This window comes from Enterobacter sp. JJBC (assembly GCF_036936505.1).
GTDB lineage: Bacteria > Pseudomonadota > Gammaproteobacteria > Enterobacterales > Enterobacteriaceae > Enterobacter > Enterobacter hormaechei_C.
The window spans coordinates 4,017,150-4,247,835 of the sequence record NZ_CP136935.1 but is presented as its reverse complement, the minus strand read 5'-3'; the positions used below and the strand labels follow the sequence as shown (position 1 = coordinate 4,247,835).

At 55.0% G+C, this 230,686-nt stretch carries 211 protein-coding genes, 2 tRNA genes, 1 other RNA gene, 5 pseudogenes and 1 riboswitch (2 of these 220 only partly in view); of the genes and pseudogenes, 107 read left to right on the top strand and 112 right to left on the bottom strand.

Features of this window, described 5'->3' with window-relative positions; all coding sequences use genetic code 11:
- The 4 genes from nlpI to mtr form a co-directional block, all read left to right on the top strand.
- Positions 1–290, top strand: the 3' end of a protein-coding gene (gene nlpI, locus RY075_RS20405) for a lipoprotein NlpI (protein WP_003861782.1). Its footprint begins 595 nt before the window's first position; 290 of the gene's 885 nt are visible here — the last part of the coding sequence; its start codon lies off the left edge, out of view; the stop codon is at positions 288–290.
- A gap of 107 nt (positions 291–397) precedes the next feature.
- Positions 398–478, top strand: coding sequence for a protein YrbN (gene yrbN / locus RY075_RS20400; protein ID WP_097397692.1), 81 nt, complete (start codon positions 398–400; stop codon positions 476–478).
- The gene (locus RY075_RS20395) at positions 471–2,366 is read left to right on the top strand and encodes a DEAD/DEAH family ATP-dependent RNA helicase (RefSeq protein WP_003861780.1); all 1,896 of its coding nucleotides are present in this window, start codon (positions 471–473) and stop codon (positions 2,364–2,366) included. The genes yrbN and RY075_RS20395 overlap by 8 nt, the downstream gene beginning before the upstream one ends.
- A 142-nt stretch (positions 2,367–2,508) precedes the next feature.
- Entirely contained in the window at positions 2,509–3,753 is a 1,245-nt protein-coding gene (gene mtr, locus RY075_RS20390; protein WP_032667314.1) for a tryptophan permease, read from the top strand.
- 101 nt (positions 3,754–3,854) lie between these two features.
- Here mtr and RY075_RS20385 read toward each other — a convergent pair whose 3' ends face one another.
- The 3 genes from RY075_RS20385 to RY075_RS20375 all read right to left on the bottom strand — a co-directional run bounded on the left by RY075_RS20385 (position 3,855) and on the right by RY075_RS20375 (position 6,822).
- Positions 3,855–4,862 (bottom strand): luciferase-like monooxygenase, encoded by a 1,008-nt coding sequence (locus RY075_RS20385; protein ID WP_109948899.1) that lies wholly within the window; start codon positions 4,860–4,862, stop codon positions 3,855–3,857.
- A 78-nt stretch (positions 4,863–4,940) separates the two neighbouring features.
- Positions 4,941–5,819, bottom strand: coding sequence for a U32 family peptidase (locus RY075_RS20380; protein ID WP_045347166.1), 879 nt, complete (start codon positions 5,817–5,819; stop codon positions 4,941–4,943).
- Between the two features lie 7 nt (positions 5,820–5,826).
- Entirely contained in the window at positions 5,827–6,822 is a 996-nt protein-coding gene (locus RY075_RS20375; RefSeq protein ID WP_003861773.1) for a peptidase U32 family protein, read from the bottom strand.
- A 221-nt stretch (positions 6,823–7,043) separates the two neighbouring features.
- Between RY075_RS20375 and RY075_RS20370 the strand changes: the two genes are divergently transcribed.
- Positions 7,044–7,568 (top strand): SCP2 domain-containing protein, encoded by a 525-nt coding sequence (locus tag RY075_RS20370; RefSeq protein WP_003861771.1) that lies wholly within the window; start codon positions 7,044–7,046, stop codon positions 7,566–7,568.
- On the top strand, positions 7,562–8,065 hold the full coding sequence (locus RY075_RS20365) for an N-acetyltransferase (protein ID WP_338627949.1): 504 nt from the start codon (positions 7,562–7,564) through the stop codon (positions 8,063–8,065). Before RY075_RS20370 ends, RY075_RS20365 begins: the two co-directional genes overlap by 7 nt.
- On the opposite strand, the gene RY075_RS20360 is transcribed toward RY075_RS20365, so the two are convergent.
- On the bottom strand, positions 8,052–8,381 hold the full coding sequence (locus tag RY075_RS20360) for a GIY-YIG nuclease family protein (RefSeq protein ID WP_003861768.1): 330 nt from the start codon (positions 8,379–8,381) through the stop codon (positions 8,052–8,054). The genes RY075_RS20365 and RY075_RS20360 overlap by 14 nt on opposite strands.
- Positions 8,382–8,395: 14 nt before the next feature.
- Here RY075_RS20360 and RY075_RS20355 point away from each other — a divergent pair, with 14 nt between their 5' ends.
- Entirely contained in the window at positions 8,396–8,830 is a 435-nt protein-coding gene (locus RY075_RS20355; protein ID WP_003861766.1) for a YhbP family protein, read from the top strand.
- Here the strand turns inward: RY075_RS20355 and RY075_RS20350 are convergent.
- Positions 8,810–9,328, bottom strand: a complete 519-nt coding sequence (locus RY075_RS20350) for a type 1 glutamine amidotransferase domain-containing protein (RefSeq protein ID WP_015571965.1) — start codon at positions 9,326–9,328, stop codon at positions 8,810–8,812. The genes RY075_RS20355 and RY075_RS20350 overlap by 21 nt on opposite strands.
- A gap of 128 nt (positions 9,329–9,456) precedes the next feature.
- Between RY075_RS20350 and RY075_RS20345 the strand changes: the two genes are divergently transcribed.
- Positions 9,457–10,101: an NAD(P)H-binding protein gene (locus RY075_RS20345; RefSeq protein ID WP_023304489.1), complete on the top strand. Its 645-nt coding sequence runs from the start codon at positions 9,457–9,459 to the stop codon at positions 10,099–10,101.
- Positions 10,102–10,141: 40 nt separating this feature from the next.
- Complete coding sequence (locus RY075_RS20340) at positions 10,142–11,179, top strand: permease (RefSeq protein ID WP_003861758.1); 1,038 nt, start codon at positions 10,142–10,144, stop codon at positions 11,177–11,179.
- 50 nt (positions 11,180–11,229) lie between these two features.
- On the opposite strand, the gene dolP is transcribed toward RY075_RS20340, so the two are convergent.
- The 4 genes from dolP to RY075_RS20320 are packed head-to-tail and all read right to left on the bottom strand — an operon-like array spanning position 11,230 to position 14,918.
- Positions 11,230–11,805: a division/outer membrane stress-associated lipid-binding lipoprotein gene (gene dolP, locus RY075_RS20335; RefSeq protein WP_003861756.1), complete on the bottom strand. Its 576-nt coding sequence runs from the start codon at positions 11,803–11,805 to the stop codon at positions 11,230–11,232.
- 9 nt (positions 11,806–11,814) lie between these two features.
- Complete coding sequence (gene diaA / locus RY075_RS20330) at positions 11,815–12,405, bottom strand: DnaA initiator-associating protein DiaA (RefSeq protein WP_003861754.1); 591 nt, start codon at positions 12,403–12,405, stop codon at positions 11,815–11,817.
- A gap of 21 nt (positions 12,406–12,426) precedes the next feature.
- Positions 12,427–12,822, bottom strand: coding sequence for a YraN family protein (locus RY075_RS20325; protein WP_003861751.1), 396 nt, complete (start codon positions 12,820–12,822; stop codon positions 12,427–12,429).
- Entirely contained in the window at positions 12,780–14,918 is a 2,139-nt protein-coding gene (locus RY075_RS20320; RefSeq protein ID WP_109948900.1) for a penicillin-binding protein activator, read from the bottom strand. The genes RY075_RS20325 and RY075_RS20320 overlap by 43 nt, the downstream gene beginning before the upstream one ends.
- A 61-nt stretch (positions 14,919–14,979) precedes the next feature.
- On the opposite strand from RY075_RS20320, the gene rsmI reads away from it, so the two are divergent.
- Entirely contained in the window at positions 14,980–15,843 is an 864-nt protein-coding gene (gene rsmI / locus RY075_RS20315; protein WP_003861747.1) for a 16S rRNA (cytidine(1402)-2'-O)-methyltransferase, read from the top strand.
- Positions 15,844–15,965: 122 nt separating this feature from the next.
- Here rsmI and RY075_RS20310 read toward each other — a convergent pair whose 3' ends face one another.
- From RY075_RS20310 to garD, 8 genes are all read right to left on the bottom strand, one after another.
- Positions 15,966–16,739 carry a DeoR/GlpR family DNA-binding transcription regulator gene (locus RY075_RS20310; RefSeq protein ID WP_032660466.1) on the bottom strand — a complete coding sequence of 258 codons (774 nt, stop codon included), beginning with the start codon at positions 16,737–16,739 and terminating at the stop codon, positions 15,966–15,968.
- Between the two features lie 112 nt (positions 16,740–16,851).
- Positions 16,852–17,895, bottom strand: coding sequence for a galactitol-1-phosphate 5-dehydrogenase (gatD, locus tag RY075_RS20305; protein ID WP_109948901.1), 1,044 nt, complete (start codon positions 17,893–17,895; stop codon positions 16,852–16,854).
- A gap of 43 nt (positions 17,896–17,938) precedes the next feature.
- The gene (locus RY075_RS20300) at positions 17,939–19,312 is read right to left on the bottom strand and encodes a PTS galactitol transporter subunit IIC (protein WP_109948902.1); all 1,374 of its coding nucleotides are present in this window, start codon (positions 19,310–19,312) and stop codon (positions 17,939–17,941) included.
- 4 nt (positions 19,313–19,316) lie between these two features.
- On the bottom strand, positions 19,317–19,601 hold the full coding sequence (gene gatB / locus RY075_RS20295; RefSeq protein ID WP_000823261.1) for a PTS galactitol transporter subunit IIB: 285 nt from the start codon (positions 19,599–19,601) through the stop codon (positions 19,317–19,319).
- A 27-nt stretch (positions 19,602–19,628) separates the two neighbouring features.
- Positions 19,629–20,096, bottom strand: a complete 468-nt coding sequence (gene gatA / locus RY075_RS20290; protein ID WP_045895484.1) for a PTS galactitol transporter subunit IIA — start codon at positions 20,094–20,096, stop codon at positions 19,629–19,631.
- 13 nt (positions 20,097–20,109) lie between these two features.
- The gene (gene gatZ / locus RY075_RS20285; RefSeq protein ID WP_045895483.1) at positions 20,110–21,381 is read right to left on the bottom strand and encodes a tagatose-bisphosphate aldolase subunit GatZ; all 1,272 of its coding nucleotides are present in this window, start codon (positions 21,379–21,381) and stop codon (positions 20,110–20,112) included.
- Positions 21,382–21,415: 34 nt separating this feature from the next.
- Positions 21,416–22,270: a tagatose bisphosphate family class II aldolase gene (locus tag RY075_RS20280; protein WP_045895482.1), complete on the bottom strand. Its 855-nt coding sequence runs from the start codon at positions 22,268–22,270 to the stop codon at positions 21,416–21,418.
- Between the two features lie 176 nt (positions 22,271–22,446).
- Positions 22,447–24,018, bottom strand: coding sequence for a galactarate dehydratase (garD, locus tag RY075_RS20275; protein WP_338627948.1), 1,572 nt, complete (start codon positions 24,016–24,018; stop codon positions 22,447–22,449).
- 367 nt (positions 24,019–24,385) lie between these two features.
- Between garD and garL the strand changes: the two genes are divergently transcribed.
- The 9 genes from garL to pflB all read left to right on the top strand — a co-directional run bounded on the left by garL (position 24,386) and on the right by pflB (position 35,249).
- On the top strand, positions 24,386–25,156 hold the full coding sequence (gene garL / locus RY075_RS20270) for a 2-dehydro-3-deoxyglucarate aldolase (RefSeq protein ID WP_045332928.1): 771 nt from the start codon (positions 24,386–24,388) through the stop codon (positions 25,154–25,156).
- Positions 25,157–25,177: 21 nt separating this feature from the next.
- Positions 25,178–26,068, top strand: a complete 891-nt coding sequence (gene garR, locus RY075_RS20265) for a 2-hydroxy-3-oxopropionate reductase (RefSeq protein ID WP_109948903.1) — start codon at positions 25,178–25,180, stop codon at positions 26,066–26,068.
- A 56-nt stretch (positions 26,069–26,124) separates the two neighbouring features.
- A complete protein-coding gene (garK, locus tag RY075_RS20260; RefSeq protein WP_045897635.1) occupies positions 26,125–27,270 on the top strand; it encodes a glycerate 2-kinase in 1,146 nt (381 codons plus the stop codon).
- A gap of 32 nt (positions 27,271–27,302) precedes the next feature.
- An RNA gene (rnpB, locus tag RY075_RS20255) (RNase P RNA component class A) lies at positions 27,303–27,679 on the top strand.
- 672 nt (positions 27,680–28,351) lie between these two features.
- Positions 28,352–29,272, top strand: a complete 921-nt coding sequence (gene tdcA / locus RY075_RS20250) for a transcriptional regulator TdcA (RefSeq protein ID WP_003862670.1) — start codon at positions 28,352–28,354, stop codon at positions 29,270–29,272.
- 96 nt (positions 29,273–29,368) lie between these two features.
- A complete protein-coding gene (tdcB, locus tag RY075_RS20245; RefSeq protein ID WP_022651901.1) occupies positions 29,369–30,358 on the top strand; it encodes a bifunctional threonine ammonia-lyase/L-serine ammonia-lyase TdcB in 990 nt (329 codons plus the stop codon).
- Positions 30,359–30,368: 10 nt separating this feature from the next.
- Positions 30,369–31,700, top strand: coding sequence for a threonine/serine transporter TdcC (gene tdcC / locus RY075_RS20240; RefSeq protein WP_003862666.1), 1,332 nt, complete (start codon positions 30,369–30,371; stop codon positions 31,698–31,700).
- Between the two features lie 30 nt (positions 31,701–31,730).
- Entirely contained in the window at positions 31,731–32,939 is a 1,209-nt protein-coding gene (tdcD, locus tag RY075_RS20235; protein ID WP_109948904.1) for a propionate kinase, read from the top strand.
- A gap of 15 nt (positions 32,940–32,954) precedes the next feature.
- Entirely contained in the window at positions 32,955–35,249 is a 2,295-nt protein-coding gene (gene pflB / locus RY075_RS20230) for a formate C-acetyltransferase (RefSeq protein WP_136467651.1), read from the top strand.
- An 88-nt stretch (positions 35,250–35,337) separates the two neighbouring features.
- Here the strand turns inward: pflB and RY075_RS20225 are convergent.
- The 7 genes and pseudogenes from RY075_RS20225 to vgrG (RY075_RS20195) form a co-directional block, all read right to left on the bottom strand.
- A pseudogene (locus tag RY075_RS20225) lies at positions 35,338–36,265 on the bottom strand (DUF3396 domain-containing protein); the annotation flags it as partial.
- A 9-nt stretch (positions 36,266–36,274) separates the two neighbouring features.
- Positions 36,275–36,534 (bottom strand): annotated as a pseudogene (locus tag RY075_RS20220) (VRR-NUC domain-containing protein); the annotation flags it as partial.
- Positions 36,489–37,013 (bottom strand): phage late control D family protein, encoded by a 525-nt coding sequence (locus RY075_RS20215; RefSeq protein WP_276191713.1) that lies wholly within the window; start codon positions 37,011–37,013, stop codon positions 36,489–36,491. The gene RY075_RS20215 and the pseudogene RY075_RS20220, both read right to left, overlap by 46 nt.
- A pseudogene (locus RY075_RS20210) lies at positions 37,008–37,215 on the bottom strand (type VI secretion lipoprotein TssJ); the annotation flags it as partial. The gene RY075_RS20215 and the pseudogene RY075_RS20210, both read right to left, overlap by 6 nt.
- Before the next feature lie 62 nt (positions 37,216–37,277).
- The gene (locus RY075_RS20205) at positions 37,278–38,459 is read right to left on the bottom strand and encodes a T6SS immunity protein Tli4 family protein (RefSeq protein ID WP_338627947.1); all 1,182 of its coding nucleotides are present in this window, start codon (positions 38,457–38,459) and stop codon (positions 37,278–37,280) included.
- A gap of 2 nt (positions 38,460–38,461) precedes the next feature.
- Entirely contained in the window at positions 38,462–40,711 is a 2,250-nt protein-coding gene (locus RY075_RS20200) for a phospholipase D-like domain-containing protein (RefSeq protein WP_232967664.1), read from the bottom strand.
- A gap of 169 nt (positions 40,712–40,880) precedes the next feature.
- On the bottom strand, positions 40,881–43,664 hold the full coding sequence (vgrG, locus tag RY075_RS20195; RefSeq protein ID WP_338627946.1) for a type VI secretion system tip protein VgrG: 2,784 nt from the start codon (positions 43,662–43,664) through the stop codon (positions 40,881–40,883).
- Positions 43,665–44,190: 526 nt separating this feature from the next.
- On the opposite strand from vgrG (RY075_RS20195), the gene RY075_RS20190 reads away from it, so the two are divergent.
- Together RY075_RS20190 and RY075_RS20185 are read left to right on the top strand one after the other, a co-directional pair.
- Positions 44,191–45,522: an amino acid permease gene (locus RY075_RS20190; RefSeq protein WP_022649483.1), complete on the top strand. Its 1,332-nt coding sequence runs from the start codon at positions 44,191–44,193 to the stop codon at positions 45,520–45,522.
- Between the two features lie 20 nt (positions 45,523–45,542).
- A complete protein-coding gene (locus RY075_RS20185; protein ID WP_022651889.1) occupies positions 45,543–46,847 on the top strand; it encodes a serine dehydratase subunit alpha family protein in 1,305 nt (434 codons plus the stop codon).
- A 79-nt stretch (positions 46,848–46,926) separates the two neighbouring features.
- On the opposite strand, the gene RY075_RS20180 is transcribed toward RY075_RS20185, so the two are convergent.
- A complete protein-coding gene (locus RY075_RS20180; RefSeq protein ID WP_003862658.1) occupies positions 46,927–47,628 on the bottom strand; it encodes a pirin family protein in 702 nt (233 codons plus the stop codon).
- Positions 47,629–47,732: 104 nt separating this feature from the next.
- On the opposite strand from RY075_RS20180, the gene yhaJ reads away from it, so the two are divergent.
- Complete coding sequence (gene yhaJ / locus RY075_RS20175) at positions 47,733–48,635, top strand: DNA-binding transcriptional regulator YhaJ (protein ID WP_003862655.1); 903 nt, start codon at positions 47,733–47,735, stop codon at positions 48,633–48,635.
- A 38-nt stretch (positions 48,636–48,673) separates the two neighbouring features.
- On the opposite strand, the gene RY075_RS20170 is transcribed toward yhaJ, so the two are convergent.
- The 11 genes from RY075_RS20170 to RY075_RS20120 form a co-directional block, all read right to left on the bottom strand.
- The gene (locus tag RY075_RS20170) at positions 48,674–49,039 is read right to left on the bottom strand and encodes a DUF805 domain-containing protein (protein WP_000384149.1); all 366 of its coding nucleotides are present in this window, start codon (positions 49,037–49,039) and stop codon (positions 48,674–48,676) included.
- A 106-nt stretch (positions 49,040–49,145) separates the two neighbouring features.
- On the bottom strand, positions 49,146–50,132 hold the full coding sequence (locus RY075_RS20165) for a glutathione S-transferase family protein (RefSeq protein WP_338627945.1): 987 nt from the start codon (positions 50,130–50,132) through the stop codon (positions 49,146–49,148).
- A 72-nt stretch (positions 50,133–50,204) separates the two neighbouring features.
- Positions 50,205–50,597 carry a DoxX family protein gene (locus RY075_RS20160; protein WP_003862651.1) on the bottom strand — a complete coding sequence of 131 codons (393 nt, stop codon included), beginning with the start codon at positions 50,595–50,597 and terminating at the stop codon, positions 50,205–50,207.
- A gap of 253 nt (positions 50,598–50,850) precedes the next feature.
- Positions 50,851–51,147 (bottom strand): YqjK-like family protein, encoded by a 297-nt coding sequence (locus RY075_RS20155; RefSeq protein ID WP_003862649.1) that lies wholly within the window; start codon positions 51,145–51,147, stop codon positions 50,851–50,853.
- The gene (locus RY075_RS20150; RefSeq protein WP_003862647.1) at positions 51,144–51,542 is read right to left on the bottom strand and encodes a phage holin family protein; all 399 of its coding nucleotides are present in this window, start codon (positions 51,540–51,542) and stop codon (positions 51,144–51,146) included. The genes RY075_RS20155 and RY075_RS20150 overlap by 4 nt, the downstream gene beginning before the upstream one ends.
- A 2-nt stretch (positions 51,543–51,544) precedes the next feature.
- Positions 51,545–51,850, bottom strand: coding sequence for a YqjD family protein (locus RY075_RS20145; RefSeq protein ID WP_003862645.1), 306 nt, complete (start codon positions 51,848–51,850; stop codon positions 51,545–51,547).
- Positions 51,851–51,879: 29 nt separating this feature from the next.
- Complete coding sequence (locus RY075_RS20140; RefSeq protein WP_017382428.1) at positions 51,880–52,248, bottom strand: DUF1090 domain-containing protein; 369 nt, start codon at positions 52,246–52,248, stop codon at positions 51,880–51,882.
- Positions 52,249–52,391: 143 nt separating this feature from the next.
- Positions 52,392–52,775, bottom strand: coding sequence for an EnvZ/OmpR regulon moderator MzrA (gene mzrA / locus RY075_RS20135; protein WP_003862640.1), 384 nt, complete (start codon positions 52,773–52,775; stop codon positions 52,392–52,394).
- 2 nt (positions 52,776–52,777) lie between these two features.
- Entirely contained in the window at positions 52,778–53,440 is a 663-nt protein-coding gene (gene yqjA, locus RY075_RS20130) for a DedA family general envelope maintenance protein YqjA (protein WP_003862638.1), read from the bottom strand.
- 342 nt (positions 53,441–53,782) lie between these two features.
- A complete protein-coding gene (exuR, locus tag RY075_RS20125; RefSeq protein WP_003862635.1) occupies positions 53,783–54,559 on the bottom strand; it encodes a transcriptional regulator ExuR in 777 nt (258 codons plus the stop codon).
- A gap of 197 nt (positions 54,560–54,756) precedes the next feature.
- Positions 54,757–56,055, bottom strand: a complete 1,299-nt coding sequence (locus RY075_RS20120; RefSeq protein WP_003862634.1) for an MFS transporter — start codon at positions 56,053–56,055, stop codon at positions 54,757–54,759.
- Positions 56,056–56,530: 475 nt separating this feature from the next.
- Between RY075_RS20120 and uxaC the strand changes: the two genes are divergently transcribed.
- Both uxaC and RY075_RS20110 read left to right on the top strand, forming a co-directional pair.
- The gene (uxaC, locus tag RY075_RS20115) at positions 56,531–57,943 is read left to right on the top strand and encodes a glucuronate isomerase (RefSeq protein ID WP_023323772.1); all 1,413 of its coding nucleotides are present in this window, start codon (positions 56,531–56,533) and stop codon (positions 57,941–57,943) included.
- A 17-nt stretch (positions 57,944–57,960) separates the two neighbouring features.
- The gene (locus RY075_RS20110) at positions 57,961–59,448 is read left to right on the top strand and encodes an altronate dehydratase family protein (protein ID WP_015571940.1); all 1,488 of its coding nucleotides are present in this window, start codon (positions 57,961–57,963) and stop codon (positions 59,446–59,448) included.
- 139 nt (positions 59,449–59,587) lie between these two features.
- Here the strand turns inward: RY075_RS20110 and sstT are convergent, their stop codons facing one another.
- The 4 genes from sstT to RY075_RS20090 form a co-directional block, all read right to left on the bottom strand.
- Complete coding sequence (gene sstT, locus RY075_RS20105) at positions 59,588–60,829, bottom strand: serine/threonine transporter SstT (RefSeq protein WP_045345572.1); 1,242 nt, start codon at positions 60,827–60,829, stop codon at positions 59,588–59,590.
- A gap of 274 nt (positions 60,830–61,103) precedes the next feature.
- Positions 61,104–62,069 carry a TerC family protein gene (locus RY075_RS20100; protein ID WP_003862625.1) on the bottom strand — a complete coding sequence of 322 codons (966 nt, stop codon included), beginning with the start codon at positions 62,067–62,069 and terminating at the stop codon, positions 61,104–61,106.
- A gap of 251 nt (positions 62,070–62,320) precedes the next feature.
- On the bottom strand, positions 62,321–63,319 hold the full coding sequence (locus RY075_RS20095; protein ID WP_003862623.1) for a Gfo/Idh/MocA family oxidoreductase: 999 nt from the start codon (positions 63,317–63,319) through the stop codon (positions 62,321–62,323).
- Between the two features lie 70 nt (positions 63,320–63,389).
- Positions 63,390–63,893: a M48 family metallopeptidase gene (locus tag RY075_RS20090; protein WP_003862622.1), complete on the bottom strand. Its 504-nt coding sequence runs from the start codon at positions 63,891–63,893 to the stop codon at positions 63,390–63,392.
- An 83-nt stretch (positions 63,894–63,976) separates the two neighbouring features.
- Here RY075_RS20090 and rlmG point away from each other — a divergent pair, with 83 nt between their 5' ends.
- Positions 63,977–65,113, top strand: coding sequence for a 23S rRNA (guanine(1835)-N(2))-methyltransferase RlmG (rlmG, locus tag RY075_RS20085; protein WP_338627944.1), 1,137 nt, complete (start codon positions 63,977–63,979; stop codon positions 65,111–65,113).
- Here the strand turns inward: rlmG and RY075_RS20080 are convergent.
- The 3 genes from RY075_RS20080 to lsrR form a co-directional block, all read right to left on the bottom strand.
- The gene (locus RY075_RS20080) at positions 65,110–67,131 is read right to left on the bottom strand and encodes an NADPH-dependent 2,4-dienoyl-CoA reductase (RefSeq protein WP_302378164.1); all 2,022 of its coding nucleotides are present in this window, start codon (positions 67,129–67,131) and stop codon (positions 65,110–65,112) included. The two genes, rlmG and RY075_RS20080, sit on opposite strands and share 4 nt — an antisense overlap.
- Before the next feature lie 135 nt (positions 67,132–67,266).
- Complete coding sequence (gene lsrK / locus RY075_RS20075) at positions 67,267–68,862, bottom strand: autoinducer-2 kinase (protein ID WP_214581722.1); 1,596 nt, start codon at positions 68,860–68,862, stop codon at positions 67,267–67,269.
- Positions 68,863–68,894: 32 nt separating this feature from the next.
- The gene (lsrR, locus tag RY075_RS20070; protein WP_023295481.1) at positions 68,895–69,866 is read right to left on the bottom strand and encodes a transcriptional regulator LsrR; all 972 of its coding nucleotides are present in this window, start codon (positions 69,864–69,866) and stop codon (positions 68,895–68,897) included.
- Between the two features lie 215 nt (positions 69,867–70,081).
- Between lsrR and lsrA the strand changes: the two genes are divergently transcribed.
- Genes lsrA through lsrG form a run of 6 tightly spaced genes read left to right on the top strand, consistent with a single transcriptional unit; the run spans position 70,082 to position 75,767 of the window.
- On the top strand, positions 70,082–71,569 hold the full coding sequence (gene lsrA, locus RY075_RS20065; protein ID WP_232962720.1) for an autoinducer 2 ABC transporter ATP-binding protein LsrA: 1,488 nt from the start codon (positions 70,082–70,084) through the stop codon (positions 71,567–71,569).
- Positions 71,566–72,597: an autoinducer 2 ABC transporter permease LsrC gene (lsrC, locus tag RY075_RS20060; protein WP_063401878.1), complete on the top strand. Its 1,032-nt coding sequence runs from the start codon at positions 71,566–71,568 to the stop codon at positions 72,595–72,597. The genes lsrA and lsrC overlap by 4 nt, the downstream gene beginning before the upstream one ends.
- Positions 72,598–73,575: an autoinducer 2 ABC transporter permease LsrD gene (gene lsrD, locus RY075_RS20055; protein WP_045345576.1), complete on the top strand. Its 978-nt coding sequence runs from the start codon at positions 72,598–72,600 to the stop codon at positions 73,573–73,575.
- A gap of 1 nt (position 73,576) precedes the next feature.
- The gene (gene lsrB / locus RY075_RS20050; protein WP_003862610.1) at positions 73,577–74,578 is read left to right on the top strand and encodes an autoinducer 2 ABC transporter substrate-binding protein LsrB; all 1,002 of its coding nucleotides are present in this window, start codon (positions 73,577–73,579) and stop codon (positions 74,576–74,578) included.
- A gap of 11 nt (positions 74,579–74,589) precedes the next feature.
- Entirely contained in the window at positions 74,590–75,477 is an 888-nt protein-coding gene (gene lsrF / locus RY075_RS20045; protein ID WP_023314882.1) for a 3-hydroxy-5-phosphonooxypentane-2,4-dione thiolase, read from the top strand.
- Entirely contained in the window at positions 75,474–75,767 is a 294-nt protein-coding gene (gene lsrG, locus RY075_RS20040; RefSeq protein ID WP_003862606.1) for a (4S)-4-hydroxy-5-phosphonooxypentane-2,3-dione isomerase, read from the top strand. Before lsrF ends, lsrG begins: the two co-directional genes overlap by 4 nt.
- Before the next feature lie 94 nt (positions 75,768–75,861).
- On the opposite strand, the gene RY075_RS20035 is transcribed toward lsrG, so the two are convergent.
- Positions 75,862–76,551 carry a B3/4 domain-containing protein gene (locus RY075_RS20035; protein WP_003862604.1) on the bottom strand — a complete coding sequence of 230 codons (690 nt, stop codon included), beginning with the start codon at positions 76,549–76,551 and terminating at the stop codon, positions 75,862–75,864.
- A gap of 42 nt (positions 76,552–76,593) precedes the next feature.
- Here RY075_RS20035 and RY075_RS20030 point away from each other — a divergent pair, with 42 nt between their 5' ends.
- Positions 76,594–77,196, top strand: coding sequence for a helix-turn-helix transcriptional regulator (locus RY075_RS20030; protein WP_023314879.1), 603 nt, complete (start codon positions 76,594–76,596; stop codon positions 77,194–77,196).
- A gap of 85 nt (positions 77,197–77,281) precedes the next feature.
- Here RY075_RS20030 and ygjG read toward each other — a convergent pair whose 3' ends face one another.
- The gene (gene ygjG / locus RY075_RS20025; protein ID WP_032660397.1) at positions 77,282–78,661 is read right to left on the bottom strand and encodes a putrescine aminotransferase; all 1,380 of its coding nucleotides are present in this window, start codon (positions 78,659–78,661) and stop codon (positions 77,282–77,284) included.
- 422 nt (positions 78,662–79,083) lie between these two features.
- Here ygjG and RY075_RS20020 point away from each other — a divergent pair, with 422 nt between their 5' ends.
- Together RY075_RS20020 and RY075_RS20015 are read left to right on the top strand one after the other, a co-directional pair.
- A complete protein-coding gene (locus RY075_RS20020; protein WP_058652650.1) occupies positions 79,084–80,604 on the top strand; it encodes a PAS domain-containing methyl-accepting chemotaxis protein in 1,521 nt (506 codons plus the stop codon).
- 239 nt (positions 80,605–80,843) lie between these two features.
- A complete protein-coding gene (locus RY075_RS20015; RefSeq protein ID WP_022651882.1) occupies positions 80,844–82,403 on the top strand; it encodes a methyl-accepting chemotaxis protein in 1,560 nt (519 codons plus the stop codon).
- Here the strand turns inward: RY075_RS20015 and RY075_RS20010 are convergent.
- On the bottom strand, positions 82,400–82,894 hold the full coding sequence (locus RY075_RS20010; protein ID WP_003862595.1) for a PadR family transcriptional regulator: 495 nt from the start codon (positions 82,892–82,894) through the stop codon (positions 82,400–82,402). The two genes, RY075_RS20015 and RY075_RS20010, sit on opposite strands and share 4 nt — an antisense overlap.
- 145 nt (positions 82,895–83,039) lie before the next feature.
- Here RY075_RS20010 and RY075_RS20005 point away from each other — a divergent pair, with 145 nt between their 5' ends.
- Positions 83,040–83,804: a siderophore-interacting protein gene (locus tag RY075_RS20005; RefSeq protein ID WP_058674788.1), complete on the top strand. Its 765-nt coding sequence runs from the start codon at positions 83,040–83,042 to the stop codon at positions 83,802–83,804.
- Here RY075_RS20005 and RY075_RS20000 read toward each other — a convergent pair whose 3' ends face one another.
- Together RY075_RS20000 and RY075_RS19995 are read right to left on the bottom strand one after the other, a co-directional pair.
- Positions 83,805–84,974 (bottom strand): DNA repair protein, encoded by a 1,170-nt coding sequence (locus RY075_RS20000; protein ID WP_109949028.1) that lies wholly within the window; start codon positions 84,972–84,974, stop codon positions 83,805–83,807.
- Positions 84,975–85,192: 218 nt separating this feature from the next.
- Positions 85,193–85,268 (bottom strand) — tRNA-Ile (locus RY075_RS19995).
- 124 nt (positions 85,269–85,392) lie between these two features.
- Here RY075_RS19995 and mug point away from each other — a divergent pair.
- Positions 85,393–85,899 carry a G/U mismatch-specific DNA glycosylase gene (mug, locus tag RY075_RS19990; protein ID WP_032607936.1) on the top strand — a complete coding sequence of 169 codons (507 nt, stop codon included), beginning with the start codon at positions 85,393–85,395 and terminating at the stop codon, positions 85,897–85,899.
- A gap of 101 nt (positions 85,900–86,000) precedes the next feature.
- Here the strand turns inward: mug and rpoD are convergent, their stop codons facing one another.
- The 3 genes and pseudogenes from rpoD to rpsU form a co-directional block, all read right to left on the bottom strand.
- The gene (gene rpoD / locus RY075_RS19985; protein ID WP_006812010.1) at positions 86,001–87,845 is read right to left on the bottom strand and encodes an RNA polymerase sigma factor RpoD; all 1,845 of its coding nucleotides are present in this window, start codon (positions 87,843–87,845) and stop codon (positions 86,001–86,003) included.
- A 94-nt stretch (positions 87,846–87,939) separates the two neighbouring features.
- A pseudogene (dnaG, locus tag RY075_RS19980) lies at positions 87,940–89,743 on the bottom strand (DNA primase).
- A 115-nt stretch (positions 89,744–89,858) separates the two neighbouring features.
- Entirely contained in the window at positions 89,859–90,074 is a 216-nt protein-coding gene (gene rpsU / locus RY075_RS19975; RefSeq protein ID WP_001144069.1) for a 30S ribosomal protein S21, read from the bottom strand.
- A 236-nt stretch (positions 90,075–90,310) separates the two neighbouring features.
- On the opposite strand from rpsU, the gene tsaD reads away from it, so the two are divergent.
- Complete coding sequence (gene tsaD / locus RY075_RS19970) at positions 90,311–91,324, top strand: tRNA (adenosine(37)-N6)-threonylcarbamoyltransferase complex transferase subunit TsaD (RefSeq protein WP_109949027.1); 1,014 nt, start codon at positions 90,311–90,313, stop codon at positions 91,322–91,324.
- An 87-nt stretch (positions 91,325–91,411) separates the two neighbouring features.
- On the opposite strand, the gene ureG is transcribed toward tsaD, so the two are convergent.
- The 10 genes from ureG to plsY form a co-directional block, all read right to left on the bottom strand.
- On the bottom strand, positions 91,412–92,029 hold the full coding sequence (gene ureG / locus RY075_RS19965) for an urease accessory protein UreG (RefSeq protein WP_014071813.1): 618 nt from the start codon (positions 92,027–92,029) through the stop codon (positions 91,412–91,414).
- Positions 92,030–92,038: 9 nt separating this feature from the next.
- Positions 92,039–92,713, bottom strand: a complete 675-nt coding sequence (locus RY075_RS19960; protein ID WP_063979276.1) for an urease accessory protein UreF — start codon at positions 92,711–92,713, stop codon at positions 92,039–92,041.
- Positions 92,713–93,252: a HupE/UreJ family protein gene (locus tag RY075_RS19955; RefSeq protein WP_003862561.1), complete on the bottom strand. Its 540-nt coding sequence runs from the start codon at positions 93,250–93,252 to the stop codon at positions 92,713–92,715. Before RY075_RS19955 ends, RY075_RS19960 begins: the two co-directional genes overlap by 1 nt.
- Positions 93,253–93,261: 9 nt before the next feature.
- The gene (gene ureE, locus RY075_RS19950; protein ID WP_003862559.1) at positions 93,262–93,726 is read right to left on the bottom strand and encodes an urease accessory protein UreE; all 465 of its coding nucleotides are present in this window, start codon (positions 93,724–93,726) and stop codon (positions 93,262–93,264) included.
- A gap of 9 nt (positions 93,727–93,735) precedes the next feature.
- Entirely contained in the window at positions 93,736–95,439 is a 1,704-nt protein-coding gene (gene ureC, locus RY075_RS19945; RefSeq protein WP_045345581.1) for an urease subunit alpha, read from the bottom strand.
- A complete protein-coding gene (locus tag RY075_RS19940; RefSeq protein WP_003862557.1) occupies positions 95,432–95,746 on the bottom strand; it encodes an urease subunit beta in 315 nt (104 codons plus the stop codon). The genes ureC and RY075_RS19940 overlap by 8 nt, the downstream gene beginning before the upstream one ends.
- A gap of 10 nt (positions 95,747–95,756) precedes the next feature.
- Positions 95,757–96,059: an urease subunit gamma gene (locus RY075_RS19935; protein ID WP_003862556.1), complete on the bottom strand. Its 303-nt coding sequence runs from the start codon at positions 96,057–96,059 to the stop codon at positions 95,757–95,759.
- An 11-nt stretch (positions 96,060–96,070) separates the two neighbouring features.
- Positions 96,071–96,898: an urease accessory protein UreD gene (locus tag RY075_RS19930; protein ID WP_109949026.1), complete on the bottom strand. Its 828-nt coding sequence runs from the start codon at positions 96,896–96,898 to the stop codon at positions 96,071–96,073.
- Between the two features lie 156 nt (positions 96,899–97,054).
- Complete coding sequence (locus tag RY075_RS19925; RefSeq protein ID WP_003862552.1) at positions 97,055–98,521, bottom strand: MFS transporter; 1,467 nt, start codon at positions 98,519–98,521, stop codon at positions 97,055–97,057.
- A 92-nt stretch (positions 98,522–98,613) separates the two neighbouring features.
- Positions 98,614–99,228, bottom strand: coding sequence for a glycerol-3-phosphate 1-O-acyltransferase PlsY (plsY, locus tag RY075_RS19920; RefSeq protein WP_003862548.1), 615 nt, complete (start codon positions 99,226–99,228; stop codon positions 98,614–98,616).
- A gap of 107 nt (positions 99,229–99,335) precedes the next feature.
- Here plsY and folB point away from each other — a divergent pair, with 107 nt between their 5' ends.
- Together folB and bacA are read left to right on the top strand one after the other, a co-directional pair.
- Positions 99,336–99,704, top strand: a complete 369-nt coding sequence (gene folB, locus RY075_RS19915; protein WP_003862547.1) for a bifunctional dihydroneopterin aldolase/7,8-dihydroneopterin epimerase — start codon at positions 99,336–99,338, stop codon at positions 99,702–99,704.
- A 105-nt stretch (positions 99,705–99,809) separates the two neighbouring features.
- Positions 99,810–100,631 carry an undecaprenyl-diphosphate phosphatase gene (gene bacA / locus RY075_RS19910; protein WP_003862545.1) on the top strand — a complete coding sequence of 274 codons (822 nt, stop codon included), beginning with the start codon at positions 99,810–99,812 and terminating at the stop codon, positions 100,629–100,631.
- Positions 100,632–100,644: 13 nt separating this feature from the next.
- Here bacA and RY075_RS19905 read toward each other — a convergent pair whose 3' ends face one another.
- Both RY075_RS19905 and RY075_RS19900 read right to left on the bottom strand, forming a co-directional pair.
- A complete protein-coding gene (locus RY075_RS19905; RefSeq protein WP_232967725.1) occupies positions 100,645–101,886 on the bottom strand; it encodes a multifunctional CCA addition/repair protein in 1,242 nt (413 codons plus the stop codon).
- A 60-nt stretch (positions 101,887–101,946) separates the two neighbouring features.
- Positions 101,947–102,567 carry a TIGR04211 family SH3 domain-containing protein gene (locus RY075_RS19900; protein WP_001303390.1) on the bottom strand — a complete coding sequence of 207 codons (621 nt, stop codon included), beginning with the start codon at positions 102,565–102,567 and terminating at the stop codon, positions 101,947–101,949.
- A 237-nt stretch (positions 102,568–102,804) separates the two neighbouring features.
- Between RY075_RS19900 and RY075_RS19895 the strand changes: the two genes are divergently transcribed.
- From RY075_RS19895 to hldE, 3 genes are read left to right on the top strand one after another with little or no spacing between them, the layout of a single operon-like run.
- Entirely contained in the window at positions 102,805–104,106 is a 1,302-nt protein-coding gene (locus tag RY075_RS19895; protein ID WP_129258612.1) for an inorganic triphosphatase, read from the top strand.
- Positions 104,107–104,127: 21 nt separating this feature from the next.
- Positions 104,128–106,983, top strand: a complete 2,856-nt coding sequence (gene glnE / locus RY075_RS19890; RefSeq protein ID WP_338627943.1) for a bifunctional [glutamate--ammonia ligase]-adenylyl-L-tyrosine phosphorylase/[glutamate--ammonia-ligase] adenylyltransferase — start codon at positions 104,128–104,130, stop codon at positions 106,981–106,983.
- A 40-nt stretch (positions 106,984–107,023) separates the two neighbouring features.
- Entirely contained in the window at positions 107,024–108,454 is a 1,431-nt protein-coding gene (gene hldE / locus RY075_RS19885) for a bifunctional D-glycero-beta-D-manno-heptose-7-phosphate kinase/D-glycero-beta-D-manno-heptose 1-phosphate adenylyltransferase HldE (RefSeq protein WP_003862540.1), read from the top strand.
- A gap of 77 nt (positions 108,455–108,531) precedes the next feature.
- On the opposite strand, the gene ubiK is transcribed toward hldE, so the two are convergent.
- Positions 108,532–108,828 (bottom strand): ubiquinone biosynthesis accessory factor UbiK, encoded by a 297-nt coding sequence (ubiK, locus tag RY075_RS19880; protein WP_003862539.1) that lies wholly within the window; start codon positions 108,826–108,828, stop codon positions 108,532–108,534.
- Positions 108,829–108,948: 120 nt separating this feature from the next.
- Positions 108,949–109,099, top strand: a riboswitch (FMN riboswitch).
- 105 nt (positions 109,100–109,204) lie between these two features.
- Between ubiK and ribB the strand changes: the two genes are divergently transcribed.
- Positions 109,205–109,858, top strand: coding sequence for a 3,4-dihydroxy-2-butanone-4-phosphate synthase (gene ribB, locus RY075_RS19875; protein ID WP_045335738.1), 654 nt, complete (start codon positions 109,205–109,207; stop codon positions 109,856–109,858).
- A gap of 44 nt (positions 109,859–109,902) precedes the next feature.
- On the opposite strand, the gene RY075_RS19870 is transcribed toward ribB, so the two are convergent.
- From RY075_RS19870 to zupT, 5 genes are all read right to left on the bottom strand, one after another.
- Complete coding sequence (locus tag RY075_RS19870; RefSeq protein ID WP_302378163.1) at positions 109,903–110,964, bottom strand: type 1 fimbrial protein; 1,062 nt, start codon at positions 110,962–110,964, stop codon at positions 109,903–109,905.
- Positions 110,948–111,709, bottom strand: a complete 762-nt coding sequence (locus RY075_RS19865) for a molecular chaperone (RefSeq protein WP_302378162.1) — start codon at positions 111,707–111,709, stop codon at positions 110,948–110,950. Before RY075_RS19865 ends, RY075_RS19870 begins: the two co-directional genes overlap by 17 nt.
- Before the next feature lie 9 nt (positions 111,710–111,718).
- Complete coding sequence (locus RY075_RS19860) at positions 111,719–114,163, bottom strand: fimbria/pilus outer membrane usher protein (protein ID WP_302378169.1); 2,445 nt, start codon at positions 114,161–114,163, stop codon at positions 111,719–111,721.
- A gap of 76 nt (positions 114,164–114,239) precedes the next feature.
- Positions 114,240–114,800 carry a fimbrial protein gene (locus RY075_RS19855; protein ID WP_003862529.1) on the bottom strand — a complete coding sequence of 187 codons (561 nt, stop codon included), beginning with the start codon at positions 114,798–114,800 and terminating at the stop codon, positions 114,240–114,242.
- Positions 114,801–115,067: 267 nt separating this feature from the next.
- On the bottom strand, positions 115,068–115,841 hold the full coding sequence (gene zupT / locus RY075_RS19850; protein ID WP_023314868.1) for a zinc transporter ZupT: 774 nt from the start codon (positions 115,839–115,841) through the stop codon (positions 115,068–115,070).
- A 130-nt stretch (positions 115,842–115,971) separates the two neighbouring features.
- Between zupT and ygiD the strand changes: the two genes are divergently transcribed.
- Positions 115,972–116,760, top strand: coding sequence for a 4,5-DOPA dioxygenase extradiol (gene ygiD / locus RY075_RS19845; RefSeq protein WP_023314867.1), 789 nt, complete (start codon positions 115,972–115,974; stop codon positions 116,758–116,760).
- An 82-nt stretch (positions 116,761–116,842) separates the two neighbouring features.
- Here the strand turns inward: ygiD and RY075_RS19840 are convergent, their stop codons facing one another.
- The 3 genes from RY075_RS19840 to tolC form a co-directional block, all read right to left on the bottom strand.
- Positions 116,843–118,003, bottom strand: coding sequence for a glutathionylspermidine synthase family protein (locus RY075_RS19840; protein WP_023314866.1), 1,161 nt, complete (start codon positions 118,001–118,003; stop codon positions 116,843–116,845).
- 2 nt (positions 118,004–118,005) lie between these two features.
- The gene (locus RY075_RS19835; protein ID WP_003862522.1) at positions 118,006–118,671 is read right to left on the bottom strand and encodes a DUF1190 family protein; all 666 of its coding nucleotides are present in this window, start codon (positions 118,669–118,671) and stop codon (positions 118,006–118,008) included.
- A gap of 191 nt (positions 118,672–118,862) precedes the next feature.
- Entirely contained in the window at positions 118,863–120,341 is a 1,479-nt protein-coding gene (gene tolC, locus RY075_RS19830; protein ID WP_023314865.1) for an outer membrane channel protein TolC, read from the bottom strand.
- Between the two features lie 203 nt (positions 120,342–120,544).
- Between tolC and nudF the strand changes: the two genes are divergently transcribed.
- From nudF to parE, 5 genes are read left to right on the top strand one after another with little or no spacing between them, the layout of a single operon-like run.
- Positions 120,545–121,177: an ADP-ribose diphosphatase gene (nudF, locus tag RY075_RS19825; RefSeq protein ID WP_003862517.1), complete on the top strand. Its 633-nt coding sequence runs from the start codon at positions 120,545–120,547 to the stop codon at positions 121,175–121,177.
- The gene (locus RY075_RS19820) at positions 121,174–121,596 is read left to right on the top strand and encodes a DUF1249 family protein (protein WP_003862516.1); all 423 of its coding nucleotides are present in this window, start codon (positions 121,174–121,176) and stop codon (positions 121,594–121,596) included. The genes nudF and RY075_RS19820 overlap by 4 nt, the downstream gene beginning before the upstream one ends.
- A gap of 27 nt (positions 121,597–121,623) precedes the next feature.
- On the top strand, positions 121,624–122,451 hold the full coding sequence (cpdA, locus tag RY075_RS19815) for a 3',5'-cyclic-AMP phosphodiesterase (protein ID WP_023314864.1): 828 nt from the start codon (positions 121,624–121,626) through the stop codon (positions 122,449–122,451).
- On the top strand, positions 122,451–123,032 hold the full coding sequence (gene yqiA, locus RY075_RS19810; RefSeq protein WP_003862514.1) for an esterase YqiA: 582 nt from the start codon (positions 122,451–122,453) through the stop codon (positions 123,030–123,032). The genes cpdA and yqiA overlap by 1 nt, the downstream gene beginning before the upstream one ends.
- Before the next feature lie 28 nt (positions 123,033–123,060).
- Positions 123,061–124,953 carry a DNA topoisomerase IV subunit B gene (gene parE, locus RY075_RS19805; RefSeq protein WP_003862513.1) on the top strand — a complete coding sequence of 631 codons (1,893 nt, stop codon included), beginning with the start codon at positions 123,061–123,063 and terminating at the stop codon, positions 124,951–124,953.
- Positions 124,954–125,054: 101 nt separating this feature from the next.
- On the opposite strand, the gene RY075_RS19800 is transcribed toward parE, so the two are convergent.
- Entirely contained in the window at positions 125,055–125,891 is an 837-nt protein-coding gene (locus RY075_RS19800; protein WP_023314862.1) for an AraC family transcriptional regulator, read from the bottom strand.
- Between the two features lie 166 nt (positions 125,892–126,057).
- Here RY075_RS19800 and RY075_RS19795 point away from each other — a divergent pair, with 166 nt between their 5' ends.
- From RY075_RS19795 to RY075_RS19785, 3 genes are read left to right on the top strand one after another with little or no spacing between them, the layout of a single operon-like run.
- Positions 126,058–127,872: a DUF2264 domain-containing protein gene (locus RY075_RS19795; protein ID WP_338627942.1), complete on the top strand. Its 1,815-nt coding sequence runs from the start codon at positions 126,058–126,060 to the stop codon at positions 127,870–127,872.
- Between the two features lie 31 nt (positions 127,873–127,903).
- Complete coding sequence (locus RY075_RS19790; protein ID WP_129258604.1) at positions 127,904–129,169, top strand: oligosaccharide MFS transporter; 1,266 nt, start codon at positions 127,904–127,906, stop codon at positions 129,167–129,169.
- A gap of 28 nt (positions 129,170–129,197) precedes the next feature.
- Positions 129,198–130,385 carry a glycoside hydrolase family 88 protein gene (locus RY075_RS19785; RefSeq protein ID WP_232967722.1) on the top strand — a complete coding sequence of 396 codons (1,188 nt, stop codon included), beginning with the start codon at positions 129,198–129,200 and terminating at the stop codon, positions 130,383–130,385.
- A 12-nt stretch (positions 130,386–130,397) separates the two neighbouring features.
- Here the strand turns inward: RY075_RS19785 and RY075_RS19780 are convergent, their stop codons facing one another.
- The 6 genes from RY075_RS19780 to qseB all read right to left on the bottom strand — a co-directional run bounded on the left by RY075_RS19780 (position 130,398) and on the right by qseB (position 134,593).
- Positions 130,398–130,925 (bottom strand): hypothetical protein, encoded by a 528-nt coding sequence (locus tag RY075_RS19780; protein WP_109949020.1) that lies wholly within the window; start codon positions 130,923–130,925, stop codon positions 130,398–130,400.
- A 39-nt stretch (positions 130,926–130,964) separates the two neighbouring features.
- A complete protein-coding gene (lysM, locus tag RY075_RS19775) occupies positions 130,965–131,405 on the bottom strand; it encodes a peptidoglycan-binding protein LysM (protein WP_003862507.1) in 441 nt (146 codons plus the stop codon).
- A gap of 152 nt (positions 131,406–131,557) precedes the next feature.
- Positions 131,558–131,872 (bottom strand): putative quinol monooxygenase, encoded by a 315-nt coding sequence (locus tag RY075_RS19770; RefSeq protein WP_003862506.1) that lies wholly within the window; start codon positions 131,870–131,872, stop codon positions 131,558–131,560.
- 30 nt (positions 131,873–131,902) lie between these two features.
- Entirely contained in the window at positions 131,903–132,484 is a 582-nt protein-coding gene (locus RY075_RS19765) for an NAD(P)H-dependent oxidoreductase (RefSeq protein ID WP_032607911.1), read from the bottom strand.
- Between the two features lie 103 nt (positions 132,485–132,587).
- Positions 132,588–133,937 carry a quorum sensing histidine kinase QseC gene (gene qseC / locus RY075_RS19760; protein WP_338627941.1) on the bottom strand — a complete coding sequence of 450 codons (1,350 nt, stop codon included), beginning with the start codon at positions 133,935–133,937 and terminating at the stop codon, positions 132,588–132,590.
- The gene (qseB, locus tag RY075_RS19755) at positions 133,934–134,593 is read right to left on the bottom strand and encodes a quorum sensing response regulator transcription factor QseB (RefSeq protein WP_023323747.1); all 660 of its coding nucleotides are present in this window, start codon (positions 134,591–134,593) and stop codon (positions 133,934–133,936) included. The genes qseC and qseB overlap by 4 nt, the downstream gene beginning before the upstream one ends.
- A 139-nt stretch (positions 134,594–134,732) precedes the next feature.
- Between qseB and RY075_RS19750 the strand changes: the two genes are divergently transcribed.
- From RY075_RS19750 to RY075_RS19730, 5 genes are all read left to right on the top strand, one after another.
- On the top strand, positions 134,733–135,134 hold the full coding sequence (locus RY075_RS19750) for a NirD/YgiW/YdeI family stress tolerance protein (protein ID WP_003862501.1): 402 nt from the start codon (positions 134,733–134,735) through the stop codon (positions 135,132–135,134).
- A gap of 118 nt (positions 135,135–135,252) precedes the next feature.
- Positions 135,253–137,511, top strand: coding sequence for a DNA topoisomerase IV subunit A (gene parC / locus RY075_RS19745; protein ID WP_047654211.1), 2,259 nt, complete (start codon positions 135,253–135,255; stop codon positions 137,509–137,511).
- A gap of 162 nt (positions 137,512–137,673) precedes the next feature.
- Positions 137,674–138,411, top strand: coding sequence for a 1-acylglycerol-3-phosphate O-acyltransferase (gene plsC, locus RY075_RS19740; protein WP_003862497.1), 738 nt, complete (start codon positions 137,674–137,676; stop codon positions 138,409–138,411).
- Between the two features lie 61 nt (positions 138,412–138,472).
- Positions 138,473–139,885, top strand: coding sequence for a cell division protein FtsP (gene ftsP / locus RY075_RS19735; RefSeq protein ID WP_003862496.1), 1,413 nt, complete (start codon positions 138,473–138,475; stop codon positions 139,883–139,885).
- Positions 139,886–140,015: 130 nt separating this feature from the next.
- Entirely contained in the window at positions 140,016–142,190 is a 2,175-nt protein-coding gene (locus tag RY075_RS19730; RefSeq protein ID WP_023323746.1) for a YgiQ family radical SAM protein, read from the top strand.
- Between the two features lie 86 nt (positions 142,191–142,276).
- On the opposite strand, the gene dkgA is transcribed toward RY075_RS19730, so the two are convergent.
- Complete coding sequence (gene dkgA, locus RY075_RS19725) at positions 142,277–143,104, bottom strand: 2,5-didehydrogluconate reductase DkgA (RefSeq protein WP_003862493.1); 828 nt, start codon at positions 143,102–143,104, stop codon at positions 142,277–142,279.
- A 105-nt stretch (positions 143,105–143,209) separates the two neighbouring features.
- Positions 143,210–144,373: an alcohol dehydrogenase gene (gene yqhD, locus RY075_RS19720; RefSeq protein ID WP_302378161.1), complete on the bottom strand. Its 1,164-nt coding sequence runs from the start codon at positions 144,371–144,373 to the stop codon at positions 143,210–143,212.
- A 195-nt stretch (positions 144,374–144,568) separates the two neighbouring features.
- Here yqhD and RY075_RS19715 point away from each other — a divergent pair, with 195 nt between their 5' ends.
- Positions 144,569–145,468, top strand: coding sequence for an AraC family transcriptional regulator (locus RY075_RS19715; RefSeq protein WP_338627940.1), 900 nt, complete (start codon positions 144,569–144,571; stop codon positions 145,466–145,468).
- Between the two features lie 43 nt (positions 145,469–145,511).
- Here RY075_RS19715 and yghB read toward each other — a convergent pair whose 3' ends face one another.
- Positions 145,512–146,171, bottom strand: coding sequence for a DedA family general envelope maintenance protein YghB (gene yghB, locus RY075_RS19710; protein WP_003862486.1), 660 nt, complete (start codon positions 146,169–146,171; stop codon positions 145,512–145,514).
- Between the two features lie 142 nt (positions 146,172–146,313).
- On the bottom strand, positions 146,314–147,501 hold the full coding sequence (metC, locus tag RY075_RS19705) for a cystathionine beta-lyase (protein WP_003862484.1): 1,188 nt from the start codon (positions 147,499–147,501) through the stop codon (positions 146,314–146,316).
- A gap of 251 nt (positions 147,502–147,752) precedes the next feature.
- Between metC and exbB the strand changes: the two genes are divergently transcribed.
- Together exbB and exbD are read left to right on the top strand one after the other, a co-directional pair.
- Entirely contained in the window at positions 147,753–148,484 is a 732-nt protein-coding gene (exbB, locus tag RY075_RS19700) for a tol-pal system-associated acyl-CoA thioesterase (protein ID WP_003862482.1), read from the top strand.
- Positions 148,485–148,488: 4 nt separating this feature from the next.
- Complete coding sequence (gene exbD, locus RY075_RS19695; RefSeq protein WP_001251472.1) at positions 148,489–148,914, top strand: TonB system transport protein ExbD; 426 nt, start codon at positions 148,489–148,491, stop codon at positions 148,912–148,914.
- Between the two features lie 80 nt (positions 148,915–148,994).
- Here exbD and RY075_RS19690 read toward each other — a convergent pair whose 3' ends face one another.
- Together RY075_RS19690 and RY075_RS19685 are read right to left on the bottom strand one after the other, a co-directional pair.
- Positions 148,995–149,420 (bottom strand): hypothetical protein, encoded by a 426-nt coding sequence (locus RY075_RS19690; RefSeq protein ID WP_003862479.1) that lies wholly within the window; start codon positions 149,418–149,420, stop codon positions 148,995–148,997.
- 1 nt (position 149,421) lies between these two features.
- Complete coding sequence (locus tag RY075_RS19685; RefSeq protein ID WP_045335726.1) at positions 149,422–149,826, bottom strand: hypothetical protein; 405 nt, start codon at positions 149,824–149,826, stop codon at positions 149,422–149,424.
- A gap of 102 nt (positions 149,827–149,928) precedes the next feature.
- On the opposite strand from RY075_RS19685, the gene RY075_RS19680 reads away from it, so the two are divergent.
- Both RY075_RS19680 and RY075_RS19675 read left to right on the top strand, forming a co-directional pair.
- Positions 149,929–150,432, top strand: a complete 504-nt coding sequence (locus RY075_RS19680) for a hypothetical protein (RefSeq protein WP_003862475.1) — start codon at positions 149,929–149,931, stop codon at positions 150,430–150,432.
- Positions 150,433–150,475: 43 nt separating this feature from the next.
- Positions 150,476–150,964 carry a TIGR00645 family protein gene (locus RY075_RS19675; protein WP_003862473.1) on the top strand — a complete coding sequence of 163 codons (489 nt, stop codon included), beginning with the start codon at positions 150,476–150,478 and terminating at the stop codon, positions 150,962–150,964.
- A gap of 58 nt (positions 150,965–151,022) precedes the next feature.
- Here the strand turns inward: RY075_RS19675 and RY075_RS19670 are convergent, their stop codons facing one another.
- Complete coding sequence (locus tag RY075_RS19670; RefSeq protein ID WP_032610129.1) at positions 151,023–152,063, bottom strand: aldo/keto reductase; 1,041 nt, start codon at positions 152,061–152,063, stop codon at positions 151,023–151,025.
- 152 nt (positions 152,064–152,215) lie between these two features.
- On the opposite strand from RY075_RS19670, the gene RY075_RS19665 reads away from it, so the two are divergent.
- Positions 152,216–153,763 (top strand): methyl-accepting chemotaxis protein, encoded by a 1,548-nt coding sequence (locus RY075_RS19665; protein ID WP_338627939.1) that lies wholly within the window; start codon positions 152,216–152,218, stop codon positions 153,761–153,763.
- Between the two features lie 2 nt (positions 153,764–153,765).
- On the opposite strand, the gene fucR is transcribed toward RY075_RS19665, so the two are convergent.
- Both fucR and yghU read right to left on the bottom strand, forming a co-directional pair.
- The gene (gene fucR, locus RY075_RS19660; protein WP_338627938.1) at positions 153,766–154,515 is read right to left on the bottom strand and encodes an L-fucose operon activator; all 750 of its coding nucleotides are present in this window, start codon (positions 154,513–154,515) and stop codon (positions 153,766–153,768) included.
- 76 nt (positions 154,516–154,591) lie between these two features.
- Positions 154,592–155,458 (bottom strand): glutathione-dependent disulfide-bond oxidoreductase, encoded by an 867-nt coding sequence (yghU, locus tag RY075_RS19655; protein WP_003862465.1) that lies wholly within the window; start codon positions 155,456–155,458, stop codon positions 154,592–154,594.
- 183 nt (positions 155,459–155,641) lie between these two features.
- Between yghU and gss the strand changes: the two genes are divergently transcribed.
- On the top strand, positions 155,642–157,504 hold the full coding sequence (gene gss, locus RY075_RS19650) for a bifunctional glutathionylspermidine amidase/synthase (protein WP_155023537.1): 1,863 nt from the start codon (positions 155,642–155,644) through the stop codon (positions 157,502–157,504).
- A gap of 52 nt (positions 157,505–157,556) precedes the next feature.
- Here gss and pgaD read toward each other — a convergent pair whose 3' ends face one another.
- From pgaD to pgaA, 4 genes are read right to left on the bottom strand one after another with little or no spacing between them, the layout of a single operon-like run.
- Entirely contained in the window at positions 157,557–157,991 is a 435-nt protein-coding gene (gene pgaD / locus RY075_RS19645) for a poly-beta-1,6-N-acetyl-D-glucosamine biosynthesis protein PgaD (RefSeq protein WP_023323741.1), read from the bottom strand.
- Complete coding sequence (gene pgaC / locus RY075_RS19640; protein WP_003862462.1) at positions 157,988–159,319, bottom strand: poly-beta-1,6-N-acetyl-D-glucosamine synthase; 1,332 nt, start codon at positions 159,317–159,319, stop codon at positions 157,988–157,990. The genes pgaD and pgaC overlap by 4 nt, the downstream gene beginning before the upstream one ends.
- Positions 159,312–161,249 (bottom strand): poly-beta-1,6-N-acetyl-D-glucosamine N-deacetylase PgaB, encoded by a 1,938-nt coding sequence (gene pgaB, locus RY075_RS19635; RefSeq protein ID WP_058658630.1) that lies wholly within the window; start codon positions 161,247–161,249, stop codon positions 159,312–159,314. Before pgaB ends, pgaC begins: the two co-directional genes overlap by 8 nt.
- An 8-nt stretch (positions 161,250–161,257) precedes the next feature.
- On the bottom strand, positions 161,258–163,696 hold the full coding sequence (pgaA, locus tag RY075_RS19630; RefSeq protein WP_048209597.1) for a poly-beta-1,6 N-acetyl-D-glucosamine export porin PgaA: 2,439 nt from the start codon (positions 163,694–163,696) through the stop codon (positions 161,258–161,260).
- A 668-nt stretch (positions 163,697–164,364) separates the two neighbouring features.
- Between pgaA and RY075_RS19625 the strand changes: the two genes are divergently transcribed.
- Positions 164,365–164,892 carry a LuxR C-terminal-related transcriptional regulator gene (locus RY075_RS19625; protein ID WP_003862459.1) on the top strand — a complete coding sequence of 176 codons (528 nt, stop codon included), beginning with the start codon at positions 164,365–164,367 and terminating at the stop codon, positions 164,890–164,892.
- Positions 164,893–164,953: 61 nt separating this feature from the next.
- Here RY075_RS19625 and RY075_RS19620 read toward each other — a convergent pair whose 3' ends face one another.
- Complete coding sequence (locus RY075_RS19620) at positions 164,954–168,001, bottom strand: autotransporter domain-containing protein (protein ID WP_276191594.1); 3,048 nt, start codon at positions 167,999–168,001, stop codon at positions 164,954–164,956.
- Between the two features lie 116 nt (positions 168,002–168,117).
- Positions 168,118–168,432: a lipoprotein gene (locus tag RY075_RS19615; protein WP_003862457.1), complete on the bottom strand. Its 315-nt coding sequence runs from the start codon at positions 168,430–168,432 to the stop codon at positions 168,118–168,120.
- Positions 168,433–168,607: 175 nt separating this feature from the next.
- Here RY075_RS19615 and RY075_RS19610 point away from each other — a divergent pair, with 175 nt between their 5' ends.
- Complete coding sequence (locus tag RY075_RS19610) at positions 168,608–169,240, top strand: response regulator transcription factor (RefSeq protein ID WP_003862456.1); 633 nt, start codon at positions 168,608–168,610, stop codon at positions 169,238–169,240.
- The gene (locus RY075_RS19605; RefSeq protein ID WP_003862454.1) at positions 169,237–171,021 is read left to right on the top strand and encodes a hybrid sensor histidine kinase/response regulator; all 1,785 of its coding nucleotides are present in this window, start codon (positions 169,237–169,239) and stop codon (positions 171,019–171,021) included. The genes RY075_RS19610 and RY075_RS19605 overlap by 4 nt, the downstream gene beginning before the upstream one ends.
- Positions 171,022–171,231: 210 nt before the next feature.
- On the opposite strand, the gene RY075_RS19600 is transcribed toward RY075_RS19605, so the two are convergent.
- From RY075_RS19600 to RY075_RS19535, 14 genes and pseudogenes are all read right to left on the bottom strand, one after another.
- Positions 171,232–172,077: a DUF4942 domain-containing protein gene (locus RY075_RS19600; RefSeq protein WP_338627937.1), complete on the bottom strand. Its 846-nt coding sequence runs from the start codon at positions 172,075–172,077 to the stop codon at positions 171,232–171,234.
- Positions 172,078–172,159: 82 nt separating this feature from the next.
- Positions 172,160–172,350, bottom strand: a pseudogene (locus tag RY075_RS19595) (hypothetical protein).
- Between the two features lie 23 nt (positions 172,351–172,373).
- Positions 172,374–172,865: a DUF5983 family protein gene (locus RY075_RS19590; protein ID WP_338627936.1), complete on the bottom strand. Its 492-nt coding sequence runs from the start codon at positions 172,863–172,865 to the stop codon at positions 172,374–172,376.
- A complete protein-coding gene (locus tag RY075_RS19585; protein WP_338627935.1) occupies positions 172,862–173,242 on the bottom strand; it encodes a TA system toxin CbtA family protein in 381 nt (126 codons plus the stop codon). The genes RY075_RS19590 and RY075_RS19585 overlap by 4 nt, the downstream gene beginning before the upstream one ends.
- A gap of 56 nt (positions 173,243–173,298) precedes the next feature.
- On the bottom strand, positions 173,299–173,664 hold the full coding sequence (locus RY075_RS19580; protein WP_271126109.1) for a type IV toxin-antitoxin system YeeU family antitoxin: 366 nt from the start codon (positions 173,662–173,664) through the stop codon (positions 173,299–173,301).
- Positions 173,665–173,686: 22 nt separating this feature from the next.
- Positions 173,687–173,908: a DUF987 domain-containing protein gene (locus RY075_RS19575; RefSeq protein ID WP_338627934.1), complete on the bottom strand. Its 222-nt coding sequence runs from the start codon at positions 173,906–173,908 to the stop codon at positions 173,687–173,689.
- A 20-nt stretch (positions 173,909–173,928) separates the two neighbouring features.
- Positions 173,929–174,408 (bottom strand): DNA repair protein RadC, encoded by a 480-nt coding sequence (gene radC / locus RY075_RS19570; protein WP_338627933.1) that lies wholly within the window; start codon positions 174,406–174,408, stop codon positions 173,929–173,931.
- Positions 174,409–174,419: 11 nt separating this feature from the next.
- Positions 174,420–174,899 carry an antirestriction protein gene (locus RY075_RS19565; RefSeq protein ID WP_338627932.1) on the bottom strand — a complete coding sequence of 160 codons (480 nt, stop codon included), beginning with the start codon at positions 174,897–174,899 and terminating at the stop codon, positions 174,420–174,422.
- 16 nt (positions 174,900–174,915) lie between these two features.
- On the bottom strand, positions 174,916–175,170 hold the full coding sequence (locus RY075_RS19560; RefSeq protein WP_338627931.1) for a hypothetical protein: 255 nt from the start codon (positions 175,168–175,170) through the stop codon (positions 174,916–174,918).
- On the bottom strand, positions 175,170–175,988 hold the full coding sequence (locus RY075_RS19555; protein WP_338627930.1) for a DUF932 domain-containing protein: 819 nt from the start codon (positions 175,986–175,988) through the stop codon (positions 175,170–175,172). Before RY075_RS19555 ends, RY075_RS19560 begins: the two co-directional genes overlap by 1 nt.
- A 209-nt stretch (positions 175,989–176,197) precedes the next feature.
- The gene (locus RY075_RS19550; RefSeq protein WP_143345945.1) at positions 176,198–176,824 is read right to left on the bottom strand and encodes a hypothetical protein; all 627 of its coding nucleotides are present in this window, start codon (positions 176,822–176,824) and stop codon (positions 176,198–176,200) included.
- A 5-nt stretch (positions 176,825–176,829) separates the two neighbouring features.
- Complete coding sequence (locus tag RY075_RS19545) at positions 176,830–177,381, bottom strand: hypothetical protein (RefSeq protein ID WP_171863706.1); 552 nt, start codon at positions 177,379–177,381, stop codon at positions 176,830–176,832.
- Between the two features lie 307 nt (positions 177,382–177,688).
- On the bottom strand, positions 177,689–178,444 hold the full coding sequence (locus RY075_RS19540) for a GTPase (RefSeq protein WP_171863705.1): 756 nt from the start codon (positions 178,442–178,444) through the stop codon (positions 177,689–177,691).
- Between the two features lie 199 nt (positions 178,445–178,643).
- Positions 178,644–179,465 carry a hypothetical protein gene (locus tag RY075_RS19535; protein ID WP_338627929.1) on the bottom strand — a complete coding sequence of 274 codons (822 nt, stop codon included), beginning with the start codon at positions 179,463–179,465 and terminating at the stop codon, positions 178,644–178,646.
- A gap of 571 nt (positions 179,466–180,036) precedes the next feature.
- Between RY075_RS19535 and RY075_RS19530 the strand changes: the two genes are divergently transcribed.
- Complete coding sequence (locus RY075_RS19530) at positions 180,037–180,246, top strand: AlpA family transcriptional regulator (RefSeq protein WP_050863320.1); 210 nt, start codon at positions 180,037–180,039, stop codon at positions 180,244–180,246.
- A gap of 740 nt (positions 180,247–180,986) precedes the next feature.
- Positions 180,987–181,607 carry an inovirus Gp2 family protein gene (locus RY075_RS19525; RefSeq protein WP_338627928.1) on the top strand — a complete coding sequence of 207 codons (621 nt, stop codon included), beginning with the start codon at positions 180,987–180,989 and terminating at the stop codon, positions 181,605–181,607.
- A gap of 185 nt (positions 181,608–181,792) precedes the next feature.
- Here the strand turns inward: RY075_RS19525 and RY075_RS19520 are convergent, their stop codons facing one another.
- Entirely contained in the window at positions 181,793–182,128 is a 336-nt protein-coding gene (locus RY075_RS19520) for a hypothetical protein (protein ID WP_338627927.1), read from the bottom strand.
- 414 nt (positions 182,129–182,542) lie between these two features.
- On the opposite strand from RY075_RS19520, the gene RY075_RS19515 reads away from it, so the two are divergent.
- The 38 genes from RY075_RS19515 to RY075_RS19330 all read left to right on the top strand — a co-directional run bounded on the left by RY075_RS19515 (position 182,543) and on the right by RY075_RS19330 (position 228,751).
- Positions 182,543–183,145, top strand: coding sequence for a DUF2913 family protein (locus RY075_RS19515; RefSeq protein WP_338627926.1), 603 nt, complete (start codon positions 182,543–182,545; stop codon positions 183,143–183,145).
- Positions 183,146–183,593: 448 nt separating this feature from the next.
- Positions 183,594–184,091, top strand: a complete 498-nt coding sequence (gene tssB, locus RY075_RS19510; RefSeq protein WP_338627925.1) for a type VI secretion system contractile sheath small subunit — start codon at positions 183,594–183,596, stop codon at positions 184,089–184,091.
- A 33-nt stretch (positions 184,092–184,124) separates the two neighbouring features.
- The gene (gene tssC / locus RY075_RS19505) at positions 184,125–185,672 is read left to right on the top strand and encodes a type VI secretion system contractile sheath large subunit (RefSeq protein ID WP_194386728.1); all 1,548 of its coding nucleotides are present in this window, start codon (positions 184,125–184,127) and stop codon (positions 185,670–185,672) included.
- 17 nt (positions 185,673–185,689) lie between these two features.
- Positions 185,690–187,039, top strand: a complete 1,350-nt coding sequence (gene tssK / locus RY075_RS19500; protein ID WP_338627924.1) for a type VI secretion system baseplate subunit TssK — start codon at positions 185,690–185,692, stop codon at positions 187,037–187,039.
- The gene (gene tssL, locus RY075_RS19495) at positions 187,036–187,764 is read left to right on the top strand and encodes a type VI secretion system protein TssL, short form (RefSeq protein ID WP_338627923.1); all 729 of its coding nucleotides are present in this window, start codon (positions 187,036–187,038) and stop codon (positions 187,762–187,764) included. The genes tssK and tssL overlap by 4 nt, the downstream gene beginning before the upstream one ends.
- Entirely contained in the window at positions 187,764–189,446 is a 1,683-nt protein-coding gene (locus RY075_RS19490) for an OmpA family protein (RefSeq protein ID WP_338627922.1), read from the top strand. The genes tssL and RY075_RS19490 overlap by 1 nt, the downstream gene beginning before the upstream one ends.
- Positions 189,447–189,450: 4 nt before the next feature.
- Complete coding sequence (hcp, locus tag RY075_RS19485; RefSeq protein ID WP_126356469.1) at positions 189,451–189,942, top strand: type VI secretion system effector Hcp; 492 nt, start codon at positions 189,451–189,453, stop codon at positions 189,940–189,942.
- Between the two features lie 174 nt (positions 189,943–190,116).
- Positions 190,117–192,762 carry a type VI secretion system ATPase TssH gene (gene tssH, locus RY075_RS19480; RefSeq protein WP_338627921.1) on the top strand — a complete coding sequence of 882 codons (2,646 nt, stop codon included), beginning with the start codon at positions 190,117–190,119 and terminating at the stop codon, positions 192,760–192,762.
- Positions 192,756–193,076 carry a lysozyme inhibitor LprI family protein gene (locus tag RY075_RS19475; RefSeq protein ID WP_338628670.1) on the top strand — a complete coding sequence of 107 codons (321 nt, stop codon included), beginning with the start codon at positions 192,756–192,758 and terminating at the stop codon, positions 193,074–193,076. Before tssH ends, RY075_RS19475 begins: the two co-directional genes overlap by 7 nt.
- A 36-nt stretch (positions 193,077–193,112) precedes the next feature.
- Positions 193,113–195,467: a type VI secretion system tip protein VgrG gene (gene vgrG, locus RY075_RS19470; protein WP_338627920.1), complete on the top strand. Its 2,355-nt coding sequence runs from the start codon at positions 193,113–193,115 to the stop codon at positions 195,465–195,467.
- An 11-nt stretch (positions 195,468–195,478) separates the two neighbouring features.
- Positions 195,479–197,896: a hypothetical protein gene (locus RY075_RS19465; RefSeq protein WP_338627919.1), complete on the top strand. Its 2,418-nt coding sequence runs from the start codon at positions 195,479–195,481 to the stop codon at positions 197,894–197,896.
- Positions 197,896–198,306 (top strand): hypothetical protein, encoded by a 411-nt coding sequence (locus RY075_RS19460; RefSeq protein WP_338627918.1) that lies wholly within the window; start codon positions 197,896–197,898, stop codon positions 198,304–198,306. Before RY075_RS19465 ends, RY075_RS19460 begins: the two co-directional genes overlap by 1 nt.
- 39 nt (positions 198,307–198,345) lie before the next feature.
- Positions 198,346–198,603 (top strand): PAAR domain-containing protein, encoded by a 258-nt coding sequence (locus RY075_RS19455; RefSeq protein ID WP_115396277.1) that lies wholly within the window; start codon positions 198,346–198,348, stop codon positions 198,601–198,603.
- Positions 198,604–198,605: 2 nt separating this feature from the next.
- Positions 198,606–199,766 (top strand): hypothetical protein, encoded by a 1,161-nt coding sequence (locus tag RY075_RS19450; protein WP_338627917.1) that lies wholly within the window; start codon positions 198,606–198,608, stop codon positions 199,764–199,766.
- A 26-nt stretch (positions 199,767–199,792) separates the two neighbouring features.
- Complete coding sequence (locus RY075_RS19445; protein ID WP_338627916.1) at positions 199,793–203,164, top strand: ImcF-related family protein; 3,372 nt, start codon at positions 199,793–199,795, stop codon at positions 203,162–203,164.
- Positions 203,165–204,784: a type VI secretion system protein TssA gene (gene tssA / locus RY075_RS19440; RefSeq protein ID WP_338627915.1), complete on the top strand. Its 1,620-nt coding sequence runs from the start codon at positions 203,165–203,167 to the stop codon at positions 204,782–204,784.
- A gap of 13 nt (positions 204,785–204,797) precedes the next feature.
- Positions 204,798–205,460 (top strand): DUF2726 domain-containing protein, encoded by a 663-nt coding sequence (locus RY075_RS19435; protein ID WP_338627914.1) that lies wholly within the window; start codon positions 204,798–204,800, stop codon positions 205,458–205,460.
- Between the two features lie 27 nt (positions 205,461–205,487).
- Positions 205,488–207,257 (top strand): type VI secretion system baseplate subunit TssF, encoded by a 1,770-nt coding sequence (gene tssF, locus RY075_RS19430; protein ID WP_338627913.1) that lies wholly within the window; start codon positions 205,488–205,490, stop codon positions 207,255–207,257.
- Entirely contained in the window at positions 207,221–208,309 is a 1,089-nt protein-coding gene (gene tssG / locus RY075_RS19425; RefSeq protein ID WP_338627912.1) for a type VI secretion system baseplate subunit TssG, read from the top strand. The genes tssF and tssG overlap by 37 nt, the downstream gene beginning before the upstream one ends.
- A gap of 67 nt (positions 208,310–208,376) precedes the next feature.
- The gene (gene tssJ, locus RY075_RS19420) at positions 208,377–208,904 is read left to right on the top strand and encodes a type VI secretion system lipoprotein TssJ (protein WP_338627911.1); all 528 of its coding nucleotides are present in this window, start codon (positions 208,377–208,379) and stop codon (positions 208,902–208,904) included.
- 4 nt (positions 208,905–208,908) lie between these two features.
- Positions 208,909–211,251, top strand: a complete 2,343-nt coding sequence (gene vgrG, locus RY075_RS19415) for a type VI secretion system tip protein VgrG (RefSeq protein ID WP_338627910.1) — start codon at positions 208,909–208,911, stop codon at positions 211,249–211,251.
- A 2-nt stretch (positions 211,252–211,253) separates the two neighbouring features.
- Complete coding sequence (locus RY075_RS19410; RefSeq protein ID WP_338627909.1) at positions 211,254–212,081, top strand: DUF4123 domain-containing protein; 828 nt, start codon at positions 211,254–211,256, stop codon at positions 212,079–212,081.
- Positions 212,082–212,127: 46 nt separating this feature from the next.
- Complete coding sequence (locus RY075_RS19405) at positions 212,128–212,649, top strand: DUF3304 domain-containing protein (RefSeq protein WP_090392790.1); 522 nt, start codon at positions 212,128–212,130, stop codon at positions 212,647–212,649.
- Positions 212,649–214,436 (top strand): DUF2235 domain-containing protein, encoded by a 1,788-nt coding sequence (locus RY075_RS19400; protein WP_338627908.1) that lies wholly within the window; start codon positions 212,649–212,651, stop codon positions 214,434–214,436. The genes RY075_RS19405 and RY075_RS19400 overlap by 1 nt, the downstream gene beginning before the upstream one ends.
- Before the next feature lie 179 nt (positions 214,437–214,615).
- Positions 214,616–214,915: a hypothetical protein gene (locus tag RY075_RS19395; protein WP_335249020.1), complete on the top strand. Its 300-nt coding sequence runs from the start codon at positions 214,616–214,618 to the stop codon at positions 214,913–214,915.
- Positions 214,916–214,986: 71 nt separating this feature from the next.
- Positions 214,987–215,436, top strand: a complete 450-nt coding sequence (tssE, locus tag RY075_RS19390; protein WP_338627907.1) for a type VI secretion system baseplate subunit TssE — start codon at positions 214,987–214,989, stop codon at positions 215,434–215,436.
- Between the two features lie 14 nt (positions 215,437–215,450).
- Entirely contained in the window at positions 215,451–215,921 is a 471-nt protein-coding gene (locus tag RY075_RS19385; RefSeq protein ID WP_338627906.1) for a hypothetical protein, read from the top strand.
- 603 nt (positions 215,922–216,524) lie between these two features.
- Positions 216,525–217,769 (top strand): GIY-YIG nuclease family protein, encoded by a 1,245-nt coding sequence (locus RY075_RS19380; protein ID WP_338627905.1) that lies wholly within the window; start codon positions 216,525–216,527, stop codon positions 217,767–217,769.
- A gap of 47 nt (positions 217,770–217,816) precedes the next feature.
- Positions 217,817–219,196, top strand: coding sequence for a VasL domain-containing protein (locus RY075_RS19375; protein WP_338627904.1), 1,380 nt, complete (start codon positions 217,817–217,819; stop codon positions 219,194–219,196).
- Complete coding sequence (locus RY075_RS19370; RefSeq protein ID WP_338627903.1) at positions 219,189–220,001, top strand: hypothetical protein; 813 nt, start codon at positions 219,189–219,191, stop codon at positions 219,999–220,001. The genes RY075_RS19375 and RY075_RS19370 overlap by 8 nt, the downstream gene beginning before the upstream one ends.
- Before the next feature lie 54 nt (positions 220,002–220,055).
- The gene (locus tag RY075_RS19365) at positions 220,056–220,268 is read left to right on the top strand and encodes a PerC family transcriptional regulator (protein ID WP_338627902.1); all 213 of its coding nucleotides are present in this window, start codon (positions 220,056–220,058) and stop codon (positions 220,266–220,268) included.
- A gap of 120 nt (positions 220,269–220,388) precedes the next feature.
- Positions 220,389–221,621, top strand: a complete 1,233-nt coding sequence (locus RY075_RS19360; RefSeq protein WP_338627901.1) for an ABC-three component system protein — start codon at positions 220,389–220,391, stop codon at positions 221,619–221,621.
- On the top strand, positions 221,602–222,267 hold the full coding sequence (locus RY075_RS19355; protein WP_338627900.1) for an ABC-three component system middle component 1: 666 nt from the start codon (positions 221,602–221,604) through the stop codon (positions 222,265–222,267). The genes RY075_RS19360 and RY075_RS19355 overlap by 20 nt, the downstream gene beginning before the upstream one ends.
- Positions 222,242–224,575, top strand: coding sequence for an AAA family ATPase (locus RY075_RS19350; protein WP_338627899.1), 2,334 nt, complete (start codon positions 222,242–222,244; stop codon positions 224,573–224,575). The genes RY075_RS19355 and RY075_RS19350 overlap by 26 nt, the downstream gene beginning before the upstream one ends.
- A 445-nt stretch (positions 224,576–225,020) precedes the next feature.
- A complete protein-coding gene (locus RY075_RS19345) occupies positions 225,021–225,194 on the top strand; it encodes a hypothetical protein (protein ID WP_338627898.1) in 174 nt (57 codons plus the stop codon).
- Between the two features lie 244 nt (positions 225,195–225,438).
- Complete coding sequence (locus RY075_RS19340) at positions 225,439–226,974, top strand: recombinase family protein (protein WP_338627897.1); 1,536 nt, start codon at positions 225,439–225,441, stop codon at positions 226,972–226,974.
- On the top strand, positions 226,975–227,880 hold the full coding sequence (locus RY075_RS19335; protein ID WP_338627896.1) for a ParB/RepB/Spo0J family partition protein: 906 nt from the start codon (positions 226,975–226,977) through the stop codon (positions 227,878–227,880).
- The gene (locus tag RY075_RS19330; protein ID WP_338627895.1) at positions 227,870–228,751 is read left to right on the top strand and encodes a plasmid partitioning protein RepB C-terminal domain-containing protein; all 882 of its coding nucleotides are present in this window, start codon (positions 227,870–227,872) and stop codon (positions 228,749–228,751) included. Before RY075_RS19335 ends, RY075_RS19330 begins: the two co-directional genes overlap by 11 nt.
- A 271-nt stretch (positions 228,752–229,022) precedes the next feature.
- Here RY075_RS19330 and RY075_RS19325 read toward each other — a convergent pair whose 3' ends face one another.
- The 3 genes from RY075_RS19325 to RY075_RS19315 all read right to left on the bottom strand — a co-directional run.
- Positions 229,023–230,279: an integrase arm-type DNA-binding domain-containing protein gene (locus RY075_RS19325; RefSeq protein WP_338627894.1), complete on the bottom strand. Its 1,257-nt coding sequence runs from the start codon at positions 230,277–230,279 to the stop codon at positions 229,023–229,025.
- A 195-nt stretch (positions 230,280–230,474) separates the two neighbouring features.
- A tRNA-Phe gene (locus tag RY075_RS19320) sits at positions 230,475–230,550 on the bottom strand.
- Between the two features lie 95 nt (positions 230,551–230,645).
- Positions 230,646–230,686, bottom strand: partial view of a DUF554 domain-containing protein gene (locus tag RY075_RS19315; RefSeq protein ID WP_338627893.1) — the final stretch only. The gene runs 673 nt beyond the window's last position; the window shows 41 of its 714 coding nt (coding positions 674–714); its start codon lies off the right edge, out of view — the gene reads right to left on this strand; it ends in the stop codon at positions 230,646–230,648.

The following is a 230,686-nucleotide window of genomic DNA, read 5'->3' as shown; positions in this document are numbered from 1 at the left end:
GATGGAACATTGTCGAGTTCTACCTGGGCAACATTAGCGAAGCAACGCTGATGGAACGCCTCAAGGCGGACGCAACGGATAACACCTCGCTCGCTGAGCATCTCAGTGAAACCAACTTCTATTTAGGTAAGTACTACCTAAGTCTGGGGGATATGGACAGCGCTACGGCACTGTTCAAATTAGCGGTTGCTAACAACGTACATAACTTCGTTGAGCACCGTTATGCATTGTTGGAATTATCGCTCTTGGGCCAGGAGCAAGACGACCTGGCAGAATCGGACCAGCAATAGCTGACGACATAAACATCAGCCCGTAATCTTTTGATTGCCATCACCTTCACTGGTGAGGGCGTTGTTGTTCGTCAATACACCTAATTTGAGCCGGTTCACACTTTTCAATGAAAATTGCTAATCATTTTCACGATGAGCTAAGTAGACTGGCCGCCATTAATATCGAGGCACTTGTACTACATGGCTGAATTCGAAACCACTTTTGCAGATCTGGGCCTGAAGGCTCCTATCCTTGAAGCCCTTAACGATCTGGGTTACGAAAAACCATCTCCGATCCAGGCTGAGTGTATCCCACACCTGCTTTCTGGTCGTGACGTGCTGGGCATGGCCCAGACTGGTAGCGGTAAAACCGCAGCATTCTCGCTGCCGCTGCTGAACAACATTGATCCGGACCTGCGCGCGCCGCAGATCCTCGTCCTGGCTCCAACCCGTGAACTGGCTGTTCAGGTTGCTGAAGCCATGACGGAATTCTCTAAACATATGCGCGGCGTAAACGTGGTAGCCCTGTACGGCGGCCAGCGTTATGACGTGCAGTTACGCGCCCTGCGCCAGGGCCCACAAATTGTTGTCGGTACGCCGGGCCGTCTGCTGGATCACCTGAAGCGCGGTACCCTGGACCTCTCTAAACTGAGCGGTCTGGTACTGGACGAAGCCGATGAAATGCTGCGTATGGGCTTCATCGAAGACGTAGAAACCATCATGGCGCAGATCCCGGAAGGTCATCAGACCGCTCTGTTCTCTGCAACTATGCCAGAAGCGATCCGTCGCATTACCCGCCGCTTCATGAAAGAGCCGCAGGAAGTGCGCATTCAGTCCAGCGTGACCACTCGCCCGGACATCAGCCAGAGCTACTGGTCTGTATACGGCATGCGCAAAAACGAAGCGCTGGTCCGTTTCCTGGAAGCGGAAGATTTTGATGCGGCGATTATCTTCGTACGTACCAAAAACGCGACACTGGAAGTGGCTGAAGCCCTGGAGCGTAGCGGCTACAACAGCGCAGCGCTGAACGGCGACATGAACCAGGCCCTGCGCGAGCAGACCCTGGAGCGTCTGAAAGACGGTCGTCTGGATATCCTGATTGCAACCGACGTGGCAGCACGTGGTCTGGACGTTGAGCGTATCAGCCTGGTTGTAAACTACGATATCCCAATGGACTCCGAGTCTTACGTTCACCGTATCGGCCGTACCGGTCGTGCGGGTCGTGCGGGCCGTGCGCTGCTGTTCGTTGAGAACCGCGAGCGTCGTCTGCTGCGTAACATTGAACGCACCATGAAGCTGACCATTCCAGAAGCTGAGCTGCCAAACGCAGAACTGCTGGGCAAACGCCGTCTGGAAAAATTCGCCGCGAAAGTACAGCAGCAGCTGGAAAGCAGCGATCTGGATCAGTACCGTGCGCTGCTGTCCCAGATCCAGCCTGTCGCTGAAGGCGAAGAGCTGGACATGGAAACCCTGGCCGCAGCACTGCTGAAAATGGCGCAGGGCGAACGTAGCCTGATCGTGCCACCTGATGCGCCGATGCGTCCTAAGCGTGAGTTCCGTGACCGTGACGATCGTTTCGAACGTCGTGGCGACCGTAACGACCGTGGTCCACGCGGTGACCGTCCAGAGCGTGGTGGTGAAGACCGTCCACGTCGCGAGCGTCGTGACGCTGGCGAAATGGAACTGTATCGCATTGAAGTGGGCCGTGATGATGGTGTTGAAGTTCGTCACATCGTTGGCGCGATCGCTAACGAAGGCGACATCAGCAGCCGTTACATTGGTAACATCAAGCTGTTCGGTTCCCACTCCACCATCGAGCTGCCAAAAGGCATGCCGGGCGAAGTACTGCAACACTTTACTCGCACCCGCATCCTGAACAAGCCGATGAACATGCAGCTGCTGGGCGATGCACAGCCACGTCCTGACCGTGGCGGCGAACGTCGTGGCGGTGGTCGCGGTTTCGGTGGCGAGCGTCGTGAAGGCGGTCGCAGCGAAGGTCGCGGTGGTGAAGGCCGTCGTTTCTCCGGCGAGCGCCGCGAAAACCGTGGTCCACGCCGTGAAGAAGGTGCCAGCCGTCGTCGTTTCGGTGATGCGTAAGCCTTTCGCTTCTGACGTAAAGTAAAATATACAGCCCTGATAGTCGCTATCGGGGCTTTTTTTATTCCTTTTGTACTCTTGTACTGGTACAGTGCAACACACTAAAATGCAGAACCACATTTTTCACTGGAGATAAGGCCGCATGGCAACACTAACCACCACCCAAACGTCACCTTCGCTGCTTGGCGGCGTGGTGATCATCGGCGGAACCATCATTGGTGCCGGGATGTTTTCCCTGCCTGTGGTCATGTCCGGTGCGTGGTTCTTCTGGTCGCTGGCGGCGCTGGTTTTCACCTGGTTCTGCATGCTCCATTCCGGGCTGATGATCCTTGAAGCAAACCTGAACTATCGCATTGGCTCCAGCTTCGACACCCTCACCCGGGATCTGTTGGGCAAAGGCTGGAACCTGGTGAACGGGCTGTCCATCGCGTTTGTACTCTATATCCTGACCTACGCGTACATTTCAGCGAGCGGGTCGATTCTGCATCACACCTTCTCAGAGATGTCGCTGAACGTTCCGGCGCGTCTGGCGGGTCTCTGCTTCGCGCTGGGCGTGGCGTTTATCGTCTGGATGAGCACCAAAGCGGTCAGCCGCATGACGGCAATCGTGCTGGGCGCAAAGGTCATCACCTTCTTTCTTACCTTCGGCAGCCTGCTGGGGCACGTCACGCCGGCCACGCTGTTTAACGTTGCCGAAACGAACACCTCTTATACGCCGTACCTGCTGATGACCCTGCCGTTCTGTCTGGCGTCGTTTGGCTACCACGGTAACGTACCGAGCCTGATGAAGTACTACGGCAAGGATCCGCGCACCATCGTGAAATGCCTGGTTTACGGCACGCTGCTGGCGCTGGCGCTGTATGTGATCTGGCTGCTGGGGACGATGGGTAACATCCCGCGTCCGGAATTTATCGGCATTGCGCAGAAGGGCGGTAACATTGATGTGCTGGTACAGGCGCTGAGCGGCGTGCTGAACAGCCGCAGCCTGGATCTGCTTCTGGTGGTCTTCTCGAACTTTGCGGTGGCGAGTTCATTCCTCGGCGTGACGCTGGGCCTGTTTGACTACCTGGCGGATCTGTTTGGTTTTGATGACTCTGCGACGGGGCGCTTCAAAACGGCGCTGTTGACCTTCCTGCCGCCGATTGTGGGCGGCCTGCTGTGGCCGAACGGTTTCCTGTACGCCATCGGCTATGCAGGACTGGCGGCCACCATCTGGGCGGCGATTGTACCGGCGCTGCTGGCGCGCAAATCACGTAAGCGCTTCGGCAGCCCGAAATTCCGCGTCTGGGGCGGAAAACCGATGATTGCGCTGATCCTGTTATTTGGTATCGGTAACGCGGTGGTGCACGTGCTGTCGAGTTTTAATCTGTTGCCTGTGTATCAGTAAAACGTGCGGTCTGAACCCCTCACCCCGGCCCTCTGCCGCAGGGAGAGGGAGAAAAGAATGTAGGCCCGGTAAGCGAAGCGCCACCGGGCAAAGCAAAAAAACTACCCCACCAACTCCTCTTTCACCTGCATTGCCAAATCAAACGAATGCAGACGCGCCTGGTGATCGAAAATCTGGCCGTTAACCATAATCTCATCCGCCTGGGTTTCACGCAGCACCGCCTCCAGCCCGTGACGCACTTTCGCCTTATCACCTACCAGCGACATACTCAGAGCCTGCTGCACGCCATACTGCTCGGAGGCCGACCACAGCTGATGCATATTCTCTACCGGCGGCGGCAGCTGGCCCGTCTCACCGCGACGCAGCTTCACAAACGCCTGCTGCATGGAGGTGAACAGGAATTCCGCGTCGCGGTTGCTGTCGGCGGCAATGATATTGATACACACCATCGCGTACGGTTTCTCCAGACGCTCGGACGGTTTGAAGTGCGCGCGGTAGAGATGCAGCGCCTGATGCAGCATATCCGGTGCGAAATGCGAGGCAAACGCAAACGGCAGCCCCAACTGGGCGGCGAGCTGCGCGCTGTACAGACTTGAGCCTAACAGCCATACCGGGATCTTTTCCCCGTACCCCGGCACAGGACGCACGTGCGGGTTCGGGTCACGCGCGTCGAACCAGCCCACCAGCTCCGCCACATCGCGCGGGAAGTTGTCGATATCGCCGCTCATATGGCGACGCAGGGCGCGCATGGTCGGCTGGTCGCTGCCCGGCGCGCGGCCAAGCCCTAAATCAATACGGCCCGGATAGAGGGTATTCAGCGTCCCGAACTGCTCAGCAATCACCAGCGGGGCGTGGTTTGGCAGCATCACGCCGCCGGAGCCCAGGTGCAGTGTGGTGGTATTCGCCGCCAGATAGCCAATCAGCACCGAGGTGGCGGCGCTGGCGATGCCCACCATATTGTGGTGTTCCGCCAGCCAGTAGCGGTGATAGCCGCGCTTTTCGGCAAGCTGAGCAAGATCGAGAGAGTGCGTGAAGGCTTCTCTGGCCGAGGAGCCTTGTGGGATCGGCGCCAGATCCAGCACCGAAAACGGAATGGTTTTGTCAGTCATAACAGCTCACTTTGTCGACGGTCAATCTTTAATACTGCATTAAAAAATGATAACCGTTGTTAACAAAGTGAGCCTTTTTTATGCCTGCAATTCCAGCCCGGCGAGACGTCGCCAGTAACCGTTGCAGTCGCTGTTTGCCGTCAGAGGCAGCGGAGCAGCGCCATTTTCGTTGGCGCGGAAGGCGTCCAGCATGGCGAATACGCCGGTATCAAGCGGCGAAAGACGCACCATATCCACCAGCCCGTGCATTGACGCCAGTTCGTTGCCGAGGTTATAGACGTAACCGCTCATGGTCTGAATGCCGTTAAGAACAAACACCTGCTGATTCTCCTGCGACAGCATGCTGCGTCCGTTCGGGTACTTAATGCAGCAGGTTTCGCACTCGTCTTTCGGACGATCTTCGGAACGTGCGGTGAAGCAGCGGGCAGAGTAGGCCAGCGGCAGATGCCCATAGCTCAGAACTTCCACTTCAAACTTGTTGCGAATGCCCAGCTCTTCGCACTGTGTAAGCAGGTTGGCCAGCCAGTCGCGGGAGAGTTCAACCGGCATGCACCAGCGGGTCATCCCCTGTTTGAGCAGCAGGCGCAGGGTCACGGCGTTATAGCAGTTCAGGGCATGTCCGGCGACAAACGGCAGCTTACGTTCGGCGCACATGTTCACCACGCCCAGGTCGCTCGCCTCCAGCAGGAACTCACCGTTTTCGACGTAGCGCTTCAGCTCGCCCAGTTCAGAGGACGCCTGCACCAGCGCCAGCGTCGAGAGCACCACCTGCTTGCCGCTGCCGGCCAGGCTTTTCGCCATATCCAGCCAGTCGCCCACTTTGGTGGCGCGGCGCTTGCTGCACACCGCTTCGCCGAGGTAAATCACATCGGCGCTGCTGGTAGCGGCCTGCTGGTAAAAATCTTCCAGCGTCTCTTTTGACCAGTAGTAAAGCACCGGCCCTAATGAATATTTCATGATTTTCTCACTGCCATTTACGGTGATACGCGCCGAGCGTGGTTTGGGTGCCTTCGGACATCGCGCCGAGCGTCTCCATCCATGCCGCCTGCGGAGCGTAGTTTTGCGGGTCCGCCATGCAGCGGTCGATGGCCTGACGCCACACCTTTGCCACCTGGCTCACGTAGGCCGGGCTGCGCTGGCGGCCTTCGATTTTCACCGAGGCAATATTGGCGGCCAGCAGCTCTGGCAGCAGTTCCAGCGTGTTGAGGCTGGTGGGCTCCTCCAGCGCGTGGTAGCGCTCACCGTCCACCAGATATCGGCCTTTGCACAGCGTCGGGTAGCCCGCGTTTTCACCGTCCTGATAGCGGTCAATTAACACATCATTCAGGCGTGACTCCAGTCCCTGCGGCGTTTGCTGCCAGCGAACGAAGCGGGCAGGCGAGCAGGCGCCGACGGTATTTGGCGATTCGCCGGTCAAATACGAGGAAAGATAGCAGCGGCCTTCGGCCATGATGCACAGGCTGCCGAAGGCAAAAACCTCCAGCGGCACTGGCGTGACGCGCGCCAGTTGCTTAACCTGATGAATAGAGAGTACGCGCGGCAGCACTACGCGAGCCACGTCAAAGTGTCGATGATAAAAACGGACGGCCTCTTCATTGGTGGCCGATGCCTGAACAGAGACATGGCGCTCAATATGCGGATAACGTTCTGCCGCATACTCAAGCATGGCGAGATCGGCCAGGATCAGCGCATCGGCGCCCAGCTGGGCCGCCATATCCACGGCGCGCTGCCAGCGGGCATAGCCATCAGGATGGGCAAAGGTATTGATGGCGATGTGCAGTTTGCGCCGGTGCTGGTGGACGAAGTTAACGGCTTCCTGAAGCTTTTTCTCCGTAAAGTTAAGACCCGCAAAATGGCGGGCGTTGGTATCATCTTTCAGCCCGATATAGACCGCATCGGCCCCATTTTCGATGGCCGCCTTAAGCGCCGGAAGGTTTCCGGCAGGGCAGAGCAGCTCCATAATTTATCCCGATGTTGTCGATCGCAGGGATCGTAAAAAATGTTAACGAGCTGGGATTTTAATTAACCCATACGCGACAATTTTTGATTTAAGGCAGCTAATGGCGTATTGATGGCACCAATAATGAGGTACACCGGACAACGGTTTGTTGATTTACGCCGCTATCTTCTTGTCGGGATATGGCAAAATAGCAGGACTATAGCTATCAGGGAGTAAAGCTCGTGCTGGATAAACTGCGTTCACGTCTCGTACAATTTGGTCCATCAATGCTGAGCGTGCCGGTAAAACTGGCGCCGTTCGCGCTTAAACGCCAGGTGCTGGAACAGGTACTGAGCTGGCAGTTCCGCCAGGCGCTACAGGACGGTGAGCTGGAGTTTCTGGAAGGCCGCTGGTTAAAGATTGAAGTGCGCGATATCGGGTTGCGCTGGTTTACTTCCGTTGAGAACGATCGGCTTATCGTCCGTGAAACCGCCGAGGCGGATGTCAGCTTTAGCGCGGATGCCAGCGATCTGCTGATGATCGCCGCGCGCAAACAGGATCCGGACACCCTCTTCTTCCAGCGTCGTCTGGTGATTGAAGGCGACACGGAGCTCGGTCTGTACGTCAAAAATTTAATGGATGCCATTGAACTGGAGCAGATGCCGAAAGCGCTGCGTATGATGTTGATGCAAATGGCAGATTTCGTTGAGGCCGGGCTAAAAACCCCGCCGGACAGTAAACACACTTCAGTAGGTGAACCATGCTGATTCGAGTCGAAATTGGGATTGATGCGCCGGGTATCGATGCGTTGTTACGCCGCTCTTTTGCAGGCGACGCCGAAGCCCAACTGGTTCACGATCTTCGCGAAGATGGCCTGATTACGCTGGGCCTGGTTGCCACTGACGATGAAGGGCAGGTGGTCGGCTACGTGGCCTTCAGCCCGGTGATTGTGCAGGGTGAAGAGTTGCAGTGGGTCGGCATGGCGCCGTTGGCGGTGGATGAAAACTACCGTGTCCAGGGCCTGGCGCGCCAGCTGGTTTATGAAGGACTGGATTCACTGAATGAATTTGGCTATGCCGCTGTCGTCGTTCTGGGCGATCCGGCGTTCTACGAACGTTTAGGTTTTGAGCCAGCGTCCAGATACGATCTGCGCTGCCACTGGCCGGGCACGGAAACATCTTTCCAGGTGCATCCTCTGGCAGATGATGCGCTCGACGGCGTTACCGGTCTGGTGGAGTACCACGATCATTTCAATCGTTTTTAAGCAGGCTTTCGCGTAGCGCCTCGAAAGAGCCGTCCCCGTTGACGAGACGCTCTTTCTGGCGCTTTGTCAGCTGCTTGATGCGGTATTCCAGCCTGAGCGCCAGGGATCTGTCGCCCACGGCGGCTGAAAACGCTAACTGAAGTTCACCTTTCCCCCGTAGTGCTTTCGCCCCTTTCCCCGTTTGATGTTGTAAAAAACGCCGTGCCACATCGGTAGTGATCCCGGTGTAGAGTGCGTTATCAGCGGTTCGGACAAGATAGAGAAACCAGCACACGGTAAACAGATTCAGTATGTTAAGGTGAACGCACCATAGCATGAGAGAGAGCGAAAATGGAAACACTGGCCGCCATTAACCGCTGGCTGGCAAAGCAGCATGTCGTGACCTGGTGCGTCTGTAAAGACGAGGAGATGTGGTGCGCAAATGCCTTTTATTACTACGATCCCGAGCGCGTGGCCTTTTACGTAATGAGCGAAGACAAAACGCGGCATGCGCAGATGACGGGCCAGCAGGCAAAAGTGGCAGGTACGGTAAACGGTCAGCCTAAAACCGTTGCGCTGATCCGCGGGGTCCAGTTCAAAGGTGAAATTCGTCGCCTGGAAGGGGAGGAGAGCGACGCGCAACGTAAACGCTATACGCGCCGCTTCCCGGTGGCTGCGGCGCTAAAAGCCCCGGTGTGGGAAATCCGCCTTGATGAGCTGAAATTTACCGACAACACCCTGGGCTTTGGTAAAAAGCTGCACTGGTTACGCGCCGAGCAGGCGTAGCGCTTCACGGTTAAACGCCGGCAGATCGTCCGGTGTACGGCTGGTGATCAGCTGATCGTTATCGTTCACCACTTCCTGATCGTAGAACTCGGCTCCCGCGTTTTTCAGATCGATAACGATCGGTTTCACCGCGGTGAGCTTACGCCCGCGTACCACCTCGGCGCTGATCAGCAGCTGCGGACCGTGGCAAATGGCAAACACCGGTTTACCGGTGCCGACGAAGTCACGGGTAAAGGTGACGAAACGCTCGTCCCCGCGCAGGGAATCCGGTGAATGGCCGCCCGGTAACAGCAGGGCGTCGAAATCCGACGGGCTGACGTTATCAATGGATTCGTCAATGGTCACGCTGGCTTCACCCTTGTGGCCCTTCACGGTTTTACCCGCTTCTTTCTCAATGGTGACCACCTCGTGGCCCGCCTTGCGGAATGCCTCTGCTGGCGACGTAAATTCTGAATCTTCAAACTCGTCGGTAATCAAGACTGCGATTTTTTTACCCATGCTTCCTCCGTTGTTTTCGCTTCAGACTGTTTTTTTCCCGTTTGTGGTAAATACTTACCGGTAACAGACTTTTAAGTGTGGTAGAGCAGGCCCAGAACGCAAACGGACAATTCTGTAAAGGGGATAAGATGAGTCAGGTACTGATTACCGGCGCAACCGGGCTGGTGGGTGGACATCTGCTGCGGCTGCTGATTCAGGATCGGCATATCAACTATATCGCCGCCCCGACGCGTCGCCCGCTGTTGGATATCACCGGCGTCTATAACCCGCACGATCCACAGCTCACCGATGCGCTGGCGCAGGTGCAGGATCCCATTGATATCGCCTTTTGCTGCCTTGGCACCACCCGACGGGAAGCGGGCAGTAAAGAAGCTTTTGTCCATGCGGATTACACGCTGGTGGTGGATACCGCCCTGACGGCGAAAAAGCTGGGCGCAAAACATTTCCTGGTGGTCAGCGCGCACGGCGCGAACGCAGGCTCGCCGTTTTTTTACAACCAGGTGAAGGGCAAAATGGAAGAGGCGTTAATCGCGCAGAAATGGGAGCGTCTGACCATCGCGCGGCCTTCCATGCTGATGGGGCACCGTGACGAACGTCGTTTTAACGAGTCTTTTTTCGCTCCGCTGTTTCGCATTCTGCCGGGTAACTGGAAGTCCATCGAGGCGCGGGATGTCGCGCTGGCGATGCTAAAAGAGGCGCTGGCTCCGTCGCAGGAGGGGGTTAATATTATCCCTTCGGCAAAACTGCGTGAAATCGCGCAGGGCGAGGCGTAAACTTCCCCGGCTTATTAAATAACACCTTCCGGGGAATGGTATGACTGGTCAGTCTTCATCTCAGGCGGCAACACCTGTTCAGTGGTGGAAGCCCGCACTCTTCTTTCTCGTGGTCATCATTGGCCTCTGGTATGTGAAATGGCAGCCGTACTACGGTAAAGCCTTCACCGCCGCCGACACCCACAGCATCGGTAAATCGATTCTCGCGCAGGCCGATTCCAGCCCGCTACGCGCGGCGTGGGATTACGCAATGGTCTATTTTCTTGCCGTCTGGAAAGCGGCGGTATTGGGCGTATTGCTGGGCTCGCTGATTCAGGTACTTATCCCGCGTAACTGGCTGGTGAAAACCCTGGGACAGCCGCGCTTGCAGGGCACGCTGCTGGGGACGATTTTCTCCCTGCCGGGCATGATGTGTTCCTGCTGCGCCGCACCGGTGGCGGCGGGTATGCGCCGACAGCGCGTGTCGATGGGCGGCGCGCTTGCCTTCTGGATGGGTAACCCACTGCTGAATCCGGCAACGCTGGTGTTTATGGGCTTCGTTCTCGGCTGGCATTTCGCGTTTATCCGTCTGGCGGCTGGCCTGCTGACGGTGGTGCTTGTCGCTACGCTGGTGCAGCACCTGGTGAAAGACAACGAGGCCGGGTCTGCTTCCGTTGAGCTGGACGTCAGCGAGCCGCAGGGCAGTTTCTTTGCTCGCTGGGGCAAAGCGCTGTGGCAGCTTTTCTGGAGCACCATTCCGGTCTATATCCTGGCCGTACTGGTGCTGGGGGCCGCGCGCGTCTGGCTGTTCCCGCATGCGGATGGCGCTATCGACAACACGCTGATGTGGGTGATTGCGATGGCGGTGGCCGGTTGCCTGTTCGTGATCCCAACCGCGGCGGAGATCCCGATTATTCAGACCATGATGATGGCCGGTATGGGGACCGCACCAGCGCTGGCGCTGCTCATCACGCTGCCGGCGGTGAGCCTGCCGTCGCTTATCATGCTGCGTAAGTCATTCCCGGCGAAAGCGCTGTGGCTGACTGCGGGGCTGGTGGCGTTGAGTGGAGTGATTGTGGGGAGTATGGCGCTTGTGTGAAAAAAAGCCCGGTGGCGCTAGCGCTTACCGGGCCTGTAGCCAGGTGGGAATTACTTAATGTAAGTAAAGGCGGTGGTGACGTGTTTCACGCCGCTCACCCGGCTGGCGATATCCGCTGCCGCTTTCCCTTCACGTTCCGTCACCAGACCCAGCAGGAACACTTCGCCGTTCTCCGTGGTCACTTTCACGTTTGAGGATTTCACCTGGTCGGTACCCAGCAGCTGGGAACGCACTTTGGTGGTGATCCAGGTATCAGATGACGCGGTGCCGAGACCAATCGGCTGGCCCTGGCGGATCTCGTTATACACTTCCGCCGTGCCTTCCACACCCATCGCGATCTGTTTGGCGCGCGAGGCGAGTTCAGGATTTGGCGCCTGGCCTGCCAGCAGCACTTTGCCCTGATAAGCCGTCACGTTGATGCGTGCTTCCTTCTTGATCTGCTCGTCTTTCGACAGCGCACTGTTTACGCGCAGCTCAAGCGTACCGTCATCCACCTGCGTCCCAACGGTACGCGGATCGGTCGCTGCTTTGGTGCCGACCGCTGCGGTACCGACTACAGCGGCAGCGATGCATCCCTGAAGCAGTAATGCAGACATCACGACTGCAAGGGCCGATAAAACCTTCATGAGAACTCCTTAATCATCCTGGTGAGGGAAAAGCGTGTTATCGATCAGATCGCATAAGCAGTTCACCGTGAGCATATGCATCTCCTGGATGCGGGCGCTACGGTGCGAAGGAATGCGGATCTCCACATCCTGCGGCCCCAGCAGGCCAGCCAGCTCACCGCCGTCGTAACCGGTCAGGGCGACAATCGTCATATCCCGGGTCACTGCCGCTTCAACCGCTTTAACGATATCCCGGCTGTTACCGCGCGTGGAGATCGCCAGCAGCACGTCTCCGGCATGGCCTAAGGCGCGCACCTGCTTGGCGTAGATTTCGTCATGCAGACGATCGTTGGCAATCGCAGTTAAGACCACGTTATCGGTGTTTAGTGCAATGGCAGGTAAGCTTGGGCGCTCGGTTTCGAAGCGATTGATCATGCTGGCAGCAAAATGCTGTGCGTTGGCGGCGGACGTGCCATTGCCACAACAGAGGATTTTGTTGCCGTTGAGCAGCGACTGAACCAGTGTCATCGCTGCACGCGAGATCGCGTCCGGAAGGGCTTCCGCCGCGGCAATCTGCGTTTGAATGCTTTCTGTGAAGCACACTTTAATTCGTTCGAGCACGGTATCCCTTTAAAATCTTATTTATGCGTCTTCGCCAAACGCGTTTTTAAGCCAGTCGATCGCATTTCCGGTGAAGGCTACCACATCGAAACGGCAATCCACAGTATCAAAACTCCCATTATGGCGGGCAAGCCACAAGTGGGCAGTCTGTAATAATTTTTGTTGTTTGGCGAGCGTCACGCTGGCGGCAGCACCGCCAAAACGGGACGACTGTCGGTAGCGAACTTCAACAAACACGATGGTCTGACCGTCTTTCATGATCAGGTCAATCTCGCCGCCGCGCCCGCGAACGTTGGCGGCGACAAAGCGCAGTCCTTTGCCTTCAAGCCAGCGACGCGCCTTTAACTCCCACGCGTCGCCGGTCTGTTTACGGCTTAACTGGCCGGGACAATCTGCCCCTGCTGGTATTTGAGCCATGATAACTTCCTGTTAATCACACAATCCTGATCGGCGGTCAGATCGCCGGTATTCCCGTTAAGCTCGAAGCCCGGTACCTGGCGCATCTGGGTGAAGTGGTTTGCCAGCGCCCAGGCATCGACGCCCATCGCGTACAGACGCGCCAGGGAATAGTCATTGCGCACCGCGCCCAGCGCCTGCTGCATCAACTGCGGGTTGCTGCCTGCCAGCATCGGGATCTCGCTGTATTGCAGTCCTTCCATTTCCAGACGGAAATCCGGGCCTGCGGTACCCTGTGCGCTGCGTGAGCTGGCGTAGAGCGTTGCACCGCTCTGGCTGCCGTTACGCATGGCGATCATCGGTTTGATAAAGGCGATCTCTTCCGGCGTAGCGACGATGTACGCCGAATCCACTTTACCGCCGCCGCTGATTTGCGCGTCGGTAGGGGGCGCCGGGATCGTCAGACCGCCGATGGTGACGCTCTGCTGCTGCGGCAGGCTGGCGGATACCGGGCTACCGTTGAGGGCAATACCTGCCCCGCCGTTCACGCCCGCTCTCAGTTCGGCAGCTGAGCCAAATTTCTGCTGCAACACCACGCCACCGCCAAGGGTCTGCCACTCTTGCGCAAACGCGTTGGCAACGCGATCGCCCAGCGTGCTGCGTGGGATCAGCAGCAGCGGCGCCTGCTTGCCCTGCTCGTGAATATGACGGGCCGCATCGCGGGCTTCATCCTCCGGAGAGAGGGCGAAGTAACAGATATTGGCGCGGTTCTGAACCTGCTCAGGCTGGTTAAGCGCCAGCACGTTCAGCGTGGTGTTGCTCTTCATCAGCGCTTCCACGTTGTTTTTCAACAGCGGACCGACAACGATGCTGGCCCCGTCCTGCTGAACCTGCGCCAGCACCTGGTCAAGCGGCTGGGCGCTGGTGTCGTAGATTTTCAACTCTGCACCAGGGTTAGCGCTGGTGGTGGCCACAGCCTGCGGCTGGGTTGCTGGCTGCTGTTCCGGCTGCGCGGTTTGCGGCTGAGGTTGTTCTGCCGTCGCGGGCGCCGGTGTTTCAGCCGGGGCCTGTGTTGCCGCAGGCGCAGGGGGAGCGGGCTGCGTCGTTGGGGCGGTAACCGGATTCTGCATGGTGCCCTGCGCAGGGGTTTGCGCGGTGGTCAGGTCGCTGGTTTCGGCGGCGGACGGGCTGACAACGTCATTCACATTCGCCGCCTGTGCTGCCTGGGTCGGAACCGCGCTACCGCTGACGGCGGTAGTGCCGTTTTTCGCGGCTTCGAAACCTTGCTGAATGGCGCGACCAAACACCGCTGCCTGACCGTTTAACGGCAGCAGTAGGGCGATTTTGCTGGTGGAGGCGGGCTTAAAGTTTTGCACGTTCACCAGCTGCGTTGGCAGCATTTTCGCTCCCGGGTTTTGCGGGTAACGCTTTTGCCAGTCGGTAATGCCAGCTTTCAGCATGTTCGGATCGCTGCGGTTGTTGAACCACATCTGTTGCAGATCCAGCCAGCCTTGCAGAACATTTTCATCGGCGTTGATTACCAGCGCTTTGGCCTGATCCTGGGTCATGGAGGCGAGCGCCTGCCAGGTTGCATCAATATTTTTCTGCTTGTCCGCACCCGCGAGCAGAGGCTCTTGGGCTATCAGCGCGCGGAGTAGCGTCAGGGAAGGGCGGCCCTGCTCAGCGGTGATACCGGCCTGCCAGAAACGGGCCTGCTGGTTTTTATCCAGCGTGCTGAGATCGATGGTGCCGAGGATCTTCTTCGCGCCGTCGTAATCTTTTTGCGCGACCTTCAGTTCTGCCGACAGCAGCGTCTGCTCATGGCGCTGAGTGTCGTTAAGATCCTGCGGCAGCTGGCTGAACAGCTCGGCGGCCTGCTGGGTTTTCCCTTCTTTCAGCAGTGCACGAATGGCGAGTAATTGCCAGTTGATCCTGGTATCATTTGTACTCTGCGACATTTGTTGCAGATAAAAGCCAGAATCAGCCTGAGCGGATCCCTGCATATGAGCAGTGCTCTGGTCAGGTGCCTGGGTGCCGCAGCCGGTAAAGATCAGGGCTGCCAGCAGGAGGGGCACGCTGTGCGCGGCTTTTTTTCGAAGAAACGTTAACGGTACCATACTGTATCCAGTGATTTTTTTACGCAATGCTCAATATTAAATCGGCAATACGGACGAAACAATGAAACAACACGAAACGGCAGATAATTCTCAAGGCCAGCTTTATATTGTACCTACTCCTATCGGGAATTTGTCTGATATTACCCAACGTGCGCTCACCGTATTGCAAGCTGTTGATTTAATTGCGGCTGAAGACACCCGTCATACCGGTTTACTGCTACAACACTTTGCCATCAACGCCCGTTTGTTTGCCCTGCACGATCACAATGAGCAACAAAAAGCCGAAACGCTGGTGGCGAAGCTTAAAGAAGGGCAGAACATCGCGCTGGTCTCCGATGCGGGAACGCCGCTGATCAACGATCCGGGCTACCATCTGGTACGCACCTGCCGTGAAGCAGGCATCCGCGTTGTGCCGCTGCCCGGGCCGTGCGCGGCGATTGCGGCGTTAAGCGCTGCGGGTCTGCCATCCGATCGTTTCTGCTACGAAGGCTTCCTGCCTGCTAAATCCAAAGGCCGTCGCGATGTGTTAGAGGATCTGGAAGCTGAACCGCGTACGTTGATCTTCTACGAATCAACTCACCGTCTGCTGGAAAGCCTGGAAGATATGGTGACCGTCTGGGGCGAAGGGCGCTACGTGGTGCTGGCGCGCGAGTTGACCAAAACGTGGGAAACCATTCACGGTGCGCCGGTTGGCGAACTGCTGGCGTGGGTGAAAGAGGATGAAAACCGCCGCAAGGGCGAAATGGTGCTGATTGTTGAAGGGCACAAAGCGCAGGAAGACGCTCTGCCTGCCGATGCGCTGCGTACGCTGGCTCTGCTACAGGCTGAACTCCCCCTGAAAAAAGCGGCGGCGCTGGCGGCGGAGATCCACGGCGTGAAGAAAAATGCACTGTATAAATATGCGCTGGAGCAGCAGGGGGAGTAAGCCCCTGCCGCCTGTTTTGCCGGGTGGCGGCTTCGCCTTACCCGGCCTACAACTTTATAAAATGTCGGTATAAATGTCGGAAAAGCTAATTACGCATGTCATACGTGAACCTGCGTCATTCGCTAAACCGTAATGATCTCGGTGCCCGTTTTACCCAACAGTTCTTTTTCGTGCTTTCCGATCCCATCATCCGTAATCACACAGTCTATTTTTTCCATCGGCAGCACCTGGTTGAACCCGCGACGATTGAACTTGCTGGCATCCAGTACGGCAATCACCTTATGCGCGGCAGCGGCCATCACGCTGCTGATCGAATATCCCTCATTGAAGGTGGTAATACCGTTAGTGGCATCAATACCATCAGCCCCGACAAACATTAAATCGGCGCTGATGCCCGTCAGTGAACGCTCGGCGATGGTACCGTGCATAGAGTGCGTTTTATGACGTACCGTGCCGCCGCAGACTACAAGCGTAATGTCTTTGTTCTCTGAGAGGGCGAAAGCGGCTGGCAGACTGTTGGTGATGACTGTGATATTGGCTCTTTTGGTCAGCGCTTCGGCGATCAGCATCGTAGTGCTTCCGCTATCCAGAATAATCGTCATCCCTTCTTCAATCATGGCCGCCGCTGCTTGTGCGATGCGTTTTTTCGGATCGCTCGCCAGCTGGTAACGGTCTTCCAGCACGACTTCCTGATTTTCACTTTCGGCCAGATTGCTGCCAGGCCTTGCGGCGCCACCGTGAAAACGAGTGACCAGTCCTTTTTCTTCTAACAGGCGCAGATCTGTTCGAATAGTCACTTCTGAAATTCCAAACATATTCGACAGATCCAGCACCATTACGCTGCCATGTGCGTTGACGAGGTCAACGATTTTATTCCTTCGCTCAAATGAGTTCATATTGAATTGCCTGATAATTAACTGCCTCCTATTCTAATCGAAGGTATGCGAAAGGTGTACGTTAATATCCGAAAGTAAATGTGAGCCAGCTCTGGTTTGCTGGCTCGCGAGGTTATGCGAAGCGGAGCATAATTTTACCCTGCATAGGCGAACCGTTCAGTGCCTGCACGGCCTGGGCAAAGCTTTCACTATCGCCACTGTGTGTGACAAGCGGAGCTAACTGTAGTTTTTTATCTGCGAGCAGACGGGCTGCTATTTCCCATTCTTCCCCAGGCCATGGAGCGGAATAGTTCATCCAGCTTCCCAGCAGCGTCAATTCCTTACGCAGAATTTTGCCGAAAGTCACAGCGGGTAAGTTCAGGTCATGATGCAGAGTACCTACCAGTGCAATCTGGGCTCGCGGCCCGGCAATATCAATGGCAAGCGTGATGGTTTGTGGGGTTCCGGCAGTCTCCAGTACCAGTTGTTCGAACCGGCTTTCGCTGAGCGCATTGTGGATGTCATCAGCGCTCAGAGAACGGCTGTTAAATACCCGTGTCGCTCCCAGACGGGATGCCAGGGCAAGCTTTTCGTCGTTAATATCGATTGCGCTCACACTGCTGGCACCCAGCGCCAGCGCGCTCTGCATCGCCAGCAGACCGATGGTACCTGCGCCGACAATGATGACATTTTTCCCCTCGCAGCCTGAAGCCAGGTGTAATGCATGTAACCCGACGGTAATCGGCTCAATAAATGCACCATCTTCAATCGTCATCGCCTCTGGAAGGCGGAACAAATTTGCGCGCTTAACAACAATATATTCCGCATTGCCGCCCTCACTGCGTGAACCAACGAACTGGTAATGCTTACATAATGAGTAGTAGCCTTGTTCACATTCGGGGCAGGAAAAACAGGGAAGTAGCGGAACACACGCCACACCATCACCAACCTTAAGATCGGCTACGTCAGTGCCATATGCTTCGACGTATCCACTGAATTCATGGCCTAACGTGATGGGATAGTAGTGTGCGCCTTTGGCGAAAATTCGTGGAATATCCGAACCACATAACCCGGAACAGATAACGCGTACTAGCACATCATCTGCGGCCTGAATGGAAGGGAGGGGGCGTTCTTCAACCCGCACGCTACCCTCAGCGTGAATTACCACTGATTTCATGATTGACTCCAGAAAAAAGAGGGGAGCATCGCTCCCCCTGTTATTAAGATGCCGTCTGGCTTTGAGGATTGGCGGTGAGTTTTTCTGCCGCAATAAATGTGCGGGCACGACGCCATGTCAGCAATACGCCCGTAAAGTAAATCGCAGCAATCACGATGAACCCTACTACGTTTTGCCAGGTAAAGAGTTGAATCATCAGCCAGGTGAACGGTGATCCGCCCTGATCCATAGAGGCCACCAGCCCGCCTGCTTTCAGCGCGCCAGCGTTTTGCGCAAGCTGGGTATGCAGGCCAATAGTCTGGGTCGCAATCCACAACGTGATGCCCATGATAATGACGCCGGAGATAAGCGTTCGGAACAGGTTGCCCTGGTGAACCGCGACCGCCATTGCCACAAAGAAGCCGATAGTGGCGAGGTCGCCGAACGGCAGCACCTGGTTTCCCGGCACCAGCACTGCAATCAGAATGGTGAGCGGGATAAAAATCAGGCTGGCGGAGACCACGGATGTATGACCCAGCAGCAGTGCGGGATCGAGCCCAATTAAAAACTCCTGGCCGCCGAATTTAGCTTGCAGACGTTTACGGGCATGTTTGGCGATCGGTGTCAGGCCGTCCATAATCGGCTTAATCACGCGCGGCATCAGCAGCATAACGGCGGCGGTTTTTACTGCCAGTTGTAGAACGGATTTAGCGTCATAGCCTGCCAGCATGCCGATAACCAGTCCCATGACAAACCCAACGGTTACAGGTTCGCCAAACGGACCAAAGCGTTTCTGTACGTCGTCAGCGCTAAAGTGGATGCGCTTCAGACCAGGAATTTTGTCGATAATCGTATCGACCAGAACCGCTATCGGGCCTAGATACGCTGATGAGCCGTGAGGGATAGCGATCCCTTCCAGACCAAAAAAGTCTCGCGTGTCTTTGGCAAACCAGTCCCCGAGTTTGTAAACAAAGGCTGCATGTACCACCACCCCCAGGATCCCCAGCCAGTAAGAGCCGGTTGCCAGGTGCAGCATCGCACCGGTGAAGGTCATGTGCCATATGTTCCAGATATCCACGTTCACTACGCGGGTCATTCGGGTGACCAGCATGAGAATATTGACACCAATGGCCACCGGGATCGCCACCAGTGCTATTTGCGAAGCCCAGGTCATCGGTGATGAACCCGGCCAGCCAACGTCAACCACGTGGAGATTAATCTGGAACTGCTCTGCCATCGCTTTGGCTGCCGGGCCGATGGAGTCGAGCATCAGGCCGATAACCAGCCCGATCCCCACGAAACCAATGCCAATATGCAAACCGGATTTAAAACAATCACCCAGCTTCATTCCCAGCAGCTTAGAGAAGATGATGATGACGATAGGCAGCATTACGGTTGGCCCCAGATCGAGGATATACCGCATGATTTCGGTAAACATAATCTTACCCCTCGAGGATGGTCAGGATTTTTTGTTGCAGGGCTTCGATACCAACGCCGGATACAAACGGCATGCCGTGTACCACAGGAATATCGCCAAAAGATCTGTCGACTTTCGCCGTGGTGCAGATGAGATCCGCGCCATCCATGTAGGTTTCGATTTCGGTTACCCGACACTGCACCAGATCCAGCTCAATGTGGTGGGCCTCACAAAGCTCTTTAATTTCTTCTGCGGCCATAGTTGAGGTGGCAACAGCGCCGCCACAAGCGACGATAATTTTACGTTTCATAGGGTACACCTTCTTATTATCAGTATGTTATGAAGCCTGAGCACAGGCCTCAGGCTCAAGGATCGCCGTCCGGAAACGATCCGCCAGATGCTCAGCTGGGGTCGCTAAGAGCATGTCGAGCGTGTCCGGGTTTTGCAGCTCACTAAAAAGGCGGCGCAGCAATTTCATTTGTGCCGCAGGGTTTTCAACAATAAGGGCGATAATGAGCGAAACGGCGACGTCACCATCATCATCTGCCTGCTGAAAGTTGACCGGTTTGTCCGGGCGAATCAGGTAAATGGCGGGGCTTTTCGCATGTACGGCTTCACAGTGCGGAATTGCGACCGCATGACGCTCAAGGGCAATGCCGGTGGGGTAGTTCATCTCCCTTTCCTGGAGTGCCGCTGGATAGGTGGCGTGGACGACACCTTTTCTCAGCATCTCCTCGCCAATATGCGCCAGTGCCTGCTGGCAATCTTCAAACTCAATTCCGGTACGGACAAAAACGTGACTCATACACTCTCCGGTATCAAACGTGTTCAGGGGTACAGCCGAAACGATAGGCACGTAATACATCCTGTATTTTGTCGATGATGAGATTTTGCGGTGTTGCCGGGATCTCATTCATCGACAATCGCTCGAACTGGACGGGCATAAACTGGCTGATTAGCCCCAGAGGCAGGGATGCTGCGCTCAGGTTAGCGATCAGTTTCTCTACGCTCTGGCGAATACGCGGGTGCGGCCAGTAGTAACGAATGCGGTCGGACAGGCTAAAGTGAATATCCACCATCGCCTGGCTCCAGGTTGGGCGGTAGTACTTTTTCCAGTAGCCAGGTTCGTTCAGCATCACTTCATCGATGACCTCAAGCACATGGCTGCGTTGCTCCGGGGCGATGAGCGCTTCCTCCATCTGCGCGAGGGCGAAGATGGCTTCGCGCAGGGCAAAGGTGAGCGCCGGGCCGACTTTCAGAATCGCAAAGTGATCGCGAACCAGAGCTCGATAGGCCTGACGGGTCTGGTAGTCGGTTGAATGCGCTTCGTAAACTACCGGGGTCTGACGGATCCAGCCGGAGAGAGCTTCTGCTGCGTGTGGCTGATAGTGAATAATTTGCGTATGGTCAAACTCCACCCCAGGCTGAACAACCATCGCAATGACGCGCGACATAGCGTCGTCCAGGCCGAGCGCACCAAAGGCCACGCGATGCGTTTCCATCGTCTGCGCGGCATCTTCCACGCGAGTAACGTGTACGCTGTTTATACTGCTGGCTTCACCGCCCGGTACTGGAACTTCTGTGCCAATGACATAGGTCAGCACCGCTTTTTGCGCGTCGGTTGCCGTCTCCTCTGCCGCCTGACACAGACGCGCCGCGCGCTGGGCTACGACCATTGGCGCTAGCGGGACAGGGTCGTCGGCGCAAGACATTGAGGCATCCAGATGGATCTTGCTAAACCCAGCCGCGACATAGGCTTTGATCAGCTCTACGGACTTTTCCATCGCCGCCTCTGCGGGTTCATTCTGCCAGCAGTTTGGCCCCAGATGGTCGCCGCCCAAAATCAGGCGTTCCTGTGGAAAACCGACTTCCTTAGCGATTTTGAGGACAAAGTCACGGAAGTCAGCCGGTTTCATGCCGGTATAACCGCCGAACTGGTTTACCTGATTCGAGGTGGCCTCAATCAGGACTTTATTGTTTGTTTGCAAATCGAAGCGCAAGGCGGCCTCAATCACCAGCGGGTGGGCTGAGCAAACTGAGCAAATGCCGAGGTGTTCTCCCGCCTTATGGCGAGCAATAATATCTTTCACGTTTCCTCCAGTTCGGGACAACAGGCTTTCGTATTTAGAGTTTGCCTTCACAGCCACAGTCAGCAATCACCTTACGCACCACCTCTTTCATAGCGGTCTTGGCAGGCACCATGTAGTGACGCGGGTCGCTGGCATCAGGATGTGAAGAGAGATAGGTTTTGAGGGCATTCGAGAAGGCGATTTTCAGTTCTGTGGCGACGTTGACTTTACAAATGCCCAGGCTAATCGCGGTACGGATATCCACAGCTGATAAACCTGACGCGCCATGCAGAACCAGCGGTACGTCGACCTGATTGCGGATCGCTGCCAGACGTTCAAAATCAAGTTTTGGTGTGTCAGTGTACAGACCGTGAGCGGTACCGATAGCAACGGCCAGAGAGTCGATACCCGTTAATTCAACAAACTCGCGAGCCTGTTGCGGATTGGTGTATAGGGCATCCTTGCTGTCGACGATGAGGTCATCCTCCTGACCGCCAAGGCGGCCTAGCTCGGCTTCAACGCTTACATCGTAGCGGTGACAGTAATTCGTCACTTGCTTCACCAGTGCGACATTTTCAGAGAACGGATGATTAGAGCCGTCGATCATCGCTGAGCGGATACCTGCATGGACTTTTTGTGCGATATCGTCGAAATCTTCATGGTGATCGAGATGGATCGCCAGCGGCTGGTTGTAGGTTTTTGCCAGATCGCTGGCAATGGCAACAACATTTCCTGTTCCGGCGTAGCTGAACGTGCCGGGAGTGCCCGCAACAATTAGCGGAGAACGCATTTCAGCGGCAGTTTCAACAACCACTTGCAACGTTTCGAGATTATGAATATTGAATGCCGGGACGGCGTAACCTTCCCTTTGTGCCTTCAGCAGCATCGCTTTCGATGAGATGATAAACATCTTTCCTCCGAAACCTTTCGTTTTGTTTGTGCGAAAGAAGGTATAGGGTTTCGGAATATTTTTTTGTGATTTACATCTTAAAAATGAAAGAATCGAAAGTGAAAGTAAGCATGCGAAAGAATCGAAAGCAAAAAAAAGCATGGCCGAAGCCATGCTAAGCAAGGTTCACTATGAATTCACGTCACCGGCGCCGGGTTAAACACCGCCAGCGAGTTATGCAATCCCCATTGATCGGAGAAGGTTTTCTTCCGCCCGCTTGCCACATCCAGAATGAAGTGGAACAGCTTCCAGCCCACCTCTTCAATACTCTCTTCCCCGGTGGCGATGGTGCCCGCGTTGATATCCATTAAGTCATACCAGCGGTTTGCCAGCTCGGTGCGGGTCGCCATTTTGATCACCGGTACCGCCATCAGGCCGTACGGCGTGCCGCGCCCGGTGGTAAAGACCTGTACCGTAATGCCGGAAGCCACCTGCTGGGTGCCGCAAACGAAATCACTGGCAGGCGTTGCCGCGTAAATCAGGCCGCGTTTGGTTGGTCGCTGGCCAGGGGAGAGCACTTCCACAATCGCGCTCTGGCCGGATTTGGCAATTGACCCGAGGGCCTTTTCCACCACGTTCGCCAGGCCGCCTTTCTTGTTACCCGGAGACGGGTTGGCGCTGCGGTCGGTTTTGCCCATGTCGAGATAGTTATCGTACCAGGCCATCTCCTCCAGCAGGCGTTTGCCCACCTCTTCGTTGACGGCGCGCGGCGTGAGCAGGTGGATAGCATCACGTACTTCGGTGACTTCGGAGAACATCACCGTGGCGCCGCAGCGCACGAACAGATCGGAGGCATAACCGACCGCCGGGTTAGCGGTGACGCCGGAAAACGCATCGCTGCCGCCACACTGTGTCCCAACGACCAGTTCAGAGGCCGGGCAGGTTTCACGCTGGCGTTTGTTCAGCTTCTCCAGATGGCGCTCTGCCACCTGTAAAATGTCGTCGACCATCGATCTGAAGCCGACATGGTGTTCATCCTGAAGACGCACAATACTGGCATCGTCAACCGGAATGGCTTTCACATCCTCCGTACCCTGCAACAGGCGTTCTGGCTGCAATTTTTCACAGCCGAGACCAATCACCATGACCTCACCGCCAAAGTTTGGGTTAAGGGCGATATTGTGAATCGTGCGGATCGGCACGACCGCTGCGGGTGCGTTGATCGCCACGCCGCAGCCGTACAGGTGGTTAAGACCCACCACGCCGTCAACGTTGGGGTATTTCGGCAGCAGATCGCGCTCAATAATTTTCACCACGTAATCCACTACGCCCGCCACGCAATGCACGCTGGTGGTGATGCCAAGCAGGTTTTTGGTTCCCACGCTGCCATCCGCGTTGCGGTAACCTTCGAAGGTATAACCCTCCAGCGGAGGCAACGGCTCAGGGACGCGGGTAGCCAGCGGCAACGTCTCCAGCGGCGGGGCGGTGGGCAGCTCAACCAGCGACTCCTCAATCCAGCTACCCTGCGGGATAGCGCGCACCGCATAGCCGATGACTTCGCCGTAGCGCACGATTTCACCGTGAGCCGGGATATCGACCAGTGCGACTTTATGCCCCTGCGGAATGTGCTCAATCAGCTCCAGGCCATCCGGAAAGTGGGTGCCAGCTTTTAAGCCATTGTCGTTGACAATAATCGCCACGTTATCAGTATCGTGCACTTTTATATAGAACGCCGTCGGCGACGCCTGTCGAATTTCAATATCGGCCATTGTTCACTCTTCTCCAGCAAAATATCTGATACTAAATATAGCCAGATGGTTAATCGTTTCTTATTGAGGAAATAAAGAATGTCAGGAGAGGAAAAGTGAGAATGTGATCGCGATCGCTCCCGAAACACTGATCGTTGATTCTGTGCATCAGCGCCCACTGCATTGGGCAAATGCTCAAAATAGCGTGTTACTCCCGCTGGATAATTGAGCATTGAGACAATGTGCTGCCGGGTGGTGACGATTATACTGAATGACGATTTTATAACGCCAAAATTCAGTCAGGAAAATAAATATAACGCTGACGCTGAGTCGGAATAAATAAGAAAAGTTACTGGCTAAAACTGCGGAATTAAAAAAGGTATAAGTAATGAGTAACGACATCTTCCCGAATAAATTTAAAGCGGCCCTCGCGGCGCACCAGATTCAGATTGGCTGCTGGTCTGCGCTGGCCAACCCCATCAGCACCGAAGTGCTGGGCCTGGCCGGGTTCGACTGGCTGGTGCTGGACGGCGAACATGCGCCAAACGATATCAACACGTTTATTCCGCAGCTGATGGCGCTGAAAGGCAGCCACAGCGCGCCGGTGGTGCGTGTGCCCACCAACGAGCCGGTGATCATCAAGCGTCTGCTGGATATCGGCTTCTACAACTTTCTGATCCCGTTTGTTGAAACGGAAGAAGAAGCGGTGCTGGCCGTGGCGGCGACCCGCTATCCACCGGAAGGGATCCGCGGCGTGTCCGTCTCGCACCGCGCCAACATGTTTGGCACCGTGCCGGACTATTTCTCCCAGTCCAACAAGAACATCACCATTCTGGTTCAGATCGAGAGCCAGCAGGGGGTCGATAACGTCGACGCTATTGCCGCGACGGAGGGCGTCGACGGCATTTTCGTCGGCCCGAGCGATCTGGCGGCCGCCTTTGGTCATCTGGGTAACGCCAGCCATCCGGATGTGCAGCGCGCAATTCAGCACATTTTTGCCCGTGCCAAAGCGCACGGTAAACCGTGCGGCATTCTGGCGCCAGTGGAAGCCGATGCCCGCCGTTACCTGGAATGGGGCGCAACGTTTGTTGCCGTCGGCAGCGACCTCGGCGTATTCCGCGCCGCCACGCAGAAATTAGCGGACGCTTTTAAAAAATAACCATCATTGAGGAAACAGATTATGACGCTGAAAGTGGGTTTTATTGGCCTGGGTATCATGGGCAAACCAATGAGCAAAAACCTCATCAAAGCAGGTTACTCACTGGTGGTTTTAGATCGTAATTCAGACGCAGTGGCAGAGGTGATTGCGGCTGGCGCAGAAACGGCGACAACCGCAAAAGCAATTGCTGAGCAGTGCGACGTGATTATCACCATGCTGCCAAACTCACCGCACGTGAAAGAGGTGGCGCTGGGTGAGAACGGCATTATCGACGGCGCGAAGCCGGGTCTGGTGGTGATCGACATGAGTTCTATCGCACCGCTGGCAAGCCGCGAAATCAGCGAGGCGCTGAAAGCGAAGGGCGTGCAGATGCTGGATGCGCCGGTCAGCGGCGGCGAACCGAAAGCCATCGACGGCACCCTGTCGGTGATGGTAGGGGGCGATAAAGCCGTGTTCGACAAATACTACGACCTGATGAAAGCCATGGCTGGCTCCGTGGTGCACACCGGTGAAATTGGCGCAGGCAACGTCACCAAGCTGGCAAACCAGGTGATTGTGGCGTTGAACATCGCGGCTATGTCGGAGGCGCTAACGCTGGCCACCAAAGCGGGCGTTAATCCGGATCTGGTCTATCAGGCCATTCGCGGTGGTCTGGCGGGCAGCACCGTGCTGGATGCCAAGGCGCCGATGGTGATGGATCGTAACTTCAGGCCGGGCTTCCGCATCGATCTGCACATTAAGGATCTGGCGAATGCGCTGGATACCTCCCACGGCGTGGGGGCGCAGCTGCCGCTGACTGCCGCCGTCATGGAGATGATGCAGGCGCTGCGTGCGGATGGTCTGGGCACCGCCGATCACAGCGCGTTAGCGTGCTATTACGAAAAGCTGGCGAAGGTTGAAATTGCTCGCTAATGACGTCCCGCCCGGTGGCGTTACGCTTACCGGGCCTACGGCTCAGGCATACAACTATGAAAATCGTAATCGCGCCAGACTCTTATAAAGAAAGCCTGTCTGCCACTGAGGTGGCGCAGGCGATAGAAAAAGGATTTCGGGAAATTTTCCCCTACGCTCATTACGTGTCTGTTCCCGTTGCTGACGGCGGAGAAGGTACGGTTGAAGCGATGATCGCCGCTACGCAGGGCACCTGGCAGCAGGCTGTCGTCACCGGCCCGTTAGGGGAAAAGGTGAAGGCCAGCTGGGGGATCTCGGGCGACGGTACCACCGCGTTTATCGAGATGGCCGCCGCCAGCGGCCTGGTGCTTGTTCCTCCCGCGCAGCGTAACCCGCTGGTCACGACGTCGCGCGGGACGGGGGAGCTGATCCTCCGCGCGCTGGATAAAGGCGCGCGCAACATCATTATCGGTATCGGCGGGAGCGCAACCAACGATGGGGGCGCAGGCATGATGCAGGCGCTGGGCGCGAAGTTTACGGATGCGAACGGGACGGAGATCGGCTACGGCGGCGGCAGCCTGATGGCGCTTAACCGGATTGATATTTCGGATCTCGATCCGCGTCTTCAGGGGTGCGCAATCCGTGTCGCCTGTGACGTGACGAATCCGCTGGTCGGTGAAAGCGGCGCGTCGCGTATCTTTGGACCGCAAAAAGGCGCCACGGAGGAGATGATCCTCGAACTCGACGCCAGTCTTAGCCACTATGCCGAAGTGATCAAAAAAACGCTGCGCATTGACGTCAACCGGGTTCCGGGGGCAGGAGCGGCGGGCGGCATGGGCGCGGCGCTGATGGCCTTCCTGGGCGCAGAGCTGAAAAGCGGCATTGAGATTGTCACTCAGGCGCTCAATCTTGAAGAACATATTCACGACTGCACGTGGGTGCTGACGGGGGAAGGGCGCATCGACAGCCAGAGCATAAATGGCAAAGTGCCCGTCGGCGTGGCGAGCGTCGCCAAAAAATACCATAAGCCAGTTATAGGGATTGCCGGAAGTCTGACGCAGGATGTGGGTGTGGTGCATCAGTACGGCATCGATGCGGTGTTCAGCGTACTGACCCGCATCGGCTCACTGGAAGAGGCGTTCCAGGGCGCGTATGACAACATTTACCGCGCCTCGCGGAATATCGCGGCCACATTGCAGGTAGGCATGCGTAGCCAGGGGTGACAGCGACGCGCAAACCCTCTATACTGCGCGCCGAAGCTGACCAGACAGTCGCCGCTTCGTCGTCGTCCCTTTCGGGGGAGACGGGCGGAGGGGAGGAAAGTCCGGGCTCCACAGAGCAGGGTGCCAGGTAACGCCTGGGGGGGAAACCCACGACCAGTGCAACAGAGAGCAAACCGCCGATGGCCCGCGCAAGCGGGATCAGGTAAGGGTGAAAGGGTGCGGTAAGAGCGCACCGCGCGGCTGGTAACAGTCCGTGGCACGGTAAACTCCACCCGGAGCAAGGCCAAATAGGGGTTCACATGGTACGGCCCGTACTGAACCCGGGTAGGCTGCTTGAGCCAGTGAGCGATTGCTGGCCTAGATGAATGACTGTCCACGACAGAACCCGGCTTATCGGTCAGCTTCAACTTCTTACGAAACCCCGCTTCGGCGGGGTTTTTGCTTTCTGAAGGTTGCAGGTCGGGTAAGCGAAGCGCCAAACGACATCAATTCTCAATTTTGCGACGCTAAGCACGTTTCACTATTTGTTCGGCTGCGTGTTCCTCTCATCTGCTGCGCATGATCGTAATCACAAAATTTAACGCTATAAAATTAGAAAAATTTAGTGTTGAGCAGATGTTGTAAATGTTTAGTCAGTGATGCCGAATGTTATTCATTTGATAATTTAATATTGAATCTAAAAACATTCTTCTGGTGAATGTGTGATATATCCCACTCTTTAACCGGAAAGTGAATAAATACTCCTGGTAAAGTTGATAAACCACAAAAATGTTTTAAAGGAATAATGGTGTTTTATTAATCTTTAATTGCCTGAAAGATAGCCTTTATTAATATTTTTAAGGCAAAAAAATTCACGCTGGTTATTGCCATAAAATAAATTTATTACCGCGTTTTTTATTGATCAATGTCAGCGTAAATGCGTATTTTTATTGTGATAAATCTTTGATTTATAAAGATATAAATAGTTTTCTGGTGCGACTGAAAACAGAGCGTCCTGGCAAATTGTGAGTAACAGCACATACCCCCTGAAACAATATTGGGTAGAATCCGCTGCGTCATAGGGAAATAAGCGCAGAATATTATGAATACTATTATTCTACCGAAAACTCAGCACCTCGTGGTATTTCAGGAAGTCATCAAAAGTGGCTCCATAGGTTCTGCTGCAAGACAACTGGGGCTGACGCAACCTGCCGTCAGCAAAATCATCAGCGACATCGAATCTTACTTTGGGGTGGAAGTGATGGTGCGTAAAAACACCGGCGTAAAACTCACTGCTGCCGGTCAGGTGCTGCTGTCCTACGCTGAGTCGATCACCCGCGAAATGAAAAACATGGTAAGCGAGATCAACAGCCTCAGTTTCAGTACCGTCATGGACGTCTCCTTCGGCTATCCGTCGCTGATTGGCTTCACCTTCCTGTCCGGGATGATCAAAAAATTCAAGGAAGTGTTCCCGAAGGCACGCGTCTCAATGTATGAAGCGCAGCTCTCTTCATTCCTGCCCGCCATTCGCGATGGCCGGCTGGATTTCGCCATCGGTACGCTGAGCGACGGGATGCAGCTTCAGGATCTTCACGTTGAGCCACTGTTTGAATCCGAGTTTGTGCTGGTGGCGAGTAAATCACGAACGTGCACCGGCCCGACCAGACTGGCATCGCTCACGCACGAGCAGTGGGTGATGCCGCAAACCGATATGGGCTACTACAACGAACTTCTGACCACCCTGCAAGACAACCACATCAGCATTGAAAACATCGTCCAGACCGATTCCGTCGTCACCATCTATAACCTTGTCCTCAATGCCGATTACCTGACGGTGATCCCCCGTGACATGATTGCGCCATTCGGCTCGGACCAGTTCATTGTCCTGCCGGTGGAAGATGAATTACCCGTGGCGCGTTATGCCGCCGTGTGGTCAAAAAATTACAGTATTAAAAAATCGGCGTCAGTATTAGTTGAACTGGCAAAACAATATTCGTCGATGAATACCGAAAAACGACGATAGAAATAATGATGATTTAAAACACCCGGAGCGACGCTTTTTAACGCTCTGTTACCCTGACCTTGCCTGAAAACAATGAATTATTATAACGAGGATATTATGCACATTACTTACGATCTCCCGGTGACCATTGAAGATATTCAGGACGCCAGAAAAAGGCTGGCGGGAAAGATCTATAAAACCGGTATGCCGCGCTCAAATTATCTGAGCGAACGGTGTAAGGGTGAGATATTCCTGAAATTTGAAAATATGCAGCGTACCGGTTCGTTTAAAATACGTGGGGCGTTTAATAAATTAAGCTCACTGACCGATGCGGAAAAACGCAAGGGCGTGGTGGCCTGTTCCGCAGGGAACCACGCGCAGGGGGTCTCTCTCTCCTGCGCCATGCTCGGCATCGACGGCAAAGTAGTGATGCCGATGGGCGCGCCGAAATCCAAGGTTGCCGCCACGCGCGACTACTCTGCCGAAGTGGTGCTACACGGCGAGAACTTTAACGACACCATCGCCAAAGTGAGCGAAATCGTCGAGATGGAAGGGCGCATTTTTATCCCGCCTTACGACGATCCGAAAGTGATCGCCGGTCAGGGCACCATCGGCCTGGAAATCCTCGAAGATTTATATGACGTGGATAACGTGATTGTCCCCATCGGCGGCGGCGGTTTAATTGCCGGTATTGCGACAGCAATTAAATCCATCAACCCAACTATCAATATTATCGGCGTGCAGTCTGAAAACGTGCACGGAATGGCGGCATCGTATCAGGCCGGTGAAATAACGAACCACCGCATTACCGGCACATTAGCAGACGGTTGCGATGTGTCTCGCCCGGGTAATTTAACCTTCGAAATTGTTCGTGAATTAGTCGATGACATTGTGCTGGTCAGCGAAGACGAGATTCGCAACAGCATGATCGCGCTTATTCAGCGAAATAAAGTGGTCACGGAAGGTGCTGGCGCACTGGCGTGCGCGGCGTTATTAAGCGGCAAGCTGGACCACTATATCCAGGGCCGTAAAACCGTCTGCATTATTTCCGGCGGCAATATCGATCTCTCCCGTGTTTCCCAAATTACCGGCTTCGTTGACGCATAAAGGATGACTTATGAGCAACACAGAAAGCATTATCGTTGGCCAGACAAAAACGTCCTCCTGGCGTAAATCTGATACCACCTGGACGCTCGGCCTGTTTGGTACCGCCATTGGCGCAGGCGTGCTGTTCTTCCCTATCCGTGCAGGCTTTGGCGGCTTGATCCCCATCCTGCTGATGTTGGTACTCGCGTTCCCGATTGCCTTTTACTGCCACCGCGCGCTGGCGCGTCTGTGTTTGTCCGGCAGTAACGTCTCCGGCAACATCACCGAAACGGTGGAGGAGCATTTTGGTAAGACCGGCGGGGTGGTAATCACCTTCCTCTACTTCTTTGCCATTTGCCCGCTGCTGTGGATTTACGGCGTCACCATTACCAACACCTTTATGACCTTCTGGGAAAACCAGCTCCAGATGCCCGCCCTGAACCGCGGCGTGGTGGCGCTGTTCCTGCTGCTGCTGATGGCCTTTGTTATCTGGTTCGGTAAAGACCTGATGGTGAAAGTGATGAGCTACCTGGTGTTCCCGTTCATCGCCAGCCTGGTGTTGATTTCTCTCTCGCTGATCCCGTACTGGAACTCGGCGGTGATCGACCAGGTTAACCTGAGCGATATCGCCTTCACCGGTCATGACGGCATTCTGGTCACGGTGTGGCTGGGGATCTCCATCATGGTCTTCTCCTTCAACTTCTCGCCTATCGTCTCCTCGTTTGTGGTCTCCAAGCGCGAAGAGTACGAACCGGAGTTCGGGAAAGAGTTTACCGAGCAGAAATGTTCCAAAATCATCGGTCGCGCCAGCCTGCTGATGGTGGCGGTGGTGATGTTCTTCGCCTTTAGCTGCCTGTTTACACTCTCTCCGCAGAACATGGCGGACGCCAAAGCGCAGAACATTCCGGTGCTCTCTTACCTGGCGAACCACTTTGCGTCGATGTCAGGCAGTAAATCCACGTTCGCCACCGTGCTGGAGTACGGCGCGTCCATCATCGCGCTGGTCGCTATCTTTAAATCCTTCTTCGGCCACTATCTGGGCACGCTGGAGGGGCTGAACGGCCTGATCATCAAGTTCGGCTACAAGGGCGACAAGAAGAACGTCTCCGTCGGCAAGCTGAACACCATCAGCATGGTCTTCATCATGGGCTCCACCTGGATTGTGGCCTACGCCAACCCGAACATTCTGGACCTCATTGAAGCCATGGGCGCGCCAATTATCGCCTCTCTGCTGTGCCTGCTGCCGATGTACGCCATCCGCAAGGCACCGGCGCTGGCGAAATACAAAGGCCGGACCGAGAACATCTTCGTAACCGTGGTCGGCCTGCTGACCATTCTGAACATCGTGTACAAACTGTTTTAAACCAAAGCTCAGGAAGAGCGGAGCCATACCATGATTGAGTTTCCGGTAGTACTGGTCATTAACTGCGGATCGTCCTCTGTTAAGTTCTCGGTGCTGGACGCCGCAGGCTGCGATGCCCTGATGACGGGCATTGCGGACGGCATCAACACAGAAAAAGCCTTTATTTCCGTGAATGGGGGTGAGCCGGTCAGACTGGCTCACCAGGACTACGAAGGGGCGCTGGCCGCCATCGCCCTGGAGCTGGAGAAACGCAACCTGATGGGCAGCGTGGCTTTGATTGGCCATCGCATTGCCCACGGCGGTGACCTCTTCAGCGAGTCGACCCTGATCACGGAAGAGGTGATGGCGCAGATCCGCCAGGTCTCCCCGCTGGCGCCGCTGCATAACTACGCCAACCTGAGCGGCGTGGAAGCCGCCGAGCGCCTGTTCCCCGGCGTGCAGCAGGTGGCGGTATTTGATACCAGCTTCCACCAGACCATGCCGCCGCAGGCGTATCTGTACGGCTTGCCGTACCGCTATTTTGAAGAGCTGGGCGTGCGCCGCTACGGTTTCCATGGCACCTCTCACCGCTATGTGTCGGCGCAGGCGCACGCGCTTTTCGGGCTCTCTCCCGATGACAGCGGCCTGGTGATTGCCCATCTCGGCAACGGGGCGTCCATCTGCGCGGTGCGTAACGGCGTAAGCGTGGACACGTCCATGGGGATGACGCCGCTTGAAGGACTGGTGATGGGCACGCGCTGCGGAGACGTGGATTTTGGCGCGATGGCGTGGATTGCCCGGCAGACCGGCCAGTCGTTCGAGGATCTGGAGCGCGTGGTCAACAAAGAGTCCGGGCTGCTGGGGATCTCCGGTATCTCCTCCGATTTGCGCGCGCTGGAGAAAGCCTGGCATGACGGCAACGAGCGGGCGCGGCTGGCAATAAAGACCTTTGTCCACCGGATTGCGCGGCATATCGCCGGTCATGCCGCGTCCCTGCACCGTCTGGATGGCGTGGTGTTTACCGGCGGGATCGGTGAGAACTCCGTGCTTATCCGCGCGCTGGTGGCGGAGCATCTGAAGGTGTTTGGCATCATCCTCGACGAGTCCAAAAATGTCCTGCCGGGCAGCGCGGGCGAGCGCGTGATCTCCACCGAGTCGTCCCGCGCGGCCTGCGCGGTGATCCCTACCAATGAAGAAAAAATGATCGCGCTGGACGCCCTCCGTCTTGGGAAGGTTACTCCGGCTGCGGCTTACGCCTGATAAAGCGAGAATCTGATGAAAGTAACAATCGATACGGGCGTCGCGCCTTACAGCGACGCATGGGCCGGGTTTCGTGGTGAAGAATGGAAAAACGCCATCAACGTGCGCGATTTTATTCAGCATAACTACACCCCTTATGAAGGCGATGAAGCTTTCCTCGCGCAGGCGACGCCAGCAACGACGGCGCTGTGGCAGAAGGTGATGGTCGGCATTCGTCAGGAGAATGCCACCCACGCTCCGGTGGATTTCGACACCAACATCGCCACTACCATTACCGCGCACGGGCCGGGCTATATTGATCAGGAGCTGGAGACGATCGTCGGCCTGCAAACCGACAAGCCGCTCAAGCGCGCCCTGCATCCGTACGGCGGGATCAACATGATCCGCAGCTCGTTCGAAGCCTACGGTCGCGAGATGGATCCGCAGTTTGAATATCTCTTCACAGACCTGCGCAAAACCCACAACCAGGGCGTGTTTGACGTTTACTCCCCGGAGATGATGCGCTGCCGCAAATCGGGGGTACTGACCGGTCTGCCGGACGGCTACGGGCGCGGACGCATCATCGGCGACTACCGCCGCGTGGCGCTGTACGGCATCAGCTATCTGGTGCGCGAGCGTGAACTTCAGTTCGCCGATCTCCAGGGGAAACTGGAGCGCGGAGAAGAACTGGAGGCCACGATCCGCCTGCGCGAGGAGCTGGCGGAGCATAAACGTGCGTTGCTCCAGATCCAGCAGATGGCGGCGAACTATGGCTTTGACATTTCACGTCCGGCGATGAATGCGCAGGAAGCGGTGCAGTGGGTCTACTTTGCCTACCTTGCCGCAGTGAAATCCCAGAACGGCGGAGCCATGTCGCTGGGGCGCACGGCCTCGTTCCTCGATATCTACATCGAACGCGACATGCAGGCTGGGCGGCTGAATGAGGTGCAGGCCCAGGAGCTGATCGACCACTTCATCATGAAGATCCGCATGGTGCGCTTCCTGCGCACGCCGGAGTTCGACACGCTCTTCTCCGGCGATCCGATCTGGGCCACGGAAGTGATTGGCGGCATGGGGCTGGACGGGCGCACGCTGGTGACTAAAAACAGCTTCCGCTACCTGCATACCCTGCACACCATGGGGCCTGCGCCGGAGCCAAACCTGACGATCCTCTGGTCCGAAAAACTGCCGATCGCGTTCAAGAAATACGCCGCGCAGGTGTCGATCGTCACCTCCTCGCTGCAATACGAGAACGACGATCTGATGCGCACCGACTTCAACAGCGACGACTACGCCATTGCCTGCTGCGTCAGCCCGATGGTGATCGGCAAGCAGATGCAGTTCTTCGGCGCACGCGCCAACCTGGCGAAAACGCTGCTGTACGCAATCAACGGCGGGGTGGATGAGAAGCTGAAGATCCAGGTCGGTCCGAAAACCGAGCCGCTGCTGGATGAGGTACTGGATTACGACACCGTAATGGCGAGCCTCGATCACTTCATGGACTGGCTGGCGGTACAGTACATCAGCGCGCTGAATCTCATTCACTATATGCATGATAAATACAGCTACGAAGCCTCGCTGATGGCGCTGCACGACCGGGACGTCTACCGCACCATGGCCTGCGGCATTGCCGGGCTGTCGGTGGCGGCGGATTCCCTGTCGGCCATCAAGTACGCCACGGTAAAACCGGTGCGCGACCACACTGGTCTGGCGGTCGATTTCGTCATCGAAGGCGACTATCCGCAGTACGGCAACAACGACGATCGCGTGGACAGTATCGCCTGCGATCTGGTTGAGCGCTTTATGAAGAAAATCCAGGCGCTGCCGACGTACCGCAACGCGGTACCGACCCAGTCGATCCTGACCATCACCTCAAACGTGGTTTACGGCCAGAAGACCGGCAACACGCCGGACGGACGTCGCGGCGGCACGCCGTTTGCGCCTGGCGCCAACCCGATGCACGGGCGCGACAGAAAAGGGGCGGTGGCGTCGTTAACCTCGGTCGCCAAGCTGCCGTTCACCTATGCCAAAGACGGGATTTCCTACACCTTCTCCATCGTGCCGCAGGCACTGGGCAAGGACGAGCCGGTGCGCAAAACCAACCTTGTCGGGCTGCTGGACGGATACTTCCACCACGAAGCGACCATTGAGGGCGGTCAGCACCTGAACGTCAACGTGATGAACAGGGAGATGCTGCTGGATGCCATCGCCCATCCGGAGAACTATCCGAACCTGACGATCCGCGTTTCAGGCTATGCGGTGCGGTTTAATGCTCTGACGCGCGAGCAGCAGCAGGATGTGATTTCGAGGACGTTTACGCAGGCGATGTAAATAAGAAATAGGGTTGACAGCCCCCTTTGTTAAAAGGGGGCTTTTTTCATTCCAGCAGGGCGCTGGCCTCATCGAAGCGGGCAAATCACTTCATGGAGGATTCTTCATCAAACTGGTGGTTTTCGTATCCGGAATAGAAATGGAGCCCTTTATGGCCGTCATAACGAACCGGACGAATAATCTGGTTCACCTTTACCAGTAAGGGGGTAAGCCTTTGGTTCTCATCTCACCCAGATCCGGAGGAAGCTCACCGGCTTTCAGAATTACCCCGTTGTTATAAGAGAGCAGGCCGATTTCCGGTGTTTTCACCAGACGCCGCGCGACGGCGTCTTCCCCTCCGAGCTTTTCCAGCCATGGCGTGCCCAGAATGGTTTACCAGCAGGCACCTTTGAGGCCTTCGACCGCTTCCCCGCAGGGGTACCCAGCGAATCCACCATCACGCCGGAAAAACGCTGAGCCAGGGCATATTCATAAGGGAACATCTGTTCAAAGGCGTAGGGCAGAACGAACGACAGCTCAGCACAGCCGCTTTCCACTTCGAAGGTGTCGCACAGCCAAAGCAGCCAGTTTTCATACCGTTCCTTACCGTCCGGCTCTTTCAGCAGGGAAAGGGGGAAAGCGAGTTTTATGACTGAGCGATCATTTTCGTTATGGAATATTCGTTTCCCCATGATAAGAATTTCGTAAGCCGGTGCCAGATATGACTCAGTTGCAGAACTCAGTACCCAGTCAAAAATTTCCTCAGGCGTGGAGTTTAGAATAGCCTGCTTCTGTCTGGCATAATTGTTTTCGGTGATTCTGGTCCATTTCTTTACCGGCAGCGTTTTCCTGAGATACGGCTTAAATTCCCCGTAATAACGATCGACACACTCCACCATTTTTCGGCGAACCTCCGGCGTATGGCCGTTTTTAACGAACACGGTGATTATCAACCCGAGGTTCACCGCCGGGCTGCCGTACTTGTATTTTACCGATGCTTCCGGAAGCCACTTTTCGACCAGATCCTTTAACATCATCACTCCTTATTACGGGGCTACCGCCACGGTGGTTCCTGCGCCGAGGATCGCCGCCAGCGTCCCCCAGGCGCTTATCGCCAGGCGTACAATCAGTAAAAACGCGCCGATAATGGCTTCAGGAATGCCCAGCGCCCCACGCCGACCGCCACCAGAATAACCGCTATGGCTGTTGCCGCATCGGTCAGCACCTGTACCCAGTCCACCCGGTTTAACATCTCCAGCGTCATATCCGTCGCCTGCTGGATCTCCCGCCAGGCGGTGCGCATTTGTAGCGGTAGTGCTCACCCGTCGTCACCGCATTACTGCGTACGCTGACCGTCGCATCCATCGGCGTGGTGGCTGTCCGGTAGTTGTAATCCCGCGTGGCGACGGTGCCGGTGACAATCCTGTGCCAGGTGCGCACATCCCAGACCGATTCTGCCGCCCCGTCAAAGAGACCCGACGGCTCGCGGTACGGCAGGCGCACATCAAACCGGTAGTTAAGCTGGCTGTCGGCAAAAATGTACGTATCCAGACCGCGCACATCATCCATCTCCGTACGCCAGTAAATCCCCACCTCTGACAGAATGCGCTGGATAAACTGTAAATCCGTCTCCCGCCACTGGGTTATCAGCTCCCGCGCCGGATAGCTGCGCTCCAGCCGGAATTCAAAATCAGGTCCCTCCAGCCCGTGTCTGCGCAGAACCTGCTCCACCACCTCCGGCACGGACTGGTTCTGAAATACGGCGCACTGCCGGGTGTATCCCAGCAGCGCCAGGCTGGAACTGAGCATCTTCATCCATGAGCATATTGAGCGTCACGCTGCCACCGGGCATCACCGGCAGTTCTTTTGACGCCAGCACCTCGTCCTTTAGGACCGTATCGGCCTAGCGCAGAAGTGTCTGGTAATTGGCGGCATCAACCACTTTACGCCCCCTGAGCTGCCAGACTCTCACCATCGTCGCCAGCGGCATTAATAGTAATGCGGGCGAAAATAAAGGGATAAATAATTGTGGAGGCAGTAAAAAATGAATTACCGCCTCTTAATAGAACTGACAATATGTTCTGCCAGTTTTTCCAACTCATCCTTGTCCATTGGCGGGTTACCTCTCGCCTGTCGACTGTCCTGCATCACGTAGAGTAATAAATCTGGCTTCAGATTTCTGGCTTGTCGATCTCCCTGTACATAAGCAACATAGCCGTAATTGAGTCCACCGTCTTTGTAGACAGATTTCACAAATGTACCAACCCCCTTACGTCCATCCATTTCTATTGAACGCCACTTTGGTTTTATCAGCTCTTTTGAAACTGCTGACCACTGGTATTGCCAGTTCCAGAGCCAGTTTACATAATCTTTTTCATTCAGGTCATCTTCTTTTCCCGCCTTTGGCTTCATCCCCAGATCCTGAAAAAATATGGTCACATCCGGGTGATTTTGAAGCCGGTATGTTATCCCAATATTACGAGGCTCATGACCGGAATCACCCGCGATAAAGCCGTAGGGAAGGCAAAACCCTTGCTCTGTTGGGACTTCGTATAACTTACGTGGTCTGAAACGATTTAGAAGAGAAAGAACTTCAGGTTCGGATTTCCGCACCTGCATCTCAGTAGTCTGGGATTTTTCTCCTGAATCTTTGGCATTCCTCCCCCAAAAATGATACAGGCGCTTTCCGCTATTTATGTAAACCGTATATCCTCTGTAGTCATAATTCACGAAAGCATTAGGATAATCTTTTAAGATGTATTCATGCTTCCTGTTAAACTCCGCCTTTGTTTCCATTGGCTTTTTAAGTAACTTTAAATCACGCTCTTCATATTTCCTGGCAACTTCAATACCGAAATTTATACTATCAGCAACTCTTTCTTTATACGCAGAGAAATCAACCGGAGTTTTCTCTTCAGAGGAAACATCCAACTCATAATTACCGTAATAAAGCGAAGAAAATTGCGCTTGAATAGAATCTGCTTTTGCTCTGTTATATTTATCACCAAATGTTATACCATTACGTGCATATCGACTGGTAATAAAAAAGCCATTACCTTCTGGTTGTTCCTCCGGATTAGTAAATCCTTCTATAGGATATAATCCCACATCCAATCCATCAGGTAATTGCATCTGATAATAACTTACACACTCGCTATTCCATTTCTGGGAAAATGTCACAGGTAAAACAAGAAAACCACCCCATAAAATTAACAATGGAAATTTTTTCATAACTAGCTTTCCTGTGAATCCCTTATATTATCGTTATTTGCAATTTGAACTTCATCATCTGCCTGTATAGAATTACTGGCAATCAACCGCGTATTATAAGGAATTAAGTTGTTTTCACCTTCCGACCAGTAAATAGGAAGTGCAGTTATAAAGCCTTTTATATTATTTAAATTGTAATTATATAATGAATATTCTTTCCAAAACGAAAAAGAAAACGGCATACTACCTTCGTTAGAAAGGACGTCTCGTGAATTAGCTGCTGCTACAGGCCATAACGATGCCCTCATCTTTACTCCCTGCTCGCTATTTTCTTTCCTGTAATTGCCATCATCAGATTCATCTTTTATGAAATCATTTCGTGGGATAAAATTAAATACACTCTCATAAATTATTGCGTTTTCCCTCGCCAGAGCCTGAATCTTCTCCCAACTGGCTTTTAGTGCTGGCTTATCCAGCGCTTCTGCACATTCCCCAGCCGCACTCCCCAGCCATTTACGCCACGCCTTTTGCCGCAACTTACGAGCAAAATTACGGTAGGGAACTGTAGTTCCACTGCCATCCAGATCGGTATAGCCATGTTCAGTATCCGATATCAGTACCGCCAGCTCAGAGTCCCTGTCACCCAACAGACTTCTGTCATTAATATTCGCGCTCCCCACCAGCACATAGCGGTCGTCCACAATCGTCAGTTTACTGTGTACATAAATCTGCTCTGTCACCGCCATTCCGTTTAGTTCATCATGGTCACGCAGATTTAATAACGTCACGTATTGATCGCATACTTCAAGTGGAATACTGGTATATTCCGTTCCACATAGCTCTTCTAGTTTCTCTATTTTCCTGCTCCATTCTTTGCGGGGTACCGCCTGCACTTCAAGTTGTTGCTTCACCCACAAACTACGGCGGATGCGGTTCAGCAGACTGTGAGAACCAAATACCAGTGACTGCCGGGTCAGATGAATTTGCGCCACGATAGCCGGGTCATCAAGCCGCCCTTCCGGATATACAGGCAGTACGATATAGACATGAAACGGTTGCGCAACATGACTAAAAATCGCACGCTTAATTCTGTCCCCCAGCCATTCCGCTACCGGGTTTTGCGGCATTTCATCGTCCGGCAATAGCCGGGTTGCCCAAGCACTCAGGGTAGGGGTAATACTTTTTGCCACTGGACTCAAGGGTTCATTTTCACCAATAGATGATTTCTCAAATGCCGACACAAAAAACTGATTCTCTATATAAATATAATGCTCCGCCTTACTGATGAGCAGATGGAGACTGCGCAGGATATCATCCTGTTTCAGTCGCGCTTTCGGCGCAATTTCCGGCATATTTTTATGTTCATCAAGTCGCATACTCAATGAGGCACTGCGCAATACCTGTATCTGACAGCTTCCCTTTTTTATGGATGGTACTGCAGGGATATCAAGTTCAGGTACACGGGTCTGTAGAGGATTGTCAGGCCAGCGGTGTGAATAACTGTTCCAGCGCAGTACAAAGTTTCTGACCAGATCATCCACCGCAGGCCCCTCAATTTGTACCTGATAATCCTGCCAGGGCATCCGGGGTTGTATTGTCGGATCCAGATAAACGCTGTCCTTCGAACTCCCTTGAGACTGCCAGAGTTCATGTTTTAAAACTGTATCAATAATGTGCTGAACGCTGTCCGTCTGTCGTTTTTCCGCTCGTTTAAACTCACCCTGTAGCTGTTCCTGCGAATATTTCCCTACTGGAATAACATATTCGTTCATCGGGTCATAACCTGGACGATGAACAATGGGTGGAATACAGGAATTGTACATATTCATGCCCTGTCGTCTGTCTGCGTTTGCCTGCAGACCATAATGGTCATCATAGCGTCCATAGGCCAGGTCAATTCCGCCGACAAATGCCAGTTTTTCATCGACAATCACGCATTTCTGATGATGCGAAAACATCACTCCGGATTTAGAACCCGCACGCTGAACATAAAAAGCCTGTCGTCCGAGATGGGTATTCATCGCAGCAAATACCCGTTCCGTTGCCGCAGCATACGTCTCAACCTGCGCCGGGTTCTCCCACGGCATAATATAAACCTGTAAACCCGAAGTTGTCTGTACAGACTCCAGCAGGGTATCAACCAGCCGTATCCCCTCCGCCAGTTGGGCGTCCCAGTTCACCTGCCAGCCAGTAATAAAAATGCACTTTTTTGCCTGCTTAAAAGCTGCCAGAAGCGCAGAAAAATACTCCTTTCCACCAAGGAAAGCCTGCACGACATTGCCCTCTGTATACTCAGCAAAATTCTCTGACTGCCTTTACGGACCACTGGTGTAATGTACCCAATGATTATGAGTAGCCGTTGCGGTGTAGCTTTCTTCACTTTTGTCATCAAAATAAACACTGCACCGGTTCATACCGTCGTCAAGTTTAAGCGATACCATTTTATTTACTCTCCCTGAGTGACTCTAGCATTACTCCGCTCACCTGCTGCTCGGTCTTTATACACTGTTTCAGTTTTTCGCCCGGAAGTATATTTCCGGAAATACGGTTAAAGATACGATGGAATCCCATCGTATCCTGCGCACAAAAATCTTTTACATCCTCATCAGTGGCAGCAGGAATCACATTGAAATAGAGACGGTGGGCCCGATGACCGACAACCAGCCATAACTGGTTTGCATATTGTTTCGCCAGTTCAGTTAGTTGATATTGCTGGTCTTCTGACTGTAATACTTGCCCCTCCGAATCAGATTGTCCATTCATCAGTACCTCATCCGTTGTAACGGCCTGCATATAAGAATCTGCCAGAACAATCTGCCATTTACAGCCAGGCTGAACTACCCCATTGATTCCTGGAGCGTCTGAAATACGGAGCACAGGTTTCAGCTTTGTCTTATCCTGTTCTTGTGGCTTGTCCTGTTCCTGCGAAGCTCCCGCTGGCGGGTTTGCAAGCCGGGAGGTAAACAGGTCGACCAGGGGCATTAAAGGCAAATTTAATGGCAATGAAGCTGGTCCGGTTTTCATCGTTCTTCTCACCCGGCGCAGGTAGGTCGCTGTCGTACCATACTCCACCTTCCCGGCCTCCAGCCGCAGGTAGCTCCCGCCCCCGATGAGCGTGATGCGCTTCTTGCCCGCAAACGTGATGTCACTCGCAGACGACAGGGTGAGCTTCTTTTCCGCGAACAGCTGCATTCTCCCGTTCTGCGCCTGCATCTCAACCGGGCCTTCACTGGCTTTCAGGCTCAGCTGGCCCGTTCTGGCAAACAGCCCGAGCTTTTCCCCCGACAGCGCCGTCATGTTGCCCATGACACCGGCACTGATATCCCCTCCGGCGTTAACGGCGACGTTTTTTGCCGCTGTCATCTGCATGTGCTCCCCGCTGGTCACGGCAACCCCTTCCGGGGCAGAGAACAGCAGGGTTTCGTTCAGCGGCTTCAGGCGCTGCTCAAACATCTGTATCTGGCTGTCGATATCCGCCTTCAGCGCCTGCGCCTGCTCTGCCGCCATCTCCAGCTGCTGAAGCTGTCGCAGGCAGACGTCGATTTCCCTGAGTGCCGTGCTCATGTCCAGCACCCCGCCTGCGGCCTTCTGCTGCCCGTCCGCAGTGACAAACAGCCCCTTTGCGACGCGAATAACGCCGTGTTCATCGGTCCGGAGTTCAAATCCTTTGCCCCGGGGCTGCTCCTGCGCGTCCACCAGATGCCCGCTGTTCAGCTGCGTTTTGCCGTATTCCGTGGCGAGTTTGACATGCTCCTCCCCGCGCTTATCCTCCATCCGCAGCTTGTTGTTGGCGGGCGTGCGCAGCACGTTGCGGGTGTGGTTGTCGCGGGAGACAGGGTCCGGATGTTCAGAATCGTGCAGGGCATATGCGATATACGGCAGGTCAATATCACCGTTGCTGTATGCTATCGCCACTTCGGTCCCGTCGGTGAGCGGCGTGTGCCAGCCCAGCGTGTCACCGGCATACGGTTTCGCCATCCGCAGCCACAGGTAGCTGTAACCGGCTTCCGTCCCCTCCCGGTCGAAGTCGAGCTTCACCCGATAGCGGCCCTGGTCGTCCAGGTGGGCGTAAATGTCGTTCTTCTCCCGGCTCTCAATCCGCGCCGGAAGCGTGCCGTGGATTTCCGGGCGCGAAATTTCCGCCGGGCGGAAACAGTAGCGCTCAGTGTAGGGCATGCCCCGGACCGACACGTGCAGGCGGGAATCACGGGCCCCCCGGAAGGTCACAAGCGTGAGGACAACACCCTCTTTCAGGGCCGTAATGACATCGCCCTGCGGCTCCAGCACCTGCCCGGGCGCGAGGTGTGAGGCGTTGCTGAACAGGTGGATGCGGGCTGATTTGTTCAGCTCCCGCTCGTGGTAGATGCGGGCATAAAAAGCGCCGGATTCGGTTTCCGGCTCAGGGCTGGTGTCGTCACCTGCGTCACGGTAAGGCGCTGCGTAGCGGTAATGTTCCCCGGTGGTGACCGCATCGTTACGCACGCTGACCGTCGCATCCATCGGCGTGGTGGCTGTCCGGTAGTTGTAATCCCGCGTGGCGACGGTGCCGGTGGCAACCCTGTGCCAGGTCCGCACATCCCAGACCGATTCCGCCGCGCCGTCAAACAGGCCCGATGGCTCGCGGTACGGCAGGCGCACGTCAAACCGGTAGTTAAGCTGGCTGTCGGCAAATATGTACGTATCCAGACCGCGCACGTCGTCCATCTCCGTGCGCCAGTAAATGCCCACCTCGGACAGAATGCGCCGGATAAACTCCAGGTCCGTTTCCCGCCACTGGGTGATAATTTCACGCGGCGGGTAGGTGCGCTCCAGGCGGAAGTCAAAATCAGGTCCCTCCAGCCCGTGTCTGCGCAGCACCTGCTCCACCACCTCCGGTACGGACTGGTGCTGGAAAATGCGGCACTGGCGGTTGCGGCTGAGCAGTGCCAGACGGGAGCTCAGCTCCACCTGGTAATGCGACTGGTCGGCGGTGGTGGAAAGCCACTCCAGACGGGTGATGATGCCGTGCACTGCCTTCCCGCTGCGCATGCGCAGGGTGGCGTACTTCATCAGTACCTCTTCGGGGGTGAGGTTATCCTGCGGTGTGGTGAAGTCGATGGTCCATCGGAAGGGCTCGCTGAGCGCCTCGCGGCCCTTAAACCGCAGCACGTCGGGCGTGACGCGGGAGTCCGTAATGTCCAGGGTGTAACGGGTCTGTCCGTCGAAGAGCGCCAGCCAGTTATCCATAACAAAGACCTTTATCTTACTGTGGATAATAAACGACGCGATAGTTACATAACGCAAATTTGTTGTAAATAACGTAATTTTTTAAAAGGGGGACCTTTTTGCTGCGCAAATAAGAAGGAACAATTCACCATATGAATATTTGAAGTTGAGAATATTCAAACTGGCATCTCTCTATCCGCGCTTGATTGGATATATGGATGTACTGACTAAGTTGACAATATAAGCAAAGCAGTAACTATATGGTTAATGCGAATGTAGAGCGATTTTCTTCAGGATCAGATGCGAGATATTTGTAGGTTGATCGCCGTCACTTTTAGAAAAATGATGCCCTAATAACTCCGACATAAGAAAACTTTCCTCCAAACGCAGAAAAGCCTCATTAAACTTGTGACTTTTTTCTCCCGCTCTCCGGATATGATCTCCCCATACCAATAACTCACACCTGCACCTTCTGACTCGCAATCGCTGGCGATCGGAACCTTATAAAAACAACTAGTTACCCTACAAAATAAGCGAGTGCCCCATGATGAATATGGCAACAAACAGCAGTGTGATTGTGAGTGATTCCCCTGCGGCAAGGCGGGCGGGAATGAGCGAAAGCGAATGGCGAGAGGCGATTAAATTCGACAGCACCGATACGGGCTGGGTCATCATGAGTATCGGGATGGCTATCGGCGCGGGCATCGTTTTTCTTCCGGTGCAGGTCGGGTTAATGGGGCTGTGGGTGTTTTTACTCTCGTCGATAATTGGTTATCCGGCTATGTACCTGTTCCAGCGCCTGTTTATTAATACGCTGGCGGAATCACCGGAATGCAAAGATTACCCGAGCGTCATTAGCGGTTATTTAGGTAAAAACTGGGGCATCTTATTGGGTGCGCTTTATTTCGTGATGCTGGTGATCTGGATGTTTGTCTATTCCACGGCTATCACCAACGACAGCGCCTCCTATTTGCACACCTTCGGCGTAACCGACGGTTTGCTGTCGGAAAATCCGTTCTATGGCTTATTCCTGATCTGCATTCTGGTCGCCATCTCGTCGCGCGGTGAAAAACTGCTGTTTAAAGTCTCCAGCCTGATGGTGCTGACCAAATTATTTGTAGTGGCGGCGCTGGGTCTTTCGATGATTGGCCTCTGGCATTTAGCCAACGTCGGTATGCTGCCGCCGATGGGGCTGCTGATTAAAAACGCCATTATTACGCTGCCTTTCACCTTAACCTCCATTCTGTTTATTCAGACTTTAAGCCCGATGGTGATTTCCTATCGTTCACGGGAAAAATCCGTAGAGGTGGCGCGTCATAAAGCGCTGCGGGCAATGAATATCGCCTTTGGCGTGCTGTTTGTGACGGTCTTTTTCTACGCGGTCTCCTTCACGCTGGCGATGGGGCACGACGAGGCGGTAAAAGCCTACGAGCAGAATATTTCCGCCCTGGCAATCGCAGCACAGTTCATCAGCGGTGACGGTGCGGGCTGGGTCAAAATCGTCAGCGTGATCCTCAACATTTTCGCCGTGATGACCGCGTTCTTTGGCGTCTATCTCGGCTTTCGTGAGGCGACGCAGGGCATCGTGATGAACATCCTGCGCCGCAAAATGCCGGCGGAAAAAATCAATGAAAATGCCGTCCAGCGCGGAATTATGCTGTTCGCCATCCTGCTGGCCTGGAGCGCGATTGTATTAAACGCGCCGGTGCTGAGCTTCACCTCCATCTGTAGCCCTATTTTCGGGATGGTGGGCTGCTTAATTCCGGCGTGGCTGGTCTACAAAGTGCCCGCACTTCATAAATATAAAGGCGTATCGCTGGTAATTATCGTAATTACCGGGCTGCTGCTTTGTGTTTCTCCTTTCCTCGCCTTCTCATGAGGTTAAATAAGGTCGTAACGATGTCTGAGCAAATTAATCCTTTATGGAACCATTTTATTCGCGCCGTGCAGGAAGAGGTAAAGCCTGCGCTGGGCTGTACCGAACCCGTCTCGCTGGCGCTGGCGTGTGCGATGGCTGCCGGACAGCTTTCCGGTGAGGTAACGCGTATCGAGGCGTGGGTATCGCCGAACCTGATGAAAAACGGGCTTGGCGTAACGGTGCCCGGCACCGGTATGGTCGGTTTACCCATCGCGGCCGCGCTGGGGGCGACAGGCGGTAATGCACACGCCGGGCTGGAGGTGTTGAAAGACGCGTCGGCCGAGGCGCTAACGCGCGCCAAAGCATTGCTGAACGCGGGTCTGGTGCAGGTAAAATTGCAGGAGCCGTGCGATGAGATCCTTTATTCACGCGCCTGCGTTTACGCCGGTGAATCCTCGGCGATGGTGACCATCGCTGGCGGGCACACTCGCGTGGTGGAGGTAGTTTGTCAGGGCGAAACGTGCTTCAGGCTTGACGATCGTCAGAGCCAGAACAACGACGATCCGCTGGCGGTACTCTCGACCACCACGCTGTCACAGATCCTTGAGTTTGTGGAGCAGGTGCCGTTCGACGCGATCCGCTTTATCCTCGATGCGGGGCGGCTGAACGATGCGCTCTCCCGCGAAGGTTTGCGTGGCAACTGGGGGCTGCATATTGGCGCGACGCTCAATAAACAGCGCGCACGCGGCTGGATGGCGCAGGATCTGGGTTCAGACATTATTATCCGCACCAGCGCAGCCTCGGATGCCCGCATGGGAGGCGCGACGCTGCCAGCGATGAGCAACTCGGGTTCCGGGAATCAGGGCATCACCGCCACCATGCCGGTAGTGGTGGTGGCTGAGCACGTTCAGGCTGATGACGAACGGCTGGCGCGGGCGCTGATGCTCTCGCATCTGTCGGCTATCTATATCCATTACCAGCTTCCGCGCTTGTCCGCGTTGTGCGCGGCGACAACCGCCGGAATGGGGGCAGCGGCGGGGATGGCGTGGCTGATGGGCGGATCTTACCAGACCATTGCCATGGCGATCGGCAGTATGATCGGCGACGTGAGCGGGATGATCTGCGATGGGGCTTCTAACAGCTGTGCAATGAAGGTCTCGACCAGCGTCACCAGCGCCTGGAAAGCCGTGATGATGGCGCTGGATGATACTGCGGTGACGGGTAACGAGGGGATTGTGGCGCACGACGTGGAACAGTCGATCTCTAACCTGTGCGCCCTGGCGTGCCGCTCAATGCAGGCGACGGACCGGCAGATCATTGAGATTATGGCGAGTAAGGTGTTGTGATTTAATCCAACCCGTTACCCCTCACCCTAACCCTCTCCCATAGGGAGAGGGAACCGATCGAGCGAGGGGCGTGTTGATCTTAAACCGGCAAATCAATCAACAGCGCGCGCAGCGGCGTATCGGCAACCAGAGTGATATTCGCTTCGTCACGAATAAACGCCCCGTCACCGCAGGTGAGCGCTTCTTTCTCTTCCGTATGCGTGACCGCATGCACCGTTCCGTGAATGGACTGCAAATAGGCACGCGGGCCATGAAGCTGGAAGCTCGCCTGTTCACCTTTTTTCAGTTCGATATGATGCAGCCACACCTGCTGGCGCAACTGCAAGCTGCCTTTGCTGCCGTCTGGCGAGGCAATCAGCTGCTGTTGATCGCCCTTCAGATCGATCTTTTGCACCAGCGGATTTTCCCGCTCCGGACAGGCATCCAGCCACAGCTGCATGCGGGTCAGCGTTTTATCTTTGCTGAGGTTATGCTCGCTGTAGCTAATACCTGGCTGAGTAGAAATTAACAGCGCCTCGCCAGCCTTCGCCTGGACATGATTGCCCTCGCTATCGCGGTATTCTGCCTCGCCTTCCAGGATCAGGTTCAGGATATCGACTTTCGGGTACGTGCGCGGCTGGAAGGACGCGCCCGGGGCGAGCACTTCCTGATTCAATACACGCAGTGAAGCGTAACCGAGGAGTTTAGGGTCAAAGTAGTGTCCAAAGGAAAAGGTGTAGCGGGCCTGCAACCAACCGAAATCGGCTTGTCCGCACTGTTTCGCTGTTCTTGTCGTAATCATAAACTTGACCTCTCTTTACACTAAATCAATGGTAAAGGTATGGACGCTGCATTGTTAGCCAGATATTCTGCCTGGTATGTTCAAATTTCCTGAATGAGAACGAGATGGCTAAAGAGAGAGCATTGACGCTTGAGGCGCTTCGCGTCATGGACGCGATTGACAGGCGCGGCAGTTTTGCCGCGGCGGCAGATGAACTGGGGCGCGTTCCGTCTGCGCTGAGCTACACCATGCAAAAGCTGGAAGAGGAGCTGGATGTTGTGCTCTTCGATCGCTCCGGTCATCGAACAAAATTCACCAACGTTGGGCGGATGCTGCTGGAGCGCGGCCGCGTATTGCTGGAAGCGGCGGATAAGCTGACGACCGATGCCGAAGCGCTGGCCCGCGGCTGGGAAACCCATCTGACGTTAGTGACCGAAGCGCTGGTGCCCACCGAAGCGCTGTTTCCGCTGGTGGACAGACTGGCCGCGAAAGCCAATACCCAGCTGTCGATCATCACCGAGGTGCTGGCCGGGGCATGGGAGCGTCTTGAGACGGGCAGGGCGGATATCGTGATTGCGCCAGACATGCATTTCCGCTCATCGTCAGAAATCAATTCGCGCAAGCTCTACAGCGTGATGAACGTCTACGTCGCCGCGCCGGATCACCCTATCCATCAGGAGCCGGAGCCGCTCTCTGAGGTCACGCGCGTGAAATACCGCGGCGTGGCGGTCGCGGATACCGCCCGAGAGCGCCCGGTGTTAACGGTACAGTTGCTGGATAAACAGCCGCGACTGACGGTAACGTCGCTGGAAGATAAGCGACAGGCGCTCCTGGCGGGGCTGGGCGTGGCGACTATGCCGTACCCGTTTGTCGAAAAGGACATTGCAGAAGGGCGGTTGCGCGTCGTCAGCCCGGAATACACCAGCGAAGTGGATATTATTATGGCGTGGCGTCGCGATAGCATGGGCGAAGCCAAATCGTGGTGTTTGCGTGAAATTCCCAAGCTCTTTGCCCACCACAACAAATAAGCGTAGGCCCGGTAAGCGTAAGCGCCACCGGGCAGAATTTACGCGCTTGCCTTAGGATCCGGACCAAAGCGGTTTTCGCCCGGCGTTCCGCTCTGACAGTTGAAAATCAAAATCACGATCCAGCCGATAAGCGGGATCAACAGCAACAGCAGCCACCACGCCGAACGATCGGTGTCGTGGAGACGACGAAACAGTACGGCCCATGAAGGCAGCAGAACTAACACACCATAAATGGTGGTGAGAATGCCTTCACCCCCCTCGCGTTCCCAGCCGAGGATCTTGTCCACAATGCCCAGCACCATAATCAAGACGAAGTTCACCAGAACGAACATCCAGTACTCTTTACGGCGGGCACGGCCACCAAAACCAAAATAGTTGCGCAGTACCTTTAAATACCAGTCCATTTTTCCTTGCCTCATAATCAGTCAATCACTTGTTTTCTAAGCGATCGAGGTAAGGATAGATGTATGCTGTGAATTAAAAAAGGGAATCAATTGATTCCCTAAATAATTATCCGAAACGCACGTCGCGCCCGTGCGGTTCATCCAGGTCCTGCCACGGGCCAATGGAGATAATGCCCGTTGGGTTGATGGTCTTATGACTGCGGAAATAATGGGTGCGAATATGGTCAAAATTGACCGTCTCCGCAATCCCCGGCATCTGATAGATGTCGCGCAGGAAACCGTGCAGGTTCAGATAATCGCTGATGCGATGCTTGTCGCACTTGAAGTGGGTGACATACACCGGATCGAAGCGGATCAGCGTCGTCCACAGGCGGATGTCTGCTTCAGTGAGGCGATCGCCCGTTAAATAACGATGCTGGCCGAGGATCTGCTCCAGGCGCTCCAGGGATCCAAACACGTTGCCGACCGCTTCGTCGTACGCTTCCTGACTGGTGGCAAAGCCCGCTTTATAGACGCCGTTGTTGACGTTGTCGTAGATCCAGCCGTTCAGCTCGTCAATTTTCTCGCGCAGCTCAACCGGGTAGTAATCCCCGGCGCGGGCGCCGTGCGCGTCAAACGCGGTATTGAACATGCGAATGATTTCAGCGGATTCATTGCTGACGATCGTCTGGTTTTTCTTGTCCCACAGCATCGGCACCGTTACGCGTCCGGTGTAGTGCGGATCGGCGCGCAGATAGAGCTGATACAGGAAATCGTGATGATAAAGCTCATCACCCGTCGCGGCAGGGAAGTCACTGTCGAACGTCCAGCCGTTTTCCAGCATCAGCGGGTTGACCACCGAAACCGGAATTAACGATTCGAGGCCTTTAAGCTTGCGTACAATCAGCGTGCGGTGCGCCCACGGACAGGCGAGAGAAACGTACAGATGATAACGATCTTTCTCCGCCGCAAAGCCCCCTTCGCCACTCGGGCCGGGTGCGCCGTCGGCGGTCAGCCAGTTACGGAAGGCCGAAACAGAGCGCTTAAAGCGTCCACCGGTGGATTTGGTGTCATACCAGACATCCTGCCAGACGCCGTCTACGAGTTGTCCCATTTTTTTCTCCTCCGTCAGATAGCAAAAGCGAGGAGATGTCTCCTCGCTTTGAATGTAATCAGTATAGCCTGCTTACCACTTCTTATTCAGAAGACGGTCGATGCTGTAGGCGCCCGGGCCCGTGATAGCCAGCAGCAGGAAGCCACCCGCGATGGTCAGGTTTTTCATGAACATCAGGGAGTTCACGCCTTCCGCAAAGTTGCTGTGGAAGATGAACGCGGTCAGCAGGGTAAAGCCTGCGGTGAACAGCGCCGTGGTGCGGGTCAGGAAACCGAACAGCACTGCCAGGCCGCCGCCGAACTCAAGCAGAATGGTCAGTGGCAGCAGGAACCCCGGCACGCCCATCGCTTCCATATACTGCTGAGTGCCCGCATAGCCGGTAATTTTGCCCCAGCCTGCGGTGATGAACAGAATTGGCATCAGAATACGCGCTACCAGTACACCAACATCTTCTAATTTTTTCATTTTACTCTCCAGGGAACCACATCAGCGGCTAAACGTTATTTGCGTGCAAATTCGGGTAGATACCGCGTCTTTGCTGTCGATGGAGAGGAGTGTAAACGGGGCGGATGGCAATTGTTAGCAAGGAAAACTGTTAATCTTCTTCAAAGATATTGAGTAAGGGAGCGTGCGGGCTGGTGCCCTCACCCCATCCCTCTCCCACAGGGAGAGGGGGCAAAAACAAAAAACGGTAACCAGGGTTACCGTTTTGCTTTTTTCACCGCAACTGCTGCTGTCGCAGCGTGGTTTTCACCAGACGCCAGGCGCTCCAGGCGCCAAAGCCGCGACGTGCCCAGCGGATCAGCATGTTAGGATGCCGAACCGACCAGATCGCCATCACGCTGCTGCCGACCAGCGCCCATGAACGCAGGCTCAGGACCGTGTTCCAGCCGCGGTCAAACCGATGCGTGGCTTCAACCCAGTCGCGACGGCTGGCAGACAGATCCAGTCGCTGCTGCTGGATTTGGCTCAACAGATACGCTTTCCGCTTTTGACGTTCGGCTTTGTCGCTCACGACTTATCATCCTCCAGCAGGGCGCGGTCGTTGGCCAGCTCCTGGCGCGTATGACGCAGGAAGGTTGACGTGCGCGCTTTATGCAGGGTCCAGATACCGCCTATCAGCGCCGCCACCAGCAGAACCACGGTAGTCGCAATCATCGCGTTCAGACGATACTGTGGATCGATAGCCCAGATGATTAACACCATCAGGCTCATCAGACCAAACGCGGCAAAGAGCATCGTAAGCCCAAGCATGAGCAGCATCTGGAAGAGGTTGGCTTTCTCCTCTTCCAGCTCCACTACCGCAAGCCGGACGCGCGTTTCGGCAATCCCGACCAGCGTCGTAAGAATACGCTGGCCAATGCCGAGGACGTTTTTAGCAGGCCCTTGTGCGTGACGTGGATCTTCCATAATCAACGACGCGTCAGCAGGACACCCAGCACCACACCCACTGCGGCGCCAATACCCACACCCGTCCATGGATTATCACGTACATATTCGTCTGCGCGCGCAGCCGCTTCGCGGGTCTGTTTCGCCAGCGCATCACCGGTTTCACCCAGACGGTAACGGCTCTCTTTCAGTGCCTGCTCCGCTTTGCTGCGCAGTTTGCTGACTTCTTCTTTCGATTTATCGGCAGAAGAGTTCAGCACCTCTTCCAGGGTGTCCGCCAGGGATTTCAGTTCAGCGCGCAGATTTTCTGAAGTTGTATCTTTTGACATGATTCTCTCCTGTTGAGATTTCCGTTAACTCAATAATCGCGAGCTTCCAGCGCTTTCAGTTCGTCCTGCGCCTCTTGCAACTTCCTCTCGCGCTTGGCAATTTTTTCCGCATCACCTTTCTCTTTCGCTTCTTGCAGGTCTTGACGGCGCTCGGCTATCTCGTCCTTCTGTTCAGCGATTTTTTCCTGATGATCGGCACGCAGCTTGCTGTCCGTACAGTTGTCTTTCACTTCGCTCAACGCTTTTTTCAGTCCGTCGATCCGGTGCTGATTGTTATGCTTTTCGGCATAACTGATTTCGCGTTGGATATCCTGTTCTTTCTCCTGACAAAGAGACATAGCGAAGGAAGCTGTGCTTAAAGAAAAAAGGGCCAGAGCCAGGGTGATGCGGTATTTCATTATAGAAACCTTCCATTGTGTTACGGCGTAAGCCGTGTTCCAGAACAAAGCGGAGAACATCTGAGGGGTGCTCCGCGTACTTAAGCATAGTAAGTAAACGGGAGTTTCACCAAAGTAGGTGAAAATATTCGGAATATTAGTCGTTAACCAAATCGATGCGACGTGTCGCGTAACCGTGACATCCAGGAGGCGACGTGGCTGTCATCATCCTGTTGCGCAATGATGTAACCCTGCGGCAGCGTGCGGTCCAGCACGGCTTTCGCCGCGGCGCTTTGCGCACTGGAGTCAAATTTTATCAGCAGCACATCGTCTTGCGGCGTGATGCTCTTAAAGCGGATCCCGTTTGCGTCGAGATGATGCCAGATGGAAAAACCATCCGGCACGCTGGTTCCCTGGCTCACAGGACGGATAGCCAGCGTCGACTCCTGATGCTGTAGCGCAGACCACAGCAGGATAAGAGCGCTGAACATCATCAGCGCGACGATGGCGTAAGAGAAGCGGCGCAGCGCGAGCGGGGAGATAACCATCGTTAACCCCTGGCCCCGTATTTCTTCTTCCAGAGTACGACCAGGGACCCGACCAGGCCAAACACCAGCAGAACGACGGGCAGCAGCATCAGGCAAGACATCAGTTGGTCTTCGTATTTCATAAAGACCGGCGTTTTACCCAGCGCGTAGCCGAGCGTGGTCAGGATCAGCACCCACAGCAAGCCGCTCATCCAGTTAAAGAACTGGAAGCGCGTGCTGCTCAGGCCGGACAGGCCCGCAATGGTGGGCAGTAGGGTGCGTACGAATGCGATAAAGCGGCCGATCAGCAAGGCGGAAAGCCCATGCTTATGGAAAAGGTGGTGCGCTCGCTGGTGGTAATGGGCCGGAAGGTGCGAAAGCCAGTTCTGAACGATTCGCGTGTTACCCAGCCATCGCCCCTGAATGTAACTCACCCAGCAGCCCAGGCTGGCGGCAATGGTTAAAAGCAGGACCGTTTGCGGGAAAGCCATCGCCCCTTTTGCACAAAGCACCCCGACCAGTACCAGCAGGCTGTCGCCCGGTAAAAAGGCAGCAGGCAGCAGACCGTTCTCAAGGAACAGGATCATAAATAATACAAAGTAGAGCATGCCAATCATGGACGGGTTGGCCAGCGTTTCGAAATCCTGAGCCCAGAGGGCGTTCAGTAGTTGGGTCAAAAGTTCCATTCAGTGTTCCTGGAAATCGGTTAACGTCACGCCTGTAATTCGGGAAATACAGCACGGCGACATTGTTATGATTTCATTATGGTCGCTCGCGGACACATTGATGTGTGGCCAACACTGTTCCCTGTTAATTGGCTGGTTAGCAAGCACTAACTTACAAAATAACGAAGTGAATCCAATTGTAACAAAGCCCGACGTTCTGCGTCACAGAATTTGAGGGGAAACACGATTTTGGCGTAAGCCACGGAGGGGAGCGAGAAATTTTACAAAGGCTGACACTATAGAGGTTTTCTTACCCTGTCTGGCCGGAAGGCGCGGCGGTGCGCCTGCCAGCAGTTCGGGGCGTTATTTTGCGAGATTGGTCGCGGTATCGAGGTGAACGACCGGATTATCGGCAAAAAGATAGCGGTCAGCGTTAAATTCAAAGTCATCACTTGTTTCATTAAACAGCATCTGTTTGGTGTTCTCCAGATGCTGCCACATTGCCAGTTTCGCCGCATGCGGATCTTTACGAATCAGGGCCTTAAGAATCTGGTCGTGATCGTCACACCAGTTATCTACCGTGCGGGAATCAATGTGATCGTGCAATTTCTTCCAGTACGGGTTGTGAACGCGCTGAGTCCACATTTTTTCAACGATTGCCGCCAGCGCCGTGTTCTGAGTCGCAAGGGCGACCTGGACGTGGAATTGCAGGTCCCATTCAGAATCGCGGAAACATTTTTCTTTACGCGCGTGATCCTGGATTTCCATCAGCTTCATGATGTCCTGCTTGGTCACCTGCGTGGCAGCAAATTCCGCAATGTTGCTTTCAATCAGCTGGCGAGCCTGGAGAAGCTCAAACGGACCGTAGCTGGCAAACTCCAGACTTTCGTCCGGGGTGGGGGAGTGTTTCGCCTGGCTGGAAATCACATGAATGCCGGAACCTTTGCGTACCTCAACATACCCTTCCACTTCCAGCATGATGATGGCTTCGCGGACCACCGTGCGGCTGACGCTTTTTTCATCCGCAATGAAACGCTCAGCGGGAAGTTTATCACCGACAAGATAGACCCCTTGCTCGATGCGATCTTTCAGCTCGGCGGCAAGTTGTTGATATAAACGACGTGATTCGGTGATTTCCATATGCGCTCCAGGCAGGGTACGGCGAATGATTTGTTATACCACTTTTGCGTGCCAGTCTCCAGATTTCGCCATCAAAAAAGCCGCCCGGAGGCGGCTTTTGCGTCGTTCTTGCCGGGTGGCGCTACGCTTACCCGACCTACTATTTTATTGGATTTTGTAGGCCGGGTAAGGCGGAGCCGCCACCCGGCACAACAACGCTAACTCTGCGTCGCCGGTCCCCCGAGGGACTCTTTCGCAAGTTCATCTGCGGATTTGCTTTTCAGCACCGTCCAGATAACCACCGCACCCAACAGGTCGAAGACAGCCAGTACCGCGAACAGTGGGCTGAAACCAATCGTATCCGCCAACGCGCCGACCACCAGTGCAAACAGGGTACTTGCGGTCCAGGCGGCCATCCCGGTCAGGCCGTTGGCGGTGGCGACTTCGTTACGACCAAACACGTCGGACGAGAGCGTAATCAGCGCACCGGACAGAGACTGGTGAGCAAAGCCCCCGATACACAGCAGGGCGATAGCCACGTAAGGGCTGGTGAACAGGCCGATCATACCCGGGCCGATCATCAGCAGGGCGCCCATGGTGACCACCATCTTACGGGACACAATCAGGTTCACGCCAAACCAGCGCTGGAACAGCGGTGGCAGGTAGCCGCCGACGATACAGCCCAGGTCTGCAAACAGCATTGGCATCCAGGCGAACATCGCGATCTCTTTCAGGTTAAAGCCGTAAACTTTAAACATGAACAGTGGGATCCAGGCGTTAAACGTACCCCAGGCCGGTTCTGCCAGGAAGCGTGGCAGGGCGATACCCCAGAACTGACGGGTGCCCAGGATCTGCCAGACGGACATCTTTTTGCCGTTGTCGGTCTGATGCTGGGATTCCTGACCATTAATAATGTAGTCACGTTCTTCGTCAGACAGCTTTTTCTGGTCGCGCGGGTGTTTATAGAAAATCAGCCACGCCATGGCCCAGGCAAAGCTCAGCACACCGGAGATGATGAACGCCATCTGCCAGCTGTGCATCACAATCGCCCACACCACCAGTGGCGGAGCAATCATCGCCCCGATGGAGGAGCCCACGTTGAAGTAACCGACAGCGATAGAACGCTCTTTTGCCGGGAACCATTCAGAGCTGGCTTTCAGACCCGCGGGGATCATCGCCGCTTCGGCAGCACCTACCGCACCACGCGCCAGCGCCAGTCCGCCCCAGCTGCCGGCCAGCGCGGTCGCCCCACAGAAGACGGCCCAGGCTACAGCGAAGAAGGCATAACCAATTTTTGTACCCAGAATATCAAGAACATAACCTGCAACAGGCTGCATTACGGTGTAAGCGGCAGAGTAAGCCGCAATGATGTAAGAGTATTGCTGCGTGGAGATATGTAACTCTTCCATCAACGTTGGCGCCGCTGCTGCCACGGTGTTACGTGTCAGGTAGCCCAGCACGGTGCCGAGCGTCACCAGTGCGATCATGTACCAACGTAACCCTTTAATTTTACGCATGTAAAACCTCATCGTTATGTTATTTCCGTGTCGGGACACGGCAACAACTCAACCGTTGCCGGGAGCTGTTCTGTAACGGGAGGGGCGTAACCGGGAACCTGTCCCGGAACGGCCCGAACCTTGCCATAAGTAATCGTGCTAAGTCGGCTTCCGTACCGTTAAATCCGATGTATCAAACACCGGTAATGCATTCCGTCGGCTTATAGTTTGCGACGGCGAAAAGATAACTTGTCATACAACTTTAAAAGGTGAGTGACATCACAAAAGTGTGAATATTTGTAGGGACATTATGCGGCACGCGCAAAGCCAGAACTGGCGCGGCCTGGGAGAGGGTTTACCCCTTTGAGGGTAATTTATTTGTCGACGTTTATTGATCTAACTCACGAAAAAAACGTCGGACTCTGGAAATTGGTGTGATAACTTTGCAGCATCTGAACATAAGCTTTCTGACGCTCCCGTAATGAGGAAGACGATAATGACACCGTTTATGACCGACGATTTTCTGTTAGATACCGAATTTGCTCGCCGCCTGTACCACGACTACGCAAAAGACCAGCCGATTTTCGACTACCACTGCCATTTACCGCCGCAGCAGGTTGCCGAAAATTACCGTTTCAAAAACCTGTATGATATCTGGCTGAAGGGTGACCACTATAAGTGGCGCGCAATGCGCACCAACGGCGTGGCCGAGCGCCTGTGTACCGGCGACGCGACCGATCGCGAGAAGTTTGACGCCTGGGCCGCTACTGTTCCCCACACCATCGGTAACCCGTTATACCACTGGACGCACCTCGAACTGCGTCGTCCGTTTGGTATCACCGGCAAGCTGCTCTCTCCCGCCACGGCGGATGAAATCTGGGATCAGTGCAACGACCTGCTGGCGCAGGATAGCTTCTCGGCGCGCGGCATCATGAAGCAGATGAACGTGAAGATGGTGGGCACCACCGACGATCCTGTCGACTCTCTGGAGCACCACGCGGTTGTCGCGAAGGACAGCACGTTTGACATCAAAGTGCTGCCAAGCTGGCGCCCGGATAAAGCCTTCAACATCGAGCTGCCGACCTTTAACGACTATATGGCGAAGCTGGCGGAAGTGTCTGACACCGATATCCGTCGCTTTGGCGATCTGCAAACCGCGCTGACCAAACGTCTGGATCACTTTGCCGCACACGGCTGTAAAGTGTCTGACCACGCGCTGGACGTAGTGCTGTTCGCGGAATCCAGCGAAGCTGAGCTGGACAGCATTCTGGCGCGTCGTCTCTCCGGCGAAGCCCTGAGTGAGCACGAAGTGGCGCAGTTTAAAACCGCGGTACTGGTGTTCCTCGGTGCGGAATATGCCCGCCGCGGCTGGGTTCAGCAGTATCACATCGGCGCGCTGCGTAATAACAACCAGCGTCAGTTCAAACTGCTGGGCGCGGACGTGGGCTTTGACTCCATCAACGACCGTCCGATGGCGGAAGAGCTGTCAAAACTGCTGAGCAAACAGAACGAGCAAAACCTGCTGCCAAAAACCATCCTTTACTGCCTGAACCCACGCGATAACGAAGTGCTGGGCACCATGATCGGCAACTTCCAGGGCGAAGGGATGCCGGGCAAGATGCAGTTCGGTTCCGGCTGGTGGTTTAACGATCAGAAAGACGGCATGGAGCGTCAGATGACGCAGCTGGCGCAGCTCGGCCTGTTGAGCCGCTTCGTTGGCATGCTGACCGACAGCCGCAGTTTCCTCTCCTATACCCGCCATGAATATTTCCGCCGCATTCTGTGCCAGATGATTGGCCGCTGGGTGCACGCGGGCGAAGCGCCAGCGGATATCCAGCTGCTGGGCGAAATGGTGAGAAACATCTGCTTTAACAATGCACGTGACTACTTCGCCATTGAACTGAACTAAGGCCGTTTGAGGTTGATATGCAATACATCAAAATCCATTCGCTGGATAACGTTGCCGTCGCGCTGGCCGATTTAGCCGAAGGGACGGAAGTGACCTTCGACAACCAGTCGGTGACGTTACGCCAGGCCATTGGACGTGGACATAAGTTTGCCCTGATCCCCATCGCGAAAGGGGAGAACGTGGTGAAGTACGGTTTGCCCATCGGTCATGCGCTGGCGGATATTGCGCCGGGTGAATACATTCATTCCCACAATACCCGCACCAATCTCAGCGATCTGGACGAGTACAGCTATCAACCTGACTTCCAGGCAGAAGAAGGACAGGCGGCCGATCGTGAGGTGCAGATCTACCGCCGCGCCAGCGGCGAGGTGGGGATCCGCAATGAACTGTGGATCCTCCCGACCGTCGGCTGCGTGAACGGGATCGCGCGTCAAATTCAGACGCGTTTCCTGAAAGAGACTAACAATGCTGAAGGCACCGACGGCGTGCATCTGTTCAGCCACACCTACGGTTGTTCCCAGCTGGGCGACGACCACATCAATACCCGCACCATGCTGCAAAATATGGTGCGCCACCCGAACGCGGGGGCGGTGCTGGTGATTGGCCTCGGCTGTGAAAACAATCAGGTTGACGCCTTCCGCGATACGCTGGGCGAGTTCGATCCTGAGCGCGTGCACTTTATGGTGTGTCAGCACCAGGACGACGAAGTGGAAGCGGGCGTTGAACAACTGCACCAGCTGTACGAGGTGATGCGTCACGACAAGCGCGAGCCGGGCAAGCTGAGCGAACTGAAGTTTGGCCTGGAGTGCGGCGGGTCTGACGGGCTTTCCGGCATTACCGCTAACCCGATGCTGGGCCGCTTCTCGGATTATGTGATTGCCAACGGCGGCACCACGGTGCTGACCGAAGTGCCGGAGATGTTCGGCGCAGAGCGCATTCTGATGAGCCACTGTCGCGACGAAGAGACGTTTGAGAAGACCGTCACCATGGTGAACGACTTCAAACAGTACTTCATTGCCCACAATCAGCCGATTTACGAGAACCCGTCGCCGGGGAACAAGGCGGGCGGAATCACCACGCTGGAGGAGAAATCCCTCGGCTGCACCCAGAAAGCGGGCGCGAGCCAGGTGGTTGACGTTCTGCGCTACGGCGAGCGCCTGAAAACGCACGGTCTGAACCTGCTGAGCGCGCCCGGTAACGATGCGGTCGCCACCAGCGCGCTGGCGGGAGCCGGCTGCCATATGGTGCTGTTCAGTACCGGACGCGGTACGCCGTACGGCGGATTTGTGCCAACGGTGAAAATCGCCACTAACAGCGAACTGGCGGCGAAGAAAAAGCACTGGATCGACTTTGACGCGGGCCAGCTGATCCACGGAAAAGCGATGCCGCAGCTGCTGAGCGAATTCGTGGACACGATTGTGGAGTTTGCCAGCGGCAGGCAGACCTGCAACGAGAAGAACGACTTCCGCGAGCTGGCGATCTTTAAGAGTGGTGTGACGCTTTAAGTCGGGTGCGGGCTGGTGCCCTCACCCCGGCCCTCTCCCACAGGGAGAGGGTGCAAACACTAAAAACGGCAACACATGTTGCCGTTTTGCATTTACCTTGTAGGCCCGGTAAGGCGTAGCCGCCACCGGGCTTTTCTTTTTAACTGCGCAGGGCGTTCTTCGCTAAACGCGCATCTTCCGCCTGACAGGCTGCGGCGGTAAACAGCACGTCGGTAGAGGAGTTCAGCGCAGTCTCGCAGGAATCCTGCAATACGCCGATAATGAAGCCGACCGCGACAACCTGCATGGCAATCTCGTTCGGGATACCGAACATGTTACAGGCCAGCGGGATCAGCAGCAGCGATCCGCCCGCCACGCCGGATGCGCCACAGGCACACAGTGATGCAACGACGCTCAGCAGCAGCGCGGTTGGCAGATCCACCGGAATACCCAGCGTATGCACTGCCGCCAGGGTCAGCACGGTGATGGTGATCGCCGCACCCGCCATGTTCACGGTCGCACCCAGCGGGATCGACACGGAATAGGTATCGCGATCCAGGTTCAGCTTCTCCGCCAGCGCCATGTTGACCGGAATGTTTGCCGCCGAGCTGCGGGTAAAGAAGGCATACACGCCGCTCTCGCGCAGGCAAGTCAGCACCAGCGGATACGGGTTGCGGCGGATCTGCCAGAACACCAGCAGCGGGTTGATCACCAGCGCCACCAGCAGCATACAACCGACCAGGACGACCAGCAGCTGCGCGTAGCCCCACAGTGCGTCGAAACCGGTAGTGGCCAGCGTCGAAGAAACCAGACCAAAGATACCGACTGGTGCAAAGCGAATCACCAGCTTCACCATGAAGGTCACGGCATTGGACAAATCGTTGACCAGGTTTTTCGTGGTCTCGTTGCCATGACGCAGCGCGAAGCCCAGACCAATCGCCCAGACCAGGATGCCAATGTAGTTTCCGCTCATCAGTGCGGTGATGGGGTTAGAGACCATGCTCATCAGCAGGCCGCGAAGGACTTCCACAATCCCGGACGGCGGGGTGATATCACCGGCCGCGCTGGTCAGGTGCAGCGTAGACGGGAACAGGAAGCTAAACACAACGGCCGTTAAGGCAGCAGAGAAGGTTCCCAGCAGATACAGGAACAGAATAGGGCGAATGTTGGTTTTTTGTCCGTGCTGGTGGTTGGCAATCGACGCCATCACCAGCATCAGCACCAGTACCGGGGCGACGGCCTTCAGGGCGCCCACAAACAGCGTCCCGAGCAGTCCCGTGGCCTCCGCGGCAGGTTTCGACACCATGGCCAGCAGAATACCCAGTACCAACCCGATCAGAATTTGTTTTACAAGACTGCCCTGCGCCAGGCGCGCGAACAGACCGCGTGATTGTGTGCTCATACGTTATTCCTGAGTGAAATTGCGTTCCATCCTGGATGTGCTCTAAGTCACATTTATTTCCGGATGTAAGTAAATGTTTGCCTGGTCGAGTATAGGGAATACGTGAAAGGAGGGAAGCGTAAAATGCTGGATTTTACGTGTTGCGTCATGTTTTTTAACTATTGGTTAACGAAAGCGCCGGGTAGCGCTACGCTTACCCGGCCTGCATTGCATTTCCCCCTCTCCCTGTGGGAGAGGGTTGGGGTGAGGGCATCAGCCCGCACCGAACGTTGCACTAAACCTGCTGCTTCTTATCGTGCTGGCGGTTAACCCAGGTATTGATAATCAGCGTCACCAGCAGAATGCCAAACACCACGCCGAGCGAAATGGCGATCGGGATATGGTAGAAATCGACGATCAGCATCTTGATACCGATAAACACCAGAATCACCGACAGGCCGTACTTCAGCATTGAGAAGCGCTCTGCCGCGCCTGCCAGCAGGAAGTACATCGCACGCAGGCCGAGGATGGCGAACAGATTCGAGGTCAGAACGATGAACGGGTCGGTGGTAACTGCGAAGATAGCCGGGATACTGTCCACCGCGAAAATCACGTCGCTCAGCTCGACCAGAATCAGCACCAGCAGCAGCGGGGTGGCGAACAGCAGGCCGTTCTTACGCACGAAGAAATGCTCGCTCTCGATCTTGTCCGTCATGCGCAGATGACCCCGGAACCACTTCACCAACGGCTTATCACCGATACCGGTATCGTCTTCTTTCGCCAGCGCCATTTTGACCCCGGTGAACAGCAGGAACGCACCAAATACATACAACAGCCATTCGAACTGGGTAATCAGCCAGCTACCGGCGAAGATCATGATGGTACGCAGGACAATAGCGCCCAGAACGCCGTACACCAGCACGCGGCGTTGCAGAGCCGCAGGCACGGCGAAGTAACTGAACAGCATCAGCCAGACGAAGACGTTATCAACCGCCAGTGCTTTTTCAATCAGATAGCCGGTGAGGAAGGCGAGTGCCTGAGGATCGGCCACCGCGCGGCCTTCGGTTGAGGCCAGATACCACCAGAAGGCGGCGCAGAAAAGAAGTGAGAGGGTAACCCATACCAGCGACCAGACGGCGGCTTGCTTGACGCTCATGCCGTGTTCGCCGCGACGACCCTGCAAAAAGAGGTCGATCGCCAGCATGATGAGCACGACAACCGCGAATCCGCCCCACAGCATTGGAGTGCCGACAGAATGCATACTATTTTCCTTACACATAAAAAACAAAAACGGCTATGGTCAGAAGACGATAGCCGTTAGCTTTTTATGCATAGACCTCGCCTTCCGGCAAGGTCTCACTTACAACCTCGAAGGTTGCCCGGCGACCGGATGCGGTTTTGCACGCATCGTAATGACGATCCACCGGCGAAGAAGTTACTCCCCTTTGCAGGTAACAAATTATGTCAGACCATCGGTTTCGTCAATGGTCTGCACGATTTCATTACACAGCTTTACGCGACGGCTTCCACATTCACGCCGTCTGCGGGGAAAATCACGCCAGTCTGTCGGCGGATCTCCGTTTGCAGCTTCGCCGTGGTGCGGCTGATTGCCAGCCCCGGGTGGTTCACTTCGTTGTCTTCTACCAGACGGGCGAAGACCTCTGCCTCATAGAGCATAGTGTTAATATGCTGAGGCTGCGTCAGCTCCTGCGCTTTGCCGCCGCGGGGAACGATGCTTAGCTTCTGGCATTCGGAGATTTTTTCGATCACCAGCGAGCCGTCTTCGCCCTGAATTTCGCTTGGCAGTACGGAGTCACTGACCTTCGAGTGCTGCAACGTCACGCTGAAATCACCGTAGTCCAGCACCACAACGCCATGTGCATCCACGCCGCTCTCCAGCAGGCTGGCGGTGGCCGTTACGCCGTGCGGTTCACCCCACAGGGCGACCGCAGAGGCCAGGCAGTAAAAACCGATATCCATAATCGAGCCATTCGAGAAGGCCGGGTTAAAGGTGTTCGGATTTTCGCCGTCCAGGTAGCGCTGGTAGCGCGAGGAATACTGGCAGTAGTTGATAAAGGCTTTACGCACTTTGCCAATTTTCGGCAGGGACTGCTGCAACAGCAGGAAGTTCGGCAGGCTGGCGGTTTTGAACGCTTCAAACAGCACCACCTGGTTTTCCCGGGCAAGCGCAATGGCGGCTTCCACTTCCTCAATATTCGAGGCCAGCGGCTTCTCGCAAATCACGTGTTTTTTGTGGCTGAGGAACAGCTTCGTTTGCGGGAAATGCAGAGAATTCGGGCTGGCAATATAGACCGCGTCAATGGCGTCGCTTTGCGCCATCTCATCGAGCGAGGTGAACAGATGTTCAACCAGGTAGTCATTCGCAAAACTCTGCGCCTGCTCAAGGCTGCGGGAATAGACTGCGGTGAGCTTATATTTGCCGGTTTCGTGGGCGGCGTCGACGAACTGGCGCGTGATCCAGTTCGTACCGATGACTGCGAAACGTATCATAAACGTTTACGTACTCCGTAGCAGGGAACTTAAAACCACTGTAGCACGTCATCATGACATTTCGCGTGCGCTACTGCGCATTACTCTTTAACGATAAATGCGTCAGCCACAAACGGGTATCAAACTCCAGCTGGTGGTACTGTGGCTCCATGTGGCAGCACAGGGAATAGAAGGCTTTGTCGTGCTCTTTCTCTTTCAGGTGCGCCAGCTCGTGCACCACGATCATCCGCAGAAAGGCTTCCGGCGCATTGCGAAAGACGGTCGCGACGCGGATCTCCGCTTTAGCCTTCAGCTTGCCGCCCTGCACGCGGGAGATGGCGGTATGCAGGCCGAGCGCGTTTTTCAGCACATGGATCTTATTGTCGTACATCACCTTGTTGATCGGCGGGGCGCTCTTAAGATACTGGTTTTTCAGATCCTGCGTATACTGCCAGAGGGCTTTGTCAGTCGCGAAATCATGCGTGCCCGGGTAGCGTTTTTCCAGCACCGCACCGAGCTTTCCCGCGGCAATCAGGTCACGAACCTGGGAAAGTAAATGCTCCGGATAGCCCTGGAGATAAGTCAGCTGGTTCATCAAAACCCCAAAATAGTGTGAAAACGGGTATACTCACGCACCCTTTTCAGGGATACGCCAAATTTTACCATTCAGGAGGGCCGATGAGCCACTTAGACAACGGTTTCCGTTCACTCAACCTTAAACGTTTCCCGGAAACGGACGACGTGAACCCGCTTCAGGCGTGGGAAGCGGCGGATGAATATCTGCTGCAACAGTTGGATGAGACTGAAATCAGCGGCCCGGTTCTGATCCTGAATGACGCGTTTGGCGCGCTGGCCTGCGCGCTGGCGGAACATGCGCCTTACAGTATCGGCGATTCTTACTTAAGCGAACTGGCGACGCGTGAAAACCTGCGCCATAACGACATCGAAGAGTCCAGCGTGAAGTTCCTCGACAGCACCGCGGACTACCCGCAGGCGCCGGGCGTGGTGCTGATTAAGGTGCCAAAAACCATGGCGCTGCTGGAGCAGCAGCTGCGCGCGCTGCGTAAAGTCCTCACGCCAGAAACCCGCATTATCGCGGGTGCCAAAGCGCGCGATATTCACACCTCGACGCTGGAGCTGTTCGAGAAGGTCCTCGGCCCGACCACCACGACGCTTGCCTGGAAAAAAGCGCGCCTGATCAACTGCACCTTCAGCGCACCGGCGCTGGCCGACGCGCCAGAAACGCTGAGCTGGAAACTGGAAGGTACCGACTGGACCATCCACAACCACGCGAACGTCTTTTCCCGTACCGGTCTGGATATCGGGGCGCGTTTCTTTATGGAACATCTGCCGGAAAATCTTGAGGGTGAGATTGTCGACCTGGGCTGCGGCAATGGCGTGATTGGCCTGACGCTGCTGGCGAAGAACCCGGAGGCCAGCGTGGTGTTCAGCGACGAATCGCCAATGGCGGTGGCCTCCAGCCGTCTGAACGTGGAAACTAACCTGCCTGAAGCGCTGGATCGCTGCGAGTTTATGATCAATAACGCGCTGTCGGGCGTAGAGCCTTTCCGCTTCAACGCGGTATTCTGTAACCCGCCGTTCCACCAGAAGCACGCCCTGACGGATAACGTCGCGTGGGAGATGTTCCACCACGCGCGCCGCTGCCTGAAAATCAACGGCGAGCTGTATATCGTGGCGAACCGCCACCTGGACTACTTCCACAAGCTGAAGAAGATTTTCGGCAACTGCGTCACCATTGCCACCAATAACAAATTCGTGGTGCTGAAAGCGGTGAAGCTGGGGCGTCGTCGCTAAATAACCAGTGCAAGCTGGGTGCCCTGCGCAATCGCCCGCCGCGCATCCAGCTCCATCGCCACGTCGCACCCGCCGATCAAATGCACCGTTTTACCCGCTTCGCGCAGCGGATCGGCCAGATCGCGCTTTGGCTCCTGTCCGGCGCACAAAATCACATGATCCACGCGCAGCAGCTGCGGTTCACTACCGATCATCACATGCAGCCCGTCGTCGTCGATCTTCTGGTAGCTCACCGCCGGGATCATCTTCACCCCGCGCGAGAGGAGGGTGGCGCGGTGGATCCAGCCAGTAGTTTTACCCAGCCCTTCACCCGGCTTGCTGGCCTTACGCTGGAGCATCACGATCTGACGCGGGCTTTTCGGCAGCTGCGGCCCTTCCGGGCGTAAACCGCCGGACTGACTGAGACTGGTATCAATGCCCCATTCCACGCAGAACTCAGCGATGTTCTGGCTGGTGGCTTCGCCCGGCTGGCTTAAATACATCGCGGTATCAAAACCGATCCCGCCGCAGCCGATAATCGCCACCTTCTCGCCAACCGGCGCTTTGTCGCGCAGCACGTCCAGATAGCTCAATACCTTCGGATGATCGATACCCTCGATCGCAGGGGTGCGCGGGGCGATACCACTCGCGAGGATCACCTCGTCGAAACCGATCAGATCCGCCGCGCTGACAAACTGGTTAAGCCGCAGCTCGACGCCCGTCAGCTCGATCATCCGGCGGTAGTAGCGCAGCGTTTCGTAGAACTCCTCTTTGCCGGGGATCTGTTTGGCGATATTAAACTGCCCGCCAATCTCCCCCTGCGCATCAAACAGCGTCACGCCGTGCCCGCGCGAGGCGGCATTGACCGCAAACGCCAGGCCCGCCGGGCCAGCGCCCACCACGGCCAGGCGTTTTTTATTGACCGTCGTAACCACCGGCATTTTGGTTTCATGGCAGGCGCGGGGGTTAACGAGGCAGGAGGTGACTTTGCCAGCGAAGATTTGATCCAGACAGGCCTGGTTACAGCCGATGCAGGTGTTGATCTCATCCGCACGGCCGCTTTGCGCTTTGGAGAGCAGTTCGGCATCCGCGAGGAACGGACGCGCCATCGAGACCATATCGGCGTCGCCGCGGGAGATCACATCGTCCGCCACCTGCGGGTCGTTAATGCGGTTAGTGGTCACCAGCGGAACGGAGACTTTGCCTTTCAGCTTGCGCGTTACCCAGCTGAACGCCGCACGCGGCACCGGCGTGGCGATGGTGGGGATGCGCGCTTCGTGCCAGCCAATCCCGGTGTTGATAATGGTGGCACCGGCGGCTTCAATTGCCTGCGCCAGCTGCACGGTTTCGTCGAAGGTGCCGCCGCCTTCCACCAGGTCGAGCATCGACAGGCGGAAGATGATAATAAAATCCGCACCCGCACGTTCACGCACCGCGCGCACCACCTCCACGGCAAAACGCATCCGGCGGGCATAGTCGCCACCCCATTCGTCGTCGCGCTGGTTGGTGCGTGCGGCGAGAAATTCGTTAATCAGATATCCTTCAGAGCCCATCACCTCCACGCCGTCGTAGCCTGCTTCCCTTGCCAGCGCGGCGCAGCGGGCAAAATCGTCGATCAGCGCCAGGATCTCGTCGTGGCTAAGGGCGTGAGGAGTAAAGCGGTTAATCGGCGCCTGAATAGCCGAGGGGGCAACCAGGTTCGGTTGATAGCTGTAGCGCCCGGTATGCAGAATTTGCAGGGCGATTTTGCCGCCCTCGCGGTGGACCGCGTCGGTCACAATGCGGTGGTGCGACAGTTGTGACGCATCATTCAACACCGCGCCGCCCTCCATCGTCACCCCGGAAGGGGCAGGGGCCACGCCGCCGGTGACAATCAGCGCCACTCCGTGGCGCGCGCGTTCGGCATAGAAGGCTGCCAGACGTTCAGCCCCGTCCGGACGCTCCTCCAGCCCGGTGTGCATTGAGCCCATCAGCACGCGGTTTTTGAGGGTGGTGAACCCCAGATCGAGAGGGGCGAATAACGACGGGTAGCGGCTCATAGTCTCTTCCAGTGTAAAATTATTGTTATGTGGTCGGATGAGTTACTAATTTAGCCAGCGGGGAGTAAAAGGGAAAAGGGGAATGCGGTGAATGTGATGGGATTCAAATATTGGTGTGGCCTGATGCCCTCTCCCTTAGGGAGAGGGCCGGGGTGAGGGGGATGCCCGCACCAGCCCCGGTGCCTGCCACATCGACGTGGTCAGCCCGCTGTCCACCAGCCCGAGCTGGTCGGCGTACACCGCCTGCCATTTCTGCATCATGCCGTCGTACAGTTCCCGGTGCTGCGGGTTTGGCGTGAACTCGCGGCTCCACTTCACCAGCCGCTCGCCCGTCGAAGCCATATCCGCAAACAGCCCCGCGCCAGCTCCTGCGGCAATGGCACAGCCGAGCGCCGTTGCCTCTTTAACTTCCGGCACGCGCACCGGCAGGCCGGTAACGTCGCTTAAAATCTGACTCCACAGGGCGCCTTTGGCCCCGCCGCCCGCAAACACCAGACTCTCAAACGTCACGCCGGAGAAGCGCGAAATCTGCGCCAGGTTGCAGGCCGAGACGATCGCCGCGTTCTCCTCCAGAGCGCGGAACAGCGTCGCTTTGTTGCACTTTTCCGGGTCGATGGAGAGGTTAATAAACGACGGCGCGGCGTGATACCACTGCTTAAAATGCATCGCGTCGGAGAAGATTGGCATCACGCCGTGGGAGCCCGCCGGGACGCGGCTCGCCATCTCTTCCAGCAGGGAATAGGTGTCCATCCCCATCCGCTCGGCAATCAGCTTTTCCTCGGCGCAAAAGGCGTCGCGGAACCAGCGCATGGTTAGCCCGGTAAAGAAGCTGATCGACTCCGCCTGTGCCATGCCGGGGATGACGTGCGGGTTTACGCGGATGTTCATCTCAGGATCGGTGCGCACCTGCGGCAGGTTAACCACCTGCTGCCAGAAGGTGCCGCCCAGCACCGCCGTTTGTCCGGCGCGGACCACGCCCAGCCCCAGACAGCCCAGCTGCACGTCGCCGCCGCCCATCACCACCGGCGTGCCTTCACGCAGGCCGCACTGCTGCGCGGCCTGTCTGGTTATCGCGCCCAGCACGGTGCCGGTCTCTTTCACCGGGGAAAGGATATCGGCGCGCAGCCCGGCCATGTCGAGCAGCGCCGGACGCCAGTCGCGGGAGAAGAGATCCAGCATACCGGTGGTGCCCGCATTGGACGGGTCGACCGCCAGCTCGCCGGAGAGCTTCGCCGCCAGCCAGTCGCTGATCATGGTGATAGTCGCAGCCTTGCGGTAAATATCCGGACGGTGGTGCGCCAGCCACAGCAGGCGCGGCATGGCGCTCAGCGCCAGCGTCTGGCCGGAGACCTCATACACTTCGGATTCAAAACGGTAATCGTGGATCTCTTTGAGTTCAGCCACCTCGCGGCTGGCGCGGGCGTCGACGTTGGCGCAGGCCCAGATAGCCTCGCCGTTGCGGTCGTACAGCACAATCCCTTCGCGCATCGAGCAGCAGGCGACGGACTGAATATCCGCCGCGCTAAGCCGTGCGCGCTCCAGCGCCTGCTGAATACACCGGCAGGCCAGCCGCCAGTTGGTGTCGAGGTCGAACTCCATCGAGCCCGGCACGTTCTCCACGCTCAGGTGCTTCCACTCGGCCTGGCCAACGGCAATCTGGTTGCCCTGTAAATCGAAAATCACGGCGCGAACGCTGCCTGTCCCTGCATCTAACGCTAAAAGGTAACTCATGAGCTTGCCTCGCTGTTAGCGCAGGGCTGCTCTTATCCGGCCAGAGCCAGCACCGCGCGGGCTGTCGTCTCTTCCGTCACCAGGCCATTAATACGGCGACCTTTCAGTGCGGCATAAATCGCATCGGCTTTCTCTTCCCCTCCGGCCACGCCGACGATGGTGGGCAGCTGCGCCAGTTCATCGAGCGTGACGCCCAGTAATTCTTTGTGGATCTCCAGCTCCTCGACGCATTCCCCTTCGGCATTGAGGAAATAGCCGAGGATATCGCCCACCGCGCCTTTACGGGCGTACATCAGCTGTTCACCTTCGCTGATATAGCCGGAGCGCAGGATCGTTGCGTCGCGGCGCTGGTTTACCGAGCCAATCCCGACCACCGCCACGTCAGCCGCGGTGGCGGCGAGGATCACGTCCCGCACGCTGGTTTCGCGCTTTAAGATCCCGGCGACTTCAGCGGATGACACGCGAAGCGGGGCGGGGATCATGCTGACGCTACAGGCTGCATCCAGCTGGCCGATACCGGTCATATACGGCCCGACGCCGCCGGAGAGCGTCACCAGGCGGATCTGCTGCGAGCTGATAAAGCCGCTTAAGTGTTGCAGACTGCTCATGGTGGTTTCTCCGAACCCCACCGCTAACAGCTGGCCGGGCTCCAGCACGCCCATCAGCGACTGCGCCGCGCCAATGCCCAGCCGCACGTTCATCGGCGGGGTATTCAGGGCAGGCATCACGCGCACCAGCTTCAGGCCAAAGCGCTGCTGTAGCTCGGTTTCCAGCGCCAGGCAGCCCTCGTAGCGGGAGTTGATCTGCACGCGGATCACCCCGGACTGACGGCCTTTCTCCAGCAGGCGGGAGATTTTTAATCGCGGCAGCCCGAGCCGTTCGCCGATGTCGTTCTGGGTCAGCCCGTCGTGGTAGTAGCACCAGGCCACGCGCGCCACCAGCTCCTCTTCCGCCAGTGCCAGCCCGGCAAACCGTCCTTCTTCCGCAGTGCGTTTATCGCTCATAATTGAACTCTTATAAAAATTTAGATCATATGTTCGTGATGGCGCGACGTGAAAATGTGAGCCACGCGACAAAACAGATCATTTCGATCGATTCCGGTTTATCTAAATCTCAATCGATAAAATTGTGATCCCTGCACGGTTGTAAATATAGTTCACCGTCTACGCTTTTGAACATTATTAAATCTAAAAATCATTTGTTCAATAGCGGAGCGATGATGACACCACTTCTCGACGCGCGTGATATCAGCAAGCAGTTTTCAGGCGTACCGGTCTTAAAAGGCATTGATTTCACGCTGCTTGCGGGGCAGGTGCATGCGCTGATGGGCGGTAACGGCGCGGGAAAATCGACGCTGATGAAGATCATCGCCGGGGTAGAAACCCCGGATAGCGGTGAACTTTCGGTGGCGGGTGAGTCTTTTACACGGCTTACCCCGGCTCAGGCGCACAGGTTAGGCATTTATCTGGTGCCGCAGGAGCCGCTGCTGTTTCCCAACCTGACGGTGCGGGAAAACATCCTGTTTCGTCTGCCGCGAGAGCGCGATCGGGAAAAACGTCTGGCGGAAAAACTCCGGCAATTGCAATGCCAGCTTAACCTCGACGCCACCGCCAGCACCCTCGAGGTGGCTGACCAGCAGATGGTGGAGATCCTGCGCGGGCTGATGCGCAACGCCAGAATTCTGATCCTCGATGAACCCACGGCCTCGCTAACGCCCGGTGAAACCGAACGGCTGTTTCGCCAGATCCGCGCCTTGCAGGATCTTGGCGTCGGGATTGTTTTTATCTCGCATAAGCTGCCGGAGATTCGGCAGCTGGCGAGTCACGTCTCGGTGATGCGCGACGGCGCCGTGGTGCTCAGCGGCGAAACCGCGCAGTTTGACGATAACGCCCTGATCGCCGCCATGACGCCGGTAAGCCGCGAGAAATCCCTCAGCGATACGCAAAAGCTGTGGCTGGCGCTGCCGGGCAACCGTCGCACCCAGCCGCAGGACTTTCCGGTGCTGCGGGTGGAGGATCTTACCGGGGAAGGGTTTATCGATCTCAGCCTTGAGATTTACGCCGGGGAGATCGTCGGCCTGGCCGGGTTGGTAGGCTCCGGGCGCACCGAGTTTGCCGAAACGCTCTATGGCCTGCGGCCTGTGCGCGGGGGGCGCGTCTGGCTGGAGAACCAGGAGATCACCACCGATCCGGTCAGTTCACGCCTGCAAAAAGGGCTGGTCTATCTGCCGGAAGACAGGCAGGTGTCCGGCCTGTTCCTCGACGCGCCGATCCGCTGGAACACCGTGGCGCTGAACGAGCCGTCGCTCTGGCAGCAGCGGAAAAGAGAGTCCGCGGTGGTGGAGCGCTATCACCGGGCGCTGGGGATCAAGCTCAACCATGCGGATCAAACCGTGCGCACGCTCTCCGGCGGCAACCAGCAGAAGGTGCTGCTGGCGCGCTGTCTGGAGGCCAACCCGCTGCTGCTGATCGTCGATGAACCGACGCGCGGCGTGGACGTCTCGGCGCGCGCCGATATTTATCAGCTGCTGAAAAGCGTGGCGGCGCAGAACGTGGCGGTGCTGATGATCTCAAGCGATCTCGATGAGTTTCCCGGCCTCGCGGATCGGGTGCTGGTAATGCATCAGGGCGTGCTCAGCGGCGAGCTGCCGCGCCACGCCGTCAGCCTCGACCGGATGATGGCGCTGGCGTTTGGAGGGCAATCATGAAGATCTTACTGAAAAACCGCGAGCTGAGCGCGTTTCTCGCCATTCTGGCGCTGTTCGCCGTGCTGGTGGCGCTGAACCCGTCGTACCTGAGCTTACAGACGCTGGGGATGATCTTCGCCAGCGCGCAGATCCTGATCCTGCTGGCGATCGGCGCGGCGCTGGTGATGCTGACCCGCAATATTGACGTCTCCGTCGGCTCCACGGTCGGGTTGTCCGCCATTGCCGTCGGCGTGGCGCTTAACAGCGGCTACAGCCTGCCCGTTTCCATTCTCTTCGCGCTGTCGATCGGCGCGCTGGCCGGGGCGTTCAACGGTTTTCTGGTGGTGGGCCTGCGCATTCCGGCGATTGTCGCCACCCTCGGCACGCTGGGGCTTTATCGCGGGGCGATGCTGCTGTGGACCGGCGGGAAGTGGATTGAAGGGCTGCCGCCGGGGCTGAAATCCCTCTCTGAGCCTGCCGCCGTCGGTATTTCGCCGCTCGGCATGCTGGTGTTGATTATCGCGGCCACCGGCGCGTGGACGCTGTCGCGCACCGCCTTTGGACGTAATTTTTACGCCGTGGGGGATAACCTCACCGCCGCGCGCCAGCTGGGCGTGGCGGTGAACCGCACCCGCATGATCGCCTTTACCCTGAACGGCCTGCTGGCGGCCTGCGCCGGGATCATCTTTGCCGCGCAGATAGGCTTCGTGCCCAACCAGACCGGCAGCGGGCTGGAGATGAAAGCCATCGCTGCCTGCGTGCTGGGGGGCATCTCGCTGCTGGGCGGCACCGGCACGCTGGTCGGTGCGTTCCTCGGCGCGTTCTTCCTCACCCAAATCGATACCGTGCTGGTGCTGTTCAGGCTCCCGGCGTGGTGGAACGACTTTATCGCCGGGCTGGTGCTGCTGGGCGTGCTGGTGCTCGACGGGCGTCTGCGTCAGGCACTGGCGCGGCATCAGCGGGCGCTGAAATACAGCCGTTTCCAGCCCGGTAACAAAGGGGGAAAGCACGTTACCCCGTTTCCCAAACGCAAAAAAGAGGTGGCGTAAATGAGGCTTAACTGGGAAAGCGCGCTGCTGATTTTACTGGTGCTGGAGATCCTGCTCTTCGGCGCCATCAACCCGCGCATGCTTGATATCAACATGCTGCTGTTCAGCACCAGCGACTTTATCTGCATTGGCATCGTGGCGCTGCCGCTTACGCTGGTGATTATCAGCGGCGGGATCGACATCTCCCTCGGCTCAACCATCGGCCTGTGCGCCATCGCGCTGGGGGTGATGATGCAGGCGGGGTGGCCCATGACGATCGCCGTTCCGCTGACGCTGCTGCTTGGCCTGCTGTGTGGGCTGGTGAATGCGGCGCTGATCCACTACACCGGCATTAGCCCTTTAGTCATTACCCTCGGCACGCTCTACCTCTACGGCGGCGGCGCGCTGCTGCTCTCCGGCATGGCGGGGGCGACGGGCTACGAGGGCATCGGCGGCTTCCCGGACAGCTTTACCGCCTTCGCTAACCTCACGGTGCTGGGGCTGCCGATCCCGCTGGTGCTGTTCGCGGTGATTACCGCCTTCTTCTGGCTGATTACCCACCGTGGGCGCTTTGGTCGGCACCTGTTTTTGATTGGGCAGAACCCGCGCGCGGCGCGCTATGCGGCGCTGCCGGTGAACGGCATGCCCTACGCCCTGTACGGCCTGGTGGGCGTGGCCTCGGCGATTGCCGCGCTGGTGATGGTCTCCTATTTCGGCTCTGCGCGTTCGGATCTGGGGCGCGATTTGCTGATGCCCGCGCTCACCGCCGCCGTGCTCGGCGGAGCCAATATCTACGGCGGGTCAGGTTCTGTTGTCGGTACGGCGCTGGCGGCGCTGCTGGTGGGGTATCTGCAACAGGGTTTACAGATGGTCGGCATCCCCAACCAGGTGTCGAGCGCGCTGTCGGGGGCGCTGCTGGTTGTGGTGGTAATGGGGCGTTCGCTGAGTCTGCACCGCGAATGGGTGCGATCTCTCTTCAGAAAACTATCCGGAGCGTAAGATGAAAACAAAACTGCTCGTCCTGGCAATGGCCCTCAGCTTCGCTTCGGCGCAGGCGGCGGACCGCATTGCCTTTATCCCGAAACTGGTAGGCGTGGGATTCTTCACCAGCGGCGGCAACGGCGCGAAAGAGGCGGGGAAAGATCTTGGCGTGGACGTGACCTACGACGGCCCGACCGAGCCGAGCGTCTCCGGTCAGGTGCAGCTCATCAATAACTTCGTCAACCAGGGCTATAACGCCATCATCGTCTCTGCCGTGTCACCGGACGGTCTCTGCCCGGCGCTGAAGCGCGCGATGCAGCGCGGCGTCAAGGTCCTGACCTGGGACTCCGACACCAAACCGGAGTGCCGCAGCATCTACATCAATCAGGGGACGCCGGAACAGCTGGGCGGCCTGCTGGTGGAGATGGCGGGCAAGCAGGTCACCAAACCGAACGCGAAAGTGGCGTTCTTCTACTCCAGCCCGACCGTCACCGACCAGAACCAGTGGGTGAAAGAGGCGAAGGCCAAAATCGAGAAAGATCATCCTCAGTGGCAGGTCGTCACCACCCAGTTTGGCTATAACGACGCCACCAAATCGTTGCAAACCGCCGAAGGGATCTTAAAGGCCTATCCGGATCTGGATGCGATCATCGCCCCGGACGCCAACGCCCTGCCGGCCGCGGCACAGGCGGCGGAAAACCTGAAGCGGGAAGGGGTGGCGATTGTCGGCTTCAGCACGCCGAATGTGATGCGCCCGTACGTTGAGCGCGGCACGGTGAAGGCCTTCGGCCTGTGGGACGTGGTGCAACAGGGCAAAATTGCGGTCAATGTCGCCGATCGTTTGCTGAAAAAAGGCGATCTTAACGTCGGCGACAGCGTAGACGTGAAAAATATCGGGACGCTGAAGGTCGAGCCGAACAGCGTGCAGGGCTACCAGTATGAGGCGAAGGGCAACGGCATCGTGCTGCTGCCGGAGCGCGTGGTGTTCACCAAAGAGAACATCAGCAAATACGATTTCTGACGGGGGAGCAAATGGCTGATTTAGACGACATCAAAGACGGCAAGGATTTTGGCATCGGTACGCCGCAGCAGAATGTGCCGTACACCCTGAAGGGCTGCGGCTCGCTGGACTGGGGCATGCAGTCGAGGCTTTCGCGCATTTTCAACCCGCAGAGCAACCGCACGGTGATGCTGGCCTTTGACCACGGCTACTTTCAGGGACCGACCACCGGCCTTGAGCGTATCGATCTCACCATCGCGCCGCTGTTTGGCGAAACCGACGTGCTGATGTGCACCCGCGGCATCCTCAGGAGCCAGGTACCTGCCGCGACGAACAAACCGGTGGTGCTGCGCGCCTCCGGCGGTAACTCGATTCTGGGCGAGCTGTCTAACGAGTGCGTGGCGGTGGCGATGGAAGACGCGCTGCGCCTGAACGTCTGCGCGGTGGCGGCGCAGGTGTACATCGGAAGCGAGTTTGAGCATCAGTCGATCAACAATATCATCAAGCTGGTCGATGCAGGGGCGCGCTACGGCATGCCGACGCTGGCGGTGACGGGCGTGGGGAAAGAGATGGCGCGTGACGCTCGGTATTTTTCGCTGGCAAGCCGCATCGCCGCCGAAATGGGGGCGCAGTTCGTCAAAACCTACTATGTGGACGAGGGCTTTGAAAAAGTGACCGCCAGCTGCCCGGTGCCGATCGTTATCGCGGGGGGCAAAAAGCTGCCGGAGCACGAGGCGCTGGAGATGTGCTGGCGCGCGATAGACCAGGGCGCGTCCGGCGTGGACATGGGGCGCAACATCTTCCAGTCCAGCGCGCCGCTCGCCATGCTGAAGGCGGTGAAGAAAGTGGTTCACGAGAACATGAGCGCCCGGGAGGCGTTCCAGTTCTGGCAGGAAGAGAAACAGGGAGAAGCAAAATGAACGTGACGCTGGTGGAGATCAACATTAAGCCCGAGCGGGTAGACGAGTTTCTGGAGGTATTTCGCGCCAACCACGAGGGGGCGATCAAGGAGCCGGGCAACCTGCGCTTCGACGTATTGCAGGACCCGCGGGTGAAAACCCGGTTCTTTATCTACGAAGCCTATAAAGACGAAGAGGCGGTGCTGGCGCATAAGCAAACCCCGCACTATCTCGCGTGCGTGGATAAGCTGGAGGAGCTGATGTCGGAGCCGCGCAAAAAACGCAGCTTTGTCGGATTGTTGCCGGAGTAGCGGTTTTGCCTGGTGGCGCTGCGCTTACCGGGCCTACGGGTACGGGGGGTGTTGATTTTGTAGGCCGGGTAAGCGAAGCGCCACCCGGCGTTGTTCACGCCAGCTCCAGCAACTGAATACGCGCCGTCGCGCCCGGCATCAGCTTTTGCAGATTGCTCACCAGCTCATCGCCAGCTTCCTGTAATGCCGCCAGCGGCATCGACGGCAGGCTTTCGAGAATAAACCACATGGACTGCGCCTGGCTGTCCAGACGCGTGCGTATCCCCTGTCGCCAGTTCCAGCGGCGGCAGGTGATGCCAAGATCGTCACGCCAGATAACTTCGCCTGGCTCCGGATTTTCGACTACCGGCTCACCCTCTTTGACGGTATCAAACGGCTCACTGCCGTCGGCCAGCGTCAGGCGCGGCGCTCCCGAGTAAGCCGCCAGATTTTCTCCCCCTACCGGAATAGCGTAGCGGATACTGATGGCATTATAGATATCCACCACCGGGTCGAGCGGCGGCAGCGAACCGTCTCTCATCACGCGCTTGCGCAGGGCCGAGGCCGAGCAGGGCGTACGTTTGGGTTTTGCACCAAAGGCTTTAAACACCTCATCCCAGGCGGCGAGATGATTTTCTGCCCAGGGCACATCATCATTGAGCATCTGCTGGCAGGCCTGCGCCAGCGCAGCGGGCGCAACCTCCGGTTGGGTAATCGGGGCAGCTTCAACCAGAATGCTCAGCGCCCGAAAGCCGGGCGCGATCCCGACAAGTCGCGAATCTATTGACGGTGTTACAAGAGACATAAATAATCCTGTATTGACTGTTTTATACCATGGTAGTGACCAATGACTGATAAAGTCAATATAATGACCGATGCGGGTGCCGATGTTGCCCAGGTAAGCCTGGCCGTCGCGAACCGTATCCGCAGCTGGCGGAAAGAGAAAAAACTGTCGCTGGACGAGCTTTCTCGCCGCGCCAGCGTCAGCAAAGGCATGCTGGTGGAGATCGAAAAAGGGGCTGCCAACCCCAGCATTGCCATTCTGTGTAAACTGGCCGCCGCGCTTGGCGTCTCGGTGGCAGATATCGTTAACGTCTCCAGCGAGCCGCAGATACACATTATTCAGGAAGAGGCGATCCCGGTTCTGTGGCAGGGCGCACAGGGCGGTTACGCCAGATTGCTGGCAGGCACCGCAGGCCCGGATATGATTGAGCTGTGGCAGTGGGAGATGCATCCGGGAGAAACGTTCACCTCTCCGGGACATCCGGCGGGAACGTTTGAGCTGCTGCACGTGAACGAAGGCATGTTAACCCTGACGGTGGACGAGACGGTAACGCAGGTAGCTGCCGGGGCGTCGGCGGTGGCGAAAACGGAAGCGGCGCACGGCTATGCCAATGAAAGCGATACCGTGCTTCGCTTCACCATGACGGTGGCAGAGTTTCACCGATAAAAAGCAGCCCGGTGGCGCTACGCTTACCGGGCTTGCATATGCAGTATGTTGTAGGCCGGGAAAGCGTAGCGCCACCCGGCTTTTTTTACGCCTCTTCCACACTCACCCGCAGCGCCGCCAGCGCCTTACGCGCCGCCTTCAGCACCTGCTCACACTGCTCAATGGTGAGCGTCAACGGTGGTTCAATGCGGATGGTTTTCGAGTTGTTAAGCGTTCCCGCCACCAGTACCCGCTGGCGGAACATCTCGCTTGCGAAGCTATAACCGGTTTCGTTATCAACGAACTCAATCGCCATCAGCATCCCTTTCCCGCGCGCATCCTGTACCAGATCCGGGTATTCCCGGCCCAGCTGGCGGAAGCCGTCCAGCAGCATGTCGCCTTTCTGCTCCGCCTGCGCAGGCAGGTTTTGCTCCAGCAGCACGTTGATGGTCGCCAGCGCGGCCGCGCAGGCCAGCGGGTTACCGCCAAAGGTGGTGGTATGCAGGAATGGATTGTCGAACAGCACCGAGAACACCTCTTCAGTGGCGACCGTTGCGCCAATCGGCATCACGCCGCCGCCGAGCGCTTTTGCCAGGCACAGAATATCCGGCTGAACGTTCTCATGCTCACAGGCGAACATCTTGCCGGTGCGCCCCATCCCGGTCTGCACTTCGTCGAGGATCAGCAGCGCGCCAAACTCATCGCACAGCTGACGCACGGCGGGCAGATAGCCCTGCGGCGGGAGGATGACGCCGCCTTCACCCTGAATCGGCTCCAGGATCACCGCCGCCACGTCGTCGCCGGTTTTACGGCATTCACTCAGCACGGTGCGCATGGCGTTGATGTCGCCGAACGGTACGTGGCGGAAGCCCGGCAGCAGCGGCATAAACGGTTTACGGAAAGTGGATTTAGCGGTCGCCGACAGCGCGCCCAGGGATTTCCCGTGGAACGCGCCGCTGGTGGCGATAAAGGTAAATTTCCCGCGTGGCGACTGGTACGCTTTGGCGAGTTTAATCGCCGCTTCGACCGATTCGGTGCCGCTGTTGCTGAAGAAGCTGTATTTCAGTTTGCCGGGCGTTAAGGCTGCCAGCGTTTTCGCGAGCATGGCGCGAAGCGGATCGAGCAGTTCCTGGCTATGGAGAGGTTGTTTCGCAAGTTGATTCTGTACGGCGGAAACCACAACTGGATTACGGTGCCCCACGTTGAAAATACCAAAACCACCCAGGCAATCGATAAACTCCTGTCCCTGGGTGTCGACAAGCGTATTCAGACTGCCCGCTTGCCACTCTACGGCTCCGTAATCCCCGCCGGCGGTAACAGATTTGCGATACTCCAGAAAACCAGGATTCACATGCTCTTTAAAGTAATCAATGACCTCACGGTTAAGTTGTTTCATCTCCTCATGATCAAGCGTTCGCTTTTCAATGAGATTCAGTGCGTGCGCGGTACAGGCAAGAGCCGAGGCGCTGGAAGGTAACCTGTTCAAAATATGCTCCCGGGGATCGCGTATCACATGATACTGAGTTAATTATTGCAGGGATTACGCCACCTCAGATGCCTTAACAAAAATCGGGATAAACGCCAGGTGAAATCAAATTTGCACAATATTTAATCATGCCATTGCGCGCCGCACGGGATAAGGGATAACGAGCCGGGGATGGGGTGTCGTCAATTGCACTACCCCAGGGCAGGAAATGCGCCTTAAGTGTGCGCCGGGGGATCATGCTTTGTAGGTAGTTTCGTCTCGAAAGTATTTTAAATCAATTAATTAGAAAAACGCACGAAAAGTGCGGTTTAACCGAGATTTGCGATCTCAATCATATTTAACAACTAAAGATAAATTTTTTATCGCCGAAAAAACATAAGCCACAAAATTAACATTCAAATAACCTGCAAGGGATGCTCACTATGTCCTCTCCTGACTATGTCACCCAGAATGAATATCCGCTGGACGATGACACCACGCTTATGTCGACCACCGACCTCCACAGCTACATGACCCACACTAACGACACCTTTGTGCAAGTGAGCGGCTTTACGCTCCAGGAGCTGCTCGGGCAACCGCACAACATTGTGCGCCATCCGGATATGCCGAAAGCGGCTTTTGCCGACATGTGGTACACGCTGCAAAAGGGCGAACCCTGGAGCGGGATTGTCAAAAACCGACGTAAAAATGGCGATCACTATTGGGTACGCGCCAATGCGGTACCGATGGTGCGTAACGGCCAGATGACGGGCTATATGTCCATTCGTACCCGCGCCACCGAGGACGAGGTCGCCGCAGTGGAGCCGCTTTATAAGGCGCTCAACGAAGGACGTAGCAAAAAACGCATTCATAAAGGGCTGGTGGTGCGCAAAGGCTGGCTCGGCAAATTACCGGCGATGCCGCTGCGCTGGCGCGTGCGCAGCGTAATGGCGGTACTTTTTGCGGTGATGGCCGCAACGCTGGTTGCCAGTGCCGCGGGCTGGGCTTCGCTGGTGGCGGCAGCCGTGGTGATGCTGCTTGGCACCCTGGTGTTTGAACAACAGATTGTCCGCCCGGTGGAAAACGTCGCACGGCAGGCGCTCAGGGTCGCTACCGGAGAGCGTAACAGCGTGCAGCATCTTAACCGCAGCGATGAACTGGGGCTGACGCTGCGGGCCGTCGGACAGCTGGGGCTGATGTGCCGCTGGCTGATCAACGACGTCTCCAGCCAGGTGGTGAGCGTGCGCGACGGCAGCGACAGGCTGGCGCAGGGCAATGAAGATCTCAACGACCGCACGCGCCAGACCGTGGCTAACGTGCAGCAGACCGTGGCAACAATGAACCAGATGGCGGCGTCGGTGCAGAGTAACTCTGAGACCGCAGCCGAAGTCGACAAGCTGTCGATGGCCGCCAGCAGCGCGGCCACGCAGGGGGGCACCGTGATGCAGACCGTGGTGAAAACCATGGATGACATTGCCGACAGTACCCAGCGCATTGGCTCTATTACCTCGCTTATCAATGACATTGCCTTCCAGACCAATATTCTGGCGCTGAACGCCGCGGTTGAGGCGGCACGCGCGGGCGAGCAGGGGAAAGGCTTTGCGGTGGTGGCGGGCGAAGTGCGTCATCTTGCCAGCCGCAGCGCGAATGCAGCTAACGATATTCGTAAGCTGATCGACGCCAGCGCCAGCAAAGTGCAGTCGGGCGCCGATCAGGTCCACGCCGCGGGACGTACCATGGATGATATTGTCGAGCAGGTGAAAAACGTCACGCAGCTTATCGCGCAGATCAGCCACGCCACCTCAGAGCAGGCGACAGGCCTGACAGAGCTGACCCGTGCCGTGGCAGAACTGGACAGCATTACGCAGAAAAATGCTGACCTGGTCGAAGAGAGCGCGCAGATTTCCGCGATGGTTAAGCACCGGGCCGGACGTCTTGAAGATGCGGTTACCGTGCTGCATTAAGAAATGCATGCTTCGATAAAGCCGTTTATTCCTCCGGGGTAAACGGCTTTTTTGTTTTTCAGAATACGTTATGTTGTTAATGAAATATTAATTAACTAAAAAAAGCGCCAGATTTTTAATTGCTACGCCCCGGATTTATTGAAAGTGATAAATAAAAAAACGATCAAAGTCATAAAGTTAGAGATTTTTCTGTCGATAACAGCGATCGTCTGAGAAATAATCACATCGATGGGGTAAATATGTTCATACATGACGTAAAGATCGGCACGAAATTATTTCTGGCGTTTGGATTATTTATTGTCCTGATGGTCGTCAGCGCAAGCTTGTCTCTGATGAGCCTGAATCGGGCAAACAATGGAATGCAAACCATCCTTACCAGCGATTATCCAACGACGGTAAAAGCGAACCAGTTAATCGACAACTTCCAGGAATTTATCAGCACGCAGCAGCTCATGCTGCTGGACGAACAGGGGACGTACACGGCGCAATCAGAGCAGCGTCTGAAGGCGATCAGCGAGCGCATCGCCGCAATCCTGAGCGAGCTGGACAACGCTCTCAAGGATAAAAAATCCCAACAGGTGCTGGCCGATATCCACGGCGTGCGCCAGCAATATCTTGACTCGCGCTACCGCATTTTGCAGGCCGTGCAGAATAACGACCGTGCGGGCGCGATAAACGAAATGATGACCAACACCCTGAACCTGCAACAGTCCTATAAAGCGAAAGTGCAGGCGTTGATTGCGATCCAGGACCATGAAATGCAGAGTGCGGGCGAGCAGGTGGAAGGTGATTTCCGCACCAATCGTCTCCTGCTGATCCTGATTACGCTTTTTAGCGTCGCGGCAGCCAGCCTGACTGGCTGGTTCATTGTGCGATCCATTACCCGCCCGCTGAACGACGCGGTGAATTTTGCGGAGGCCATTGCCGATGGCGATCTCACCGGCAGCATTACCTCGCACGGTAAAGATGAAACCGGACTGCTACTCACCGCACTGATGGAGATGAAAACGCGCCTGCTGGAGATTGTGCAGCAGGTGCAAACCGGATCGGAAAACATCTCCAGCGCCGCCGCGCAGATTGTCGCGGGCAACCAGGATCTGGCTGCCCGCACGGAGGAGCAGGCCAGTTCCGTTGAACAGACGGCCGCGTCGATGGAGCAGATCACCGCTACGGTGAAGAACACCGCGTCCCACACCGGAGAAGCGACGAACCTGTCTGCCGATGCGGCTGCCGTGGTCAAAAACAACGGCGAGATGATGAAGCAGGTCACCAGCAAGATGCGCCTGATCAACGAAACATCGAACAGGATGTCCGACATTATCGACCTGATCGACGCCATTGCCTTCCAGACTAATATTCTGGCGCTGAACGCGGCGGTCGAAGCGGCGCGCGCGGGTGAGCATGGTCGCGGCTTTGCGGTGGTGGCGGGCGAGGTACGTCAGCTCGCGCAGAAAAGTGCAACATCCGCGAGTGAGATCCGCCAGCTGATTGAAAGCTCCACAAGCCAGACGCAGGACGGCATGAACCTTGTGGAGAAGGCCAGCGGGCTTATCAACGGCATGGTCGGCAACGTGGAAGAGATGGACGTCATTCTGCGTGAGATTCGCCAGGCCAGCCACGAACAGACGGAAGGCATCTCGCAGATCAACAGCGCGATTGGCCTGATAGACGCCACCACCCAGCAGAACTCCGCGCTGGTGGAGGAGTCCGTTGCGGCGGCGGCATCCCTTAACGAACAGGCCATGCACCTGAAAGAGCTGGTCCGCGTGTTCCGCGTGAGCGACGGCGTGCTGGCTTAATCCAGCTGGGAGATCTCCAGTGCCGCGCGGTCAATCACGCCGATAATCTGTTTTAACTGCGCGTCGCTGAGCTCTCCCTGATTAACCTTCAGATCCAGAACCGCTTTGAAGTTATCCAGCGCCCGCTTCATCTGCGGGTTTTTGCGCAGCTGGAAACCGACGGAGCGCGCCTTGATACGCGTCTGGATCTGCTCCAGCTGTTCCCGGTTATCTTCCAGCCACTGTTCTCCGGCGGCGTTAATCGCAATCCGCTTACGGCCGTTCTCTTCTTCGGTAATGGTGATAAGCGCCTGATCCTGCAAGTAATCCAGCGTCGGATAGATCACGCCAGGGCTTGGCGTGTAATGTCCCTGCGTCAGGTTCTCGATCTCTTTGATCAGCTCATAACCATGGCTCGCGTTGCGGGTCAGGATATCCAGGATCACCAGCCGCAGATCGCCATGACCAAAAAATCGTGGCCGGCGTCCGCCGCCGTCGTGTTCGTGTCGCATGTTTCTTCCTCAATTTGATATATCTAAACTATATCTAAGATATATTCAGATGCAATCTAAAAGATCTTGATTTCTGAGTTAATAGCAATCATTATCATTAAAAAATCATTCCGATATATCGTATTCACCTGAGAAGGGCATCAACATGGCATCTACCCGTTACCCTCAACGTGTCCGCAATGACCTGCGTTTTCGTGAGCTGAACGTGATGCGCACTGAGCGAGTCAGTGCAGGATTTCAGCGCATTGTGCTAGGCGGCGAGGCGCTGGAGGGCTTTAGCTCTCGCGGCTTTGACGACCATACCAAAGTCTTTTTCCCGGCACCGGGCACCACTTTCGTGCCGCCTGTGGTGACTGATGAAGGCATCGACTGGGGCGACGGCGTGCGTCCGCAAGCGCGTGACTATACCCCGCTGTACGATGACGAAAAACATGAGCTGGCGCTCGATTTCTTCGTTCATGATGGTGGCATTGCCAGCAACTGGGCGGCAGAGGCGAAGGTGGGCGACAAGCTGACCATCGGCGGTCCGCGTGGTTCGCTGGTGGTGCCGGAAGATTACGCCTGGCAGCTGTACGTGTGCGACGAGTCGGGCATGCCCGCGCTGCGCCGCCGTTTAGAAAGCATCGCAAAACTGCCTGTTCGCCCGGCGATCCACGCCATCGTCACCGTGGGCGATGCGACGTACCAGGACTATCTGGCGCACCTGAGCGGGTTCAACATCACCTGGGTTATCGGCCACAACGAGCAGGCGGTGGCCGACCATCTTGCCGCGCTGGCCGTGCCGGAAGAGGATTACTTTATCTGGCTGACCGGAGAGGGGAAAGTGGTAAAACGCCTGAGCCGTCAGTTTGAAACCGACGCAATTGACCCACAGCTGGTGCGTGCCAGCGCGTACTGGCACGCCAAATAATCAGGCTGCGGGATCCAGCTGCGCTTCGCTCACCTGATGTTCGAGCGAGGCGCATACCTCTTTCAGCGCTTTCTCCTGCTGGGCAAAGTAGGCTTCCATATTGCTGAGCGACGAGACGAGCAGCCAGGACTCTTCTTTCTCCAGCTCTGCCAGCTCGTTCACCAGGGTGTCGATTTGCTCACGCACCTGCGCCATCTTTTTACGAATACGTTCCAGGTCGTTCAGCCTGTCGCTCGCCATCATCGGTTCAAACCCTTGTTGCAGACGGGCGACCAGCAAGCGAATGGCCTTCACGTCGCCGCGCTGTTTGGCCTGGTTGAGTTGCACCATCATCCTGTTGGCTTCTTCTTTTAAATCATCGGCAACCAGATCCGGGTGGCATAGCTTACTCGCCTGACGCCAGAGCCGCTTCAGCTCGTTCCGATCCTCTTCAGAGAGATCCTTGCCTTTACGCAGGCGAACTTCGGCATCATGATGCTGTTCGCGATACTTCTTGTACTCTTCGTTGGCCTCATCGCGCGCCTGACGTGCTGGCTCTTCTTCACGCGTTAAACCGGTCTCCAGCTCCATCGCTTCGGCCAGCAGGTTGGCAATCAGATTACTTTGCTGCTGAAGATGCTTGCGCGCCTCTGCCGCCTGAACGGAATCCGCAGGCAGATCTCGCCAGCGCCGGGTGAGCGTTGTCAGAACCTCTACGGCCTGCGCCATATAGCCCTGGCAGCGGCGGTAATCCTCTTCCCGACGACGCGTCTCCGCCTGCTGACGACGCAGGTTAAGCTCCGCCAGCGTTTTACGCAGGGCGAGGATCTGCTGCATCAGCGGCCCGAGGCGGGAGAAATAGAGATCGTTGAACTCATCAAGCTGCTGTACCCGGGCGTTACGACGATCAATCAGATCGCGCAGACGCTCTTCCAGGGCTTTTAGCTCCAGCTTGCTGGCCGCCAGCTGCGGGTCACGCCACGGGGTAACGGCGCGCTGGCTTTGCAGCCAGGTGGTGATAGCGCGAAGGGCTGCGGTGTAGTTTTTCTGCTCAAGCGCCGCGACGATGGACAGGAGTTCATCGTCAAAGGCTTCCTCTTTGAGACGTTTCAACTGGCTCCGGATGATGTCGTCATCTTCCAGCTCAATGGCATTTTTAATGATTTCTAGCCGTTTGATCGGTGTGCTCATGATGCCTTTCGCTCTGGCGCTTAAGTATTTGAGTTAAGGTTAGTTGTTGTAAAAGCTACAGGAAATAATACACACGGATGATGATCGGCGCGATGGGGGATTTCTTTAGTTTTTAGGGTTTGTGAGGGGAAGCGGCAGGCCGGGCTACGTGTGGTGGATTACTTACAAAAAAGACACTCAATCGAGTGGCTTAACTGGATGATTCTAAAGCTAAAATTTGGTGGCCCCTGCTGGACTTGAACCAGCGACCAAGCGATTATGAGTCGCCTGCTCTAACCACTGAGCTAAGGGGCCGTGGCGGTGAATTATAAAGTAACTCCCCTCAGCAATCCAGCCATTCACACCTGCCTGCTGTTTTTATAAACAACGCATAATCAATCCTTTATACTTATCTTAAGATGCATAGACAGGAGTAGAGATGATCAACGATATTCTGGCCCCTGGCCTGCGGGTGGTGTTCTGCGGTATTAATCCGGGCAAGTCATCGGCGCACACCGGTTTTCACTTTGCTCATCCGGGAAATCGCTTCTGGAAGGTGATCCACCAGGCCGGATTTACCGACAAACAGCTTAAGCCGGAAGAAGAGCAGCAGCTGCTGGATACGCGCTGTGGCATCACCATGCTGGTCGAGCGACCCACGGTGCAGGCGAGCGAAGTGAATCTGCATGAGCTGCGCGCTGGCGGGCGTGAGCTGATCGCGAAAATTGAAGACTATCAGCCCGCGGCGCTGGCGATCCTCGGCAAGCAGGCCTACGAGCAGGCGTTCAGCCAGCGCGGTGTGAAGTGGGGTAAGCAGAACATTACCATTGGCGTAACGCAGGTTTGGGTGTTGCCGAACCCCAGCGGGCTGAACAGGGCGACGCTGGACAAGCTGGTGGAGGCGTATCGGGAACTTGATGAGGCGCTTGTGGTGAGGGGGCTTTAGCTCCTCTGCGGCCTGATGCCCTCACCCTGACCCTCTCCCACAGGGAGAGGGAATAAACAAAAAAAAGCTCCCGATTGGGAGCTTTTTCATTTCAGGACCGATTAATCGTCCAGGAAGCTACGCAGCACTTCAGAGCGGCTCGGATGGCGCAGTTTACGCAGCGCCTTCGCTTCGATCTGACGGATACGTTCGCGGGTCACGTCAAACTGTTTACCCACTTCTTCCAGCGTGTGGTCGGTGTTCATGTCGATACCGAAACGCATACGCAGCACTTTGGCTTCACGGGCGGTCAGGCCAGCCAGCACGTCGTGCGTAGCGGCACGCAGGCTCTCGGTGGTGGCAGAGTCCAGCGGCAGCTCGAGGGTGGTATCCTCGATGAAATCACCCAGATGCGAATCTTCATCATCACCGATTGGCGTTTCCATGGAGATTGGCTCTTTAGCGATTTTCAGCACTTTACGGATCTTGTCTTCCGGCATCAGCATGCGTTCAGCCAGCTCTTCCGGCGTCGGCTCGCGGCCCATCTCCTGCAACATCTGGCGAGAGATACGGTTGAGTTTGTTGATGGTCTCAATCATATGCACCGGAATACGGATGGTGCGCGCCTGGTCTGCGATAGAGCGGGTGATCGCCTGACGGATCCACCAGGTAGCATAGGTGGAGAACTTGTAACCACGACGGTATTCAAACTTATCTACCGCTTTCATCAGACCGATGTTGCCTTCCTGAATCAGATCCAGGAATTGCAGGCCACGGTTGGTATATTTCTTGGCGATAGAGATAACCAGACGTAAGTTCGCTTCAACCATCTCTTTCTTCGCACGGCGGGCTTTCGCTTCACCGATGGACATACGACGGTTGATGTCTTTCACCTGCTCGATGGTCAGGCCGGTCTCTTCTTCAATCTGATGCAGTTTTTGCAGGCCGCGCTGTACGTCTTCTTTCACGTCGTGCAGCTTTTCAGACCACGGCTTGTTCATCGCGATAGCGGCGTTGAACCAGGTTTCGCTGGTTTCGTTGCCGGTGAAGAGGGTGATGAAGTTCTTCTTCGGCATTTTGCACTGTTCAACGCACAGCTTCATGATGATACGTTCCTGGGTACGTACGCGATCCATCATCACGCGCATGCTGTTCACCAGGTAGTCGAACTGTTTTGGCACCAGGCGGAACTGTTTGAACACTTCAGACAGCTTCAGGATCTCTTCCTGAGCGGCGGCATGGCTGCGGCCTTTCGCTTTGATGGTGTCACGCGTCACTTCGTACTGGGTACGCAGCTCGGCAAATTTCTCACGCGCCAGTTCAGGGTCGATGCTGTTGTCGTCATCGCTGCTGTCGTCGTCTTCTTCTTCATCTTCGTCTTCGTCGTCATCCATCTCTTCCTGAGACAGCTCAGAACCGACGTGAGTGGCGGTTGGCGCCATATCTTCTTCAGCGTTCGGGTCGACAAAGCCAGTGATCAGATCGGACAGACGCGCTTCTTCTGCTTCAACGCGATCGTACTGCTCCAGCAGATAGGTGATCGCTTCCGGGTATTCGGCAACAGAGCACTGAACCTGGTTGATCCCGTCTTCGATGCGTTTTGCGATGTCAATTTCGCCTTCGCGGGTCAACAGTTCAACGGTACCCATTTCGCGCATGTACATGCGGACCGGGTCAGTGGTACGCCCGATTTCAGATTCCACGCTGGACAGGACCTGTGCAGCAGCTTCTTCCGCATCTTCGTCAGTGTTGTTGGAGGTTTCAGCCAGCAACAGATCATCGGCATCCGGTGCTTCTTCCATCACCTGAATGCCCATGTCATTGATCATTTGGATGATATCTTCGATCTGATCTGAATCGACGATATCTTCCGGCAGATGGTCATTGACCTCGGCATAGGTCAGATAGCCTTGCTCCTTACCGCGTTGGACAAGAAGTTTCAGCTGTGACTGCGGGTTTTGCTCCATAAGACGGTATCCACACTTAATTCGTTTGATTGGTGTCGGCGATGGGCTGCCAACCTTTAAAGCGAGGGCGTACTTATATTTTTGCCGCTGCCTCTCAGTGCGGCTGCCGGGGGCTTCCCGATCGATATTCGGCACTTAAGCCGTTAAATTTTTTATTTCTTCGCCAGTTCCTGGTTAATCATCCAGAGCTCCCGGCGTTCTTCGCTGCTTAGGCCATGGGTGCGCTCGCGAGCTATCAACTCTTCCTGGCGCAACTCAAGCATCGAATCAAACATATGGTTGAGTGAGTCGGTGAACGTTTTTTCTGCGATATCCTTATCTGCTATATCGTCCCACATCGACAGTTTTTCAAGGGTAGCGGCCTCTTTTGTGCCGCGATAATGCTCTAAAAGTTGTCCGGTGGTCAGACCTGGCTGAGACAAACAAGTGTTGACCAATTCTGAAAATAAGCCAAGCCCGGGCAATTTTTCGTGGTTCAAACCCGCCAGCGACGGCACTTGCGGAGCAAGTTCGGGGTTTTGCACCAGCAACCCTATCAGTATACGCATGGTTGTGCGTTTTAGCTGAGGCGCGGGGCGTACCGTGCCGTTTTCAGCCTGTTTCGGCATTAAACGTTCAAGCTGGCTGTCATCCAGAATGCCGAGCTTGTTGCCTAACTCCTGACGCAGATAGATGCGCAGCGTTTCGCCGGGCACCTGGCTGATTAACGGCAGCGCCAGCGTGCTGAGCTGCGCGCGCCCGTCAGGGGTACTCAAATCAACCTGCGGCATCAGGCTGTTAAACAGAAACGTGGAGAGCGGCTGAGCCTGCTCCATCCGCGCTTCAAACGCCGCTTTGCCCTCTTTACGCACCAGCGTATCCGGGTCTTCACCGTCGGGCAGGAACATAAAGCGTAGCTGACGCCCGTCGGTCATATACGGCAACGCGGTTTCCAGCGCTCGCCAGGCGGCGTCGCGTCCTGCGCGGTCACCGTCGTAACAGCAAATCACGTTGTTGGTGACGCGGAACAGCAGCTGGATATGGTCCGCCGTGGTGGACGTTCCCAGCGACGCAACGGCATAGTTAATGTCGTACTGCGCCAGCGCAACAACATCCATATAGCCTTCGACGACCAGAAGACGCGGAGGTTCCGCATTATCCTGCTGTGCCTCATAAAGACCGTAAAGCTGGCGGCCCTTATGGAAAATATCGGTTTCCGGGGAGTTAAGGTATTTCGGCAGGGCATCACCCAGCACGCGACCACCAAAACCTATCACCCGGCCACGCTTGTCGCGGATCGGGAACATCACCCGTTCACGGAAGCGGTCGTAGCTTCGTCCCTGGTCGTTGGTGACCAGCATGCCTGCGTCGATGAGGGATTTACGATCTTCGCTATTGCCGCCAAAACGCTTTAACACGTTGTCCCAGCCGGGCGGGGCGTAACCAATAGCGAAACGCGCAATCACATCGTCACTCAGTCCGCGCTTGTTCAGATACTGACGCGCAGGCTCAGCCGCAGAGTGCTTAAGAGACTGTTGGTAAAACGAATTCAGGCCATCCATCAGTTGGTACAGCGTTTGCCGCTGATGGCGCTCGATCTGACTTGGCCCACTGCCCGCTTCATACGGCACTTCAAGGTTATGCATCGCCGCCAGCTCTTCGACGGTTTCAACGAACTCGAGCTTGTCGTAGTTCATCAAAAAATCGACGGCATTACCGTGTGCGCCACAGCCGAAGCAATGGTAGAACTGCTTTTCACCGTTTACGGTGAAAGAGGGGGTTTTTTCGTTATGGAACGGACAGCACGCATGGTAGTTCTTGCCCTGCTTTTTTAGCTTCACCCGCGCGTCGATGAGATCGACGATGTCGGTTCTGGCAAGCAGGTCATTGATGAAAACGCGTGGGATTCTTCCGGCCATATGCCCCAAAAATTTAAGCGACTTATAAACGAAAACAAGCCGCGCATTCCTTCCGGAAGCACGGCCTTACGACTACAACTCTGTCTGTCAATTGAGGGCTGTGGCCCTCAACAGATTAGTACAGACGAGTACGGCGTGCGTTTTCGCGAGCCAGTTTCTTCGCGTGACGTTTCACAGCGGAAGCTTTAGCGCGCTTACGTTCGGTCGTTGGTTTTTCATAAAACTCACGACGACGAACTTCAGCCAGAACACCTGCTTTCTCGCATGAACGTTTGAAGCGACGCAGTGCTACGTCGAACGGCTCGTTTTCACGTACTTTAATTACCGGCATGTAACTCTCACCTTTAATAAATTCGGTTTGCCGCTGGCATCAACGCCAGCTTATTTCAAAATGGTGCGGAATTTTACTGCAAATGCTGCTGCTTTGTAAAGCACCGATGCGATTTTGAAAGGGACTTTAATAAGGGTGAGGAGTATACACGAGGCTTCTTCCTGGGGCGAACAAAGTTTTACAACAATCCGCCCAGGCTCTACACTGCGCGGTATTGAAACGAGGTAAAACAAGTCATGCGTGTACTGGGTATTGAAACATCCTGCGATGAAACCGGCATCGCGATTTACGACGACGAAAAAGGGCTTCTGGCCAACCAACTCTATAGTCAGGTGAAATTGCACGCTGACTACGGCGGCGTCGTGCCTGAACTGGCCTCTCGTGACCACGTGCGTAAAACGGTTCCCCTGATCCAGGCGGCGCTGAAAGAGGCCGGGTTGAGTGCAAAAGATATTGATGCCGTGGCCTATACCGCAGGACCGGGCCTGGTCGGCGCGCTGCTAGTCGGCGCAACGGTAGGGCGTTCACTGGCCTTCGCGTGGGATGTTCCGGCCATTCCGGTTCACCATATGGAAGGGCACCTTCTGGCGCCGATGCTGGAAGACAATCCGCCAGCGTTCCCGTTTGTGGCGCTGCTGGTTTCCGGTGGTCATACCCAACTGATCAGCGTAACGGGTATTGGCAAGTATGAGCTGCTGGGCGAGTCAATTGACGATGCAGCCGGTGAAGCCTTCGACAAAACCGCCAAGCTGCTGGGGCTGGATTACCCGGGCGGCCCGATGCTCTCGAAAATGGCCGCACAGGGCACGGAAGGGCGCTTTGTCTTCCCACGGCCGATGACTGATCGTCCGGGGCTGGATTTCAGCTTCTCCGGTTTGAAAACCTTCGCGGCGAACACCATCCGCAATAACGACGACAGCGAGCAGACGCGTGCCGACATCGCTCGTGCGTTCGAAGATGCGGTGGTGGATACGCTGATGATCAAATGCAAACGCGCGCTGGATCAGACCGGCTTTAAGCGCCTGGTGATGGCAGGCGGCGTGAGCGCCAACCGTACGCTGCGCGCGAAGCTTGCAGAGATGATGCAAAAGCGTCGTGGGGAAGTGTTCTACGCGCGTCCTGAATTTTGTACCGATAACGGGGCGATGATCGCCTACGCCGGGATGGTGCGCCTGAACGCTGGCGCAACGGCTGACCTGAGCGTGTCCGTGCGTCCGCGCTGGTCGCTGGCGGAGCTGCCGGAGGCGTGAGTTTTTTTGCCCGGTGGCGCTGCGCTTACCGGGCCTACAAAACCGTAGGCCGGGTCAGGCGAAGCCGCCACCCGGCAATAACCCGCACTACACCCGCAGCATCCCTTTCTCTTCCAGAAACGCAATGATCGTCGCCAGCCCGTCACCCGCTTTCAGGTTGGTAAAGGTCCACGGACGCTCGCCGCGCATGCGGTTAGTGTCGCGTTCCATTACCTCCAGCGACGCCCCCACGTACGGCGCGAGGTCGGTTTTATTGATCACCAGAAAATCGGACTTGGTGATCCCCGGCCCGCCCTTGCGCGGAATTTTTTCCCCTTCGGCCACGTCGATGACGTAGATGGTGAGGTCCGCCAGCTCCGGGCTGAAGGTCGCGCTCAGGTTATCCCCGCCGCTTTCGACGAAGATCAGATCCAGATTGCCGAACTTCTCGCTGAGTGCTTCCACCGCCGCCAGGTTCATTGAAGCATCTTCGCGGATGGCGGTGTGCGGACAGCCGCCCGTTTCCACGCCCACGATGCGCTCTGGCTCCAGCGCACCCGCCTCGGTCAGGATGCGCTGATCCTCTTTGGTGTAGATATCGTTAGTCACCACCGCCAGGTGATAGGTATCGCGCATCGCCTTGCAGAGCGCTTCCAGCAGGGCGGTTTTGCCCGACCCTACCGGGCCGCCCACGCCAACGCGCAGGGGATGTTTGTAATCAGCCATATTGACTCCTCAGGAACGGAATAGTCGTGAATATTGGGTTTCGTGGCGCGCGGAGGCGATGGCGGACAGCGGCGTAGCGGCCCCCAGCGCGTCGTCGCCACGTAAAAATGCCTGTTCAAACCCGGCGGCAAAATGGTCGCTCAGGTCGATAATCAGCTGTTGTGCGGCCTGCTGCCCAAACGGCACCAGCTTGACGCCCGCCATCACCGCGCTCTCAATCCAGCTGTAGCCCAGGCTCAGCGCCAGCTCACGCGTGCTAATGCCCCAGCGCACGCCGAGCCACGCCATGCCGCAGAGCTGGCTCTGCGTCAACAGCGGCAACCATTCTGGCGGGCAGGCGGGTTCCCAGCTTTTAACCAGGCGCGTAAAGGCCGCGCCACGGTTGCGTTCTTCATCGCGCAGCTCGCGCGTTTCCCGGCAGGCGAGCAGGTATGCCGTCCAGCGTTTTGCTGTCGCGACGTCCTGCTTCTCGCAGGCACGATAAAGGCGGATAAACAGCGGCAGGTCGACGCAGAAAAAGCTCTGCTCCATCTGCTGGATCTGCCAGCGCCTGAAGGCCTCAGCGTCCGTGACCCACCCGGCCTCGACAGCCCACTCCAGCCCCTGCGACCAGGTAAACGATCCGACCGGCAGGCTACTGCTGGAGAGCTGCATCAGGCGCAGCCGCTGGCGGGCGTGCTCCATCAGCTCATCAGCGCCAGTAGGGCAGAGACGATCAGCCCGCCACCGAAGGTTTTACGCAGGCCGTCGTGACGGCGCAGCAGCAGCCCTGCCGCGAAGCTGGCGCACAGCACCGTGGCGCTGGCTAACATAAACCCGCTGGTGAAGAGCCAGAAGCTGTGGCCGGACATCTCCACGCCGTGCGCCCAGCCGTGGAACATCGCCAGGGCTGGCACCGCCAGCAGCAGGCGATTTTCAGTCTTAAACATCATCACGCCGCAGACCGCCAGCGAGGCGATAATCAGCATCTCCATGCCGCTAAAACCGCCGAGCAGGCTGCCCGCAACGGCGCCAGCAAGCATCATGCCGAGCGTTGCTAACGGCAGCAGCAGCTTGCGGCCGCTCAGGGCGGACAGCACGCCAGCCCCCGTCAGCATCAGCAGGTGATCCAGCCCGGTCAGCGGATGGAGAAATCCGGCCTGGAAGCTGTCGGTCCCGTGGCCCGGATGGGCAAGCGCCGGAACGGAAAAGGCCAGCAGAAACAGCGGTAAATACTTGCGCATGATGAGTCCTTAATGTGAATGAGCGTGGGAGTGGCCATGGCTGTGGGCATCGCTGGTGTAAGCCCCCGCTTCCGGTTCAAACGGCAGGCTGGCGAAGGTCACCTCCAGCCCGAACTGACGCAGCATGTCGTCAAGAACGTGGTCGTGGTGGTAGCGCAGCTCGCCGGGCATAATTTGCAGCGGCACGTGACGGTTGCCCAGGTGGTAACAGGCGCGGGCGAGCAGGAACGGATCGGCGCAGCGCACCACGGAAACCGACTCCGGGGCCGCGATCACTTCGATCACCTCGCTGCCGTCGTCGGTGGTCAGCAGATCGCCGCCGCGCAGCAGCAAACCGCGCGGCAGCATCAGCCCGGCTTCGCGACCGTCGTTCAGCGCTACGCGGGCGCGGCTTTTCACCCGCACGTCAATCGGCAGCGTGACGCTGGCGGTAGTCGGGTGTGCGTGGTCCAGGCGTTGGGTCAGATAAATCATCATCACTCCTCAAAACAGGAAATAGCGTTGCGCCATCGGCAGAACGTCAGCCGGTTCGCTGGTAATCAGTTCGCCGTCGACGCGCACCTCGTAGGTTTGCGAATCAACGGTGATGTTCGGTTGCAGAGCGTTGTGGATCATGTCCGCCTTTTTCACCGTCCGGCAGCCTTTCACCACCGCGGTGGCGCTCTGCAGGTTGAGCTGCTGCGGGATGCCGTTCGCACTGGCGGCCTGCGAGATAAACGTCAGCCGTGTGGCGTGGCGCGCGGCGCCCAGCGAGCCAAACATCGGACGGTAATACACCGGCTGCGGCGTGGGGATCGAGGCGTTGATATCGCCCATCGGTGCGCAGGCGATCATCCCACCTTTGACGATGGTGGCGGGCTTGACGCCGAAGAACGCCGGGGACCAGACCACCAGGTCCGCCAGCTTGCCCGCCTCAATCGAGCCCACTTCATGGGCGATGCCGTGGGTCAGCGCCGGGTTAATGGTGTATTTGGCGACATAGCGCTTCACCCGGAAGTTGTCGTTATCGCCGGTCTCTTCCGGCAGCGCGCCGCGCTGAACCTTCATGCGGTGCGCGACCTGCCAGGTGCGGATAATCACTTCCCCCACGCGGCCCATTGCCTGTGAATCTGACGAGGTGAGTGAGAACGCGCCGATATCGTGCAGCACGTCTTCGGCGGCGATGGTCTCCCGGCGAATGCGGGATTCGGCAAACGCCACGTCCTCGGCGATATCCGGGTCGAGGTGATGGCAAACCATCAGCATGTCCAGGTGCTCGTCGATGGTGTTGACCGTGTAGGGCAGCGTCGGGTTGGTGGAGGAGGGCAGAATATTCGGGTGCGCGCAGGCGGTGATGATATCTGGCGCATGGCCGCCGCCCGCCCCTTCGGTGTGGAAGGTGTGGATGGTGCGCCCGGCGATGGCGGCCAGCGTATCTTCGACAAAACCGGACTCGTTCAGCGTGTCGCTGTGCAGCGCCACCTGGATATCCATCTCTTCAGCGACCTCCAGCGAGCAGTTGATGGCCGCAGGCGTCGCACCCCAGTCTTCGTGGATCTTAAGCCCGATGGCACCTGCCGCGATCTGCTCGCGCAGCGCGTCCGGGTTTGAACCGTTCCCTTTGCCCAGCAGGCCAATATTCACCGGCAGCGTATCGGCAGCCTGCAACATGCGGGCGATATACCATGGCCCCGGCGTGCAGGTGGTTGCGTTTGTACCTGCCGCGGGCCCGGTGCCGCCGCCGATCATGGTGGTGACGCCAGAGACCAGCGCCTCTTCCGCTTGCTGCGGACAGATCCAGTGGATATGGGTGTCGATCCCGCCAGCGGTGACAATCTTGCCTTCGGCGGCGATCACTTCCGTTGCTGCGCCAATCGGGATCGTCACGCCGGGCTGAATGTCCGGGTTTCCGGCTTTGCCGACGGCGAAGATCCGCCCATTTTTTACGCCGATATCCGCTTTCACGATCCCCCAGTGATCGACGATCAGCGCGTTGGTGAGCACCAGATCCACGCAGTCGTCGGCGGTCATCTGCCCCTGTCCCATGCCGTCGCGGATCACCTTCCCGCCGCCGAACTTGACCTCTTCGCCGTAGATCGTGAGATCGTCTTCTACTTCGATCCACAGTTCGCTGTCGGCCAGCCGCACTTTATCCCCGGTCGTGGGGCCAAACATATCGGCATACGCCTGGCGTGAAATCTCAGCCATGTTTCACCTCGCCCATGATCTCGCCGCGAAAACCGAAAATGCGCTGTGCGCCCGTCACCTGCACCAGCGTCACTTCCCGCTTCTGGCCGGGCTCGAAGCGCACAGCGGTGCCCGCCGGGATGTTCAGCCGGTAGCCTCGGGTGGCCTCGCGATCGAACTTCAGCGCCGGGTTGACCTCGTAAAAGTGATAGTGCGATCCCACCTGGATCGGCCTGTCGCCGTGGTTTTCCACTATCACACTTCGGGTTTCGCGCCCGACGTTGAGAGCAATGTTGCCGGACTGGATCCGGTATTCACCTGGGATCATCACGCGCTCCTTACACGATCGGGTTGTGGACGGTGACGAGCTTGGATCCGTCCGGGAAGGTGGCTTCCACCTGAATATCCGGGATCATCTCCGGTACGCCCTCCATCACCTGATCGCGCGTCAGGACGTGGCGGCCGGCTTCCATCAGCGAGGCGACGGTTTCGCCATCGCGCGCGCCTTCCATAATAAAGGCGCTGATCAGCGCGACCGATTCCGGATAGTTGAGCTTTACCCCGCGCGCGAGGCGGCGTTCGGCAACCAGCGCGGCGGTGAACAGCAACAGCTTGTCTTTTTCTCTGGGAGTCAGTTCCATAGCGTTTCTCTTTATGTCTGCCAGATGCGCGGCGAACAGGCGGTTTTGGGGGTTAAAAGCGGGCGAAGCGACTGCCAGATATCGCGCATCACCCGCTGACAAATCAGGTTGTCGTGCGAGAGAAAACGCACCGACAGCAGATCGTCGGTAAGCGTCGCCCCGCCAAAGTTTTCCTGCGGGGCGAGCCGCTCGCGCACCGTGTCGAGATGTGCTTCCCGGGCCGGATAGAACAGCAGCGTGCCGACCCACGGATGGTCCGCGACGGGCGTCAGATCGCCACCGCTGAGATGCAGTCGCTCAATCAGACGCGGCTCGCCATCCACCCACACCTCAAGGCGGCTCTCCAGCGTGCCTTGGCTGAAGGTTTCGTTTATCACCGGACGGCCCAGACAGTACAGCTCCCACGCCAGCAGCGTGCTGGTGGCGTGCAGGTGAAAGACGGAACGCAGCGCGGCGTTAGCGCCGGGGAAAATAATGGTGTCCTGCGGCAGCCACTCCAGCGTGGCCTCTTCGTCGAGGTAAAAATGCTGACTGAGGCAGGCCAGCGGGCCGCTGCTGCGATAGAACTTGCTGGCGCCGGGCATGGTGAGGAGGGCATGGCTTTTGGCGTCGAGCCGCACGGAAATATCCAGCGTATCCCCGCCCACAATTCCGCCTGGCGGGTGCAGCAGGTAAAGGTGGCAGGTTTCCCCTTCGGGATAAAACGGACGCTGAACGGTAAGTGGCCCGGTGTGACGCGCGGAATGGAGGAGGGTTTTCTCAGGGGTATGACAAAACTGGAGGGCAAGCGAGGCCTGCCAGCCTTTGTATGAATTATCAGTGACCTGAGTTGCTAACATGGTGCTTCCACTTCCGCACTATCGGGATACGTTTCAGTATGCCCTGGCGGAAATGAAGGCTGTCATATGAGTCGCTTATGGATAAAAAAACCGGCTCATGTGAGCCGGTTTCAGTAATGTAGGCCGGGTAAGCGCAGCGCCACCCGGCAAGAAAGGCTAGCGATAATCCTCTGCATCCACATCATACCCCGACGGCTCCCAGCGGATCGCCAGCAGCGAGGCCAGGCCGATAAACGGCGCCAGCGCAATCACCCAGAACACGGCGGTATCCAGCGAGGCGACCAGCAGCGGGAACAGAAACAGTGATAGCGTTGAACTGCTGCGCATCAGCGTCTGGTTAAGCCCCACACCCACACCGCGCAGCGAGGTCGGGTAGCTCAGAGAGGCAAACGTCATGGTGTGCGCACCCGGACCAAAACCCTGGCCAAACAGGAACAGCGCCAGCATCGCGACGGCGACCACGCCTTCCGTGGACCCGTCAGGGCGGCCAATCAGCGCCAGGCCGAGCAGCGCCGCCAGCTGGCACGCATAACCCGCCAGTGACATCCGCCATGCGCCGAAGCGCGGAACATAGCGCACCGCCAGCAGCCCGCCGACAAACGCGAACAGCAGATTAAGCGCCAGCGAGATCAGAATGGTCGTCAGCATCGACTGCACAAAGAAGCTGGAGATGATCACCGGCAGGCCAAAGGCTACGGCGTTATAGGCGAACGAGGAGACGACCGACAGCAGGGTGGCGAGCGTGGTACGCCGCAGATAGATACCGCGGAACAGGTTCAGGTAGTTCGACCATTTTGCCTTGTTCACAACAGGCGCGGGCTGGTCGAGCGCATCCTGCGGTACGTGGGCATTAATGTTGTAAGACTGCCGCAGGATGGACGCCGCCTCCTTCAGATTGCCCTGATTCGCCGCCCAGACCGGGGATTCGCTCATATAGCGGCTGCGGATGGCGATAATCACCAGCGCGGGCACCGCGCCAAAGCCAAGGATCAGACGCCAGAGCCAGTCGCTGTGGCTTTCCGGCAGCACGGCGTAAAAGAAGAGCACCAGAAGATAAGAGATGCTGATGGCCGCATACCAGGTGGGACACCACATCGCGACGCTGGAGGCTTTATTCCCCGGGCCTTTCAGTCTGGCGAACTCGCTGAGAAACGCCATCGCGACGGGAAGGTCGATCCCAACGCCAAGACCCATCACAAAGCGCGCGCCCGCCAGCACATATTCGTTCGGGGCCAGCGCACAGGCGATAGCGGCAACGACAAAGAATACCATGTCGGCCATAAAGACGCGGTAGCGCCCGATTTTATCCGTAAGATAGCCGCCGAGCAGCGCCCCGACAATCGCGCCAAACGTAATGGCTGAAGCCACCATGCCGGTACCGGCGGGCGTCAGGTTAAATTCGCGGGTGATGTCTTTGATGCCGAATGCCAGCGCGCCGAGATCGTAGGCATCGAGAAAAATTCCCCCGAGCGCGATACCGACCACGATGCGGGCATTGGCCCGGCCCTGAGAGCCGTCATTAACGAGACGTGAAACGTCCGATGCGCTGCGTACCCACTTGATATCGCCATCCGGGGTGTTTGCTGCCGCTGGAAGGGGAGTTGAATCTGTGATTTCTGCCATTTTCTTTTTGTGTGGTTGTGTTGTGTCTCTAACAGTTACCACAGGCAGAAGGTGACAAAAATCACATTTGGTTATAAGGCATAACGAACGGTTTACTGAGCGTCTTTCTTTTTACGTCTGAGCTTCGTCCAGATCTTCGTTTCCTGACGACGCCACAGGCGTTGAATGTTGTCGTGATGGCGCAACAGGATCAGACACGAGAGCATCGACACCGGGAAGGTAAACTGCGGTTTAAACCACCAGACATAGAACGGGGCGATCAGTGCGCTGACGATGGCGCCCAGCGACGAATAACCGCTCAGCAGGATGGTCAGCAGCCAGGTGCCCGCCATCACGCCGGTGAGATCCCAGCCGATCGGCGCAATCGCGCCAAACGCAGTGGCCACGCCTTTACCGCCTTTAAAACCAAAGAAAACAGGCCAGATGTGGCCGACGCAGGCGGCGATGGCTATCAGCCCCAGCCAGAAGGGTGTGACGCCGAGCGCATACGCGCCCCAGACGGGAAGCATTCCTTTCAGAACGTCAAAAATCAAAACCGCTACGGCTGCTCCCTTGCCGCCAATTCGTAGTACATTGGTCGCCCCCGGATTCCCGGAACCACTTTCACGCGGGTCAGGCAACCCGGCGATGCGGCAGACCAGAATGGCGCTGGAGATTGAGCCGCAAAGGTAGGCGAGGATAATCATTCCAGGCGCGATTGCACTCATAACGCTGTTCCGTTTTGAAAATGTATCTGTATTCTCAGCATCTGTGGATAATACGCATAATTCGCCGGAAGTGGTATCCGGTTTAGCCAAAAAGCAGGCAGGTCGTGATGGATATTGTATTTATAGAGCAACTTTCGGTAATCACCACAATTGGTGTTTACGACTGGGAACAGACCATCGAGCAGAAACTGGTGTTCGATATCGAAATGGGCTGGGATAACCGCAAGTCAGCGAAAAGCGATGATGTGAATGATTGTCTGAGCTACGCCGACATCAGTGAAACGGTCATCGGCCATGTGGAAGGGCAACGATTTGCGCTGGTAGAACGCGTGGCGGAAGAGGTGGCAGACCTGCTGCTGAGCAAATTTAACTCCCCGTGGGTGCGCATTAAGCTAAGCAAGCCGGGCGCGGTGGCGCGCGCCGCCAACGTGGGCGTGATTATCGAGCGTGGCACAAATCTGAAAGGAAAGATTTAACGTCATAATAGCTAAACCATTTTAGGTTATATCGGTCTTAGAGCTGTATGTTTCACGGTAGCCGTTGTGGCAACCGTTTTTTTATATCTTTTTAGGGGTTTATAGATGAGCGATATGCACTCGCTGCTGGTGGCGGCAATACTGGGTGTGGTCGAAGGATTGACGGAGTTTTTGCCGGTGTCCAGTACGGGCCATATGATTATCGTTGGCCATCTGTTGGGCTTTGAAGGCGATACCGCAAAGACGTTTGAGGTGGTGATTCAGCTGGGCTCTATCCTGGCGGTGGTTGTGATGTTCTGGCGTCGTCTGTTTGGTCTGATCGGCATCCACTTCGGGCGTTTGCCGCAGCGTGAAGGAGAGGGCAAGGGGCGTCTGACGCTGATTCATATTCTGCTCGGGATGATCCCGGCAGTGGTGCTGGGGCTGGTGTTCCACGACACCATTAAATCGCTCTTCAACCCGATTAACGTGATGTACGCGCTGGTTGTCGGCGGCTTCCTGCTGATTGCCGCCGAAGTGCTGAAGCCAAAAACCCCGCGTGCGGAAGGTCTGGACGATATGACGTATCGTCAGGCGTTTATGATTGGCTGCTTCCAGTGTCTGGCGCTGTGGCCGGGCTTCTCCCGTTCAGGGGCAACCATTTCCGGCGGGATGCTGATGGGCGTGAGCCGTTACGCGGCGTCTGAGTTCTCGTTCCTGCTGGCGGTGCCGATGATGATGGGCGCCACCGCGCTGGATCTCTACAAAAGCATCGGCTTCCTGACCGTGGGTGACATTCCGATGTTCGCCGTGGGCTTTATCACCGCCTTCATTGTGGCGCTGATCGCCATCAAAACCTTCCTGCAACTGATTAAGCGTATTTCGTTTATTCCGTTCGCGATCTACCGCTTTATCGTCGCGGCTGCCGTGTACGTGGTCTTCTTCTGATGACCGACCGCCCTCAGTCTTTCGGCTGAGGGCAACGTTTTTCCTTCCACGCCGCAACCGCATCAATCCGCCGCTTCGTCAGCTCTTCGCGGATCTCCGGGCCTTTAAACCCTGCCTCCACCACCTCTTTCGTTGGCACCGCTTTCGCTACGTCCCACGCCTCACGCAGCAAACGACCCTGCGGATAATCGGACGCTTCAAACCCGGTGCGGCCGCGCACGTCGGCTTCGCTGGTCAGCGCAATTTGCTCCACGCGCTGCGGCTTGCGCCAGGCGTCGATGTTATCAAACAGCCTGACGATGGTGGCGGGTTTCAGGATCGGGAAGGTGTGGATCAGGTCGTGGAACTCGGCGACCAGCTTTGCCAGATCGCGAACGTCATTCGGCACGCGCAGGCGCTGGCAAAGCCCTTCAACCAGCTTTACGCCAGCCGGACCGTGCCCGTGATGGCGTGGCCACAATTCCTTTGGCGTTAACCCTTTGCCGAGGTCATGGCAGAGAGTGGAAAAGCGCACGTCCACTTCAGGACTGAGCATAGCGGCCATGCTCAGCGTCATCAGGGTGTGAATGCCGGTATCAATTTCAGGGTGCCATTTCGCCGGGGCGGGCACGCCAAACAGCGCATCTATTTCCGGGAACAGCACTTTCAGCGCCCCGCAGTCGCGCAGAACCTGGAAAAAGATCTGCGGATTACGGGTAGTCAGGGCGTTTTCGGTCTCTTTCCAGACGCGTTCTGGCGTCAGGTGTTCCAGCTCGCCCGCGTCGGTCATGGCCGTCATCAGCGCCATCGTCTCGTCGGCGATGCGGAAGCTGAGATGGGCATAACGGGCGGCAAAACGCGCCACGCGCAGTACGCGTAACGGATCTTCAGAAAAGGCGGGGGAAATATGGCGTAAAAGACGGTCGCGCAGATCGTTCTGGCCGCCGTAGACGTCGATAATATGGCCGTTTTCGTCCTGCGCCAGGGCATTAATGGTGAGATCGCGGCGCAGTAAGTCCTGCTCCAGCGTCACATCCGGCGCGGCATAGCAGGTGAAGCCGGTATAACCGGAACCGGATTTCCGTTCGGTTCGCGCCAGGGCGTACTCTTCCCGGCTTTTCGGATGGAGGAACACAGGAAAATCGCGGCCTACCTGCTGGTAGCCCGCGTCAATCATCGCTTCGGGCGTGGCACCGACCACGACCCAGTCTTTATCTTTGACCGGCAGACCTAATAACGCATCACGTACCGCACCACCGACCAGATAACTCTTCACGCCAACACTCCCGTTTTCTCTTTTCGCAAGATGATACGTAAGTGTGGCAGAGAAGACGAGTTAGTTCATCCAGCGGTCTTTACGTTTACGGCTTGGGATAAGGTGAGGAAGCACCAGACCCAGCACCAGACCGACGCCCAGCACTCCGCCGCCATACATAAACCACTGCATGATGATGGTGCGTTGTTTGTCATCCAGCTGTAGATTCGCGGCGTTCACTTTCTTCTGCGCGACGATCAGCTCATTTTTCAGCTTCTGATTTTCATCTTTCAGACCGGCGATTACGCTGTCGCTTTGCGCCACTTTCTGCTGCATCTCTGCGGTGCGCTGGTTCCAGGTGCCGTCGATGTTGTTCAGCTTGTCAGTCAGGGTTTTCACCTGATTTTCCAGATCCGGCACGCGGGTGCGCAGGCTTGGCACCGTGCTCAGCTCTTTCAGCGGGATCCATGAGGTGCGGCCAGAGCTGTCACGAACCTGACCGTAATTGGTGTCTGCGTTAGTTTGCAGCAGGGTCACTTCCTCGCCGGCATTTACCGTACCCACGAGGCGATAATTGTCTCCAGGGCCGCTGCGTACCCAGGTATTCAGTTCATCAGAAACGTAACGTTTCTCTTCAGCGTGGACCGCGGTTGCGGCGCTAAAAGCGAGTAAAGTAAGTCCAATCAGGCGTAATTTAAGCATATCAGTCGTTATTTTCATAAAAAGTGGAACGATAGTAGTGGTATCAGTGTCGCTACGCAAAGGATTCATCATCAATCGGAATCATCTGTGTCATGATTTCCACCGCTTTAAACTTTTACGCCCGTCAAATTGCTCATTGCGTGGCAATTTGGCGCAAAATACTATGTACTGACAAACAAATGGCGAGGAAGTTCGCCTTCATCGACGCGTCTGTGACGCACGCAAAAGTACAAGGCTATGGCACAAGAGATCGAATTAAAGTTTATCGTCGAAAAAGACAGCGCTGACGCGCTCCGCCAGCATCTGAATACGCTGTCCGGCGAGCACCATGAACCCGTACAGCTGCTCAACATCTATTACGAAACGCCGGACAACTGGCTGCGCAACCATGATATGGGCCTGCGCATCCGGGGTGCGAACGGGCGCTACGAGATGACGATGAAAATCGCCGGTCGCGTGGTGGGCGGTTTACACCAGCGTCCGGAATACAATATCGACATCAGTAAGCCAGAACTTGAGCTGGATCGTTTTCCGGCGGAAGTGTGGCCGGAAGGGATGCTGCCCGCAACGCTGTCGGCAGAGGCGCAACCGCTGTTCAGCACCGATTTCTGGCGCGAGAAATGGCTGGTGACGGAAGGCAAGAGCCGCATTGAGATCGCGTTTGATCGGGGTGAAATTAAGGCTGGTGAAGAGCAGGAGCCGATCTGCGAATTGGAACTCGAACTGCTTGAAGGCGACGCGAGCGATGTGCTGAAGCTGGCGCGCAAGCTGGTGAACCAGCCTGGACTGCGTCAGGGCAGCCTGAGTAAAGCGGCACGCGGCTATCACCTGGCCGCCGGGAATGCGCCGCGCGTGCTGCGAGAAACCCCGATTCTGCGCGTTGTGCCGAAAGCCTCCGTTGAGCAGGGGATGGAAGCGGCGCTGGAGCTGGCACTCTCTCAGTGGCAGTACCACGAGGAGCTGTGGGCGCGTAACGTGAAAAATGCCAAAAAACAGGTGCTGGCCGCTATGGGGCTGGTACGTCATACCCTGACGCTCTTTGGCGGCATTGTACCGCGTAAAGCCAGCACTCACTTACGTGATTTGCTCACTCAAACCGAAACGCTGATGCTTTCCGACGTGTCGGCACAAACGGCGATCTACAGCCCGCAAAACGCCAGCGCGAAACTGGCGCTGACCGAGTTTCTGGTGACGTGCGGCTGGCGCACCTTCCTCGATGCGAAAGGGCAGGCCAAAATTGCGGAAAACTTCAAACGTTTTGCGGATATCCACCTCTCCCGTCACGCGGCCGAACTGAGAACCACCTTTGCGCATCCGCTGGGTGACCAGTATGGCGATCAGCTTCCCCGCCTGGCGCGTAACATCGACAGCATGTTGCTGCTGTCGGGTGCGTATGAGGGCGTGAAGGCGCAGGCCTGGCTGGAGAACTGGCAGGGGCTTAAGCATGCCATCGAGACCCGTCAGCAGATTGAGATCGAGCATTTCCGCAACGAGGCCATTTCGCAGGATCCGTACTGGCTGCACAGCGGAAAACGTTAATTCTGGCAAGGAACCCCTGATATGCCGCTTTCTTCGCAGTTACAGCAGCACTGGCAGACCGTTTGTGAACGCCTGCCTGAGTCGTTACCCGCGTCGTCGTTAAGCGAGCAGGCGAAAAGCGTGCTCACGTTCAGTGATTTTGTACAGGAGAGCGTCAGCGCTAACCCGGACTGGCTGGCAGAGCTGGAAAGCGCGCCGCCGCAGGCTGACGAGTGGCGGCATTATGCTGGCTGGCTGCAAACCGCGCTGGCAGAGGTGGCAGACGAAGCCACGCTGATGCGCGTTCTGCGTCAGTTCCGCCGCCGGGTGATGGTACGCATTGCCTGGGCGCAGGCGCTGGAGCTGGTGAGTGAAGAGAGCACCTTGCAGCAGTTGAGCGAGCTGGCGCAGACGCTGATTGTCGCCGCGCGGGACTGGCTCTACGCCGCCTGCTGTAAAGAGTGGGGCACGCCGTGCAGCGAGGAAGGGGTTCCTCAGCCACTGTTGATCCTGGGGATGGGCAAGCTGGGCGGCTGCGAGCTGAACTTCTCCTCAGACATCGATCTGATTTTTGCCTGGCCCGAGAACGGCTCCACGCGCGGCGGCCGTCGCGAGCTGGACAATGCCCAGTTCTTTACTCGTCTGGGGCAGCGGCTGATTAAGGCGCTGGATCAGCCCACGCAGGATGGTTTTGTTTACCGCGTGGACATGCGCCTGCGTCCGTTTGGCGACAGCGGGCCACTGGTGCTGAGCTTTGCCGCGCTGGAAGATTACTACCAGGAGCAGGGTCGCGACTGGGAGCGTTACGCGATGGTCAAAGCGCGGATCATGGGCGACAGCGACGATGCCTACGCCAACGAGCTGCGCGCCATGCTGCGCCCGTTCGTGTTCCGCCGCTACATCGACTTCAGCGTTATCCAGTCCCTGCGAAATATGAAAGGGATGATTGCCCGCGAGGTGCGTCGCCGTGGCCTGAAAGACAACATCAAGCTCGGTGCTGGCGGTATTCGTGAGATCGAATTTATCGTCCAGGTCTTCCAGCTGATACGCGGCGGGCGTGAACCTTCTCTGCAATCCCGCTCGCTGCTGCCGACGCTAAGCGCTATCGATCAGCTGCATCTGCTGCCGGAAGGCGACGCGCAAACGCTGCGTGACTCTTATCTCTTCCTGCGTCGTCTGGAAAATTTGCTGCAAAGTATCAACGACGAACAGACCCAGACGTTGCCGGGCGATGAGCTGAACCGGGCGCGTCTGGCCTGGGGGATGCGGGTGGATGACTGGGCGGCGCTGACGCAACGGCTGGAAGCGCATATGGCGGGCGTGCGCCGCATCTTTAACGATCTGATCGGCGACGACGAAACTGAATCGCAGGACAATGCGCTCTCCGAGCACTGGCGCGAACTGTGGCAGGACGCACTCCAGGAAGATGACACCACGCCGGTGCTGGCGCACTTAAGCGACGATGCCCGCCATCGCGTGGTGGCGCTGATTGCTGATTTCCGTCTCGAACTAAACAAACGCGCTATCGGCCCACGCGGTCGTCAGGTGCTGGATCATCTGATGCCGCATCTGCTGAGCGATGTCTGCTCCCGCGACGATGCGCCGGTGCCGCTGTCGCGCATGATGCCGCTGCTGAGTGGGATCGTCACGCGTACCACTTACCTTGAGCTGTTAAGCGAGTTTCCCGGCGCGCTGAAGCACCTGATTTCCCTCTGCGCCGCCTCGCCGATGGTGGCGAACAAGCTGGCGCGTTATCCGCTGCTGCTGGACGAACTGCTCGACCCGAATACCCTCTATCAGCCGACGGCGACGGATGCCTACCGCGACGAGCTGCGTCAGTATCTGCTGCGCGTACCTGAAGAGGACGAAGAGCAACAGCTTGAGGCGCTGCGTCAGTTTAAGCAGGCACAGATGCTGCGCGTGGCGGCGGCAGATATCGCCGGTACCCTGCCGGTAATGAAAGTGAGCGATCACTTAACCTGGCTGGCGGAAGCGATCATCGACGCGGTTGTCCATCAGGCGTGGGTGCAGATGGTAGCCCGCTACGGCCAGCCGAAGCACCTTGCTGACCGTGAAGGCCGCGGTTTTGCGGTGGTGGGGTACGGCAAGCTGGGCGGCTGGGAACTGGGCTACAGCTCCGATCTGGATCTGATTTTCCTCCACGACTGTCCGGCAGACGTCATGACCGACGGCGAACGTGAGATTGACGGACGGCAGTTCTACCTGCGCCTGGCCCAGCGCATCATGCACCTGTTCAGCACTCGCACCTCATCCGGCATTCTGTATGAAGTGGATGCGCGTCTGCGCCCGTCCGGCGCGGCAGGCATGCTGGTCACCTCGACGGAGGCTTTCGCCGACTATCAGAAGAACGAAGCCTGGACGTGGGAGCATCAGGCGCTGGTGCGCGCCCGCGTGGTGTATGGCGATCCGCAGCTCAAAACGCAGTTCGATGCGATCCGCAAGGCGGTCATGACGACCCCGCGCGAGGGCAGTACGCTGCAAACCGAAGTGCGGGAAATGCGGGAGAAGATGCGCGCGCACCTTGGCAACAAACATCGCGATCGCTTTGATATCAAAGCCGATGAAGGCGGGATTACCGATATTGAGTTTATCACTCAGTACCTGGTGCTGCTGCACGCGCACGATAAACCGAAGCTGACCCGCTGGTCGGATAACGTGCGCATACTGGAACTGCTGGCGCAGAACGACATTATGGGTGAGCAAGAGGCGCAGGCCTTAACCCACGCCTACACCACACTGCGTGATGAGTTGCACCATCTGGCATTACAGGAACAGCCGGGCCATGTGGCGCTGGACTGTTTCGCCGACGAACGCGCGCAGGTGACTACAAGCTGGCAGAAGTGGCTAGTGGAACCGTGCGTAACAAAACAAGTGTGATATTATCGCGCGCAAATTGTGAATCTTTCTGGAGTCAGGAATGAAAGTAACACTGCCAGAGTTTGAACGTGCTGGAGTTATGGTTGTCGGTGATGTGATGCTGGATCGCTACTGGTATGGGCCGACCAGCCGCATCTCTCCGGAAGCACCGGTACCGGTGGTAAAGGTCGACACCATTGAAGAGCGTCCCGGTGGCGCGGCAAACGTGGCGATGAACATAGCCTCTCTGGGCGCACATTCGCGTCTGGTTGGCCTGACCGGCATTGACGATGCGGCGCGTGCGCTGAGCAAGTCGCTGGCGGACGTGAATGTGAAGTGTGACTTCGTTTCTGTTCCGACCCACCCAACCATCACCAAGCTTCGCGTGCTGTCGCGTAACCAGCAGCTAATCCGCCTCGACTTTGAAGAAGGGTTCGAAGGCGTTGATCCCGAGCCGCTGCACGAGCGCATTAACCAGGCGTTGGGCAATATTGGCGCGCTGGTGCTGTCTGATTATGCCAAAGGCGCGCTGGCGAGCGTGCAGACCATGATCCAGCTGGCGCGCAAAGCCAGCGTTCCGGTGCTGATCGACCCGAAAGGCACCGATTTTGAGCGCTATCGCGGCGCAACCCTGCTGACGCCAAACCTCTCTGAATTCGAAGCGGTGGCGGGCAAGTGCAAAACTGAAGAAGAGCTGGTTGAGCGCGGCATGAAAATCATCGCTGATTTCGAGCTGTCTGCGCTGCTGGTGACCCGTTCCGAGCAGGGCATGACGCTGCTGCAACCGGGCAAGGCGCCGCTGCATATGCCAACCCAGGCGCAGGAAGTGTACGACGTGACCGGTGCCGGTGATACGGTGATTGGCGTGCTGGCGGCGACGCTGGCGGCGGGTAACTCCCTGGAAGAAGCATGCTACTTCGCGAACGCCGCGGCGGGCGTGGTCGTCGGTAAACTCGGGACCTCCACCGTTTCGCCAATTGAGCTGGAAAACGCGGTGCGTGGGCGTGCGGATACCGGCTTTGGCGTCATGACCGAAGACGAGCTGAAAGTGGCCGTTGCCGCCGCGCGCAAACGCGGTGAAAAAGTGGTGATGACGAACGGCGTGTTCGACATCCTGCATGCGGGCCACGTGTCGTATCTGGCGAATGCGCGCAAGCTGGGCGACCGCCTGATTGTGGCGGTCAACAGCGATGCCTCAACCAAACGTCTGAAGGGTGAAACGCGTCCGGTTAACCCGCTGGAGCAGCGCATGATAGTGCTCGGCGCGCTGGAAGCGGTGGACTGGGTGGTCTCATTTGAAGAAGACACCCCGCAGCGCCTGATTGCCGGAATTTTGCCTGACCTGCTGGTGAAGGGCGGTGATTACAAACCAGAGCAAATCGCAGGTAGCGAAGAGGTCTGGGCGAATGGTGGTGAAGTAATGGTGCTCAACTTTGAGGACGGGTGTTCAACCACCAACATCATTAAGAAGATCCAGAAAGACAGTCAGTAAAAAACGGGCCTGTTGGCCCGTTCGTTTTTCACCCTCTCCCTGTGGGAGAGGGCTGGGGTGAGGGCATCAGGCCGCACTTATGCCTGGTCATCCACCGGTGGAATAGCTGGCGCTGGCTTCACTTCTTCCGGCGCATTGCGGTTTTCCAGCTCGGTCAAACGTTGTTCCAGCAGCGCCAGCTTCTCGCGGGTGCGCAGCAGCACCTGCGTCTGCACGTCAAACTCTTCGCGGCTGACTAAATCAAGGCGAACCAACTGTGCCTGCAACGTCTGGCGGATTTTCTTCTCAACGTCATCACCAAACTCACGAATACCTTTCGGCATGGACTCATGAACCTGACGTGCGATCTGCTCAATTTTCTTTGGGTCAATCATTGTCGTTTCCCTTGATGAAAAGGTGTTAGTGCCTATTGTAGCGTGTCATGCCGCGGGTTAAACAAAATTGTTTGAAGCTTATGCATTGCCCAGGGTAATCAATAGCGTTATAGTTATCTCGCTTATTCTCAGGGCGGGGCGAAATTCCCCACCGGCGGTAAATCAGCTTAACGCTGAAAGCCCGCGAGCGCTTTGGGTGAATTCTCAAAGGTCAGCAGATCCGGTGTAATTCCGGGGCCGACGGTTAGAGTCCGGATGGGAGAGAGTAACGATCCAGTCGGGCAAAGCCCGCTCACGTTATTTTTTTGCCGCTTGTACGGCGCTCCTAAGACTGCCCTGATTCTGGTAACCATAAAGTTAATGAGGTTTTTTTACCATGAATCAGACGCTACTTTCCTCTTTTGGCACTTCAATTCAACGTGTTGAACATGCACTGGATGCCCTGCGCGAAGGCCGCGGTGTGATGGTGCTTGACGATGAAAACCGTGAAAACGAAGGCGACATGATTTTTGCCGCCGAGAACATGACCGTTGAGCAGATGGCGCTGACCATCCGTCACGGTAGCGGCATCGTATGCCTGTGCATCACCGAAGACCGTCGCCAGCAGCTTGATCTGCCGATGATGGTTGAAAACAACACCAGCGCCTTTGGTACCGGCTTCACTGTGACCATTGAAGCGGCGCATGGCGTAACCACCGGAGTGTCGGCGGCTGACCGTCTGACCACCGTGCGTGCAGCGATTGCTGATGGTGCGAAACCTTCCGATCTGCACCGCCCTGGTCACGTCTTCCCGCTGCGCGCGCAGCCGGGCGGCGTGCTGACCCGTGGTGGTCATACCGAAGCGACCATCGATCTGGTGACGCTGGCTGGCTTCAAACCCGCAGGCGTGCTGTGCGAACTGACCAACGATGATGGCACCATGGCGCGTGCGCCGGAGTGCATCACCTTTGCGCGCCTGCACAATATGCCAGTGGTGACGATTGAAGATCTGGTTGAGTACCGCCGCGCGCACGAGCGCAAAGCCAGCTGAACATGCTGATGTATAAAAGCCGGGGAAACCCGGTTTTTTTGTTTCTAGTGGTAGTTAATTTTGAACAGTACCACGGTTTCGAACGGCCCGGACTGAATCGCTTTCCCTTCTTCCCGTGAAAGTTCAGCTGTGTAGTTTTGCTCAACATTCATCTTATCGCCCGTAAAATCGGCGTACTCTTTGTACTGGTTGAAGGTGTAAGGGGCCGTTCCGTTAAGAATACGCAGTTTTAACCCATTCCCTATCAGTACCGCAGTGTCGTCTGCGCTGAGCGTTTCGGTTGTGTAAAACGACGAGTCCATCTTAAATCCATCCGAGCACTGGGCATCCTGCACTTTGGTGGTTCGTATTGAAAACGTGCGCATACGCGTCTGCTGATTCACGATGTCGCGCGCGCTGAAGGTGCCAAAGTCGATCTCCTGATTCTCAGGGTAAATGGTAAACGTCGCCCCGCAATCAAGCACCGTAATGTTTTGCAGTCCGTTGATGTGATACTTAAGGTTCTTCGCATCGGCCATCTGATTAACGCCGCCCTTACCGTCAAACTGCACAACGATGTAATCGCTGAGCGAGCTGACATAGCCATGTGGCGGCATAGCCTTAATTCTCACGAAAAGTCGAAAACGGGCGACGAACGTGCGCGTAATGTGGATATCATCCGGATTGCCAGAACAGATGCGATTCTCCCAACCCATCTGGCGGATTTGATCCGGGGTGTAAATGGTGATGTTATCGTTGTCCAGGCACTGGCGGGTATCCACGCCGTTGGGCTGGCCTGTGGCATCGTAATCTATGCCTTCATAGGTGACGCCCAGTTCATAATAGGGATCGGTTGCGGCAGGATAAGGGTTTACCCAGGCAAAAACATCTTCCGGCTTGAAACCGCTTGTGACGTTATTGTCACACGTCACCGGAATTTTAATGTCATCAGACTCCCATATTTTTTGGCCAACCTGAGCGTTGCTGGGTATGGCAAAAGGGGAGATCGTTTTTGTCTCCTCGACGTGGCCGCCAGATCCACCCAGATAGCAGTTGAGCGCCAGCGCTTCTTTCAAAGGCAGCGCTGTAAGCAGCAATGTAAGCAGGAAACTAGTGAGCTTTCGCATCTTTATCGATTTTCCGTTCGTTAAGCTTACATTGCGCCGTTCCGGTGCACTGTACGTCGACTTTTTTCAGTGCGCCGTAATCGTCGATGTAGCCGATGCTGTAATAACTACCGTGGTAATCGCCGGTATAGGCAGTTGCCGTGGCGAAAGGCGCAATCATCAGACTGTCAAAACCCGGCAGCATGGTTTTGGCATTTTTGCTCAGCCACGCCAGCGTGATGTAGTACGGCGTAGGGTTGTGGACCGTGAGCCCTTTCGCGTTGGCGGTAATTTCCATACGCATTTCAGTCAGTTCGCCAGATTTTTTGCGAATCGCTTCCGGACGCCAGAAGAGCTTAATTCGGCTCTGCATGGCAACCTGCATCACGCTGCGCTCCTCGCTGGCGCTGGTGCTTTTAGGCGGTACTTCACGCAGGTTGAAATAAAACAGCGATTCCCTGTCTTTTGGCAACTGGCGGGTAGCGGCTTGTTTAACAATTCTTACCTGCGACGAGGCGCCCGCTTCGATACGTTGAATGGGGGGAAGCGCCATAAAGTGCACATCTTCTTTTTGCCCCTTTTCATCTTCAATCCAGGAGAGCGCCAGATAAGGCAGCGCCTTGCTCTGGTTGTCCACTTTCAGGCTGCTGGCCTTGTCGCTTTCTGGAAAAACAATGCGCGTGCGGTCCAGGTTAATGGCCGCGTGGGCGGTAAATGTTGTGCTGATCAGCATCAGGCACAGGCTTTTAATCGGCGTTAATTTCATGATGATTTCTTACTGGCACGGCAGTATCAACGGCATACTGTTTTCTAAGTGAGAAGGTAACGAGAAGCGACACTGTTGGTTGTCGCCCCATGTCACGCGAAACTGCTGTTCTGGCTCAACGGCGCCGAGCCAGACGCGGCCTTCATCGGCCACCATCCCAACCTGTAAATTGCTTTCATCCAGGCGAACAATCGCCCCGAGTGGTGGTGTTCCTGACGACATCCGCAAAACGCCTGTTACGTCCTGACCTGCGCGCGTGGCAATCTGACGATAACCAATGGCCCCCTCAGTCCAGGTTGAGGTCACGACGCGGTTGTCCACGTCCACGCCATCCGGAAGGTTGTTCATATTGACCTGCACGCTGGAGGGGGAATAGCTGGAGAATGACGGTAAAACGCCGATGCCAAAACGGTTAGTTTCATCGCGCGACATGTTCAGCGGGATATGGCCTACCCCGTCGGTGCTGACCATTACGCGGGGTTCATTACCGTAACTGCGCCGGTGCAGCGCGGCGCCTTTCGCCGTTGAGGTGAAGGAACCGCTCCAGCTCGCGCTGAGGGAGTTATATTCGTTAGCTTTATAGCTGCCGGAGAGATTGAGATCGCCGTACGCAGAATAATGCTGATAATTCCCGCTGACCTGCGCGCCGGAATCTGGCTTCCCGCTCTCCGTACCTGCGGAAACGCCCCAGGTATTATTGCGATCCGACGTGTCATACCACGACACGTTATGGCTCAGCGTGTCGCTGTTACGCAGGTCATAGTTAAGTCGATGATCGGGATCGAGCGGTACGCTGAGCGAGAGATAAAACTGAGTATCGTCATTTTCGTCTTCCTCCTCGTAATGCGTTTTACTCCAGGACAGGGTTACGCCAAGGTTCTTCCAGCGACCTATATCAAAGTTGTAGCCCGCCGTGATGCTGCCGGTCGTGGAGGGTGAATCATTCCACCATGTCTGACGCAGCATATTGACGTACAGGTTCAGGGATAACGCTGAAATGTACTGGCTTGCCGTCACGCTCAGGGTTTGTTTTTCCGACTGGCGGTCACCGTTGTCATAATCCAGGTAGCGGGCGTAGCTCAAAAACTGTGGGTCTGAGTAGCGGTAGCTGGCGAGCGTAAGCTGACTGCTGGTGGTATCGAAACGCTTGCTGTAGTTAATGCGATAGCTGTAACCCGTCTGGCTGCGCTGGTGTGGCAGCTGGCTGGTAGCCTGCGTGACGTCAAAAGAGAGCGCCCCCAGCCAGGCCATATTCTGGCCGATCCCGGCAGCGACGGAACGATAACGGTCGCCATCGGCCAGCGTGCCGCCATACAGAGAGGTGTGCGACAGCATGCCCCAGGAAAATTCGCCGCTCATGAAGGCGTTATCTTCAACATCATGGGAGGCGCCCTGGCGCGCTTTACCCGCCGCGAGCTTATAGCGCACCTGGCCCTTGCGCGTTAAAAACGGCACGGATTCAGCCGAGACCTGGAAGGTGTTGACGCGTCCGTCTTCTTCCGTGACTTTGACGTCCAGCGTGCCCTGAACCGACTGGTTAAGATCCTGAATAACAAAGGGTCCTGGTGGCACTTTACTCTGGTAAATCACGCGATCGGCAAGGCTTACGGCCACGGTGGCGTTGGTTTGTGCTATTCCGGTAATCTGTGGGGCATAGCCGCGCAGCGACCATGGCAGCATACGTTCATCGCTGATTAGCGATGCGCCGGTGTAGGTGAAGGCGTCAAAAATGGAGGACTGGAAATCCGTTTCACCCAGCGTCAGTTTCGCACCGATCGAGGGCAGAGGGCGGAACATATACACGCGTGAAAAACGGCCATCCTGCTCTGAGCCTGCTTCAGTATCGCTTCGCGTGTACTGGTAATCGCTTCGCAGACGCCACGCGGCCATGTTCGCACCGGCGGTACCATAGGTATTGGCGTTGTCATTGCTGCCGCTGCTATTGGGCTGATAATGGCTGGCAAAAAGATTGTAATCCAGCAGTACGCCTGGCACGCCGTTGTCCCAGGTGGATGGCGGCATCCAGTCAACCGCACGGTATTGCAGCCACGCCTGGGGGATCGTTACTTTCAGGGTCTGGCTGCCTTGCTCAAAAATAAATTTGATGTCTGGTCTGGTGGCGAAATCAACGCATCCCTCTTTTTCCGGCAAAGCGTGACGAACGTCATCCTGCAATGCGAATGTATCGGCCAGCGCGGGGGGAATACAGACCTGAACTGCGTTATTTATTTCTCGCCAGCGAAGCTGCCAGCCATTTGCCAGCGGAATATCATTAACTGAAACCGTAACGAAATAGCTTCCCGGCGTAACCGATATTTGATCTTTAAAACGTGATAAATCGACGCTGCCGCGCTGATCTTTATCGATGGCGTTTATATTAAATTCAGTGGCAGAGGCAACTATCGTCATTAACAGGGACGCAATGATGATTATCCATTGTACTTTGTATGTCATCATCCTGTTACTCGAATAAATAAAGAGTGCCGACCGGCATGGATTGCCAGTCGGCTGATACCGTGACGTAACGGAATTATTTGTACATCAGGACGTAGTTAGCCGTGGCTTCAACCTGGCCTGCCGTCGCAGTTTTACCTGTTGGGACTTCCATAACCGCTTTGAAATGCAGCGTCTGGGTGGTTGAACCCGCCAGCAGATCAAGCACGTTTGGCTGACCAAGCGTGATGTTGCCTTCCGCGTTATCCAGCAGACGGACGCCCACGTTCTGCGCACCGTTTGCAAAGGTGTTGCTCATCAGGCTGGTATCCGTCGCATCTGTCGCTGCGCTGGTAAAGGTCACTTCCACTTTAGTAATTGGCGTGTCGGTTTCGTCTGCCGGATCGTCAAGCTGGCAGTTTTCCAGATTGATATCGACCGGAACCGGCGTGGATTTTTTGTTGGCGTTGATAACGGCCGTAGTCACTTCACCCAGGTCGACTTCTTTATCAACGCTGTCTGGAGCGATGCTGCATGGTGCGTCAATAACCACGCCTTTGAATTTGATTTTGCCTGAGCCTTGATCATCAGCAAACGCAGAACCCGATACAATGGCAGCCATAGCTGCCGCTAACAGCAATTTTTTACCCATATACATGAAAATATCCTTTTTCAGATTGATTCGTAATGTGAATATTAATTTCAGAATACTCGCAAAGTATACGGATTGGGGCGGGGAGACGCGATTAACGTGACTTAAATATATTTTTAGATGGTTTTAATTAATATTTTCAGGCTATCTGAAGAGGCTTCTTTTTTCGGGGTTTTAATAGATTTATATTTTGTGGGTTATTATATGTAAAATATATAGGATTGTTTTTTTGAATAATATAAAGCCTCCGTATAAAAACGGAGGCATTAATTCTTAGCCAATACCTGCCGTTTGCAGCAGAACCAGGCTCATCCCCATCACTGACATTCCACACAGCACGCCGTAGCTTGGGTTATTGTTGGGATCGATCTCTTTTGCCAGCGGCATCAGCTCATCGACAGAGAGCGCGACCATAATCCCGGCCACGGCAGCCATAATTGCAGCCATTACAACCGGGGATACGAGGCTACCGAGGATCAGCCACGCCAGCACGCCGCCGAGAATTTCAGCCATGCCGGAGATACCTGCCCAAAAGACAGCTGTACGTTTTGAACCCGTGGCGGCATAAACGGGCCCGGCAACGGCAAGTCCTTCAGGAATATTGTGCAAAGCCACGGCCAGCGCCACACCAAAACCTATTTCCAGGTTGCTGCTGGCCGTGACATAGGTGGCGATACCTTCCGGAAAGTTATGCAGGCTGATACCCAGCGTCAGCAGAATGGCCGTGCGTTTGATATTTCCCGGAATGGGGGTAACGCTTTTTTGCATTAAATCCTGCGGGTGCGCGTGAGGAAGAATACGGTCGAGTGCAAAATAACCCAGCAGGCCAATGATAAACATGCCATAGCCCAGAACAGGCGACATCCCTTCGGTGTGAAGCGCGGCGGGCAGCATCTCCATCAGCGAGATAAGCAGCATGATCCCGGCGGCGAAACCCAGCGAGAAGGCCAGCAGGCGATTAGAGGGTTTTTGCCCGAGTACCCCGAGGAACGCACCGATAAAGGTTGCGGCGCCCGCAAGTATGGTCAAAATCAACGGTACTGACATGCATTCTCCTTAAGCGATATCTGGCATTCAAATTTCCTGATGATGATCTTCACGGTTATCTGCGTTCATCTTCACCTGAATACGCGTAATGTAGGCCTATCACATTGACACCTCCTCTAAGGATATCACCATGTCTTCTTCTCGTATGCCAGCACTGTTTTTAGGCCATGGCAGCCCAATGAACGTCCTGGAAGATAACGTCTATACCCGCGCCTGGCGTCAGTTGGGTGAGACGTTACCGCGTCCGAAGGCAATTGTGGTGGTCTCTGCGCACTGGTTTACCCGGGGTACCGGCGTGACGGCCATGGAAACGCCAAAAACGATTCATGATTTTGGCGGCTTTCCGCAGGCGCTGTATGACACGCATTATCCTGCGCCGGGCTCCCCTGAGCTGGCGCAGCGGCTGGTTGATCTGCTTGCCCCTGTTCCGGTTGCGCTGGACAAAGAAGCCTGGGGCTTTGACCATGGCTCATGGGGGGTGTTGATCAAAATGTATCCGGATGCCGATATTCCGATGGTACAACTGAGTATCGACAGCACCAAACCAGCTGCCTGGCACATGGAGATGGGGCGTAAGCTGGCTTCGCTTCGTGATGAGGGCATCATGCTGATAGCCAGTGGCAACGTGGTACACAATCTGCGTACGGTACGCTGGCACGGTGAAAATACGCCGTACCCCTGGGCAACAGCCTTTAATGACTATGTAAAAGACAACCTGGCCTGGCAAGGGCCGGTCGAACGGCACCCTTTGGTGAACTATCTGGAGCACGATGGCGGTTCGCTCTCTAACCCGACGCCGGAACACTTCTTGCCATTGCTGTATGTATTAGGCGCATGGGACGGTCAGGAGGTTATTACAACCCCGGTCGACGGCATTGAGATGGGGAGTTTGAGTATGCTGTCGGTGCAGGTGGGGTAAACACATGCCCGGTGACGCTGCGCTTACCGGGCCTACGCTCGACATGTAGGCCGGGTAAGGTGAAGCCGCCACCCGGCAAGTCTTACTCGACGAAAATATGCGGGTAGAAACGTGACAGATCCTGCGTAATCAGCGCGCGATCTTCGCGAATGCCAATCCCGGCAGGCTGATCGTTAATAAGCCAACTGCCGATCAGCGTATAGCTGTCGCCAAACTTCGGCAGTTGATAAAACGCCTGGACGATCATCCCTTCTTCACCGTACGGCCCTTCAACTGCTTCCAGCGTTTTACCGTTTTCGATAATCGAGACGTTTGCCCCTTCACGGGAGAAGATTGGCTTAACGACGTATTTCTCCATCGGTGGGAAATCATCTTCGGCAAAATAAGCAGGCAGCAGGTTCGGGTGATTCGGGAACATCTCCCACAGCATCGGCAGCAGGGCTTTATTGGAGATAATGCTCTTCCAGGCTGGTTCCAGCCAGCGCACGCCAGCGTCTTCCAGTTTGGTAGAGAACATTTCCCGCAGCATGTATTCCCACGGATAGAGCTTGAACAGGTTGCTGATCACCTGATCCTGCATGTCCGTAAACTGACCTTTTTCACCTAAACCGATATCTTCGATATAGAGAAATTCCGTCGCCACTTCCGCTTCGGCTGCGCAGTCCTGCAAATACTGAACCGTACCGCGGTCTTCTTCGGTATCGCGGCAGCAGGCGAGGTGCAACAGGTTGAAACCGTGCTGTTCACGCAGTTCGACGAAACGTTCAATCAGCTTTTCCTGAAGGCTGTTGAACTGATCGCTGCCTTCCGGCAAGTTTCCGGCATTCGCCTGATCTTCCAGCCAGATCCACTGGAAGAACGCGGCTTCGTACAGGGAGGTTGGCGTATCTGCGTTATTTTCTAAAAGCTTCGGTTCACCCACGCCATCCCATGCCAGATCGAGGCGAGAGTAGAGCGAAGGCTGGTTCGTTTTCCAGGACTGACGAACAAAGCTCCAGGTGTGCTTCGGAATGCGGAATTTGGTCATCAGCTCATCGCTGTCGATGACTTTCTCAACCACCTTCAGGCACATCTGGTGCAGCTCTGCGGTCACTTCTTCAAGCTTTTCGACCTGAGCAAGCGTGAGCTTATAGTAAGCATCTTCACACCAGTACGGCTCGCCGTACATGGTGTGAAAGTTGAAACCGTATTCGGTGGCTTTTTCGCGCCAGTCCGGGCGCTCGGCAATACTGACTCGTTCCATGATCAGCCGCCCATTGAGCGAGTTGAGGAGCCGGTCGCACTACGCTGCATGGTGGTTTGTTTGGCAACAGACTCACCGAAGCCGCCACGGGTAATGGTGCTGGTGGTGGCTGGTTTCGGCGCCATTGCGGTTTTCGGTACGGTCATCGTACGGCCAGGCGTTGCAGCACCGTAACCCTTGCCGGTGGCATCGGTGTATTTCCCGTAGGCCGGGCTGTTCGGGTTTTTGGAGCTAAACAGCGGCTGCTGCTGGTAGCCCGCACCGCCGCTCATCAAACGGCCCATCATATAACCCGCCATCAGCGGCATCCAGAAGCTGCCGCTGGACTGTGCCTGCGCCTGGTTTTCCGGTGCCATACCCGCCTGAGCAGGTGCCTGCTGGCACTGGCCTTCACCGAATTCGGCTACACAGTCTTCGCGTGAGGCATATTTCGGCGCGGTACGTTCCGCTTCTTTCAGGGCGTTGTTATACGCCGTCGTACACTCAGCGGCTTTACCGGTTGCGCTCGCGCAGTCGTCGGCGTTTTGATACAGCGAAACCGTTTCGTCGTTTTGCTCACAGCCTGCCAGCATAAAGACGGCGGTGACCGCCAGCGCGACAGGTGTCAGGTGGCGTGCGTTCCAGCTTTTGCGGAACGACGCGTGATTCATCGTTTTTGTCCGTTTCATATTTGTCTTCCAGGACCCAGTGGTAATAACGCTCAGGATAGAGGATGAGTGGTTGAAAATGAAGCGACGAGGGGCGAAATCCGGGGGATCTTTACGTTGGCTTACGTTCGGGGGGGGATTAATGTGCTCCCTCTCCCTGTGGGAGAGGGCTGGGGTGAGGGCATCAGGCCGCAGTGGGCCTGATGACACGCTTAATTGCGGAACGGATTCGTGCCGCTGCTGGCAGGTGAGGTGCTACGCGCTGCCGCTGGCTGTGCAACCGGGGTGCTGCTGTTAGCGGTGAAATTATCCACGGCGGCATCCTGCTGTGGATTTTCCGGCGCGACGCTGTCAGGCGACGTGGAAACCGGTTTGCCCAGCGTGCTGTTCAGCATTTGCAGATCCTGCTCGTTCAGCGTACCCAGCGCCTGCTTGATGTTCAGCTGGTTGATCAGGTACTGGTAACGCGCACTGGAGAGCTGCTGTTTCGCGTTGTACAGCGTGGTCGTTGCGTCTAACACATCAACGATAGTACGCGTACCGACGGAGTAACCCGCTTCCATCGCGTCCAGAGAGCTTTGCGCAGAGACAACGGCCTGTTTATAGGCGTTGATGCTGCTGATGGACGCGTTCACGTTGTTGAAGGAAGAACGCACGGTCTGGACCACGTTGCGGTGCGCGCTTTCAAGCTGCTCGCTCGCGCCTACGAAGTTGTACTGCGCCTGCTTAACCTGAGAGTTAACCATCCCGCCCTGGTACAGCGGCAGAGAGAAGCTGAGGCCCACTTTGTTCTGGCCCATATTGTTGTCGTCATACTGGGCAGTGTTGGTTTTAGAACCGCTGTAGCTGGTATCCGATACGCCGGTAGAGGCGCTCAGGCTCAGGGTTGGCAGGTGACCATCCTGTGCAAGACGGATCTGCTCGCGCGCCAGGTCCTGGCTCAGGCGTGCCTGCAGCAAGGTCAGGTTGCGGTTTTCCGCCTCTTTCAGCAGGGCGTTAACCGCCTGCGGCTTGTCTGTTTTGAAGCTGTCCACGTTCAGAGAGGCCAGCTCAGGATAGTAGTTACCGGTGACCTGACGCAGTGCTTCCAGCGCGTTGTCGAGGTTGTTACGTGCGGTCACTTCGTTAGCCAGTACGGTATCGTACTGTGAACGGGCGTTCTGCACGTCAGTGATCGCAACCAGACCCACATTAAAACGCTGGGTGGTCTGATCTAACTGACGATAAATCGCCTGTTTCTGCGCTTCGGTGTAGGAGAGGGCGTCAATCGCGCTCAGTACGTTGAAGTAGGCGGTCGCGGTATTCAGGATAAGCGTCTGCTGATCTGTCTGATAGGTGACATCCTGAATGCCGGCGCTCTTTTCCTGCAAGCTCAGCTCACGCCATTTGGACATGTCGAACAGGGTTTGCGTTAACTGTAAAGAGGCGCTGGTGGCATTTGAGTTGATGCCGTTATTATCGCGAAAACCGTTAGTGTAGGTATAATCTGCACCTAAGCCTAACTGCGGCAGCAGTGGACTACGTGCTTCGTTAATCTTTTCAAACGCAGCATCACGATCGGCCGCTGATTTACGTAAATCAGGGTTGCCCAGACGTGCCTGCTGGTAGACCTGTAACAGGTTCTCTGCCTGGCTCATTGCACTGAAGCCCGTCAGGCTCAGGCCGATAAGGATGGGGAGCAATTTCTTCATTTGCATTCCTTGTTGTGAAGCAGTATTAGCGCTGATCTAATTAAAAATAATTGCCGATTCTAACAGAATCATCCACACCAAAAGGTTGGCGTAACGTGCCATCTGGCGGTAATTTGCTCCAATCTACCATATAGCCATACAAACGGCAGCCAAACAGCCTTGAAATTCACAATTTCATCACCATTGCTACCAGGACTCGACCGATGCAAAAACCAGAAAACGTGCCTGTCACCTTCGCCAAAAACGATGTAGAAATTATTGCACGAGAAACGCTTTATAGCGGTTTTTTTTCAATGGAACTTTACCGTTTCAGGCATCGTCTGTTTAACGGTGAGATGAGCGGTGAAATCAAACGCGAAATTTTTGAGCGCGGGCATGCGGCTGTGTTGCTACCCTATGACCCAGTGCGTGACGAAGTTGTGCTGGTCGAGCAGGTGCGTATTGCGGCTTATGATACCAGCGAAACGCCGTGGTTGCTGGAGATGGTGGCCGGGATGATCGAAGAAGGTGAGTCGGTCGAAGACGTCGCTCGCCGCGAGGCGCTGGAAGAGGCGGGCCTGGTGGTTGGCCGGACGAAGCCGGTGTTGAGCTACCTGGCAAGCCCGGGTGGAACAACGGAACGCTCATCTATTATGGTGGGCGAAGTGGACGCCACGACAGCGGAAGGGATCCATGGTCTGGCAGATGAAAACGAAGATATTCGGGTTCATGTGGTGAGTCGGGAGCTGGCTTACCAGTGGGTAGAAGAGGGGAAAATCGACAACGCAGCGTCTGTCATCGCTCTGCAATGGCTACAGCTGCATTATCAGACATTACGACACGAGTGGAAAAAATGAAGCGTTATACACCTGACTTCCCAGAAATGATGCGCCTGTGCGAAACCAATTTCGCCCAGCTGCGCCGCCTGCTGCCGCGAAACGACGCGCCCGGCGAAACGGTGAGCTATCAGGTGAGCAACGCGCAGTATCGGTTAACGATAACAGAATCAACGCGCTACACTACGCTGGTGGAGATTGAGCAAACGGCGCCGAGCATCAGCTACTGGAGCCTGCCTTCGATGACGGTACGTCTTTATCATGACGCGATGGTCGCTGAAGTGTGTTCAAGCCAGCAGATCTTTCGCTTTAAAGCGCGGTATGATTATCCGAATAAAAAGTTGCATCAACGCGACGAAAAGCATCAAATTAACCAGTTTTTAGCCGACTGGCTAAGATATTGTTTAGCACATGGAGCAATGGCGATTCCGGTTTGTTAGCGTCATAAACCTACCTAAGGACACCATTTGGAAAGCCTGTTGAACCTGACTGTTGCTGGTGGGGCGCCAGTCAGGATATTACAAATCACCGACACCCACCTTTTTGCCGAAAAGCATGAGACGCTTCTGGGCGTGAACACCTGGGAGAGTTATCAGGCGGTTCTTGACGCGATCCATGCTGAAAAGCGGCCATGCGATCTGATCGTCGCGACGGGCGATCTGGCGCAGGATCAATCCTCCGCAGCCTATCAGCATTTTGCTGAAGGGATTGCGAGCTTTAGCGTGCCTTGCGTCTGGCTGCCGGGCAATCACGATTTTCAGCCCGCGATGTACAGTTCGCTTCAGGATGCGGGGATTTCACCGGCAAAATGTGTCTTTGCGGGGGACCAGTGGCAAATTCTGCTCCTCGACAGTCAGGTGTTTGGCGTTCCGCACGGTGAGTTGAGCGACTATCAGCTTGACTGGCTGGAGACAAAACTGGCCGCCGAACCGAATCGCAATACGTTGCTGTTACTGCATCATCACCCGCTGCCGGCGGGCTGTAGCTGGCTCGATCAGCACAGCTTACGCAACTCTGCGGCGCTGGACGGCGTGCTGGCGAAATTCCCGCGCGTAAAAAATTTGCTGTGCGGTCATATTCACCAGGAACAGGATCTCGACTGGAACGGTCGACGTCTGCTCGCAACGCCCTCTACCTGCGTGCAGTTTAAGCCGCACTGCGCCAACTTTACGCTGGATACCATCGCACCGGGCTGGCGCTGGCTGGAGCTGCATGCCGATGGCTCGCTGACCACCGAAGTTTGCCGTCTGGCCGGGGCACAATTCCGCCCGGATACCGCTTCGGAAGGCTATTGATGTCGACGCTTCTCTATCTACATGGGTTTAACAGCTCACCGCGTTCGGCGAAAGCGACGCAGCTTCGCCAGTGGCTGAGCGCGCATCATCCCCACGTGGAGATGATTATTCCGCAGTTGCCCCCTTATCCGGCGGATGCGGCAGAGATGCTGGAATCGATCGTGCTGGAACACGGCGGCGAATCGTTTGGCGTTGTCGGGTCGTCGCTCGGCGGCTACTACGCCACCTGGCTGTCGCAGTGCTTTATGTTGCCCGCTGTCGTCGTCAATCCGGCGGTCCGGCCATTTGAGCTGTTAAGGGACTTTCTTGGCGAAAACGAGAACCCCTACACCGGCCAACAATATGTGCTAGAGTCACGCCATATTTACGATCTCAAAGTTATGCAGGTCGACCCGCTTGAAGCGCCCGATCTTATCTGGCTGCTGCAACAGACGGGAGATGAAGTGCTGGATTACCGCCAGGCAGTGGCGTATTACGCATCCTGCCGCCAGACTGTAGAAGAGGGCGGTAACCATGCTTTCACGGGCTTTGAAGATCATTTCACCCAGATTGTCGATTTTCTTGGACTGCACAGCCACTGACAATCAATGCGAATTGCTAGCTTAAATCATGACGCAAACCTATAACGCTGATGCCATTGAGGTACTCACCGGGCTTGAGCCGGTTCGCCGCCGCCCGGGGATGTACACCGATACGACGCGCCCAAACCACCTGGGCCAGGAAGTAATTGATAACAGTGTGGACGAAGCGCTGGCAGGCCATGCCAAACGCGTGGACGTTATCCTGCACGCCGATCAGTCGCTGGAAGTCATCGACGACGGCCGCGGCATGCCGGTAGATATCCACCCGGAAGAGGGTGTTCCCGCCGTTGAGCTGATCCTCTGTCGTCTGCACGCGGGCGGTAAGTTCTCCAACAAAAACTACCAGTTCTCCGGCGGCTTGCACGGCGTGGGGATCTCCGTGGTTAACGCCCTGTCAAAGCGCGTGGAAGTGAACGTCCGTCGCGACGGCCAGGTGTATAACATCGCGTTTGAAAACGGCGAAAAAGTGCAGGATTTGCAGGTTGTCGGGACGTGCGGTAAACGCAACACCGGCACCAGCGTCCACTTCTGGCCTGACGAAAGCTTCTTCGACAGCCCACGCTTTTCTGTTTCCCGCCTGACGCACCTGCTGAAAGCCAAAGCGGTGCTGTGCCCGGGCGTGGAAATCACCTTTAAAGACCACGTTAATAATACCGAACAAACCTGGTGCTACGCCGATGGTCTGAACGACTACCTGTGCGAAGCGGTTAACGGCCTGCCAACCCTGCCGGAAAAACCGTTCGTCGGGAATTTCGAAGGCGATACTGAAGCGGTGGACTGGGCGCTGCTGTGGCTGCCGGAAGGCGGCGAGCTGCTGACCGAAAGCTACGTTAACCTGATCCCCACTATGCTCGGCGGGACCCACGTCAACGGCCTGCGTCAGGGGCTGCTGGATGCGATGCGCGAGTTCTGCGAATACCGCAACATTCTGCCGCGCGGCGTGAAGCTGTCGGCGGAAGATATCTGGGACCGCTGCGCCTACGTGCTCTCCGTGAAGATGCAGGATCCGCAGTTTGCCGGTCAGACTAAAGAGCGCCTGTCGTCACGCCAGTGTGCGGCGTTCGTCTCCGGCGTGGTGAAAGATGCATTTACCCTGTGGCTGAACCAGAACGTTCAGGCCGCAGAAATGCTGGCTGAAATGGCGATCTCCAGCGCCCAGCGTCGTCTGCGCGCGGCGAAGAAAGTGGTGCGTAAAAAGCTGACCAGCGGCCCCGCGCTGCCGGGCAAGCTGGCGGACTGTACCGCGCAGGATCTCAACCGCACCGAGCTGTTCCTGGTGGAAGGAGACTCGGCAGGCGGATCGGCCAAGCAGGCGCGCGATCGTGAATATCAGGCGATCATGCCGCTCAAGGGTAAGATCCTCAACACCTGGGAGGTCTCGTCTGATGAAGTGCTGGCCTCGCAGGAAGTACACGATATCTCGGTTGCAATCGGTATCGATCCGGACAGCGACGATCTGAGCCAGCTGCGCTACGGCAAGATCTGCATTCTCGCGGATGCGGACTCCGATGGCCTGCACATCGCCACGCTGCTCTGTGCGCTGTTTGTGAAGCATTTCCGCGCGCTGGTGAAAAACGGTCACGTCCACGTGGCGCTGCCGCCGCTGTACCGAATCGACCTCGGCAAAGAAGTTTACTATGCACTGACGGAAGAAGAGAAAGCGGGCGTGCTGGAACAGCTTAAGCGCAAGAAGGGCAAACCGAACGTTCAGCGCTTTAAGGGGCTGGGTGAGATGAACCCGATGCAGCTGCGTGAAACCACGCTGGATCCGAATACCCGCCGTCTGGTGCAGCTGACCATCAGCGATGAAGATGAACAGCAAACTAACGCCGTGATGGACATGCTGCTGGCCAAGAAACGTTCTGAAGATCGACGTAACTGGCTACAGGAGAAAGGCGACATGGCGGATATAGAGGCCTGATACACGCTGTCTTTTTGCCGGGTGGCGGCTGCGCCTTACCCGGCCTACTTAACCCGTAGGCCCGTGCAAGCGTAGCGCCGCCGGACAAGAAATGCAGCTCATCACGATGAATGGTTTTTCCGGTACTGCAACGGCGTCTCGCCAATCCCCTTTTTAAACGCGCTGATAAACCACGTCACGTCGGAAAATCCCGCCTGTGCGGCAATGTCACGCACGCTCGAATCAGTGTGGAGTAAACACTCGCACGCCTTACGCAACCTTAGCGTGTTCAGGTAGTCGTGAATTTTTTCGCCTGTTTCCGCATGGAATCTTCGCGATACGTAACTGCGCGATTTACCCAGCTCTGCAGCCAGCGCATCCAGACGAAATTTCTCCTGATAATGCTCGTCGAGCCAGATCATGACCTGGCTGGCGATCCCCTGGCTGTTGCCCGGCTCGCCGTCGCGATCGTCGGGCAGCATCGCGAACAGGCCGATCAGCAGGCTGGCGATGCTCTCGCCGTTCATCGGCGGTTTATAGCAGCTAAACAGATGGTCGATATGGTGGTGACAGTGGGCTAAATCGGCGACCCACGCTTCGCCGCCACGGCGTGACAGCCGCTCCAGGCGCTGCCGGGTCTGGGGAAAATCCCGCAGGATCTTCAGCACCGCGTGCTGGTCGAGATGAATAATGGTGCGGCGGTAAATTGCCTCCGCCTGTTCGTCCACCATGACCTTGTGCAGCGTAAAAGGCGGGAAAAAAAACAGTCGTCCGGGGCGCATGGTGTAGTGACGATTATCGACAATCGCCACGCCAAAGCCCTCTTCCACATAGAGGATCTCCAGACACTGATGCCAGTGATGGTAGCGCACCGTATTGGCAAACAGGCGGCTGAACGAGGCCACGGTATCGTTCAGGGCGATCAGTTCCAGAAGGTCGGTTGTCGGCGTGTCGCGCATAGTGCAATAAAACTCAACTTTTTCCCGTCTGATCGTCTTTATAAACCACCTTTTTAAATTTTCTCAACTGGAGGTTTATTCATCGTTCATGCCTGTGACATGGCTAACATTTCTGCACCTTGCGGATTCACTATGCTTTGCCGCAGTTGATTACGAGGGCGAACCGATGTGGGCGGCAAACAAAGAAAAATCAAATCCGTTGTCTTCACGCCAGGAGGTAGTGGCGTCGTTGAATGCACTTTTACAGGCGCTGGACATGCAATTTCCGGCGAACCGTTCACGATTCCCGCTGGGCGACACCTGCGCCCATTACACAGCAGATATTGCGCAGATGGAGGGACTTTCCCGCGCGCTGTGGGGGCTGTTTCCGCTGATGGCGTCCGGCGAAAACACGCCGTTCAGCGAGAAGTACCTTACTGCCATTAAGCTTGGTACCGACCCGCAAAGCAGCGGCTACTGGGGTGAAACCGGCCCGTACGATCAGCGTCTGGTGGAGATGGCGGCCTACGGTCTGGGGCTCGCTCTGCTGGGAGATAAACTCACCGCGCACTTTACCGGTCGCGAGGTGATGAACCTGCACGCGTGGCTCAACCAAATCACCGACGCGCAGATGCCGGACAGCAACTGGAACTATTTTGCCATTATGGTTCAGCTAGGCTTTAAGCGCGCCGGCCTGTCGTACGATCAGGCCGCCATTGACCACCGCTTTGCGCTGATGGACGCCTACTACCTCGGCGACGGCTGGTATTCCGACGGTCCCGGCCGCCCGAAAGATTACTACATCTCCATGGCTTTCCATTTCTACGGCCTGATTTACGCCACCCTGAGTGACGACGAGGCGAGGGCGAATGTGCTGCGCGAGCGCTCGCGCCTCTTCGCGGAAGACTTTATCTACTGGTCCGCCGCCGATGGCGCCTCGGTGCCGTTTGGCCGCAGCCTAACCTACCGCTTTGCCATGGTTGCCTTCTGGAGCGCGGTGGCTTTTTCCCAGCTGGACGTCTTCACCCCGGGCATCGTGAAAGGCATTGTGCTGCGGCATCTGCGCTGGTGGCAGCAGCAGTCGATTGTCGATCGCGACCGCATTCTCACCCTGGGGTTTGCGTATCCGAACCTGGCGATGTGCGAGGATTACAACTCCCCCGGTTCACCGTACTGGGCGCTGAAAACCTATCTGATCCTGGCGCTGCCGGAAGCACACCCGTTCTGGCAGGCGGAAGAACAACCGCTGCCCGCGCTTGATGAAAAACATGTGATCCCGCATGCGCAGCAGATCCTGATGCATTCGAAAGATTCGCAGCACGTCGTCATGCTCACCGCCGGTCAGCTGGAACTGAACAACTACGTCAACACCGAAGCGAAATACACCAAATTTGCCTACTCCAGCCGCTTCGGATTCACCCTTGAGCGCGGGCGTTTTGGCCTGAAGCATGCCGCCTGCGATTCCATGCTGCTGCTGGCGGACGGAGATGACTATTTCCGCGGTCGTCGCGAGTGCGAAGAGGTTCGGGTGGATGAAAATTACATTTTCTCGCGCTGGTCGCCGTGGCGCGACGTGCAGATTGCGACCTGGCAGATCCCGTTCGGGGAGTGGCACCTGCGCCTGCACCGTATCAACAGCACGCGCACTCTGCAAACCGTCGAGGGCGGCTTTGCGGTGATGAAAACCGCCCACCAGGTGCGCGAACGCGGTTGTTATCTGTTGGCTGAAAACGGCAGCAGCGTCATTGTCGATCTTTCGCCGATCATTCAGCGCCAGCCAGACAGCATCGTCACGCCGCCGAACAGCAGCATTATGTTTGCGGAGTGCGCCTCCATTCCGCTGTTAAAAGCTGACCTCCCGCAAGGGGAAAGCTGGCTCTGTTGCGCCGTCCTGGCTGGCGGAAGACAGCCTGCTGCGGCGACGCCACAGCTGAATATAACCCATAACCAGGTCGTTATTAGCGAACCCGGAAGCGAACGTAAGCTGTCGTTCACATTATAAAAATCTGGCCCTACACCCCGGCGAGGATGATATGAAAAGCACATCGACAACCAACAGAACTGAATATTACAAAATCAGCAGCTTTATCTTTCTCTATTTCTTTACCTGGTCTGCCAGTATTGGTCTGCTGGCGATCTGGCTCGGTCAGAAAGCCAACCTGAGCGGATCGGTGATTGGAACCGTCTTTGCGGTGAACGGGATATTCTCCGTTATTCTCAAGCCGATCTACGGCTATATTCTCGATAAGATCGGCATGAGCAAATATCTGCTCTATTTTGTGGTGATCATGTCGGCCCTGATGGCGCCATTCTTTATGTATGTTTACCAGCCGCTGTTAATGTCTAATACCCTGCTCGGGATTATTATCGGCGCGCTCTATTTAAGCTTTGCCTGGTACGCGGGCGTGGCGGCGTGTGAATCCTATTCCGACCGCTTTAGCCGCTTAAACGGCATGGAGTTCGGGCAGATCCGTATGTGGGGATCGCTCGGCTGGGCGGTGGCGTCATCTTTCTCCGGCCTGCTGTTCAACCTCTCACCGGCGTATAACTTTATTCTCGGCAGCGTGGCGTCAGTGGTGATGCTGATTGTCCTGCTGAGCCTGAAAGTGAACACTAACTCCGCTCACGCAGGCGAGGTGCTGACGAAAGAGAAAATCGCCCCGTCAGACGTTTACGCCCTGCTGCGAAACCGCAAATTCTGGGCCTTCTGCCTGTACGTGGCGGGCGTGGCGTGGATGATGTTTATCGCCGAGCAGCAGTTCTCGCGCTATTTCGTCACCTTCTTCGACGATATTCACCAGGGCAACGCGGTATTCGGTTATCTCGGGACCGTGCAGTCGGGCATGGAGTTTGTCATGTATATGGTGATCCCGCTGTTTGTGAACTTTATTGGCGCCAAACGCGGGCTATTAATTGTCGGGCTGGTGGTTGGGGCGCGTCTGATTATTTCCGGCATGTGTGATTCACACCTGTTAATTTCAGTGCTTAAGCCGCTGTACGGTCTGGAAATTTGTCTCCTGCTGGTGTCGGTATTTAAATATATCGCCGAGCATTTCGACAAGCGCGTCAATGCCACCATGTATTTACTCGGCTATCAGGCGATGCTCTACGTTGGCAACGTGGTGGTCTCTTCCCCTGCCGGCTATATGTATGACCGTATTGGCTTTGAGCACACCTATATCATCATGGGCGCAACGGCGCTGACCTTTACCCTTATTTCTGCTTTTACGTTATCCGCCTGTCAGAGCAAATGGCGCGGGGCTCGTGCGCTGAACGTAGCAGAAACGTCAACACGATAAATTACGCCGTCAAAGAAGGAACCGAAATATGTTAAGTCGTATCAAAGAAGAACGTCTGCCTGTTATCGCTGCGCCCGTTGACTCCCGCGCATTCAGCGATGAACTGAATTCGGCGCGCAGCCACGTTCTGGACCTGATTAGCCGTCATTTAACGGAGTTCGGCGACAAATTCCCGGCGGAAACCTGCCAGAACGGTTTTTATCCGCTGACTGACAACGTGGAGTGGACCACCAGCTTCTGGACCGGGCAGCTGTGGCTGGCGTGGGAGATGAGCGGCGAGGAAAAATTCCGTGCGATGGCGGAAAAACACGTGCGCTCGTTTGGCCTGCGCATCGCCGGGCGCAACGACACCAATACCCACGATTTAGGCTTCCTTTACACGCTCTCCTGCGTAGCCACGTGGCGGCTGACCGGAAACCGCGAGGCGCGCGGCTTCTCGCTGCTGGCGGCGGAAGCCCTGCTGGAACGCTTCCACGAGAAGGCGAAGATCATCCAGGCGTGGGGCGATCTCTCCGATCCGGAGCAGGCCGGGCGAATGATCATCGACTGCAACATGAACCTGCCGCTGCTCTACTGGGCAACGGAGCAGACGGGCGATCCGCGCTTTGCCGACGCCGCAAAAGCGCACGTCATGCAGGCGGCGACGTATCTCATTCGTGACGATGCCTCCACCTTCCACACCTACTATATGGATGTGGCAACCGGCGCACCGCGCTACGGCAACACCCAGCAGGGCTACGCCGACGACTCCTGCTGGTCGCGCGGGCAGGCGTGGGGCATTTACGGTTTCCTGCTGAGCTATATCTATACCGGCGACGAAACGATGATCGCTCTGTCAAAACGGCTGGCGAACTACTTCCTCAATCGCCTGCCGGAAGACTACGTCTGCCACTGGGATCTGGCGCTGGTGGGCACCGACGCGCTGCGTGACTCTTCCTCGGCGGCGATTGCGGTATGTGGGCTGCTGGAGCTGGTAAAACACCTGCCGGTCACGGATCCGGATCGCGAACGTTACCTCGAATGGGCGAAAGGGATTATGTCCACGCTGACAAAGCACTATCTGATGGGCAAAGAAGAGAAGGGCAACGGGCTGCTTAAGCACTCGGTGTATCACCTGGCGAGCAATAAAGGCGTGGATGAGTGCGCGAGCTGGGGCGATTACTTCTACGTCGAGGCGCTGGTGCGCTTCACCCAGAGCTGGAAGCTGTACTGGTAACGGGCAGCGGTATCACCACCCAAGCACCTCTTTAATGGCGCGTCGGTAGGGCGTATCAAGCTGGGCAGGCACGCGGCAAATATAGTCCCGCGCATGGCTGCGGGTCTGTCCGCTGAGGCTGTCGAGATAAGCGATGGCCTCGTCCACGGCAGGAACCCTGCCTTCCTGCGACGCGCTTCTCGGCGGAAGCCCGGTCCAGATGAGCGCCTCAATTCCTCTCTCCCTCGCCCATGTCGAGATCGCTCCCGCGTTGCGTCCGGCTATCAGCAGCGAGCCGATACCATCGCAACGATCGTCAGGAATGGCCTCCCGCTCGCGCAGGGCCTGAGTGGCCACGCTCAGCGAAGTGGCATTCAGCCATGCCCAAAGCACCGGCACGGCAGGGGCATTCATACAGATGGCGGTCGCCAGTTCACCGCCATCACTGACCCGACAGAACTCGACGGGCAAAGAAGGCCCGTCGGTTTGCCACTCACCGGCTACCGGTAGCGCGCCGCTTTTCCAGATTAACGAGCCCCAGCCAAGACAAGCGATTTTCATGCTGTTCCTCTGCGCGACGTGAACCAATAGCCTCAGACGTTATGCCTTAGGAATACGCAGCGTCTGGCCGGGATAAATTTTATCCGGGCTGGAGAGCATCGGGCGGTTCGCCTCAAAGATCTTGTTGTACTGATTGGCATCGCCGTACACGGTTTTAGAGATGGCGCTCAGGGTATCGCCGGATTTCACCGTATAGTAGGTTGCTTCATCTTTGGCGTCTGTCGCGGTGATATTGTTCTCCACCTCGCTGACGCCCGCGATGTTGCCGACGGCGACCTGGATTTTTTCTTTCTGCTCCTGCGTTAGCCCGTCGCCCGTTACGCTGGCTTTGCCGTCGGTGACGTTAACCTGAACTTTATCGGAACCGGGAATGTTGAGTTTCTTGAGGTGCTCGGTGATTTTGTCGCTCTGACCCTTATGATCGGTCAGGTTGTCCCAGAGCTTTTCGCCTGCTTCTTTCACGAAGTTAAAAAGACCCATTCCATCCTCCTGTTAAACATGAAGTCAGAATAAGCATAGCAGTTGAGCGGTAAGGTGATAAAAAAAGCCCGGTGGCGTTAACGCTTACCGGGCCTGCGGGGGAAAGTTGTAGGCCGGGTAAACGTAGTGCCACCCGGCAAATTTCACAGAACTTAAACCCCTTGCTCCAGAATACGGATGTGGGTTTCCAGAACGTCCCCTTTCACTGCGTCGCTCCACGCTTTCATATGCGCGGTCTGCAAATGGGCTTCAAGGTGTGCGACGGTTTCCCACTGCTCCACCATGATGATGGAGTCTGGCGCGGTCGCCTGGAAGCTTGCGCTGGTGGCGGCGTCTACCATCGGCGCGTAGCCGTGGCAGCCTTCTTCTTTCAGAACGGTCGGGATGATCTTCGCGAACTCATCCAGTACTGCCTGGCGGTGATGTTGGCCAGGACGCGTACGGATTTCAGCAATAACGGTAAGCATAATTAACTCCTTCTAATTCCAGGCTACCAGTTAAGCAAAAATTTCCGCGAGATGCTTGCGATATTCTGCGATATAGCGCGGGACGTCCGGCATTTTAATTACGTCGTTGACGATAAAGGTCGGCAGCGGCTCCATTCCCAGGAACTGATTCGCCTTGTGGAACGGCAGATACGCGCCGTCTACGCCCACGCCTTCGAAGAACTGATCTTTCTCGGTGAAGGCTTCCAGCGGCGCGTTCCAGGTCAGGGAGAGCATATATTTTTTGCCCTGAATCAGACCGCCAGAACCGTATTTTTTAGACGCATCTGAACGGGTGCGGCCGTCGCTGGCATACAGCGAACCGTGACCTTCGGTAAACACATCGTCCATGTATTTTTTCACGGTCCACGGTGCGCCCATCCACCAGCCCGGCATCTGCCAGATCACCACGTCGGCCCACAGGAAGTTCTGCACTTCGGCCTTCACGTCGTAATCGCTGTCCGCGCGCACGACCTTAACATCATGTCCGGCGTCGCGCAGGAAACCATCCGCGACCTCGGTCAGGGTGTCATTGAGCTGGCCTTTAGAGTGCGCAAATTCTTTCGCGCCGTTGATAATCAGAATGTTGCTCATTATTTGTCCTCGATGATGAGAGTATGCCGGGTATTCTACGCGCGAGGACGGAGCGGAAAAATAAGCAAAATGTGCAAAGTCTTTTGCGCTCAGCGCAATAATCTTACCAGCTGACGGTCACCGCAAAACCCCCTTCCGGCGCATTGCCCAGCGAGACGCGCATCCCGTGCAACGCCGCGATACGCTTGACGATAGACAACCCCAGACCGCTGCCAGTGGCGTCCTGGCCCGGTGGACGATAAAAGCGCTCGCCGAGACGCGTCAGCGCATCGGTTGAAATGCCCGGGCCGTTGTCGCACACGGTAAAGCTTTGGGTGTTCAGCGTCACGTCCACCACGCTGCCGCGCTGGCTGTAACGAACGGCGTTGTCCAGCAGGTTTCGCGCCAGCAGACTCAGCAGTAGCGGCTGTCCGTGACGCATCACCTCGGGCGCATTAACGTTGAGCCGAACATCAATGCCCGCCTGCTGCGCCGGATGCCAGATATCCAGCACCGCAGATTGCAGCAAATCGGCCATCATCACGGGTTCGACGTCATCAAGATTATCCAGTGAATCCAGGCGCGACAGGGTGAGAAGCTGATCCACCAGCCGGGAGGCGCGGTCGATGCCTGCGTGCAATTGCCCCAGCGCTTTAGACTGCGCCCCGGGATCGTCAAGGGAAAGCTGCGCCACGTCGGTTTGCACCTTCAGCGCGGCCAGCGGGCTGCGCAACTCATGGGCGGCATCCGAGGTGAAGCGACGCTCGCGGGCCATCATCTCCTGCGTACGGGCAAACAGATGGTTAAGCGCATCAAGCAGGGGACGAACCTCCGTCGGCACGCCGTGGGTGGGCAGCGTATCGGTCGCATCCGGCGAGCGCGAGCGCAGGGTCTGCGCCAGGTTTTTCAACGGCTTCAGCTCCCGGCTCAGCAGGACAATCAGCAACAGCAGCATCACGGGCAGCGCCACCAGCCACGGCGTCAGCTGCGAGCTGACCACGTCCAGCGCCATATCCTGTCGGTACTCCCACTCCTGGCCAACCACCACGCGGTATTTCCCGTCAGGAGAAGTCAGCCACAGGAAACGCCATTCGTCGTTGTCATCCTGCAACCGACCGTCATCAAACCCGTCCCGGCGGTAGAGGTAAGGTATGTCGCGCCCGTTTTCGCCGTCGTTAAGCACCATGCTGCCGTCGGCGGTGAAGATTGCGAAGGCCAGCGCGTCGTCGTCAAGATGGCCGTGTTTCGCTTTTTTCGGCACCTCGCGCATACGCTCCGGCGCGCGGAGTTCGTCCACGTCCATCGTCAGCAGCCGTTTGGCAAACAGCATCTGCTGGGTATCGAACAGCTTATCGAGCTTGTCGGTCGTCTGGTGCCAGGCGACCACGCTTGCGGCAAACCAGGCCGCCAGGGAAAGCAGCAAAAAGAGGAGCGTCAGGCGCAGCTTCAGGCTCAGGCGTTGGGTCAGTTTCATGCGTCACCCAGGGTATAACCGATGCCGTGCACGGTGCGGATAAAGTCGCTGCCGAGCTTGCGGCGTAAATGATGAACGTGGACTTCGACAGCGTTGCTGGAGACGTCATCATCCCAGTTGTAGAGCTTCTCCTCGATGGCCTTGCGCGGCAGCACGCGGCCCGCGTTGCGCATCAGCAGTTCCAGCAGGGCGAACTCTTTGGGTTTGAGCACCAGCGTTTCGCCCTCCAGCGTGGCGACAAGGCTTGCCGGATCGAGCGTGACCTTGCCGTGACGCAGCTCGCTGCGCGCCTGCCCGTGGCTGCGGCGTACCAGCGCTTCCAGACGGGCCGCCACTTCAATCAGCGCGAACGGCTTACACAGGTAATCATCCGCCCCCAGGCGTAACCCTTCGACGCGCTGATTCAGCGCATCCCGCGCGGTCAGGATCAGCACCGGTTCGCTCTTTCCGCTTTCGCGCCAGGCGCGCAGGATCTCAAGCCCGTCGATTTCCGGCAGCGTCAGATCAAGCACCACGGCATCATACGGCGCGGTGTACAGGGCCGCCTGCCCGGTTTTCCCGTCGGTAAACCAGTCCACGTTAAAGCCCATTTTGCTTAAGCCCGCTTTGATGCCGTCGCCAATGAGCTTGTCGTCTTCTACCAGTAAAATGCGCATATTTCCTCCTTGATGCCGTCAGTAAACCTTTTGCAAGCGCCTGCTGTACAGTAAAAATAAATAAATTTTCCCCTTAAGAAGTTGTTAAGGTTTACCCTGTTTAATGGATTGTGAAACGACATTAAAGGGAGAGATAAAGATGAAAAAATTCGCTGCAATTGCTGCCATCATGATGATGACCACGGCCCCTGTCTTTGCTGCACAGGGTGGCTTCTCTGGCCCATCTGCGACACAGAATCAGACGCAAACCCAGCAGGGTGGCTTTGTCGATAACAACGCCAACCTCACCACCGCGGCTAAAGTGAAAGACCTGAAGGACGATGCCTGGGTGAAGCTGCGCGGGAACATTACCGAGCGCCTGTCCGATGACCGTTACACCTTCCGCGATGAAAGCGGCACGGTGGTGGTGGAGATCGACCACAAGCGCTGGAACGGCGTGACGGTGACGCCCCAGGATAAAGTCGAACTCCAGGGTAAAATCGATAAAGACTGGAACGAGTTTGAAATCGACGTGAAGCAGGTTATCAAGCTGAACAAATAACCCGGAAAGGGCCGCATGAGCGGCCCTTTTTCTTTGTGACTCAACTCGCCAGATGAGGTAGTATCTGCGGCAATATTGCCTGAAACCCATCGGTTTCTGAGTTGAGGAATCACACGTAATGAGCGATATGGCAGAGCGCCTCGCGCTACATGAATTCACGGAAAACGCCTACCTGAACTACTCCATGTACGTCATCATGGACAGGGCGTTGCCGTTTATCGGGGATGGCCTGAAGCCCGTTCAGCGCCGCATCGTCTATGCGATGTCCGAACTGGGGCTGAACGCTACCGCCAAGTTCAAGAAATCCGCCCGTACCGTCGGCGACGTGCTGGGTAAATACCATCCGCACGGCGACAGCGCCTGCTATGAAGCGATGGTGCTGATGGCCCAGCCGTTCTCTTATCGCTATCCGTTGGTGGATGGCCAGGGGAACTGGGGGGCGCCGGACGATCCGAAATCCTTCGCGGCAATGCGTTATACCGAATCTCGCCTGTCTAAATATGCCGAAGTGCTGTTGGGCGAGCTGGGGCAGGGCACGGTCGACTGGGTGCCAAACTTCGACGGTACGATGCAGGAGCCGAAAATGCTGCCTGCGCGTCTGCCGAACATCCTGCTGAACGGCACGACCGGTATCGCCGTGGGCATGGCGACGGACATTCCGCCGCACAACCTGCGTGAAGTGGCAAAAGCGGCCATCACCCTGATTGAGCAGCCAAAAACCTCGCTGGACGATCTGCTGGATATCGTGCAGGGGCCGGACTATCCGACCGAAGCCGAGATCATCACCTCGCGTGCGGAAATCCGCAAAATCTACCAGAACGGTCGCGGCTCCGTGCGCATGCGCGCGGTGTGGAATAAAGAGGATGGTGCCGTGGTGATCACCGCGCTGCCGCACCAGGTGTCGGGTGCCAAAGTGCTGGAACAGATCGCCACCCAGATGCGCAATAAAAAGCTGCCGATGGTGGACGACCTGCGCGACGAATCGGACCACGAAAACCCGACCCGTCTGGTGATCGTGCCGCGCTCTAACCGCGTGGACATGGAGCAGGTGATGAACCACCTGTTCGCCACTACCGATCTGGAAAAAAGCTACCGCATCAACCTGAACATGATTGGTCTGGACGGTCGTCCGGCGGTGAAAAACCTGCTGGAGATCCTCACCGAATGGCTGGCCTTCCGCCGCGATACGGTGCGCCGCCGTCTGAACCATCGCCTGGAAAAAGTGCTTAAGCGCCTGCATATCCTCGAAGGTTTGCTGGTGGCGTTCCTCAACATTGACGAAGTGATCGAGATCATTCGTACCGAGGACGAACCTAAGCCTGCCCTGATGTCGCGCTTTGGCATCAGCGAAACCCAGGCCGAAGCGATCCTCGAACTGAAATTGCGCCATCTCGCCAGACTGGAAGAGATGAAGATCCGCGGCGAGCAGAACGAACTGGAAAAAGAGCGCGATCAGCTTCAGGCGATTCTGGCGTCCGAGCGCAAGATGAACACCCTGCTTAAGAAAGAGTTGCAGGCCGATGCCGACGCCTTTGGCGACGACCGACGTTCTCCGCTGCACGAGCGCGAAGAGGCGAAGGCGATGAACGAGCACGACATGCTGCCGTCCGAGCCGGTGACCATTGTGCTTTCCCAGAGCGGCTGGGTGCGTAGCGCCAAAGGCCACGATATCGACGCGCCGGGTCTGAGCTACAAATCCGGTGATAGCTTCAAGGCGGCGGTGAAGGGCAAGAGCAACCAGCCGGTGGCGTTTATCGACTCCACGGGCCGCAGCTACGCCATTGACCCGATCACGCTGCCGTCTGCGCGCGGCCAGGGCGAACCGCTAACCGGTAAGCTGACGCTGCCGCCGGGTGCCACGGTTGAGCATATGCTGATGGAAGCCGACGATCAAAAACTGCTGATGGCGTCTGATGCGGGCTACGGCTTTATCTGTACCTTCAACGATCTGGTGTCGCGTAACCGTGCCGGTAAAGCGCTGATTAGCCTGCCGGATAACGCACACGTCATGCCGCCGCTGATCATCGAGAACGAAAGCGACATGCTGCTGGCGATCACCGCTGCCGGACGTATGCTGATGTTCCCGGTCAGCGATTTGCCAGAGCTGTCGAAAGGCAAGGGCAACAAGATCATCAGTATCCCGTCAGCGGAAGCGGCAAAAGGCGAAGATAGCCTCGCGCATCTCTTCCTGCTGCCGCCGCAGAGCACGCTGACCATTCATGTCGGCAAGCGTAAAATCAAACTGCGTCCGGAAGAGTTGCAGAAGGTGGTGGGTGAGCGCGGACGTCGCGGCTCACTGATGCGCGGCCTCCAGCGAATCGACCGCGTGGAGATTGACTCGCCGGCGCGCAGCAAAGCGGACGACAGCGAAGAGTAACCTGTTTCATCCCCCTCTTTCCGGAGGGGGAATTACCATAAAATTTCCCGTAAAAACGTTGTTAATTCGTGCGTTGCGATTAACAATACGCGCTCGTAATAAAGTCCTTACCTGGCCACAGGTGAAGTATAATTGTCAGCTGTCAGGGCTTCAGAGGTCGCTATGCTATACATTGTTCGTCTCATTCTTACCGTTATTTATTGCATTCTGGTCTGTATTTTCGGATCGATTTATTGCCTGTTCAGCCCGCGTAACCCAAAGCATGTCGCGACGTTTGGCCACATGTTTGGTCGTCTTGCGCCGCTGTTTGGCCTGAAGGTTGAAAAGCGTCTGCCTGAAGGGGCGGAGAATTTCGGTAACGCCATCTATATCGCTAACCATCAGAACAACTACGATATGGTGACGGCCTCAAATATTGTTCTTCCGCCGACCGTAACCGTGGGCAAAAAAAGCCTGCTGTGGATCCCCTTTTTCGGCCAGCTGTACTGGCTCACCGGTAACTTGCTGATTGACCGCAACAACCGCGCCAAAGCGCATGGCACTATTGCGGAAGTGGTGGATCAGTTTAAAAAGCGCCGGATTTCCATCTGGATGTTCCCGGAAGGGACGCGCAGCCGTGGTCGCGGCCTGCTGCCGTTCAAGACCGGCGCGTTTCATGCTGCAATTGCGGCTGGCGTTCCAATTATTCCCGTGTGTGTTTCCAATACATCGAATAAGATTAATCTTAACCGTCTGAATAACGGACTGGTCATTGTCGAAATGCTGCCGCCGGTAGATACCTCTAAATACGGTAAAGACCAGGTGCGCGAGCTGGCCACGCACTGCCGCGAGCTGATGGCTCAGCATATTGCGCAGCTCGATAAAGAAGTTGCAGAGCGAGAAGCCGCCGGTAAGATTTAACCCGGTGTCGTGTAAGGGAAAACGAATTCCCGCGTTGTTAGTCGTTTCAGATGGAGCTTATATGTCACTCAGTCGGCGTCAGTTTATTCAGGCTTCGGGTATCGCCCTTTGTGCGGGTGCGATACCGCGGACAGCCAGCGCCGCCGGGCAGCAACAGCCGCTGCCTATTCCGCCGTTGATTGAATCCCGTCGCGGGCAGCCGCTATTCCTCACGCTTCAGCGTAGCCACTGGTCCTTTACCCAGGGAACGCGCGCGCAGGTATGGGGCATTAACGGACGCTACCTCGGGCCGACCATTCGCGTGTGGAATGGCGATGACGTTAAGCTCATCTACAGTAACCGTACGACGGAAAATGTCGCGATGACCGTCAGTGGTTTGCAGGTGCCGGGGCCGCTGATTGGCGGCGCGGCACGCATGATGTCGCCGAATGCCGACTGGGCGCCCGTCCTCCCGATTCGTCAGAGCGCGGCGACATTGTGGTATCACGCCAATACCCCGAACCGCACCGCCCAGCAGGTCTACAACGGCCTGGCCGGAATGTGGCTGATTGAAGATGAGGTCAGTAAAACGCTGCCGATCCCGAATCACTACGGCGTCGATGATTTCCCGATCATTATTCAGGATAAGCGACTGGATAACTTTGGTACCCCGGAGTACAGCGAGCCGGGCAGCGGTGGCTTTGTGGGCGATACGCTGCTGGTTAACGGCGCGCAAAGCCCGTATGTCGAAGTGTCTCGTGGCTGGGTGCGCCTGCGTCTGCTTAATGCCTCTAACTCGCGCCGCTACCAGTTGCAGATGAGCGACGGCCGCGCGTTGCACGTGATTTCAGGCGATCAGGGGTTATTACCTGCGCCGGTGTCGGTGAAGCAGCTGGCGCTGGCGCCAGGCGAACGTCGTGAAATCCTCGTGGATATGACCAACGGGGATGAAGTGTCCGTGACCTGCGGCGAAGCGGCAAGCATTGTTGACCGTATTCGCGGCTTCTTTGAACCGTCGAGCGTGCTGGTCTCCACGCTGGTGCTGACGCTGCGCCCGACCGGCCTGTTGCCGCTGGTGACCGACAGCCTGCCGATGCGCCTGCTGCCGCAGGAAATTGTGACCGGCCCGGCAGTACGCAGTCGCGATATCAGCCTTGGCGACGATCCGGGCATCAACGGCGCGCTGTGGGACGTAAACCGTATTGATATCACCGCCCAGCAGGGAACCTGGGAGCGCTGGACCGTCCGCTCGGAGATGCCGCAGTCGTTCCATATTGAAGGGGTGTCATTCCTGATCCGCAACGTCAACGGGGCGATGCCGTTCCCGGAAGACAGGGGCTGGAAAGATACCGTCTGGGTGGATGGCCAGGTCGAACTGCTCGTCTACTATGGCCAGCCTTCCTGGCCGCACTTCCCGTTCCTGTTCCACAGCCAGACCCTGGAGATGATGGACAGGGGATCGGTAGGGCAGATGCTGGTGAATCCGGCACCGTAAAACACTTTCTCCCTCTCCCTGTGGGAGAGGGTTGGGGTGAGGGCAACAGCCCGCACAATACCCCTTCATTTCCCCCGGTAAACCAGCGTATAATCCCGCTCCTTTTGTCTATTTTTTCTTCGGAAACATTATGAGCGCTATTTCCCTGATCCAGCCGGATCGCGACCTCTTCTCCTGGCCCCAGTACTGGGCAGCCTGCTTTGGACCGGCGCCGTTCCTGCCGATGTCCCGGGAAGAGATGGATCAACTGGGCTGGGACAGCTGCGATATCATTCTGGTGACGGGCGATGCGTATGTCGATCACCCGAGCTTTGGCATGGCGATCTGTGGCCGTATGCTTGAAGCCCAGGGCTTCCGCGTGGGGATCATCTCCCAGCCTGACTGGAACAGCAAAGACGACTTTATGCGTCTGGGCAAGCCGAACCTGTTCTTCGGCGTGACCGCAGGCAACATGGACTCCATGATCAACCGCTACACCGCCGACCGTAAGCTGCGCCATGACGACGCTTATACGGCTGACAACGTGGCGGGTAAACGTCCCGACCGCGCGACCCTCGTCTACACCCAGCGATGCAAAGAAGCATGGAAAGACGTGCCGGTGATCCTGGGCGGCATCGAAGCGAGCCTGCGCCGTACCGCACACTATGACTACTGGTCCGACACCGTACGCCGTTCGGTGCTGGTGGATTCGAAAGCCGACATGCTGATCTTCGGTAACGGTGAGCGTCCGCTGGTAGAGGTGGCACACCGTCTGGCTCAGGGCGAAGCGGTCAGCGAGATCCGCGACGTGCGCAACACCGCGATCATGGTGAAAGAGGCGCTGCCGGGCTGGAGCGGGGTGGATTCCCGCATTATCGATATGCCGGGCAAAATCGATCCTATCCCGCATCCGTACGGTGACGATTTGCCGTGCGCGGATAACAAACCGGTTGAGCCGAAAAAAGCGGAAGCAAAGGCCGTGGTGGTGCAGCCGCCGCGTCCGAAGCCGTGGGAAAAAACCTATGTGCTGCTGCCGTCCTACGAAAAAGTAAAAAGCGATAAAGTACTCTACGCCCACGCGTCGCGCATCTTACACCATGAAACCAACCCTGGCTGCGCGCGAGCGCTGATGCAAAAGCACGGCGAGCGCTATATCTGGGTTAACCCGCCGGCGATCCCGCTCTCTACCGAAGAGATGGACAGCGTGTTTGCTCTGCCGTACAAGCGTGTACCGCATCCGTCATATGGCAGCAGCCGCATTCCGGCGTACGAGATGATTCGTTTCTCGATCAACATCATGCGCGGCTGCTTCGGCGGGTGCTCCTTCTGTTCAATCACCGAACACGAAGGCCGTATTATTCAGAGCCGTTCCGAAGAGTCGATTGTTAACGAGATCGAAGCCATTCGCGACACGGTGCCGGGCTTTACCGGTGTGATCTCCGATCTGGGTGGTCCAACGGCCAACATGTACATGCTGCGCTGTAAATCGCCGCGCGCCGAGCAGACCTGCCGTCGTCTCTCCTGCGTTTATCCGAGCATTTGCGAGCATATGGACACCAACCACGAGCCGACGATCAACCTTTACCGTCGCGCCCGTGACCTGAAAGGCATCAAGAAGATCCTGATCGCCTCCGGCGTGCGTTACGACATTGCGGTGGAAGATCCGCGCTACATCAAAGAGCTGGCGACGCACCACGTTGGCGGTTATCTGAAGATCGCCCCGGAGCACACCGAAGAAGGCCCGCTGTCCAAAATGATGAAGCCGGGCATGGGCAGCTATGACCGCTTTAAACAGCTGTTTGATACCTATTCAAAACAGGCGGGGAAAGAGCAGTATCTGATCCCATACTTCATCTCCGCACACCCCGGCACCCGTGATGAAGACATGGTGAACCTGGCGCTGTGGCTGAAGCAGCGTCGATTCCGTCTGGATCAGGTGCAGAACTTCTACCCGTCGCCGCTCGCCAACTCGACGACCATGTATTACACCGGCAAAAACCCGCTGAGTAAGATTGGTTATAAGAGCGAAGACGTGGTGGTGCCGAAAGGGGATAAACAGCGCCGTCTGCATAAAGCGCTGCTGCGCTATCACGATCCGAAAAACTGGCCGCTGATCCGTCAGGCGCTGGAAGAGATGGGGAAAAAGCACCTGATCGGCTCGCGTCGTGATTGCCTGGTGCCTGCGCCAACGCTGGAAGAGATGCGCGAAGCGCGCCGCCAGAACCGCAACACGCGCCCGGCGCTGACCAAACATACCCCGATTGCGCATCAGCGTTCGAATGGTGTTGCGGGAACGAAGAAGAACGTAAAACGTAAGACCGGTTAAACCTGTAACAATGCCCGGTGGCGCTGCGCTTACCGGGTCTACAGGTCTAACCCTCTCCCCGCCGGGGAGAGGGCAGGGTGAGGGGATTACCCGCCAAACTGATCCGGGTCCGGCCCAAGCCGCTTGCCCTGATCCAGCTTCGCAATTTCACCCAGCTCGTCTTTATCCAGGCGGAAATCCCAGACGTCGAAGTTCTCGGCGATACGCGATGGCGTGACCGATTTCGGGATCACCACCAGACCGCTATCCAGATGCCAGCGAATGACGATCTGCGCCGGGGTTTTACCGTACTTATCCGCCAGTTCACGGATGATTTTCTGGTCAAACACCCCTTCGCCGCCCTGGGCCAGCGGGCTCCAGGATTCGGTCTGGATCTTGTGCGTGGCGTTCCATGAATGAAGCTGGCGCTGCTGCATCAGCGGGTGCAGCTCAATCTGGTTAATCACCGGCGCGACGCCCGTTTCATCAATCAGGCGTTGCAGATGATGAACCTGGAAATTACAGACGCCGATGCTTTTTATCAGCCCCTCTTTTTGCAGTTCAATCATCCCTTTCCAGGCATCAACGTAATGGTCGATAGCCGGTACCGGCCAGTGCATGAGATAAAGATCGACGAAATCGAGCTGGAGTTTCTCCAGACTCTCCTGCAACGCTTCGCGGGGACGCTTTTGATCGTCGTTCCACAGCTTGGTGGTGATGAAAAGCTCATCCCGGGGAACGCCGGCGCTGGCAAGCGCTTTTCCCACGCCGTCCTCGTTTTTATAGGCGGCGGCGGTATCGATGGACCGATAGCCGACTTCCAGGGCTTTATGAATGGCGGAGACGACCTCGTCGTTACCGGCTTTCCATACACCTAGCCCCAGCTGGGGCATCACGTTGCCGTCCTGTAGCTTGATTACGGTTTGGTTTGCCATTTTTCCTCCTTCAGGTGCTCATCGCCGGAGGGAACCTCCGACGATGTGATGTGCATTAAGTCTGGACGAAATGTCAAAAAACGAAAGTCAGGATCCTAAAAACGCTTAGCGTGCCGCTTCGTAAATACGACGGCTGACGTCAAGGGTGATGTCGCCATGCTCGCCGATCTGCGTCATACCGTGTGCTTCCAGTTTCGCCAGCAGGGCAGGGATGGAGCTGCCGTCCAGGCCGTAGCCAGAGAGACGCGTTGGCACGCTCAGGCTTTCAAAGAAGTGACGGGTGGCTTCAATCGCGGCATCGATACGCGCATCGTCGGAACCGTCGGTGATGTTCCACACGCGTTCGGCGTACTGGAGCAGTTTGGCGCGTTTAGCGTCACGTTTTTCGTTCCACAGCGCAGGCAGAACCACCGCCAGCGTCTGGGCGTGATCCAGGCCGTGCATCGCCGTCAGCTCGTGGCCGAGCATGTGGGTAGCCCAGTCCTGCGGCACGCCTGCGCCGATCAGGCCGTTCAGCGCCTGGGTGGCTGCCCACATCACGTTGGCACGCACGTCGTAGTTTTCAGGCTCTTTCAGCGCTTTCGGACCTTCTTCAATCAGCGTCAGCAGAATGCCTTCCGCGAAACGATCCTGAATTTTGGCGTTTACCGGGTAAGTAACGTACTGCTCAACGGTGTGAACAAAGGCGTCGACCACGCCGTTCGCCACCTGACGCGCAGGCAGGGTATAGGTGTAAACCGGATCGAGGATCGCGAACACGGGCTGAACGTGTTCGTTCATAAAGGCCTGCTTGTCACCGGTGGTTTTACGGGAGATGACCGCGCCTTTGTTGGACTCTGATCCGGTGGCCGGCAGCGTCAGCACGGAGCCCATCGGGATCGCACTGCTGATGTCGCTGCCGCCCGTTTCCAGAATATGCCACGGGTCGATGCCGTCAGCATAATGGGCCGCCGCCGCGATGAATTTGGTGCCGTCCAGCACGGAACCTCCGCCCACCGCCAGCAGGAAGGTGATCTGCTCCTCGCTGGCGATTTTTACCGCGTTCATCAGTGTTTCATAAGACGGGTTAGGCTCGATACCGCCGAACTCGCGCACGTCCAGACCTTCCAGAGCGCTGTACACCTGATCCAGTACGCCGGTTTTTTTCACGCTGCCGCCGCCGTAGGTAATCAGGACGCGGGCGTCCGTCGGGATTTGCGCGCGCAGGTCAGCGATAGCGTTTTTACCAAACAGAATGCGGGTTGGGGTATGAAGATTAAAGTTGTTCATGGCTTGTTCCCTGTAGTGGGTAAAAAATCGTGGTGGCGCAGAAGGCAACCTGATGCTGCTCATTGTGGCGGGCAGGCGCTATCCTCTCAATGCACATTCCTGCCGATGTCTTGCCCATTTCTACAGCGCGCTGGAGAAACGGTAAGAAAATGCGCACACTGTCAGCGTCGGAAACCGTACCCGGAGTAACTGAAAATGAACCGTGATGCCATCTGCCGCCAGCTAACGTCGCAGATTAAAACACTGATTGATAACGGAAATGATTCGGCTGAGCTGTTGCCGGATATTCGATTGCTCTACGGTACCCAGCCCGGCACGCGCACCCCGGTGATGTATCAGCCCGGCATCGTGTTTCTCTTTTCTGGCCATAAGATTGGCTATATCAATGAGCGCGTGTTCCGTTACGACACCAATGAATATCTGCTTCTGACAGTACCTTTACCCTTCGAATGTGAAACTTTCGCGACAGAGGAGGTGCCGCTGGCCGGGATCCGCGTCAACGTCGACATCCTCCAGTTGCAGGAGCTGCTGATGGATATTGGGGAGGACGAACTTTTCCGGCCGTCGATGGCGGCAAGCGGTATCAACTCCGCGACCCTATCGGAGGAAATTCTCTGCGCGATTGAACGCCTGTTAGACGTGATGGAAAGGCCGCTGGATGTGCGTATTCTCGGGAAGCAGATTATCCGCGAAATTCTTTACCATGTGCTGCTCGGGCCGGGCGGCGGGGCGCTGCTGGCGCTGGTAAGCCGCCAGACGCACTTTAGCCTGATTAGCCGCGTGCTGAAGCGCATTGAGAGCCAGTACACGGAAAACCTCAGCGTTGACCAGCTGGCGGCGGAAGCCAACATGAGCGTCTCGGCGTTTCACCATAACTTTAAATCCGTCACCAGCACGTCGCCGTTGCAGTATCTCAAAACCTACCGTCTGCATAAGGCGCGCATGCTGATGATCCACGACGGCATGAAGGCCAGCGCCGCGGCGATGCGGGTTGGGTATGAAAGCGCCTCGCAGTTTAGTCGGGAGTTTAAGCGCTACTTCGGCGTCACGCCGGGGGAAGATGCGTCGCGCATCAGAACGATGCAGGGCGCTTAGGCTTTTGATTCTCTCCCCGCGGGAAGAGAATCAGGATGGGGTATCAGGCGCTGCAATACTTCTTCTTAATCACCACCGCGATTGTGCCGACCAGGCCCGCAACCAGCAGGAAGATCGGCAGCACCATCAGGAACGTCATCACCTGGTCTTCATGGCGCTTAACAAACGGGATCATGTTCAGCGCGTAGCCGAGCGTGGTGACCACGCCCACCCAGAGCAGAGCGCTCAGCCAGTTGAAGAACTGGAAGCGGCGGTTAGGGAGGCCTGAAATACCCGCCATGGTAGGCAACAGGGTGCGAACAAACGCCAGAAAACGCCCGGCAAGTAACGCCAGCAGGCCGTGGCGGTCAAACATGCAGGTGGCGCGCTGGTGATATTTATGCGGCAGCTGTGCCAGCCAGCCTTTCACCACGCGGGTGTTTCCAAGCCAGCGCCCTTGCAGGTAGCTCAGCCAACAGCCGAGACTGGCCGCAGAAGTGAGGATCACCATTGTCGGTGCGAAGTCCATCACGCCCTTGCCGATTAACGCCCCTGCGAGCAGGAGCAGGCTGTCGCCGGGTAAAAATGAGGCTGGCAGTAGTCCATTCTCCAGAAACAGCGTCGCGAACATCACGAAATAGACAATCCCGACGACATGCGGGTCCGCCAGCGCGGCAAAATCGTGTTGCCAGAGCGCCGTGATGATATTTTGAATAACAGCCATGGACTTTCCTGTGGAACAGCAGATATAACGCTATTGTACTCCCAATTTTGCCTGTCGGGGTTGATCGCAGGCGCATCTCATACAGACTTTTCTGCTTGCGGTGTTCAGAATTGCGTCCGGGGAGTACATTTCAGTCAGCACTTTACACGATGCGCTCAAATCCTGCCGATAAATCCGCAATTAAATCGTCCACATTTTCCAGCCCGATATGCAGGCGGATTAAGGTCCCTTCGAAGTCCACCTCGCCGCCCGGGCGCAGGGCCGCAATCTGCTCCGGCTGGTTGGGCAGGATCAGCGATTCAAACCCACCCCATGAATAGGCCATGCTGAAGAGGGTAAAGTTATCCAGATAGCTTGCCAGTTCGGCGTCATTCAGGCGCTTTTTAAGTACAAATGAGAACAACCCGCTGCTGCCCGTAAAGTCACGTTGCCAGTATTCATGGCCTTTGCTGCCCGGCAGCGCCGGATGGTTAACGCGCTCCACCTGCGGATGCAGCGCCAGCCACTGTGCAATTTGCAGGCTGCTTTCGTGATGCTGACGCAGACGCACGCCGAGCGTACGGATGCCCCGGCTGGTCATGTAGGCGGTATCGGCATCCACCATCTGGCCCATCAGGTAGGCGTTTTCACGCAATTGATCCCAGCAACGGGCGTTAGATACCGCCGTACCGATCATGCCGTCGGAATGGCCAATCAGGTATTTGGTCGCCGCCTGAATGGAGATATCGATGTCAAATTCCAGGGCTTTAAACAGCACACCTGCCGCCCAGGTGTTGTCGATCATGATGATCGCTTCCGGCGCTATGCTGCGCACCGCCTTCACGATGGCCGGGACGTCATGCACTTCCATGGTGATGGAGCCGGGAGATTCCAGGAACACAACGCGCGTGTTGGGCTGAATAAGCCCGGCAATACCGGCCCCAATCAGCGGATCGAACCAGCTGGTGGTGACGCCGAGCTTGCTGAGTATTTTGGTGCAGAAGTCCTGGCTTGGCTCGTAAGCGGTATTGGTCATCAGGACGTGGTCACCCTGTTCCACAAACGCCAGAATGGTATTGGCGACCGCCGCCGCGCCGCACGGGAACAGCGCGCAGCCCGCGCCGCCCTCCAGTTCGCACATGGCTTCCTGCAACGAGAAATGGGTTAACGTGCCACGACGACCGTAAAACAGCCCGCCCTTCGCGCGATTACGCGTAGCGATTTTTTTATCTTCAACGGTATCAAACACCAGCGAGGAGGCGCGCTGGATCACACTGTTGACCGAGCCCTGAGTGTATTTCTTACTGCGTCCTGCCTGCACCAGCGTGGTCTCAAGCTGCTTTTTAGTCATGTTCGCTAACCCTATTTTTATACGTCTGGACGTCCAGACTACCACGATTGTCAGAATGTGCATCCGGATGCTTATCGAATAAGCAGAAAATATTATCAAAAATTCGCATAAGAAATTTTTACTGCGTAAGCGCAAGGAAAGTGAGCGAAAATTACGGCACTATGTAAATACTAATGAGAACTACTATCAATTCGACGACGTTTTGATATTATTACGTTCAGATTTTGTGATTTGCGTCCTGGAGATACAGAGTGGGTAATAATTTGATGCAGACGGATCTCTCCGTTTGGGGCATGTATCAACATGCTGACATCGTAGTTAAGATTGTGATGATCGGCCTGATTCTGGCGTCCGTGATCACCTGGGCTATCTTCTTCAGCAAGAGCGCCGAACTTCTTTCACAAAAACGCCGCCTCAAGCGTGAGCAGAAGCAGCTGGCGGAAGCCCGTTCTCTGGATCAGGCTTCTGATATCACCTCATCCTTCCATGCGAAAAGCCTGACTACCCTGTTAGTGAACGAAGCGCAGAACGAGCTGGAACTCTCCGCAGGCAGTGAAGATAACGAAGGCATTAAAGAGCGTACCGGCTTCCGTCTGGAGCGTCGCGTTGCGGCCGTGGGTCGTCATATGGGCCGCGGTAACGGCTACCTGGCGACTATCGGCGCTATCTCCCCGTTCGTCGGCCTGTTCGGTACCGTCTGGGGCATCATGAACAGCTTTATCGGTATCGCCCAGACGCAGACCACTAACCTTGCGGTCGTCGCGCCGGGTATCGCAGAAGCGCTGCTGGCAACGGCTATCGGTCTGGTTGCCGCTATCCCGGCGGTTGTTATCTATAACATCTTCGCGCGCATGATTGGCAGTTACAAAGCCACACTGGGTGACGTTGCCGCGCAGGTTCTGCTGCTGCAAAGCCGCGATCTGGACCTGAACGCCAGCGCCGTTAAACCGGTTCATGCGGCGTCCAAACTGCGCGTAGGTTGATTGTATGGCAATGCGTCTTAATGAAAATCTGGACGATAACGGTGAAATGCATGAGATCAACGTGACGCCGTTTATCGACGTCATGCTGGTTCTGCTGATTATCTTTATGGTTGCCGCACCGCTGGCGACGGTGGACGTGAAGGTGAATCTGCCTGCGTCCTCCAGCCAGCCGCAGCCGCGTCCGGAAAAGCCTATCTACCTGTCCGTGAAGGCCGATAAGTCCATGTTCCTGGGCAACGATCCGGTAACGGATGCCTCGGTTATTCCGGCGCTGGACCAGCTCACCGGCGGCAAGAAAGACACCACCGTCTTCTTCCGCGCGGATAAAACCGTCGATTATGAAACCATGATGAAGGTAATGGACACGCTGCATCAGGCGGGATACCTGAAGATTGGTCTGGTCGGCGAAGAGAAAGCGGCCGCGAAGTAAAACGAAGGCTCTTGCAGCCTTGCCTGCCGGGTGGCGGCGTCGCCTTACCCGGCCTGCATTCCGCAACAATCATTGTTGTCTCACTCTGAAGGCGCCGTCGGCGCCTCTTCATCAAGCGCCACACAGGTCACGTTTGATGTACGGTAATTGCCTTCCGAGAGTTTACGGGTCAGGCGCAGGGTGGCTGTCTCGCGTGCCAGCAGGTACTGATAGTTCGCCTCCAGTCGCCCGAGGATCTTCTCTTTAAGCTCAGGACGCTGTTCAATAATGGCGTTCATCACCGCGCCGTATATCTCCTCCTTGGCCTGCAAGGCGTAAATCTCCCGACGGTTCTGCCATTTCAGGCGTACCAGCGTGGCCGGAATCGAAACCAAATCCTGCGTAATTCGCGTCATCTCGTCATTTTTTATCTTTTTCAGGGCGTCGAGATTCTGCTTTAAGATAAATTCATCGCTTTTTTTATCATCTAAAGTCAAATAAACGTTATTACCGCTATCATCATTCACGTTAATCTTCCCCCAGGTTATAAAAAATGGGATTGTTTTTTTCACGCGTAATTAAATTAAGCCAAATTTCATTGCCGGCTTCATTTATTTGCTGCGTTTTCTCGACCATTATTTGACTTAGCGTCTGGGCGTCTATTTCCCCTTCGGCCTGTAAATCATTCAGCAGATGAACTAAGGCTTCAATCTTGATCGCGCGAAATAAACGCTCTTTTAAATGGCGATCGTGCTCTTCCAGCACCATATTACGGGATTTGCCAGTGCGTGAAACACCAATTAATATGTCGGCTTCATAGTCGGAGAGTTTTCTTTTTCCTTGAGTGAAATTCGCCTCTTTATCTGCTTCCGTCGAAGGCTGTTCCACAGGCGTAATGTGGTACTTTGCCGGGACAAGATTGTCGGGCAGCATTTTAATTTCCTTTAATTTCAAAAGGGTGGGGTTGGAAAAAGGGTGAGATTCGTTGACAATATCATGAGGCAATTTTAAAATCAAAAAAAATGGAGCCTACCCATGAACAGCATTTTCTTCACGGTCATAACGTTACTATTACTGACCGCTGGCGTGCTTTTATTGATGCAAGAGTTCAATAAAACGAAAGTGTCAAAAGACGTCAGTGAACCGCCGCAGCCTGAATTGATGTCGAAAGAGGAGGGGGAAGATCATTTCTCCGTATTGATGAACGCCGTGACACCGGTCTGGTACTGGCGAGTAAATCACGAATATATCGATTTCCTCCATGCGACAATTAAGCGAATGAAAATGGCCGAAATTAATGATACGCCCGGCCTGTTCGACGCGCAGCGCCGCTGTAGCGACCTTAATTCGGCGGTTTATAAATATTACGACAATATCAAAAAGCGCTGTCTGAATGGCGAGAAGGTGTCGTACTCCGATTTAGATGTATTAAATCTGCGCCAGTGTTTTCGCGAGTTTAGCCTGGAAGCCTACCCGGAACTGGTCGCGCTGGTCTGGCCGGAGTATGCGCGTCCGGATGTAGATCCCAACGAGGTATAGTTGAGATATACTCAGCGCTGGTTTCGTTTGCAGACAGGATTTTATGGAACGCTTCTTTGAAAACGCAATGTATGCCTCTCGCTGGCTGCTCGCACCCGTCTATTTTGGTCTCTCCCTGGCGCTGGTCGCCCTGACGATTAAGTTCTTTCAGGAGATATTCCACGTCCTGCCAAACATTTTCTCCGTGGCAGAAGCCGATTTGATTCTGGTTCTACTGTCGCTGGTAGATATGACGTTGGTGGGAGGATTACTGGTGATGGTGATGTTCTCCGGTTATGAGAATTTCGTCTCTCAGCTTGATATCGCCGAGCACAAAGAAAAGCTCAGCTGGCTGGGGAAAATGGACGCCTCATCGCTGAAGAATAAAGTCGCGGCGTCGATTGTTGCAATTTCGTCGATTCACCTGTTACGCGTCTTTATGGACGCGAAAAACGTCCCGGATAATAAGCTGATGTGGTATGTGATTATCCACCTGACGTTTGTGCTGTCGGCGTTTGTGATGGGGTATCTGGATAAGATCAGTAAGAAATAAATTCACCACGCCCCCTCTCCCTGTGGGAGAGGGGGCGTGGTAAGGGCAGCAGGCCGCACTATTTATCCGACGACGCCTGCCACAAATTCAGCTCACCATCCGCAACGTGCTGGTCAATCCGCATCAGTTCATCTTCGCTAAAGCGCAGGTTATTCAGCGCCTGAACGTTCTCTTCCAGCTGCTCCGGGCGGCTCGCGCCAATCAGTACCGACGTTACACGCTCATCTTTCAACAACCAGCTTAGCGCCATCTGCGCCATCGTCTGCCCGCGCGCGTGCGCCATCTCGTTCAGCAGACGAAGGCTGCTCAGGTTGGCTTCCGTCAGCATTTTCTCCGTCAGGCCGCGCACTTTTTTCCCTTCGCGCTGCATACGTGAACCGTCCGGAATGCCGTTCAGGTATTTTCCGGTGAGCAGGCCCTGTGCCAGCGGGGTAAAGGCGATACAGCCCGTTCCGTTTTTCTCCAGCGCGTCCAGCAGGCCGGTCTTGTCGACCCAGCGGTTAAGCAGGTTGTAAGACGGCTGGTGGATCAAAAGCGGGATCTTCCACTCGCGCAGCAATTTGGTCATCGCCGCCGTGCGTTCCGTGGAGTAAGACGAAATGCCGACATACAGCGCTTTTCCGCTCTGCACCGCGTGTGCCAGCGCGGCGGCGGTCTCTTCCATCGGCGTGTTTTCGTCTACGCGGTGAGAATAGAAAATATCCACATACTCCACACCCATGCGGTTCAGGCTCTGGTCGAGGCTGGCGAGCAGGTACTTACGTGAACCGCCCGAACCATACGGTCCTGGCCACATGTCGTAGCCCGCTTTGGTGGAGATGATCAGCTCGTCACGATACCCGGCAAAATCCTCCCGCAGCAGACGGCCAAAATTCTCTTCAGCGCTGCCCGGAGGGGGGCCGTAGTTGTTGGCAAGATCAAAGTGGGTAATGCCGAGATCGAAGGCCTTACGCAGCAGCGCGCGCTGGGAATCGAGCGGCTGAACGTGACCGAAGCTGTGCCACAGGCCCAGCGACAGTGCCGGTAAGCGCAGGCCGCTTTTGCCGCAGTATCGGTACTGCATGTTTTCGTATCGGCCGGTGTAAGGGTGCCAGGACATGATGTCTCCTTTCTTGTCGGTGAATTTTCGAAACAACGTTTTCATTCTATGCCGACTCGATAACGAAAAAAGTATATTTTCTACAGTATCTGCCGATAACGAGGGGAGTACTCGCCTCTGGGCGAATTCACCCTCACGGCAAGGAATACTCAATGAAGATGCTTCGTAATTTCACCATCCGTTTCGTCATGCTGACGATACTGGGGATCTTTTGTGTCATGTGGGCAGGCGTGGGGCTTTACAGCACCTGGTCTCTGTCTCGTGTTTCTGATGGTAATGACGTTGACCGCCAGCTGGTCCGGCAAATGACGGTGCTGAGCCAGGGCAACGATCAGTATTTCCGTTTCGTCACCCGCCTGAGCCGGGCAATGGAAGTTAAAGCGGCGGGCGGCACGCCGGACCTGGCTCCTGCTCAGCAGGCGCTGGATAACATGAGTAAAAAGCTGGCAGAGATGAAAGCTATCTCCCCGGGCCCGATGGATGAAAAGGTGTCTGCGCAGGTGATTTCCACCTGGCAGGCGCTGCTCGATCAGGGCGTTACACCGCAGATGGCGCAGGCGAAGCAGGCGACGCTCGAAGGCTATCGTCAGCATTCCAACAACGTCACGCCGCCGCTAAGCCGTGCATTCGGGTCAGCGGCTGAGAACTTTAACAATACCGCGGCGAAGGCGCTCGACAGCACGCGCGTGGTGGTCGACGGCCTCACCAGCATGACCCGGACGGTAATTATCACCGCCACGATCGTGGGTCTGCTGATCCTGCTTTTCACCGACCGCTACCTGGTGGCGATACTGGTAAAACCGCTGGATCGTATCCGTCAGCAGTTCCGCCAGATTGCGCAGGGCGACCTCAGCCAGCCGATTGAATCTTTGGGCCGCAACTGCGTGGGGCAACTGGTACCGCTGCTGAGTGCAATGCAGGACAGCCTGCGGGAGGCGGTCAGCACGATTCGTTCCGGCAGCGAGAATATCTGGCGCGGGGCAACGGAGATCTCCAGCGGGAATAACGATCTTTCTTCGCGTACCGAAGAGCAGGCCGCCGCGCTGGAAGAGACCGCGGCCAGCATGGAGCAGCTTACCGCAACGGTGAAGCTGAACGCCGAAAGCGCGCGCCAGGCCAGCCAGCTTGCGGATGTCGCCTCCAGCACGGCCAGCCGCGGCGGGTCGCTGGTGGAAGATGTGGTTACGACCATGAGCGGCATTTCGGACAGCTCGAAAAAAATCGCTGAAATCACCACCGTTATCAACAGCATCGCTTTCCAGACTAATATTCTGGCGCTGAACGCCGCGGTGGAAGCCGCCCGGGCCGGGGAGCAGGGGCGAGGCTTTGCGGTCGTGGCGGGTGAGGTACGTAATCTGGCCAGCCGCAGCGCGAATGCGGCCAAAGAGATCGAAGGGCTGATTGCGGATTCCGTTGCCCGCGTGGAGCAGGGAGCGCAGCTGGTGAACGATACCGGCACCACGATGGAAGCAATCCTGCGCGACGTGACGGAAGTGACCGTCATTATGAAGCAGATCGCCACCGCGTCAGAGGAGCAGAGCAAAGAAATTTCTCAGGTCGGCGTTGCCATCACGCAGATGGACGGCGTGACCCAGCAGAACGCCTCGCTGGTGGAGCAGGTTTCCGCCGCCGCCGCCGCACTGGAACGGCAGACCGAAGAACTCCAGCGTTCAGTGCAGAAATTCCGTCTCACCGCGTAACCTCATCGTGTCAGGCCGTCTCTGGCGGCCTGACGTTTATCGCTCTGAATAATCTGTGTTACCTGCGACAGCTGACCAATTTTCACTTCGCTTGCCCGCATAAATTTACTTTTGTCGATCAGTAGCAGCGACTGGCTGGCGCGGTTTAACAGCAGCGCCTTAAAGCCCGCGTTGTGCTCGGACGGATCCCAGAGAACGCCATGCTCATCGACCCCTTCACACGAGAAGATAAACAGATCGATCTCCAGCCCTTTTAGCTGCGTCACCAGCGCCGGATTAACATAGCAGCGATACTTACGCTCAAGGGTTCCGCCGGAGCAGATAAGCGTGATCCGCTCGCGCTTTGCCATCTCGTGGCAGACAGGCAGGCTGTTGGTAAATACGATGAGGTCGATGTCCGGCAACTGGCGCGCCAGATGAAAGCAGGTTGAGCTGGCGTCGAGGGCGATGGTCATCCCTTCGCTGATCCAGCCCAGCGCGTGGCGGGCAATATCGGCTTTGTCGGCATAATGGCTTTTCAGGCGTGCGCCAAAGGGTTCACCGCTGTCGCGGCTGTCCGGGTGAATCAGACGCGCGCGCCCGTGCTGGCGCAGAAGCTTCCCCTGCTGCTGCAACGACTTCAGATCCCGGCGGATCGTCTCTTTGCTGACGGAGAGCTTTTCAGCCAGCACCTCGGTAGTCAGCCAGTCGCTTTGACTCAGCAGGGTGATAAGGCTCTGCTGTCGGGTCGCTTTTAGCGTCTGGTCTGACATACGAGGCTCCTTGCGCACGCGTGCTGACGCATTTTTCTCATCGCGGAAGAAGGGCGGCGAACCGCCCGGTCATGGATCAACCCTGACGTTTATCTTCCGTCTGGGTATCGAAGTCGCTTGCTGAATGACGCTCATGCAACTGCTCGTTCAGCTCGCCGTTGGTACGGTTAACAATGCGCCCGCGTTTCACGGCCGGACGATTCGCCACATCTTTTGCCCAGCGCTGCACGTTGGTGTACTTCCCGGCATCCAGGAACTCGGCGGCGTTATAGACGCTGCCCAGCGCCACGCAGCCAAACCATGGCCAGACTGCCATATCCGCAATGGTATATTCCTCACCCGCTACGTAACGACCGCGCGCCAGCTGTTTGTCCAGCACGTCGAACAGGCGTTTAGCTTCCATGGTGAAGCGATCGATAGCGTACTCAATCTTCACTGGCGCGTAGTTATAGAAGTGGCCAAAACCGCCGCCGAGGAACGGGGCCGCGCCCTGTAACCAGAACAGCCAGTTCAGGGTTTCCGTTCGTCCTGCCGGATCTTTTGGCAGGAAGTGACCAAATTTCTCGGCCAGATAGAGCAGGATATTGCCGGATTCAAAGACGCGCGTCGGCGGGGTGGTGGAGTGGTCACGCAGGGCCGGGATCTTCGAGTTCGGGTTCACGTCGACAAAACCGCTGGAGAACTGATCGCCCTCGCCAATGCGGATCAACCATGCGTCGTATTCCGCGCCCGTCACGCCCAGCGCCAGCAGCTCTTCCAGCATGATGGTAACTTTCTGTCCATTCGGCGTACCGAGAGAGTACAGCTGGAGCGGGTGCGCGCCCACAGGTAGCTCTTTCTCGTGCGTCGCGCCCGAGACGGGACGGTTGATATTGGCGAACGCGCCGCCGTTATTCTGTTTCCATTCCCACACTTTCGGTGGCTGATAGGTGTTATCTGACATGTTGGCCTGCCTCTTTGGTGTTGTGTTGAGGCAGTGTAGCAGGAGATGCAGGAACCGTTTAACGATGCGAGCGTAATGGGCAGGGCGGGTGTATGATAACGCCACCTCTGTCAGTTAATTACAACGTGCAGACGACGACAACCCCACAAAAAAATTGCCGCCTGCCTGTTTTAGGTTGGACACATGCGTAAAGGAACGTTAAGCAGTGACGCCCCCTTCGGGACGTTATTAGGTTATGCGCCGGGTGGCGTGGCGATTTACTCTTCAAATTACGGCAGTCTCGATCCGCGTCACTACCCGGAAGATGCGGAATTCCGCAGCTATATCGGCAACGAGTACATGGGCCATAAATGGCAGTGCGTTGAGTTTGCGCGCCGTTTCCTGTTTCTCAATCACGGGTTTGTCTTTACCGACGTCGGGATGGCGTGGGAGATCTTCTCCCTGCGTTTTTTGCGCCAGGTGGTAAACGACAATATTCTGCCGCTACAGGCCTTTGCTAATGGCTCAAAACGTGCGCCGCAGGCCGGTGCGCTGCTCATCTGGCAAAAGGGCGGTGAGTTTCATGAGACCGGCCACGTCGCCGTCATTACCCAGCTGCTGGATGACAGAGTACGCATTGCCGAGCAGAACGTTATTCACTCCCCGCTGCCGCTGGGGCAGCAGTGGACGCGCGAGCTGCGTCTGAGCGTGGAGGACGGTTGCTATACGCTTCATGACACGTTCAACGATACCGAGATCCTCGGCTGGATGATCCAGACGGAGGAGACGGAACACAGTATTCCTCAGCCGGAGATCGACGGTGAACTGCTGAAAATCAGCGGCGCGCGGTTGAAGAACAACCGCCAGTTCGACGGGAAATGGCTCAATGAAGACGACGCCCTGCAACAGGCGTACGTTCGCGCCAACGGCCACGTTATCAACAACGATCCCTGCCAGTATTTCACCATTACCGAAAGCGCCGAGCAGGAGCTGATCAAAGCCACCAACGAACTGCACCTGATGTACCTTCATGCCACCGACAAGGTGCTGAAAGACGACAGCTTACTCGCGCTTTTCGACATCCCAAAAATCCTCTGGCCGCGTCTGCGCCTCTCCTGGCAGTGGCGTCGCCACCATATGATCACCGGTCGTATGGATTTCTGCATGGATGAGCGCGGCATTAAGGTTTACGAGTACAACGCGGATTCCGCCTCCTGCCATACCGAGGGCGGGCTGATTCTTGAAGAGTGGGTGAAAAACGGCTATCGCGGCACCGGCCACAATCCGGCGGAAGGCTTGCTGGAGGAGCTGACCGGCGCATGGAAGCACAGCCACGCGCGGCCGTTCGTCCATATCATGCAGGACAACGATATTGAAGAGGATTACCACGCGCTCTTTATTCAGCGCTCGCTGATCCAGGCCGGGTTTGAAACCAAAATCCTGCATGGACTGGGCGCGCTGAGCTGGGATGCCGCCGGGCAACTGATTGATGATGAAGGCCGTCACGTTAACTGCGTATGGAAAACCTGGGCCTGGGAAACGGCGATTGAGCAGATCCGCGAGGTGAGCGAAACCGAGTACGCCGCCGTGCCTATCCGCACCGGTCACCCGCAAGGTGAAGTGCGCCTGATTGACGTCCTGCTGCGCCCGGAAGTGCTGGTCTTTGAACCGCTGTGGACGGTGATCCCAGGTAACAAGGCGATCCTGCCGGTGCTGTGGCAGCTCTTCCCGAACCACCGTTACCTGCTGGATACCGATTTTGAGGTCAACGATCTGCTCAAACGGACCGGTTATGCCGTTAAACCGATCGCCGGACGCTGCGGGAGCAATATCGATCTGATCGGCGCCCAGGACGAACTGCTGGACCAGTCCAGCGGCAAGTTTGTTGACCGCAAGAATATCTACCAGCAGCTATGGTGCCTGCCGAAGGTTGACGGCAGATACATTCAGGTCTGCACCTTTACCGTGGGCGGGAATTATGGCGGAACCTGCCTGCGTGGGGATAACTCGCTGGTGGTGAAGAAAGAGAGCGATATTGAACCGCTGATTGTGGTGAAGGATAACTAATTCATACCCGCGACAAAAAAGCCCCCGCCGGATAACCTGCGGGGGCTTTTTCTTACTCTTCTTTCTCGTCCTGCTGCTCGCTGATCTTCAAATCAATGATCCGGCCAATCTGGTCATGGTAAACCGTCAGCAGATTGTACTGGCTCATCTCGGACATAATTTGCGGCGTGACGTTAAAACTTTGGGCAAGCTCGTCATGGCGCAACATTTCCGGATGACGCCGCCTCACATGCGCGCGGCGGCGATTGTACTGATACCACAGGATCAGCAGCCAGCCGTTGAACGCGGCAATCAGCAGATAAACCAGCACTGTATTAAACGAGGCGATAATTACGTTCCAGCGGTGATCGCCCTCCTCGGTTAACTGCATCCACAGCCTGGCGTACAGGAAAAACAGGAATCCTCCCCAGGCTATCAGCGTTAATGCAGCATCGAAAAGACGCGGTGCCAGCCGATGTTCAGTCAAAATTAACGTACTCTCGTTCATTGAATGCTCCCTTTACCCCGGTCCGGACTGATCCAGCGCGCGCGGGCGCGTTTACGTTTAAGCATGACTTTCGGAAATGCCACGAGGGTGGTAAACAGGCCAATCATCCAGTACACCATCGGGAACCAGATTACCCAGAACAGCGAGCCTGCCACATTCCGCTCGTAGCGCCGCTCGATATACAAACTGACGAGGAATTGCAGCAGGCACATTACGCCCAGCAGCAGCCCGGTAAACGCCGGGGGAAACAGGCTCGCAACGGCCAGGTTCGCGGGAAGAGGGATAATATGGCTGAGAATGAACAACACCACGGTCGCCCCATAGGCAAATGCCCACAGCGTTGATAGGGCGTACTCGAGAAACAGGGGCCACATGCGATGATGCTCCCAGCGGGCCATCTTGCGCAGGTTAACCAGAAACACCTCTGCCCCCCCCTGCGCCCAGCGCAGACGCTGTTTCCACAGTCCCTTTAGCGTCTCCGGCATCAGGATCCAGCACAGTGCCCGCGGCTCGAAAAAGATATCCCAGTGGCGAAGCTGAAGCTTCCAGCTTATGTCGATATCCTCTGTGATCATATCCGGGCTCCAGTACCCGACATCCGCCAGCGCCTGTCGGCGAAAGGCGGCGATGACGCCGGAGACGGTAAAGACCCGGCCATAGATCCGCTGCGTTCGCTTGATGAGGCCAATAATGGAAGAAAACTCGCCCACCTGAATACGACCAATCAGCGTTGAGCGCGTGCGAATACGCGGATTTCCGGTGACGGCCCCAACGTGGGGATACTGAATCAGCGGTGCCACCAGATACGCCGCGGTGTCGCGGTCGAGCAGGGCGTCGCCGTCAATGCAGACCAACAGATCGCCCCGGGCCGCCGCAGCGCCGGCCTTGAGCGCCACGGCTTTCCCCTGGTTCTCCGCGAGATTAATCACCCGCAGGCGCGGCTGCTCCCGCGCCAGCTGTTGCAGTACCTCCGCCGTGTTATCAGAAGAACCGTCGTTGATGGCGATAACTTCTACATTCCAGTACCGCTGATCCAGCGCGGCACTAATGGTCTCCCGTGCGTTGCGTTCCTCATTGAAGCAGGGAATAAGAATCGAGATTAACGGCTCACCGGCTAAGGCGGGGGCGGGTGTTGCGTTATCCCACGACCAGTGCCGTTCAAGCTGAAACCAGAAATAGAGGCCGCCGGTTACCCAGAGCACGGACATAAACAGCGGCCAGAAAAAGACAAAGTCCAGAATCAGTTCGCCAGTAAACAGCGCGGCTACGCCTAACGGCAACCCGAATACCAGACACAAAATAGAGAAGGCGATAATGCGATCAGTCATTGTCAGGATACCAGTACGAAGAAAATTCAGGTCTGATACGTGAAATATCAGGTTGGTTGTTGAGGAAGTCGTCGGGGTAATAACCGTAATTTTTGATGCCGTTCAGCTGGAGCACCCGCATCCACTCCACCAGACGTTCATCGGCTACGGCACGCTGCGGTTTCTGCGCCCAGTCCCTGGCCTGTAGCTCAAAAATCGTTTTATTCAGCGCGCCGGGGCGTGCGGCGACGGCTTTGACTAAACGCGTCAGCCAGGCATTGCTCTCTTCTGCCGGGACGGACTCCATCAGCGGCATTGCCATCGGCACCGTCCAGTCGTAGGCCGCCAGAAAATCATCCAGATTTTGCGCAAACCATGCCTCGCTTTCCGGCTCGAGAATGGGTAACGCGAACATGTTCCGCGCGGTTTTGATCTGCGGGCCACGGATGTTTTTCACCGCCTGGCTCAGGGTGCGGGTAAAGCCGATAAGCCGCTGGCTCTTCTGCCGGGTCGTATCCTGTCCGGCATCGTCAACGTCCGTCAGCACTGCGTCGTCATGGAACAAGATCCCGTTGAAGCTGGCATAGCGGGCCAGATCTTCATAGATCTCCGTCACCTGCTGGCGAACCTGCGGACTCCAGGGGGAGAGCCGGATATAGGGCTCGGCGGCCACGGTCAACTCTCCCGTTTGACGCTCCCGGCGCTGCACGCGCGGCAAGGCTGGACTGAGATCGAAAGAGAGAACCGGCATCCACGCGAAGACTTTCACTCCCGCGCGGGTTTGTAGCTGCCAGGCGACAAAATTAAAGAGATCGGCACGCACCGGAAGACGACGGTTGGGGAAATAGAGCGCGCTGATCCTGCCGTCGCCCCGCGGATCCGAAAACGCCTGGAGAAACACATGGCTGATTTGCATGTCGTAGACCCGCTGGACGAGTTTGTTGATGTTTTTCGTCTGCTGGGCCGGATCGGGATCGTAGACGTAATCAAGATCAACATGCATGACGCGCACCGGTTCAAACTCCTGAACGCGGCTAACCGTGTTGGCAAAGGTTTTTATCGACGGATTTCCGGCAATCAGTAGGCGCGGGATGTTGCCGAGGTCGCGCACGTTTGCCAGCCCGTCCTCCAGGGTAAAGGCCAGCTGATAGCCCTGTTTCTGGGCGATAGCGAGCGATGTACCGTTAGCAGCCCCATAGGGCCACACCCAGGCACGCGGCGCTTTTCCCGTCACCTGGGTGATTTTATCGGTGACTTTCCGTACGTCTGCGGCGATCCGCTGATTGAAGTGTTCATCGGTTTCGTAATGCCCCGTCGCGTTATCAAAAAAACGGTTAGCGATGGCGGGTTCACGGCTTCCCTGCGGGTTGGCCGGAATGCCGTAATGCGAGGCCCAGGTATGCGAGCCAATCTCAATCAGCGGGGACTGGCTGAGCTCGCGAACCATATCCCAGGTGGCAAAGCGATCGCGGGGCGTCATCAGACCGCCGAAGTTAACTTTTTGATTTGCCGGCGTATCCACCCAGCTGCCCACCGGTGCCCACAGCGCAGGAACGTTCCAGGCCTGAAGCAGGGGCCAGACCCGGGTGTAAAAACTGCTATAACCGTCGTCGAAGCTGAGCAAAACGGCTTTCGGCGGCAGCGCTTTTTTTCCTTCATGCGCATCCAGAATGTCCTGCACGCTAACGGCGTGATAGCCGTTGTGCAAAAGCCAGCTTATCTGCTCGTTTAACGCGCTGGTGCGAACGGAGAGGTAGCGCTGATCGGCGGCATCATCTTCGACGTCGTGGTAGGCCAGGACCAAAAACTGATTCTCCGGCCAGGGTTTGCTGGCCTCCAGCTGCGGCCTCTCTTCAGGGGCCATAAAGGAGAGCGGCTGCGCGCAGAGGCTCGCGCTGAGGCAGAGCCAGCCGATGACGATCAGGCTTACAGAAAAACGTGTGTTCAGCATATTCATCCTTAAAAGCGTAAAGTCGCATCTAACGTGACGGAGAGATTGCTCTCGCGTTTGCCGTCGTAAGGGCGCTTATCCCAGTTCAGCATCACGCCAGTATCGACAACGTTGTTCCACTGGATGCGTTGCCCGTAACCCAGCAGGGTAACGGCGCCAGGTGACTGATTTTTCTGCCAGTAGCTGCCCCCGCCTGCCACGAACTGCTGGCTCCAGAGGGTGTCGTAGTGGCGGTACATCTCATGGTCAACGGACAGGGCAGCCGTCACGGACAGATCCCGTGCCGGGTTGTAATAGAGCGTATTCCGCAGGCTGTTTTTACTGGCGGCGATCCCCGGTTCGAGATCCAGCGTCAGGGTCGGGGTCTGCCAGAGACGCTCTTTCCCAGAGAGGGTGTATTCCTGACGGCGGTTGTGGTCTGAGAAGCGGCTGATTGCGGCGTTGAACTGGTATTCACGTCGCTCGTTTTGATACCAGCGCACCCCACCTTCACCCCGGTTGGCGCTAATCCCATTGCGTAATGCCCGTAAGGGTGTGGCGCGTGACAAGCGCTCGAGGTTACCACTGACCTGCCAGTTATCACTCAGGCTGTAAGTTGTTGAGAGCCGTGCGCCCGGCCTGTTTTTGCCGTGATAGTGGTTGCCGGAGAGCTCGGCTTCGAGCGTGAGGTCACGGGGGCGCCACTCAACGCCGCCCAACAGGTGGCGGCTGATGCCTTTACCTTCGTCGAAATTCCCCTGGGCATAGCGGGTGCCGGCAAACAGCCGCCAGCTATCCGCCACGGGCGGGCCATAGAGCGTGGCGTCCCAGTTCATGTCGTGGCTACCGCTGACGGGGTTATCTGAGTGCAATCCTTTACCCGCCTTCAGACGCAGCTCAGACATATGGTGGACCATTCTGAGTCTGTCCAGGCGACGGGCGCTGCGATCGGCGGGGGCGCGAGCAATTACGTTATTAGCCAGTAAATCCATCTGGCGCCACTCCTGAAGGTCCATTGCGACGTAAGCCTGCTGTTTTTCAAGCTCCAGATTCGTGGGTTCGAGCGCCTCTGCTCGTTTAAGCTTTTGCTCGGCCGCGCGCGGCAGGCCTCTGGCCTGAAGCAGGGCGGCATAATCAATCTGTAATCCCTGATTTCCCGGCGCCGTTGACGCCAGACGATACGACAGCTTTTCGGCCTCCGGCAGGGCGTTGGTTGCCAGCAAATAGTTAAATTTGAGTGACTGCCCGGTAAGCCACCGATCGTTTGGCTGGGCGGCGGGGGACCCGAAATCGTAGCGGGTCCAGGGAACGCTGCGGGTCTCGCGCTCAACGTAGCGGCGGGCGGCCTGATATTGCCCCGTATCCAGCCAGGCGTAGAAAAGCGCATGCTCCTCATCCTGCGGATCGGAGGCGTAGTGTGGATAGCGTTGCACAAGCGAGAAGGCGGCAACGGTGTTTTTCTCCTGCAAATATGCAGAGATCACCCAGCCGATGGCCCAGTCCGGCACCGGATGCTGTGCGGCCGTCAGCGACTCATATTCGCTAATGACCTGCCGGTAATTACCCTGCGCATACAGGGCGCCAAGCCGATCGATACGGGCAAGGATGACGTCTTCAGCCGCCTGCGGGTCGTTTTGCCAGCGGGAAAGCAGGGCGTGATAGCGATCTAATGCGTTTTGTGCCAGCCGCAGGCGCTCTTTCTCCGTTCTGCCAGGCACATCCGCCAGGCGTACCCGTTCAGCCGCGGCGTTACGCTCAAGGCGGCGGCGCTCCGCAGGAGAGAGCGCCGCGTTTTGTGACAGCCAGAGTGCGGGCGTGCTTACCCGGTTATCCGTTAGCGCATCGATCGTCTCGCGAAGAAGGGCCTCATTCCCTGGCGCGGCGCTCAGCGCGCGCATGTCAGCCAGCAGCCGATCCCTGTTTTTTCCCTGGCGCATCCAGACATAGGAGAGCGTCTCAAGGTGCGCGGGAGAAGGATTGTCTTTAACCAGCTGCCGGGCTTCCGAAAGCGCGAGGCGATCTTTGCGGGCATCGGCCAGAGTCTTCACATAGCCGATGCGGTAATCGTCGTTATCCGGCGCAAGGCTGAGCGCCTCTTTCCACAGCGATAAGGCGGATGGCCAGGCTTTTTGGTTTCTTCTGGACTGGGCGACGGCAGCGATGGCGCGAGCGGGCAGCGGCATATAAATACCATAACGCTGCCAGACCCGGATAACTTCGTCATCGCGTCCTGCCCAGGAGGCTACCTGTAACCAGTCCGCAACCTGTCCGGGTGTTAAAGCATGTTGTTGCTCATAGCGCTGTAGGTAATCAAGAAACAGAGCGTAATTACCGTTACGTGCCTGTTGTATCTGATGCTCATAAACGGATTCATCAGCCTGAACCAGAACAGGAAAGAGTAAAAGCAGGAACAATAATATTGTGGTGCGATAAAAGAATAACGTAGTGAAGCTAAGCGATCTTTCCATATCTATTTGCCATTTGTTTATTGTGAATCCATTGCATAACACGGCCGCCTTTTAACTCTGTGTTAAAGGGCATAAAGGAGAACATTAAATCTGAATGATGCTACGTTATGGGGTACTTACTTAAAGGTAATTATGAGCCCTCGTCTCAGTGGTCTGATTGGGCTTAATGTACACCCGATGTGTTGGGGGATAAATAAGTTGAAAAGCGGCTGGGAGGTTTTGAGATAATTCTGGGAGAAGTAAGTTTTTTAGATAATTCAGTGCAGGGTTGATGTTTTTAATTAATTGATATTAAATGATTTTTCTTTCTCTGCTTCCTGTTTTGTTATATTCAAAATGAAGTTCTTCTGAGTTAATTAAAGTACTTTCTGGTGCATGTTTGGGAAGTTTCATGACAAAAATTCTTAATGTTCAGAGAAGTGACTTTTCTGAAATTCTTTTTTATTTATAATTAACGCCAGGCATTGAGTGATAGTCTGCAAAAAGTCTAGCTCACCAATGTCATATTGAGGGATGATCAAAGCCAGAAAACATTTGCCGTTAATGTAAAACGCTATAAACGAAAGCGTTCTTGTTTCTTAAGAGGCGGGCTTGCTTTAATCTAAAAGGGATGGTTAGTGGCGACTTCAATAGTGTTAGTGACTCAGGATTGTTTCCTTGTCAGGGGGATGCGGCTATTTTTCCCGGATATAATTTGCCTCAGTTCGATAGACAGAAACATATTTGATACCGACGCAAATGAATATACTGTACTGATTGATAGCCGTACGCCGCTCCGTTTATATGATTACCTGATACGTCATCCGGCCAGAACGAGAAAAACGATCTGCTGCGTTATGCTGGATATGCGTCCTCGAGAGGAGGATCTTCTCAGTATGAAGCTGTTTATGAACACGTCGCTTACGGCTCCGGATATGGCGTCGTTATTCAATCTGGTGCTTGATATGAAAGGCAGGCGTCTGACAACCAAATGGCTGCTTAACTTACGGCTGAGTCGACACGAAGCGATAATGATCCGGTTGCTGAAGGCAGGGAGGTCAATGGAAGAGATTGCAGATAAGCTGAATATGTCGGTTAAAAGTCTCTATCGCAAGCGAACGGTGCTGTCAGAGCGGTTAGGGGCAGGGAACTTCAACGAGGCGTGTTTGTTTATCTTTAAAAACAAACTGCTGGACGCGGTTGGGAACGATCCCTAGCCTCGTCAGAAGCCAAAAGCAGAAACCCGCCACGAGGGCGGGTTCTTTTAATGGAAATAATTCAGAACGACCAGCGCAGATTGGCGTTAACCGAGTTGACGCGGGTATCCGCACCATATTGTCCCTGGTAACCCACATCCAGCGTCGCAGCACGCGACAGCTGTACGCTCACGCCGATATCACCGACCATCACATCCTCATCCACGGCCTGTCCCTGAGTAATGAACGCGTCGCTGCCCGCAAACGCCATGCGCGAAGAGGTATTCTTATCGCCATAGGCGTGCTGCCAGCCCAATGAACCGTAGAGGTTAACGTGCTTCGGCAGCTCGGTCACACCGCGCAACCCGAGTGTCGTGTAGAAGGTGTTCATCGTTTCGTTACGGACGCTCAGCGCAGCGGCACCGCCGTCTTCCCTGAAGCTGTCGGTATGTAGCCGGATGTACGATAAATTGACGAACGGCTCAATATTCCTGTCTGGCTGGCCGAAACGGTAGCCCGCTTCGGTGAACGCCAGCAGGGAGTTGGCGTCGTAATCTGACTTCAGCCGATCCGAGAAACCGCTGAAATCAACATTGCGCTCGCCTTCGATCTTGTGCCAGGTATAACCCAGCGCGCCGCGAAGGGAGAACGCATCATGTTGACCCGCCGCATACAGGCCAAGGTGATAGTTGTCGGTATCCGTTGAGGATCGACGGCTGTCGACGTCGTAATCACCCCGGCTGTAGCCGAAGTAGCCGCCGACCCGCACGTTATGGTCCGCCAGCTTGCGATCTGCCCCCAGCAGGAAGCCGGTGGTGTTGCCGTCCAGCTTGCCCACGTTACCGTCGCCGCTGTTTCGGCTCCAGGAGCTGAAGGTCTGGCCCCAGACGCCATTGTTTTGCGGCTCCGGCTGCTGCACCAGCGACATGGCTAACGGTGGTATCGGCAGGCTGTCGTTATCAAACGCGCGCTGCATCCGCTGGTTTAACACGTTAAACACCTGCGTGCTGCCAGCGATCAGGTTGGACTGCATTGACGGATAAACTTCACCAGAAAGCTGGTTGAACGCCTCGCGCGCTTCCGGTGCGCTTAGCAGAAGCAGCGAGTTATACAGCGCCAGCGACGGGCCGCTTTGCGTCAGCGTGGAGAGCGCGCCAGCGGTATTCCACTGGTTGCTGCTTTGGGCCACGGTCTGGAAAATGCCCGGCTTGCCGCTGCCCGGGTTTTCACCGCCAGGATTCTCACCGCCCGGGTTTTCACCACCAGGATTCTCACCGCCAGGATTTTCGCCTCCGGGGTTTTCACCGCCAGGATTCTCACCGCCAGGATTTTCGCCTCCGGGGTTTTCTCCTCCAGGATTCTCGCCACCGGTCTCTTTCTGCGCGATGGTCAGATCGACGGCGTTGGTGCTTTGCTTAAGCGCCACGTCGAGGAATGCGGATTTGGAGATCGCTCCGGCGAACTCACCGTCGATTCCCCCGTCGGAGGTCAATATGCGGTAGCTTTGGCCCGTTTTATAGCTGGTTTGCGGATCCAGCGCGGTGACCTGTACCTTAGCCTGATTGCTGATGGTGGTTTTGCCCGATACCAGTAGCTGGTCGCTGCGGCCATCTCCTGCGATATCGACGTCATAGAAGGATTCGCCGATAAAGTTCAGATAGCGTTTCAGCGTCAACGTACCGATATTGCCGTCGCCGGGCGAGATATGTCCGCCGGACAGGATCTCGGTCTGGCCCAGCGTCCCGTTGCCGCCCAGCGTGCCGCCGGACTTGATTGACGCGGCGCTGCTGTAACCCACCCCGTTGCTGACGTCTGAACCCGCCGTCGCATTGAGGATCAGCGTGCCGCCGTTCTCCGCGCTAAGCGTCTGGACGTCAAAAATATCGTCTTCTGGTTGGGTATTAATATTGCTGGCAATAATGACTTTACCGCCCCGCGCGGTGACGTTCGCCTTGAGTGCGGAAAGATCGCCGTTCAGCGTCGTCTGCCCGGAGGTGTTGATCACATCACCTTCACCGCTCATCGTGTTGCTGAAGATGTAATTTCCGTCGGTATGGTTGAAGTAGACATAGCTGCCGAACAGTCCGCCACGCAGGCTTATTGCCGTCTTCGCATCGAGGGTACCTGCGCCGCCCGCCGTGCCAAGCGTTGGCTCAGTTAAACCCGTGCCGGTGTCCATATTGCCGCGGCTGCCGATGATGAGCGCACCCCGGTTCGAGCCGGAACCCGATGTCCCCACGATCAGCGCATTGCTGCCAGCGGAAAATGAACCGCCGTCAATCACAGACAGCACGCCATTACCGTAATCGCCCACGCTCACGCTGCTGCCGCTGGTAAAGCGTGAGTCCTCGCCCGCAATAACCAGCTCGGCGGTTTTCCCTGCCCCGGAGACGCCTGCCACCTGCACGCCGCCAACGTTAACCGTTCCGCCGTTCAGCACGTCCAGGTCGCCATAAAGCGTCAACGTACGGCCAACGTTCCACTGTGAGCCGCTCCCTGTGACGGTGGCTTTCGGGCTCAGCGTGTCGGTTTCACCCGGTCCGGTACCGTTGCCGATGCGTGCATCGTAAGCGGTATTGAGCGCAGCGCCGTCTTCAATCGCAAGCGTGGAGCGTGCGCCCAGATCGGTGCCTACGCTGAGAAAATTACTGGTCACACGAGAGCCAGCACCCGTGGCGATAAGGTGGCTGTCGTAGCCGCGGGTGGTGCCGACAACAATCTCCTTTGCACTCGCCAGCGCGCCCTCTTCGACTCGCAGGGTGCCGAGGCCAAGATTCAGGTCGCCGCGCAGGACGTACCGATCGTTCACCGCGTTAAGCTCAGCGTCTGGCCCACGGACCGTGACCACGCTTTCATAAATTTTGCCGTCGAACAGCCGACCGATATTGATGTTATAGGCGGTGATTTTGCCATTATCGATCAACAGATTTCCGCGTTGATTACGTCCAACATACACATCACCGGTGTAACCCAGCGTTTCGGTAATACGCGAGTCGCCATCAAAAAAGGCATCGGCTGCACGCACGATATCGGCAGGTAAAAACAGTAACAGCGGCGCGGAAAATAGAGCGAGGTAAAGTCTGGAAAGCGGTGTCTTAACCGCTAAAGAATGCGATGTAGAGTTATTCACGGGCTATCTCCGTACTCATTAGCATGATGTCAGGAACATCGTTTTTTTATGAAAACTCAGATACGCCAGATAATGTAAAAGGCGTTATTTATGTACGCCTTTTGATGCGGCGTTAATTATTTATGTGTGACAACAGGTGTACAGGTTGGCGCGCTGAGTGTCGGTGCGGATCCTAAAATCCCCGGCATCATCATTGATGAGCAATCGAAAATACGCCCTTTTTCCGTCGTGGCGCGATAAGACAGCTTTTGTCCACCCAGTGCGTCCGGCTGGGCGCCATTAACATTGGTCACAGTTATTTCATCCGATGATCCCAGTCCCAGCATTTTAGCGGTTTCCGCTTGCAGGAGTGGAATAGCCTGATCGGTTTTCAACGTGGAACAACCGGCTAACATCAACGTAACGGTTAAAACGATTAGTGGTTTTTTCATAAATTATCCTTGATATCCAACCAGTTAATTTCACTGATTGTATTTATGTTTTCTTTTACCCAAATCAGCGAATAATATATTTCTCTTTCCTAATCGAAAAAACCCTCCTAAAGTAGGGTGGGTAGATAATAATTCACCTGTACTCTAAGATATGCGAAGGTAAAAGGAGGCTCCTTTGGGACAGAATTATGCGTTAGTCGTTGATGACCATCCATTGGTAGCAAGCGGCATCGCCAATTTTCTGATTACACATTGCCAGTTTAAACAGGCGTGTGTGGTGACGAATGAGGATGATTGCTACCGACAAATTAGAGATCATGGCCCGCCACGTTTGCTGGTAATCGATTTTTGGCTCTCTTCCGGAACGGCCCTGAAATTACTCAAAGAAGTAAAACAACTTTACCCACAGGTACGACTCCTGGTGGTCAGCGGGGATGACAATAATGATATCTGGCGCAAAGTTAATGCCGCCGGGGGACACGGTTTTGTATTGAAAAGCGAGCCACCTGAGATGTTCTCGCGGGCCGTTTTCGCGCTCACTGATAATCAGACCTGGTTTCCTGAGGGAAACGAAATTTCCGTTAAGGCCAATAATGAGAAGTTAAGTAAATTTAACTTAACGCCGCGACAAATAGACGTGTTAAATATGATTATGCGCGGCCTGCCAAATAAACGAATCGCCGCACAGCTTTCAATTTCTGAGCCCACGGTCAAAGAACACATCAGCAATATATTGAAAAAGATAGGCGTTAACAGCCGGGTTGAAGCCATCACGCTTCTGCATGGCAAGCAGGAACCGTCGGAATGAGGTTTTTCCAGAGCTTACAAAATGATGGTATCTCTGCTCCGGCGCAGATCCGTTTGCTAAACAACACCTTTCTGCGGCTGGTATTTAGCTTTAGTGCTGTGCCCTTTGTGGGTATTCCTTTCGCCATCTGGATTTATATGCTTGGGGACGACCTCGGCCCAACGATTATCTGGATAATTATTTATCTGCTATGTGCCGTGGCGATACGACTATTGCACCGATGCTATCAGCGTGAAGCGAAAGAAAACGGTGAGAGGGACGTCCTGCGACGCTGGCTTCCGCGTATTAATAATATTGCCTTTATTCACGGGCTGGGAATTTCTTCACTCTATTTAATTACGCCACAGACGCAGAATTTTGACTTTTTCCTGTTACTTAATATCAGCATCGCCGCCATCGTCGCCGCCAATGCGACACATCTGACGCCTGTCATTAGTACCTTCACGCGTTTTTTCTTCGCCTCCTGGGGGGTGCTGAACCTCGGTATTATCTGGCGGCTGGATGAGTTGATGTTCATCGTGCTCATGCTGAATCTGCTTTACGGCTTCGCAATTTACCGCCATGCGTTAACTTCCCATGCGTTCTTTATTCAGCAGGCGCTGCTGGAGGAAAAAAGCTCACGGCTGGCGGAACAGTTTCGTCAGGCCAAAGAGGACGCGGAGCAGGCACTGCTGGATAAAAATCAGTTTCTGACCACCGCCAGCCACGATCTGCGCCAGCCTGTGCATGCTATGGGCTTTCTGATCGAAGCCATCCTCCATCGAAACCGGGACGGCAGCCTGACGCCACAGCTTCTTGACCTTCAGCAGAGCGTTCGCTCGGTACATTTAATGCTCAACTCTCTGCTCGATCTCAGCAAAATAGAATCCGGGAATGTCCTCTCTGCCCCGACCAAAGTGGATATCGGTGCTCTGCTCGACTCGGTCATCACGCTGTTTCGTGAAGAGGCCAACAGCCGCGCGCTTAGGCTGTGCATCCGGCGGCCTAAACGCCATATCTACGTGATGGGCGATCCGCTACTGGTGCGACAGTCCCTGATCAACCTGATTCAAAACGCCCTTCGCTACACGCTCCAGGGCGGGGTGCTGGTCGCCATCCGACCGCGCGGTGACGAGTGTATGGTGGAGGTGTGGGACACGGGAGTCGGTATCGCCGATGAAGAGAAGGGCAAAATCTTCTCACCTTACTACCGCCCCGAGCTGGCATGGAAGATCGACAGCGCCGGACACGGGCTGGGACTGGCCGTTGTTGCCCGTTGCGCCAAGCTGATGAAGGTGAAATACGGGATGCAATCCATTGAAGGTAAAGGCTCACGCTTCTGGATGCGCTTTACCCAATATGCTGGCGAAGATAGCGTACTGGATACCCCGCCCGCCGCTGATAACACCGCCACGCCGGTACGCTATGCGCCGCTGCACGGTTCCTGCCTGGTTGTCGATGACGACCCGCTGGTGACGTCTGCCTGGGAGAGCCTGATGAGCGTCTGGGGAATCGACGTACGCTGTGCGGCCTCCGCTGAAGAAGCGTTTGCCATAATCGACGACGGCTTTACGCCGTTCGCCGTGCTGTGCGACCAGCGCCTGCGATCCGGCGAAAGCGGCTTCGATATCCTGAAAGCGCTTTTTGAACGTCTGCCGGATATGAGCGGCGCGATAGTTAGCGGCGAATTTAATTCACCGGTTCTGCTGGAGGCGGAGCAGGAGGGGTATCTGGTACTCCGCAAGCCTCTGGAGCCAGCTAAACTGCATGCGCTGCTGACGCAGTGGTTGGGATGTCGTTAAGGGAATGCAGAAGTAATGATTCTGGCGGGCTCAGAATGCAAAAACGGACCTCCGTGGAGGTCCGTTAATATGAAATTTGGTGCCGGACTCGGAATCGATTCTTTATATTAACTTATTGATGTATATATATTATTTTTAATTTGGTGATTTTTGTACCCTCATTTGTACCCTCGGTCCGTTTGCATTGATTCTGGTGACTCGAATTTGGGTTCAGGTACGAGGTGGTAGGGTTGCAGGAAAATAGCGGGCAACTATTTCGTTCATCTTATCAATCAAATCAGAGCGTTTAAAGATGATATGCCCAGTGCCTTTCTGGAAGTAACGTATCTCAACATACTCGTCTTCGTAAACGGAAGCGTGCTGTTTGCAGATATGAGCATCCAGCCTGACGGAAAGATCGTTGCGATTCTCCGGAACAGGTTTACCATCCAGCAGATTAAGCATACGATCTAAATCCGTTAACTGCTCACGTCTGCGCCCATGACGGAAGTGAAATCCCCAACGGTCATATTGTACCAGACCATCAACGATGATCTTCTTACCGAACATACAGGGGCTGTTGCTTTTGTAGTCCCAGCTCAGTGATTTGAACACGTTAATGATCCCACGCTCAAAGACTTCTGCTTTGCTTTGATGCAACTGCTCAAAGGTACTGACAATATTAGCCTTACTTATGGCGGGTATGTCACCCCTCTCCAGACTGTTGTACCACTCGTCACGTGCCTGAGCGTCCATCAGCGCGATCATGCCGGATTTCTTCATCAGATTACGCCAGATACTGCGATCGATATTGCGGGTGATGGCTTTCATGGCAGTTTCAGGCGCTTCTGTTAACCAGCTCCCATAACGGTGCCCCTCCCGCATGGCCCAGTCATTAGACGTACCGCCGCCAATGCTGATGGTTACCTGAGAGATTGTATCAAGTTGCTGGATCAGAGTATCGATGCATTCCAGTGCGTTATTACGTCCCGTGACGACACGCTCAATATTGGTGGAGCAAATTATGTCGGTGTGACCGGTTAATACTTCGGGTTCGGTGAGAGTAGGTTCTGACATCAGTAAGTTCCTTTATATAAAGCAAAGCGCCAGTCGGTGAGGGCTGGCGCTTATGCTGTGTGATGTGAGTATGGTTCGATGGTTAATCTGTTCTGCCCTGTTGCAGAAGCTGCAGATGACGAAGATCGCGAACGTCCTGCATGCTTTTCTGATATGGGGTAACAGCTTTGCGGTGTTGTTGTTGTCGAAGATGATCTCCGTAATGCAATTGATATTGTCCTGCAGCCAGCCAATCAGAATGTTGAGAGCCGTTTCGGTGGTTAATTTCGGCATGAATTTTTCTTGCGGGGATTGGGTTACCAGTCAAAGATGGTAAAGCCGGGTAGCGCTTCACCTGAAGCATCAAAATGGATGATGTCGGCGGAATAACGATGCATAAGCGTAACAACCAGACGACGACAGGCTTTTGATAACCCCAGTCGCTTTAGTTCCAGCACGGGATGTAAACGGGCATTCAGCCTGAGAATAAATCCGTAGCCGGTATACAGTATCCAGTCGCAGTCGCCGCCGTCATGACGTTGAAGGGTTACCTGGTCAAGGATAGCGTTATCCTCGCAGGTAATATGGGCGGTGCTACACTGGATCCCGTTCAGACGGGTGGCACGTGGCAGGGGATCTTCAACAACCAACTTCCCGGGGGCGTCAGCAATGCGAAGTGAATAACCGTTATCGCAGACCACATCGATCAGGTCGGCCAGTTCAATACCATCGATATCAACAGCGATACGACCTATGTTGAAGGCCAGAACGTTAATGGAATCAGTTTCCACGGTCAGGGACAATTTCATGAATGTTGTTCCTGAGCTGCATTTCCCGCGAGGAGAAGAGTGATCCTTTTATACCCGTTGCGTTGCATCAACCCCGTTGCCCGCCTGGCCCGGAGAATATCAATTACCCCGATAAAAGGGGACTGATGTTGAATGGAGAAACCGGGGCGATCAATTCGAACCAGTTCAGATTTTTCAACGAGAAAATTGAGTGCATCTGCCAGTGAAATCCCGGCGTCAATATGCTGCTGAATGACACAGTCGTTGCCAAACTGTGTGTCGTTAAGCGAAAGGCCGTAATGCTTTTCCAGCAGATATGTAAGAAGTTGCTGCCAGATTTCAACGGGTGTCGGGCGTGACGGTGCCTTCCGAACCGGAATGGCGGATAAGGTTTGCATAATAAAATGCTCCTGAATAAAGTCGAATTGAAAAGGGGATGGATTAGAAAGTGGAGTTAGCGGGGGATGCTGTTACCAGACGTCGGATAAATCGCGATATAAAGGTAACCACAACTGCCCAGTGTATCTGCATCGCAGGTCAGCCCTTTTGCATACAACGTGACGCAATGCTGATTGCGGGGATTGAGTTCACCGGAAACTAGCATTAACTCAAGCTGCTTCATTAGTACCGGAAAGGCCTGGTCGAGATGACGTAAATCCTCATTGTTGAATGTTCCGGTGATACTTGCCCGGTCAGCCAGATAATGCAGCCGGTTGCCTTCCTGTACCAGCCGTGCGCCAAGACACGGCGTGACGGTGGGTTTTAGTCCCCACCAGGGTTCGGCAATATCATGGTTTGCTACAGGTGTTGTGTTCTTCATTTAAGTAATCCTTAACTGTGCGTTAATCCAGGGTAACGCTGCGCAATACGACATACGGGCCATTGCGGTCCTGGCGACGCTCAGCGAATACGGCCAGCACGCCGGCGATATCCTGTACCTCCCGGCCGGCATAGTGGCAGATACTGCCTGACCACTGGTATTTGCCGGTGCAGAAGCGAAACAGCCGGGACTGTGGATGCTGGCGGTATATCGCCATTGCCTGGCGCTTGCTGATAATTTTCATCGGGTTACTTTTCTCCTGTGCTACAGCCAGCCTCGCTCTGCAAACGAAACGATTTCCATCCCGCCCACCACCAAGTGGTCCAGCAGGCGGATATCGACCAGTTCCAGCGCCTGTTTAAGACGGGCCGTAATCTGTCTGTCAGCATGACTGGGCTCTGCCTCCCCTGACGGGTGGTTATGTGCCAGAACGGCAGCTGCAGCGTTGTGCTTCAGACCGGATTTAACTACCTCACGTGGATGGACGGTGATGCTGTTAATCGTCCCGAGGAACAATGTGTCGTGGGCTATCAGACGGTGCTGATTGTCGAGCCACAGAACGGTGAAGGCTTCGCGGTCAAGCGTGGCAAGCTGCAGGCGTAGCCAGTCGCGTACTGAGCTGCTGGATGTAAATGCTGCACCTGGCTCACGTAGCTGGCATTCCAGCAGGGTCAGTGCCGTCCGGATGGTCTGCTGGTCAGTGGGGGCTAATTCACAAGCAAATAACGGTAACTGTTGTTCCATAGCGGCTGGCCTCAGTCGATGATATGCATGATGGCGCTGCATTCCGCGTGGTTAAGCGCGTAGTCCCGCAGGCGATAGTAGTGCTCCGTCATGGCGTCGCATTCGGTGCGCATGGCGTGGTGACTGTATGTCATTAGGCAAACGGCTATTCCGGCAGCTTCGGCACTGAGTTCGCCGCCGTTGCCGTTCATGGTGTTAAATAGCGCCCATTTATCATCTGTATCTCCATTTGTTTCCGGGGCCATAAACGCACCGCCGTTACTCAGTGTGTAGAAATTCCAGATACCTCCGCTGTAGTCTGCGCAGAAGCGGTCCATCCAGGCGAAGATGTGCGGCTCCAGGGTTATCCACTGCGGGATACTGCTGAAGTGCTGCGGCCAGAAGCTGATGCGCTGCTCGTCCTGTACGAGGGTGGCGGTGAGCGCTGGGGAAGAACCGGCAGGTTGTGGCGGTAACGGGAGGGTATCGTTAAGGTTAATAATTTCGGTCATGCTGGTTTTTCCTTGTTTATTTATCAGGTTGGGGATGCTGGTTAAGCCGGAGTGACGGGCAGGACTGCGCATAGCCATCCTCATCAGAGCGGGAGGGCCAGTAGCCCTCCGGGAGGCTTAAGCTGCACAGGCTGCATTCACCGGGGCGATAAAGAAGGTGTGAGCACCAGGCGTACAGATCGTCATCGGAGATGGAGCGGCAGCCGGGATTGTTCTCCAGGGCGGTCGGATAAGGGAGGGCCTGGTGAGCGTTATCAGGCAGCGTTGGCATCAGCTCAGCGCCTGCTGTAGTTCTTCCGCCATCACCCAGAGTGCCCGGTTAAGCTTAACGTCGCCGTCTATGCCATTAACCGTGCGGGTATGGCTGCGTTTGCCTTTGGCAGTACGTCCTGGCAGACCCCCTTTCAGCAGGTTCTCCTGGCAACGGTTGAAAACTGACCACAGGTCGTCCTGACGGTCTTCATGGCGGCGGGGCGTTAATATCTGGGATGCCGTCACCGGCTGGTGATCTTCACCAAAGCGGTATGTCAGTGCCGCTCTGGCAAACGCCTGCTGTGCCGGGGGCGGGAGTAAAAGCGACTCCATGGCACCACGTTTTTCTTCCACCTTGCCAAATATCCCCAACACTTCATAAGCGCCTTCAATGACTTTCTCCACCACGTTACCCCGGTGCGAAACTCTTATTTCGCCAAACGACTGTCCGCAGACCAGCGAATTCGTGCAGACGCTTCGGAATATTCCTGGTAACAGCTGAAAACTGGATTCGCCACCGTGCGAATTGAGGATGATGATTTCCGGCACCTGCTGACCGTTTATCTGACCGGTGCGACGCAGACGGAGCATATGCTTTGTGTGCTCCCGACGGTCCGGATCCCGAACGCGTGACTGGCAGGCAAAGAAGGGCTGGAACCCTTCACGCTGCAGATTTTCCAGCAGGGTGATGGTGGGAATAAACGTGTACTTTTCACTCCTGGAAGCATGTTTGTCCTCTCCGAAGACGCTGGGGACATGCTGCATCAGTTCTTCACGGGTTAACGGACGGTCACGGCGTATCTGATTAATCCGGCCAAAACGGCTGGCTAAACGCATGGGTAACTCCTTTGATTACATAAATGAAAAGGCCATACCTCCGGAAGGAAGTACGGCCTTTTAGTGAACAAAAATAACGGGATTAATACCCGGGTGAATACGGTCAGTACCAGGGATGCCAGACGAGCAGGCTGTAACCCAGAACAAGGGCTGGGACGTAAACAATGCAGGATGTCAGATAGATAACACCTGCTATCATGTCAGTATCCTTACTGATGGTCGACCAGTCGCGCGAGAGAGGCAATACGGGTTTCACCCTGTGCCTGGCTGCAGTTATTGGCCCTGGCAGATACCAGTGCGCCAGCGAGCGCAGGGGCCAGTTTCCGGGCTGGATATTGCCAGCTCCATGCCAGTGGACCGTGATCGGATACGCCGTCATTTTCATAGAAATGGAAAACAAAGCTTCCCTTTTTATAATCCAGCATACGTGACGCTGCGCGTGTCAGATCCGGAGAGAGCTGGCTGTCGAACAGTGTCAGTGGCTGTTCCGCATGAGCCTTCATCTTATGTTCCCTCTCCGGGTAATACTGGATGGTCATACCCGTTGCGCCTGATGCCTTGCCACCGGTGATATCTTTCAGCCAGTAGAGAATGTTCAGGCGCTTTTCCGGACCGTTACAGGTAAGAATAAACTTCTGCGTTGCCTTACCTTTTGTGGCGCTAATGATAAAATCATCCACGCCATCCATGATGTGGTCATGCATGACCTGTACATTTCCTGCCACCTCTCCTGTGACGAGAACGGGTTTAATGTCATATGCAGCAGCGCGGCTCACCTGAGTCCATAACACCGCGACGACAATCAGCAGCCGGGCGATAACGTTTACCGTTTTCATCTTTTTCACTCTCCCGCTTCGGGTAAAACGACATAAATATCCCGGCCCGTGACCTCAATGGTCACGGGCTCCTTTACACCGGTATTCAGCAATGCCTGCGCCTGCCAGAAACGACCGCTGACCTCTTCATGCATATCCGTCACGCGGATACAGCGCTCATCACTCCCCTCTTTATGCAGGATTTTCGTCACGACGGCACAGGCACTCTGCGCCAGATTTTCCGTACCTGACTGCCGGTTAAGGAGATATATTCCCGCAAACGACAAGGCAGTACATAACAACCAGACCTGCATCAGTCGCCAGGGTTTATCCTGCATCTGGTCACGCTGACGGAGATATACCACCGGGAACCAGAACCAGATAAAGGATGGCGGCGAAATGCCCTGTTTCACCAGGTTAGTACGGTCCAGCAACACCCAGACCAGGGCAATGACCAAATAAATGACAAGCGCGAGAGCCTGCGGAAAATTCAGAACCAGGACAAACCAGAGGATCGGGAGAACAACCGCAAGGCACCAGGCGAACAGGTCTGCACGAAGCAACGGATAGGATTTCATCCCATTTCCCCCCAGAATGTTATTTCCTCATTGAAGACAGTGACGAACAAAAACATGGAAAGACTCCTTTATAAACAACTTACTGGAATAGTTAAGGAAGAGGCTGCGGGTTATTTTCAGCGCAGATCGTACTGCCTAACTTTCTGGTGTGATAATCGTTAATTCAGATCGATAATTGATTACCGATCGTTATTTTCTATCGAGATCGTCGATCAATAATATTAATTTGATAGTTAATATCTATTGCATGGTTTCATTTCGATCGTCGAAACAGATCGAACAGGTGCTGATAAAAGACACGATAAAATCAGAACAGGAGATGCCAGACGGCGCGGGCAACAGTCAGCAACCGGTGGCGGAGCTGGTGGAGATAGCGAACCAGCATCCCGGAAGTCTTCAGGGTGTTCACCGCTTCATCAAATATCTCCCCGGTCACGCGGACAAATCCCTCACGCGCTGTCTCCCTGACCGTGTCGGTACGAAGTTCGGGGTGAAGATGTCGGGAAACAGCGCTGCCGCTGTGTACCGGTAACGCCAGTATCAGGGCCTCCACCCAGTGATGCAGGTTGTAGTGCTCAGCAGCAGAGACGGCAACGACCGGGTGGGCAGTGGCGAAAAGGGTTTCGGCTAGTCGGGTTTTGGCCTGCAGGTTATGTTGCTGCTGCTGCGAGGGCCGGTGATTCTGCCCATCCCATTCCCGGCAGGGCTCCATTTTGTCCGCCTGGCTGAGTACAAACATAAAGCGCTCCGGTACTGCTCCGCTGCGGAGTAACTCGCGGTAACAGCGTATATCCTCGTTCCAGGCCCGCTCATCGGCTTTGAGTACCCAGACAATCAGGTCCAGTCTGCCGGACCATGCCTGATACAGGCGACGGTAAAGACTGTCCAGCTCAGGAGTTTCGCCAATACCCGGAAAATCTACCAGGGTCAGCGTATGTGTGCCGTGAGTGACCCGATAGCGCTGAACGGTGCGGGTGCAGCTGCTGATGGCATCAACCCTGGCGGGAGGTGGACTGAACAGTGTATTGCAGAGGCTGGATTTCCCTGCGCCACTTTTTCCCATCAGTCCGATACAGGGTTCATAACTTATGATACTGCTGAGTTGACGGTATATCTTTTCTGTCGCATCAGCAGGCAACCGCGAAAGGAGTTGCTGTAGTGGCATTATTTTAGAGGATTCATTGTTCATATTTCACCTGTGATAAAAGAATTTTGTTCAATATCACAGGAGTAATATAGGTCTGAAATAATTTACAACTCAATCAATTGTATTGAGGTTTCATCAGATGCCTTTTCTTCTGGCTTTCATTCATGGTTTTAAACTTCAGACGTTCTTTACCAAAAGAAATATCAATACCTTTGATAATCACAGATCCAGCTAACTTCTCCCCAGGAAAGTTTTTTTGTAAAGTTAGCACCGGTATAAAAAAAGCCCCGGTTGTATCCGTCCTGAGTGATTCAGCGATCTTACAGAGGCCTCTGGGTATTCTTCGCTCTGCTTTAGCTACAGCTTCGTATTTTATATAGCGTACGTTTTCAAAATCCAGCACCCCGCCATATTTGTCCCATTCATTCCTACTGACAGTGATCATCCTGCACGTAGCAGTAAACGTTCCGGAGTACAATCCTGGGATAGTACTGATATTACAGTAATAACACGCCACATATGTCTTCAGCACAATCCGAAACGACTTATCGTTAACTTCGTGACCATGGTTGCTAAAATGATTAGCAACGTGTTCAAGAATTTTATCGTCAATTGTTTCCATCAAAGCTTTATGGTTTTTCCGTATCAGAGAACTTTCTCCTTTATGAGGGTGAAATACATCAGACAGCCCGAAAAACTCAACCGAACCATTCACACTAAATTCTTTTGAATTAACATATTCGGGAAAAAGCTGAACCGGAACGGGTTTATTTTTGATGTCATTATTAGCCATCAGATTTTCTCTCTCTTTTGTGACCAGAGAGTAAAGATAATGAGACGTACTTTTTTTCCCATTCGACTTCACAGCTTTGTCACGAAGAAACGCTTCAGTCTCCTCATCAGAATAGTACATCGTTGCTTTGTATTTATACGCCATACATCCCCCAGGCTGTTCCTGATTTCTCTGCATTTGCCTGCTGGTTTACCTTCCTGCTCCGGAAGTTCCCCCATCACCATCGCACAACTAATTTACCTTAATTTGATAATAATTAAAAAATTAAAAGTACCCTAAATTCAATAATTTTAGGGCATTTATTACATTTGTTTAAATTTAAAAGTGACCTATAAAAGTAGGTTACTTTTTGTTTTAATGTTTAAATTCATAGCATTAACTAAAGTGTGGTCGTTTCAGAAATCTACCAGTCCCCCTCTATTCAGAAGGTACTTTTTACCTTGAGAATCTCACGGAACCGGAAGTTAGTTAAAAATTACTGCGACAACAATCTTCTCAGACGCTGCCCGCCATACCCATGGATCGCTATGGCATGACATCTGCTCCGGGTCAAAGAAGTGACGTTTTATGCATCTCTTACGCGACGGAGGAAAGTGGGTAACAACCAGCTTCATTAATTTTTTACACGGCCTTCCATCCCCTGAGGAAGGCTGCAACACAACACTGAGAACCAGTCATTCCTCCTTTTCACATTCAACGTAAAGGAGATATCCACATGAATACATCACCTGCTCTGCTGAACGACCAGCTTGTCGATATGGCATTCATCACCACCTATACCGAAATGACAGATAAATGGTTCTACAAACTCATCAGTGAAGGACTCTTCCCTAAGCCAATCAAACTGGGTCGCAGCTCGCGCTGGCTAAAGAGCGAAGTGGAAGCCTGGGTGCAGCAGCGCATAGCAGACTCCCGGGGTAACTGAGCATGGCTGTAAAAGAGTGGAAGCAAGGCTTAGCTCCTGGTGGCCTGGCAGAAGCAAAAATGGATAAAACAGACGTTGTCCATGAGCACTTTCAAATGTCCTGATTATCAGATTTTCATTTATATTCTGAATTGCTAACCCTGGAGTAAATTCTGAACACCAATAATATAAAGCCCCGCATGTGAAAAGGCTTTGGTATATATCAGCTATCTTCCATCATACAGTATATATATTATATACGAAGGAATTAACATATAAATGGATTAATATATATAAAAAGATATTTGTATATAAGCGTTTAATATATTAAATCATGGGGAAGCAAGCTAATGGCATATGCGTGTAGATATGTAGATGGATATGAAAAGTGATTGATGATGTATTTTGGAGAGCGTGTTTGGTTTTAACATTAAATATGTAGCCCTGACTAATTTAGCGTAAAGAAACTGAATTTGAGTAAGGGTGTTGTTTATTTTAGTCACGTGCATTAATTCAATTTTGACATATTAAAATGCTCTCAAAGAAAACATGGTTAAATATCAAAAGAAATGACAAGCACACTTCATAAATAGAAATCATCGCTGTTCACTATCAGTTATAACCGCCATGGGGTAATAACGGAAAAATAACACCCCTACCTAAGAAAGGCATAAATATCAAAAAAACAACGTATTCATTACTGCCATTCGCTCTGGCAGAGGCTTCGCTCGCCTGAGAAAAACGCAAAAGGAGTAATACTTATGACTAACCTTAAATTTGGGGAAATCAATCCGGGCTATATGAATCGTATTACGGATATTATCAACTTCGCTACAACAGCCCATGCCAGGACATCCGTATTCACCTTCGTACTCAGATTGCCTGAACATCGTGATACAGGCGACAGTATTGCTTGTGTCCCTGACCTGAGTTCAGGATTGATGGAACGAGTAACTGGGGCGCTGAGAGCCCGTATCACAGCCCATCAGAAACGACGCAAGCGGGAAGGCCTTCAGGTTTGTCCAACGGACCTGAGACACCTCTGGGTACGTGAGGTGGGAACCAGCGGTAAATCTCATTACCACATGGCGATATTCGTTAACAAAGATACGTTCAATGGATTAGGGAACTATTCGAAAGAAGACCATAACTTGGGGAGTTACATCTGCGAGGCATGGCTAAGTGCACTGGGGCTGCTCGAATTCCCTGAGTACAGGACGCTGGTTTCTTTCATCAACAAGCCACATTATCTGGAGCGTCTTCGTGTGGATCGCTATGGGCAACAGTTTCTGAATTTACGGAGCCACCTGGAATACTTTGCCAAAGAGCGTACCAAAGTTTACAGCAAGGAAGAACGTTCATTCGGGGGAAGTGTCAGGTGAACCAGTTCTACACTGAATGGAGACATTTAATCAAATGGGTGAAGACGTTACCAGTTAATTATTCTCCATGTTGGGAGGCACACCGTTTGTCTCGGGAAAGGATCGGGGTGGTGCAGTGTGCTATCCGGGTTATCGCTGGATGCAGCCAATCGTAGAACAGAAAGCGCTATCTGGGTGTCTCGGCATCACTGAAGCATGTCACGTATCCTCCGCATCCATCCGACAACTTCTCCCTCAGGATCGCGTTCGTGTATATGGGCGGCAGTCATCAAAGGAAACGCCCGTTCTGCCAGACGTGCCTTGGCAAGGTTATCTTTCATCACACCATCAAAGCCCTGAGCCAGCGAATAGGCTTCTGCAAACACTTTAGGGGTAGCTTTACCACCGACAGGATGGTCGGTGACAGCGATCATCACCCCAAACGCTTCGTGAATGGCTTCGGGATGAAGATAACTTTCGACTTCATGTTTCAGCGTCTGTGCTGCCCAGCATCCGTTGCCACGTGCATTTACGGCATCCACCGCCAACGATCCTGCGATGGATGTGGGAGTCTGCCAGTGCACCTGAGTACAAAATAGTGCTACTGATGAATCTTGATACGCTGGGGGCCTGGCGCGATGAGGTCGTACAGCAGGAGATGAGCGTGATACTCAGAGAGGCATGGCGCACTGTGACGGGTACTGATAGCAACTTCACCAGTATGGCGTCTTTCATTATCAGTCGCATAGAAAGATGTTCATTTTCACAGCCATTCAGTCAGCTACAGACCAGCGTGAATGAAATGGTATCTCCAGTGATGACAGCCAGAACGGGTGTGGTTTGTCCGTGAAGATAATTGTGTCTGTAAGCAAAGAAGATGGCAGTTAATTCTGGTCTGAAAATATGCACCTTATCCCGGTCTTCCCCGATCTCTGCTGCGCCGATATAATTTCTGAATGAAAAAAGCTCACGATACCTTACCCCCGGAACAAACCGTCGCGGCACTGGCACATTTTGCATGGTGTGCGCTTGTCGCCTTACGTACCGCACAGCAGGATGGTCAGGCGTTGTCGCCACTCAGCACGCACGCATTTTTACTGCGCTGGTTAACGGTGGCGTATAAGCAAAAACGGTTTACGCGTGCAATCGCATCCGATATTGAGGCATTGCTGACGCTGGGACGCAGCAAAGGTCTTGCCGCAAGCTTATTCAGTCGTCTGGAATATTTGTGGGTATCCTGTACAGGGCCGGTGACCGCTCAGTCGGATTTGTACCGTCTGACGTACGCAATTGAACAGCTTAAATCGGAGGGCTGGGTCAATGCAGTGGTGAGTGACCGGGAGTGGGGCACTGAAGCCCTGACTGAAGAATATCGTGATATTGATGCGCTGCTGGTAAGAAAATCGGCACTGACCGATGGATTTTCTAATGAAGGCAAACTGGTTGCGCCGGTTGAATTTCAGGTGACGGGCAACCTGTCAGCATGTATGGCGGTTTTCCTGGCCCATGCACTCCCTGCTGTCGTGCTGAAGCCTGACAGGATCGCCATACATCTCTGATAGTTATTGAAACGTTTTCTTCCGGGACATGAAACCGCTTTTGTTCCTGATGTTTTCCTTATCGCTACTGCTGTATTTCCCACATGAAGCAAGGTTATGGCTTACTGCCCCTTTTATCCTTACTGATCTAAAACCATATCTCTGAAAATGAATGGGTATTTTAATTTTTCCGATATTGATTTGGATCAATTCAAGGTCATTCTGTTAACAAATCTCCGTTCATTTTAACTGTTGCGAAATAAATGCTCGTTTTGCGCACTAGTGGTAGTTCATTTTACTGGCATGTCAGTGCAATTCACTATTAACATTTAGTAGAAAATTCTTAGGAATTTTCTCTATGCCGATTAAAGATCGCTATATTTGATCTTAAGTCGATTATTATTCTATTATCGCGTGTAAATCACTTTAGTCTGAAAGTGCACGCAGCGATAAACCGAGGGATGATGAGATGGCTGATAGTTTCCAGAATGAAGTGCCAAAGGCACGTATTAATCTAAAGCTTGACCTGCATACAGGGGGAGCCAGCAAGAAAACCGAGCTCCCTCTGAAATTACTGGTGGCGGGTGACTTCAGTAATGGTCAGGAGTCTGCACCACTGTCTGAGCGCAAAAAAGTTAACTTGAACAAAAATAACTTCGACTCAGTGCTCTCCGAATACTCCCCAAAAGTCAATCTGACCGTTAAAAACACGCTGGCTGATGACGGCAGTGAAGAAAACATCGGCCTGACCTTCCGGAGCATGAAGGATTTCACCCCGGAGCAGGTTTCCAGGCAAATCCCACAGCTGAAGGCAATGCTTTCCATGCGCAACCTGCTTCGCGATTTAAAAGCGAACCTGCTGGACAATCAGGCTTTCCGAAAGGAGCTGGAAAAAATTCTGCTCGACCCGGCGTTAAGCGCAGAACTCAGAGCCGAACTTTCAGCCCTGGCGCCTAAGCAGCCATAACGGTCACGATGATTTAACGGATTAAAAAGGAAGATGCTGATGTCTGTAAAAAATGAGAATGCGGCTGGTGGCGAAAGCGTGGTGCTGGAACGTCCTGCGGCAGGTGGGGTTTATGCATCCCTGTTTGAAAAAATCAATCTTAACCCGGTGTCCGAGCTGAGTGCGCTGGATATCTGGCAGGACGCACAGGCGATGTCGGATGCGACCGCGGATGAACGTTTAACGGCGGGGATGCAGGTGTTCCTGGAGTGTCTGACAAAATCAGGCTCAAAAGTTGAAAAACTCGACAAAAACCTGATTGACCACCATATCGCAGAGCTGGACTACCAGATTAGCCGTCAGCTGGACGCGGTAATGCACAGCGAAGAATTCCAGGCGGTGGAGAGCCTGTGGCGCGGCGTGAAATCCCTGGTCGACAAAACCGATTTTCGCCAGAACGTCAAGGTTGAGCTGCTGGATATGTCCAAAGAAGATCTGCGTCAGGACTTCGAAGACAGCCCGGAAATCATTCAGAGTGGACTGTATAAACATACATATATTGATGAGTACGACACTCCGGGTGGAGAGCCGATTGCTGCGCTGATTTCAGCGTACGAGTTTGATGCGTCTGCGCAGGATGTTGCCCTGCTGCGTAACATTTCAAAAGTCTCCGCAGCTGCCCACATGCCGTTTATCGGTTCTGCCGGCCCGAAATTCTTCCTCAAGGATTCGATGGAGGAAGTGGCGGCCATCAAGGACATTGGCAACTACTTCGACCGTGCGGAGTACATCAAGTGGAAATCCTTCCGTGAGACGGACGATGCCCGCTATATCGGTCTGGTGATGCCGCGCGTGCTGGGTCGCCTGCCATATGGCCCGGATACCGTGCCCGTACGCAGCTTTAACTACGTGGAAGAAGTGAAAGGCCCGGATCACGATAAATACCTGTGGACCAACGCATCCTTCGCCTTTGCATCCAACATGGTTCGCAGCTTCATCAACAACGGCTGGTGTGTACAAATTCGTGGCCCACAGGCTGGTGGTGCCGTGCAGGACCTGCCTATTCATCTGTACGATCTGGGTACCGGCAATCAGGTGAAGATCCCGTCAGAAGTGATGATCCCGGAAACCCGTGAGTTTGAGTTTGCGAACCTGGGCTTTATTCCATTAAGTTACTATAAAAACAGAGATTATTCCTGCTTCTTCAGCGCTAACTCCACGCAGAAGCCGGCCCTGTACGACACTGCAGATGCCACGGCCAACAGCCGTATCAACGCGCGTCTGCCGTACATTTTCCTGCTGTCCCGTATCGCTCACTACCTCAAGCTGATTCAGCGTGAAAACATCGGTACCACCAAGGACCGTCGCCTGCTGGAGCTTGAGCTCAACACCTGGGTGCGCAGTCTGGTGACCGAAATGACCGATCCGGGCGACGAGCTGCAGGCTTCTCACCCGCTCCGTGACGCCAAAGTGGTGGTGGAAGATATTGAGGACAACCCGGGCTTCTTCCGTGTGAAACTCTATGCGGTGCCGCACTTCCAGGTGGAAGGGATGGACGTCAACCTGTCGCTGGTTTCCCAGATGCCGAAAGCCAAATCCTGAGGCGAGGGGAAATCAGGGTGAAAATTTATCGTCCGTTATGGAATGAAGGGGCGCTTCTGGCCCCTCAGCAGTTCCAGCAGCAGTCTGAATGGGATGCATTTTCCCGGGCCGGTATTGCCGCCCGCGGAAATGCTTTCCACTGGGGTGTTGGTCGGGTTGAGCTTGATGACGCGATGCTGGCCTCCGGCCGCGTGCAGGCGCAGTCACTTCGTCTCTGGTTACCGGATGACACACTGGTTGATACCCGATCCAGTGACCTGCCTCCGGAGCCACGTGAAATCGAGGCACCGGCTTCTGCCGGCAATGCCCCGGTGACAGTGTATGTGGCGTTACCGGTGATGCAAGCCGGGATCGTCAATGTGCAGACAGACACGCAACCTGCAGAGCGCCCGCTTCGCTATCGGGAAGCGTGGGAGACAATCGCCGACCGCTTCGGTCAGGAAGAAGAGTCGATGGCGGTGGCCCGGTTTAATCTGGCATTCCGTTTCGGACATGAAGACAACGGCGCCTGGGATACCTGCGCCATTGCCCGTCTGTTACAGGACGGGCAGGGGGGCTGGCGTCAGGATCCTGACTTTATCCCGCCGATGGCGCTCTTCTCGGCAAGTCGTAATCTGTGTGAACGTCTTGCGCTGCTGAATCGCCAGCTGCGCTCCCGCCGTCATCGTCTGATGTCCATGCGTCGTGAAAGCAACGACAGAATGGCCGATTTTGCGGTCGCTGACGTTTCGTTGTTCTGGTTGCTGAATGCCCTGAACTCGCATGCACGGGTGCTTTCTGAGTATGAGCGCTTCCCTGACAGACATCCTGAGCAGGTCTGGGCCGAACTGGCGCGTCTTGCTGGCAGTATGCTGACCTTCTCGCTTGAGCACGATCTGGATGCCATTCCGGGATATGACCACCGCGCGCCGGAAAAAACCTTCCCGCCGCTGTTTGACCTCATCAGTGAGCTGCTGGAGGCCAGCCTGCCTTCACGAGTGGTCGCGGTCAGGATGGATCGTCTGGATCCGGAAACCTGGAAAGCGGTACTGCATGATATTCGTCTGCGCGATGAAGCGGATTTTTACCTTTCCGTACGAGCCAATCAGCCAGCATGGCAGATTGCTGAACGGTTCGCAGAGATGTGTATTGCCGGTGCCCCGGCGAATGTCGGTGAAGTATCCGGCGTGGCCGTCGAGGGAATTGGCCTCATTGCCCTGAGCCGTGTCCCTGCTGCACTGCCGGTGCGTCTGGAGAACCAGTACTTTGTACTGGACATGGAGAGTGATGCGGCCCGCGAAATGCTGGATCAGGGGGTGTGCGTATTCTACGTTCCATCCCTGCTCGGCGAGCTGGAGCTTGAACTGTTTGCGGTGCTGCGCTCATGAATAAGGTTATCGACATTGATGCCCTGATGGCAGAGACCTGGCTAACCGTGGCGCAATTGCGTCACGGTGGGCAGGTGACGGATGGCCCTGCGCTGTATGCGGCCTGCAAAGCGCAGGTGGAAAGCGTACGCGAGGCGCTGGTGCGCGCCGGGCTGGGTGCTGAAAGTATTGATCACATCACTTATGCCCAGTGCGCCCTGCTGGATGAAACCGTCATGAATCGTAAACCCGTGGCTCAGCACACGGAAAATGCGCAAGCGGCAGTATCCGGCGACAGTGCCCTTGGTGCGCTGAATATGCCCCTTGATGCCGGGCAACGAGCCTGGCGTTCTGCGCCACTGCAGGCGGTTTACTTCGGCTCCCTGAGAGCGGGCGGAGCCTTGTACGATCGTATCGCGGAGGTGCTGCGTCAGCCCGCACCGGAGCCTGCGGTGCTAACCTGCTACCAGCGGGTGCTGGCGCTGGGGTTTCAGGGGCAATACAGCCTCTCCGGGGTGGGACAGTCTCAGCGCGATGAAGTGATCGCTGCCCTGAATGAGCGAGTGCCACCGCTGGAAAGCGGGACATCACTGGTGGTTCAGAAGACCGGTCGCCGTCGTGATAACCTGCTGCGCTCCGTCTGGTTCTGGATTGTGCTGGCGGTGATCCTGACCGGTGTGGTGTGGCTGGGTGGTCATTTGTGGTTGCAGGATCTGCTGCGCCAGCAACTGCCGGAGCAGCCCTGATGCGTGGAAAAACCCTGGCCCGGGCGGCCCTGCCGGTAGTGCTCTGCCTTGCCGCCGTACTGTGGCTGGTATGGGGATTCCTGACCTGGCTGGTTGCCGGGAAAGCCTTCCTGACTCTGGTAGCCTTGCTGGTTGCGGGCATGCTTGCCCGTCGCCGTTACCGTCAACAGCGACCGGTACAGCTGGCTGATGAGGCCGGACTTTTCCCGCCCGACAGTCATACCGGACCGGTGGTGCTGGTATGCGGGGATGTGGACGATAGCATGTTCACAGCAGGGCAGACACGCGGCACGGCGCAGGGGTGGTACCTCCGGATAACGGAACTGACCGGACTCACGCCTTTTGCAGAGCGTCTGCTGGCCCGTACGCCGACGATGGCAGGCCAGCTCGCCGTAATGTACCGCTGTTTGCCGGACCAGCATGAAGATGAGGCGCTGTTGCGCGCCTCTTTGAAAGCATTGCGCCTGCAGATGAAGCAGTTGCGGGACCTGACCGGCTTTAGCGTGCCGGTGGTCCTGAGTGCCGAATTCAGCGGTCCGGAAACGCCCTGGATAGTGGTACGGGGAAATACGACCCTGGTATGTCCTGAAAACGAACCTGCTGTCACCCTCAGAGAATGGCAGCAGTCCCCGCAGACGGCTCTAATTCAGCCATACCTGTCCCAGGCGACATCGCTGCTTCACGCCGTGATGCTGGATGAACTGAGCAAAGCGGACAGGTTGTGTCCGGCCTTACGACCATTTGCTGTCTCCCTGCGTCTCGGGTCGGTATCCACCTCGGCAGCCGCGCTGTGGCCACAGTTATTGTTCCGCCAGACCCGCATTGCCTCTGCCGGCCATGTCACTGCCTGTGAACCGCGCTGGCATTTTGCCGATGCGGTACTTCCTCTGCTGGCTCCTTATACCACCCCGTTGCAGGGTGGCAAAACCGCGCGTCGGGTGGTGATGATTCTGCTGTTATGCGCCCTGGGTGCCATTGTCCTGTCCGTGCGGCATAACCAGTCGCTTATCCGCACGGTCAGCGCCGACCTTCAGCGCTGGCAGGCTATCCCGATGAACCACTATGCCCCGAAAGCGCAGGCCCTGCATGCCCTGCAGCAGGATGCACTGTTGCTGGAGCGCTGGCAGCGTCAGGGAGAACCCCATCGCTACGGGCTCGGACTGTATCCGGGCAACCGCCTGTGGCTGGCGGTGCAGCAGGCCATTGATACGTATGTTCCTCCGCCGCCATCGCCAAAACCGAAGCTAAAGCCGGTACCGAAAATTGTCCGTCTCGACAGTATGTCGCTGTTTGACTCCGGCAAAGCGGTGCTGAAAACCGGCTCCACCAAAATGCTGGTCAATTCGCTGGTCGGCATCAAGGCGAAACCGGGCTGGCTGATTGTGGTCGCGGGTCATACGGATAACACCGGTAATGCACAGCTGAACCAGACGCTGTCGCTCGAGCGTGCTGCCGCGGTACGCGACTGGATGCGTGACACCGGTGACGTGCCGGAAAGCTGTTTTGCGGTGCAGGGCTATGGCGCAAGCCGTCCGATCGCAACCAACGACACCCCGGAGGGCCGTACGCTCAACCGCCGTGTCGAAATCAGTCTGGTACCGCAGGCCAATGCCTGTCAGATACCGGGCCACACCCAGGCGTCATCGCAGGATGATGGCGCATCACAACACAATGGAGAGTAATTCCATGGCAATTCCTGTTTATCTTTGGCTGAAGGACGACGGCGGTGCGGACATTAAAGGGTCTGTGGACGTTCAGGATCGTGATGGCAGCATCGAGGTTGTCGCTCAGGAGCATAACCTGTACATCCCGACTGACAACAACACCGGCAAGCTGACCGGTACCCGTATCCACACCCCGTTCCTGTTCACCAAGGAAATCGACTCCTCCAGCCCGTATCTGTACAAGGCTGTGACCACCGGTCAGACCCTCAAGTCTGCGGAATTCAAGTGGTACAAAATCAACGACGCGGGCCAGGAAGTGGAGTATTTCAACACCAAACTGGAAAACGTGAAGGTCGTTAAAGTGAATCCGGTGATGCACGACATCAAGGATCCTTCTTTCGAGAAGCACAACCACCTTGAGCAGATCGAGCTGCGTTACGAAAAAATCACCTGGACCTACAAAGACGGCAACATCATTCATTCCGATTCCTGGAACGAACGCGCCACCGCGTAAGTCACGAGCGGGCAGAGCTTCTCTGTCCGCTTTTTTGCTTTTGCTTTTGCTGAGCGTCTGCCTGTGCGGGCGTTGAGCAAAAAACATCACATCCCGGAAACAGACCTTATGGGCCTCGGTAACGGCCAGGGGCGGTAGCGTGCCTGAACGGTCCTCAACAGTGAGCAAGCAAACATGGAAAACCCGGCAATCCTTCTTCGACGTCTCAACCCTTACTGCGCCCGCGCGATGGAAGGGGCGGCCTCTCTGTGTCAGACCCGCGCCCATGCGGAAATTCTGCCGGAGCACTGGCTGCTGAAACTGCTGGAGCAGGGGGAGGGGGACCTTACCGTGCTGGCCCGCCGCTACGAATGGGATATGGACGCCATCTGGCAGGATTTGCTGGGCTGGCTGGATAAACAGCCGCGTTCGGTACGTCACCGCCCGCAGCTGTCTGACGGCATTCAGACCCTGATGCAGGAAGCCTGGCTTATAGCCTCTCTCAATGGTGAAGAGCAGATTCGCAGCGTCCATCTGCTGATGGCCCTGGTGGAAAAACAGAACCTGGTGCGCTGCGACGGGCTGTGGCCACTACTGACGCTCGGTCAGAGCCAGCTGGAGCGCCTTCGCCCACTGCTGGACGCGCAGTCTGATGAACGCCCAGACGTGCAGCAGGAAGCCGAACTGGCACAGAGCCACGGCGGTGAGGTGGAGTTTGTTGGACGTCCGGTGGGTGCAGAGCTGAAAGAAGGTGAACTGAACCCGGCGCTGCAGAATGCACTGGATAAATTCACGCTCGACGTCACCGCCAAAGCCAGAGAAGGCAAAATCGACCCGGTCTTTGGTCGTGATACTGAAATTCGTCAGATGGTGGACATTCTCTCGCGCCGTCGCAAGAACAACCCGATTCTGGTGGGTGAACCAGGCGTCGGCAAAACGGCGCTGGTGGAAGGTCTGGCTTTACGTATCGCTGAAGGCAACGTTCCGGAAAGCCTGAAACCGGTTATTCTGCGTACCCTCGACCTCGGCCTGTTGCAGGCAGGTGCAGGAGTGAAAGGTGAGTTCGAACAGCGCCTGAAAAACGTCATCGATGCTGTACAGCAGTCGCCCACCCCGATTTTGCTGTTTATTGATGAAGCCCATACCATCATTGGCGCGGGCAACCAGGCAGGTGGTGCAGATGCGGCCAACCTGCTTAAACCGGCACTGGCCCGTGGCGAACTGCGTACCATCGCCGCGACCACCTGGTCTGAATATAAGCAGTACTTCGAACGCGATGCCGCGCTGGAGCGCCGCTTCCAGATGGTGAAGGTGGACGAGCCGGATGACGACACCGCCTGTCTGATGCTTCGCGGTCTCAAATCCCGCTATGCCGAACACCATAACGTGCACATCACTGACGATGCGGTCCGTGCGGCCGTCACCCTGTCCCGTCGCTACCTGACCGGCCGCCAGCTGCCGGACAAGGCGGTTGATTTGCTGGATACCGCCGCCGCGCGCGTGCGCATGAGTCTCGATACGGTACCGGAAGCCATTACCCGGCTGAAAGCGCAACTGACGGCGCTGGCACTGGAAGAGCAGGCGTTGCTGGAAGATATCGCCGCCGGCAGTACTTCCCACGGCGACCGTCTGAGTGCACTTGTCCTGCAGCGCACGATGCTGGAAGACAGCCTGCAAAAACAGACACACCAGTTTGAACAGCAGAAAGCGGTCGCCACTGAACTGAGCGCCATCCGGAAGGATATCAGCCGTCAGACGGACATCGCTGACTGCCGACAGCAACTGGCTATCCTGCAGGAAGCCGGGACGCTGGTCCAGGTGGATGTCGATACCCGCACGGTGGCCAACGTGATTGCCGACTGGACCGGCGTGCCGCTCTCCTCATTAATGAAAGACGAGCAGACCGGACTGCTGAGTCTGGAAGATGACATCGGCAAACGAGTGGTCGGCCAGGACATGGCGCTGACCGCCATCGCCCGGCGCCTGCGCGCCGCCAAAACCGGGCTGACGTCAGAGAATGGCCCGCAGGGTGTATTCCTGCTGGTTGGCCCGAGTGGCGTCGGTAAGACCGAAACCGCGCTGGCGCTGGCGGACATGCTGTACGGCGGTGAGAAATCCCTCATCACTATCAACCTGTCCGAGTACCAGGAGCCGCACACCGTTTCACAGCTGAAAGGCTCGCCTCCGGGTTACGTGGGTTACGGTCAGGGCGGCATTCTCACCGAAGCGGTACGTAAGCGCCCGTACAGCGTGGTGCTGCTTGATGAGGTGGAAAAAGCACACCGTGACGTCATGAACCTGTTCTATCAGGTGTTCGACCGCGGCTTTATGCGCGACGGCGAGGGGCGCGAAATCGACTTTCGCAATACCGTTATCCTCATGACCTCGAACCTCGGCAGCGACTACCTGATGCCGTTGCTGGACGAACAGCGGGAAGCGACAGAAAGCGACCTGCACGAACTGCTGCGCCCGATACTGCGTGACCACTTCCAGCCGGCGCTGCTGGCGCGCTTCCAGACGGTGATATATCGCCCGCTGGCGGAAGCGGCGATGCGAACCATCGTGGAGATGAAGCTGTCACAGGTCAGTAAGCGGCTGAACCGACACTACGGCCTGCTGACGCATATTGAAGAGAGCCTGTATGACGCGCTGACCGCCGCCTGCCTGCTGCCGGATACTGGTGCGAGGAATGTTGACAGCCTGCTCAACCAGCAAATCCTGCCGGTGCTGAGTCAGCAACTGCTGACCCACATGGCCGCGAAACAGAAACCGGACTCCCTGACGCTCGGCTGGAATGACGAAGAGGGGATAGTGCTTGAATTTGATGTCGCGAAATCATAACGCAGAACGGAATTATTTATTTTAATAAAAACCAGATTATTCATGCTCAGTTTAAAGGTGCGCTGGATTCTGCTAAGGCCGAATATAAAATTTCAGACCGCAACCTGAATTCCGTTTGGCGAGAGCTCCCGGACTCTTCGCGAAATGCGTTAAAAAAAGAACAGCTGGCATGGGTAAATGAAAAAGTTACTAAATGCGGCAAATTGTCGGACGCAGAATCGAACAATGTCGATATTAAACAGCGTATCGAAATTTATCAGTGCCAGATAAGAATGACTAATGATCGCATTACTTTCCTCAGTGGCGATAATTAATTGACGGTGGCAGGTGTTCCGTAAGGGAGATAAAGGATGAATAGTGATGTTACCAGTCTGGCACAGAAGAAATTTGATGAAGCGCTGGGGCTGTCCCGTTATCGTGTGGATATTCATGACTGTTCACACTTTCTGGACGTGCTGCGTTTTCGCGCCAGTGAAACGCTGAGCCAGCCGTGGCATTATGATGTCACTTTCACCTGTGCGGCGAGCATTGCCAGCAATGAGGTGATGTTGAAACCGGCATCCTTCACCTTCCAGACGCCATTGTTTGATGGCACGCCAGCTGCGCCGGTGCGCACGGTATACGGCGTGGTGGATACATTCCGCCGAATCTCCGTGTCAGGGGATGAAATCACCTACGCCCTGCGACTCGTGCCGCGTATTGCCCTGATGCAGCACACGGAGCGATGCGCGGTATATCTCAATCAGTCCGTACCGGAAGTGGTAGAGCAGATACTGCGCTCTCATGGGCTGGAAGGGGCAGATTTTGAATTTCGTCTGTCGCAGACCTACCCGGCCCGGGAGCTCATTACCCAGTGGCGTGAGACAGACCTGGCTTTTGTTCAGCGCCTGCTGGCCGAAGTTGGTATCTTCTGGCGCTTTGAGATGGATGGCCGCATTGAACAGGACGTGGTAATTTTCCAGGACAGCCAGATGCAGTATCAGTTTGGTGTAAAGCTGCCCATTATTCCGCCGTCACGCACCAGCGACAACGGTCAGGAAAGCGTCTGGGATATTCGGCCGACAGACCGCGTGGTCACCGGCAGTGTGGCTAGCCGCGACTATAACTACCGTGATGCACTGACCCCACAGGACAGTTCGGTGACGGTTTGTCAGGAGGGTGGGGCCACCATCGGTGAGGTGTATCACTATGCTGAGCCGTTCCTGAGTCAGGGGGATGAGCAAACACCGGAGAGCGGTGCCTGGTATGCCCGCCTGCGCCATGAGCGCTACCTCAATGCTCAGCAAACAGTCACGGGGCGAGCAAGCCGGCTGGTTCTGGCTCCGGGCGAAGTGCTGGAGCCACAGGGCAGTGGACTGCCTGACTCGCTGAAGAACGGCATCGTCATCACCGGTATTCACACCTCAGGTGCACGTGACAAAGGCTTTCAGCTGCGCTTTACGGGCATTCCTTACAGCGAAACGGTCTGTTTTCGTCCGGCTCTGTTGAACCGCCCGGTGATGGCCGGCTCCCTGCCTGCCCGGGTGGAAAGTGATGAGAAGCATGACACTTATGCGTACCTCGACAATCAGGGGCGGTATCGCGTCCGGCTCGACTTTGACCGTAACAGCACCGAGCAGGGCTATGCCTACCTCTGGCTGCGCATGGCAAAACCGTACGCCGGGGATACCTACGGCTTCCACTCCCCGCTGCTTGATGGCACTGAAGTCTCGGTGATGTTCGACGGGGGTGACCCTGACCGCCCGTACATTGCCCACGCTCAGCACGATTCAGAACACCCGGATCACGTCATCCGTGATAATCACACGCGCAACATCTGGCGTACGGCCGGAGACAACAAACTCCGTCTGGAAGACAAGCGTCAGAAAGAGCATTTCAAGCTGGCGACGCCGTTTGGCAAGACGCAACTCAACGGCGGTCATGTTGTAGATAGTGAGCGTGAGCCCCGCGGAACCGGTTTTGAACTGCGCACCGATGAATACGGGGCGCTGCGTGCCGGACGGGGGATGTTCCTGACTGCTGATGCACAACCGGCGGCACAGGGCAAAATGCTGGATATGGCGCCGGCTATTGAACGCCTGAATCAGTCAGCGGCCGAAATGAAGCGGCTCAATCTGCTTGCACAGCAGGCTCAGGCACTCACCTGTGACCTCGAAAGCCAGAACAGAATGCTGGAAAACCGCCTGAGAGACCTTCAGTCCGCGGCACTGCTGGGCAGCGCACCGCAGGGCGTGGCGTTCACGTCGGGTGAGCATCTTCAGATGACCAGCAAGCAGAACACCATCCTGAGTGCAGGTCAGCATCTGGATATGGGAGCAATGAAGAACATCACGCTGGCTGCCAGTGAGTCTGTCGGGCTGTTTGCTCATCAGTCCGGGGCGAAGATGATTGCTAATCAGGGTGATGTTGAGATCCGCGCTGAAGCGAGTTCGATGGAGATGACATCTGAGCTGCTGTTTACCATCAGCAGTAACAAGGATGAACTGCTCATCAGTGCGCCTAAACTGCGACTTAACGGCGGCGGCTCCAGTATCACGCTGGACAACGGCGGCATTCTGGAAGAAACCCCGGGGGATTACCTGGTCAAATCTGCGCATTACCGCTCACCGATGGCGGGTGGCAGTATGGACATTACCCCGCCTAAGTTTAGCCAGACAAACGCCAGCGTGACGCCTCCCAAAACACGTAATATCCCTTCACGTTAAGGATGACCGGAATGAAAATCTGTTTTCCTGCCCGAAAAGCCAATGGCGATAACTACGCCACAGTGGATGACATGATGAAACTGCTCCTTCAGGAGCCACACGGCTCCTGGCTGGCCGGAACGAATAACATGTGGCATGGCGGGATCCACATTACGAGTGAGAGTGCTCCCGGCTCAGTGCTGACAAACGAGACGGCAGACACGGCGGTGCCGCTTCAGTTTATGGCGGGTGGCGAAGTGGTGGCCTGGCGTGTGAATCAGGATTACCTGACGTCCACGTACATGAATAAGCCGCTGCAATATTCCAGTACCTTTGTGCTAGTCAAATCCACCTGCACCCCCGATCCTGAAAAGAAGGCCAACAGCCTCGACTTTTACACGCTGTATATCGGGCTTGCTCCGCTGTCGGCTTTCCCAAAACACAAGCTGTATAAGGTCACAGACAAGGGCGACGGGCTGAGTCAGCGTGAATATACCGGCAAAGAAAAAGCCGGAGATAAGGCGCCGGTAGCGAAGAATAAGCTGAAAACAGGTGACAGCGTCGTTGTTCTGCGTGAGAACGCCTTCGACCTGAAAGGACAAACGCAGACGTTTGGGCTTGCCCGGGCGCTGAACAGCAAATCCGAGATGACCGGTAAAGCGTTCTGGATGTCACTCGATCCGCAATATGTGACACCTGTGGGTGAGCAGATGGCACACCTGCCGGCCTGGATGCAGCAGGCTGTAGCGCAGGGCACATTTGATACTGTCGTTAAACCGGCAACCAGACTTGAGGTTGCAGCAGGTGATGCGGTGGGCTATCTGGCGGAAGACATTGCCCCCTGTGACTTACACGGTGTGGAGAAAAGTGCGTTCGCGCACATTGAAGTGCTCAGCACCGACAGCCGGATGATCGATTTTTTGAGCAATAAGGCACAGGTGAAAAGTGGCCCGAAATACGTTCATATTCATCCGGAGAGTTCGGTCTATGCCCGTTCCGGGGATACCTTCACCAAAACTGAAGGTAAGGTGAAGAAAGATATTCACAAAATCATGCCGCAGGACAAATGCCATCCGTTCAAAGACAGCAACGGCAAGCGCTGGTTTGATATCGGAGACGGGGCCTGGGTAAGCGAAGACGATGTCGATGCGGATATCGGCCAGTACGACCTGGACAAACTTGGCTTTAAAGCATTTGAAGAACCGTCCACATCCGATATGACGAAATCCCTGCGTGAGGGGTGGATCAAAGACGGGTTCACCAGAATGGCGGAGTGGGTACGCCCTGAACGCGGTATCCGGGAAAAACAGGTCTCTGACTATTACAAAGCCCTGCTGAGAAAAATGGACAGCGATAACAGTGGTGACCTGTCAGGCGAAGAACTATGTCACGCGGTTAATTACGCGGAGCTGGATGTCAGGGATATCGCGGCGCGAATGGTGGTGAAACACGACAGTGAATGGTTTGGCGGCAGCAGCCATCACCGGTGGAGAACATTTTTAAAGCAGATGGATCCCCTCTGTATCAGCTATGTCAGACAGTGGTTTGACGACATGGAATGGATGAGCGAGGTGGATGGATTCAGCGGTGACCCTGTCTGGCATATGCATCCAGTGATATTTTTAGACGCAATTAATGAACATGGGATATGTGCATGTAATCGAGATATCACTATTGAGGAACTTCAAAAGATAGCCCAAGGCGTGAATGCTGATACACTAAAAAGTTATTTAGATGGGTTAAATGCAGGCTTTAAGCGGTTTGAAATCACTAAGTGTCGAGATAAAGCCCATTTCTTAGCACAAGTTTTGCACGAAAGTGGGAATTTTAGATTTACCAAAGAAATTAATGGAGAAAGGGCCTCTTATCAACCGTGGTATGGTAGGGGATTAATCCAAATTACACTACAGACTAATTATGATAGTTATGGGAATTATATTGGTGAGGATGTATCATCATCCGACTCGGCCAGAGATAAATTAACGGCACTGCCTCATAGTGTTCTTTCTGCATTTTGGTTTTTCAAAATTCACAAATCTTTGGATATTCCCTCTGGGAATGATGATTTCAACAAAATAACAGCAGTCATAAATGGTGGTTTCAATGGTTATGATGATCGCCTAAATATATTTAATAAGGCTGTGAAAAGTCTTCATGCAGAGCATTTGAATAAAAAGAACGAGGATGGAACATATCCATTTACGTCCAGTGAAATTTACAATAGTAAGATTTACTCATTCGGTTGGGGGCTTTGGCATGATCCAGGGTCAAGACGACATGGCACAGATAAGAATAAAGATAAAGCATTAGCAGGCTACAAGCGTGCAAAAGAACTCATAAATGCAAGCCCCTTCCCAGTAAGGCAGGCACATAGAAAAATTTACGGAGTTGAGTATCAAGAGGTACTCAATTATATAAATGGAAGAATTACGGCTCTAGAGGTGTCTTAATGAAAGTATTAGTTGCGATTTTGTCAGTATTTGCTATGTCACTCAGTTCATTAGCTCATGCGAGTGAAACTGTAGGGTGCTTTAGTGCAGGGAAGACGAATGTTAAATTCTTCCAAATGACTCAGGATGGATTAGATATTGGATATGTTAAGTACGAACATGCAAAATCGGCAATTCCATTGCTTTTCGTAAAAACAGAAGAAGAACAAGATTCTGCTGACCGTCCCTCATCTTTTACAACCGATTGGAATGAAATGCTGAACGGAAAAGTAAATGGGTATTATACGGTAATGTCACAAGGTGCTCGCTTTTATCAGTTTGATTATAAATCATTAAAAGGGAAAGTTACCGAGTTCTCTGAAAACATAGGTGCATACAATGATGATCGTTCAGATTGTGTGTGGAAGTAATGTTTCTATATTATTCTAAGCGTAACAATAGGAATGCTGATGCAAGGAATTATTCGTCTCGGTGACAGAACCACGCACGGTGGAGCCGTATTGTCATGCTCAACGACCATGCTTTTTGGTGATATTGGTGTGGCCCGTAAAGGTGATCGAGTTTCCTGCCCTGAGCATGGTGATACCACTATTGTCGAAGGTAACCCAAATTATCGCGATCGCGGAGTTCCTGTGGCATTCCATGGCCACAAGTGTGGTTGCGGCTGCACGCTTATCAGCTCACTGCCCAATGCTCTGGTGGGATAAACGTGCCGGTTGAACTTGAGCGTATTCCCGTGCAGGAAAAACTGCCGCCCCGTCCGCGTTTTAAACGCTGGCTCCTCCTGGGCATTGTGATGTTGTTGGCAGGGGTTGCGACCACATTCCTGTTCTGGAAGGGCGAGCGCTCAGGTGCCGCTTTCTGGGGGCTGGCAACAGGATTGCCTGTCGTGTTGTGGGGCCTGCTGGTTGTCGGACGCTATCTGGGATATGCCCTTCTTTGCGGGCGCTGCGACCAGAAAAATGCCACGACTGCCGCACGCTACCGTGCAGACGTTGCGCGTGGTCAGCGCTTTGCCTGGCTTATCGGTGAAGTCCTGATTAACGGGCTGGGGTCTGCCAGCCCGATGACACACGAGGCCGTGTTAGCCAAAAAGCCCCTGATGATGCCCTGTGAGCCCGTTAATGGTGGCAATCCGGTTCGTCACCGGGCGCTGTCGGTCGCCGGGGAAATGGCTGACCGGGAAGCGCACTATTTTCAGGAAGTAATCGCCCACGTCCAGAATCTGGTGTCGTTGCTCCCGTCAACGCTGACCTGCTATCTGGCGGTGGATACCGGTGAACAGTTTTCGACATTGCCATCGCTCCTGCAAAAAAGCATGTCCCATCCGCTGGTACGCATTCGCGACCTGACGGGGCTGGAAATCCTGGACTACTGGCTGGACTGCCATTATGACCATGCTGCGGCGTTACTGCTGGTCAGCGCTCAGCTTTACGAACACCCGCCAGAGGACAGTGGCGAGGCCATTTCCATGTTACTGCTTACCAACTGCCGCCTGAAGGACATCCCGGATGTGTCGGTCAGGGTTCACCGGCCGCAGATCTGTCGCGATGGCAATCTCGATCGGGCATTTGAACGCGTCATGATGTGGTCAGGGCTGGAAAAAACTGCACTGAAGCAGGCCTGGACCAGCGGCGGCCAGATGGCCTCCGGCGATATCTTCAGCAAGGCCCGGGAGGCACATGCCCCGGGGCTTAAAGCCGATAAAATTACCCATATTGATACGGTTGTCGGATTTGCGGGCGTTGCCGCTCCCTGGCAGGCGTTACAGCTGGCAGCCCGTCAGTGTTTGAGCGACAGCGAAGCCCAGCTAATTGTCACCGAACTTTCAGAAGACAACCGACAACTCTGTATTGTCACCCCGGAATAACTCTCAAGGGATTGCTCTCCTCCGTTATGAAAATCGCATCCACTTTTCTGCTTGCGCTGCTTCTGGGCGCACTGTCTGTCTGCCTCATTGGCGGCGCACTCTTGTTATGGCCGGAGTGGGTTAAGGACACCTTCAATATAGGGCCATTCAGTACGACCGGCATAGTGATAATCAGCCTGCTGCTGATGCTGGCAGCATTGATTATCGGCTGGGTGCTTGAAACCGTATTCGCTAAGAACGGTGAGAAACAGGGAAAGCTGGATGTGGTCGCCTCCGGACAGCAGGCTGCTGCATCCCAGCCTGAAGCAAAGCATACCGACGCGGACACCTCCCGGTTTGTGGCTGAGGCGCTGGTCGATCATTTGCGCCTGCGCTATCGTCGTCGCTGGAAAGCAAAAGTTCGCCTGATGCTGGTACAGGGTACCGACAGTGATATCGAAAAGGTGGTGCCGGGTCTTAAGGGCGATCACTGGCAGGAAAGTGACGGTATTGTGCTTATTTACGGCGGTCTTGCAGAAAGCGTGCCGGATGATGAGTTCCTGTCCGTGCTGAAAGCAGTGCGACCACAGCGTCCGCTGGATGGCGTGGTGCAGGTGATGAACGCGGCTGCACTGCCCGATACGGCGAAGCAGGACACGCTGGTGCGTGTACGTCAGAAAACCGATACTCAGCTGGGCTGGCAACTGCCGGTCTGGTTGTGGCTTGTCCGGGAAGGTTACTGGGACCAGGACGGAGTGGGTGTACCTCCAGCCGGCGCGCTGTTTGGTCCAGGTGCGACAACGGAAGAGGTCCGTTCGACATTGACCTCACTCTCGTCGGACCTGCAAACCCCAGGCGTGTTGGCGCTGCTGGAGAACTCTCAGCACCACTGGCTGTTGAGCCTGTCGAAAGCCCTGCGCGGCTCGTTGCGACGCTCCCTGATCCCGCTGCTGACCACGCTGATGTCAGGGCCAGCCCCATACCGTCTGCGGGGTGTGATGTTCAGTCCGGCATTGCCAGGGACCGAAACGGTGCCGCATGCGCGCCTTTCACCACCGGTCTGGCAGGCGCTCGAAAACGACAGCCTGCAGGTGCATGCCCGTAAAATCGGTTTCCACTGGCAAAAGGTGCAGCGCCTGGTGCTGCTCGGTCTGGTACTGCTCTGGGGGGCGGGTACGCTACTGTCCCTGTCCGTCAACCGCACCCAAATCTGGCTGGCCCAGGATACGGCCCGGGTTGCCGCTGACACTAAACAGCCTCTGCCGGAGCGCCTGCGTAACCAGTTAGCACTGCAGCAGACCATTGCCCGCCTGCAGAACCGCGAAGTGCACGGCGCGCCGTGGTACACCCGCTTTGGCCTGAACCAGGACAGCGACACGCTGAAGATGCTCTGGCCATTATATGCCCGTAATAACCAGCAGCTGATGCGCGATGCGCTGACAGACGAACTTCACCGCCAGCTTAACGCTTTTGTGCAGTTGCCACCGGCAAGCACCGCACGAACGTCAGCCACCCAGAAGACCTACGGCCTGCTTAAAGGCTACCTGATGCTGGCCCGTCCAGACAAAGCGGATGCGGAGTGGCTGGCGGGCAATATGCTGAAGGCCTGGCCGCACCGCAGCGGCGTGCCGGACAGCGTGTGGCAGACCCAGGCGCCGAAGCTGCTCGGCTTCTGGGCGCAGAACTTACCGGCACACCCGGAGTGGAAAATTTCTCCTGACCGCGAACTGGTGGGGACGGTACGCCAGATTTTGCTTAAACAGATAGGTCAGCGTAACGCCGAATCCGGTCTGTACCAGGAGATGCTCGGGCGCATTGCCCGAAACTGGCCGGATTTAACCCTGGCGGATATGACCGGCGACACGGACGCGTCAACCCTGTTTTCTTCTGAAGAAGTGGTGCCGGGGATGTTTACACGTCAGGCGTGGGAAGAGCAGGTTGAAGATGCGATTGATGAAGTGGTGAAGACCCGCCGCGATGAAATCGACTGGGTGCTGACCGACAAAACCCATCAGCCGGGCAGTGATGTGTCACCGGAAGCGCTGAAACAGCGCCTGACTGAGCGTTACTTCACTGACTTTGGCAACGCCTGGCTCAACATGGCCAACAGCATTCAGTGGCACGAAGCGTCATCGCTTTCGGAGGCCATTGCGCAACTGAACCTGCTGGCGGATGTGCGCCAGTCACCTCTGGTGGCGCTGATGAATACGCTTGCCTGGCAGGGTCAGACGGGTGCCAAAGGAGAAGCCCTGGCTGACACCCTGGTGGACTCGGCGAAAAAACTGGTGGGGCGTCAGAAGAGTGCAAAACAGTTTATTGAACAGGCGCAGGGGCCGAAAGGGCCGCTGGACGGCGTCTTTGGGCCGCTTACGGGGCTGATGGCCGGCAAGGACGGTACCGGCTCAAACGGTAACCTCAGCTTTCAGTCCTGGCTTGCCCGTGTAACCCAGGTGCGTCTCAAGCTGCAGCAGGTGACCAGCGCCCCTGATCCGCAGGCGATGGCGCAGATGCTGGCCCAGACCGTCTTCCAGGGTAAAGCCATTGACCTGACTGACACCCGTGACTACGGCTCTCTGGTGGCGGCAAGTCTTGGGCAGGAGTGGAACGGCTTCGGGCAGGCGCTGTTTGTGCAGCCGCTCGACTTGGCCTGGCGTCAGGTGCTGGCTCCTGCCGCAGGCAGCCTCAATGCCCGCTGGCAGAGCACCATTGTTTCGCAGTGGAACACCGCCTTTGCCGGACGCTATCCATTTAAGGCCACCGGCAGCGATGCTTCACTGCCACTGCTGGCCCAGTTCCTGCGCAGTGACTCCGGGCGTATCGCGGCATTTATCAAAACCAACCTCGGGGGGATGCTGCATCAGGAAGGCAACCACTGGGTGGTGGATCCGGCTGCCAGTCAGGGAATGAGCATCAGTCCGGCGTTTCTTGCCGCCATCAACAAGCTTGCCGATATCTCGGATATCGTTTTTGCTCAGGGCGATGCCGGGGTTCATTTCGAACTGATGGCCCGACCGTCACGCGATGTGGCCCGCACCCAACTGACGCTCGATGGTCAGAAACTGGATTACTTCAACCAGATGGAAAGCTGGCAGAGCTTCACCTGGCCGGGCAATACGTATTACCCCGGTGTGGATCTGAGCTGGCGCTCAGTCAATACAGAAATGCGCCTGTATACCAGTAATCAGGGAAACTGGGGCTTTATCCGTCTGCTGGATAAGGCGCTTATCACCCCGCTCGACAGCAGCCGGACACAACTGGTGTGGATCACTCCGGATGGCAATCCGCTGAAATTCATCATGCGCAGTGAGCTCGGTGACGGGCCACTGGCACTGCTCAAACTGCAGGGCTTCAGTCTGCCGCAGACTATTTTTTCCGTGGGTGCGACTGATAGCTCACTCACCCTTGCCGGAGACGAATAAATGGCGACTGCAGAAACGCTCCTGACCCTGTGTCTTCCGGACGCGGTCCAGCGTACCGCACTGCTCGCTAAGAGCCGGGAAAACCTCTCTCTGTGGTCGCCGTGGCTGACACCACTCCCGACGGGTAATGGAGCCGGGGATGACCCGACCTATGAGGATGATTTCCAGCTGATGCGCGAGGAAATCAACAAACTCTCCGGTATTGATACCGATACGCTTTGCCGCCTGGCGGAAAGTATTCTGACCCACCAGGCCCGTGATATCCGTGTGGTCACCTGGTATGTCTTTGCCCGTCTGCAGCGTGATGGCGATGCCGGGCTGACGGATGGCATCCTGCTGCTGGCAGCCATGCTGGAGCAGGCGGGGCAGCACTGCCACCCACAGCGCAGTACCGCAAGACTGGCAGCACTCGACTGGCTGAACAGTGAGAAAGTGCTCGATACATTCTCGCGCTGGCCGGATGTGACGCGTGAAGAGACCGCCAGAACAGCAGCCGCGCTGTGTTTACTGGAAACGGCCCTGAAACAGCTGCCGGAGGCGGAATGCCCTGACTTTGCCGGTTTGCTGCGCAGGCTGGAAACCCGCCTGGCTGGTAGCGGCGGGCTGGATACACCGGTGGCTTCATCAGGACCGGACGGCTCAGGTGAAAGCACCCACAGCACACCGACGTCAGGCACTGCTGTACCGGAAACCGTGGCTGTCAAATCGGAAGTGGAACTGGTCCGTCAGCTGCGGGTGCTGTCCGGCTGGGTGGTTGAGCAGCCGCAGGGCTGGCTTGCCGCTCACAGGATGATGAAGGCCGCCCGCTGGGACCTGGTGACGCAACTTCCGGCTCTTGATGCAGCCGGGCGGACACGCCTGCTGCCGCCAAAGGCTGACTACCGCGCCCAGCTTAAACGTCTGTACCTGCAGCAGAGCTGGACTGAACTGGTTGAGCAGGTGGATGTGATGTTCTCTGAGGGCGGTAACCGCTTCTGGCTCGATTTGCAGTGGTATCTGTGGCAGGGGCTGAGCCGGGCTGGTGCGCCCTGGGAGCACTGGGCAGAGTACATCCTCAGCGACCTGAGGCTGTTACTGAAACGCCTGCCAGGCCTGGAGACTCTTGCATGGAACGATGGCACGCCGCTGGCCGATGAGGTGACGCTGAACTGGATAGCTGAAAAGGTCAACGATGACATGCCCGGGTTTGCCGATGCACCTGCGGTGGCAAACGGAGGCCAGACAGATGACATATCTGCGCTGGAAGTGGAAGCGATGGAAAAAGGTGACCGCGATGGCCCGGAGGCAGCGCTGACCTGGCTTCAGAATCGTCCGGACATGGCCTCACCCCGGAGCCGCTGGTTAATTCGTTTACTCATGGCGCGGGTGGCAGAGCAGTACGGCCGCAACGAGCTTGCCCTGCACCTGCTCGGTGAGCTCACAGCCAGTGCACCGCAACTGACCCTCACTGACTGGGAGCCTGGACTGTTGTTTGACGTGCTTGCCCGCCGTCTTCGGCTGTTGCGTCTGAAAGCTGGTCGCAGCGAGAGCGACAAAGCCCGGCTCACCCCGGAAATGGATGAACTGCTGGCTGGCTTGATTTCCATTGATCCCGCCCGGGCGATGGTGCTGTGCGGTTAGAAAAGAGGTAAACATGATGGATGTTTTGTTCTGGGTCGCTGCCAGCTTTGGTGCTGGCGTCTGGGTTGGAGTGCAGCACAGAAAAAGTCAGCGAAAATCCTTTCGGCAGTCCACATCGAAGAACCGTACTGTCCGAAGCGAAGCTCAGCCAACAACTTGTCCCCCCGCGTCGTCGCCACATCCAGCCGTAAAATACAGAAACTCTCGCTGGGAAGAGAAGGAGGACCTGTTCTGGGGAATGGTGGAAGAAGGTGTCATTCTTGAAAACAAAAAATACATGACAACCCCGACCGAAAGACAATATCTGGAAAAGCTCGAAGAGTGGTTTGGTCAATATTGTCGGATATTTTGTCAGGTGAGCCCCGGGCGCTTTTTGAAGTTACCGGAGCAGGAGGCGTTCAGTGCTGAAGAAAGAGCGCGTTTCTTTACCCAGTTTAATGCGATGTCCGTGGATTATGTTCTGGTCTCCAGAAAAAATAACAAAATTGTCTGCGTCATTGAACTGGATGATAAAAGCCATGAACTTGATGAGCGTATTGCACGTGATAAACGGCTCGAACATATGTTTGAAATGGCCGGTGTTCCGTTACTTCGTGTCAACGTTGACGAAATGAACACTCAACCTCCCGTGTGGGATCGTCGTAAGGCTGTAGAAGAAAGAATGGCCGTTTCCTGAAATTTACTGAATTGAGTACTTTCTCCCATGGATGATTTAACCCTTCGCTATTACGAAGCCGAAATGCGCTACTTGCGCGAAGCCGGTAAAGAGTTTGCCCGCGCCCACCCCGACCGCGCGGCGATGCTCAACCTGGATAAAACCGGGGCCCGTGACCCGTATGTTGAGCGCCTGTTCGAGGGCTTTGCCTTCCTGATGGGCCGCCTGCGTGAAAAACTCGATGATGACCTGCCGGAACTGACCGAAGGGCTGGTGAGCCTGCTGTGGCCACATTACATGCGCACCATTCCGTCGCTGTCGGTAGTGGCGTTCACGCCGGACTGGCGCCAGCTTCGCAAAATGGAAGTGCTTGAAAACGGCTTTTCCGTCCTGTCGCGTCCGGTCGGTCCCGATAACACGGTCTGTCAGTACCGCACCACCCGTGATGTACACCTGCAGCCGCTGCATCTGAGTGAGGCCCGCCTGCAGACAGAGCCTGATGGTCGGGCCGCCATTCGCCTGCGTTTCGAATGCCCCGATAAAGTGGACTGGTCAAAAGCCGGAATTGATAAGGTGGCCATTTACCTCGATGCAGACAGCCCGGTGGCCTCGGCCCTGCATCTGGCGCTGACGCGCCGGGTGCAGGCGATGTATGTCCGCCACAGTGAGACCCGAACTGAGCGGGTACGCTTTGACGGCTGGTGTAAACCCATGGGCTTTGATGATACCGACCGGCTGTGGCCTAAAGGAGACTCCGCGTTCAGTGGCTACCAGTTGCTGCTGGAGTATTTCAGCTTCCGCGAGAAGTTTATGTTCGTGGAGCTCAGAGGCCTCGAGCTGGCAGGGCTGAGTCAGAAAACCACCTGGTTTGAGACCGATATCGTGCTCGATGGCGGCTGGTCGTCAGACATGCCGTTTGAGACCGACAACTTCCGCCTGCACTGCGCGCCGGTCATTAACCTGTTCTCACTGGAAGCGGACCCGCTGACGCCTGACCCGCTGCAGAACGAATACCTGCTGCGGCCGATGCGCGTGCAGGATGGTCATACGGAAATCTACAGTGTGGATTCCATTCACGGTGCGGTGAAAAACGGCAAACATCCATACGTACCGTTCACCAGTTTCCGTCACCGCGGTGGCATGATGCGCCATGACGCGCCGGAGCGTTATTTCCACACCCGCGTGAAGCGCGGCCCCTCGGGGCTGTATGATACCTGGCTTATTCTTGGCGGTAAGGCATTCGAACTGGAGCAACTGTCACAGACCCCGGAGTCGCTCTCCATCCGCATCACAGGTACCAACGGTCAGCTGCCGCGCCGCTCACTCCAGAGCACGCTGCTGGACAGGGTGGTGAAGGCGGGCAAAGTGCCGGTTCGGGTCATGAACCTGAAGGTGCCAACTTTGCCGCTTTACCCACCGGCAAATGACCGCTTCCACTGGCGGGTGATGAGCCATCTGGGTTCAAGTTTCTTAAGCATGATGGATAACCCTGAAGTGTTACGCGGCACGCTGGCGCTGTATGACTGGACCGACGATGAGATGAATCGCCGACGCCTGGAGGCGATTGTTGCCGTGAAGCACACGCTTATCCGTCGCTTTGAAAAGGGCTTTATGCTGCGCGGGGTGGACATTGAAATCACCCTTAATGCCGATAACTTTGCCGGGGAGGGAGATGTCACGCTGTTTGGCGAGATGCTGCATCGCTTCTTTGCCCTTTATGCCGATGTCCACCTCTTCAATCAGCTCACGCTGGTCCTGCAACCGACAGGGAAACGACTGCGATGGAAAGAGAATCACAGCCAGCACGTTCCGGGCTGACAGAAGCGCTTCGCGACGACATCTGGCGGGTTAATTTCTACCGCTTCTGTCAGTTGCTGGAGCAGGAGAACCCGGATGCACCGAAACTGGGCAGCACCGAGAAACTGTCCGCCGACCCGGTGCGTTTTCGTCCGTGGCCGGGAATGGGCTTCCCGGTCAGTGAACTGAAGGCGGTTGAAACCGATGAGGACCACCCGGACCTGTCGCCGACGGTGCGGACCACTTTCCTCGGAATGTACGGGGTGGACTCCCCGCTACCGACGGCGTACCTCGATGATATTGCGCAGCGCCGGGAGGGGTATGAAGCCACCACCGCGTTTCTTGATATCTTCAGCCACCGTATCCACACCCAGTACTACCGTATCTGGCGCAAGTACGCTTACCCGGCGACCTTCGAAGCCGGTGGCGTGGATGACACTTCTCAGTGTCTGCTGGGTCTGGTGGGGCTTGGCATCCCGGGAACGGCGGAGCAGATTGCCACGCCGGTCTCCCGCTTCCTGGCGCTACTGGGGACCATGCGGTTGCCAACCCGAAACGCCGAAGGCATCCGCCAGCTGGTGAGCCTGCTGGCCCCGGAGACCCGGGCCACGGTTATCAGCCCGGACCCGGTAAAAGTTCCCGTGGAGAACCGCAGTGGACTCGGCAAAGCCAGCCGCGTGTCGCTGTCACAGCGGGCCACGCTCGGCAGGACCGGGAAAGAGGCCTGCAGCCGTATCCTCCTGATGCTGGCGACTGACAATCCGCAGGAGGCGCAGGGCTGGTTGCCCGGCTGTCAGCTGCACACTGACCTGATGGTGCTGTTGCGGGTGTACATGGGTTATCGCTCCGATGTACGCCTTCGCCTCACGGTACCGGTAAGCTGTCTGCCTGAACCACGTCTGGGTAAGGCAAGCCGGGTTCAGCTGGGCCGCACCGGCGTGCTGGGCCTCAAACGCGACCGTCCCACGACCCGTACGCACCTCACCGTGAGTTTGGGCGCCTGTGAAGGCCTGACCTGTGAGACCCTGCGGCCGGCCGAGCCCGGCGGCTATCGCTTCGACTTATATTCCTGAAAGCAATACCCAACACCAGACACATTCAACACGCCCCTGTTTCTGAACGCTGAAAAGGACTCCACGAATGACTTTCGCTTCCCTGTCGCGCAGCGCCGCACTGATGCTGCTCTGTTCCCTGTTGACCGCATGTGGCCTGACTCAGGCCGTGTCGGACGGCACCGTCAGCGCAACCAGAGCCATTTTCTACAAAAAAATAAAGGTGCTGCACCTGGACTTCGAGCCACGTGCCGCAGCCAATGCCGATGAAAGCCAGACCCCGCTTGCCACCATGGTACAGGTCTACCAGCTGAAGGACCGCCAGAAGGTGGACGCGGCTAACTATCAGAAGCTGCTGCGTGATGCGGATAACACCCTGAAAGAAGACATCGTCGCCAGCAAGTCGCTGCTGGTGATGCCAAAAGGCAGCATGACGCTCAATATGCCGATGAACGAAGAGGCGAAATTTGTGGCGGTGGTGGGGTTGTTTAATCGGCCGGATATCAAAAACAACACCTGGAAGCTGGTACTGAGCCGCGACGAACTCGATCCGGACAAGCCGCGGGCTATCCAGCTCAACAGCACCGGGCTGACCCTGGTTCCGGTGAAGGAGTAAACCCATGGACAGCACCCTCGATAACTGGCTGGCGCTGTTTGACGGGCAGACCCGCTACCGCCTTGAGATAAACGACAGCATCCTGAAGCCGGATGTGCTGAACTTCCACGGGCGGGAAGCGCTGAATACGCCGTTCAAATGGCGCATTGAGTTCACCACCCCACAAAAAGGCATCAGCCGTCAGGATGCGATGCTGAAGTACGCCACCCTCAGCATGCTCTCAGGCCGGTTTGTTCAGGGCATTATCACCGGTTTTGAGGTCCTCAACGAAACCGTGGACCAGACGCATTTCGCTGTGACGCTTTCCTCGCGCCTGGCACTACTTGCCCATACCCGCCGCTGCGCGGTCTGGCAGAATGTTTCGGTACCGGAACTGGTGGAGCAGGTCCTGCGCAGCCACGGGCTGGAAGGAGCGGATTTTGAATTCCGGCTGGAACGGACTTACCCGGTCCGCGAACTGATAACCCAGTGGCGTGAGACCGACCTGCAGTTTATTCAGCGAATACTGGCCGAAGACGGCATCTGGTTCCGCTCCGGGGTCAACACCACCACTGGTCTTGATACGGTGACCTTCGCCGACAGCCAGTTGCAGTATCAGTTTGATGTACGCCTGCCGTATCGTGAGCCTTCTGCCCTCCATGACGGCGCAGCCGAAGCGGTGTGGGATGCCAGAGTGTGGCACCACACGGTGACAGGCAGTGTGGCCATCCGGGACTACAACTACCGCACGGCCGGTACGCCGATGGATGCAAAGGTCAGCGTCAGAAACGAGGTGGCAACTATCGGCGAACATTACCGCTACGCGGCCCCGTACCGCGAAGCGGGCGATGACACCACCTCTGAGCCGGAAACCGAAAGCGGGGCGTTTTATGCTCGTATCCATCACGAACGTGAACTGAACAGGGCCATTCGCCTGCACCTGTTCAGTAACGCCAGTCATCTGACGCCCGGGATGGTGCTGGAGACCGGCGACAGTGGTGTGCCGGAGCTGAAAGAAGGGATGGTGATTACGCTCACCACTTTCCGCGCGGCCCGGGACACCCGTCTGCATGTCTCGGTGTGGGGCATGCCCTACAGCGAGCAATTCTGCTTCAGACCCGAGCCTGTACCACGTCCGCTGATTGCCGGGACCCTGACGGCACGCGTCGAGAGCGATGAGAAAAATGCACTGTATGCCCATCTCGATGAAACGGGACGTTACCGGGTGAAGCTGGACTTCAGCCGTGAAGACGCAGAGCCGGGCTATAACTACCTGTGGATACGCCAGGCCAAACCGTACGCCGGGGAAACGTACGGCTGGCACACGCCGCTGATAAATGGCACTGAAGTGGGGATTGCCTTTGACGGCGGCGACCCGGACCGCCCGTATATCGCCCGTGCGTTCCATGACTCTGAGCATCCGGACGTGGTCACCCGCGATAACCGCAGCCAGAACATCCTGCGCACCGCAGGTCAGAACGAACTGCGGATGGAAGACCAGCGCCAGAATGAGCATATCGCACTCAGCACGCCGTTCGGGGCCACGGCACTGACCCAGGGCCACATCGTGGACGCGGAGAACGCGCTACGGGGCACCGGCTTTGAGCTGCGCACCGATGAGTTCGGAGTCATCCGTGTGGCGAAGGGGTTGCTGGTCACCGCCGATGGCAAAGTGCACGGCGAAGGCGATGTGCTGGATATGGACGTGGCTCTCGGAGAGATTGAGACCCTCCGGACGCAAATCGAGGGACTGGCCACAGCAACCCGACAGGCAAAAGCCCTGGAAGCTGATATCGCCAGCCAGCAGGCGATGTTCGCCGCACGGCTGAAAACTCTCAATGAGATGCTTCACTTCTCAGCACCCGAGGGGATGGCGTTTACCAGCGCAGAGCATCTGCAGCTGGCGGCCACTGACAATATTGCCCTGAATGCCGGTGGTGATATCAGTATCGGGACCCAGGGGCATATCACCGGACTGGCGGGCGACAGCGTGGGAATGTTTGCCCAACACGGCAAGCTAAGCCTGATTTCGGCTCAGGGGCCGGTACAGTTTCAGGCTCAGAACGGGATGATGCACCTGAGCGCGGAGCAGACACTGACCCTTATCTCTGCCAGAGAGATGCTGCTGGCCGGGAAGAAGCGAATACGTCTGGTGGGTGGGGGGAGTTCCATCCTCATCGAGCAGGGGCAAATCAAGTACGAGACGGCGGGAACGTACACCCGCAAGGCCAGCCGGCTGGATACGGAAGGTGGTGCTTCGCAGAGGATAGAAATGCCAGCCTTGTACCCGCCAATCGAAAATAAAATTTGTATTCCTTGTCTGCTTAAAGCTATTCAGGCGAATGATGCGATAGTGCAGGGAGCATAAAAATGGACAGTACAGAACTCATTACAGCGTTATCCTGCAGTTCAGACGAGAACATCAGCCTGCTGTTTGAAGCCGGAGCGCAGCCGGAGGCCGATTTTCTGGCATTTAAAGAGCAGCATGCTCACAGGCTGCATTCTCTGTATATCCATCCTCAATTGACAGAATTTCAGAACTACGGCCCCTGGTTGCTGGAAATTGATAATGAAGAGCAGTTACCTGATTATCTGACGTCTTTGCCAGGATGTGCCGCAGTCATTGTTTCAACGCGTTATTCATCAATGCTGTCAGTGCAGCTATCACGTGGATGCACTATTGTGCAACCTGATGGTTCTACGGCGCTGACGCGCTTCTATGCGAGCCACGTTATCGGTGTGCTGGCGCAGTGTGCCGAGAACGACTGGCATGCCTTTCTGTTCAACGGCATCACACAATGGTGGCTTCCTGGCGAAACGCAGTGGCAGGCACTTGTCATAAAGCCCCCGGAAGCAGATAAGCCTACTAATCATATTATCAGGCTTGATAAAGCCACCTGGGAGCAAATCGCGGATAAGCCCGAAGTGACCAGTGTCCTGAAAGAATGGCAGAAAATGCCGACCAGCAGAAAGTTCCCAGCTTGTGCGCAGCGCTTGATGGTGATTAAGGCGCTGAACAAAAGTAAAGAATCGGGTTTGTTATCCGCGGCTGATCAGAAAGTGTACGCGCTGTATTACCTTAATGGTGGGCGGCAGGCGCTGGAATCAGATGCACTGAAGGTTGCATTACCAAAGGTGCTGAATGGAACACAGTCGCTGGCAGAGATGTTGGTTAACCTTGCGGATATACAGTACTGAAAATCTGAATGGTTAATGATGTGTGCTTCAATCAGAGAAATAATAAATGGGATTTTTTAAGACTTACGACAAAGTTGATAACGCCGTCAATCGTGGCTATGTCCGCTGGAAAAAATGGATCTGGGGCAGTTTATTGGCTGTGGTTCTGGCATACGTTGGCTGGCTAGTCTGGGCATCCATCTGGGGGCCACCGACGGGGCCAGTAACATTAATTATTCACAGTGAAATTGACAGGCCCATTCTGGGATTCAGTGTTAACGGAGTGGCAGGGCCAAATGCGTTTGCTCACGGAGGTGGTAAGGCAACCTGTTGTGGCAGTATCAGTGGGAAAACAGCGGAAGTTATATGGACATTAAGCACCACACGTGCTCAGTACGATGCGGGTCTTCGTAAAGAAACTCGTCGGGTTGTGATGCCAATGCCAGAAAGAAAGTGGGGAGAGAATGATTTGCATGTTCACTTTTTGCCCGGGGATAAGGTGTTGCTGGGCTGGAGTGATAATGCCTGGTCGCCTTATGAAAAACGTCCTGATATTCCAGATAAGACTGTAAAGCAGGGGCAAAATTGATGGATATCGAAAGTATTATTGCTGCTGCCAGTCGTGCACAGCAGGCTGATGATGCCGGGTTGGGAAATTGTTCGCGTGTTTGGCATGTCGGTTTCTTTTTTGATGGGATTCACCGAAATATAGACCAGGATGCTATAGAGGCACGTCTTAGCAACGTATCGCGCCTATTCAGGGCGTTTCCGGACGAAGAAAAAAATACCGATCAGGATAGCTATAACTCTTTGTATTTTTCGGGGCTTGGCACACCATTCAATGAAGAACTCTCTGAGAAACTGCATACCATTATGGACAGTGCACAAAGCTCTGCATTGAATGATTTAAAAGATCAGCCAAAAGAAATTGCGAAGGATGCTGGCCTGGATTATTTGAAAAGTGGTAACTGGTGGGAGGTTTTAAAGGACTCAGGGAAAAAACTGATAAGCCCTTCGGAGTGGAAATCACTGGTGGGGGATGTAGCCAAAAACGCCGCAAAGAAATCAGGTATCGAGGCAACCCCCTGGTTGCGTGATAATCCCGTCATTGCAGATATGTTAGTTACCGGTGTCGATACGCGAATAAATTCGGCAAAATTACGTTTTGAGCGTTTCTTTGAAAGAACCAAAACCAATAGCTCTGTACCGATCAAACTAATATCTATCTCATTCTTTGGATACGATGTCGGTGCAACTCTTGCACGTAAATTCATTGATATGTTGATTGATGATATTTGTCAGAAACAGGGTGATAAACATACTTACCAGGCGATCCCCGTAGAGATTGTTTTTACAGGTTTGTTTGATTGTGCCCGTCATACTCCCGCAAGCAATAATAATGGCGTGGACTGGTTTATTTCTGCTTTCGGGGGGCCAGTAAAAGGGATTAGCGTGCTGATGGGCGATAAGTCTGTTGATCAGGAATCGGCATTGCCGGATACGGTTAAAAATGCACTGCATCTGGTCGCCGCCCATGAAAACCGGCCCTGGCGTAGCGTCTATTGTCTTGGTGGAAGTAATAATAAGCACAAGGAAGAGCTGTTACCCGGTTGCGCGGAGGATGTAGGGGGAGGCCTGAAGCCAAATGAACAAAAACCGAGTGCAGAACTTTGCCGGGTAGCCCTTCACCGGATGTACCGGGCCGCGACGATGGCTGGTGTTCCATTTCCAGATTTACAAACACTAGATCAGACGGATACTGATGTTGCTGCCTATTTTATCATGCAGGACAAGGTTAAGAACAAGTCTGTCGCTCAATGGACAAAGCTGTATCAGCAAGCGGTGCCTTTTAACACTGTCAGCATCGGAGCACAGAACTGTCATCTGGACAGCTATATTGAGTGGCTTGGGCGACAATACTATCAATACCGCTTTGAATGCATGAAGTATGAAAAACAACGTGGCGATATTTTAGCCTCCGCTGGTGCTTCTGCCGGGTTATTGGGGATTTCACCACAGGCAAAAGAAACTTCAAGACACTACCAGAATGAACTTGATGTGTTGCACAAAAATTGGGGTTGGCTGGACGATGTCCATTATGCTGCAATAAGAATGAAGAACAGTATGGAAAACAATCCAAATGATAAGCGTATCCAAATCGTTCCTGATATCTACAGGCCAGCATTGAGGCGAGCGAGACGTTTTCTTGATTATGCCCATGCTGCTTATCTTGGTCAGCCTCAGCCTTTCCCCGAAGATAATGCGCCCTCAGATATGTATGCCTGGTTTATTCATAACAGACAAGCAACTGGAAATGATGTTGGCATCTCTCAGGACTTCCTGGTGATTCGTTCACTGGAAAAACCTGATGTGTAATCTGTAACCGTCAGTGACCCTTGGGTCATTCATCTTTATTTATTCTTTAACGCTTATTACTTGATATTCCGTCATTGCCAGGGTACAGATGGTGTATGGTATGAAGAAAATAATTCTTCGCATGCGTAGTGGCCTCGGCAGATTATAACTACTATTCAATTATGGAAAGATAAAGGAACATGATTAGAGTTGAAAGCATTGAGCAATTAGAAGCATATGTTAACTTTCTAATTGAAAGAGAGCTTTGTGTTATGCCTATTGAAAATTATGGAATAACTTTTTTCTTGGATTCCTCCCTTAAAAAAACTCAAGCGCAGCTAAAAAGTAAACTTGATAATCGTAATTGGGATGGTTGTTCATATCGTGATGAAGAAAGAAATTTATTGATTTTATTAAGTAATGCAGGAACGATGACTAATTGTATTGCCACCGTGTTATCGTTGCATTCGAATTACCTTGAACAGTTTGACTCTTTATAATTAATGAAATAACTAAAGCAATGTTAATGTTGACTAGATAGAGCTCAATCGTAATATGAAGGAAGTGACCCATGAATCAAAGTCCCCCGTCTCTGTGCGAGATGCTTTATGGCAATTTTGTCGGTGGTCTCGACCTTCAGCAGGTCAGTGAAGAAAATCAGGTCATTTTGTCGGTTCTGGACAACATGCAACGGATCCTTAACTGCCGTGCCGGTACTCTGGCACATCTGCCAGACTATGGTCTGCCGGATATGACCACCATTCTACAGGGGCTTCCCGGAACCGCACATAAGCTGATGTCGACGCTGTCTGCGGTCTTGCTGAAATATGAGCCGCGCCTGAAGTCTATTGAGGTGCTACTGCTTGATCAGGAAATTCCTGGTGAACTCCGCTACGCCATAGATGCAGAACTTAGCGGTGTTGGTCTGGTGCGCTATGGCACTGAGTTTATGCCCGAGGGACGAGTGATGTTGAGACACCTGAAGCAACAGCAGTATATCGATACCACAACCCGTCTGTAAGGCCAGATAAAATCATGTCATTTAAATCTCAGTTTCTCGAAAAACTGCAGGCCCAACAACCTGCTCCTGTGTCATCTGTCAGCAAGACTCAGGCCGATATTGCTGAGTTTCGCCTCCGAATGGCACAGCTTCAGGAGCAGATGGACGCGTGGCTGGTGGGTACCGGACTGAATGTGGAGACGCTCAATACACCCGTTACGGACCTGCTGGTTGAGGGGGGGAGATTTGATATTGCCACCCTCGTTCTGCGTATCGACGACCGGTCTGTAAAATTTGTGCCGGCGTTCCTTTATGGTCAGGGTGTGACCGGGTGCGTGGAGGTGACCTTCCATAATGGAGGACTCGTGACGCCTCTGGGGCGATTATTCATGCGGTCAGGCACGGTGAAAAACTGGACCTTTGTTCCGCCTGGTGTTTTATCCCGCCCAGGGCAGGGTTTTGATGAAAGCACTTTTTTTGGTTTGATTCTGGCGCTCCTTCCATAGTGCAACTGGAATGAGCAATAGTTATATATTTTTTTGCCTGTCAGTCATTGCATAATTACCTGGCGAAACAGTTAATGGCTGACGGAGAACAGAGCCACAAAATTACGAAATAAATCACAGATATGGAAATGAGAAAATTAATCTTTCTTTTGGTCTCAGGGATACTATTTTCGACACAGGCTGAAGCAGCGCGTGGAAGGCAGCCCTGCTCAGGTTCAAAAGGCGGTATAGCGCACTGCACATCGGATGGACGCTTTGTCTGTAATGACGGGAGTCTGAGTCAGTCGAAACGATTCTGTTCCGGGCATGGTTCCTCAGCAACCAGTAATCCGGTAAGACCGTCCACTTCCACCCGAAAAACGCAGACGAAAAAGGTGACAACGGCGAAAAAACAGGAGCCGCAACGTTTTGCAGAAAACGACGAACCGGTCAGTACCCAACCCCGACAGCCCATATGCGCTCCCCTCTATATGGCCAGTAAGCCCGGATACACTCATTTACCGATTTGCTCAGGGAACCAGTATTAATCTGATATGGAACAGACTGTCTGCCCGTTGTAAAGATTAAATAAACAGGTTTGCAGAAAAAGGAAAGAAATAAAACATGGCACGAAGAAAAAAAGATGACAATGCTGCGGGTATTATTCTGGTTATTATTGGCATCATTGCCTGGGGCGTTTATGTTGCAGTAAGAGCATTAATTAACCTTAATGAGCAATTTATTGAATCTATGGCGAATCCGGCCGGAATCATCGGTCTGTTCTTTGGTTTACTGATAGCCGTTGCGTTGATAATACGAATTTTCATTTACCGGGGTTTCCGGAAGAAAACAGCAGAACTCGAACAGGCCATGTCGGACCTGGCCCAGAAAGAGAAAGCCTTTGACGAAACGGTCAGTACTGAAGTGGCTCGCGGCCTGTATCAGGAAAAGAAAAAGCTTTCCGGTCAGTGGGATGACTTTCACAATGCCAGAAATAAAACCTCCCGGGCTCTGCAGCGTATTGTGGACTCCGCGTATAAATTCAAAGTCAAAACCCTGCTTTCCGGCACCACGGTAAATAACTGGCAAAGCAAGTACGACCAGCTCAGAAAAGAGAGAGACGCTTATGCTGCTATAAGCGAGAAAATCACCTTTCTGGAACTGGAAGATAATGCCGACTGGGAAGGCGTAAAACAGCAGTTTCTGGATAAGGTCGCCCTGCTTGAAAAAGCGCAGGAAGAAAAAGAATATCAGGCTGAGCTCAAGCGTCAGATGCGGGAAGAGAAACAGCGTCAGGATGAGCTGGAGCAGCAGCAGCGCGAAGCGGAAGAGGAGGAGCAACGCCTTGCTGAGCAACAGCATTTACTGGAAGAAGCTCTGCTCGCCGCTGAAGGTGCGCACCGGGAAGAGCTGGAAAGACAGCGTCTGGAGCTGGAGCAGAAAATCCAGGACGTGCATCAGCAGTATGAACGCGCCAAATCCATGGCCCAGCTCACGAAGCAGGGACACGTGTATGTGATTTCGAATATTGGCTCCTTCGGTGAAAACGTCTTCAAAATTGGTATGACCCGACGGCTGGAGCCTATGGAGCGTGTGAAAGAACTGAGCGGGGCAGCCGTGCCGTTTGATTTTGACGTCCACGCCATGATTTCCTGCGATGACGCTCCTGCGCTTGAAAAGACCCTGCATGACCATCTGGAAAGCTACCGGATTAACCGGGTTAACCTGCGTAAGGAATTCTTCCGGGTCGAGCTCAGCCGGATTATCGATGAAGTGGAACGTCACCATGGGCAGGTTGAATATATTGCTGACCCGGTGGCGCTACAGTATCTGCAGAGTCTCGAATATGCAGAAAGTGAAGCCGCATAAGCCTTAATCATCCTTATTCCCGGACACGTCAGAATGGACAACTGGTCATGAATGACATTACCCAACGTAAGATTAAAACCGGCGGTGACCCGCGCTCGCTACCGGATTATGCCGCCCTGCGTGATGAGCTGAGTAAGCTGACGCATCCGGCTCGCCCGGATGTGAACTGGCGTTATGCGGAAAAACTATGTCTCTCACTGTTCGAGCAGAACGGTGTGGAATTGCAAACAGCAGCCTGGTATACGCTTGCGCGTGCACAGCTGGCCGGTTTATTCGGGCTCAATGAAGGGCTGACGATACTCGAGGCCCTGATAAGCCATCAGTGGGGGGCACTGTGGCCTCAGCCAGTCCATGCGCGCATGGAAATTCTCAGCAGTCTGAGTCAGCGTCTGCAGCAACGAATGCGCTCGCTCCCGCTGAATTACAGCGACCTCAGCCAGTTGTACCGGGCGGAGCAACTGCTTACAGGTCTGGGAGAGGTACTGCAGCGTCTGGAGCTTAAGCATCTGAGTCAGCTCGATACGTTGCGTACCCTGATGCACAACAGTGCTGTCCGGCTGGAAAACAGCGATGGCATAACCACTACCGGGTCTAGCATTCAGTCTGGTATCGTATTGCCTGCCACCGTGATGAATGAGGCGACAGCATCCACGAGAGACTTTGCTGGTGGACCGGATGAAGATACGCCAGAGAGTGCAGTGAAGTGGGTTTACGTTGCGCAACCGGAACCGCAGTCGAATGTGGAAGTGCTGTCGACAATGCCTGTTCCGGTTAAAAAGTGGAAATCCTTCGCTGCCGGCATGTGTACCATGCTGGTGATAAGCATAGTCTCAGCGTGGAGCTGGCATTTTCTACACCGTCCAGACCCTCTACAGACTCAGCTTGCTGCTTCACTGGCTCCGTTCCCTGCACCTCTCACGTCTGAACAACTGGGGATGTTGCGTCAGCAGACTTCGTTACCGCAGGACCTTATCGCACAGACACAGCATCAGCTTGCCCGACTGGATAAGTTGCCTCCTGACTGGGATATTGCATACAGCAGAAAACTCATCGAACAGGTTCAGCTATTGTGGCCGGATCAGGCTAAGACCCTGGTACAGCAGTGGCAGCAGCAAATTAATATCTCAGTACTTCCTGTCGATAAAACGAACGGCTGGCATGAAGGTATGACGCAGCTTCAGGCTCTTGCCGATAAACTGAATGCACTTGATGGTCAGAAGGGAAAATACATCACCGTCAGTGAACTTAAATCGCAGGTCTTTGGCATGCTGACAAGCTTCCGGCAGACCGTGCCGGTGGAAGAACAGCTTCGGCAGTTGAAGCTGCTCCCTGAAGACTCTCCGCAGCGTCAGCAGCAGATTCAGCAGGCTGAGCAGCACCTCCGGGCTCAAGTCTATATGCTGGCGCAGGAAAAACATCGTGAGTGATGTAACAGGAACTGACGGGGTGGGTAAAACACAGCGACACCGTAATCACCGGACACAGTGGACGGCCACCGAAATTACGTTTGTGGAACAACACTATGGTCAGCTGTCTGCCCGTGAAATCGGGGAGCGGCTTGGCCGGTCTGCCCATGGAGTGGCCCGAATCGTTCAGCTTTTAGGTCTGTCCCAGGGCGTCGCACCGTCCTGGTCAGAAGAGGAGCTGGTATTGCTCCGGACCCACTATGCAGAAGGCATAGAGTATGTCATGTCACTGTTACCTGGTCGTTCACGCAAGGCTATCTTCCGGCAGGCGTCCCTTGGCGGGCTCACTAATCGCAGTAGCTGGAGCAGTGAAGAGAAGGCATTTCTGGAAAAACATTACAGAAATCTGCCAACAAAAGAGATTGCCGCCAGACTGGGCAGAAGCGTCAGTGCGGTGAGGGCGGCAGTGGTCAAATTTGACCTTGGAACAGGAAAAAACAGACCCTGGTCGGAAAGGGAATTGGTGTTGATGCAGGCGCACTACAGTAAAGGGATTGATAAAATAAAAGCATCGCTGCCGGATCGTACCCGGGAGGCCATTTTTACCCAGGCCGGAAAAATGGGGCTGACTGAGGCCCGGCTCTGGCAGCCAGTTGAGGATTGCGTATTAAGGGATATATATCCTGAAAGAGGTGTTCCGGGTGTGCGGGAGAGGCTTCCCCACAGGACGATCCCTGCTATCAAACATCGGGTGAAGGCGTTGGGGCTGAGGTCCTTCAAAAGGAAAAAACGGATACCAAGTGTGAGACATGATGTTGGAGGATGAGGTTTCACAAAAGCTGGTCGATGGTACAGGGCTGCCAGTAGCTGGCTTGATGTGATGCAGCAGCATGAGCTGACGGATCATCAGCGTGACCGAATATGTCAGCACAGAAAATATTGTCTTTCCTACGTAAAGCTCATCAGCACCCTAAAGATACTGGATGTGACGGAAATTGCGAGAGCTGCAAAGGCCGTCCAGGAGCAGATGGGATTGAGTCAGCTAGATATAGCGGCTTTCAAGTTGAAAAAAAGAGAAAAAATAACAGATTAGCTGTCCACTGCGGGCGTTCTCCAGACGGGTCAATAAGCAGTCTGGTGTTAGAAATACGTCTTGAAACGCAGTAATATCATTCCGCTAACTGTCTGCTCGCTAACGATAAAAGGAGAGCATGTGAGCCAAGAAGATGATGAGAAGTATCCTGCCAGCGCCATCTCCTCGTGGAGCGGCTTCGTTTATCAAGGGAAAATTGCATTATATCATTCCCTTAAACTGATTCAGGATGGCGACCTGGACTTCGAGCTTCAACTGGATAGTAGTGATGACTTCGCTATTTATAAAAACGAAAAACTACACACCGCCCATCAAGTCAAAGCTAAGATAAGTAAATATCGAAGTGGTTACACAAAAGCGCTGGAACAGTCTACATTAATCGAACACGACAAAATCAAGGGGACAGCGCGTTACTTCCATGTATCTGTCCCACTAGATGAGACTGGCGATTACAGAGGCACTAATGGAGAAACAGTAAAATTCTACCGCTATGGAGACAACTACCATTGTGGCTTGGGTGAAATTGAAGGACTGACCAAAGAACTCATAAAAAAATTATGTGAGAAACAGTCCATCACTGTCAGTGATAACCTTATAAATTTTAACTACTGCCTACTGTCAGAAAAAATTAGTTCTAAGGCAATACACAACCATAAATTAAATCAAGTTGACGGGATCTCAGAAGACAAAGCCGCATACGATGGGCGTATCAAGGCCAGGAATATTTTAACGGAGCTGCTGACCGAAAATCCCTACCAGAATAGGGATTACTATGCAGTTGAATTAAAGGCTAGGCTCCAAACCCATTTAGAAGAAAGATTGGATCAGATGCTACCAACAATGAGTGATGCCACGTATGAGAGAGCCAGACTTCTGAGTGAGCATATTCGCAAAACGCACATCAACGAATTAAAAACCCTGTGCCAGATGATGAAACCATCCGAGCGGTTTCAAGACGTTCAGAAGAACGACATCAGGCGATACACCAAGTTGATACAGGCTATTTCGATGGAGCCTATATTCAACCATCTTCCGCACTATCTTGACAGTGAAAATCGGTTCTACGTACCTACCGCTCTTGACGTGGATGAAAGCGAAGAGTGTGAGTTTGACATGATCCGTGAAATGAAAAACAACGGGGATCTGCTAAGACTGCTTTTTGAGTATAACCATTTAATCGCCAGTAAAGCTGAAGCTTCATTCACTTTTAATACAAAATTCACGAACTCGGATGACTTCGACAACAAGCAAACCACTGAAAACGTTGAGAGTAACATCACTAAGTCGCTATGCATTAGTGTCATAACAAAAGACGACGCGGAGGAACGACTGAATGATAAAACAACTCATTAATGAAGCACTTGTGGCCCATGGTTTTGTGAGTAAACTCGACCTGGACAACACAAGCTTTTATATCCGCGAGTCTGGATCTGCGATCAGGTTCGCAGTCCTACATAATCTTGACGGTCTCTCAGACCCGGCCGAACTTAATAACAGAATCAATCATCTTGCTCCTGAGGAATTTCTCAGAAGCCCAAGCTTTAAGAAAAACTGCGACTTGATTTGTATTCATCGCCTTGATGTTCTGGCCAGTTTTAAGGATCACGAAGAAGAAATCTTCGCAATTGAGGAAGATCCACACTTTTATAAAAAATATGTCCTCTATTACAGTGCTGCGGAGGAAAGTGCAATCACCAATTTCACCTACGACAAACTGGTATCTGTGATTGCTGACAAAAAGGAATTTCTTGAATATAAAGAAAACCCTCTTGTTGCCACACAATACAGTTTTGCTGCGAAGACCTTTATCAAGCTCCCATTCTTAGAGCTACCTAGTCATCAAGGAAACCTTGTGTCCTTGAGGTTGCAAGCAACTGAAGCTGTAGCTGAAGCCAACATGAACGATATATATTCGACTATCCAGCAATTCACAGACAAAAATGCTGACGATTTTATCAAGGAAATGATTCGTAATGAAATGGCAAATATCCAGGATTGAAGTCTCTAGTTTCAAAGCATTCAAACATATTTTGTTGGATCTTGGCGGGGCGTCCTTGCTAACTCTTGACGGCCCTAACGGTTATGGCAAAACAAGTATTTTCGACGCAATCGAGCTGTTGCTTACTGGCCAGGTCAATCGAATACAAAACCTATTCAATACATTATTAACCAGGAACAAAAGAGACTATGCAGACAATCTCTTCTGGAACAGTCGCTCTGGCGATAACGACCTCAGCATTAAGATTGAATTCATTAATGATGGTCGAAAAATTGTTTTAGCCAGACATTGCCCTGCGGAGATATTCAAAAAGCCAGCAAACAATCGTGCAGACAAATATGAAAACTTCAGGCTTTACGAGCTACCAGAATTCGAATCATCTGACTTCACTAAGAACAATTTGCGCGGTAATAGCTTCCTTGACGAAATGTTCGGAAAAAATTTCAGGGAAAACTTCTCTTTCCTTAACTATCTCGAGCAAGGACAAAACCGGCTGTTACACACTCGGGTAGACGATCGTAAGGAGAAACTTGGAAACCTCTTTAACATCAGCGATATCGAAGCCGAGATCGAAAGCTGCAACACTATATACACTAAACTTACAAGGTACATCAACAATCCAGAACGCACGGCAAAAGTTGCATCACTTAAAGAAGAGATAGCCACCCTGAGGGACACCTTGCAGGCAGAGGCTGGGGTAGTTGAGTACAAAAAGCTCTCGACGACTGATGTCCAACCTGGATGGGACAAGGAGATACTGTTCTCATCGTATTCTGCGGTAGACCATGCAGCCTACCAGGAATCAGTTCGTAAGATTATTGCCCTTCTGCCACTCAAAGCTACGATAAAAACTAGGATTCACAACGAGACAATCGATACTGCCATCGAGCGTAACGAGGAATCACTGAGAAGCCTGGCTCGGTTCGGTAAAGACCTTGGCAAGCTTGATGGGCTTGAAGCTATCAAGCAGGATATTGATGAATTAGAGCGTTCAGCAAACATCATCAAACGCGGTGCTAAGGCCATCAAGGTCGAAGAAGCCCGATCACTATCAAACTGGGAAGATGGGCGCCTTGAGTGGTTTGAGTTACAAATTGAATCCCGAAACAGACTAGAGGATAAAAGCAGCACCAACGCGAACGTCGTAGCCGAACTGGAACATCTAAAAAAGCAACTGCTTGACGAACATAAAAAGTCCTATCCCGATGATAAGATGTGCCCCCTCTGTGGTGCTGACTGGAAAGATCACAAATCAATGGTAGATGCCATTGAAGCAAACACTAAGCAGATCTCTGATTCGCTAGGGCAGGACGGTAAAGACTTAGTTATCCTTATCGCTGCTATGGACGCTGAGCTGAAACTCATTAACACCCATATACAAGACCGCCTGAAATTTCTTACGCCTATCTTTGAACCAAATCTTCATATAGCGCTGAGCAGAATTAAGCCTCGGCTCCCGGCAATTATCCAGCTACTGGAGAAGCTGCAAAGCGAACATATTCAATTTACTTACGCATTTACGGAAATTGATGGCGTAGTAGATGAGCGATTTGAAAAACTTAAGGAGATTCTAAGAAATAAAAAACAGGTTGAAGCTGATGCCCTAGCGCTGCCGGAGGACTGGCGGGAAATCATAAACCACGCTTTCAAAGACCTACAGGACTTCTATATAGTCTCGGCAGAAGACCTGAAGGATAAAGAGAAGTATATATCGTTTAAAGCTAATGAGGCCCAACACTCCAGGCTCCAAACCTGTATTACCGATCTTAAATTTATCGAAAAAGAAAACCTAGCAACTCAAAAAGCACAAGATAAAGTCGAAAAGCTACGCAGTACACTTAAGAAGACAGAGCAAAGTTATACCGACCAGACAATTTCGGCTATTGAGTTCATATTCCACATCTACAGCGGCCGTTTGATCCAAAACTACCAGCGTGGCCTGGGCCTGTTTATCGAGAGCCGAGAAGGTAGGCAATTAAGGTTTCTAACTGCCGAGAAGTCTGAACACGACGCAGTGATGTCCATGAGTTCTGGTCAAGTGTCCGCTCTCAGCCTTGCCTTCTTCCTCTCGCTCAACAAAGTCTATTCTCAGGTGCCTCTAATCCTGATTGATGACCCGTCGCAATCCCTAGATGAAGTCAACATTGCATCCTTGACCGATCTACTCCGTTGTGAGCTCAGGCATTGCCAGTTGATTGTGTCCTCCCACGAGGACGATATCTCAGCTTATATGCGCTACCGGTTCAACAGAGCTGGTTTGGCAACAAGTTCGCTCAACATGCAGCTTTTGGCGAAAGAAGCTTCGTAAACGCGACTCATGGCCACCTGGTAGAGCTGGGTGGCACCACTACAGAGGCCTTCGAACAGGCCTCGTCGTGAGGACAGAATTTGTCTGGGGGGCTTTTACTGGGGGTAATGTAATATCAACTATATAATGGAAAATATCAAAGAATGAAAACAGTTGTTTTCAAAAATAAAAAAAATTGAAAACTGATAGATTTCCACAGCTTATTATCGAAAAGGGTTTTTATTCTTGATCGTAACATTTAAATAATGAACAAAAAGGTGTTTGAATGAGTTTTGAGTTACAAGACAGCGGATGTTGATAATTTTAATTTATTGATGGATGACCCGGAGTTCAGTCAGCTGCTTACCATGCAGAGCCGTTGAAACGATACGTTGTTAATAATTCGATGCAACTGAGAAGAACGTCTTCTATTAAATAAAAGGGAAATTACAATGTTCTGGAATTTATGGCTAATTTAATAGCCAATGCGTTACAATTTAGATTAAATTTGCAATTTGATGCTCAAGGTAAAATTATTGCCAGTTATGATTGCTGCGCAGATGTATTTCAAGCTTTGTTGGTGCATCGCTTGCAATCACACTTTTCAGCACATATCTATGATGTGACTAATGCATCATAGCTTTCGTGATATTATAGTACACCTTGTATAATATTGTAAAAATACTTTATAAGTTTTTCTTTCACCTATTCTTATTTTTTGCTACTTGATTTCTTGGTTATTACTTTATGAGTTTAAAAATAGAGGCTCTTTATATATAGTCATTTTTTTAATAACTTCATTAGTTGGATGTGGTAAAAGATGGTTCTGTGAGTTGGTTAAAATCCATTTAAATATAGTACCTTTTTAAGTAGGTATAAAGCCCATGATTGAACCCCAATCAGAAGATGTTATTGCAGCACAATACCTGAGAATGTCGACAGAGCATCAACAGTATTCAATTGACAATCAGCGTGAATACATAAGTAAATACGCAGAGGAGCAGGGGATATCCATTCGTTACACTTATGATGATGCAGGAAAGAGTGGATTAAAGATCGCTGACAGACCTGGGCTATGTTCTTTGCTGAACGATATTTATGATGCGAGAATCACAGTGTCTGTAATCCTCGTCTATGATGTGAGCCGTTTTGGACGATGCCAGGATATCGAAGAGCCAGCCTACCATTCATATATGTTGAGACAGAAAGGTGTGCGTATTATTTATTGTGCCGAGCCATTTTCTGAGTCACAGCCAGAATTATTTATGCTAGGGCTTTCATATTCCCGCTATGGAGCTGCTCATTATAGTAAGAACCTGTCTGACAAAGTTTTCATTGGTCAGGCGAACCTTATCCGTCATGGTTATCATCAGGGAGGAAAAGCTGGATACGGAATGCGAAGACTGCTTGTGGACGAGAAAGGAAAAGCAAAAGATATTTTACGGGCAGGACAACGTAAAAGCCTTCAGACTGAGCGAGTCATTCTCATTCCTGGACCTATAGAGGAAGTTAATGTTGTCAACAGAATTTTCGATATGCTTATAGATGAGAACAAGCCTGAAATTGTCATTGCATCAGAGCTTAACCGACTCAATGTTGCAGCTGAAGACGGATCCAGGTGGACTCGTGGGAAAATACATCACATTTTGACTAGTGAGAGATATATAGGAAATAGTGTTTATAACAGAACCTCATTTCGTCTGAAGGGAAAACATGTTAAGAACCCAGAAAGTGAGTGGGTACGTTGCGATGATGCCTGGAAACCGATTGTCTCACGTGAAAAATTTTATGCTGCGCAGAGAATAATCAACAAGCGTTCGATAAAATTATCTGATGAAGAACTTCTCGAACAATTAAAGAGATTGCTTGTCAGAAAAGGTCGCTTATCCGGAATGATTATCGATGAAGAAGAGCTTTTCCCATCCAGTAGTATCTTTCGCTCCCGCTTTGGTGGACTGATCAGGGCGTATAAACTCATTGGCTATAATCCTAGAGTAGACTACTCGTGGTTTGAAACTAAAAAAAATATTTCCGGAATAAACACTGCATTTAGTGAACAGATTATCCAGACTATCTACAGACTTGGTGGATGGGTAACTGATAGCGGGATGGTTAATCGCTTTTGTGTTAATGAAGAATTCGTACTTTCCATTAATGCTGTCCGATGTCAGCGATTGTCCAGCGGAAAGCTTCGATGGCGTATTTCATTTAAAGATGTCAGTTTTTGCGACATGATGTTATATCCAAGACTTGATAGTACAAATAAGACCATTGTTGATTATTACCTCATACCTGCAATGGATATATTATCCGATTCAATCACTTTAAATGAGGAAAATGGATTTATCCCTGAACTTTACCGTTTTGATAATCTTGAATGCCTGGAGATGATGTTAAAGAGAACTCCACTGGAGGTTTAAATGAGTAGATCCGATAGCGAAGTTGTAGAAATGGTTAATGTTTGCGATGTTTTTATTGCAAATGAAAGGAAAAGGAATCGTTTTGTTTATGAGGAAATTAAAGAAAACATTATAAATCAGGGGCTAAAGAGACCTATAACCATTAGGCCTTACAACATTAATGGATATAAGTATGCACTTATATGTGGACAAGGTCGACTGGAAGCTTTTATTGGTCATGGTGAGAAAACAATACCTGCATTAATAAAGCATGTTGATGAGGAAACAGCTCACCTGATGAGCCTTGCTGAGAATATAGCCAGAAGAAATCCCAGAAATGCTGAGTTCTTCGCCGAAATTCAAAGAATGAAAAACTCTGGTTTGTCAGAAAAAGATATAGGGTCAAAGTTGGGATATACAGCTTCATGGATCAGTAGTGTGTTGGCTTTACTTTCTCAGGGAGAGAAAAGTTTACTTATTGCTGCTGAGTCTGGGCATATCCCATTGTACCTTGCTGTAGACATATCAAAAGCGGCAGATAAAGATGAACAAGCTCTTTTGACCAAAGCATTAGAAGAAGGGCATATAAAAGGAAGTCAGATTAATAAAATTAAAAAAATACTTGAAAGCCGAAGGCATGGAAATAAAGGTAGCATGAGTTCGGCTTATGTTCCTGGCAAGCGAGCCAAGAAATTGACACCACAAGAGTTAGCTGACTTATATGAAAAACATGTTTTCGAGCATCGTGCTGTTGTAATGAAATCACAGGCTGCAAAAGATAAAATAACAGCTGTGGGACATATATATAGTAAGCTTTTAGCAAATCCTGATTTCGTTTCCCTTTTGAAAAAGAATAATATTACTGATATTCCGACAATACTCGGAGAGTTAATGGAAAAACATAAGGATAAAACTCATGATTTCTAAATGTTTTGATAATTATTTTTATGAATTCGATGTGCACGAACTTATTTATTCAAGACCCTTGCCCGTAAATGTTCGTAGTAGCATGAAGTTTAAACAGATAGCTATTACGGTGAGTGAAATCGGCCTGATTGAACCTGTCATTGTTTTTATCGATAATGATGGAACAAAACGTATTCTTGATGGTCATCTAAGGGTTGAGGTATTGAAAGATCTGGGAGTTAAAAAAGTGCATTGCCTCATCTCCTCTGTTGAGGATTCTTATACGTATAATAAGCGAGTTAACCGTATAACAATTGTTCAGGAACAAAAAATGCTACTCAGAGCTGTTGAGGCTGGAGTGTCTGTGGAAAAACTTTGTACTGCATTGGGTGTATCAATACAGACAGTGCAAAGTAAGTTAAGATTGTCAGATGGTATTGCTCCTGAGGTACTGGCGTTACTGGCTGAAAGGAGTGTACCTCAGGCCTTATTTAGCCTTTTGAAAAAATTAAAACCTTATAAACAAATTGAAGTGGTTGATACCCTGTTGAGTATTAATAATTTCACAAAAAAATTTGTAGAGTCCATGTTACATGCAATCCCACCGGAACATTTTGTTGATGCTTATCATGCTCAAGAAGAGCCGAGTGATATTCGGCGACAACTTGAACGATTAGAGAAAGAGCTTGTTTCAGTGCAGGTTGAAACATCAAAGTTGGATGATGAGTACTCAGAAAATACACTTAAGTTGGTGATTGTCAAAGGTCATCTTGAAAGGATTTTGAATAGAAGTGATATCCTTCATTGGTTATATGATAATCATCCTGATTACCTTTCGGTATTTAAACAGATTACCGGAATTGAAAATCTTAATCAGATTATTGAAAAGTGATGTGTTTTTTACAAATTATTTCGAATTTCATTATTAAGAATTTTTTAGAACGATTTAATTTATTGAGAGCGCCAAGATTTACCTTGGCGTTCTCTTCTGTTATGTTGCTCACTGATCTGCCGGTTTCTGTCCTAATGACTTTTGCCCATTCAGCCATGTAACGTTTCGTAATCTATCTAAGGCGAACACTTTTTTCCTAGCAACAAAACTTATCGTCTTGGCCACCATGCAGTATGAATTCCTTTTCCTTGATAAATTTTGTCAGAAATAGCTATCCTGACTGACGTTTCGCATAGTCAAACGGGCTAATTGATTCCTCTCTGTTGGCATCCAGAAAATCAGCCCACCATTGCAACATCAGCCTGCGCTCATCCAGAAATTCCGCTTTATGGATATAAGCTGCGCGGACACCATTTCGCTCCTGATGGCTCATCTGGCGCTCAACAGCATCCCTCGACCACAGCCCTGATTCAATCAGTGAGCTACAAGCCATTGCCCTGAAACCGTGACCACAGACATCGACCTTTGTATCGTAGCCCATCAGCCGCAGTGAGTTATTTACCGTATTTTCACTCATGGGTTTCCATGGATTGTGATCGCCGGTGAAAATCAGTTCATGCTCTCCGCTGATCGTGTGGATCTGCTGCAGTATATTCAGCGCCTGAGTAGAGAGTGGCACAAGATGCTCTGTTCGCATTTTTGAGCCACGATGGGAATACTTGACCCCTTCAATAGGTTTCCGCTCAGGAGGAATGGTCCACATGGCTTTCTTAAAGTCGATCTCAGACCACCTGGCAAAGCGTAGTTCACTGGAGCGGATGAAGATAAGCAGGGTGAGTTTAGTTGCCAACCGGGTGAGAGGTTGTCCTCTGTATTCATCCAGTCGTTCAAGAAGCTCTGAAATGCGATTTAAGGCGAGGGCAGGGCGGTGCTGGCGTTTCACCGTGGTTAACGCGCCAACCATATCCACGGCAGGGTTATAGATGATAATGCCTGACTGGGCAGCATAGCGCATGATTGCAGTGATACGCTGCTGAAGGCGCGATGCAATCTCATAGATCTCTTTGGCTTCGGCAGCCTTTACTGGAACAAGTAAATCGGGAGTCCTGAGGATGGTAATGTCACGTGAGCCAATAAAGGGAAACACATGAGTTTCGAGGCTTTTCAGTATCTTCTCACTATGTGAAGCTGACCATTTTTTGTTGCTCTTATGCCACTGTCTTGCGATTCCTTCGAATGTCTGAGCTGTTTCAGGTACCGACTTTTTGATCCGTTTCTGTTCGCACGGGTCAGTTCCCTCAGCTATCAGCTTCCTTGCCGCATCGCGTTTTTCCCTTGCTTCTGATAACGAGACTTCAGGATAGACACCCAGAGCGAGCGTTTTCTCTTTGCCCAGAAACCGGTAGCGGAGCCGCCAGTAGCGCGAGCCATTAGGGTGAACGAGCAAAAACATGTTGCCGCTGTCGGCAAGTTTATAAGGTTTTTCATCCGGTTTAGCTGCACGGATTTTAGCGTCAGTGAGCGCCATTGGCGGTATCTCCTGATAGTAAAAGGGGTATAAATTTTATCGAATCAGACTATACCCTCAGTTGTACCCTCGCAAGGGACTTGATACGGGCTGAAGTTGATTGAGTTGGGTGGAGTTAAGGGATTGTAGAAGTGTTGATTTTTGAGGGCTTAGAATGCAAAAACGGACCTCCGTGGAGGTCCGTTGATATGAATTTGGTGCCCGGACTCGGAATCGAACCAAGGACACGGGGATTTTCAATCCCCTGCTCTACCGACTGAGCTATCCGGGCAACGGGGCGCATTAAACCCGATCCTCCCTCCGGCGTCAACGAAATTTGTTGCTTTCGGTGCAGACTGCACACTCTCTCACCATTTCGTCGCAAACTTAAGCGAAAAAGTGCGTCCAGAGCGCGGATAGCGGCATCG

Bases quoted from the DNA above. Each gene is read 5' to 3' on its own strand.
- yrbN (WP_097397692.1), top strand. From the start codon at position 398: ATGAAAATTGCTAATCATTTTCACGATGAGCTAAGTAGACTGGCCGCC.
- RY075_RS20395 (WP_003861780.1), top strand. From the start codon at position 471: ATGGCTGAATTCGAAACCACTTTTGCAGATCTGGGCCTGAAGGCTCCT.
- mtr (WP_032667314.1), top strand. From the start codon at position 2,509: ATGGCAACACTAACCACCACCCAAACGTCACCTTCGCTGCTTGGCGGC.
- RY075_RS20385 (WP_109948899.1), bottom strand. From the start codon at position 4,862: ATGACTGACAAAACCATTCCGTTTTCGGTGCTGGATCTGGCGCCGATC.
- RY075_RS20380 (WP_045347166.1), bottom strand. From the start codon at position 5,819: ATGAAATATTCATTAGGGCCGGTGCTTTACTACTGGTCAAAAGAGACG.
- RY075_RS20375 (WP_003861773.1), bottom strand. From the start codon at position 6,822: ATGGAGCTGCTCTGCCCTGCCGGAAACCTTCCGGCGCTTAAGGCGGCC.
- RY075_RS20365 (WP_338627949.1), top strand. From the start codon at position 7,562: ATGCTGATTCGAGTCGAAATTGGGATTGATGCGCCGGGTATCGATGCG.
- RY075_RS20360 (WP_003861768.1), bottom strand. From the start codon at position 8,381: ATGCTATGGTGCGTTCACCTTAACATACTGAATCTGTTTACCGTGTGC.
- RY075_RS20355 (WP_003861766.1), top strand. From the start codon at position 8,396: ATGGAAACACTGGCCGCCATTAACCGCTGGCTGGCAAAGCAGCATGTC.
- RY075_RS20350 (WP_015571965.1), bottom strand. From the start codon at position 9,328: ATGGGTAAAAAAATCGCAGTCTTGATTACCGACGAGTTTGAAGATTCA.
- RY075_RS20345 (WP_023304489.1), top strand. From the start codon at position 9,457: ATGAGTCAGGTACTGATTACCGGCGCAACCGGGCTGGTGGGTGGACAT.
- RY075_RS20340 (WP_003861758.1), top strand. From the start codon at position 10,142: ATGACTGGTCAGTCTTCATCTCAGGCGGCAACACCTGTTCAGTGGTGG.
- dolP (WP_003861756.1), bottom strand. From the start codon at position 11,805: ATGAAGGTTTTATCGGCCCTTGCAGTCGTGATGTCTGCATTACTGCTT.
- RY075_RS20325 (WP_003861751.1), bottom strand. From the start codon at position 12,822: ATGGCTCAAATACCAGCAGGGGCAGATTGTCCCGGCCAGTTAAGCCGT.
- RY075_RS20320 (WP_109948900.1), bottom strand. From the start codon at position 14,918: ATGGTACCGTTAACGTTTCTTCGAAAAAAAGCCGCGCACAGCGTGCCC.
- rsmI (WP_003861747.1), top strand. From the start codon at position 14,980: ATGAAACAACACGAAACGGCAGATAATTCTCAAGGCCAGCTTTATATT.
- RY075_RS20310 (WP_032660466.1), bottom strand. From the start codon at position 16,739: ATGAACTCATTTGAGCGAAGGAATAAAATCGTTGACCTCGTCAACGCA.
- gatD (WP_109948901.1), bottom strand. From the start codon at position 17,895: ATGAAATCAGTGGTAATTCACGCTGAGGGTAGCGTGCGGGTTGAAGAA.
- RY075_RS20300 (WP_109948902.1), bottom strand. From the start codon at position 19,312: ATGTTTACCGAAATCATGCGGTATATCCTCGATCTGGGGCCAACCGTA.
- gatB (WP_000823261.1), bottom strand. From the start codon at position 19,601: ATGAAACGTAAAATTATCGTCGCTTGTGGCGGCGCTGTTGCCACCTCA.
- gatA (WP_045895484.1), bottom strand. From the start codon at position 20,096: ATGAGTCACGTTTTTGTCCGTACCGGAATTGAGTTTGAAGATTGCCAG.
- RY075_RS20280 (WP_045895482.1), bottom strand. From the start codon at position 22,270: ATGTTTATCATCTCATCGAAAGCGATGCTGCTGAAGGCACAAAGGGAA.
- garD (WP_338627948.1), bottom strand. From the start codon at position 24,018: ATGGCCGATATTGAAATTCGACAGGCGTCGCCGACGGCGTTCTATATA.
- garL (WP_045332928.1), top strand. From the start codon at position 24,386: ATGAGTAACGACATCTTCCCGAATAAATTTAAAGCGGCCCTCGCGGCG.
- garR (WP_109948903.1), top strand. From the start codon at position 25,178: ATGACGCTGAAAGTGGGTTTTATTGGCCTGGGTATCATGGGCAAACCA.
- garK (WP_045897635.1), top strand. From the start codon at position 26,125: ATGAAAATCGTAATCGCGCCAGACTCTTATAAAGAAAGCCTGTCTGCC.
- tdcA (WP_003862670.1), top strand. From the start codon at position 28,352: ATGAATACTATTATTCTACCGAAAACTCAGCACCTCGTGGTATTTCAG.
- tdcB (WP_022651901.1), top strand. From the start codon at position 29,369: ATGCACATTACTTACGATCTCCCGGTGACCATTGAAGATATTCAGGAC.
- tdcC (WP_003862666.1), top strand. From the start codon at position 30,369: ATGAGCAACACAGAAAGCATTATCGTTGGCCAGACAAAAACGTCCTCC.
- tdcD (WP_109948904.1), top strand. From the start codon at position 31,731: ATGATTGAGTTTCCGGTAGTACTGGTCATTAACTGCGGATCGTCCTCT.
- pflB (WP_136467651.1), top strand. From the start codon at position 32,955: ATGAAAGTAACAATCGATACGGGCGTCGCGCCTTACAGCGACGCATGG.
- RY075_RS20205 (WP_338627947.1), bottom strand. From the start codon at position 38,459: ATGAAAAAATTTCCATTGTTAATTTTATGGGGTGGTTTTCTTGTTTTA.
- vgrG (WP_338627946.1), bottom strand. From the start codon at position 43,664: ATGGATAACTGGCTGGCGCTCTTCGACGGACAGACCCGTTACACCCTG.
- RY075_RS20190 (WP_022649483.1), top strand. From the start codon at position 44,191: ATGAATATGGCAACAAACAGCAGTGTGATTGTGAGTGATTCCCCTGCG.
- RY075_RS20185 (WP_022651889.1), top strand. From the start codon at position 45,543: ATGTCTGAGCAAATTAATCCTTTATGGAACCATTTTATTCGCGCCGTG.
- RY075_RS20180 (WP_003862658.1), bottom strand. From the start codon at position 47,628: ATGATTACGACAAGAACAGCGAAACAGTGCGGACAAGCCGATTTCGGT.
- yhaJ (WP_003862655.1), top strand. From the start codon at position 47,733: ATGGCTAAAGAGAGAGCATTGACGCTTGAGGCGCTTCGCGTCATGGAC.
- RY075_RS20170 (WP_000384149.1), bottom strand. From the start codon at position 49,039: ATGGACTGGTATTTAAAGGTACTGCGCAACTATTTTGGTTTTGGTGGC.
- RY075_RS20165 (WP_338627945.1), bottom strand. From the start codon at position 50,132: ATGGGACAACTCGTAGACGGCGTCTGGCAGGATGTCTGGTATGACACC.
- RY075_RS20160 (WP_003862651.1), bottom strand. From the start codon at position 50,597: ATGAAAAAATTAGAAGATGTTGGTGTACTGGTAGCGCGTATTCTGATG.
- RY075_RS20150 (WP_003862647.1), bottom strand. From the start codon at position 51,542: ATGGAAGATCCACGTCACGCACAAGGGCCTGCTAAAAACGTCCTCGGC.
- RY075_RS20145 (WP_003862645.1), bottom strand. From the start codon at position 51,850: ATGTCAAAAGATACAACTTCAGAAAATCTGCGCGCTGAACTGAAATCC.
- RY075_RS20140 (WP_017382428.1), bottom strand. From the start codon at position 52,248: ATGAAATACCGCATCACCCTGGCTCTGGCCCTTTTTTCTTTAAGCACA.
- mzrA (WP_003862640.1), bottom strand. From the start codon at position 52,775: ATGGTTATCTCCCCGCTCGCGCTGCGCCGCTTCTCTTACGCCATCGTC.
- yqjA (WP_003862638.1), bottom strand. From the start codon at position 53,440: ATGGAACTTTTGACCCAACTACTGAACGCCCTCTGGGCTCAGGATTTC.
- exuR (WP_003862635.1), bottom strand. From the start codon at position 54,559: ATGGAAATCACCGAATCACGTCGTTTATATCAACAACTTGCCGCCGAG.
- RY075_RS20120 (WP_003862634.1), bottom strand. From the start codon at position 56,055: ATGCGTAAAATTAAAGGGTTACGTTGGTACATGATCGCACTGGTGACG.
- uxaC (WP_023323772.1), top strand. From the start codon at position 56,531: ATGACACCGTTTATGACCGACGATTTTCTGTTAGATACCGAATTTGCT.
- RY075_RS20110 (WP_015571940.1), top strand. From the start codon at position 57,961: ATGCAATACATCAAAATCCATTCGCTGGATAACGTTGCCGTCGCGCTG.
- sstT (WP_045345572.1), bottom strand. From the start codon at position 60,829: ATGAGCACACAATCACGCGGTCTGTTCGCGCGCCTGGCGCAGGGCAGT.
- RY075_RS20100 (WP_003862625.1), bottom strand. From the start codon at position 62,069: ATGCATTCTGTCGGCACTCCAATGCTGTGGGGCGGATTCGCGGTTGTC.
- RY075_RS20095 (WP_003862623.1), bottom strand. From the start codon at position 63,319: ATGATACGTTTCGCAGTCATCGGTACGAACTGGATCACGCGCCAGTTC.
- RY075_RS20090 (WP_003862622.1), bottom strand. From the start codon at position 63,893: ATGAACCAGCTGACTTATCTCCAGGGCTATCCGGAGCATTTACTTTCC.
- rlmG (WP_338627944.1), top strand. From the start codon at position 63,977: ATGAGCCACTTAGACAACGGTTTCCGTTCACTCAACCTTAAACGTTTC.
- RY075_RS20080 (WP_302378164.1), bottom strand. From the start codon at position 67,131: ATGAGCCGCTACCCGTCGTTATTCGCCCCTCTCGATCTGGGGTTCACC.
- lsrK (WP_214581722.1), bottom strand. From the start codon at position 68,862: ATGAGTTACCTTTTAGCGTTAGATGCAGGGACAGGCAGCGTTCGCGCC.
- lsrR (WP_023295481.1), bottom strand. From the start codon at position 69,866: ATGAGCGATAAACGCACTGCGGAAGAAGGACGGTTTGCCGGGCTGGCA.
- lsrA (WP_232962720.1), top strand. From the start codon at position 70,082: ATGACACCACTTCTCGACGCGCGTGATATCAGCAAGCAGTTTTCAGGC.
- lsrC (WP_063401878.1), top strand. From the start codon at position 71,566: ATGAAGATCTTACTGAAAAACCGCGAGCTGAGCGCGTTTCTCGCCATT.
- lsrD (WP_045345576.1), top strand. From the start codon at position 72,598: ATGAGGCTTAACTGGGAAAGCGCGCTGCTGATTTTACTGGTGCTGGAG.
- lsrB (WP_003862610.1), top strand. From the start codon at position 73,577: ATGAAAACAAAACTGCTCGTCCTGGCAATGGCCCTCAGCTTCGCTTCG.
- lsrF (WP_023314882.1), top strand. From the start codon at position 74,590: ATGGCTGATTTAGACGACATCAAAGACGGCAAGGATTTTGGCATCGGT.
- lsrG (WP_003862606.1), top strand. From the start codon at position 75,474: ATGAACGTGACGCTGGTGGAGATCAACATTAAGCCCGAGCGGGTAGAC.
- RY075_RS20035 (WP_003862604.1), bottom strand. From the start codon at position 76,551: ATGTCTCTTGTAACACCGTCAATAGATTCGCGACTTGTCGGGATCGCG.
- RY075_RS20030 (WP_023314879.1), top strand. From the start codon at position 76,594: ATGACTGATAAAGTCAATATAATGACCGATGCGGGTGCCGATGTTGCC.
- RY075_RS20020 (WP_058652650.1), top strand. From the start codon at position 79,084: ATGTCCTCTCCTGACTATGTCACCCAGAATGAATATCCGCTGGACGAT.
- RY075_RS20015 (WP_022651882.1), top strand. From the start codon at position 80,844: ATGTTCATACATGACGTAAAGATCGGCACGAAATTATTTCTGGCGTTT.
- RY075_RS20010 (WP_003862595.1), bottom strand. From the start codon at position 82,894: ATGCGACACGAACACGACGGCGGCGGACGCCGGCCACGATTTTTTGGT.
- RY075_RS20005 (WP_058674788.1), top strand. From the start codon at position 83,040: ATGGCATCTACCCGTTACCCTCAACGTGTCCGCAATGACCTGCGTTTT.
- RY075_RS20000 (WP_109949028.1), bottom strand. From the start codon at position 84,974: ATGAGCACACCGATCAAACGGCTAGAAATCATTAAAAATGCCATTGAG.
- mug (WP_032607936.1), top strand. From the start codon at position 85,393: ATGATCAACGATATTCTGGCCCCTGGCCTGCGGGTGGTGTTCTGCGGT.
- rpoD (WP_006812010.1), bottom strand. From the start codon at position 87,845: ATGGAGCAAAACCCGCAGTCACAGCTGAAACTTCTTGTCCAACGCGGT.
- rpsU (WP_001144069.1), bottom strand. From the start codon at position 90,074: ATGCCGGTAATTAAAGTACGTGAAAACGAGCCGTTCGACGTAGCACTG.
- tsaD (WP_109949027.1), top strand. From the start codon at position 90,311: ATGCGTGTACTGGGTATTGAAACATCCTGCGATGAAACCGGCATCGCG.
- ureG (WP_014071813.1), bottom strand. From the start codon at position 92,029: ATGGCTGATTACAAACATCCCCTGCGCGTTGGCGTGGGCGGCCCGGTA.
- RY075_RS19960 (WP_063979276.1), bottom strand. From the start codon at position 92,713: ATGGAGCACGCCCGCCAGCGGCTGCGCCTGATGCAGCTCTCCAGCAGT.
- RY075_RS19955 (WP_003862561.1), bottom strand. From the start codon at position 93,252: ATGCGCAAGTATTTACCGCTGTTTCTGCTGGCCTTTTCCGTTCCGGCG.
- ureE (WP_003862559.1), bottom strand. From the start codon at position 93,726: ATGATTTATCTGACCCAACGCCTGGACCACGCACACCCGACTACCGCC.
- ureC (WP_045345581.1), bottom strand. From the start codon at position 95,439: ATGGCTGAGATTTCACGCCAGGCGTATGCCGATATGTTTGGCCCCACG.
- RY075_RS19940 (WP_003862557.1), bottom strand. From the start codon at position 95,746: ATGATCCCAGGTGAATACCGGATCCAGTCCGGCAACATTGCTCTCAAC.
- RY075_RS19935 (WP_003862556.1), bottom strand. From the start codon at position 96,059: ATGGAACTGACTCCCAGAGAAAAAGACAAGCTGTTGCTGTTCACCGCC.
- RY075_RS19930 (WP_109949026.1), bottom strand. From the start codon at position 96,898: ATGTTAGCAACTCAGGTCACTGATAATTCATACAAAGGCTGGCAGGCC.
- RY075_RS19925 (WP_003862552.1), bottom strand. From the start codon at position 98,521: ATGGCAGAAATCACAGATTCAACTCCCCTTCCAGCGGCAGCAAACACC.
- plsY (WP_003862548.1), bottom strand. From the start codon at position 99,228: ATGAGTGCAATCGCGCCTGGAATGATTATCCTCGCCTACCTTTGCGGC.
- folB (WP_003862547.1), top strand. From the start codon at position 99,336: ATGGATATTGTATTTATAGAGCAACTTTCGGTAATCACCACAATTGGT.
- bacA (WP_003862545.1), top strand. From the start codon at position 99,810: ATGAGCGATATGCACTCGCTGCTGGTGGCGGCAATACTGGGTGTGGTC.
- RY075_RS19900 (WP_001303390.1), bottom strand. From the start codon at position 102,567: ATGCTTAAATTACGCCTGATTGGACTTACTTTACTCGCTTTTAGCGCC.
- RY075_RS19895 (WP_129258612.1), top strand. From the start codon at position 102,805: ATGGCACAAGAGATCGAATTAAAGTTTATCGTCGAAAAAGACAGCGCT.
- glnE (WP_338627943.1), top strand. From the start codon at position 104,128: ATGCCGCTTTCTTCGCAGTTACAGCAGCACTGGCAGACCGTTTGTGAA.
- hldE (WP_003862540.1), top strand. From the start codon at position 107,024: ATGAAAGTAACACTGCCAGAGTTTGAACGTGCTGGAGTTATGGTTGTC.
- ubiK (WP_003862539.1), bottom strand. From the start codon at position 108,828: ATGATTGACCCAAAGAAAATTGAGCAGATCGCACGTCAGGTTCATGAG.
- ribB (WP_045335738.1), top strand. From the start codon at position 109,205: ATGAATCAGACGCTACTTTCCTCTTTTGGCACTTCAATTCAACGTGTT.
- RY075_RS19870 (WP_302378163.1), bottom strand. From the start codon at position 110,964: ATGCGAAAGCTCACTAGTTTCCTGCTTACATTGCTGCTTACAGCGCTG.
- RY075_RS19865 (WP_302378162.1), bottom strand. From the start codon at position 111,709: ATGAAATTAACGCCGATTAAAAGCCTGTGCCTGATGCTGATCAGCACA.
- RY075_RS19860 (WP_302378169.1), bottom strand. From the start codon at position 114,163: ATGACATACAAAGTACAATGGATAATCATCATTGCGTCCCTGTTAATG.
- RY075_RS19855 (WP_003862529.1), bottom strand. From the start codon at position 114,800: ATGTATATGGGTAAAAAATTGCTGTTAGCGGCAGCTATGGCTGCCATT.
- zupT (WP_023314868.1), bottom strand. From the start codon at position 115,841: ATGTCAGTACCGTTGATTTTGACCATACTTGCGGGCGCCGCAACCTTT.
- ygiD (WP_023314867.1), top strand. From the start codon at position 115,972: ATGTCTTCTTCTCGTATGCCAGCACTGTTTTTAGGCCATGGCAGCCCA.
- RY075_RS19840 (WP_023314866.1), bottom strand. From the start codon at position 118,003: ATGGAACGAGTCAGTATTGCCGAGCGCCCGGACTGGCGCGAAAAAGCC.
- RY075_RS19835 (WP_003862522.1), bottom strand. From the start codon at position 118,671: ATGAAACGGACAAAAACGATGAATCACGCGTCGTTCCGCAAAAGCTGG.
- tolC (WP_023314865.1), bottom strand. From the start codon at position 120,341: ATGAAGAAATTGCTCCCCATCCTTATCGGCCTGAGCCTGACGGGCTTC.
- nudF (WP_003862517.1), top strand. From the start codon at position 120,545: ATGCAAAAACCAGAAAACGTGCCTGTCACCTTCGCCAAAAACGATGTA.
- RY075_RS19820 (WP_003862516.1), top strand. From the start codon at position 121,174: ATGAAGCGTTATACACCTGACTTCCCAGAAATGATGCGCCTGTGCGAA.
- yqiA (WP_003862514.1), top strand. From the start codon at position 122,451: ATGTCGACGCTTCTCTATCTACATGGGTTTAACAGCTCACCGCGTTCG.
- parE (WP_003862513.1), top strand. From the start codon at position 123,061: ATGACGCAAACCTATAACGCTGATGCCATTGAGGTACTCACCGGGCTT.
- RY075_RS19800 (WP_023314862.1), bottom strand. From the start codon at position 125,891: ATGCGCGACACGCCGACAACCGACCTTCTGGAACTGATCGCCCTGAAC.
- RY075_RS19795 (WP_338627942.1), top strand. From the start codon at position 126,058: ATGTGGGCGGCAAACAAAGAAAAATCAAATCCGTTGTCTTCACGCCAG.
- RY075_RS19790 (WP_129258604.1), top strand. From the start codon at position 127,904: ATGAAAAGCACATCGACAACCAACAGAACTGAATATTACAAAATCAGC.
- RY075_RS19785 (WP_232967722.1), top strand. From the start codon at position 129,198: ATGTTAAGTCGTATCAAAGAAGAACGTCTGCCTGTTATCGCTGCGCCC.
- RY075_RS19780 (WP_109949020.1), bottom strand. From the start codon at position 130,925: ATGAAAATCGCTTGTCTTGGCTGGGGCTCGTTAATCTGGAAAAGCGGC.
- lysM (WP_003862507.1), bottom strand. From the start codon at position 131,405: ATGGGTCTTTTTAACTTCGTGAAAGAAGCAGGCGAAAAGCTCTGGGAC.
- RY075_RS19770 (WP_003862506.1), bottom strand. From the start codon at position 131,872: ATGCTTACCGTTATTGCTGAAATCCGTACGCGTCCTGGCCAACATCAC.
- RY075_RS19765 (WP_032607911.1), bottom strand. From the start codon at position 132,484: ATGAGCAACATTCTGATTATCAACGGCGCGAAAGAATTTGCGCACTCT.
- qseC (WP_338627941.1), bottom strand. From the start codon at position 133,937: ATGAAACTGACCCAACGCCTGAGCCTGAAGCTGCGCCTGACGCTCCTC.
- qseB (WP_023323747.1), bottom strand. From the start codon at position 134,593: ATGCGCATTTTACTGGTAGAAGACGACAAGCTCATTGGCGACGGCATC.
- RY075_RS19750 (WP_003862501.1), top strand. From the start codon at position 134,733: ATGAAAAAATTCGCTGCAATTGCTGCCATCATGATGATGACCACGGCC.
- parC (WP_047654211.1), top strand. From the start codon at position 135,253: ATGAGCGATATGGCAGAGCGCCTCGCGCTACATGAATTCACGGAAAAC.
- plsC (WP_003862497.1), top strand. From the start codon at position 137,674: ATGCTATACATTGTTCGTCTCATTCTTACCGTTATTTATTGCATTCTG.
- ftsP (WP_003862496.1), top strand. From the start codon at position 138,473: ATGTCACTCAGTCGGCGTCAGTTTATTCAGGCTTCGGGTATCGCCCTT.
- RY075_RS19730 (WP_023323746.1), top strand. From the start codon at position 140,016: ATGAGCGCTATTTCCCTGATCCAGCCGGATCGCGACCTCTTCTCCTGG.
- dkgA (WP_003862493.1), bottom strand. From the start codon at position 143,104: ATGGCAAACCAAACCGTAATCAAGCTACAGGACGGCAACGTGATGCCC.
- yqhD (WP_302378161.1), bottom strand. From the start codon at position 144,373: ATGAACAACTTTAATCTTCATACCCCAACCCGCATTCTGTTTGGTAAA.
- RY075_RS19715 (WP_338627940.1), top strand. From the start codon at position 144,569: ATGAACCGTGATGCCATCTGCCGCCAGCTAACGTCGCAGATTAAAACA.
- yghB (WP_003862486.1), bottom strand. From the start codon at position 146,171: ATGGCTGTTATTCAAAATATCATCACGGCGCTCTGGCAACACGATTTT.
- metC (WP_003862484.1), bottom strand. From the start codon at position 147,501: ATGACTAAAAAGCAGCTTGAGACCACGCTGGTGCAGGCAGGACGCAGT.
- exbD (WP_001251472.1), top strand. From the start codon at position 148,489: ATGGCAATGCGTCTTAATGAAAATCTGGACGATAACGGTGAAATGCAT.
- RY075_RS19685 (WP_045335726.1), bottom strand. From the start codon at position 149,826: ATGCTGCCCGACAATCTTGTCCCGGCAAAGTACCACATTACGCCTGTG.
- RY075_RS19680 (WP_003862475.1), top strand. From the start codon at position 149,929: ATGAACAGCATTTTCTTCACGGTCATAACGTTACTATTACTGACCGCT.
- RY075_RS19675 (WP_003862473.1), top strand. From the start codon at position 150,476: ATGGAACGCTTCTTTGAAAACGCAATGTATGCCTCTCGCTGGCTGCTC.
- RY075_RS19670 (WP_032610129.1), bottom strand. From the start codon at position 152,063: ATGTCCTGGCACCCTTACACCGGCCGATACGAAAACATGCAGTACCGA.
- RY075_RS19665 (WP_338627939.1), top strand. From the start codon at position 152,216: ATGAAGATGCTTCGTAATTTCACCATCCGTTTCGTCATGCTGACGATA.
- fucR (WP_338627938.1), bottom strand. From the start codon at position 154,515: ATGTCAGACCAGACGCTAAAAGCGACCCGACAGCAGAGCCTTATCACC.
- yghU (WP_003862465.1), bottom strand. From the start codon at position 155,458: ATGTCAGATAACACCTATCAGCCACCGAAAGTGTGGGAATGGAAACAG.
- gss (WP_155023537.1), top strand. From the start codon at position 155,642: ATGCGTAAAGGAACGTTAAGCAGTGACGCCCCCTTCGGGACGTTATTA.
- pgaD (WP_023323741.1), bottom strand. From the start codon at position 157,991: ATGAACGAGAGTACGTTAATTTTGACTGAACATCGGCTGGCACCGCGT.
- pgaC (WP_003862462.1), bottom strand. From the start codon at position 159,319: ATGACTGATCGCATTATCGCCTTCTCTATTTTGTGTCTGGTATTCGGG.
- pgaB (WP_058658630.1), bottom strand. From the start codon at position 161,249: ATGCTGAACACACGTTTTTCTGTAAGCCTGATCGTCATCGGCTGGCTC.
- pgaA (WP_048209597.1), bottom strand. From the start codon at position 163,696: ATGGAAAGATCGCTTAGCTTCACTACGTTATTCTTTTATCGCACCACA.
- RY075_RS19625 (WP_003862459.1), top strand. From the start codon at position 164,365: ATGCGGCTATTTTTCCCGGATATAATTTGCCTCAGTTCGATAGACAGA.
- RY075_RS19615 (WP_003862457.1), bottom strand. From the start codon at position 168,432: ATGAAAAAACCACTAATCGTTTTAACCGTTACGTTGATGTTAGCCGGT.
- RY075_RS19605 (WP_003862454.1), top strand. From the start codon at position 169,237: ATGAGGTTTTTCCAGAGCTTACAAAATGATGGTATCTCTGCTCCGGCG.
- RY075_RS19600 (WP_338627937.1), bottom strand. From the start codon at position 172,077: ATGTCAGAACCTACTCTCACCGAACCCGAAGTATTAACCGGTCACACC.
- RY075_RS19590 (WP_338627936.1), bottom strand. From the start codon at position 172,865: ATGAAATTGTCCCTGACCGTGGAAACTGATTCCATTAACGTTCTGGCC.
- RY075_RS19585 (WP_338627935.1), bottom strand. From the start codon at position 173,242: ATGCAAACCTTATCCGCCATTCCGGTTCGGAAGGCACCGTCACGCCCG.
- RY075_RS19580 (WP_271126109.1), bottom strand. From the start codon at position 173,664: ATGAAGAACACAACACCTGTAGCAAACCATGATATTGCCGAACCCTGG.
- RY075_RS19575 (WP_338627934.1), bottom strand. From the start codon at position 173,908: ATGAAAATTATCAGCAAGCGCCAGGCAATGGCGATATACCGCCAGCAT.
- radC (WP_338627933.1), bottom strand. From the start codon at position 174,408: ATGGAACAACAGTTACCGTTATTTGCTTGTGAATTAGCCCCCACTGAC.
- RY075_RS19565 (WP_338627932.1), bottom strand. From the start codon at position 174,899: ATGACCGAAATTATTAACCTTAACGATACCCTCCCGTTACCGCCACAA.
- RY075_RS19560 (WP_338627931.1), bottom strand. From the start codon at position 175,170: ATGCCAACGCTGCCTGATAACGCTCACCAGGCCCTCCCTTATCCGACC.
- RY075_RS19555 (WP_338627930.1), bottom strand. From the start codon at position 175,988: ATGCGTTTAGCCAGCCGTTTTGGCCGGATTAATCAGATACGCCGTGAC.
- RY075_RS19550 (WP_143345945.1), bottom strand. From the start codon at position 176,824: ATGAAAACGGTAAACGTTATCGCCCGGCTGCTGATTGTCGTCGCGGTG.
- RY075_RS19545 (WP_171863706.1), bottom strand. From the start codon at position 177,381: ATGAAATCCTATCCGTTGCTTCGTGCAGACCTGTTCGCCTGGTGCCTT.
- RY075_RS19540 (WP_171863705.1), bottom strand. From the start codon at position 178,444: ATGGGAAAAAGTGGCGCAGGGAAATCCAGCCTCTGCAATACACTGTTC.
- RY075_RS19535 (WP_338627929.1), bottom strand. From the start codon at position 179,465: ATGGCGTATAAATACAAAGCAACGATGTACTATTCTGATGAGGAGACT.
- RY075_RS19530 (WP_050863320.1), top strand. From the start codon at position 180,037: ATGAATACATCACCTGCTCTGCTGAACGACCAGCTTGTCGATATGGCA.
- RY075_RS19525 (WP_338627928.1), top strand. From the start codon at position 180,987: ATGACTAACCTTAAATTTGGGGAAATCAATCCGGGCTATATGAATCGT.
- RY075_RS19515 (WP_338627926.1), top strand. From the start codon at position 182,543: ATGAAAAAAGCTCACGATACCTTACCCCCGGAACAAACCGTCGCGGCA.
- tssB (WP_338627925.1), top strand. From the start codon at position 183,594: ATGGCTGATAGTTTCCAGAATGAAGTGCCAAAGGCACGTATTAATCTA.
- tssC (WP_194386728.1), top strand. From the start codon at position 184,125: ATGCTGATGTCTGTAAAAAATGAGAATGCGGCTGGTGGCGAAAGCGTG.
- tssL (WP_338627923.1), top strand. From the start codon at position 187,036: ATGAATAAGGTTATCGACATTGATGCCCTGATGGCAGAGACCTGGCTA.
- RY075_RS19490 (WP_338627922.1), top strand. From the start codon at position 187,764: ATGCGTGGAAAAACCCTGGCCCGGGCGGCCCTGCCGGTAGTGCTCTGC.
- hcp (WP_126356469.1), top strand. From the start codon at position 189,451: ATGGCAATTCCTGTTTATCTTTGGCTGAAGGACGACGGCGGTGCGGAC.
- tssH (WP_338627921.1), top strand. From the start codon at position 190,117: ATGGAAAACCCGGCAATCCTTCTTCGACGTCTCAACCCTTACTGCGCC.
- vgrG (WP_338627920.1), top strand. From the start codon at position 193,113: ATGAATAGTGATGTTACCAGTCTGGCACAGAAGAAATTTGATGAAGCG.
- RY075_RS19465 (WP_338627919.1), top strand. From the start codon at position 195,479: ATGAAAATCTGTTTTCCTGCCCGAAAAGCCAATGGCGATAACTACGCC.
- RY075_RS19460 (WP_338627918.1), top strand. From the start codon at position 197,896: ATGAAAGTATTAGTTGCGATTTTGTCAGTATTTGCTATGTCACTCAGT.
- RY075_RS19455 (WP_115396277.1), top strand. From the start codon at position 198,346: ATGCAAGGAATTATTCGTCTCGGTGACAGAACCACGCACGGTGGAGCC.
- RY075_RS19445 (WP_338627916.1), top strand. From the start codon at position 199,793: ATGAAAATCGCATCCACTTTTCTGCTTGCGCTGCTTCTGGGCGCACTG.
- tssA (WP_338627915.1), top strand. From the start codon at position 203,165: ATGGCGACTGCAGAAACGCTCCTGACCCTGTGTCTTCCGGACGCGGTC.
- RY075_RS19435 (WP_338627914.1), top strand. From the start codon at position 204,798: ATGATGGATGTTTTGTTCTGGGTCGCTGCCAGCTTTGGTGCTGGCGTC.
- tssF (WP_338627913.1), top strand. From the start codon at position 205,488: ATGGATGATTTAACCCTTCGCTATTACGAAGCCGAAATGCGCTACTTG.
- tssG (WP_338627912.1), top strand. From the start codon at position 207,221: ATGGAAAGAGAATCACAGCCAGCACGTTCCGGGCTGACAGAAGCGCTT.
- tssJ (WP_338627911.1), top strand. From the start codon at position 208,377: ATGACTTTCGCTTCCCTGTCGCGCAGCGCCGCACTGATGCTGCTCTGT.
- vgrG (WP_338627910.1), top strand. From the start codon at position 208,909: ATGGACAGCACCCTCGATAACTGGCTGGCGCTGTTTGACGGGCAGACC.
- RY075_RS19410 (WP_338627909.1), top strand. From the start codon at position 211,254: ATGGACAGTACAGAACTCATTACAGCGTTATCCTGCAGTTCAGACGAG.
- RY075_RS19405 (WP_090392790.1), top strand. From the start codon at position 212,128: ATGGGATTTTTTAAGACTTACGACAAAGTTGATAACGCCGTCAATCGT.
- RY075_RS19400 (WP_338627908.1), top strand. From the start codon at position 212,649: ATGGATATCGAAAGTATTATTGCTGCTGCCAGTCGTGCACAGCAGGCT.
- RY075_RS19395 (WP_335249020.1), top strand. From the start codon at position 214,616: ATGATTAGAGTTGAAAGCATTGAGCAATTAGAAGCATATGTTAACTTT.
- tssE (WP_338627907.1), top strand. From the start codon at position 214,987: ATGAATCAAAGTCCCCCGTCTCTGTGCGAGATGCTTTATGGCAATTTT.
- RY075_RS19385 (WP_338627906.1), top strand. From the start codon at position 215,451: ATGTCATTTAAATCTCAGTTTCTCGAAAAACTGCAGGCCCAACAACCT.
- RY075_RS19380 (WP_338627905.1), top strand. From the start codon at position 216,525: ATGGCACGAAGAAAAAAAGATGACAATGCTGCGGGTATTATTCTGGTT.
- RY075_RS19375 (WP_338627904.1), top strand. From the start codon at position 217,817: ATGAATGACATTACCCAACGTAAGATTAAAACCGGCGGTGACCCGCGC.
- RY075_RS19365 (WP_338627902.1), top strand. From the start codon at position 220,056: ATGCAGCAGCATGAGCTGACGGATCATCAGCGTGACCGAATATGTCAG.
- RY075_RS19355 (WP_338627900.1), top strand. From the start codon at position 221,602: ATGATAAAACAACTCATTAATGAAGCACTTGTGGCCCATGGTTTTGTG.
- RY075_RS19350 (WP_338627899.1), top strand. From the start codon at position 222,242: ATGAAATGGCAAATATCCAGGATTGAAGTCTCTAGTTTCAAAGCATTC.
- RY075_RS19345 (WP_338627898.1), top strand. From the start codon at position 225,021: ATGGCTAATTTAATAGCCAATGCGTTACAATTTAGATTAAATTTGCAA.
- RY075_RS19340 (WP_338627897.1), top strand. From the start codon at position 225,439: ATGATTGAACCCCAATCAGAAGATGTTATTGCAGCACAATACCTGAGA.
- RY075_RS19335 (WP_338627896.1), top strand. From the start codon at position 226,975: ATGAGTAGATCCGATAGCGAAGTTGTAGAAATGGTTAATGTTTGCGAT.
- RY075_RS19330 (WP_338627895.1), top strand. From the start codon at position 227,870: ATGATTTCTAAATGTTTTGATAATTATTTTTATGAATTCGATGTGCAC.
- RY075_RS19325 (WP_338627894.1), bottom strand. From the start codon at position 230,279: ATGGCGCTCACTGACGCTAAAATCCGTGCAGCTAAACCGGATGAAAAA.